The sequence below is a fragment of the Serratia sp. BNK-10 genome, assembly GCF_047456065.1.
GTDB classification, from domain to species: Bacteria; Pseudomonadota; Gammaproteobacteria; order Enterobacterales; family Enterobacteriaceae; genus Serratia; species Serratia ureilytica.
In genome coordinates, this window is record NZ_CP179894.1 from 1,480,082 (window position 1) to 1,708,066 (window position 227,985).

218 protein-coding genes, 7 tRNA genes and 1 pseudogene (2 of these 226 only partly in view) are annotated in these 227,985 nt (G+C 56.3%); 123 read left to right on the forward strand and 103 right to left on the reverse strand.

Going from position 1 to position 227,985, the window contains the following annotated elements; translation table 11 throughout:
* Positions 1-200: the 5' portion of a DUF1801 domain-containing protein gene (locus ACMGG9_RS07150; protein ID WP_042784105.1), read on the reverse strand. Its footprint begins 166 nt before the window's first position; only the first 200 of its 366 coding nucleotides appear in the window; the start codon lies at positions 198-200; its stop codon lies beyond the left edge, outside the window.
* 163 nt (positions 201-363) lie between these two features.
* Between ACMGG9_RS07150 and ACMGG9_RS07155 the strand changes: the two genes are divergently transcribed.
* On the forward strand, positions 364-1,515 hold the full coding sequence (locus ACMGG9_RS07155; protein ID WP_033642558.1) for an MFS transporter: 1,152 nt from the start codon (positions 364-366) through the stop codon (positions 1,513-1,515).
* Between the two features lie 50 nt (positions 1,516-1,565).
* Here the strand turns inward: ACMGG9_RS07155 and pflA are convergent, their stop codons facing one another.
* The 4 genes from pflA to ycaO form a co-directional block, all read right to left on the reverse strand.
* A complete protein-coding gene (pflA, locus tag ACMGG9_RS07160; RefSeq protein ID WP_031299859.1) occupies positions 1,566-2,306 on the reverse strand; it encodes a pyruvate formate lyase 1-activating protein in 741 nt (246 codons plus the stop codon).
* 280 nt (positions 2,307-2,586) lie between these two features.
* Positions 2,587-4,869 (reverse strand): formate C-acetyltransferase, encoded by a 2,283-nt coding sequence (pflB, locus tag ACMGG9_RS07165; protein WP_004928286.1) that lies wholly within the window; start codon positions 4,867-4,869, stop codon positions 2,587-2,589.
* A 54-nt stretch (positions 4,870-4,923) separates the two neighbouring features.
* Complete coding sequence (gene focA / locus ACMGG9_RS07170) at positions 4,924-5,784, reverse strand: formate transporter FocA (RefSeq protein ID WP_019454548.1); 861 nt, start codon at positions 5,782-5,784, stop codon at positions 4,924-4,926.
* Positions 5,785-6,244: 460 nt separating this feature from the next.
* Complete coding sequence (gene ycaO, locus ACMGG9_RS07175; protein ID WP_414162007.1) at positions 6,245-8,008, reverse strand: 30S ribosomal protein S12 methylthiotransferase accessory factor YcaO; 1,764 nt, start codon at positions 8,006-8,008, stop codon at positions 6,245-6,247.
* Between the two features lie 148 nt (positions 8,009-8,156).
* Here ycaO and ansB point away from each other — a divergent pair, with 148 nt between their 5' ends.
* From ansB to lpxK, 9 genes are all read left to right on the forward strand, one after another.
* On the forward strand, positions 8,157-9,203 hold the full coding sequence (gene ansB, locus ACMGG9_RS07180) for an L-asparaginase 2 (protein ID WP_033650671.1): 1,047 nt from the start codon (positions 8,157-8,159) through the stop codon (positions 9,201-9,203).
* Positions 9,204-9,505: 302 nt separating this feature from the next.
* Positions 9,506-10,591, forward strand: a complete 1,086-nt coding sequence (gene serC, locus ACMGG9_RS07185) for a 3-phosphoserine/phosphohydroxythreonine transaminase (RefSeq protein ID WP_028127991.1) — start codon at positions 9,506-9,508, stop codon at positions 10,589-10,591.
* 113 nt (positions 10,592-10,704) lie between these two features.
* Positions 10,705-11,991 carry a 3-phosphoshikimate 1-carboxyvinyltransferase gene (aroA, locus tag ACMGG9_RS07190; RefSeq protein WP_187048778.1) on the forward strand — a complete coding sequence of 429 codons (1,287 nt, stop codon included), beginning with the start codon at positions 10,705-10,707 and terminating at the stop codon, positions 11,989-11,991.
* Between the two features lie 258 nt (positions 11,992-12,249).
* Complete coding sequence (gene cmk, locus ACMGG9_RS07195; RefSeq protein WP_004928270.1) at positions 12,250-12,939, forward strand: (d)CMP kinase; 690 nt, start codon at positions 12,250-12,252, stop codon at positions 12,937-12,939.
* 184 nt (positions 12,940-13,123) lie between these two features.
* Entirely contained in the window at positions 13,124-14,797 is a 1,674-nt protein-coding gene (gene rpsA, locus ACMGG9_RS07200) for a 30S ribosomal protein S1 (RefSeq protein WP_004928267.1), read from the forward strand.
* A 62-nt stretch (positions 14,798-14,859) separates the two neighbouring features.
* Positions 14,860-15,144, forward strand: a complete 285-nt coding sequence (gene ihfB, locus ACMGG9_RS07205; protein ID WP_004928264.1) for an integration host factor subunit beta — start codon at positions 14,860-14,862, stop codon at positions 15,142-15,144.
* A gap of 315 nt (positions 15,145-15,459) precedes the next feature.
* Complete coding sequence (locus ACMGG9_RS07210; protein WP_414162264.1) at positions 15,460-17,691, forward strand: ComEC family protein; 2,232 nt, start codon at positions 15,460-15,462, stop codon at positions 17,689-17,691.
* Positions 17,692-17,726: 35 nt separating this feature from the next.
* Positions 17,727-19,475 carry a lipid A ABC transporter ATP-binding protein/permease MsbA gene (gene msbA, locus ACMGG9_RS07215; RefSeq protein ID WP_033642563.1) on the forward strand — a complete coding sequence of 583 codons (1,749 nt, stop codon included), beginning with the start codon at positions 17,727-17,729 and terminating at the stop codon, positions 19,473-19,475.
* Positions 19,475-20,455 carry a tetraacyldisaccharide 4'-kinase gene (gene lpxK, locus ACMGG9_RS07220; protein ID WP_033642564.1) on the forward strand — a complete coding sequence of 327 codons (981 nt, stop codon included), beginning with the start codon at positions 19,475-19,477 and terminating at the stop codon, positions 20,453-20,455. Before msbA ends, lpxK begins: the two co-directional genes overlap by 1 nt.
* A 2-nt stretch (positions 20,456-20,457) precedes the next feature.
* On the opposite strand, the gene ACMGG9_RS07225 is transcribed toward lpxK, so the two are convergent.
* Positions 20,458-21,864, reverse strand: a complete 1,407-nt coding sequence (locus tag ACMGG9_RS07225; protein ID WP_414162008.1) for a VOC family protein — start codon at positions 21,862-21,864, stop codon at positions 20,458-20,460.
* Positions 21,865-22,389: 525 nt separating this feature from the next.
* Between ACMGG9_RS07225 and ACMGG9_RS07230 the strand changes: the two genes are divergently transcribed.
* The 6 genes from ACMGG9_RS07230 (at position 22,390) to ACMGG9_RS07255 (ending at position 26,658) form a co-directional block, all read left to right on the forward strand.
* Complete coding sequence (locus ACMGG9_RS07230) at positions 22,390-22,599, forward strand: cold shock domain-containing protein (RefSeq protein ID WP_004928244.1); 210 nt, start codon at positions 22,390-22,392, stop codon at positions 22,597-22,599.
* Positions 22,600-22,821: 222 nt separating this feature from the next.
* Positions 22,822-23,043: a cold-shock protein gene (locus tag ACMGG9_RS07235; protein ID WP_004928241.1), complete on the forward strand. Its 222-nt coding sequence runs from the start codon at positions 22,822-22,824 to the stop codon at positions 23,041-23,043.
* A gap of 113 nt (positions 23,044-23,156) precedes the next feature.
* Positions 23,157-24,383: a winged helix-turn-helix domain-containing protein gene (locus tag ACMGG9_RS07240; protein ID WP_033650676.1), complete on the forward strand. Its 1,227-nt coding sequence runs from the start codon at positions 23,157-23,159 to the stop codon at positions 24,381-24,383.
* Positions 24,384-24,680: 297 nt separating this feature from the next.
* On the forward strand, positions 24,681-24,863 hold the full coding sequence (locus tag ACMGG9_RS07245; RefSeq protein WP_004928237.1) for a Trm112 family protein: 183 nt from the start codon (positions 24,681-24,683) through the stop codon (positions 24,861-24,863).
* Positions 24,860-25,609: a 3-deoxy-manno-octulosonate cytidylyltransferase gene (kdsB, locus tag ACMGG9_RS07250; RefSeq protein ID WP_033642567.1), complete on the forward strand. Its 750-nt coding sequence runs from the start codon at positions 24,860-24,862 to the stop codon at positions 25,607-25,609. The genes ACMGG9_RS07245 and kdsB overlap by 4 nt, the downstream gene beginning before the upstream one ends.
* Positions 25,610-25,761: 152 nt before the next feature.
* Positions 25,762-26,658 carry a YcbJ family phosphotransferase gene (locus ACMGG9_RS07255; protein ID WP_072627947.1) on the forward strand — a complete coding sequence of 299 codons (897 nt, stop codon included), beginning with the start codon at positions 25,762-25,764 and terminating at the stop codon, positions 26,656-26,658.
* 8 nt (positions 26,659-26,666) lie between these two features.
* Here ACMGG9_RS07255 and elyC read toward each other — a convergent pair whose 3' ends face one another.
* Positions 26,667-27,440 (reverse strand): envelope biogenesis factor ElyC, encoded by a 774-nt coding sequence (elyC, locus tag ACMGG9_RS07260; RefSeq protein ID WP_033650677.1) that lies wholly within the window; start codon positions 27,438-27,440, stop codon positions 26,667-26,669.
* A gap of 152 nt (positions 27,441-27,592) precedes the next feature.
* On the opposite strand from elyC, the gene cmoM reads away from it, so the two are divergent.
* From cmoM to ACMGG9_RS07295, 7 genes are all read left to right on the forward strand, one after another.
* Positions 27,593-28,378: a tRNA uridine 5-oxyacetic acid(34) methyltransferase CmoM gene (gene cmoM, locus ACMGG9_RS07265; RefSeq protein WP_033642570.1), complete on the forward strand. Its 786-nt coding sequence runs from the start codon at positions 27,593-27,595 to the stop codon at positions 28,376-28,378.
* Positions 28,375-29,697: a chromosome partition protein MukF gene (gene mukF, locus ACMGG9_RS07270; protein ID WP_004928228.1), complete on the forward strand. Its 1,323-nt coding sequence runs from the start codon at positions 28,375-28,377 to the stop codon at positions 29,695-29,697. Before cmoM ends, mukF begins: the two co-directional genes overlap by 4 nt.
* On the forward strand, positions 29,678-30,406 hold the full coding sequence (mukE, locus tag ACMGG9_RS07275; protein ID WP_004928226.1) for a chromosome partition protein MukE: 729 nt from the start codon (positions 29,678-29,680) through the stop codon (positions 30,404-30,406). Before mukF ends, mukE begins: the two co-directional genes overlap by 20 nt.
* On the forward strand, positions 30,403-34,851 hold the full coding sequence (gene mukB / locus ACMGG9_RS07280) for a chromosome partition protein MukB (RefSeq protein ID WP_033642571.1): 4,449 nt from the start codon (positions 30,403-30,405) through the stop codon (positions 34,849-34,851). Before mukE ends, mukB begins: the two co-directional genes overlap by 4 nt.
* Positions 34,852-35,072: 221 nt before the next feature.
* On the forward strand, positions 35,073-36,881 hold the full coding sequence (gene ldtD / locus ACMGG9_RS07285; RefSeq protein WP_071991639.1) for a L,D-transpeptidase: 1,809 nt from the start codon (positions 35,073-35,075) through the stop codon (positions 36,879-36,881).
* A 180-nt stretch (positions 36,882-37,061) separates the two neighbouring features.
* Positions 37,062-37,610 carry a YcbK family protein gene (locus ACMGG9_RS07290; protein WP_004928217.1) on the forward strand — a complete coding sequence of 183 codons (549 nt, stop codon included), beginning with the start codon at positions 37,062-37,064 and terminating at the stop codon, positions 37,608-37,610.
* Between the two features lie 64 nt (positions 37,611-37,674).
* Positions 37,675-38,322: an MBL fold metallo-hydrolase gene (locus tag ACMGG9_RS07295; protein ID WP_033642573.1), complete on the forward strand. Its 648-nt coding sequence runs from the start codon at positions 37,675-37,677 to the stop codon at positions 38,320-38,322.
* 74 nt (positions 38,323-38,396) lie between these two features.
* Here ACMGG9_RS07295 and ACMGG9_RS07300 read toward each other — a convergent pair whose 3' ends face one another.
* The 5 genes from ACMGG9_RS07300 to ACMGG9_RS07320 form a co-directional block, all read right to left on the reverse strand.
* Positions 38,397-39,587, reverse strand: coding sequence for an amino acid aminotransferase (locus ACMGG9_RS07300; RefSeq protein ID WP_033642574.1), 1,191 nt, complete (start codon positions 39,585-39,587; stop codon positions 38,397-38,399).
* Between the two features lie 244 nt (positions 39,588-39,831).
* Positions 39,832-40,941: a porin OmpC gene (ompC, locus tag ACMGG9_RS07305; RefSeq protein ID WP_269474401.1), complete on the reverse strand. Its 1,110-nt coding sequence runs from the start codon at positions 40,939-40,941 to the stop codon at positions 39,832-39,834.
* Between the two features lie 301 nt (positions 40,942-41,242).
* A complete protein-coding gene (asnS, locus tag ACMGG9_RS07310) occupies positions 41,243-42,643 on the reverse strand; it encodes an asparagine--tRNA ligase (protein WP_033642576.1) in 1,401 nt (466 codons plus the stop codon).
* A 217-nt stretch (positions 42,644-42,860) separates the two neighbouring features.
* Positions 42,861-44,066: a nicotinate phosphoribosyltransferase gene (gene pncB, locus ACMGG9_RS07315; RefSeq protein ID WP_033642577.1), complete on the reverse strand. Its 1,206-nt coding sequence runs from the start codon at positions 44,064-44,066 to the stop codon at positions 42,861-42,863.
* A gap of 255 nt (positions 44,067-44,321) precedes the next feature.
* A complete protein-coding gene (locus ACMGG9_RS07320; protein WP_033650680.1) occupies positions 44,322-46,022 on the reverse strand; it encodes a GGDEF domain-containing protein in 1,701 nt (566 codons plus the stop codon).
* A 336-nt stretch (positions 46,023-46,358) separates the two neighbouring features.
* Here ACMGG9_RS07320 and pepN point away from each other — a divergent pair, with 336 nt between their 5' ends.
* Positions 46,359-48,977 (forward strand): aminopeptidase N, encoded by a 2,619-nt coding sequence (pepN, locus tag ACMGG9_RS07325; protein ID WP_033642579.1) that lies wholly within the window; start codon positions 46,359-46,361, stop codon positions 48,975-48,977.
* A 51-nt stretch (positions 48,978-49,028) separates the two neighbouring features.
* On the opposite strand, the gene ssuB is transcribed toward pepN, so the two are convergent.
* Genes ssuB through ssuE form a run of 5 tightly spaced genes read right to left on the reverse strand, consistent with a single transcriptional unit; the run spans position 49,029 to position 53,341 of the window.
* The gene (ssuB, locus tag ACMGG9_RS07330) at positions 49,029-49,802 is read right to left on the reverse strand and encodes an aliphatic sulfonates ABC transporter ATP-binding protein (RefSeq protein WP_042784124.1); all 774 of its coding nucleotides are present in this window, start codon (positions 49,800-49,802) and stop codon (positions 49,029-49,031) included.
* Positions 49,799-50,593, reverse strand: coding sequence for an aliphatic sulfonate ABC transporter permease SsuC (gene ssuC, locus ACMGG9_RS07335; RefSeq protein ID WP_033650683.1), 795 nt, complete (start codon positions 50,591-50,593; stop codon positions 49,799-49,801). The genes ssuB and ssuC overlap by 4 nt, the downstream gene beginning before the upstream one ends.
* Positions 50,594-50,604: 11 nt before the next feature.
* On the reverse strand, positions 50,605-51,753 hold the full coding sequence (gene ssuD / locus ACMGG9_RS07340) for an FMNH2-dependent alkanesulfonate monooxygenase (RefSeq protein ID WP_016928301.1): 1,149 nt from the start codon (positions 51,751-51,753) through the stop codon (positions 50,605-50,607).
* A gap of 19 nt (positions 51,754-51,772) precedes the next feature.
* Positions 51,773-52,738 carry a sulfonate ABC transporter substrate-binding protein gene (locus tag ACMGG9_RS07345; RefSeq protein WP_033642582.1) on the reverse strand — a complete coding sequence of 322 codons (966 nt, stop codon included), beginning with the start codon at positions 52,736-52,738 and terminating at the stop codon, positions 51,773-51,775.
* Positions 52,739-52,762: 24 nt separating this feature from the next.
* The gene (gene ssuE / locus ACMGG9_RS07350) at positions 52,763-53,341 is read right to left on the reverse strand and encodes an NADPH-dependent FMN reductase (RefSeq protein WP_043137622.1); all 579 of its coding nucleotides are present in this window, start codon (positions 53,339-53,341) and stop codon (positions 52,763-52,765) included.
* A 258-nt stretch (positions 53,342-53,599) separates the two neighbouring features.
* Between ssuE and pyrD the strand changes: the two genes are divergently transcribed.
* Positions 53,600-54,610 carry a quinone-dependent dihydroorotate dehydrogenase gene (pyrD, locus tag ACMGG9_RS07355; RefSeq protein ID WP_047024935.1) on the forward strand — a complete coding sequence of 337 codons (1,011 nt, stop codon included), beginning with the start codon at positions 53,600-53,602 and terminating at the stop codon, positions 54,608-54,610.
* Between the two features lie 176 nt (positions 54,611-54,786).
* The gene (locus ACMGG9_RS07360) at positions 54,787-55,335 is read left to right on the forward strand and encodes a cell division protein ZapC (RefSeq protein WP_004928171.1); all 549 of its coding nucleotides are present in this window, start codon (positions 54,787-54,789) and stop codon (positions 55,333-55,335) included.
* A gap of 6 nt (positions 55,336-55,341) precedes the next feature.
* On the opposite strand, the gene ACMGG9_RS07365 is transcribed toward ACMGG9_RS07360, so the two are convergent.
* Positions 55,342-56,445 (reverse strand): YcbX family protein, encoded by a 1,104-nt coding sequence (locus ACMGG9_RS07365; RefSeq protein WP_414162009.1) that lies wholly within the window; start codon positions 56,443-56,445, stop codon positions 55,342-55,344.
* A 103-nt stretch (positions 56,446-56,548) separates the two neighbouring features.
* Here ACMGG9_RS07365 and rlmKL point away from each other — a divergent pair, with 103 nt between their 5' ends.
* The 6 genes from rlmKL (at position 56,549) to rmf (ending at position 64,606) form a co-directional block, all read left to right on the forward strand.
* Positions 56,549-58,675: a bifunctional 23S rRNA (guanine(2069)-N(7))-methyltransferase RlmK/23S rRNA (guanine(2445)-N(2))-methyltransferase RlmL gene (gene rlmKL, locus ACMGG9_RS07370; RefSeq protein WP_414162010.1), complete on the forward strand. Its 2,127-nt coding sequence runs from the start codon at positions 56,549-56,551 to the stop codon at positions 58,673-58,675.
* Between the two features lie 5 nt (positions 58,676-58,680).
* Positions 58,681-60,585 (forward strand): ABC transporter ATP-binding protein, encoded by a 1,905-nt coding sequence (locus ACMGG9_RS07375; RefSeq protein ID WP_046686785.1) that lies wholly within the window; start codon positions 58,681-58,683, stop codon positions 60,583-60,585.
* Between the two features lie 76 nt (positions 60,586-60,661).
* On the forward strand, positions 60,662-61,975 hold the full coding sequence (gene pqiA, locus ACMGG9_RS07380) for a membrane integrity-associated transporter subunit PqiA (protein ID WP_369825817.1): 1,314 nt from the start codon (positions 60,662-60,664) through the stop codon (positions 61,973-61,975).
* Positions 61,962-63,608 carry an intermembrane transport protein PqiB gene (gene pqiB / locus ACMGG9_RS07385; RefSeq protein ID WP_033642587.1) on the forward strand — a complete coding sequence of 549 codons (1,647 nt, stop codon included), beginning with the start codon at positions 61,962-61,964 and terminating at the stop codon, positions 63,606-63,608. Before pqiA ends, pqiB begins: the two co-directional genes overlap by 14 nt.
* Positions 63,605-64,165, forward strand: a complete 561-nt coding sequence (pqiC, locus tag ACMGG9_RS07390) for a membrane integrity-associated transporter subunit PqiC (RefSeq protein WP_089194512.1) — start codon at positions 63,605-63,607, stop codon at positions 64,163-64,165. The genes pqiB and pqiC overlap by 4 nt, the downstream gene beginning before the upstream one ends.
* 270 nt (positions 64,166-64,435) lie before the next feature.
* Positions 64,436-64,606, forward strand: coding sequence for a ribosome modulation factor (rmf, locus tag ACMGG9_RS07395; RefSeq protein WP_004928150.1), 171 nt, complete (start codon positions 64,436-64,438; stop codon positions 64,604-64,606).
* 64 nt (positions 64,607-64,670) lie between these two features.
* On the opposite strand, the gene fabF is transcribed toward rmf, so the two are convergent.
* The 4 genes from fabF to ACMGG9_RS07415 all read right to left on the reverse strand — a co-directional run bounded on the left by fabF (position 64,671) and on the right by ACMGG9_RS07415 (position 69,275).
* Positions 64,671-65,948 (reverse strand): beta-ketoacyl-ACP synthase II, encoded by a 1,278-nt coding sequence (gene fabF, locus ACMGG9_RS07400; protein ID WP_414162011.1) that lies wholly within the window; start codon positions 65,946-65,948, stop codon positions 64,671-64,673.
* Complete coding sequence (locus ACMGG9_RS07405; protein WP_033642590.1) at positions 65,945-66,472, reverse strand: winged helix-turn-helix transcriptional regulator; 528 nt, start codon at positions 66,470-66,472, stop codon at positions 65,945-65,947. Before ACMGG9_RS07405 ends, fabF begins: the two co-directional genes overlap by 4 nt.
* Positions 66,473-66,939: 467 nt before the next feature.
* Positions 66,940-67,458: a bifunctional 3-hydroxydecanoyl-ACP dehydratase/trans-2-decenoyl-ACP isomerase gene (fabA, locus tag ACMGG9_RS07410; protein WP_004928144.1), complete on the reverse strand. Its 519-nt coding sequence runs from the start codon at positions 67,456-67,458 to the stop codon at positions 66,940-66,942.
* Between the two features lie 68 nt (positions 67,459-67,526).
* On the reverse strand, positions 67,527-69,275 hold the full coding sequence (locus tag ACMGG9_RS07415; RefSeq protein ID WP_414162012.1) for an AAA family ATPase: 1,749 nt from the start codon (positions 69,273-69,275) through the stop codon (positions 67,527-67,529).
* Positions 69,276-69,485: 210 nt separating this feature from the next.
* Here ACMGG9_RS07415 and matP point away from each other — a divergent pair, with 210 nt between their 5' ends.
* Positions 69,486-69,944 carry a macrodomain Ter protein MatP gene (matP, locus tag ACMGG9_RS07420; RefSeq protein WP_033642591.1) on the forward strand — a complete coding sequence of 153 codons (459 nt, stop codon included), beginning with the start codon at positions 69,486-69,488 and terminating at the stop codon, positions 69,942-69,944.
* A 100-nt stretch (positions 69,945-70,044) separates the two neighbouring features.
* Here matP and ompA read toward each other — a convergent pair whose 3' ends face one another.
* Both ompA and sulA read right to left on the reverse strand, forming a co-directional pair.
* Positions 70,045-71,124, reverse strand: coding sequence for a porin OmpA (gene ompA / locus ACMGG9_RS07425; protein WP_033650775.1), 1,080 nt, complete (start codon positions 71,122-71,124; stop codon positions 70,045-70,047).
* Positions 71,125-71,481: 357 nt separating this feature from the next.
* On the reverse strand, positions 71,482-71,988 hold the full coding sequence (gene sulA / locus ACMGG9_RS07430) for an SOS-induced cell division inhibitor SulA (RefSeq protein WP_033642592.1): 507 nt from the start codon (positions 71,986-71,988) through the stop codon (positions 71,482-71,484).
* Between the two features lie 229 nt (positions 71,989-72,217).
* Between sulA and ACMGG9_RS07435 the strand changes: the two genes are divergently transcribed.
* On the forward strand, positions 72,218-72,874 hold the full coding sequence (locus tag ACMGG9_RS07435; protein WP_033650692.1) for a TfoX/Sxy family DNA transformation protein: 657 nt from the start codon (positions 72,218-72,220) through the stop codon (positions 72,872-72,874).
* A gap of 4 nt (positions 72,875-72,878) precedes the next feature.
* Here ACMGG9_RS07435 and yccS read toward each other — a convergent pair whose 3' ends face one another.
* Positions 72,879-75,014 (reverse strand): YccS family putative transporter, encoded by a 2,136-nt coding sequence (yccS, locus tag ACMGG9_RS07440; RefSeq protein WP_042784133.1) that lies wholly within the window; start codon positions 75,012-75,014, stop codon positions 72,879-72,881.
* Positions 75,015-75,040: 26 nt separating this feature from the next.
* Positions 75,041-75,493 carry a YccF domain-containing protein gene (locus ACMGG9_RS07445; RefSeq protein WP_025302313.1) on the reverse strand — a complete coding sequence of 151 codons (453 nt, stop codon included), beginning with the start codon at positions 75,491-75,493 and terminating at the stop codon, positions 75,041-75,043.
* A 166-nt stretch (positions 75,494-75,659) separates the two neighbouring features.
* Here ACMGG9_RS07445 and helD point away from each other — a divergent pair, with 166 nt between their 5' ends.
* Positions 75,660-77,714: a DNA helicase IV gene (gene helD / locus ACMGG9_RS07450; RefSeq protein WP_414162013.1), complete on the forward strand. Its 2,055-nt coding sequence runs from the start codon at positions 75,660-75,662 to the stop codon at positions 77,712-77,714.
* A 33-nt stretch (positions 77,715-77,747) separates the two neighbouring features.
* Here the strand turns inward: helD and ACMGG9_RS07455 are convergent, their stop codons facing one another.
* Both ACMGG9_RS07455 and ACMGG9_RS07460 read right to left on the reverse strand, forming a co-directional pair.
* Entirely contained in the window at positions 77,748-78,206 is a 459-nt protein-coding gene (locus ACMGG9_RS07455; RefSeq protein WP_033642596.1) for a methylglyoxal synthase, read from the reverse strand.
* A 121-nt stretch (positions 78,207-78,327) separates the two neighbouring features.
* On the reverse strand, positions 78,328-78,993 hold the full coding sequence (locus ACMGG9_RS07460; RefSeq protein WP_164106189.1) for a DUF2057 family protein: 666 nt from the start codon (positions 78,991-78,993) through the stop codon (positions 78,328-78,330).
* Positions 78,994-79,249: 256 nt separating this feature from the next.
* Here ACMGG9_RS07460 and ACMGG9_RS07465 point away from each other — a divergent pair, with 256 nt between their 5' ends.
* On the forward strand, positions 79,250-79,663 hold the full coding sequence (locus ACMGG9_RS07465; RefSeq protein ID WP_033642598.1) for a CoA-binding protein: 414 nt from the start codon (positions 79,250-79,252) through the stop codon (positions 79,661-79,663).
* A gap of 58 nt (positions 79,664-79,721) precedes the next feature.
* On the opposite strand, the gene hspQ is transcribed toward ACMGG9_RS07465, so the two are convergent.
* Positions 79,722-80,039, reverse strand: coding sequence for a heat shock protein HspQ (hspQ, locus tag ACMGG9_RS07470; RefSeq protein ID WP_004928104.1), 318 nt, complete (start codon positions 80,037-80,039; stop codon positions 79,722-79,724).
* Between the two features lie 60 nt (positions 80,040-80,099).
* Entirely contained in the window at positions 80,100-81,290 is a 1,191-nt protein-coding gene (gene rlmI, locus ACMGG9_RS07475) for a 23S rRNA (cytosine(1962)-C(5))-methyltransferase RlmI (RefSeq protein WP_072627929.1), read from the reverse strand.
* 93 nt (positions 81,291-81,383) lie between these two features.
* Between rlmI and yccX the strand changes: the two genes are divergently transcribed.
* A complete protein-coding gene (yccX, locus tag ACMGG9_RS07480; protein WP_171403374.1) occupies positions 81,384-81,662 on the forward strand; it encodes an acylphosphatase in 279 nt (92 codons plus the stop codon).
* Positions 81,663-81,696: 34 nt separating this feature from the next.
* On the opposite strand, the gene tusE is transcribed toward yccX, so the two are convergent.
* Together tusE and yccA are read right to left on the reverse strand one after the other, a co-directional pair.
* On the reverse strand, positions 81,697-82,026 hold the full coding sequence (tusE, locus tag ACMGG9_RS07485; RefSeq protein WP_033642601.1) for a sulfurtransferase TusE: 330 nt from the start codon (positions 82,024-82,026) through the stop codon (positions 81,697-81,699).
* A gap of 110 nt (positions 82,027-82,136) precedes the next feature.
* Positions 82,137-82,796: an FtsH protease modulator YccA gene (yccA, locus tag ACMGG9_RS07490; protein ID WP_033642602.1), complete on the reverse strand. Its 660-nt coding sequence runs from the start codon at positions 82,794-82,796 to the stop codon at positions 82,137-82,139.
* A gap of 229 nt (positions 82,797-83,025) precedes the next feature.
* On the opposite strand from yccA, the gene ACMGG9_RS07495 reads away from it, so the two are divergent.
* The 8 genes from ACMGG9_RS07495 (at position 83,026) to ACMGG9_RS07530 (ending at position 90,579) form a co-directional block, all read left to right on the forward strand.
* A tRNA-Ser gene (locus ACMGG9_RS07495) sits at positions 83,026-83,113 on the forward strand.
* 227 nt (positions 83,114-83,340) lie between these two features.
* On the forward strand, positions 83,341-83,553 hold the full coding sequence (locus ACMGG9_RS07500; protein ID WP_004928089.1) for a hypothetical protein: 213 nt from the start codon (positions 83,341-83,343) through the stop codon (positions 83,551-83,553).
* Positions 83,554-84,374: 821 nt separating this feature from the next.
* Complete coding sequence (locus ACMGG9_RS07505; RefSeq protein WP_369795919.1) at positions 84,375-84,971, forward strand: fimbrial protein; 597 nt, start codon at positions 84,375-84,377, stop codon at positions 84,969-84,971.
* 54 nt (positions 84,972-85,025) lie between these two features.
* Complete coding sequence (locus ACMGG9_RS07510) at positions 85,026-85,721, forward strand: molecular chaperone (protein WP_033644245.1); 696 nt, start codon at positions 85,026-85,028, stop codon at positions 85,719-85,721.
* A 14-nt stretch (positions 85,722-85,735) separates the two neighbouring features.
* On the forward strand, positions 85,736-88,231 hold the full coding sequence (locus ACMGG9_RS07515) for a fimbria/pilus outer membrane usher protein (RefSeq protein ID WP_182073979.1): 2,496 nt from the start codon (positions 85,736-85,738) through the stop codon (positions 88,229-88,231).
* Positions 88,232-88,246: 15 nt separating this feature from the next.
* Positions 88,247-89,311 carry a fimbrial protein gene (locus tag ACMGG9_RS07520; protein ID WP_089191480.1) on the forward strand — a complete coding sequence of 355 codons (1,065 nt, stop codon included), beginning with the start codon at positions 88,247-88,249 and terminating at the stop codon, positions 89,309-89,311.
* 136 nt (positions 89,312-89,447) lie between these two features.
* Complete coding sequence (locus ACMGG9_RS07525) at positions 89,448-89,972, forward strand: hypothetical protein (protein ID WP_049866670.1); 525 nt, start codon at positions 89,448-89,450, stop codon at positions 89,970-89,972.
* A gap of 169 nt (positions 89,973-90,141) precedes the next feature.
* Complete coding sequence (locus tag ACMGG9_RS07530) at positions 90,142-90,579, forward strand: helix-turn-helix transcriptional regulator (RefSeq protein WP_197751833.1); 438 nt, start codon at positions 90,142-90,144, stop codon at positions 90,577-90,579.
* 73 nt (positions 90,580-90,652) lie between these two features.
* Here the strand turns inward: ACMGG9_RS07530 and ACMGG9_RS07535 are convergent, their stop codons facing one another.
* From ACMGG9_RS07535 to ACMGG9_RS07550, 4 genes are all read right to left on the reverse strand, one after another.
* Positions 90,653-91,453, reverse strand: a complete 801-nt coding sequence (locus ACMGG9_RS07535; protein ID WP_414162014.1) for a DNA/RNA non-specific endonuclease — start codon at positions 91,451-91,453, stop codon at positions 90,653-90,655.
* 187 nt (positions 91,454-91,640) lie between these two features.
* On the reverse strand, positions 91,641-91,955 hold the full coding sequence (locus ACMGG9_RS07540) for a hypothetical protein (protein ID WP_016928271.1): 315 nt from the start codon (positions 91,953-91,955) through the stop codon (positions 91,641-91,643).
* 236 nt (positions 91,956-92,191) lie between these two features.
* Positions 92,192-92,791: an NAD(P)H:quinone oxidoreductase gene (gene wrbA / locus ACMGG9_RS07545; RefSeq protein WP_033650699.1), complete on the reverse strand. Its 600-nt coding sequence runs from the start codon at positions 92,789-92,791 to the stop codon at positions 92,192-92,194.
* A 78-nt stretch (positions 92,792-92,869) separates the two neighbouring features.
* A complete protein-coding gene (locus ACMGG9_RS07550) occupies positions 92,870-93,487 on the reverse strand; it encodes a LysE family translocator (RefSeq protein WP_047024927.1) in 618 nt (205 codons plus the stop codon).
* 68 nt (positions 93,488-93,555) lie between these two features.
* Here ACMGG9_RS07550 and ACMGG9_RS07555 point away from each other — a divergent pair, with 68 nt between their 5' ends.
* Positions 93,556-94,479 (forward strand): LysR family transcriptional regulator, encoded by a 924-nt coding sequence (locus tag ACMGG9_RS07555; RefSeq protein WP_033642608.1) that lies wholly within the window; start codon positions 93,556-93,558, stop codon positions 94,477-94,479.
* Here the strand turns inward: ACMGG9_RS07555 and ACMGG9_RS07560 are convergent.
* Both ACMGG9_RS07560 and ACMGG9_RS07565 read right to left on the reverse strand, forming a co-directional pair.
* Positions 94,463-94,930 (reverse strand): helix-turn-helix domain-containing protein, encoded by a 468-nt coding sequence (locus tag ACMGG9_RS07560; protein ID WP_033650701.1) that lies wholly within the window; start codon positions 94,928-94,930, stop codon positions 94,463-94,465. The two genes, ACMGG9_RS07555 and ACMGG9_RS07560, sit on opposite strands and share 17 nt — an antisense overlap.
* Before the next feature lie 117 nt (positions 94,931-95,047).
* A complete protein-coding gene (locus ACMGG9_RS07565; RefSeq protein ID WP_047024926.1) occupies positions 95,048-95,623 on the reverse strand; it encodes a helix-turn-helix domain-containing protein in 576 nt (191 codons plus the stop codon).
* Positions 95,624-95,690: 67 nt separating this feature from the next.
* Here ACMGG9_RS07565 and ACMGG9_RS07570 point away from each other — a divergent pair, with 67 nt between their 5' ends.
* Positions 95,691-96,614 carry a DMT family transporter gene (locus tag ACMGG9_RS07570; protein WP_033642612.1) on the forward strand — a complete coding sequence of 308 codons (924 nt, stop codon included), beginning with the start codon at positions 95,691-95,693 and terminating at the stop codon, positions 96,612-96,614.
* Between the two features lie 50 nt (positions 96,615-96,664).
* Here the strand turns inward: ACMGG9_RS07570 and cycA are convergent, their stop codons facing one another.
* Complete coding sequence (gene cycA / locus ACMGG9_RS07575; RefSeq protein WP_033642613.1) at positions 96,665-98,065, reverse strand: D-serine/D-alanine/glycine transporter; 1,401 nt, start codon at positions 98,063-98,065, stop codon at positions 96,665-96,667.
* 350 nt (positions 98,066-98,415) lie between these two features.
* Here cycA and ACMGG9_RS07580 point away from each other — a divergent pair.
* Positions 98,416-98,491, forward strand: a tRNA-Arg gene (locus ACMGG9_RS07580).
* Positions 98,492-98,711: 220 nt separating this feature from the next.
* Here the strand turns inward: ACMGG9_RS07580 and ACMGG9_RS07585 are convergent.
* Together ACMGG9_RS07585 and ACMGG9_RS07590 are read right to left on the reverse strand one after the other, a co-directional pair.
* Positions 98,712-99,215 carry a DedA family protein gene (locus ACMGG9_RS07585; protein ID WP_033642614.1) on the reverse strand — a complete coding sequence of 168 codons (504 nt, stop codon included), beginning with the start codon at positions 99,213-99,215 and terminating at the stop codon, positions 98,712-98,714.
* 74 nt (positions 99,216-99,289) lie between these two features.
* Positions 99,290-100,603 (reverse strand): MFS transporter, encoded by a 1,314-nt coding sequence (locus tag ACMGG9_RS07590; protein WP_233788181.1) that lies wholly within the window; start codon positions 100,601-100,603, stop codon positions 99,290-99,292.
* Between the two features lie 384 nt (positions 100,604-100,987).
* Between ACMGG9_RS07590 and ACMGG9_RS07595 the strand changes: the two genes are divergently transcribed.
* Positions 100,988-101,290, forward strand: a complete 303-nt coding sequence (locus tag ACMGG9_RS07595) for a putative quinol monooxygenase (protein WP_033633403.1) — start codon at positions 100,988-100,990, stop codon at positions 101,288-101,290.
* A 111-nt stretch (positions 101,291-101,401) separates the two neighbouring features.
* On the opposite strand, the gene ACMGG9_RS07600 is transcribed toward ACMGG9_RS07595, so the two are convergent.
* The 7 genes from ACMGG9_RS07600 to ACMGG9_RS07630 all read right to left on the reverse strand — a co-directional run bounded on the left by ACMGG9_RS07600 (position 101,402) and on the right by ACMGG9_RS07630 (position 108,506).
* On the reverse strand, positions 101,402-101,962 hold the full coding sequence (locus ACMGG9_RS07600) for a hypothetical protein (protein ID WP_414162015.1): 561 nt from the start codon (positions 101,960-101,962) through the stop codon (positions 101,402-101,404).
* Entirely contained in the window at positions 101,946-102,512 is a 567-nt protein-coding gene (locus ACMGG9_RS07605; protein ID WP_129993334.1) for a GNAT family N-acetyltransferase, read from the reverse strand. Before ACMGG9_RS07605 ends, ACMGG9_RS07600 begins: the two co-directional genes overlap by 17 nt.
* A 135-nt stretch (positions 102,513-102,647) precedes the next feature.
* The gene (locus ACMGG9_RS07610) at positions 102,648-103,367 is read right to left on the reverse strand and encodes an enoyl-CoA hydratase-related protein (RefSeq protein ID WP_046686800.1); all 720 of its coding nucleotides are present in this window, start codon (positions 103,365-103,367) and stop codon (positions 102,648-102,650) included.
* Entirely contained in the window at positions 103,360-104,532 is a 1,173-nt protein-coding gene (locus ACMGG9_RS07615; protein ID WP_033642618.1) for an MFS transporter, read from the reverse strand. Before ACMGG9_RS07615 ends, ACMGG9_RS07610 begins: the two co-directional genes overlap by 8 nt.
* Positions 104,529-105,740 (reverse strand): 5-aminolevulinate synthase, encoded by a 1,212-nt coding sequence (gene hemA, locus ACMGG9_RS07620; RefSeq protein WP_414162016.1) that lies wholly within the window; start codon positions 105,738-105,740, stop codon positions 104,529-104,531. Before hemA ends, ACMGG9_RS07615 begins: the two co-directional genes overlap by 4 nt.
* A 15-nt stretch (positions 105,741-105,755) precedes the next feature.
* The gene (locus ACMGG9_RS07625) at positions 105,756-106,967 is read right to left on the reverse strand and encodes an acetyl-CoA C-acyltransferase (protein ID WP_089191485.1); all 1,212 of its coding nucleotides are present in this window, start codon (positions 106,965-106,967) and stop codon (positions 105,756-105,758) included.
* A gap of 9 nt (positions 106,968-106,976) precedes the next feature.
* On the reverse strand, positions 106,977-108,506 hold the full coding sequence (locus tag ACMGG9_RS07630) for a 3-hydroxyacyl-CoA dehydrogenase NAD-binding domain-containing protein (protein WP_414162017.1): 1,530 nt from the start codon (positions 108,504-108,506) through the stop codon (positions 106,977-106,979).
* Positions 108,507-108,853: 347 nt separating this feature from the next.
* Between ACMGG9_RS07630 and ACMGG9_RS07635 the strand changes: the two genes are divergently transcribed.
* The 3 genes from ACMGG9_RS07635 to ACMGG9_RS07645 all read left to right on the forward strand — a co-directional run bounded on the left by ACMGG9_RS07635 (position 108,854) and on the right by ACMGG9_RS07645 (position 111,036).
* Entirely contained in the window at positions 108,854-109,570 is a 717-nt protein-coding gene (locus ACMGG9_RS07635) for an autoinducer binding domain-containing protein (protein ID WP_033642622.1), read from the forward strand.
* A 179-nt stretch (positions 109,571-109,749) separates the two neighbouring features.
* On the forward strand, positions 109,750-110,178 hold the full coding sequence (locus ACMGG9_RS07640; protein WP_033642623.1) for a universal stress protein: 429 nt from the start codon (positions 109,750-109,752) through the stop codon (positions 110,176-110,178).
* Between the two features lie 177 nt (positions 110,179-110,355).
* Positions 110,356-111,036 (forward strand): hypothetical protein, encoded by a 681-nt coding sequence (locus tag ACMGG9_RS07645; RefSeq protein WP_033642624.1) that lies wholly within the window; start codon positions 110,356-110,358, stop codon positions 111,034-111,036.
* Between the two features lie 46 nt (positions 111,037-111,082).
* Here the strand turns inward: ACMGG9_RS07645 and ACMGG9_RS07650 are convergent, their stop codons facing one another.
* The 5 genes from ACMGG9_RS07650 to ACMGG9_RS07670 all read right to left on the reverse strand — a co-directional run bounded on the left by ACMGG9_RS07650 (position 111,083) and on the right by ACMGG9_RS07670 (position 117,378).
* On the reverse strand, positions 111,083-112,096 hold the full coding sequence (locus ACMGG9_RS07650; protein ID WP_033642625.1) for an Ldh family oxidoreductase: 1,014 nt from the start codon (positions 112,094-112,096) through the stop codon (positions 111,083-111,085).
* A gap of 18 nt (positions 112,097-112,114) precedes the next feature.
* A complete protein-coding gene (locus ACMGG9_RS07655) occupies positions 112,115-113,680 on the reverse strand; it encodes an APC family permease (RefSeq protein WP_033642626.1) in 1,566 nt (521 codons plus the stop codon).
* 44 nt (positions 113,681-113,724) lie between these two features.
* A complete protein-coding gene (locus ACMGG9_RS07660; RefSeq protein ID WP_342173881.1) occupies positions 113,725-115,341 on the reverse strand; it encodes an aldehyde dehydrogenase (NADP(+)) in 1,617 nt (538 codons plus the stop codon).
* A 54-nt stretch (positions 115,342-115,395) separates the two neighbouring features.
* Positions 115,396-116,316: a dihydrodipicolinate synthase family protein gene (locus ACMGG9_RS07665; RefSeq protein WP_033650710.1), complete on the reverse strand. Its 921-nt coding sequence runs from the start codon at positions 116,314-116,316 to the stop codon at positions 115,396-115,398.
* 207 nt (positions 116,317-116,523) lie between these two features.
* Positions 116,524-117,378, reverse strand: coding sequence for an AraC family transcriptional regulator (locus ACMGG9_RS07670; RefSeq protein ID WP_033642629.1), 855 nt, complete (start codon positions 117,376-117,378; stop codon positions 116,524-116,526).
* A gap of 387 nt (positions 117,379-117,765) precedes the next feature.
* On the opposite strand from ACMGG9_RS07670, the pseudogene ACMGG9_RS07675 reads away from it, so the two are divergent.
* From ACMGG9_RS07675 to ACMGG9_RS07690, 4 genes and pseudogenes are all read left to right on the forward strand, one after another.
* Positions 117,766-118,712 (forward strand): annotated as a pseudogene (locus tag ACMGG9_RS07675) (4-hydroxyproline epimerase).
* Positions 118,712-119,836 (forward strand): NAD(P)/FAD-dependent oxidoreductase, encoded by a 1,125-nt coding sequence (locus ACMGG9_RS07680; RefSeq protein ID WP_089194525.1) that lies wholly within the window; start codon positions 118,712-118,714, stop codon positions 119,834-119,836. Before ACMGG9_RS07675 ends, ACMGG9_RS07680 begins: the two are co-directional and overlap by 1 nt.
* Positions 119,833-120,093, forward strand: coding sequence for a (2Fe-2S)-binding protein (locus ACMGG9_RS07685; protein WP_033642632.1), 261 nt, complete (start codon positions 119,833-119,835; stop codon positions 120,091-120,093). The genes ACMGG9_RS07680 and ACMGG9_RS07685 overlap by 4 nt, the downstream gene beginning before the upstream one ends.
* The gene (locus tag ACMGG9_RS07690) at positions 120,086-121,354 is read left to right on the forward strand and encodes an FAD/NAD(P)-binding oxidoreductase (protein ID WP_342173882.1); all 1,269 of its coding nucleotides are present in this window, start codon (positions 120,086-120,088) and stop codon (positions 121,352-121,354) included. Before ACMGG9_RS07685 ends, ACMGG9_RS07690 begins: the two co-directional genes overlap by 8 nt.
* A gap of 47 nt (positions 121,355-121,401) precedes the next feature.
* Here ACMGG9_RS07690 and ACMGG9_RS07695 read toward each other — a convergent pair whose 3' ends face one another.
* A complete protein-coding gene (locus ACMGG9_RS07695) occupies positions 121,402-121,761 on the reverse strand; it encodes a hypothetical protein (protein ID WP_033642634.1) in 360 nt (119 codons plus the stop codon).
* Between the two features lie 542 nt (positions 121,762-122,303).
* Between ACMGG9_RS07695 and ACMGG9_RS07700 the strand changes: the two genes are divergently transcribed.
* Positions 122,304-122,618 carry a hypothetical protein gene (locus tag ACMGG9_RS07700; protein WP_033642635.1) on the forward strand — a complete coding sequence of 105 codons (315 nt, stop codon included), beginning with the start codon at positions 122,304-122,306 and terminating at the stop codon, positions 122,616-122,618.
* Between the two features lie 173 nt (positions 122,619-122,791).
* Complete coding sequence (locus tag ACMGG9_RS07705; RefSeq protein ID WP_033642636.1) at positions 122,792-123,223, forward strand: hypothetical protein; 432 nt, start codon at positions 122,792-122,794, stop codon at positions 123,221-123,223.
* A 17-nt stretch (positions 123,224-123,240) separates the two neighbouring features.
* Here the strand turns inward: ACMGG9_RS07705 and ACMGG9_RS07710 are convergent, their stop codons facing one another.
* Positions 123,241-123,582, reverse strand: coding sequence for a GlpM family protein (locus tag ACMGG9_RS07710; RefSeq protein WP_025302360.1), 342 nt, complete (start codon positions 123,580-123,582; stop codon positions 123,241-123,243).
* Between the two features lie 122 nt (positions 123,583-123,704).
* Positions 123,705-123,929 carry a DUF2594 family protein gene (locus tag ACMGG9_RS07715; protein WP_004927950.1) on the reverse strand — a complete coding sequence of 75 codons (225 nt, stop codon included), beginning with the start codon at positions 123,927-123,929 and terminating at the stop codon, positions 123,705-123,707.
* A gap of 694 nt (positions 123,930-124,623) precedes the next feature.
* Between ACMGG9_RS07715 and uvrY the strand changes: the two genes are divergently transcribed.
* The 7 genes from uvrY (at position 124,624) to ACMGG9_RS07750 (ending at position 129,264) form a co-directional block, all read left to right on the forward strand.
* Positions 124,624-125,280 (forward strand): UvrY/SirA/GacA family response regulator transcription factor, encoded by a 657-nt coding sequence (gene uvrY / locus ACMGG9_RS07720; RefSeq protein ID WP_004927947.1) that lies wholly within the window; start codon positions 124,624-124,626, stop codon positions 125,278-125,280.
* Positions 125,273-127,105 carry an excinuclease ABC subunit UvrC gene (uvrC, locus tag ACMGG9_RS07725; RefSeq protein ID WP_071845073.1) on the forward strand — a complete coding sequence of 611 codons (1,833 nt, stop codon included), beginning with the start codon at positions 125,273-125,275 and terminating at the stop codon, positions 127,103-127,105. Before uvrY ends, uvrC begins: the two co-directional genes overlap by 8 nt.
* Positions 127,106-127,163: 58 nt before the next feature.
* Entirely contained in the window at positions 127,164-127,712 is a 549-nt protein-coding gene (gene pgsA / locus ACMGG9_RS07730) for a CDP-diacylglycerol--glycerol-3-phosphate 3-phosphatidyltransferase (RefSeq protein WP_033642639.1), read from the forward strand.
* 144 nt (positions 127,713-127,856) lie between these two features.
* Positions 127,857-127,932, forward strand: a tRNA-Gly gene (locus ACMGG9_RS07735).
* Positions 127,933-128,290: 358 nt separating this feature from the next.
* Positions 128,291-128,743 carry a hypothetical protein gene (locus tag ACMGG9_RS07740; RefSeq protein ID WP_047026313.1) on the forward strand — a complete coding sequence of 151 codons (453 nt, stop codon included), beginning with the start codon at positions 128,291-128,293 and terminating at the stop codon, positions 128,741-128,743.
* 351 nt (positions 128,744-129,094) lie between these two features.
* Positions 129,095-129,168: transfer RNA gene (locus ACMGG9_RS07745), tRNA-Cys, on the forward strand.
* A 10-nt stretch (positions 129,169-129,178) separates the two neighbouring features.
* A tRNA-Leu gene (locus tag ACMGG9_RS07750) sits at positions 129,179-129,264 on the forward strand.
* A gap of 119 nt (positions 129,265-129,383) precedes the next feature.
* Here the strand turns inward: ACMGG9_RS07750 and ACMGG9_RS07755 are convergent.
* Positions 129,384-130,394: a tyrosine-type recombinase/integrase gene (locus ACMGG9_RS07755; protein WP_414162018.1), complete on the reverse strand. Its 1,011-nt coding sequence runs from the start codon at positions 130,392-130,394 to the stop codon at positions 129,384-129,386.
* A complete protein-coding gene (locus ACMGG9_RS07760; protein ID WP_071998119.1) occupies positions 130,394-130,627 on the reverse strand; it encodes a DUF4224 domain-containing protein in 234 nt (77 codons plus the stop codon). The genes ACMGG9_RS07755 and ACMGG9_RS07760 overlap by 1 nt, the downstream gene beginning before the upstream one ends.
* Before the next feature lie 167 nt (positions 130,628-130,794).
* On the opposite strand from ACMGG9_RS07760, the gene ACMGG9_RS07765 reads away from it, so the two are divergent.
* Positions 130,795-130,887 (forward strand) — tRNA-Ile (locus ACMGG9_RS07765).
* Positions 130,888-130,934: 47 nt separating this feature from the next.
* Here ACMGG9_RS07765 and ACMGG9_RS07770 read toward each other — a convergent pair.
* From ACMGG9_RS07770 to ACMGG9_RS07805, 8 genes are all read right to left on the reverse strand, one after another.
* Positions 130,935-131,780 carry a hypothetical protein gene (locus ACMGG9_RS07770; RefSeq protein WP_414162019.1) on the reverse strand — a complete coding sequence of 282 codons (846 nt, stop codon included), beginning with the start codon at positions 131,778-131,780 and terminating at the stop codon, positions 130,935-130,937.
* A gap of 280 nt (positions 131,781-132,060) precedes the next feature.
* A complete protein-coding gene (locus ACMGG9_RS07775) occupies positions 132,061-132,282 on the reverse strand; it encodes a DNA translocase FtsK (protein WP_414162020.1) in 222 nt (73 codons plus the stop codon).
* On the reverse strand, positions 132,279-132,983 hold the full coding sequence (locus ACMGG9_RS07780) for a hypothetical protein (RefSeq protein WP_414162021.1): 705 nt from the start codon (positions 132,981-132,983) through the stop codon (positions 132,279-132,281). The genes ACMGG9_RS07775 and ACMGG9_RS07780 overlap by 4 nt, the downstream gene beginning before the upstream one ends.
* The gene (locus ACMGG9_RS07785) at positions 132,980-133,459 is read right to left on the reverse strand and encodes a hypothetical protein (RefSeq protein WP_414162022.1); all 480 of its coding nucleotides are present in this window, start codon (positions 133,457-133,459) and stop codon (positions 132,980-132,982) included. The genes ACMGG9_RS07780 and ACMGG9_RS07785 overlap by 4 nt, the downstream gene beginning before the upstream one ends.
* Entirely contained in the window at positions 133,456-134,241 is a 786-nt protein-coding gene (locus ACMGG9_RS07790; RefSeq protein ID WP_414162023.1) for a ParB/RepB/Spo0J family partition protein, read from the reverse strand. The genes ACMGG9_RS07785 and ACMGG9_RS07790 overlap by 4 nt, the downstream gene beginning before the upstream one ends.
* An 890-nt stretch (positions 134,242-135,131) precedes the next feature.
* Positions 135,132-135,431 carry a hypothetical protein gene (locus ACMGG9_RS07795; RefSeq protein ID WP_251683256.1) on the reverse strand — a complete coding sequence of 100 codons (300 nt, stop codon included), beginning with the start codon at positions 135,429-135,431 and terminating at the stop codon, positions 135,132-135,134.
* Between the two features lie 163 nt (positions 135,432-135,594).
* The gene (locus tag ACMGG9_RS07800; protein ID WP_251683258.1) at positions 135,595-135,963 is read right to left on the reverse strand and encodes a hypothetical protein; all 369 of its coding nucleotides are present in this window, start codon (positions 135,961-135,963) and stop codon (positions 135,595-135,597) included.
* 44 nt (positions 135,964-136,007) lie between these two features.
* Entirely contained in the window at positions 136,008-136,658 is a 651-nt protein-coding gene (locus tag ACMGG9_RS07805; protein WP_414162024.1) for a helix-turn-helix domain-containing protein, read from the reverse strand.
* A 99-nt stretch (positions 136,659-136,757) separates the two neighbouring features.
* On the opposite strand from ACMGG9_RS07805, the gene ACMGG9_RS07810 reads away from it, so the two are divergent.
* The 15 genes from ACMGG9_RS07810 (at position 136,758) to ACMGG9_RS07880 (ending at position 148,032) form a co-directional block, all read left to right on the forward strand.
* Positions 136,758-136,955: a Cro/CI family transcriptional regulator gene (locus tag ACMGG9_RS07810; RefSeq protein ID WP_033637966.1), complete on the forward strand. Its 198-nt coding sequence runs from the start codon at positions 136,758-136,760 to the stop codon at positions 136,953-136,955.
* A 27-nt stretch (positions 136,956-136,982) separates the two neighbouring features.
* Positions 136,983-137,516, forward strand: a complete 534-nt coding sequence (locus ACMGG9_RS07815; RefSeq protein ID WP_414162025.1) for a YmfL family putative regulatory protein — start codon at positions 136,983-136,985, stop codon at positions 137,514-137,516.
* Between the two features lie 198 nt (positions 137,517-137,714).
* Positions 137,715-138,629, forward strand: a complete 915-nt coding sequence (locus ACMGG9_RS07820; protein WP_414162026.1) for a helix-turn-helix domain-containing protein — start codon at positions 137,715-137,717, stop codon at positions 138,627-138,629.
* Complete coding sequence (locus tag ACMGG9_RS07825; RefSeq protein WP_414162027.1) at positions 138,626-139,348, forward strand: replication protein P; 723 nt, start codon at positions 138,626-138,628, stop codon at positions 139,346-139,348. Before ACMGG9_RS07820 ends, ACMGG9_RS07825 begins: the two co-directional genes overlap by 4 nt.
* Positions 139,345-139,671, forward strand: coding sequence for a hypothetical protein (locus ACMGG9_RS07830; protein WP_414162028.1), 327 nt, complete (start codon positions 139,345-139,347; stop codon positions 139,669-139,671). The genes ACMGG9_RS07825 and ACMGG9_RS07830 overlap by 4 nt, the downstream gene beginning before the upstream one ends.
* Positions 139,656-140,651, forward strand: coding sequence for a DUF968 domain-containing protein (locus ACMGG9_RS07835; RefSeq protein ID WP_414162029.1), 996 nt, complete (start codon positions 139,656-139,658; stop codon positions 140,649-140,651). The genes ACMGG9_RS07830 and ACMGG9_RS07835 overlap by 16 nt, the downstream gene beginning before the upstream one ends.
* A 53-nt stretch (positions 140,652-140,704) precedes the next feature.
* Complete coding sequence (locus tag ACMGG9_RS07840) at positions 140,705-141,529, forward strand: putative phage abortive infection protein (RefSeq protein WP_414162030.1); 825 nt, start codon at positions 140,705-140,707, stop codon at positions 141,527-141,529.
* Positions 141,530-141,609: 80 nt separating this feature from the next.
* Positions 141,610-142,038: an antiterminator Q family protein gene (locus tag ACMGG9_RS07845; RefSeq protein ID WP_414162031.1), complete on the forward strand. Its 429-nt coding sequence runs from the start codon at positions 141,610-141,612 to the stop codon at positions 142,036-142,038.
* A 763-nt stretch (positions 142,039-142,801) separates the two neighbouring features.
* A complete protein-coding gene (locus ACMGG9_RS07850; protein ID WP_049193441.1) occupies positions 142,802-143,119 on the forward strand; it encodes a phage holin family protein in 318 nt (105 codons plus the stop codon).
* Positions 143,106-143,546, forward strand: coding sequence for a lysozyme (locus ACMGG9_RS07855; RefSeq protein ID WP_414162032.1), 441 nt, complete (start codon positions 143,106-143,108; stop codon positions 143,544-143,546). The genes ACMGG9_RS07850 and ACMGG9_RS07855 overlap by 14 nt, the downstream gene beginning before the upstream one ends.
* Positions 143,543-143,986, forward strand: coding sequence for a lysis protein (locus tag ACMGG9_RS07860; RefSeq protein WP_414162033.1), 444 nt, complete (start codon positions 143,543-143,545; stop codon positions 143,984-143,986). Before ACMGG9_RS07855 ends, ACMGG9_RS07860 begins: the two co-directional genes overlap by 4 nt.
* 95 nt (positions 143,987-144,081) lie before the next feature.
* A complete protein-coding gene (locus tag ACMGG9_RS07865; protein ID WP_414162034.1) occupies positions 144,082-144,384 on the forward strand; it encodes a hypothetical protein in 303 nt (100 codons plus the stop codon).
* A gap of 505 nt (positions 144,385-144,889) precedes the next feature.
* Positions 144,890-145,144, forward strand: a complete 255-nt coding sequence (locus ACMGG9_RS07870; RefSeq protein ID WP_414162035.1) for a DNA polymerase III subunit theta — start codon at positions 144,890-144,892, stop codon at positions 145,142-145,144.
* 277 nt (positions 145,145-145,421) lie between these two features.
* Positions 145,422-145,931: a DUF1441 family protein gene (locus ACMGG9_RS07875; RefSeq protein ID WP_308342760.1), complete on the forward strand. Its 510-nt coding sequence runs from the start codon at positions 145,422-145,424 to the stop codon at positions 145,929-145,931.
* Entirely contained in the window at positions 145,921-148,032 is a 2,112-nt protein-coding gene (locus tag ACMGG9_RS07880) for a phage terminase large subunit family protein (RefSeq protein ID WP_414162036.1), read from the forward strand. Before ACMGG9_RS07875 ends, ACMGG9_RS07880 begins: the two co-directional genes overlap by 11 nt.
* Positions 148,033-148,091: 59 nt before the next feature.
* Here ACMGG9_RS07880 and ACMGG9_RS07885 read toward each other — a convergent pair whose 3' ends face one another.
* Positions 148,092-149,486, reverse strand: a complete 1,395-nt coding sequence (locus tag ACMGG9_RS07885; protein ID WP_414162037.1) for a hypothetical protein — start codon at positions 149,484-149,486, stop codon at positions 148,092-148,094.
* A 297-nt stretch (positions 149,487-149,783) separates the two neighbouring features.
* Here ACMGG9_RS07885 and ACMGG9_RS07890 point away from each other — a divergent pair, with 297 nt between their 5' ends.
* From ACMGG9_RS07890 to ACMGG9_RS07965, 16 genes are all read left to right on the forward strand, one after another.
* Positions 149,784-149,999 carry a hypothetical protein gene (locus ACMGG9_RS07890; RefSeq protein ID WP_033646499.1) on the forward strand — a complete coding sequence of 72 codons (216 nt, stop codon included), beginning with the start codon at positions 149,784-149,786 and terminating at the stop codon, positions 149,997-149,999.
* Positions 149,996-151,507, forward strand: a complete 1,512-nt coding sequence (locus ACMGG9_RS07895) for a phage portal protein (RefSeq protein WP_414162038.1) — start codon at positions 149,996-149,998, stop codon at positions 151,505-151,507. Before ACMGG9_RS07890 ends, ACMGG9_RS07895 begins: the two co-directional genes overlap by 4 nt.
* Entirely contained in the window at positions 151,449-153,473 is a 2,025-nt protein-coding gene (locus ACMGG9_RS07900; protein ID WP_414162039.1) for a ClpP-like prohead protease/major capsid protein fusion protein, read from the forward strand. The genes ACMGG9_RS07895 and ACMGG9_RS07900 overlap by 59 nt, the downstream gene beginning before the upstream one ends.
* Before the next feature lie 84 nt (positions 153,474-153,557).
* Positions 153,558-153,881 (forward strand): DUF2190 family protein, encoded by a 324-nt coding sequence (locus tag ACMGG9_RS07905; protein WP_414162040.1) that lies wholly within the window; start codon positions 153,558-153,560, stop codon positions 153,879-153,881.
* A complete protein-coding gene (locus tag ACMGG9_RS07910; protein ID WP_043138198.1) occupies positions 153,874-154,149 on the forward strand; it encodes an ATP-binding protein in 276 nt (91 codons plus the stop codon). The genes ACMGG9_RS07905 and ACMGG9_RS07910 overlap by 8 nt, the downstream gene beginning before the upstream one ends.
* Positions 154,150-154,153: 4 nt before the next feature.
* Positions 154,154-154,723, forward strand: coding sequence for a phage tail protein (locus tag ACMGG9_RS07915; RefSeq protein ID WP_414162041.1), 570 nt, complete (start codon positions 154,154-154,156; stop codon positions 154,721-154,723).
* Positions 154,720-155,121, forward strand: coding sequence for a phage minor tail U family protein (locus ACMGG9_RS07920; protein ID WP_414162042.1), 402 nt, complete (start codon positions 154,720-154,722; stop codon positions 155,119-155,121). The genes ACMGG9_RS07915 and ACMGG9_RS07920 overlap by 4 nt, the downstream gene beginning before the upstream one ends.
* 11 nt (positions 155,122-155,132) lie before the next feature.
* Positions 155,133-155,870, forward strand: a complete 738-nt coding sequence (locus ACMGG9_RS07925; protein WP_060431777.1) for a phage tail protein — start codon at positions 155,133-155,135, stop codon at positions 155,868-155,870.
* 44 nt (positions 155,871-155,914) lie between these two features.
* Positions 155,915-156,325 carry a phage tail assembly chaperone G gene (gene gpG, locus ACMGG9_RS07930; protein WP_193146163.1) on the forward strand — a complete coding sequence of 137 codons (411 nt, stop codon included), beginning with the start codon at positions 155,915-155,917 and terminating at the stop codon, positions 156,323-156,325.
* Positions 156,326-156,345: 20 nt separating this feature from the next.
* Positions 156,346-156,645: a phage tail assembly protein T gene (locus ACMGG9_RS07935; protein ID WP_060431778.1), complete on the forward strand. Its 300-nt coding sequence runs from the start codon at positions 156,346-156,348 to the stop codon at positions 156,643-156,645.
* Positions 156,638-159,763, forward strand: coding sequence for a phage tail tape measure protein (locus tag ACMGG9_RS07940; RefSeq protein WP_414162043.1), 3,126 nt, complete (start codon positions 156,638-156,640; stop codon positions 159,761-159,763). Before ACMGG9_RS07935 ends, ACMGG9_RS07940 begins: the two co-directional genes overlap by 8 nt.
* Entirely contained in the window at positions 159,763-160,116 is a 354-nt protein-coding gene (locus ACMGG9_RS07945) for a phage tail protein (RefSeq protein WP_079450662.1), read from the forward strand. Before ACMGG9_RS07940 ends, ACMGG9_RS07945 begins: the two co-directional genes overlap by 1 nt.
* 8 nt (positions 160,117-160,124) lie before the next feature.
* On the forward strand, positions 160,125-160,874 hold the full coding sequence (locus ACMGG9_RS07950) for a phage minor tail protein L (RefSeq protein WP_414162044.1): 750 nt from the start codon (positions 160,125-160,127) through the stop codon (positions 160,872-160,874).
* A 2-nt stretch (positions 160,875-160,876) separates the two neighbouring features.
* Entirely contained in the window at positions 160,877-161,578 is a 702-nt protein-coding gene (locus ACMGG9_RS07955; protein WP_414162045.1) for a C40 family peptidase, read from the forward strand.
* Positions 161,579-161,638: 60 nt separating this feature from the next.
* The gene (locus ACMGG9_RS07960) at positions 161,639-162,199 is read left to right on the forward strand and encodes a zinc ribbon domain-containing protein (RefSeq protein ID WP_414162046.1); all 561 of its coding nucleotides are present in this window, start codon (positions 161,639-161,641) and stop codon (positions 162,197-162,199) included.
* Positions 162,200-162,251: 52 nt separating this feature from the next.
* Entirely contained in the window at positions 162,252-162,866 is a 615-nt protein-coding gene (locus ACMGG9_RS07965) for a tail assembly protein (RefSeq protein ID WP_414162047.1), read from the forward strand.
* 115 nt (positions 162,867-162,981) lie between these two features.
* Here the strand turns inward: ACMGG9_RS07965 and ACMGG9_RS07970 are convergent, their stop codons facing one another.
* Complete coding sequence (locus ACMGG9_RS07970) at positions 162,982-164,157, reverse strand: DUF3800 domain-containing protein (protein ID WP_193146168.1); 1,176 nt, start codon at positions 164,155-164,157, stop codon at positions 162,982-162,984.
* A gap of 275 nt (positions 164,158-164,432) precedes the next feature.
* Here ACMGG9_RS07970 and ACMGG9_RS07975 point away from each other — a divergent pair, with 275 nt between their 5' ends.
* From ACMGG9_RS07975 to ACMGG9_RS08000, 6 genes are all read left to right on the forward strand, one after another.
* On the forward strand, positions 164,433-167,813 hold the full coding sequence (locus tag ACMGG9_RS07975; RefSeq protein ID WP_414162265.1) for a phage tail tip protein: 3,381 nt from the start codon (positions 164,433-164,435) through the stop codon (positions 167,811-167,813).
* A gap of 56 nt (positions 167,814-167,869) precedes the next feature.
* Positions 167,870-170,110: a prophage tail fiber N-terminal domain-containing protein gene (locus ACMGG9_RS07980; protein WP_414162048.1), complete on the forward strand. Its 2,241-nt coding sequence runs from the start codon at positions 167,870-167,872 to the stop codon at positions 170,108-170,110.
* Positions 170,110-170,937, forward strand: a complete 828-nt coding sequence (locus ACMGG9_RS07985) for a hypothetical protein (protein WP_414162049.1) — start codon at positions 170,110-170,112, stop codon at positions 170,935-170,937. Before ACMGG9_RS07980 ends, ACMGG9_RS07985 begins: the two co-directional genes overlap by 1 nt.
* Before the next feature lie 146 nt (positions 170,938-171,083).
* Positions 171,084-171,506: a translesion error-prone DNA polymerase V autoproteolytic subunit gene (gene umuD / locus ACMGG9_RS07990; RefSeq protein ID WP_033637997.1), complete on the forward strand. Its 423-nt coding sequence runs from the start codon at positions 171,084-171,086 to the stop codon at positions 171,504-171,506.
* A complete protein-coding gene (umuC, locus tag ACMGG9_RS07995) occupies positions 171,506-172,774 on the forward strand; it encodes a translesion error-prone DNA polymerase V subunit UmuC (protein WP_414162050.1) in 1,269 nt (422 codons plus the stop codon). Before umuD ends, umuC begins: the two co-directional genes overlap by 1 nt.
* A gap of 292 nt (positions 172,775-173,066) precedes the next feature.
* On the forward strand, positions 173,067-173,588 hold the full coding sequence (locus ACMGG9_RS08000) for a hypothetical protein (protein ID WP_414162051.1): 522 nt from the start codon (positions 173,067-173,069) through the stop codon (positions 173,586-173,588).
* A 436-nt stretch (positions 173,589-174,024) separates the two neighbouring features.
* Here ACMGG9_RS08000 and ACMGG9_RS08005 read toward each other — a convergent pair whose 3' ends face one another.
* Both ACMGG9_RS08005 and ACMGG9_RS08010 read right to left on the reverse strand, forming a co-directional pair.
* A complete protein-coding gene (locus ACMGG9_RS08005) occupies positions 174,025-174,762 on the reverse strand; it encodes a hypothetical protein (RefSeq protein WP_414162052.1) in 738 nt (245 codons plus the stop codon).
* A 440-nt stretch (positions 174,763-175,202) separates the two neighbouring features.
* The gene (locus ACMGG9_RS08010; protein ID WP_033642641.1) at positions 175,203-176,543 is read right to left on the reverse strand and encodes an anaerobic C4-dicarboxylate transporter; all 1,341 of its coding nucleotides are present in this window, start codon (positions 176,541-176,543) and stop codon (positions 175,203-175,205) included.
* Between the two features lie 237 nt (positions 176,544-176,780).
* On the opposite strand from ACMGG9_RS08010, the gene ACMGG9_RS08015 reads away from it, so the two are divergent.
* From ACMGG9_RS08015 to ACMGG9_RS08025, 3 genes are all read left to right on the forward strand, one after another.
* Positions 176,781-177,233 (forward strand): PaaI family thioesterase, encoded by a 453-nt coding sequence (locus tag ACMGG9_RS08015; RefSeq protein ID WP_414162053.1) that lies wholly within the window; start codon positions 176,781-176,783, stop codon positions 177,231-177,233.
* A gap of 142 nt (positions 177,234-177,375) precedes the next feature.
* Complete coding sequence (locus tag ACMGG9_RS08020; RefSeq protein ID WP_033642643.1) at positions 177,376-177,657, forward strand: hypothetical protein; 282 nt, start codon at positions 177,376-177,378, stop codon at positions 177,655-177,657.
* Positions 177,623-178,174: a hypothetical protein gene (locus ACMGG9_RS08025; RefSeq protein WP_033642644.1), complete on the forward strand. Its 552-nt coding sequence runs from the start codon at positions 177,623-177,625 to the stop codon at positions 178,172-178,174. The genes ACMGG9_RS08020 and ACMGG9_RS08025 overlap by 35 nt, the downstream gene beginning before the upstream one ends.
* Positions 178,175-178,230: 56 nt before the next feature.
* Here the strand turns inward: ACMGG9_RS08025 and ACMGG9_RS08030 are convergent, their stop codons facing one another.
* From ACMGG9_RS08030 to ACMGG9_RS08065, 8 genes are all read right to left on the reverse strand, one after another.
* Complete coding sequence (locus ACMGG9_RS08030; protein WP_033642645.1) at positions 178,231-178,500, reverse strand: hypothetical protein; 270 nt, start codon at positions 178,498-178,500, stop codon at positions 178,231-178,233.
* A gap of 102 nt (positions 178,501-178,602) precedes the next feature.
* Complete coding sequence (locus ACMGG9_RS08035; protein ID WP_154219868.1) at positions 178,603-178,770, reverse strand: hypothetical protein; 168 nt, start codon at positions 178,768-178,770, stop codon at positions 178,603-178,605.
* 129 nt (positions 178,771-178,899) lie between these two features.
* A complete protein-coding gene (locus ACMGG9_RS08040) occupies positions 178,900-180,525 on the reverse strand; it encodes a GMC family oxidoreductase (protein ID WP_414162054.1) in 1,626 nt (541 codons plus the stop codon).
* Between the two features lie 108 nt (positions 180,526-180,633).
* Entirely contained in the window at positions 180,634-181,560 is a 927-nt protein-coding gene (locus ACMGG9_RS08045) for a LysR family transcriptional regulator (RefSeq protein ID WP_414162055.1), read from the reverse strand.
* Positions 181,561-181,658: 98 nt separating this feature from the next.
* The gene (gene proP / locus ACMGG9_RS08050) at positions 181,659-183,161 is read right to left on the reverse strand and encodes a glycine betaine/L-proline transporter ProP (RefSeq protein ID WP_025302375.1); all 1,503 of its coding nucleotides are present in this window, start codon (positions 183,159-183,161) and stop codon (positions 181,659-181,661) included.
* Positions 183,162-183,575: 414 nt separating this feature from the next.
* On the reverse strand, positions 183,576-184,943 hold the full coding sequence (locus ACMGG9_RS08055; RefSeq protein ID WP_216473514.1) for a TolC family protein: 1,368 nt from the start codon (positions 184,941-184,943) through the stop codon (positions 183,576-183,578).
* Positions 184,944-184,946: 3 nt separating this feature from the next.
* Positions 184,947-186,884: a MacB family efflux pump subunit gene (locus ACMGG9_RS08060; RefSeq protein WP_414162056.1), complete on the reverse strand. Its 1,938-nt coding sequence runs from the start codon at positions 186,882-186,884 to the stop codon at positions 184,947-184,949.
* On the reverse strand, positions 186,881-188,086 hold the full coding sequence (locus tag ACMGG9_RS08065; RefSeq protein WP_080280844.1) for an efflux RND transporter periplasmic adaptor subunit: 1,206 nt from the start codon (positions 188,084-188,086) through the stop codon (positions 186,881-186,883). The genes ACMGG9_RS08060 and ACMGG9_RS08065 overlap by 4 nt, the downstream gene beginning before the upstream one ends.
* A gap of 216 nt (positions 188,087-188,302) precedes the next feature.
* On the opposite strand from ACMGG9_RS08065, the gene cho reads away from it, so the two are divergent.
* The 5 genes from cho to ACMGG9_RS08090 all read left to right on the forward strand — a co-directional run bounded on the left by cho (position 188,303) and on the right by ACMGG9_RS08090 (position 190,674).
* Positions 188,303-189,151 (forward strand): excinuclease Cho, encoded by an 849-nt coding sequence (gene cho, locus ACMGG9_RS08070; protein WP_414162057.1) that lies wholly within the window; start codon positions 188,303-188,305, stop codon positions 189,149-189,151.
* 112 nt (positions 189,152-189,263) lie between these two features.
* Positions 189,264-189,360 (forward strand) — tRNA-OTHER (locus ACMGG9_RS08075).
* A 186-nt stretch (positions 189,361-189,546) separates the two neighbouring features.
* Positions 189,547-189,846, forward strand: a complete 300-nt coding sequence (locus ACMGG9_RS08080) for a sigma-S stabilization anti-adapter protein IraP (RefSeq protein WP_033642650.1) — start codon at positions 189,547-189,549, stop codon at positions 189,844-189,846.
* Positions 189,847-189,969: 123 nt separating this feature from the next.
* A complete protein-coding gene (locus ACMGG9_RS08085; RefSeq protein ID WP_033642651.1) occupies positions 189,970-190,473 on the forward strand; it encodes a YlaC family protein in 504 nt (167 codons plus the stop codon).
* A gap of 69 nt (positions 190,474-190,542) precedes the next feature.
* Positions 190,543-190,674, forward strand: a complete 132-nt coding sequence (locus tag ACMGG9_RS08090) for a hypothetical protein (RefSeq protein ID WP_015377413.1) — start codon at positions 190,543-190,545, stop codon at positions 190,672-190,674.
* 60 nt (positions 190,675-190,734) lie between these two features.
* Here the strand turns inward: ACMGG9_RS08090 and ACMGG9_RS08095 are convergent, their stop codons facing one another.
* The 5 genes from ACMGG9_RS08095 to mdoC all read right to left on the reverse strand — a co-directional run bounded on the left by ACMGG9_RS08095 (position 190,735) and on the right by mdoC (position 196,003).
* Positions 190,735-190,863, reverse strand: a complete 129-nt coding sequence (locus tag ACMGG9_RS08095) for a hypothetical protein (RefSeq protein ID WP_033642652.1) — start codon at positions 190,861-190,863, stop codon at positions 190,735-190,737.
* Between the two features lie 243 nt (positions 190,864-191,106).
* A complete protein-coding gene (locus tag ACMGG9_RS08100) occupies positions 191,107-192,828 on the reverse strand; it encodes a potassium/proton antiporter (RefSeq protein WP_004927894.1) in 1,722 nt (573 codons plus the stop codon).
* A gap of 283 nt (positions 192,829-193,111) precedes the next feature.
* Entirely contained in the window at positions 193,112-193,336 is a 225-nt protein-coding gene (locus ACMGG9_RS08105; protein ID WP_033650720.1) for a hypothetical protein, read from the reverse strand.
* A gap of 302 nt (positions 193,337-193,638) precedes the next feature.
* The gene (locus tag ACMGG9_RS08110; RefSeq protein WP_164106098.1) at positions 193,639-194,655 is read right to left on the reverse strand and encodes an acyltransferase family protein; all 1,017 of its coding nucleotides are present in this window, start codon (positions 194,653-194,655) and stop codon (positions 193,639-193,641) included.
* Positions 194,656-194,872: 217 nt separating this feature from the next.
* Positions 194,873-196,003: a glucans biosynthesis protein MdoC gene (gene mdoC, locus ACMGG9_RS08115; protein ID WP_414162058.1), complete on the reverse strand. Its 1,131-nt coding sequence runs from the start codon at positions 196,001-196,003 to the stop codon at positions 194,873-194,875.
* A 259-nt stretch (positions 196,004-196,262) separates the two neighbouring features.
* Between mdoC and mdoG the strand changes: the two genes are divergently transcribed.
* The 3 genes from mdoG to ACMGG9_RS08130 all read left to right on the forward strand — a co-directional run bounded on the left by mdoG (position 196,263) and on the right by ACMGG9_RS08130 (position 200,791).
* Entirely contained in the window at positions 196,263-197,831 is a 1,569-nt protein-coding gene (mdoG, locus tag ACMGG9_RS08120; protein ID WP_169539530.1) for a glucans biosynthesis protein MdoG, read from the forward strand.
* The gene (gene mdoH / locus ACMGG9_RS08125; protein ID WP_033650723.1) at positions 197,824-200,382 is read left to right on the forward strand and encodes a glucans biosynthesis glucosyltransferase MdoH; all 2,559 of its coding nucleotides are present in this window, start codon (positions 197,824-197,826) and stop codon (positions 200,380-200,382) included. The genes mdoG and mdoH overlap by 8 nt, the downstream gene beginning before the upstream one ends.
* Before the next feature lie 211 nt (positions 200,383-200,593).
* On the forward strand, positions 200,594-200,791 hold the full coding sequence (locus ACMGG9_RS08130) for a YceK/YidQ family lipoprotein (protein WP_016928222.1): 198 nt from the start codon (positions 200,594-200,596) through the stop codon (positions 200,789-200,791).
* A gap of 6 nt (positions 200,792-200,797) precedes the next feature.
* On the opposite strand, the gene ACMGG9_RS08135 is transcribed toward ACMGG9_RS08130, so the two are convergent.
* Positions 200,798-201,343, reverse strand: coding sequence for a GNAT family N-acetyltransferase (locus ACMGG9_RS08135; protein ID WP_033650724.1), 546 nt, complete (start codon positions 201,341-201,343; stop codon positions 200,798-200,800).
* Positions 201,344-201,376: 33 nt separating this feature from the next.
* On the reverse strand, positions 201,377-201,754 hold the full coding sequence (locus tag ACMGG9_RS08140; RefSeq protein WP_015377419.1) for a MysB family protein: 378 nt from the start codon (positions 201,752-201,754) through the stop codon (positions 201,377-201,379).
* A gap of 209 nt (positions 201,755-201,963) precedes the next feature.
* On the opposite strand from ACMGG9_RS08140, the gene leuA reads away from it, so the two are divergent.
* The gene (gene leuA / locus ACMGG9_RS08145; RefSeq protein ID WP_046686841.1) at positions 201,964-203,652 is read left to right on the forward strand and encodes a 2-isopropylmalate synthase; all 1,689 of its coding nucleotides are present in this window, start codon (positions 201,964-201,966) and stop codon (positions 203,650-203,652) included.
* Here the strand turns inward: leuA and ACMGG9_RS08150 are convergent.
* Positions 203,603-204,403: an AraC family transcriptional regulator gene (locus ACMGG9_RS08150; protein WP_033642662.1), complete on the reverse strand. Its 801-nt coding sequence runs from the start codon at positions 204,401-204,403 to the stop codon at positions 203,603-203,605. The two genes, leuA and ACMGG9_RS08150, sit on opposite strands and share 50 nt — an antisense overlap.
* Before the next feature lie 137 nt (positions 204,404-204,540).
* Here ACMGG9_RS08150 and ACMGG9_RS08155 point away from each other — a divergent pair, with 137 nt between their 5' ends.
* The 4 genes from ACMGG9_RS08155 to ACMGG9_RS08170 are packed head-to-tail and all read left to right on the forward strand — an operon-like array spanning position 204,541 to position 206,102.
* A complete protein-coding gene (locus ACMGG9_RS08155) occupies positions 204,541-204,858 on the forward strand; it encodes an ArsR/SmtB family transcription factor (protein WP_414162059.1) in 318 nt (105 codons plus the stop codon).
* Positions 204,848-205,282, forward strand: a complete 435-nt coding sequence (locus ACMGG9_RS08160; RefSeq protein ID WP_033642664.1) for a YeeE/YedE family protein — start codon at positions 204,848-204,850, stop codon at positions 205,280-205,282. The genes ACMGG9_RS08155 and ACMGG9_RS08160 overlap by 11 nt, the downstream gene beginning before the upstream one ends.
* Before the next feature lie 2 nt (positions 205,283-205,284).
* On the forward strand, positions 205,285-205,713 hold the full coding sequence (locus ACMGG9_RS08165; protein WP_208060141.1) for a DUF6691 family protein: 429 nt from the start codon (positions 205,285-205,287) through the stop codon (positions 205,711-205,713).
* Positions 205,704-206,102 (forward strand): VOC family protein, encoded by a 399-nt coding sequence (locus ACMGG9_RS08170; RefSeq protein WP_033642666.1) that lies wholly within the window; start codon positions 205,704-205,706, stop codon positions 206,100-206,102. Before ACMGG9_RS08165 ends, ACMGG9_RS08170 begins: the two co-directional genes overlap by 10 nt.
* A 49-nt stretch (positions 206,103-206,151) precedes the next feature.
* On the opposite strand, the gene ACMGG9_RS08175 is transcribed toward ACMGG9_RS08170, so the two are convergent.
* From ACMGG9_RS08175 to ACMGG9_RS08190, 4 genes are all read right to left on the reverse strand, one after another.
* Positions 206,152-207,705: a peptide MFS transporter gene (locus ACMGG9_RS08175; RefSeq protein ID WP_042784184.1), complete on the reverse strand. Its 1,554-nt coding sequence runs from the start codon at positions 207,703-207,705 to the stop codon at positions 206,152-206,154.
* 474 nt (positions 207,706-208,179) lie between these two features.
* Positions 208,180-209,418 (reverse strand): multidrug efflux MFS transporter MdtG, encoded by a 1,239-nt coding sequence (gene mdtG, locus ACMGG9_RS08180; protein WP_046686848.1) that lies wholly within the window; start codon positions 209,416-209,418, stop codon positions 208,180-208,182.
* A 199-nt stretch (positions 209,419-209,617) separates the two neighbouring features.
* Positions 209,618-209,902 carry a YciI family protein gene (locus ACMGG9_RS08185; RefSeq protein WP_033642669.1) on the reverse strand — a complete coding sequence of 95 codons (285 nt, stop codon included), beginning with the start codon at positions 209,900-209,902 and terminating at the stop codon, positions 209,618-209,620.
* A gap of 101 nt (positions 209,903-210,003) precedes the next feature.
* Positions 210,004-210,924, reverse strand: a complete 921-nt coding sequence (locus tag ACMGG9_RS08190; RefSeq protein WP_414162060.1) for a Kdo(2)-lipid IV(A) acyltransferase — start codon at positions 210,922-210,924, stop codon at positions 210,004-210,006.
* 406 nt (positions 210,925-211,330) lie between these two features.
* On the opposite strand from ACMGG9_RS08190, the gene ACMGG9_RS08195 reads away from it, so the two are divergent.
* Complete coding sequence (locus ACMGG9_RS08195; RefSeq protein ID WP_033638032.1) at positions 211,331-212,398, forward strand: rhodanese-related sulfurtransferase; 1,068 nt, start codon at positions 211,331-211,333, stop codon at positions 212,396-212,398.
* A gap of 42 nt (positions 212,399-212,440) precedes the next feature.
* On the opposite strand, the gene ACMGG9_RS08200 is transcribed toward ACMGG9_RS08195, so the two are convergent.
* Positions 212,441-213,019, reverse strand: a complete 579-nt coding sequence (locus tag ACMGG9_RS08200; RefSeq protein ID WP_016928208.1) for a YceI family protein — start codon at positions 213,017-213,019, stop codon at positions 212,441-212,443.
* A gap of 23 nt (positions 213,020-213,042) precedes the next feature.
* A complete protein-coding gene (locus ACMGG9_RS08205; protein ID WP_046686849.1) occupies positions 213,043-213,597 on the reverse strand; it encodes a cytochrome b in 555 nt (184 codons plus the stop codon).
* 442 nt (positions 213,598-214,039) lie between these two features.
* On the opposite strand from ACMGG9_RS08205, the gene ACMGG9_RS08210 reads away from it, so the two are divergent.
* Positions 214,040-215,098 (forward strand): AI-2E family transporter, encoded by a 1,059-nt coding sequence (locus ACMGG9_RS08210; protein WP_042784187.1) that lies wholly within the window; start codon positions 214,040-214,042, stop codon positions 215,096-215,098.
* Positions 215,099-215,392: 294 nt separating this feature from the next.
* On the opposite strand, the gene ACMGG9_RS08215 is transcribed toward ACMGG9_RS08210, so the two are convergent.
* From ACMGG9_RS08215 to pyrC, 9 genes are all read right to left on the reverse strand, one after another.
* Positions 215,393-216,082 carry a hypothetical protein gene (locus tag ACMGG9_RS08215; protein WP_042784188.1) on the reverse strand — a complete coding sequence of 230 codons (690 nt, stop codon included), beginning with the start codon at positions 216,080-216,082 and terminating at the stop codon, positions 215,393-215,395.
* A 394-nt stretch (positions 216,083-216,476) separates the two neighbouring features.
* The gene (locus ACMGG9_RS08220) at positions 216,477-217,496 is read right to left on the reverse strand and encodes a zinc-dependent alcohol dehydrogenase family protein (protein ID WP_414162061.1); all 1,020 of its coding nucleotides are present in this window, start codon (positions 217,494-217,496) and stop codon (positions 216,477-216,479) included.
* A 3-nt stretch (positions 217,497-217,499) separates the two neighbouring features.
* On the reverse strand, positions 217,500-217,616 hold the full coding sequence (locus ACMGG9_RS08225; protein ID WP_004927822.1) for a DUF2770 family protein: 117 nt from the start codon (positions 217,614-217,616) through the stop codon (positions 217,500-217,502).
* Between the two features lie 122 nt (positions 217,617-217,738).
* Entirely contained in the window at positions 217,739-218,365 is a 627-nt protein-coding gene (locus tag ACMGG9_RS08230; RefSeq protein ID WP_033642674.1) for a LuxR C-terminal-related transcriptional regulator, read from the reverse strand.
* Positions 218,366-218,581: 216 nt separating this feature from the next.
* Positions 218,582-219,697, reverse strand: a complete 1,116-nt coding sequence (gene solA / locus ACMGG9_RS08235; protein WP_047026296.1) for an N-methyl-L-tryptophan oxidase — start codon at positions 219,695-219,697, stop codon at positions 218,582-218,584.
* A 139-nt stretch (positions 219,698-219,836) separates the two neighbouring features.
* Positions 219,837-220,091 carry a biofilm formation regulator BssS gene (bssS, locus tag ACMGG9_RS08240; RefSeq protein WP_004927812.1) on the reverse strand — a complete coding sequence of 85 codons (255 nt, stop codon included), beginning with the start codon at positions 220,089-220,091 and terminating at the stop codon, positions 219,837-219,839.
* Positions 220,092-220,290: 199 nt separating this feature from the next.
* Complete coding sequence (locus ACMGG9_RS08245) at positions 220,291-220,572, reverse strand: hypothetical protein (protein WP_033642676.1); 282 nt, start codon at positions 220,570-220,572, stop codon at positions 220,291-220,293.
* 130 nt (positions 220,573-220,702) lie between these two features.
* Entirely contained in the window at positions 220,703-220,942 is a 240-nt protein-coding gene (dinI, locus tag ACMGG9_RS08250) for a DNA damage-inducible protein I (RefSeq protein WP_414162062.1), read from the reverse strand.
* A gap of 75 nt (positions 220,943-221,017) precedes the next feature.
* On the reverse strand, positions 221,018-222,064 hold the full coding sequence (gene pyrC / locus ACMGG9_RS08255) for a dihydroorotase (RefSeq protein WP_047026294.1): 1,047 nt from the start codon (positions 222,062-222,064) through the stop codon (positions 221,018-221,020).
* A gap of 213 nt (positions 222,065-222,277) precedes the next feature.
* Here pyrC and ACMGG9_RS08260 point away from each other — a divergent pair, with 213 nt between their 5' ends.
* Positions 222,278-222,565: a putative quinol monooxygenase gene (locus ACMGG9_RS08260; RefSeq protein WP_025302406.1), complete on the forward strand. Its 288-nt coding sequence runs from the start codon at positions 222,278-222,280 to the stop codon at positions 222,563-222,565.
* 60 nt (positions 222,566-222,625) lie between these two features.
* Here ACMGG9_RS08260 and rne read toward each other — a convergent pair whose 3' ends face one another.
* Entirely contained in the window at positions 222,626-225,988 is a 3,363-nt protein-coding gene (rne, locus tag ACMGG9_RS08265; RefSeq protein WP_414162063.1) for a ribonuclease E, read from the reverse strand.
* Positions 225,989-226,540: 552 nt separating this feature from the next.
* Here rne and rluC point away from each other — a divergent pair.
* Positions 226,541-227,500, forward strand: a complete 960-nt coding sequence (rluC, locus tag ACMGG9_RS08270; protein WP_414162064.1) for a 23S rRNA pseudouridine(955/2504/2580) synthase RluC — start codon at positions 226,541-226,543, stop codon at positions 227,498-227,500.
* Positions 227,501-227,506: 6 nt separating this feature from the next.
* On the opposite strand, the gene ACMGG9_RS08275 is transcribed toward rluC, so the two are convergent.
* Positions 227,507-227,985 carry the 3' portion of a Maf family protein gene (locus tag ACMGG9_RS08275; protein WP_033650741.1) on the reverse strand. The gene runs 103 nt beyond the window's last position, so the window shows 479 of its 582 coding nt (coding positions 104-582); its start codon lies off the right edge, out of view; it ends in the stop codon at positions 227,507-227,509.

The window sequence follows — 227,985 nt, forward strand, 5'->3', positions numbered from 1 at the left end:
TGACTGCGGTAGGCGAAAACGCCGCAGAAAAATTGAGTATGCGAGAACATGATGCCGCCGTATTTGACCGATTCGGTGATGCCACTGCCGCTCGCCGCAGCGACCCGGCGCACCTGTTGTACGATCTCCAGCAGCTCGCCGTGCGTGCTGCCGATGTCTGCCAGCAAGGTCTCGACCGCCGCATTATTTGCCTGACTCATCTCGCTTCTCCGTCGTTAAATCCGCTCTGCGCTGAGCATAGCGCTTTTTCAGCCGCTTAGCCGGAAACAAATCGTGCGCTGGAATGATAAGAGGCGATTGACTTTTTTATCGCCAGTGGCATGATGCGCGCACTCTCATTGCGCGTTCGGTCACAATTTCACTATGTCCGCTTACTCCCGCCCGGTGCTCTTATTGCTCTGCGGCCTCTTGCTGCTCACGGTATCCATTGCCGTTTTGAATACGTTAGTGCCGCTTTGGTTAACCCATGCTCAGCTGTCGACCTGGCAAGTGGGTATGGTCAGCTCCTCTTATTTCAGCGGCAACCTGTTGGGCACGTTGGTAGCGGGCAAACTGATCCAGCGCGTTGGCTTCACCCGCAGCTATCATCTCTCTTGTTTGCTGTTCGCCGCCGCGACCGCCGGCATGGTGCTGTCGATCGATTTCTGGAGCTGGCTGGGCTGGCGCTTCTTCGCCGGCGTCGGGTGTGCCTGGATCTGGGTGATCGTGGAGAGCGCGCTTTTGCGCAGCGGCAATTTGAGCAACCGTGGCCAGCTGCTGGCGGCCTATATGATTGTCTATTACCTCGGTACGGTGACCGGCCAGTTACTGTTGAGCATGACCTCGACCGAATTGCTGCACGTGGTGCCGTGGGTGACCGCGATCGTGATCAGCGCCATGCTGCCGATGTTGTTCGCGCGGGTAAACCGCCATGAAGACGAGCCGCAGCAGGCGGCGGTATGGACAATGTTGAGACGCCGCAGTGCGCGCCTGGGCATCAACGGCTGCATCATCTCCGGCATCGTGCTCGGCTCGCTGTATGGCCTGATGCCGCTGTATCTCTCTCATCAGGGCATGAGCGACGCTAACGTCGGCTACTGGATGGCGCTGTTGGTCAGCTCCGGCATCGTCGGCCAATGGCCGGTCGGGCGCCTGGCCGATCGTTACGGGCGCCTGCTGGTGCTGCGCATTCAGGTGTTTGTGGTGATCCTCGCCAGCGTGGCGATGCTCGGCAACTACGCCATGGCGCCTTCACTGTTCATCCTCGGCTGCGCCGGCTTTACCCTGTATCCGGTGGCGATGTCCTGGGCCTGTGAGAAGGCAATGCCGCACGAACTGGTGGCGATGAACCAGGCGCTGCTGATGAGTTACACCATCGGCAGCTTGCTGGGCCCATCGATGACGGCGCTGCTGATGCAGAACTATTCCGACCGCGTGCTGTTCGTGATGATCGCCGCCGTGGCGCTGGTTTACCTGCTGATGCTGCTGAAAAAGCAGAAGCCGGATCGCCATCACACGCCGTTCGCCGCCGCCTGAGCATAAAAAAAACCGGCCATGAGCCGGTTTTTTCTTTGGTGCTGCGTCAGTCAGTAAATCACTTTGTGGCCGTAGCTTTCCAGGATGCCTTTGACGCGATCCATGGTCTCGGCCTTCGGTGGATGCACGCCGTCCAGTTTGTACTCTTCCCCCATCGCTATCCATTTGTGCTTGCCCAGCTCGTGGTAAGGCAGCAGCTCGATTTTCTCGATGTTGGTCATGTCCTTGGTGAACTCGCCCAGCAGGTGCGCCGATTTATCGTCGTCTGACCAACCCGGCACCACCACGTAACGGATCCAGGTGCGCTGGTTGCGTTTCGCCAGATAGCGGGCGAATTCCAGCGTGCGGTGGTTGGAGACGCCGACCAGATTCTGGTGGATCTCGTCGTTCATCTGTTTCAGATCCAGCATCACCAGATCGGTGGTGTCCAGCAATTCGTCGATCACCGGATCGTAGCGGCGCACGAAGCCATTGGTGTCCAGGCAGGTGTTGATGCCTTCGGCATGGCAGGCGCGGAACCAGTCGCGCACGAATTCAGCCTGCAGGATCGCCTCGCCGCCGGACGCGGTCACGCCGCCGCCGGAAGCGTTCATGAAGTGGCGGTAGGCCACCGCGTCTTTCATCAGCTCTTCGACGGTCACTTCTTTACCGCCGTGGGTGTCCCAGGTGTCACGGTTATGGCAATAGAGGCAGCGCATCAGGCAGCCCTGGAAGAAGACGATAAAGCGGATCCCGGGCCCATCGACGGTGCCGCAGGATTCGAAGGAGTGGATGCGACCAGTTACTGACATTGCGGGGTTTTCTCCAATATGGACTGTCAAACGCAGTCTAAAAATAGGCGCGTGGCCGCCGGCCAGGTATCTGCGATGCAGCGGCGGGGGATCCGCCACCGGGGGTAATGATGCCTGTCGGCCGGTCAGTTGCCGGATAACTGTTTTGCCGGCTATCCATTCAGTATAGATGTCCGGCAAAACAGACTCGCACAGAGTCAGGGGAGAGCGGTGGGAGAAAAGGGCCGGCAGAACCGGCCCCGACGTTGGCACCGGGCGGTCTCCCGCCCGGTCGGCGTTATTACATCGTTTGAGTGAAGGTACGAGTAATGACGTCCTGCTGTTGCTCTTTGGTCAGCGAGTTAAAGCGCACGGCGTAACCGGAGACGCGGATGGTCAGCTGAGGGTATTTCTCAGGGTTTTCCATCGCGTCCAGCAGCATTTCGCGGTTCATTACGTTGACGTTCAGATGCTGACCGCCTTCGATGGAGGCTTCATGGTGGAAGTAACCATCCATCAGGCCCGCCAGGTTGGCTTTACGCACGTCGTCGTCTTTACCCAGCGCGTTAGGCACGATGGAGAAGGTATAGGAGATCCCGTCTTTCGCGTAGGCAAACGGCAGTTTGGCTACCGAGGTCAGGGAGGCGACTGCACCTTTCTGGTCACGGCCGTGCATCGGGTTGGCACCTGGGCCGAACGGTGCGCCTGCGCGGCGGCCATCCGGGGTGTTACCGGTTTTCTTACCGTACACCACGTTGGAGGTGATGGTCAGTACGGACTGGGTCGGTACCGCGTTGCGGTAGGTGCGCAGTTTCTGAATTTTCTTCATGAAACGTTCCACCAGATCGCAGGCGATGTCATCGACGCGGGCGTCGTTGTTACCGAACTGCGGATATTCGCCTTCCACTTTGAAGTCGATAGCCAGGCCGTCTTCGTCGCGAATGGTGGTGACTTTCGCGTACTTGATGGCGGACAGGGAGTCGGCCGCAACGGACAGACCGGCGATGCCGCAAGCCATGGTGCGATAAACGTCACGGTCATGCAGCGCCATCAGCGCAGCTTCGTAGCTGTACTTGTCGTGCATGTAGTGAATGATGTTCAGCGCGGTCACGTACTGCTTGGCCAGCCAATCCATAAAGTGGTCCATGCGGGCCATGACTTTGTCATAGTCCAGCACTTCGTCCATCATCGGCGCTTCTTTCGGGCCGACCTGCATTTTCAGTTTCTCGTCAACGCCGCCGTTGATGGCGTACAGCATGGTTTTCGCCAGGTTGGCGCGGGCGCCGAAGAACTGCATTTGCTTACCGACGATCATCGGGCTGACGCAACAGGCGATGGCGTAGTCATCGTTGTTGAAGTCAGGACGCATCAGGTCGTCGTTTTCGTACTGTACGGAAGAGGTATCGATGGACACTTTCGCCGCGAATTTCTTGAAGTTCAGCGGCAGCTTCTCAGACCACAGGATGGTCATGTTCGGCTCCGGAGACGGCCCCATGGTGTACAGGGTGTTCAGGAAGCGGAAGCTGTTTTTGGTGACCAGGGTACGGCCGTCGACGCCCATACCGGCCAGGGATTCGGTCGCCCAGATTGGGTCACCGGAGAACAGTTCATCGTACTCAGGGGTACGCAGGAAGCGCACCATACGCAGTTTCATCACCAGGTGGTCGATCAGTTCCTGCGCTTGCTCTTCGGTCAGTTTGCCCGCCTTGATGTCGCGTTCGATGAACACGTCGAGGAAGGTAGACACGCGGCCGAAGGACATGGCGGCGCCGTTCTGGGATTTCACCGCGGCCAGGTAGCCGAAGTAGGTCCACTGCACTGCTTCTTGGGCGCTGGTGGCCGGGCCGGAGATGTCGTAACCGTATTTGGCGGCCATCTCTTTGATCTGAGCCAGAGCGCGATGCTGTTCAGCGATCTCTTCGCGCAGCTGGATGGTCATTTCCAGGTCTTCGCCGTTTTCCAGTTTTTCCTGCAGCGATTTGAACTGGTTCAGCTTGTCGGCCATCAGGAAGTCGATGCCGTACAGCGCCACGCGGCGGTAGTCGCCGATGATGCGGCCACGGCCGTAAGCGTCTGGCAGACCGGTCAGCACGCCGGATTTACGGCAGTTCAGGATGTCTTTGGTGTAAACGTCGAATACGCCCTGGTTGTGGGTTTTACGGTATTCGGTGAACACTTTTTTCAGCTGCGGATCCAGTTCGCGGCCGTATACTTTGCACGAACCTTCGACCATTTTGATGCCGCCGAACGGGATCAGCGCGCGTTTCAGAGGGGCGTCGGTCTGCAGACCCACGATGGTTTCCAGCTCTTTGGCGATGTAACCCGCGTCGTGAGAAACGATGGTTGAAGCAACGTTGGTGTCGAAATCAACTGGCGCATGAGTGCGGTTTTCCAGTTTGATCCCTTCCATAACCTTGTCCCACAAGGTGGTGGTGGCTTGAGTTGCGCCAGCCAGGAAGGATTCGTCACCTTCATAAGGCGTGTAGTTTTTCTGGATGAAGTCACGAACGTTGACTTCATTCTGCCAGTCACCCTTGCTGAAACCTTCCCAAGCGTTGGCTAATTTCTCGTTAAGTTCGGTCATTGTACACCTACCTTTGATTGTGGATTTCTAACTCTGCACGCGGTAACTCACAGCTTAGTGCTGTTCGCGGCCCCCGCGCAGATAAATTACCCAGTAAGTCAACCCAACCAGCAGACCGCCGCCGATGATGTTACCAATGGTGACCGGAATCAGGTTGTCGATGATGAAGTTGCTTACTGTCAGATGAGCGAATTGCTCAGGTACCGCCCCTACGGCTTGCCAGAATTCCGGCGTGGCGAAGTGTTTGACCACGATGCCCATAGGGATCATAAACATGTTGGCGATGCTGTGTTCGAAGCCGCTGGCGACAAACATACCGACCGGCAGCACCATGGCGAGCATCTTGTCGGTCAGGGTACGGCCGGAGTAGCTCATCCAGACCGCCAGGCAGACCATCAGGTTAGCCAGAATGCCGAGGCAGACGGCTTCGATAAAGGTGTGATGCAGCTTGTGGTCCGCGGTTTGCAGAACATTCAGGCCCCACTGGCCGTTGGCGACCATATACTCGCCGGAGAACCAGATCAGCGCCACGAAGAACAGCGCGCCGACCAGGTTGCCGAGATAAACGTTCAGCCAGTTGGCGCCCAGTTGGCCCCAGCTGATGCGGCCGCTGGCCTTGGCGATGACGATAAGCACGGTAGAGGTGAACAGGTCGGCGCCCGACACCACTACCAGCATTAACCCGAGAGAGAAGCAGATGCCGCCGACCAGTTTCGCCAGCCCGAAAGGCACGCCGGCGGTGCCGGTGGTCGCCGTAATGTAGAAAACGAAGGCGATGGAAATGAAGACACCGGCGGTGATCGCCAAATAAAACGTTTTCAGCGGATGTTTGGTGGCTTTATACACGCCGGCATCTTCAGCGATTTTCGCCGTTGCCGCAGGTAAAATCAGATCGAATGGGCTGTCAGTTTTCAAACTAACTCTCGCTCTTAAGGGTTAAAACAACGCAATGAGATACTAGCAAAGCAGTATAGGGGAAAATTTGATTTGGATCATAAGGCGGGGAAGTAGAGCGCCAAAATGGCATGTTTTCTGTGTGGTTTTTATGGTTAATTTATTGAATTTAAACAAAAAACAATTTTTTAATGTTTGCAATTTTTTTTGAATTCACCCGATGTGCCGAGGGTGTCAAAGTTAAATTTTTAGGCGTTTTGTCGCCGTTCGTCGCTGAAAGTTTAATTATCGGTTAATTATTATTTCACCGTCCGGCAACAATCGCCGGTTTATTTATTCTTATGCTCGTTTAACCGCCTATTTTCCTGCGGGAAAATAAAACAGAATGCGTTGAAATAAACCGCAAAATGAAAACGCCGCAGCGGAGTGCGGCGTTTGACCGGGGAGGGTACCCCAAAAGTGGCGGTACCCCCAATGGCGATTAGGCCTTGGCCCAGTGACGGCGCTTGGCCGCCTGCAGTTTCTCGTAGGCCGCCAGCAGCGCCTGATGGGCCGGCAACGCCTTCAAATCGGCATCGACGGCGAACAGCCCGTTGAAGCGCTCTTCACCGCTGATGGCGGCCGAGGCCGCGTCCACCGCTTCCTGGCCGTACATTTTCACGAACGCGGTATAGTATTGCGCCGCTTCGCGCTCATGCTCCTGTGCCAGCAGCAACAGCGTTTGCAGGCAACGGTAGTAGTTGCTGCGCGCCGGGCTCAGCACCGAGGCGTTGAAGTCCTGCGTCCATTCGGTCCAAATCAGCGCCTGATCCAGATCGCCGCCCGCCAGCGCCAGCATCGACTTCAGCTCGCCCACGCGCAGGGTATACCAGGCGTTGTCTTTGCCGCTGGCAATGCCCAGCAGTTCGCGTACGCGGGTGAAATCGTCCAGCCCTTCGTCGTCCAACTGCTCGATCAGCGCCAGGTATTCTTCCGGCTCCCACTCGCTGCCCGGCAACGCCAGCAGCGTATCGCGCAGGTGCGCGCCCATGCTGTTGTTGGCCAGCAGCAGGTCTTCCGCCGGGTAGATATCGGACATGCCCGGCACGATGATGCGGCAAGCGTAGACGCCCAGGTGTTCGTAGTCGGCGATGTACACTTCCGCGTCTTCTTTGTCGAAGATGCTCATCAGGGTGGCGAACTCTTCCTGCGTGCTGCCGCTGAAGCTCCAGTCAACGAACGGATAGTCCGCGTCCTGCTTGAACAGATCCCACGAGATCAGGCCGCTGGAGTCGATGAAGTGCGTTTCCAGGTTGGTGTGTTCCGCCACTTCTTCGTCATCGAAGGTCGGCGCGGTGAACACGTCGAGATCTTTCAGGCTGCGGCCCTGAAGCAGTTCGGTCACCGTGCGCTCCAGCGCCACGCCGAAGTCCGGGTGCGCGCCGAACGAGGCGAAGCAGGTGCCGTTGGTCGGGTTGAACAGCACCACGCAGATCACCGGGTAGTTGCCGCCCAGCGAGGCGTCGTAGGAGAGGATTGGGAAACCTTCCTCTTCCAGCTTGGCGATGGCTTCCACCACGCCCGGGTAGCGGTTCAGCACCTCTTCCGGGATCGCCGGCAGGCTGATGGATTCGGCGATAATGCGGTTTTTCACATAGCGCTCGAACACTTCCGACAGGCCCTGCACGCGCGCTTCGTTGGCGGTGTTGCCGGCGGACATGCCGTTGGAAACATACAGGTTGCCGATGATGTTCATCGGAATGTACACCGTTTGCTGATCGGACTGACGGGTGAACGGCAGCGCGCAGATGCCGCGATCGGCATTGCCGGACTGCAGATCGACAAGATCGCTGGCGCTCAGCTCTTGTTGCGGATCGTAGAAGGCGTGCAGACGCTCGTCGAGGATGCCGGCCGGCAGCGCATCGTCCGCCGGGATCGGGAACCATTTCTCATTCGGGTAGTGCACGAAGTCGCCTTCGGCGATCTGCTTGCCCAGATAGAAATCGGCGAAGAAGTAGTTGGTGGACAGGCGCTCGAAATATTCACCCAGCGCAGAGGCCAACGCGGCTTTTTTGCTGGCGCCTTTGCCGTTGGTGAAGCACAGCGGACAATCGCGATCGCGAATGTGCACCGACCATACGTGCGGCACCGGGTTCAGCCAGGAGGCTTCTTCGATGTTGAAACCGAGATCGCTCAGTTTCTGCTGGAAACGGGCGATGGAATCTTCCAGGGCGGCGTCTTTACCGGGGATAAAAGTTTGCGTCATTGTCTTCACTTTTTGCGCGTACTAAAAACGCGCAATGATACGGGGTTTTACGCTGGAGCTCCACGTATTCCTAAAGCGGCGGCAAAGTCACAGTTTTTTTAAGGATAAAGGTCATAATTCAGCGAGTTATCTGTCACGGAGAAATCTAATGAAATCAGTGAAACTCAGCGTGTTAACCCTTTTGTTGACCGGCGTCAGCGCCTCGGCGCTGGCGCTGCCCAACATCACCCTGCTGGCGACCGGCGGCACCATCGCCGGCGGCGGCGATTCGGCGACGAAATCCAACTATACCGCGGGCAAACTGGGCGTCGAGGCGCTGGTCGATGCGGTGCCGGCGCTGAAGAACATCGCCAACGTGCAGGGGGAGCAGGTGGTTAACATCGGCTCGCAGGACATGAACGATCAGGTCTGGCTGACGTTGGCGAAGAAAATTGACGCCGACTGCGGCAAAACCGACGGCTTCGTCATCACCCACGGCACCGATACGCTGGAAGAGACGGCCTATTTCCTCGATCTGACGGTGAAGTGCGACAAGCCGGTAGTGCTGGTCGGGGCGATGCGGCCGGCGACGGCGATGAGCGCCGACGGCCCGTTCAATCTTTATAACGCGGTGGTGACGGCGGCGGATCCGCAATCGGCCAACCGCGGGGTGCTGGTGGCGATGAACGACAGCGTGCTGGACGCACGAGATGTCACTAAAACCAGCACCACCGCCGTGCAAACCTTCCAGTCGCCGAACTTCGGCCCGCTGGGATACATCCACAACGGCAAGATCGATTATCAGCGTTCGCCGCAGCGCAAGCACACCCGGGAGACGCCGTTCGACGTCAGCAAGCTGAACGAACTGCCGAAGGTCGGCATCATTTACAACTACGCTAACGCCTCCGATGCGCCGGCCAAGGCGCTAATCGCCGAAGGGTACCAGGGCATCGTCAGCGCCGGGGTCGGCAACGGCAACCTGTATAAAACCGTGTTCGACACTCTGGCGACGGCGGCGCACAACGGCGTGGCGGTGGTGCGTTCTTCGCGCGTGCCGACCGGCGCGACCACCGAGGATGCGGAAGTGGACGACGCCAAATACGGTTTCGTGGCCGCCGGCACGCTGAATCCGCAAAAAGCGCGCATTCTGCTGCAGCTGGCGCTGACGCAAACCAAAGACGCGAAGCAGATCCAGCAAATGTTCAATCAGTACTGATCGTTTTCTCTCCTGCGGGGGCCGTCCGGGCTCCCGCAGCCATCTCGGCTGAATACAGCATAAAACACCGCGTTAACCCGCTGAATTTCCCCATGTCGCAGGGTTTTATCGTCCAAAAAAACGCGCCGGCCGCAGAGCCTGTCATCACCCGGTGCGCCTGTTTGCCGCCGGCGGGCGAATAAGCGTTGCAGCCATGGGGCGTGAGTGATAAAACCGAAGGGTTGGTTAACGCGAGCGTTAGCTTCGGGCATCTTTTCGACAGGTCGCTTTTCTGCGGCGAACAGTGAATGTGGTGAGGGGAAATGACTCAGGTTTATAATTTTAGCTCTGGCCCGGCGATGCTGCCGGTGGAAGTGTTGCGTCGTGCGGAACAGGAACTGTGCAATTGGCACGGCCTGGGCACGTCAGTGATGGAGATCAGTCACCGCAGCAAAGAATTCATCGCCGTTGCCGAGCAGGCGGAACAGGATCTGCGCGATCTGCTGAAAGTCCCCTCCAACTATAAAGTGCTGTTTTGCCACGGCGGCGCCCGCGCGCAATTCGCCGCGCTGCCGCTGAACCTGCTGGGCGACAAGGCCACCGCCGACTACATCGACGGCGGCTATTGGGCGCACAGCGCCATCAAGGAAGCGGAAAAGTATTGCACCCCGAACGTCATCGACGTGAAAACCCGCATCGACGGCCTGAGCGGCATCAAGCCGATGAAAGAGTGGCAGCTGAGCAACGACGCGGCTTACGTGCATTATTGCCCGAATGAGACCATCGACGGCGTAGCCATCGATGAAACGCCGGACTTCGGCGACAAAGTGGTGATCGGCGATTACTCCTCGACCATTCTGTCCCGCCCGCTCGACGTCAGCCGCTTCGGCGTGATTTACGCCGGCGCGCAGAAAAATATCGGCCCGGCCGGTCTGACGCTGGTGATCGTGCGTGACGATCTGTTGGGCAAGGCGCGTAAAGAAGTGCCGTCGATCCTCGATTACACCGTGTTGGCCGAGAACGATTCGATGTTCAACACCCCGCCAACCTTCGCCTGGTACTTGTCCGGGCTGGTGTTCAAATGGCTGAAAGAGCAGGGCGGCCTGGTGGAGATGCAAAAACGCAATCAGGCCAAGGCCGAGCTGCTGTACGCGACCATCGATAAATCCGACTTCTACCGCAGCCAGGTTGCCATCGCCAACCGCTCGTGGATGAACGTGCCGTTCCAGCTGGCCGATGCGGCGCTGGACAAGGTGTTCCTCAGCGAAGCCGAGGCCATTGGCCTGCAGGCGCTGAAAGGTCACCGCGTAGTTGGCGGCATGCGCGCTTCTATTTACAATGCGATGCCGCTGGCCGGCGTACAGGCGCTGACCGACTTTATGACCGATTTCGAGCGTCGTCACGGTTGATTCCGTCAGCTCGCCGGGCGCGGGCTGACCAGGCTGTTGTCCTTTTGCATTAAAGCGGCTCCGGCATTATTCCGGAGCCGTTTCGTTTATCAGAATTGGAGAGTTTTGTTCACATGGTGGATTCCCTGACGTTACAACCGGTCGCCCTGGTCAATGGCACCGTCAACTTACCCGGCTCGAAGAGCGTTTCTAACCGCGCTCTGCTGCTGGCGGCGCTGGCGGAGGGAACGACCCGGCTGACCAACCTGCTGGACAGCGACGATGTGCGTCATATGCTGAATGCGCTGCAGGCGTTGGGCGTGAACTACCAGCTTTCCGCCGACCGCACCGTGTGTGAAGTGACCGGCGTGGCCGGGCCGCTGGTGGCCGACCAGCCGCTGGAACTGTTCCTCGGCAATGCCGGCACCGCGATGCGCCCACTGGCGGCGGCGCTGTGCCTTGGTGAAGGTGATGTGGTGCTGACCGGGGAACCCCGCATGAAAGAACGCCCGATCGGCCATCTGGTGGACGCGTTGCGCCAGGGCGGGGCGCAGATTGATTACCTCGAGCAGACCGATTACCCGCCGATTCGCCTGCGCGGCGGTTTCCAGGGCGGCGACGTCACCGTTGACGGCAGCGTCTCCAGCCAGTTCCTGACCGCGTTGCTGATGACTGCGCCGCTGGCGCCGCAGGATACGCAAATCCACATCAAAGGCGAGCTGGTTTCCAAGCCGTACATCGACATCACGCTGCACCTGATGCGCACCTTCGGCGTATCGGTGAGCCACGACAATTACCGGGTGTTCCATATTCAGGGGCACCAGACGTATATCGCGCCGGGCGACTATCTGGTTGAAGGCGACGCTTCTTCTGCGTCCTACTTCCTGGCGGCGGCGGCGATCAAAGGCGGCACCGTGCGCGTGACCGGCATCGGTCGCAAAAGCGTGCAGGGTGACACCAAATTCGCCGATGTGTTGGAGAAGATGGGGGCGCGCATCACTTGGGGCGACGATTTTATCGAGTGCAGCCGCGGTGAACTGCGCGGCATCGATATGGACATGAACCACATTCCGGATGCGGCGATGACCATCGCCACCGCGGCGCTGTTCGCCGAGGGGCCGACCACCATCCGCAATATCTACAACTGGCGGGTGAAGGAAACTGACCGTCTGGCGGCGATGGCCACCGAGCTGCGTAAAGTGGGGGCGGAAGTTGACGAGGGCGAAGACTACATTCACGTCGTGCCGCCGGCCAAACTGCAGTTCGCCGAGATCGGCACCTACAACGATCACCGCATGGCGATGTGCTTCTCGCTGGTGGCGCTGTCGGATACCCCGGTCACGATCCTCGATCCGAAGTGCACCGCGAAAACCTTCCCGGACTATTTCGAACAGCTGGCGCGCATCAGCCGGCCAGCGTAACCGTCAGATCATTTCTTTTAAGGCCCCTTTGCGGGCCTTTATCGTTTTTAACCCCCGGCGACCGACGTTTCTTCTATACTTTTTCGCGGTTGTGCGCTTATTTTCAACAACCGGACAGTTCCAGGGTAACAGATCGCCGTAGGGCAGCGTATAATACGCCACCGTATTTGCCCCTGATTGGGCAGGTGACAGAGCACCCGGGCTTCGAGTCGAAGCGCGCCGTGTCTCTGTGAGGTTTTCTACCTGAAGGAGAGAGAAATGACGGCTACAGCCCCGGTGATAACCGTTGATGGACCAAGTGGCGCAGGCAAAGGCACGCTGTGTAAAGCGTTGGCCGAGTCCCTTGGTTGGCGTTTGCTGGATTCCGGCGCGATCTATCGCGTGCTGGCGCTGGCGGCGTTGCATCATCAGGTGGATATCACTTCTGAGGAAGCGCTGGTTCCGCTGGCCGCACATCTCGATGTTCGCTTCGTTGCCCAGGACGGCAAGCTGCAAGTGATTTTGGAAGGTGAGGACGTCAGCAATGAGATCCGCACCGAAACCGTCGGCAACACCGCGTCGCAAGCGGCGGCGTTTCCGCGCGTGCGCGAGGCGTTGCTGCGCCGCCAGCGCGCTTTTCGCGAGGCGCCTGGCCTGATTGCTGATGGCCGCGACATGGGCACGGTGGTGTTCCCGGACGCGCCGGTCAAGATTTTCCTCGACGCCAGCTCGGAGGAGCGCGCGCACCGCCGCATGCTGCAGTTGCAGGAAAAGGGCTTTAATGTTAACTTTGAACGTCTTTTAGCCGAGATAAAGGAACGGGACGACCGTGACCGTAATCGGCCTATCGCGCCTCTGGTGCCCGCTTCTGACGCCCTCGTGCTGGATTCTACCAGCATGTCGATCGAAGAAGTGATCCGGCAGGCGTTGACGTATGCACAGAAAGTGTTGGCGTTGCCGCAGCAATAAGCGCGGCGGCGCTACTGGCTTTTTGTCATATTTGTCATAGCGGTATCGCAATATATCGGGTAAAATTTTACCCCTGTAACCTTAAACCCTGTCGGCATGGAGCCAATGGCGGGGTATGTGAAACAACCCCATTCGGCGGGACGCTAAATGGACGTTAAACTAAAGAATCCTGAAGATTAACAACATGACTGAATCTTTCGCTCAACTCTTTGAAGAATCCTTAAAAGAAATCGAAACCCGCCCGGGTTCCATCGTTCGTGGCGTCGTTGTTGCTATCGACAAAGATATCGTACTGGTTGACGCCGGTCTGAAATCTGAGTCTGCCATCCCGGCTGAGCAATTCAAAAACGCCCAGGGCGAGCTGGAAATCCAGGTTGGTGACGAAGTTGACGTTGCTCTGGATGCTGTTGAAGACGGCTTCGGTGAAACCCTGCTGTCCCGTGAGAAAGCTAAGCGTCACGAAGCTTGGATCACGCTGGAAAAAGCCTACGAAGAAGCTGAGACTGTAACCGGTGTTATCAACGGCAAAGTGAAGGGTGGCTTCACCGTCGAGCTGAACGGCATCCGCGCGTTCCTGCCAGGTTCCCTGGTTGACGTGCGTCCGGTACGTGACACTCTGCACCTGGAAGGCAAAGAGCTTGAGTTCAAAGTCATCAAGCTGGATCAGAAGCGCAACAACGTTGTCGTTTCTCGCCGTGCGGTTATCGAATCCGAGAACAGCGCTGAGCGCGATCAACTGCTGGAAAACCTGCAGGAAGGCATGGAAGTTAAAGGTATCGTTAAGAACCTCACTGACTACGGTGCATTCGTTGATCTGGGCGGCGTAGACGGCCTGCTGCACATCACTGACATGGCTTGGAAACGCGTTAAGCATCCAAGCGAAATCGTCAACGTTGGCGATGAAATCACTGTTAAAGTGCTGAAGTTCGACCGCGAGCGTACTCGTGTATCCCTGGGCCTGAAACAGCTGGGCGAAGATCCATGGGTTGCTATCGCGAAACGTTACCCAGAAGGCACCAAGCTGACTGGCCGTGTAACCAACCTGACTGATTACGGCTGCTTCGTGGAAATCGAAGAAGGCGTTGAAGGTCTGGTACACGTTTCTGAAATGGATTGGACCAACAAAAACATCCATCCGTCCAAAGTTGTTAACGTGGGCGACGTAGTGGAAGTGATGGTTCTGGACATCGATGAAGAACGTCGTCGTATCTCCCTGGGCCTGAAGCAGTGCAAATCCAACCCATGGCAGCAGTTCGCAGAGACCCACAACAAGGGCGACCGCGTTGAAGGTAAAATCAAGTCTATCACTGACTTCGGTATCTTCATCGGCCTGGACGGCGGCATCGACGGCCTGGTTCACCTGTCTGACATCTCCTGGAACGTTGCAGGCGAAGAAGCAGTACGTGAATACAAGAAAGGCGACGAAATCGCTGCGGTTGTTCTGCAAGTTGACGCAGAGCGCGAGCGTATCTCCCTGGGCGTGAAGCAACTGGCTGAAGACCCGTTCAATAACTACCTGTCTATGAACAAGAAAGGTGCTATTGTTACTGGTAAAGTCACTGCAGTTGACGCCAAAGGTGCTACAGTTGAATTGGCAGGCGGCGTAGAAGGTTACCTGCGTGCATCTGAAGCCTCTCGCGACCGCATTGAAGATGCAACTCTGGTTCTGAACGTAGGTGACGAAGTTGAAGCTAAATTCACCGGCGTTGACCGTAAGAACCGCGTTGTAAGCCTGTCCGTACGTGCTAAGGACGAAGCTGACGAGAAAGACGCCATCGCAACTGTTAACAACAAACAGGAAGAAGGCAACTTCTCTAACGCAATGGCTGAAGCTTTCAAAGCGGCTAAAGGCGAGTAATGACGGGGGGCGGTCTCTGACCGCCCCGATACGGTAGTTTAGCTGCAAAGCTTGGAGGTACTATGACCAAGTCTGAACTTATTGAAAGACTTGCTGGCCAGCAATCTCATATTCCGGCGAAGGCCGTTGAGGATGCAGTGAAAGAGATGCTTGAGCACATGGCCGCTACGCTGGCCGAGGGCGAACGCATTGAGATCCGCGGATTCGGCAGTTTTTCTCTTCACTACCGTGCCCCGCGTGTAGGTCGCAACCCGAAAACCGGTGACAAAGTTGAGCTGGACGGCAAGTACGTTCCTCACTTCAAACCAGGCAAAGAGTTGCGTGACCGCGCCAATATCTATGGCTAGTCGCTGACTGCTCATAGCGTTGTTGCTTGAAAAGAATATAAAACGGTGCCTGTAAGGCGCCGTTTTTTTTCGCCTGCAATTCTCCGCGATACGCTCGCGAGTTGCGTACTGCGCCGCATTGACGATGTGGCTCCTGCATAGATCTCTCTTATCCTGCCATGTTCAGCGCATCTTCGTTAAAGCCCGCTGGCGGCGACGTGTCGCCTGAATGATCCTGCTTGCTTGCCGTGACGCGTCTTTGCTCATGGCGGAGCCGATGGGAGAAAAGCGATCAAAATTTCGCTGGATCTGGCGATATTCGCCGTTATCTGCGGCATCCTGCCGCTGTTGGTTTTACCGCAGTTGCCTGAGCAATGGCTGCTGTGGCCGCTTTTGCTTGTTGTCTGTTTACTGCTGCGCACGCGCAGGCCATTCTGCCGTTATTTGGCCTGCCTGGGGTTGGGGTTCGCGTGGGCGGTTTTCAATGCCGGAAGCCTGATCGGGCAAATGGAGCGTTTGAGCCGCGGGCCGGAAGTGACGGCGGTGGTGCAGGTAAGCAGCATCGCGTTGAATCCGGCCGCCAGCAAGCAGACGCTAATGCGTATCGAGCGGATCGATGGCCATTGGCTGGCGCCTGCATTGATGTTTACCACGCTATGGGCCCCGGAACAGCAGCGGCTGTGCGCCGGGCAGCGTTGGCAATTGAAACTGCGCTTGCGGCCGGTGCACGGCAAGCTCAATGAAGGGGGCTTCGACAGCCAACGTTGGGCGATCGCACAGCGCCAGCCGTTGACGGGCCTGGTCAGGCAGGCCCGTTTGCTGGATGGCGGTTGTAGCCTGCGTCAGCGCATAATCAGCCATGCGGAAACCAACATCGGTGAGCTGCGTTACAAGGCGGTATTGTTGGCGCTGGCATTTGGGGAGCGAACCGCGCTGGAACAGCCTTTACGCACGCTGATGCTGAAAACCGGCATTGCGCATTTAATGGCCATTTCAGGGCTTCATGTGGCGATGGTCGCCATTTTGTTCTGGGCTGCGCTGCGGGCGCTGCAGTTTTTTCTGCCCTCCCATCTGATTGGCTATCGTTTTCCCCTGGTCGCGGGCTGGGTGGCGACGCTGATCTATGTCTGGTTGGTGGGCGCCCAGCCGCCGGCGGTGCGTACCGTGTTGGCCATGACATTGTGGATGTTGCTGCGCCTGCGTGGCGTTCATTGTTCTTCCTGGCAGGTGTGGCTATGGTGTATCGGGCTGATTTTGCTGTGCGATCCGCTGGCGGTATTGTCAGACAGTTTCTGGCTATCGGTGCTGGCGGTAGGTTGCCTGATTTTTTGGTTTGAATGGGCACCGCTCGGTGAGCGATTCCGGTCGGCCTGGTATTGGGCGCCGGTGCGCTGGCTGCATATTCAGCTCGGCATGACGCTGCTGCTGGTGCCGATGCAGGCCGCGCTGTTTCTGGGCCTGACGCTGACCTCGCTACCCGCCAATCTGTGGGCGGTACCTATTGTCTCATTGGTGGCGGTGCCGCTGATTTTGCTGGCGGTGATATTTGGCTTCTTTCCCTCGTTAAGCTACGGGCTATGGTGGCTGGCGGACTTCACGCTGTACTGGGTGTTTGTGCCGCTGCATTACCTCCAACGCGGTTGGGTGGATCTGGGGGCTGCCTCGCTGCTGGCCAGCGCGGCGGGGTGGCTCATCGTCATCTGTTGGCGCTTTCATTGGTGGCGGCGTTATGCACCGGGGCTGGCGACGATAGCGATATGCTGTGTGCTGTGGCGGGAAAAAGAGCCGGGATACCGCTGGCGAGTCGATATGCTCGATGTCGGGCACGGCTTGGCGGTGGTCATTGAGCGAAACGGCAAGGGAATACTGTACGATACCGGCGATCGTTGGCCGGGCGGCAGCGCCGCCGAACGGCATATTTTGCCAATGTTGAACTGGCGGGGGATTGAATTGGAACAGATTATTATCAGCCATGATCATCTCGATCATACCGGTGGCCTGCCGACGGTGCGACGGGCGTTTCCAGGGGCTACGGTACGCAGCCCGATGCGCGGGGAGGGGCACTTGCCCTGCGTCGCCGGTGAGCGCTGGCGCTGGCAGGGGTTGCAATTCGAAGTGCTGTGGCCGCCGAAAACGAGTAAAAAGCCGGGCAATGACGACTCTTGCGTGATCCGTATCGACGACGGGAAACACAGCCTGCTGCTGACCGGCGACGCGGAAAAAAAGGCGGAGGCGCAGCTGCTCCGATTGCGGCGCGATCGCTTGGCGGCGACGGTGTTGCAGGTGGGGCATCATGGCAGCCGAACCTCTTCCACGCCGCCGTTTCTGCGCGCGGTTAATCCTCAGGCGGCATTGGCGTCAGCATCTCGTTACAACAAATGGCGTTTGCCGGCGCGTAAAGTGGTCGCCAGATACCGGGCAAATGGCATTATATGGCGCGATACGACGCGCTCCGGCCAGTTATCGGTACTTTTTTTCGACAACGATTGGCAAATTAAGGGCTTTCGCGAACAATTAATGCCCCGTTGGTACCATCAGCGGTTTGGCGTAGAGGGTGATAATGAGTAAAATAGGCCGCTATTTCTTCCGATGCTGGTATTTGCATGATGAATGATAAAGATCTCTCGACCTGGCAGACATTCCGTCGACTCTGGCCGATGATCACTCCTTTTAAGACCGGGCTGATTGTAGCCGCCATTGCGTTGATTATGAACGCAGCGGGGGACACGCTGATGCTGTCTCTGCTTAAACCGCTATTGGACGATGGGTTTGGAAAAACCGACAGCAGCGTGCTGGTGTGGATGCCGTTGGCCGTCATCGCGCTGATGTTGATGCGCGGCGTAACCAGCTTTGTTTCAAGCTACTGCATTTCCTGGGTTTCCGGCATGGTGGTGATGCAGATGCGCCGCCGCCTGTTTGGCCACATGATGAGAATGCCGGTGGCCTTCTTCGATCAACAGTCCACCGGGACCCTGTTGTCGCGCATTACCTATGATTCCGAACAGGTGGCTTCCTCCTCTTCCAGCGCGCTGGTGACCGTGGTGCGCGAAGGGGCTTCGATCATTGGCCTGTTCATCATGATGTTCTATTACAGCTGGCAGCTGTCGGTGATCCTGATCGTGCTGGCGCCGATCGTCTCCATTGCCATTCGCCTGGTGTCCAAGCGTTTCCGCAACATCAGCAAAAACATGCAGAACACGATGGGGCAGGTGACCACCAGCGCCGAACAGATGCTGAAAGGCCATAAAGAAGTGCTGATCTTCGGCGGCCAGCAGGTGGAAACCGAGCGCTTTAATTCGGTCAGCAACCGCATGCGTCAGCAAGGCATGAAGCTGGTTTCCGCGTCTTCGATTTCCGATCCGATCATTCAGCTGATCGCTTCGCTGGCGCTGGCGTTCGTGCTGTTTGCCGCCAGCTTCCCAAGCGTGATGGAAACCCTGACCGCCGGTACCATTACCGTGGTGTTCTCGTCGATGATTGCGCTGATGCGTCCGCTGAAGTCGCTGACCAACGTCAATGCCCAGTTCCAACGCGGGATGGCGGCGTGCCAGACGCTGTTCTCCATTTTGGATATGGAACAGGAAAAAGATACCGGCACCCGCGAAGTGAAGCGCGCGAAAGGCGATATCGAATTCCGCAATGTCACCTTCTACTACCCGTCCAAGGAAACGCCGGCGCTGCGTGATATCAACCTGAACATCGCCGAAGGCAAGACCGTAGCGCTGGTGGGCCGTTCCGGTTCGGGGAAATCGACCATCGCCAACCTGTTGACGCGTTTCTATGATATCCAGGAAGGCGAAATTCTGATGGATGGCCACGATCTGCGCGAATACACCCTGGCCTCACTGCGTAATCAGGTGGCCCTGGTTTCGCAAAACGTGCACCTGTTCAACGACACCATCGCCAACAATATTGCCTATGCGCGTGAGAGCGAATACAGCCGCGAGCAGATCGAAAAAGCGGCCGAAATGGCGTACGCGATGGACTTCATCAACAAGATGGAAAATGGCCTGGATACGGTGATCGGTGAAAACGGCGTCATGCTGTCCGGCGGCCAACGCCAGCGCATCGCCATCGCGCGCGCGCTGCTGCGTGACTGCCCGATCCTGATCCTGGATGAGGCGACCTCTGCGCTGGATACCGAGTCCGAGCGGGCCATTCAGGCCGCGCTGGACGAACTGCAGAAAGACCGAACTTCACTGGTGATCGCGCACCGTCTGTCGACCATTGAAAAGGCGGACGAGATCCTGGTGGTGGAAGACGGCCGCATCGTCGAACGCGGTGAGCACGCCGAGTTGCTTGAGCGGCAGGGCGCCTATGCGCAGCTGCACCGCATGCAGTTTGGTCAATAATGATTGAGCGCATCTGGTCCGGCGGTTCGCTGCTTTATCTGGCGCTATTGCCGCTCTCGTGGCTGTATGGCCTGTTCAGTTGGCTGATCCGCCTCAGTTACCGCTGCGGCCTGCGTAAAAGTTGGCGTTCGCCGGTGCCGGTCGTGGTGGTGGGTAACCTCACCGCCGGCGGCAACGGCAAAACGCCGATGGTGATCTGGCTGGTGGAGCACCTGCAGCAACGGGGCTACCGTGTTGGGGTGGTGTCGCGCGGCTACGGCGGCAAGTCGGCGGTCTATCCTCTGGTGCTGGGTCAGAATACGTCGACCCGCGAGGCGGGTGATGAGCCGGTGCTGATTTATCAGCGTACCGGGGCACCCGTGGCGATCGCGCCCAAGCGCGCCGAGGCGGTGCAGGCTCTGCTGCAACAACAGCCGCTGGATGTGATCATCACCGACGACGGCTTGCAGCACTATGCTTTACAGCGTGACTTCGAGCTGGTGGTCATCGACGGTGTGCGTCGGTTCGGTAACGGCTGGTGGTTGCCGGCCGGGCCGATGCGCGAGCGCGCTGCGCGGCTTGGCAGTGTCGATGCGCGTGTCGCCAATGGCGGCGTGGCGCAGGCCGGGGAAATTGCCATGCGTCTGCAGGCGCGTGATGCGGTGAACCTGCTGAGCGGTGAACGTCGCCCGGTGGCCGAGCTGCCGCGCGTGGTGGCGATGGCGGGTATCGGCCATCCGCCGCGTTTCTTCGCGACGTTGGAAAAGTTGAACGTCGAAGTCGTGCAGGAAGTGGCGTTTGCCGATCATCAGGAATATCAGCAGGCGCAGCTGGCGGCGTTGGTTAATGCAGATCAAACGCTGTTGATGACGGAGAAGGACGCGGTGAAGTGTCGCGCCTTTGCCCAGCCCAATTGGTGGTATCTACCGGTTGATGCGGTGCTACCGTCCGCTCAGGCTGAGCAACTGCTGCAGGATATCGAGTCCCTGCTGTCTAAGTAATCTCAGGATGCCTGCGTGACAAGCCCCAAGGCTTGCGCGCAGGCTTCCAGCGAGCGCTGCTGGGTTTGCTGATACAGCGCCAGCTCGTCGATCACCTCACTGCCCAATGCTTGTTCAAACGCTGCCCGGCTTGACGCCGCATTGTACTGTGCATGGCGGCTGTCCCCCAGATTCGATTGGAAAATCCCCGCCGCGCTGACCGGCAGAAAATCTTCATATACCAGTGGCTGGAAGCGAACGTGTTCTTTCTCGATCAGTTGCTCCAGGGTGCTGTGCTTATCCAGTGATTCTTTGGCCGCCAGGCCGCATTCGGTCGGGAAATAGCGGAACCAGGCCAGCTGTTGCTCGCGCAGCGTGGCGTAATCATCCGGAAACGCCCGGAAGTTTTCTTCCAGAAGCTGATAATAGCGTTCGGCATTTTTCTCGCTCGGCGGCGCCTGCAGCGCATCGTTGGTGGCCTTCAGCAGACGGTCGTAGAGTTCTCTTCCTTTAGTCGTCAGCGCCACACCGCGCTGTTCAATCTCGCCGAAGCGCGCGGTATGATGACCGGCGACGACGTGGCCGTCATGCTCGACGAAATCGACGCGTTCTTCCAACGCCTTGAAGCTGGTCTGGCGCAGCAGGATCGCGCGACGGCGACGCGGCGGGCCCTCGATGACCGCCTTGGGCGTAATGCCGCGGGCGGGCATCGCCTGCTGAACGCGATCGATATCCAGCGTGCGCGGTGTCAGATGATTGATATGCGGCCCTTTAAACGCCACCACGTCGGCGATCAGGCGATGCTGATCGTGCAACTGCCGGTATTCTTCGGCGCTGACCGTCGCCTGGTTGTGCCAGCGGAAGGTTTCCAGCGCTTGTTCGACAAATTCTTGCGCCTGCACTTCATTCAGCCCGCCTTGCGCTTCCTGCAGCGCGATCAGTTCCAACGCGCGATCGGTAAAGATGCGGCGGCGCGCCAGCAAGCGCTCGGCCAGCTCACGCAGCGCGGGATCTTCTATCAGCTCCAGGCGCAGCAGGGAGGTAAACACGCGGAACGGACTGATTTGCAGGGCGTCTTCGTGTACGGCGCGAAAGGCGGTCGAGTGCACGGGAACGCCCGCCACCGACAGATCATAGTAACCGACCGGCGCCATGCCCATCACCTGGAACAGACGGCGCAGGGTGGCCAGTTCGTCCGCCGTGCCGACCCGGATCGCGCCGTGGCGCTCCATCGCAAGGCGTTCGATCTCGCCGGTGATTTGCAGTTGATGAGCCAGTGCGGCATCTTCGCGCAGAACCTGTCGGTTGGTTTCCGCCACCAGTTCCAGCAGATCGCCGTACAGCGGTACCTCCTTTTGGTACATGTCCGACATCGCGTGAGAGAATCTGGCGCGGATTTCATTAGGTGAAACGAACTGCTGGGCGGTCATGCGCATAGCTCCTTGATTCAGCATAATCTGAAAAATAGTGTTTTTAGCGGCAAAAGTGCTGGCGAAAAAGCCGTCTGCCTTGTTTTCCCCTCAAGTTTAGCTATCTGATTTGGGATTTGTTATAGACGTGGCAAGCATATTAGAGTTTTATGCGTTAGCTCTCATTTGCAGCGCACGGACGGACAAATGATGCCCCGGTGAGGAGGGGAACGCGATGGATCGGCCGCGGCGAGCGTTAAATTAAGTCATGCATATTCAGGGGGATAAAAATAAATTCGACGTATTTATGAATTTAATGCAATAAACCCCTTGTGCATTCACCATTTTTATGAGTAAATGCAAGTCGGCCTGTGATCCAGACCTATTTATGTTCGAGTTTAGAGTTAAGCAGTTCCTCCAAAAACGTTATCATCCGATTCCGCTTCAAAGACGAACCTTCTAAGTACCTCCCATAAGTAATGTTTCTGAAATGGCCGCAATTGCCTCTTATGGCAGATTTTGTAAATATATTTAAAGGTAAAAGTAATGTCTAAGAAGACGGGTCAAGTTAAATGGTTCAACGAAAGCAAAGGTTTTGGTTTCATTGAGCAGCACGATGGCGGCAAAGATGTATTCGTACACTTCTCCGCAATCATGACCGACGGTTTCAAGACCCTGGCTGAAGGCCAGCGCGTCGAGTACACCATCCAGGACAGCCCGCGCGGGCCGGCTGCCGCCAACGTAGTTGCTCTGTAAGAAGACAGGGAACGCGTATAAAGAGATCTTAATACAACCATGGTGACGCTCAGCGCTGAGTCATGCGGAAGATATTAAGTTCAACAAGCCCGCCTTAGTGCGGGTTTTTTAATTTTTTGCTCACGAGAGGTTTGTTACGAAAAACTTTAGGATGGGCTGGTAGCGTCCAGACAATATAAAAAATGACGTTGTCAAGGATGCTCAAGTAAAAGGATATAAGTTATGTTTAAAAATACTGTGTTAAAAATGGGCCGTGTGAAATGGTTTAATCAGGCCGAAGGCTATGGTTTTATTTCACCGGTAGATGGCAGCGACGAAATCTATGTCAATCGCAACGCTATCGCCAACACCAAAAATAAGTCGTTGAACGAAGGTCAGAACGTTGAGTTCTCGATCTATCGCAGCTCGCATGGGCTGTCCGCGGCAGACGTTATCGCGTTCTGATCGCATCCTCCTTCCTCGCCAGTGCCGGTGTCGCCACCCGCAAGCACTGGCGAAGATAAATCCCGCGATATCCACTATTATCAGGCCATTGCCTACTCGCCACGGATATCAGGATGACCACCCCGACCATTTCCCTTACCGCCGCTCGCGCGCTGCACCTTGCCGCCCAGGGGCTGCTTTCTCCGCTTAAACGCCAGGCTCGGCCCGATGATGTCGTGAGTGCGATCCAGCGCATGGGGCTGTTACAAATCGATACCATTAGCGTCGTTGCTCGCAGCCCGTATCTGGTGCTGTTCAGCCGTTTGGGAGCCTATCAGCCGGAGTGGCTTGAGCAGGCGCTCGCCGGCCGCAAGCTGTTCGAGTATTGGGCGCACGAGGCCTGTTTCCTGCCGATCGAAGATTTTGGTCTGCTGCGCCACCGCATGCTGGCGCCGCATGATATGGGCTGGAAATACTCCGCCGACTGGGTGCAGCAGCACCAGGCGGCGATGGACAGCTTGCTGCGGCACATCGAACAACAGGGGCCGGTGCGCTCCGCGGATTTCAGCGCCGAGAAGAAGGGCAACAGCGGGTGGTGGGACTGGAAACCGGAGAAACGGCATCTGGAGATCCTGTTTACCGCCGGCAAGCTGATGGTGGCCGAACGTCGCAACTTCCACCGGGTTTACGATCTGACCGAAAGGCTGCTGCCGGCCTGGGACGATGCGCGGCATGCGCTGCCCGTGGAGCAGGCGCGCCGGCAGATGCTGTGCCGCACCTGCCGCTATCTGGGCATTTTCCGCGCCGAGTGGTTGGCGGACTACTATCGGCTGAAGCGCGTGGCGCCAAAAGACTTGCTGGCAGCGCTGCAGGAACAGGGCGAGATTACGCCGGTGCGGGTCGAGGGGCTGGAAGGGCCGTTTTATGTGCATGAATCACTGGCGGAACTGCTGCCGCTGGCGGAGCAGGGCAAACTCAAATCGACGGTCACCAGCCTGTTGTCGCCTTTTGATCCGGTGGTGTGGGATCGTCGTCGGGCGCTGGAGCTGTTCAACTTTGACTATCGGCTGGAGTGTTACACGCCGAAAGAAAAACGCCGCTACGGTTACTTCACGTTGCCGGTGCTGCATCGAGGCGACCTGGTGGGGCGGATTGATGCCAAGGCGCACCGACGCCAGGGCATCTTCGAGATCATCAGTTTCCATGCGGAGCCGCAGGTGCGCTTCGGCAAACAGCGAACGCAGGATATCCGGCAAGCCATCGCGCGCACGGCTCATTGGCACGGCGCGCAACGCGTTGCGCTGGGCGACATTCCGGCGGCGTTGGCCGCTGAATGGGGAGCCGGCTGGGAAGTGGGATAACGAGCGACGCCGTCGGTGGGGTAAAACGAAGTTAAGCGCCGCTCGTTACAAAGTGGGCTCAGTGGCTGAAGTTAGCGAACAGAGCGATGATTTTATGCAGACGTTTGATCACGTATTACGGTCTTTTTTGTGATTTTAATCACAAAATTCTACGCCGTGTGGCGCCGCAGTTCAAGCCGTTGCGCGGGCGCCATGAGGAAATATCGGCGGCTTGGCGCCGCCGATGATTAACCTGAGGCCGGGCGTTATGCTATCCTCACAGCCTTCCCAGATGACCTATCCCCTTGCGGAGGATGCATGGACCACCGTTTACTCGAAATCGTTGCCTGCCCGGTATGCAACGGCAAACTCTATTTCAATAAAGAAAACCAGGAGCTGGTGTGCAAAGCGGACGGGTTGGCTTACCCGCTGCGCGACGGCATTCCGGTGCTGTTGGAAAATGAAGCGCGTGCGCTGTCCCTGGACGAGAAGCACGCATGAGTTTTATCGCTATTATTCCCGCCCGCTACGCCTCAACCCGTTTGCCGGGCAAACCGCTGGCCGATATTCACGGCAAGCCGATGGTGGTGCACGTGATGGAACGCGCCCGTGAGTCCGGTGCCAGCCGCGTCATCGTGGCGACCGATCACCCTGAAGTCGCCAAAGCGGTAGAAGCCGCCGGCGGCGAAGTGTGCATGACCAGCCCGGATCACCATTCCGGCACCGAGCGTTTGGCGGAAGTGATCGCGCACTACGGCTTTGCCGACGACCAGATCATCGTTAACGTGCAGGGCGATGAGCCGCTGATCCCACCCGTTATCGTGCGGCAGGTGGCGGAAAACCTGGCGGGCAGCCAGGCCGGCATGGCGACGTTGGCGGTGCCGATCGACAGCGCCGAAGAGGCATTCAACCCCAATGCGGTGAAGGTCGTGATGGACGCGCAGGGTTACGCGCTCTACTTCTCGCGCGCCACCATTCCCTGGGATCGCGAGCGTTTCGCCGCATCGAAGGAGAGCATCGGCGACAGCCTGCTGCGCCACATCGGCATCTATGCGTACCGCGCCGGTTTCGTGCGCCGCTACGTCAGCTGGGCGCCGAGCCAGCTGGAGCAGATCGAGCTGTTGGAACAGCTGCGCGTGCTGTGGTACGGTGAAAAAATCCACGTGGCGGTCGCGAAAGCGGTTCCGAGCGTGGGGGTCGATACGCCGGAAGATCTCCAGCGCGTGCGCGACAGCATTCAACCCTGAGCCTGATTTCGTCGGCGCGGCGCGCAACGCGCCGACGATGCAATACCTCCCATTATTGATCCCCGTTTTGTTGATCTGCGTTGAAGAATTTTTCCGCTCACCGTTCGATGATGTTACGCATACCCCCCTTATTAGCCTGAGGTGAATGCCTTATGGAGCAGTTACGCGCCGAACTGAGCATCGTGCTGGGTGAGTCCGTCAGCCGGCTGGAGCGGGTGAGCGAACAGCCTTATGCGCACATGTATTCACTGTACGATCGCCAGGGCAACGCTATCCCGCTGATGGCGAAAAGTTTTATCTGCCAGGGCATCGCCCAGCAGGAGGCGTACAAGCTGTCGATGCTGGCGCGCGACGGGGATATCCGCCTGCCCACGGTGTACGGCGTGGTATGCACCCACCAGGCGCCGTATACGGAAATCCTGCTGATCGAGCGTCTGCGCGGCGTGTCGGCCGAAGCGCCAACGCGTTCGCCGGATCGCTGGAACATGTTGATGGAGCAGATCGTTGACGGGATGTTGGCCTGGCACCGCATCGACAGCCATGGCAGCGTTGGCACCGTTGACAGTACGCAGGAGAATGACTGGTTTTGCTGGTATCAACAGCGGGTCGAAGTGCTGTGGGCGACGGTGGTCAATCTCACTACCCCGCAGCTGACCATGGCAGATCGGCGTTTGCTGTACCGCACGCGCGAAGCGCTGACCCATTTCTTCGTCGGTTTCGACGATCCCTGCGTCCTGGTGCACGGTAACCTGTCGCTGCGCAGCATGTTGAAAGATCCCAAAAGCGATCAGCTGTTGGCGGTGCTTAATCCCGGTGTGGTGCTGTGGGCGCCGCGCGAATACGAGCTTTTCCGCCTCTGCGAAGCGGGCATGCCCAGCCAACTGTTGTTCAGCTATCTGCAGCGGGCGCCGGTCGCCGACGCTTTCCTGGCGCGGCGCTGGCTGTACGTGGTGTGGGAAGCGGTAGGGCGTTTGATCCATACCGGCAAGCTGGAGCGGCAGCCGTTCGACTATGCGTCGCAACAGCTGCTGCCCTGGCTGGCCGGTTGAACGGGGCCTTACTCGGCGCCGGCGCTATCCGCGCCTTTCAGCCGCTGCCACAGGCTGCCCAGCGTTTCATACCAGGCGCGCTCGGTATGGCCGAGGAACATCGACGACGGCGTGGCGCGATCCCAGATATTCAGCGGCGAGTCGATCGCCAATTGGTTGGCCGGGGCCGGGATCGGGTGCAGGCCCTTAGCCTCGAAGAAACGCATGGCGCGCGGCAGATGGTTGGCGGAAGTCACCAGAAGGAAGGGGTGTTCGCCGACCAACTTGGCGACCTGAGCGGCTTCTTCCTCGGTATCGCGCGGTTCCCCCAGGATCACCATGTCGCTGCGCGGCACGCCCAGGCTTTCCGCTACCAGCGCTGCCGTGGCGGCGTTGCTCTGCATGCGCCCGCCGGGCGCGCCGGTAAACACCATCCTGGCGCTAGGGTGTGCCAGATAAAGCCGCACGCCCTCCGTCACGCGGGGCAGACTGTTGCCGAGCAGGTTCGAGCTGGGTGCCCAGTCGGGATTGTAGGTATAGCCTCCGCCCAACACCACGATGTAGCTGACCGCATCGTTGCCGCGATATGTCTGGTATTCGGCTTCGATCGGCCGCAGCAGGCGGTCGGCCACCGGTTGCAGGCTGAAAAGCAGTAAAAACAGCCAGCTCAGCGTGAAAATCGTCTTACCGCTTTTTTGCCAGCGGGTGAACCACAGCAGCAGCAGCGCCAGCCCCATCAGCAGCATCAACAGCGGCAGCGGCATCAGCAGAGCGCCAAAGAACTTTTTCAGGTTGAACAGCATCGAAAATCAGATCCTTTTGAGTGAAAAAACGGCATCCAGGCATAAACAGGCCGCAAGAAGATACATTCTAAGCCAGTCTGTGCCAAAATAGCAGGTTTGAATGGGCGTGCGCTTTGCCGCCGACAAGACTGAGATCAGCGGAGCCGTTGTCCATGCAGGATCGTAATTTTGACGATATTGCTGAAAAATTTGCGCGTAATATTTACGGCACCACGAAAGGAAAAATCCGCCAAGCGGTGGTTTGGCAGGATCTGACCGGGCTGCTGGCCCAGTTGCCGCAGCGGCCGCTGCGCATCCTCGATGCCGGGGGCGGTGAAGGCCATATGGCTTGCCAACTGGCAGAATTAGGACATCAGGTGTTGTTGTGCGATCTTTCTGGTGAGATGATCCAGCGCGCCGCGCAGCTGGCGGAGCAGAAAGGTGTGAGCCAGAACATGCAATTCGTACAAAGTTCTGCGCAGGATATCGCTCAACATTTGGAACAGCCGGTTGATCTGATATTGTTTCATGCAGTGCTTGAATGGATCGCTGAACCCGTGGCGGCGCTGCAGGCGTTGTGCGATTGTCTGACGCCGGGCGGCGCGCTGTCGCTGATGTTCTTCAACGCCAACGGTCTCTTGATGCGTAACGTGGTGTTGGGTAACTTCCAATTGGTGGATCCCGAGGTCAGACGGCGCCGCAAGCGTTCGCTGTCGCCGCAATATCCGCACGATCCGCTATTGGTCTACGGCTGGCTGGAACAGCTGGGCATGCGCATCAGCGGCAAAACCGGCGTGCGGGTGTTCCACGACTATCTGCAGAGCAGACAGCTGCAAACCCAAAAATTTGAAGAGTTACTGGCGCTTGAACAGCACTATTGCCGGCAGGAGCCGTACGTGAGTTTGGGGCGCTATATTCACGTCATGGCGCATAAACCAAACCTGAAGGACGAACTATGAGTGAATTTTCCCAGACAGTACCCGAACTGGTCGCCTGGGCACGGAAAAATGATTTCTCTATTTCGCTCCCTACGGAGCGTCTCGCATTTCTGCTCGCTATCGCCACCCTGAATGGCGAACGGCTGGACGGCGAGATGAGCGAAGGTGAGCTGGTTGATGCATTTCGCCATGTCAGCAAGGGTTTTGAACAGACGCATGAAACGGTGGCGATGCGCGCCAACAATGCGATCAACGACATGGTGCGCCAGCGCCTGTTGAACCGCTTTACCAGCGAACTGGCGGACGGTAACGCGATTTACCGCCTGACGCCGCTGGGTATCGGCATTACCGATTACTATATTCGCCAACGCGAATTCTCCACGCTGCGTCTGTCGATGCAGCTGTCGATCGTGGCGCAGGAACTGAAGCGCGCCGCCGATGCCGCCGACGAGGGCGGCGACGATTTCCATTGGCACCGCAACGTGTTCGCGCCGTTGAAATATTCGGTGGCGGAAATCTTCGACAGCATCGACATGACGCAACGCGTGATGGACGAGCAGCAGCAGAGCGTGAAAAATGACATCGCGGCGCTGCTGAGCAAAGACTGGCGGGCGGCGATCTCCAGCTGCGAAATGCTGCTGTCGGAAACCTCAGGCACCCTGCGCGAACTGCAGGATACGCTGGATGCGGCGGGCGACAAGCTGCAGGCCAATCTGCTGCGCATCCAGGACGCAACCCTCGGCAACGTGGAGCTCGGCTTCGTCGACAAGCTGGTGTTCGATCTGCAGAGCAAGCTGGATCGCATCATCAGCTGGGGCCAGCAGGCGATCGACCTGTGGATCGGCTACGATCGTCACGTACACAAATTTATCCGTACCGCTATCGATATGGATAAAAACCGCGTGTTCGCCCAACGCTTGCGCCAGTCGGTGCAAACCTATTTCGACCACCCGTGGGCGCTGACCCATGCCAATGCCGATCGTTTGCTGGACATGCGCGACGAAGAACTGGCGTTGCGCAGCGAGGAAGTGACCGGGGAACTGCCGCCGGATCTGGAGTTCGAAGAGTTCAGCGAGATTCGCGAACAGCTGGCGGCGATGATCGAAGAGGCGTTGAAGGTGTACCAGGAACAGCAGATGCCGCTCAACCTTGCAGCGGTGATGCGCGATTACCTGGCGCAATATCCACGTGCGCGTCATTTCGACGTGGCACGTTTAGTGGTCGACCAGGCAGTGCGCCTCGGTGTGGCTGAAGCAGATTTCTCAGGGTTGCCGGCGGAATGGCAGGCAATCAATGATTACGGAGCCAAGGTCCAGGCCCATGTCATCGACAAATATTGAACAAGTAATGCCAGTCAAGCTGGCCAAAGCGTTGTCCAACTCGCTGTTCCCGGCGCTGGACAGCCAACTGCGCGCGGGTCGTCACATCGGTATCGATGAGCTGGACAACCACGCCTTTTTAATGGATTTCCAGGATGAGCTGGAAGAGTTTTACAACCGTTACAGCGTCGAGCTGATTCGGGCGCCGGAAGGTTTCTTCTATTTGCGCCCGCGCTCCACCACGCTGATCCCGCGTTCGGTGCTGTCCGAGCTGGATATGATGGTCGGCAAGATCTTGTGTTACCTGTATCTCAGCCCCGAGCGCCTGGCGCACGAAGGCATTTTCAGCCATCAGGAGCTGTACGATGAACTGCTGAGCCTGGCGGATGAGAACAAGCTGCTCAAGTTCGTCAACCAGCGCTCTACCGGTTCGGATCTCGATCGGCAGAAGCTGCACGAGAAGGTGCGCACCTCGCTCAACCGCCTGCGCCGCCTCGGCATGGTCTATTTCATGGGCAATGACAGCAGCAAGTTCCGCATTACCGAGGCGGTGTTCCGCTTCGGCGCCGACGTGCGCAGCGGCGACGATCCGCGTGAAGCGCAGCTGCGCATGATTCGCGACGGCGAGGCGATGCCGGTTGAAACCAGCCTGTCGCTTAACGATGAGAATGACGCTGAGGATCAGCAGGTTGATAACGCTCCTGACGGTGCAGAGGATGAACAGGAATGATTGAACGCGGTAAATTTCGCTCGCTGACGCTGGTTAACTGGAACGGCTTCTTTGCCCGCACCTTTGATCTCGATGAGCTGGTGACCACGCTGTCCGGCGGGAACGGGGCGGGGAAATCCACCACCATGGCGGCCTTCGTCACCGCACTGATCCCCGATCTGACGCTGCTGCACTTCCGTAACACCACCGAAGCGGGCGCCACCAGCGGTTCGCGCGACAAGGGCCTGCACGGCAAGCTGCGCGCCGGCGTATGTTACTCCACCCTCGACGTCGTCAACTCGCGCCACCAGCGCGTGGTGGTTGGCGTGCGTCTGCAGCAGGTGGCGGGACGCGATCGCAAGGTCGATATCAAACCTTTCACCATCCAGGGTCTGCCGACCGCGGTACAGCCGACTGAATTGCTGACCCAGACCGTGGGTGAGCGCCAGGCGCGCGTGCTGTCGCTGCAAGAGTTGAAAGAGCGCGTGGAAGAGATGGAAGGCGTGCAGTTCAAGCAGTTCAACTCGATCACCGATTACCACTCGCTGATGTTCGATCTGGGCGTGATCCCGAAACGCCTGCGTTCGTCCGCCGATCGCAGCAAATTCTATCGTCTGATTGAAGCGTCGCTGTACGGCGGCATCTCCAGCGCCATCACCCGCTCGCTGCGCGACTACCTGTTGCCGGAAAACAGCGGCGTGCGCAAGGCGTTCCAGGACATGGAAGCGGCGCTGCGCGAAAACCGCATGACGCTGGAAGCGATCCGCGTTACCCAGTCGGATCGCGACCTGTTCAAGCATTTGATCTCCGAGGCCACCTCCTATGTGGCGGCGGACTATATGCGCCATGCCAACGAACGCCGCATCCACCTGGACGGCGCGCTGGCGCTGCGCAGCGATCTGTTGGGCAGCCGCAAGCAGCTGGCCGCCGAACAGTATCGCCATGTGGAAATGGCGCGTGAGCTGAGCGAGCAGAGCGGCGCCGAATCCGATCTGGAAACCGATTACCAGGCCGCCAGCGACCACCTGAACCTGGTGCAGACGGCGATGCGTCAGCAGGAGAAGATCGAACGCTATGAAGCCGATCTGGAAGAGCTGACCTACCGCCTGGAAGAGCAGAACGAAGTGGTGGCCGAGGCGAGCGAGCAGCAGGCCGAGAACGAAGCGCGCGCCGAAGCGGCCGAGCTGGAAGTGGACGAGCTGAAGAGCCAGCTGGCCGACTACCAGCAGGCGCTTGACGTGCAGCAGACCCGCGCCATTCAGTACCAACAGGCGCTGCAGGCGTTGGAGCGCGCGCGCGCGCTGTGCCAACTGCCGGACCTGACCGCCGACAACGCCGAACAGTGGCTGGACACCTTCCAGGCTCGTGAGCAGGAGGCGACCGAAGCGCTGCTGATGCTGGAGCAGAAGCTGAGCGTGGCCGACGCCGCGCACGGCCAGTTCGAGCAGGCCTATCAGCTGGTGGGTAAAATCGCCGGCCAGGTCAGCCGCAGCGAAGCCTGGCAGTGTGCGCGCGAATTGCTGCGCGACTGGCCTTCGCAGCAACACCTCGCCGAGCGCGTTCAGCCGCTGCGACTGCGCCTGAGCGAACTGGAACAGCGCCTGCGCTCGCAGCAGGACGCCGAGCGGCTGCTGCAAGAATTTTGCAAACGCCATGGTCAGGAGTACCAGCCGGACGATCTCGACATGCTGCAGCAGGAGCTGGAAGAGCGCCTGGAAGCGCTGTCGCAGAACGTCAGCGAAGCCGGTGAACGCCGCATGGAGATGCGCCAGGAGCTGGAGCAGATCCAGCAGCGCATCCGTGAACTGACGGCGCGTGCGCCGGTGTGGCTGGCGGCGCAGGACGCCCTGAGCCAGCTCAGCGATCAGAGCGGAGAGCCGCTGGAAAACAGCCAGCAGGTGACCGAATACATGCAGCAGCTGCTGGAGCGCGAGCGTGAAACCACCGTCGAGCGCGACGAGGTGGCGGCCCGCAAGCGCGAAGTGGAAGCGCAGATCGAACGTCTCAGCCAGCCGGGCGGCGCGGAAGATCAACGTCTGGTCACCTTGGCCGAACGTTTCGGCGGCGTGTTGCTGTCGGAAATTTACGATGATGTCACCATCGACGACGCGCCTTACTTCTCGGCGCTGTACGGCCCTTCGCGCCACGCCATCGTGGTGCCGGATCTGTCGCTGGTGCGCGAGATGCTGGAAGGGCTGGAAGATTGCCCGGAAGATCTTTACCTGATCGAAGGGGATCCGCAGTCGTTCGATGACAGCGTATTCGCCGTCGAAGAGCAGGACAAAGCGGTGGTGGTGAAGATCGCCGATCGCCAGTGGCGTTATTCCCGCTACCCGGAAGTGCCGTTGTTCGGCCGCGCGGCGCGCGAAAACCGTCTGGAAGTGCTGCATGCCGAGCGTGAAACGCTGGCGGAGCGCTATGCCACGCTGTCGTTCGACGTGCAGAAAACCCAGCGTTCGCATCAGGCCTTCAGCCGCTTTATCGGCACCCATCTGGCGGTGGCGTTCGACGCTGACCCGGAAGCGGAGATCCGCAATCTGAACGCCCGTCGCGGCGAGATCGAACGTGCGCTGAACAATCACGAAGCGCAGAATCAGCAGCAGCGCCAGCAGTACGATCAGGCCAAAGAGGGCATTTCCGCGCTCAACCGCCTGATGCCGCTGGTGTCGTTGCTGAACGATGAAACGCTGCAGGATCGCGTCGACGAGATCCGTGAAGAGCTGGAAGAAGCGCAGGACGCCGCGCGCCACATTCAACAGCACGGGGTGTCGCTGACCAAACTGGAGCCGCTGCTGTCGGTGCTGCAGAGCGATCCGCAGCAGCATGAACAGCTGCAGCAGGACTACGCGCAGGCGCAAAGCGTGCAGCGTCAGGCCAAACAGCAGGCGTTCGCGTTGACAGAGGTGGTGCAGCGTCGCGCGCACTTCAGCTATACCGACTCCGCCGGTATGCAGAATGCCAACAACGATCTCAACGACAAGCTGCGCCAGCGTCTGGAACAGGCGGAAGCCGAACGCGCCCGCGCCCGTGAGCAGCTGCGTCAATATCAAACCCAGTTCACCCAATACAGCCAGGTGCTGGCCTCGCTGAAAAGCTCGTATGACGCCAAGCGCGACATGCTGAAAGAGCTGAGCCAGGAGCTGGTGGATATCGGCGTGCAGGCCGACGCCAACGCGGAAGCGCGCGCGCGTCAGCGCCGCGACGAGCTGCATGCGGCGCTGAGTAACAACCGCGCTCGCCGCAATCAGTTGGAGAAACAGCTGACCTTCTGCGAAGCCGAAATGGATGGCCTGCAGAAGAAACTGCGCAAGCTGGAACGCGACTACCATCAGCTGCGCGAGCAGGTGGTGACCGCCAAGGCGGGCTGGTGCGCAGTGATGCGTCTGGTGAAAGACAACGGCGTGGAACGCCGCCTGCATCGCCGCGAGCTGGCGTATATGGATGGCGACGAGCTGCGCTCGATGTCGGATAAGGCGCTCGGCGCGCTGCGTCTGGCGGTGGCGGACAACGAACACCTGCGCGACGTGCTGCGTCTGTCGGAAGATCCGAAGCGGCCGGAGCGTAAGATTCAGTTCTATATTGCGGTGTACCAACACCTGCGCGAACGTATCCGCCAGGACATCATCCGTACCGACGATCCGGTCGAGGCCATCGAGCAGATGGAGATTGAGCTGGGCCGTCTGACCGAAGAACTGACCGCGCGCGAGCAGAAGCTGGCGATCAGTTCGAAAAGCGTGGCCAACATCATTCGCAAAACCATTCAGCGCGAGCAGAACCGCATTCGCATGCTGAACCAGGGGTTGCAGGCCGTTGCTTTCGGCCAGGTGAAGAGCGTCCGTCTGAACGTTAACGTGCGCGAAGCGCACGCCACCCTGCTGGACGTGCTCTCCGAGCAACAGGAACAGCATCAGGATCTGTTCAACAGCAACCGCCTGACCTTCTCCGAAGCGTTGGCCAAGCTGTATCAGCGTCTGAATCCGCAGATCGATATGGGGCAGCGCACGCCGCAGACCATCGGTGAGGAGTTGCTGGACTACCGCAACTACCTGGAGATGGAAGTGGAAGTGTACCGTGGCTCCGACGGCTGGCTGCGTGCGGAAAGCGGCGCCTTGTCTACCGGTGAAGCCATCGGTACCGGGATGTCAATTCTGGTGATGGTGGTGCAGAGCTGGGAAGAAGAATCCCGCCGCCTGCGCGGTAAAGACATCTCGCCATGTCGCTTGCTGTTCCTCGATGAAGCGGCGCGTCTGGATGCCAAATCGATCGCCACGCTGTTCGAGTTGTGTGACCGTCTGGAGATGCAGCTGATTATCGCGGCGCCGGAAAACATCAGTCCTGAGAAGGGCACCACCTATAAACTGGTGCGTAAGGTGTTCCAGAACCACGAGCATGTGCACGTGGTGGGGCTGCGCGGTTTCGCCAGCGAGCCGCCGGCGCTGGGCACTGCGCCGGTCGAAACGCCGTAACGCAGAAAAACGCCCTAAAAATCTGAAAATAGCCGCCGCAGGGTGGCTATTTTTTTGTGCGCGTGGATGATAGTCCTGCTTTTTTATCCGTTGAAAAGCGGTTAGTTTAATCAGATAAACAGTAATTCGACGTCCGCAGGGCGAAACGGCCTTTCTGTTTGTATACTGAAGCTATATGCAGTTTTTTGACGTTTTTTTTGTGAGCATACAGGGGGCAAGGGATGTTGCTTAAAAAGGGAAACTCTCTACGACGTTTGGCGCTGAGTGGCGCTATCGCCTGTAGTCTTGTGTCGTCGTTTTCCGCATTGGCCACCGTAACGGCGTTACCGGTGGCATCAGCAGGCATGTCCGTTGCGCAGAGCCGTTCTGAACTGCTGGCCGCGTTGCCGCGCGGCATGGATCTGCACTACCTTTCCACGCTGGCGCCGCTGTATGCGGCGAATCATATGCAGCCGATGTGGCAGGATCGCGAGGCCGTTCAGCAGTTTCAACAGCAACTGGCCGAGCTGGCGATGTCCGGCGTGCAGCCGCAGTTCACCCAATGGGTGAAGATGTTGACCAATCCGGCGCTCAATGACGTAGGTCGCGATGTGGTGCTGTCCGATGCGATGTTGGGCTATTTGCAGTTCGTATCCGCTATCGGCGCCAACGGCACCAGTTGGCTGTACAGCAATATTCCCTACAAGCTTGGCTTGCCGCCCACTGCGGTGATCAACCAATGGCAGCTGGCGGTGCGTCAGGCGCGCACGCTGAGCTACGTGAATTCGCTCGCGCCGCAGCACCCGCAATACGCCAAGATGCATCAGGCGCTGCGCGATATGCTGGCGGATAACCGCCCCTGGCCGCAGGTGGGCAGCGGCCCGAGCCTGCGCCCAGGACAAATGAGCAACGATATTCCTGCGCTGCGTGAGATCCTGACGCGCACCGGCATGCTGGCCGCTTCGGCGCCGGAGGCCGAGCCGGAGCCGGCGGTCGTCTCGGCGAAGAGCAATGAGCCTGATGACGGCGGGCTGACGGTAGACGAAGAGAAGGGGCGTGTGACGGTCAGTCCGTCGGCGGCGCCGGTGACGGAGTTGACCGCTGAACAGACGCCGCCGCAGGTCGGCAGCGTGGTGAGCGACAACCTCTATACCAACGAGCTGGTGGAGGGCGTCAAGCGTTTCCAGAAATGGCAGGGGCTGACGGCGGACGGCGTGATCGGCGTGCGCACTCGCGAGTGGCTCAACGTGTCTCCGAAAACCCGCGCCGCGCTGCTGGCGTTGAATATCCAACGTCTGCGAATTTTACCGGGGCATGTCGGCACCGGCATTATGGTGAATATTCCCAACTACTCGCTGACCTACTACCAGAACGGCAACGAAGTGCTGTCCTCCCGCGTTATCGTCGGGCGGCCGAGCCGCAAGACACCGCTGATGAGCAGCGCGTTGAACAACGTGGTGGTCAACCCGCCTTGGAACGTACCGACTACGCTGGTGCGTGAGGATATCGTGCCGAAGGCGATGCGCGACGGTAACTATTTCCAGAAACACGGCTATACCGTGCTGTCGGGTTGGAGCAACGATGCGGAGGTGATCAACCCGGCGATGATCGACTGGAGCATGGTCTCTGCGCGCAACTTCCCGTATCGCGTGCGCCAGGCGCCGGGCGCCACTAACTCGCTGGGGCGTTTCAAGTTCAATATGCCGAGTTCGGACGCGATCTACCTGCACGATACCCCGAACCACAGCCTGTTCCAGAAAGACATTCGCGCGCTTAGCTCCGGCTGCGTGCGGGTGAACAAGGCTTCCGATTTGGCGAATATGCTGCTGCAGGATGCCGGCTGGAACAATAGCCGCGTTTCCTCCACGCTGAAAGAAGGGAATACCACTTATGTGAATATTCGCCAGCGTATTCCCGTAAAACTGTATTATCTGACCGCCTGGGTTTCGGATGACGGCCAACCGCAATTCCGTACAGATATTTACAATTATGATAATACGGTGAGATCGGGCGCACAAATTTTGGCTCAGGCCAAAAAATTAATGCAGTAAATGCAGTAATTATAAATAAATAACGGTCAGAATGTTTGGCTATACCGCAGGCCCTCTTACCTGGGGGCCTGTAAACCTAGGCGTATCGCGGGTTGACTCAGCATACGCAGGCGGTTATGGTTCGGACAGTGCGCTGCTTTGTGCATTTATTTTGACATTCTTGCCGGGTTTAACAGAGTCATGGACAAAATTGATCATCATCGCCGTAAATGGCTGGCGCTAGGCGGCGCAGCTATGGGCATAGCGCTGCTTCCAGGGCAGGCGTTTGCCAGTCTTTCCACCGCTCGACCGCGTATTTTAGTGTTGAATAACCTGAATACCGGTGAATCTATTAAAGCCGAGTTCTTTGACGGCAAAGGCTACAATAAAGAAGAGTTGGTTCGGCTAAATCATCTGTTCCGCGATTATCGCGCCAACAAGGTTAAATCGATCGATCCCAGTTTGTTTGATCACCTCTATCGCCTGCAGGGGCTGCTGGGTACCAGCAAGCCGGTGCAGCTGATCTCCGGTTACCGTTCCGTAGATACCAACAACGAATTGCGCGCGCACAGCCGTGGTGTGGCCAAGCACAGCTACCATACCAAGGGCCAGGCGATGGATTTCCATATTGAAGGTATCCAATTGAGTAATATCCGTAAAGCGGCGTTAAAAATGCGCGCTGGTGGTGTAGGATATTATCCACGTAGCAACTTCGTGCACATCGATACCGGCCCGGTTCGGAGCTGGTAATCGCGGTGCCCTCAGTGAATAACGCCGCTCCTTGCGGAGGCGGCGTTATTGTCGTTGGAGCCTTATGAAATACCATCTTATTCCCGTTACCGCTTTTAGCCAGAATTGCAGCCTGATCTGGTGTGAAAACACGCAGCAGGCGGCGTTGGTCGATCCCGGCGGCGAAGCGGAAAAAATCAAAGCGGAAGTGGCGAAGCAGGGTGTGACAATCACGCAGATTTTGCTGACGCACGGCCATTTGGATCACGTCGGCGCGGCGGCGGAGCTGGCGGAACATTATCAGGTGCCGATTTACGGCCCGGATAAAGAGGACGCTTTTTGGCTGGATGGTTTGCCGGCGCAGAGCCGGATGTTCGGGCTGGAAGAGTGTGCGCCGCTGACCCCGACCCGTTGGTTGTCGGAAGGCGATGAGATGCAGGTGGGCGAGATGAAGCTCAAGGTGTTGCATTGTCCTGGGCACACACCGGGCCACATCGTCTTTATCAATGAGCAGGCGCGTTTGGCGCTGGTGGGTGACGTGCTGTTTAACGGCGGCGTGGGACGCAGCGACTTCCCGCGCGGTGACCATCAGGCGCTGATCGCCTCTATTCGCACCAAGCTGTTGCCGTTAGGCGACGACATGCGCTTTATTCCCGGCCACGGTCCAATGTCGACCTTCGGTCACGAGCGCCAGACCAACCCGTTCCTGCGCGAAGAGCCGGCGGTGTGGTAACGATCATTTCCCGGCAGAAATAATTAAGGGGCGCATAGCGCGCCCCTTCAAACTGGTGGCTTTCGCCGACGCGCTTAGAGCACGGCGACGATGGCTTCACACAGCGGCGCCATATTGTCCGGCGTCATGCCCGCCACGTTCACCCGGCCCGAGTTCACAGCGTAAACGCCAAACTCTTCACGCAGACGCAGCACCTGCTCTTTGGTCAGGCCGCTGAACGAGAACATGCCGTTCTGCTGGATGATGAAGCTGAAGTCCTGCTGCGCGCCTTTCTCCTGCAGGGTGTTCACAAACAGCTGACGCATGCGGTGAATGCGTTGGCGCATATCGGTCAGCTCTTGTTCCCACATCGCGCGCAGCGCATCGTTGCCCAGAATGGTGGCGACAACGGCGGCGCCGTGTGACGGCGGGTTGGAGTAGTTGGCGCGAATGGCCGCTTTCACCTGGCTGAAGGCGCGATCGGCGGTTTCGGCATCGGCGGCTACAATAGTGCAAGCGCCGACGCGCTCATTGTACAGACCGAAGTTTTTCGAATAGGAACTGGCGACGATCAGTTCTTTATGTTTGGCGGCGAAAATACGCAGGCCCTGCGCATCTTCTTCCAGGCCGTTGGCGAAGCCCTGATAAGCGAAGTCGAACAGCGGCAACCACCCGTTGGCGACGGAAAGTTCAGCCAGCTGCGCCCACTGTTCCGGCGTTGGATCGATACCGGTCGGGTTATGGCAGCAACCGTGGAACAGCACGACATCGCCGGCCTGCGCCTGTTTCAGGCTGTTCAGCAGGCCGTCAAAATCCAACGCGTGGTTGGCGGCGTCATAGTAGGCGTATTCCAGCACTTCCAGGCCCACGGCGCTAAAGACGTTCTTGTGGTTCGGCCAGCTTGGGTTGCTGATCCAGATGCGTTTGGCGCTGGTCTGGTTGGCGATAAAGTCTGCCGCCACGCGCAGGCCGCCGGTGCCGCCAGGCGTCTGTGCGGTGCGCGCGCGGCGATCGGCGACGATCGGGCTCTCTTTACCGAACAGCAGCTCTTGCGTGCAGCTGGCGAACGCCGGGATGCCCTCAATGCCGAGATAGTTTTTGGTGGTCTCATTTTCCAACAGATACTGTTCAGCTTTCTTTACGCTGGTCAGCACCGGGGTTTTACCGGTTTCGTCTTTATAAACGCCAATGCCTAAATTGATTTTATTCGGGCGGGCGTCGGCGCGGAAAATGTCGGTCAGGCCCAGGATCGGGTCGGCGGGTGCGGCGGTGATTTTTTCAAACATGTCAGGTGCTTCCAAATCTCGGAGTTAAGCAGACAGAAGCATCAGGGTAGCGCCAGTTATCGGCTTTGCCAACCGTTTGCGATAAAAACACCGCGATCTTATGAACGTGAAGGATTCGACAGAAAAAATGATGGGGAAGGGGGAATCGGCAGGATAAAAAGTTACCGGCTGATACAAACAAAAACAGGGCCGAAGCCCTGTTTTTTAACTTAGCCGACGGTGAACCGCCGATAAGCGAGACAACTTAGAACTGGTATACCAGACCAACGCCTACGATATCGTCAGTTGCGATGCCGTTAGCTTTGGTGAAGTCGTTGTCATCCAGCAGGTTGATTTTGTAATCAACGTAGGTGGACATGTTTTTGTTGAAGTAGTAGGTGGTACCAACAGAAACATATTTAACCAGGTCAGCGTCGCCGCCGTTGAAGCGAGCGCCGTGCGCGGTGCGGCCAGCCAGATCCTTGCCTTTAGACTGCAGGTAAGACACTTCTGGGCGCAGACCGAAGTCGAACTGGTACTGAGCGGTCACTTCGAAGTTCTGAGTTTTGTTAGCGATAGTCAAGTCAGACTCGCCGTATGGGGTCATGTTGCGAGTTTCTGCATACATCGCCGCCAGGTAGACGTTGTTGGCGTCGTATTTCGCGCCCACGGTCCATGCGTCAGCTTTGTCGCCTTTAGCGGTAGCGTTAAGCTTCTGATCGTCGGTACGGTTGGAGGACGCATAGGCAGCGCCGAAGCTTACGCCTTCGCCGATGTCATAAGTAGAGGAGAGGCCCCAGCCGTCGCCGTTCTGTTTTTTCAGAGCACGGCTGTCGTTCTGGTTTTTACCCTGGTACTGAACGGCGAAGTTCAGACCGTCAACCAGACCGAAGAAGTTGTTGTTACGATAGGTCGCAACGCCGTTGGTACGGCCGGTCATGAAGTTGTCGGAGTAGGTGTAAGTATCGCCACCGAACTCTGGCAGCATATCGGTCCAGCCTTCCACGTCGTACAGTACGCCGTAGTTACGGCCGTAGTCGAAGGAGCCGTAGTCAGCGAATTTCAGACCGGCGAAGCCCAGACGGGTTTTGGTGCCTTCGGTGCCCTGAGATTCGGCGTGGTTGGACTGAACGTTGTATTCCCACTGGCCGTAACCGGTCAGTTGGTCAGTAATCTGGGTTTCACCTTTGAAGCCGAAACGAACATAGGTCTGATCGCCGTCATTACCTTTGTCTTTGGAGAAGTAGTGCAGACCGTCAACTTTGCCGTACAGATCCAGCTTGTTGCCGTCTTTGTTGTAGATTTCAGCTGCGTTTGCTGCACCAGCAGCCAACAGAGCCGGGATTACCACTGCAAGAATGTTGCGCTTCATCATTATTACCCTCATTGGTGTTATTCGGACACCTTTGCCACTGCCGCCAATAATTCTTTGGGAACTATTGTTGATAGATTGGTGTCGTCCTGTGTCTGAACGCAGTGTTCCATTCACAGGCGGGTTAATCTAGGACGAAAATGATACCAATGTCCCAATCAGGTTGCAAAAGGAAAGTATGTGTAACCAAATGTAATTTTTCGGGAACTTTGTGACGTGCGTCAATATTAAAAAATGCGAAAGGCCAGCGATGCTGGCCTTTGTTTTGTAACGAAATCGTTTAAAAAACGTGTGATCGTATAAATTAGAAGCTTGCGTTACGCGGCGTGCGCGGGAATGGAATCACATCGCGCACGTTTTGCACGCCGGTGACATAGGCGATTAAACGTTCAAAGCCCAGGCCGAAACCGGAATGCGGCACGGTGCCGTAGCGGCGCAGATCGCGATACCACCAGTAGTCTTCTTTATTCAGCCCCATCTCTTCCAGACGCTGATCGAGCACGTCGAGGCGTTCTTCACGCTGCGAGCCGCCGATGATTTCGCCGATGCCCGGCGCCAGCACGTCCATGGCCGCGACGGTCTTGCCGTCTTCGTTCATGCGCATGTAGAACGCTTTGATGTCTTTCGGGTAGTTTTTCACCACCACCGGCGCCTGGAAGTGTTTCTCCGCCAGGTAACGTTCATGCTCGGAAGAGAGATCGATGCCCCAGGAAACCGGGTTTTCGAAGGTTTGGCCCGAGGCCAGCAGGATCTCAATGGCGTCGGTGTAATCCACCTGGGCGAAATCGGAAGACACGAAGCGCTCCAGACGAGCGATAGCGTCTTTATCCACGCGCTCGGCGAAGAATTTCAGATCGTCGGCACGTTCATCCAGCACCGCCTGGAACACATACTTCAGCATGCTTTCGGCGAGGCCGGCGACGTCGTCCAGCGTAGCGAAGGCCACTTCCGGTTCGATCATCCAGAACTCCGCCAGGTGGCGGCTGGTGTTGGAGTTTTCGGCGCGGAAGGTTGGGCCGAAGGTGTAAACCTTCGACAGCGCGCAAGCGTAGGTTTCGCCGTTCAGCTGGCCGGAAACGGTGAGGAAGGCTTCCTTACCGAAGAAGTCTTCGCTGAAATCGACGGTGCCTTTGTCGGTGCGCGGCAGGTTTTCCAGATCCAGCGTGGACACGCGGAACATCTCGCCGGCGCCTTCGGTATCGGAGGCGGTGATCAGCGGAGTAGAGACCCAGAAATACCCATTTTCATGGAAGAAGCGGTGGATCGCCTGCGCCAGAGTATGACGTACGCGCGCCACGGCGCCGATCAGGTTGGTGCGCGGGCGCAGGTGAGCCACTTCGCGCAGGTATTCGATGCTGTGGCGCTTGGCCGCCATCGGGTAAGTGTCCGGATCGTCGACCCAGCCGACCACTTTGATTGCGGTAGCCTGCAGTTCGAAGCTCTGGCCTTCGCCCGGTGAAGCGACGACTTTGCCGGTGACTTCAACCGAACAACCGGTAGTCAGATGCAGCACTTCATCCTGATAATTCGGCAGAGAATTATTAACGACGGCCTGTAACGGATCAAAGCAGGAACCGTCATAGACGGCCAGGAAGGAGATACCAGCTTTTGAATCTCTCCGGGTACGTACCCAGCCGCGTACGGTGACTTCACTGTCAACCGCAGCACGACCTTGCAGTACGTCGACTACAGGCACTACGCTCATAGATTTCTCTCTTTAATAATTTGGTTTAGAAATAGCTTACAACCCAAGAATATGGGGGTAATGGCTATGTTACTTGCCGCGGTGCAGAGCACAAGCAGAAATCATCGGATTGTCGCAACATTTATCGCGGCTGACTGAAAAGAGGGCGTTCGGGATAAAAACAAAAAAGCCGGCGCGTAAACCGGGCCGGCTTTCTTTCTCTCTATATAGAGAAGGTTCAGCTGGCTTTCTTCACCAGCGGCAGATCGAAGGCCTTGCGCAAGGCCCGCACGAATGCCTGGTCCTGGCAGATGGTCTTGCCGGGGCTGTCGGAGAGCTTAGCCACCGGTTTGCCTTTGCATTCGACCAGCTTGATCACGATATTCAACGGTTTAACGCCCGGAATATCACAGGTCAGGCGCGTGCCGATACCGAAGCTGAGATTGATGCGCTGATAGAAGTGGCGATAGAGCGCCAGCGCTTTTTCCAGATCCAGGTTGTCCGAGAACACCAGCGTTTTGCTCATCGGATCGATGCCCAGTTTCTGATAGTGGGCAATGGCTTTCTCGCCCCACTCGACGGGATCGCCCGAATCGTGGCGCAGCCCCTGATAACGCTCGGCGAACTGCGGGCCGAAGTCGCGCAGGAAAGCATCCATGGTAATGCAGTCGGTGAGCGCGATGCCAAGCTGATCCGGGTATTCATCCAGCCAGGCCTGCAATGCGGCGCGCTGGCTGTTGGCCAGCACCGGGCTTATCTGCTGATGCGCCTGGAACCATTCATGCGCCTGCGTGCCGACCGGCGCCAGGCCGAGCTGATGCGCCAGATCGTAATTGCTGGTGCCCGACAGGTACGGGAATTCGGCCTGCAAGGTGCTGACGATGGCCTGTTGTACGCCCTGGGAGAAACGGCGACGGGTGCCGAAGTCCATCAGCTTGAAGCGTGAAAGATCCAAATCGCCCGCCAGTGTCTTGAACTGCGCCAACTTGGTTTGCAGGTGGGCTACCGCCTGTTCCGGCGTCGCCAGCGGAGAACGCCGGCGGTGCACCACTTCGCTGATCACCGCCAGCAGCGGCACTTCCCACATGATCACTTCACGCCACGGCCCGGCGATGCGGATTTGCAGCTTGCCGTCGCGGTTGTCGATGGTCACCTGCTGCGGATCGTATCGGAACGTGCGCAGCCAGCTCAGGTAATCTTGACGGAAGAAGGGCAGACCCGAAAGGTAAGCGAATTCGGCGTCGGTCAGCGCCAACTGGCTCATCAGGGCGACCTGCGCGCGGATCTCGTCGGCATATTCGCCCAGCAGTTCGTCGCCGCGGCAGCGGAATTCCGCCGCCACGCTGATCGCGGGATAGCGATGGAACACTGCTTGCTGCATATGAAGCTTGTAAGCATCGGTATCAAGCAGTGATGTCAAAATCGGGGAAGCGTATTGAGTCATAGCGCGTTACAGCATCCTCGTCAGGCGCGTGTCCAAATCCGGATAATCATAAAAGTGGGGGTGGAGTATACCCGGATTATCCTGTTATTGAAGCTGCATCACACCATAAATCACCGAAGCGGGTCGAGGATTAAACGTGCCTTTATGGCGGGCTGGCGACGGCGGCGGGGGAAAAAAGCCAGATATGCCTGTAAGGTGAATGACTTAGCCTAATTAGTCATAAAAATTATAATGTTAATTATTTTAAACAACAAATCAGATAAACCCGGCCTGGGTGTGCACGCTGACCCGATCCTTGCCGTTCTTTTTGCAAAAATAAAGCGCTTCGTCCGCCTGTTTGATCGCCGCCTGCAGCGCAGTGAACGCGTTGACCGGCGCAATGCCGCAGCTGGTGGTGAAACGCACTTGCCGCCCGTCGGCCAGATTCAGCGTCAGGCGATGGGTGCGGGCGCGCAATTGCTCCATGATGTCCCGCGCGTTGTCCAACGAACAGTTGCCCAGCAGCACCGCGAACTCTTCACCACCGTAGCGGCAGAAGATGTCGCTGGCGCGAAACGCGCGTTGCAACAGATGGCCGAATTCCACCAGCGCCCGGTCACCGACATCGTGGCCGTAGCTGTCGTTGAGCTGTTTGAAGTTGTCGATATCGATCAGGCAAAAGGCCTGCGGGTAGCTACCGTCGCCCAATAGCTGGCATTCGAGGAAGAATTTACGGCGGTTATAAATGTTGGTGAGCGGATCGAGGAAGGAAGAGGCCTCAAGCTCTTTAATCAGCAGCTGTTTCTCGCTTTCCAGCGAGACCTTGTCCAACTGATATTGTCTGAGCTGTTGAATGGCGTCGCTGATGGCGATCAGTTCCCGGCTGTAGAAGGCGTCGTTGCGATCGATATTCATCTCGCCGCGCGACAGCCGCACGATATTGTTGTGGGTTTTGGTCAACCAGCGGTTGATGTTGGTGCAGAACACCAGCGCCGGCAAAATGAACAGCAGCACCCCCAGACCGGCGAGCGCGATCATGCCGTAAATGGTGGTCTGGCTGTCATAAATCTTGTGACGCGAAGCGACGGTTTCCAGCTCGAAACTGCGTTGATACAGCGTCTGAGAAAGCCCGCTCAACTCGTCGACATAGCGCGAGATCAGCGCGGCGGGATAGGGCTTTTGGGTATTGATGGCGGTGTATAGCCCATCGGTAATCTGCTTGAGGCGTTCGGTAGACACCTGGCTGAGCAACTGATTGACGATGCTGGTGGTTTGCACGTCGTCGTAGTTGAGCTTCATGAAGATCAACCGGGTGCTCAGCGCGTTCAGGACGCCGGTCAACTGAATGGACTTCAGATAGGCGTCTTTGCGATCGAGCGGGCTGACGTTGACGTCGATAATCTGATCGCTTAACTCCGTCAGTGACATATTCAGCCGGTTGTTGAGGCGAATGGCCTCGAGAAACATAAAGGAGTCGGTATCCACCATTCGGGTATCGTAGGTGTAGCGGTAATAGCTCTTGCTGGTTTGCGAGATGTAGTAGGCGCTGTTGATGTTGAACAGGTTGGCGTTGGCGTTGTTGACCTGCGAAAGCTGCAGGTTGTCGTTATCCAGCAACTGTTCCATCAGGCCGATCATCGACAGCGCGGCGATTTTTTGCCGCACACCCAGCTCCCTGGCGACCGTGTCATTCAGATGCTCGCGGATCCGGGCGATTTTCTCACGCGCCACCCGATCGGCGGCCAGACACTGCGCGCGAGTGATTTGCGGATCGATCAGGCTCAAGCGTTTGAGACGGTGAGCCTGCAGCGAAGCCTGAAAGGCCTCGGAGATTTCTTTGGCGCGATCGATCTTATACAGGTTGAGCTGGTTATCGCGGTACTCGGTATGGGCTTCGAGCAGTTCCTCGACGATGAACAGCGAGAAGGAGGTCATCAGGCACAGGGTGAAAAAATAGATAGCGTATTTGATTTTCATAGTGCGAGTCATCCCTGAGCCTGATTCGGCAATTATACCATCATGCCGCCTGTGCCGCCTCAACAATGCCGGAGCGCCGCGAAGGCGGTTTTTTAGCATTAAATGCTGATTTTTATTTAGCCATTGGTCACCCGCGCTGCCATCTGGTGGGTGAACTATGATTTGCCTCTGATTTCTTTATCGCGCTTGCCCGGCGGATCTGGGCTTTTCAGCCAGCTGTGATACAGTTTATTCACAATCAGGTTCGCCGAGCGCCGCAGGGGAAATCCCCAGCGACGGCGCGGAGGAGAAGAGCGGCCTGGCACCTATAACTCACTGAGACGTTTAAGGGTTTTTATGACACAACAGCCACAGGCAAAATATCGCCACGATTATCGCGCGCCCGATTACACCACGACCGACATCGATTTGGACTTCAGTCTGGACGCGGAAACCACGCGCGTGACCGCCGTCAGTAAAATCAAACGTCAAGGCGCGGCCGGCGCACCGCTGGTGCTGGATGGCGAGGATCTGACGCTGGTGAGCATTCAGGTCGACGGTCAACCGTGGAGCGCCTATCGTCAGCAGGATAACCAGCTGATCGTCGAAGCGTTGCCAGCACAATTCACTCTGACCATCGTCAACGATATTCACCCGGCGAAAAACACCGCGCTGGAAGGGCTGTATCTGTCCGGCGATGCGCTGTGCACGCAATGCGAAGCCGAAGGCTTCCATCATATTACCTATTACCAGGATCGCCCGGACGTGCTGGCGCGCTTTACCACCCGCATCGTGGCCGACAAGGCGCGCTATCCGTTCCTGCTGTCGAACGGCAACCGTATTGGCCAGGGTGAATTGGCCGATGGTCGCCACTGGGTGCAATGGCAGGATCCGTTCCCGAAACCTTGCTACCTGTTCGCATTGGTGGCGGGGGACTTCGACGTGCTGCGCGACAGTTTCACCACCCGTTCCGGCCGTAAGGTCGCGCTGGAGCTGTTTGTCGATCGCGGTAACCTGGATCGCGCCGACTGGGCGATGACCTCGTTGAAAAACTCGATGAAGTGGGACGAGACCCGCTTCGGTCTGGAATACGATCTCGACATTTATATGATCGTGGCGGTCGATTTCTTCAATATGGGCGCGATGGAGAACAAAGGGTTAAATATCTTTAACTCCAAATACGTGTTGGCGAAGGCGGAAACCGCCACCGACAAAGATTACCTGAACATCGAAGCGGTGATTGGCCACGAATACTTCCACAACTGGACCGGCAACCGCGTCACCTGCCGCGACTGGTTCCAGCTCAGCCTGAAAGAGGGGCTGACGGTGTTCCGCGATCAAGAGTTCAGTTCCGATCTGGGCTCGCGTTCGGTCAACCGTATCGATAACGTGCGCGTGATGCGCGGCGCGCAGTTCGCCGAAGACGCCAGCCCGATGGCGCATGCCATTCGTCCGGATAAAGTCATCGAGATGAACAACTTTTACACCCTGACGGTGTATGAGAAAGGTTCTGAAGTGATCCGCATGATGCACACCCTGCTGGGGGAAGAGAACTTCCAGAAAGGGATGCAGCTCTATTTCGAACGCCACGACGGCAGCGCCGCCACCTGCGATGACTTCGTACAGGCGATGGAGGACGCGTCCAACGTGGATCTGTCGCGCTTCCGCCGTTGGTATAGTCAGTCCGGCACGCCGCTGTTGACGGTGCGCGACGAGTACGATGCGGAAACTCAGCAATATCGCCTGCATGTCAGCCAGAAAACCGCGCCGACCGCCGATCAGCCTGAGAAGTTGCCGCTGCATATCCCGCTGGATATCGAGCTGTACGACAGCGAAGGCAACGTCATCGCGCTGCAGAAGGGTGGCCTGCCGGTCAACAACGTGCTGAACGTCACCGAAGCGGAGCAGACCTTCGTGTTCGACGGCGTGGCGCACAAGCCGGTGCCGTCGCTGCTGCGTGAATTCTCTGCGCCGGTGAAACTGGATTATCCGTACAGCGATCAGCAACTGACCTTCCTGATGCAGCACGCGCGCAATGAGTTTGCGCGTTGGGATGCGGCGCAGAGCCTGCTCGCGACCTACATCAAACTGAACGTGGCGCGGCACCAGCAGAAGCAGCCGTTGTCGCTGCCGCTGCACGTGGCCGACGCGTTCCGTGCGGTGTTGCTGAACGAGACGCTGGATCCGGCGCTGGCGGCGCAGATCCTGACGCTGCCGTCGGAGAACGAAATCGCTGAACTGTTCGCCACCATCGATCCGGAAGCGATCGCCGCGGTGCACGAAGCGATCGTTCGCTGCCTGGCGCGGGAGTTGGCCGATGAGTGGCTGGCGGTGTATCACGCCAACAAGACCGACGGCTACCGCGTGGAGCACGCCGACATCGCCAAGCGCGCCTTGCGCAATGTGTGCCTGGGTTATCTGGCGTTCGGCGAAGATGCGGCGCTGGCGGACCAACTGGTGAGCGAACAGTATCGCCAGGCGGATAACATGACCGACTCGCTGGCGGCGCTGTCCGCTGCGGTTGCGGCCCAGTTGCCGTGTCGCGATGCGCTGTTGGCGGCGTTCGACGAGCGCTGGCATCAGGATGGCCTGGTGATGGACAAATGGTTCGTGCTGCAGGGGAGCAGCCCGTCGGCGGATGTGTTGAGCAAGGTGCGTGCGCTGCTGCAACACCGCTCGTTCAGCCTGAGCAACCCGAACCGCACCCGCTCGCTGATCGGCGGCTTCGCTTCCGGCAACCCGGCGGCGTTCCATGCGGCGGATGGCAGCGGTTATCAATTCCTGGTGGAGATCCTAAGCGATCTCAACCAACGCAACCCGCAGATCGCCGCGCGCCTGATCGAACCGCTGATTCGCCTGAAGCGTTACGACGCCGGTCGCCAGGCGCTGATGCGCAAAGCGTTGGAACAGCTGAAAGGGTTGGAAAACCTGTCCGGCGATCTGTACGAGAAGATCAGCAAGGCGCTCGACGCCTAATCTTTTCACCGTGAATACCCAAAGGGACGGCCTGCGCCGTCCCTTTTTCGTTCAATTCGCCGCCTGGCGTGGGCTGGCCGCGGTGACCGGCGGCGATAACACCCGCTCCAGCACTTCAGCTTCCAGTTCCGCCAGCCTGGCTGAACCCTTACGGCGTGGCCGCGGCAGATCGATGCTCAGATCCAGTCCGATGTGGCCCTCTTCAATCAGGATCACCCGATCCGCCAGCGCGATGGCTTCGCTGACGTCGTGCGTCACCAGCAGTACGGTAAAACCGTGCTGTTGCCACAGCGATTCTATCAGCCCTTGCATCTCGATGCGCGTCAGGGCATCCAGCGCCCCGAGCGGTTCGTCCAGCAGCAGCAGGCGGGGGCGGTGGATCAACGCGCGTGCCAGGGCGACCCGCTGCTTTTGTCCGCCGGACAGCGCCGCCGGCCAGTCGCGGGCGCGATCCGCCAAACCGACCGCGGCCAGCGCCTGCAGCGCCGCGTCGCGCCAGTGGCCGCGCAGCCCCAGACCCACGTTGTCGATCACCGTTTTCCACGGCAACAGGCGCGCATCCTGAAACATCAGCCGGGTATCCTCTTTGGCGGCGGCAAGCGGCGCATTGCCGCTGAGCAGCGCGCCGCTGCTGGCCTGTTCCAGGCCGGCCAACAGACGCAGCAGGGTGCTCTTGCCGCAGCCGCTGCGGCCGACCACCGCCACGAACTGCCCGGCAGAGATGCGTAGCTGAATGTTATCCAGCACGGTGCGGTTGCCGTAACGTTTGCCGATGGACTCCAGCGTCACCGGCGTGCCTTGCGCAAGGCGAGCGGGAAGGGTCATAGCGCTTCTCCCTGTTTCAGTTGATAGGCCGGATGCCAGCGCAGCCAGACGCGTTCCAGCAGTTGTGCGCCCACGTCCGCCAGCTTGCCGAGCAGGGCGTACAGCACGATCGCCACCACCACCACGTCGGTTTGCAGAAATTCACGCGCGTTCATCGCCAGATAACCGATGCCGGAGTTGGCCGAGATGGTTTCGGCGACGATCAGCGTCAACCACATGAACCCGAGGGCGAAACGCACGCCGACCATAATCGACGGCAACGCGCCCGGCAGCACCACCTGCGTGAACAGGCGAAAACCGCTCAGACCGTAGCTGCGCGCCATCTCCAGCAGGCCGCGATCGATGTTTTTGATGCCGTGATAGGTATTGAGATAAATCGGGAACAACGTGCCGAGCGCCACCAGAAAGATCTTGGCGGATTCATCGATGCCGAACCACAGGATCACCAGTGGGATTAGCGCCAGGTGCGGCACGTTGCGGATCATTTGCACCGAACTGTCCAACAGGCGTTCACCCCAGCGCGACAGCCCGGTAATAAAGCCGAGAATCAGTCCGATGCTGCCGCCGATGCCAAAGCCGATCAACGCGCGCTGGCTGCTGATGCTCAGGTGCTGCCACAGTTCGCCGCTTTGGCTCAGGCGCCAGAAGGCGGCCAGCACCGCACTCGGCGCCGGCAAAATGCGGTTGGACAGCCAGCCGGTTTCGACGGCGACTTGCCAGATGATCACCAGCGCCAGCGGCAGCGCCCAAGGGGCCAGCCGGTACAGGATGCGTTGCGCGTTCTTTGCCATCGGGGCGCTCCTCAGCTCTGCGACACTTTTTGCGGAACATAGATGTTGGCCACCACTTCGCCCTGCGGGCGCACCGGTTGAAGGCGCGCGGGCGTTTCCTCCTGCGCCAGATCGAGGTGCGGAAACAGCAGTTCGCCGACGCGGTAGGCCTCTTCCAGATGCGGATAGCCGGAGAGAATAAAGGTGTCGATGCCCAGATCGGCGTATTCCTGCATGCGCGCCGCGACCGTCGGGCCATCGCCCACCAGCGCGGTGCCGGCGCCGCCGCGCACCAGGCCGATGCCGGCCCACAGGTTCGGGCTGATCTCCAGATTATCCTTCTTGCCGCCGTGCAGCGCCGCCATGCGCCGTTGGCCGACGGAGTCGAAGCGGGCAAAGGCCTGCTGCGCGTTGGCGATGGTTTCCTCATCGAGGTGAGCGATCAGCCGATCGGCGGCGCGCCAGGCTTCTTCGGTGGTTTCCCGCACGATGACGTGCAGACGGATGCCGAAGCGTACCTGCCGGCCCTTCGCCGCCGCTTTGGCGCGCACCTCTTCGATCTTCTCTTTGACCTGCGCCGGTGGCTCTCCCCAGGTGAGGTACATTTCTACCTGCTCGGCGGCCAGATCCTGCGCGGCGGCGGAGGATCCGCCGAAATAGAGCGGCGGGCGCGGTTGCTGCACCGGCGGGAACAGCAGTTTGGCGCCTTTCACCTGAATATGCTTGCCGTGGAAATCGACGGTTTCACCTTCCAGCACCCGGCGCCAGATATGAGTGAACTCGGTCGAGGCCTCGTAACGCTCTTCATGACTGAGATGCAACCCCTCCGCCGCCAGCTCTTCCGGATCGCCGCCGGTGACCAGATTGAACAGGGCGCGGCCGTTGGACAGGCGATCCAGCGTCGCCGCCTGACGCGCCGCCAGCGTAGGGGAGATGATACCCGGCCGCAGCGCGACCAAAAATTTCAGCCGCTGGGTGACCGGGATCAGCGAGGCGGCCACCAGCCAGGAGTCTTCGCAAGAGCGACCGGTGGGGATCAGCACGCCGCCGAATCCCAGCCGGTCCGCCGCTTGGGCGATTTGTTGCAAGTAACCGTGATCGACGCTGCGAGCGCCCTGTGCGCTGCCAAGATAGTGGCCGTCGCCGTGGGTGGGTAAAAACCAGAAAACGTTCAGGCTCATCGTCAATGCTCTCCCGTATTTATTGCGCGCTTGGGCGCCAGATGCGTTGCGAGATGTCGACCTTCACCGGCACCAGCCGGTTGGCGTAAAACAGGTCGGCGGTTTGCTGCTGCGCGGCGATCGTATGCGCATCGAGCGGTGTGATGGCGGTCGGGGGACGGTGATCCAGATAGCTGGCGATCACCGGTTCCGGCAGCCCCATGGCGTTGGCCAGCAAGGTCACGCTTTGCGCCCGGTCGCTGCGGGTGAGCGCATCGGCCTGGGTCAGCACCGTCAGGACCTGGCTGATAAAGGCGCCATTGGCTTCGACATAAGGGCGCGCCGCCAGATAGAAGGAACCGGTCTGGTTCAGATCGGTGCCGTCGCCGAGCACCCGAACGCCGCCCTGCAACAGCGCGGCGGAATAATAAGGATCCCAGATAGCCCAGGCATCGACGTTGCCCTGCTGGAATGCGGCGCGCGCATCGGCGGGGGTCAGGTAGGCGGGTTGGATATCCGTAAATTTCAGGCCGGCCTTTTGCAGCGATCGCAGCAGCAGGTTGTGTGAGCTGGATCCTTTCTGAAATGCGACCTTATGGCCTTTCAGATCGGCGACGGTTTTGATCGGGCTGTTTTCCGGCACCAGGATCACTTCCGCCTTCGGTTTGGGCGGCTCAACGCCGACATACAGCAGGTCCGCCCCGGCGGCCTGCGCGAAGATCGGCGGAATATCACCGGTGCTGCCCAGATCGATGCTGCCGACGTTCAAGGCTTCCAGCATCTGCGGGCCGGCGGGAAATTCAATCCAACTGATGCGGGTGGCGGGGAAGCGCTCCTCCAGCAGCCGGTGGCTTTTCGCCAGCACCAGACTCACCGATCCTTTCTGGTAACCGATGCGAAATTGCGCCGGATCCTGCGCGACGGCGGCGTTGGCCCAGACCAGCGACAGCAGGCCGGTGAAGGCCGCTGCGTTCAGCCAACGTCGCAAAGCGTTGCGTTGTTTCATTCAGGCTCTCCTTTTCCAGGCATTTCAGGCGGTTTGACGCGCCGTCAGCGGCGAGGCGACGCGCAGCGCGGGCGGTTTGCGGCGCCCAAGCGCCAGATAGAAACTGGCGAGCGCTTCTTCCAACCGGGCGGCCACGGCGTCGGTGAGCGTGGCGCTTTCGCCGGTCAGCTGGATCTGACTGTCGTCGGCGAACACGCCGTGCAGCACCTCTTGCGCTTTGAGCGCCGCCAGCACCGGTTTCAGCGCATAGTCCACCGCCAGCATGTGACCGACAGAACCGCCGGTCGCCAGCGGCAGCACCACTTTATGGTCCAGCGCGCGTTCCGGCAGCAGGTCCAGCAGGGTTTTCAGCGCGCCGGAGAACGACGCTTTATAAACCGGTGTGGAAATCAGCAGGCCGTCGGCCTGCGCCAGCTGCTCGGCAAATGCCTTGATCGCCGGACTGTTGAAGTTGGCGTACAGCAGATCTTCGGCATCGAAGTCGTGCAGGGTATAGGCCGTCACCTCCACCCCTTGTTGCCGCAGCCAGTTCTGACTCAGCGAGAGCAGCGCGGCGGAACGTGATGGGATGCGTGGGCTACCGGCCAGTGATATAACGCGCATTGCCACTCCTTATAACTAAAAGTTAGGTTTAATTAGAAAATTAATGGGAAGTGTTTTAAACCTACCAGCAACCGGGCGCGTTTTTTAAATCTCATTTTTTGATTTGGATATGCGTAAAAGCGGATTGGCGCCGATTTGGCGATGAAGAGGGAAAACGATTGCGTAAAAACGGCTTTTTTTGCCTTTAATCAATTCCAATTAGGCGGGGGATACCGGATAATACGCCCCCGGTTTGCAACCGGGAAATCAGGAGAGTCCATGTACTACCCCCTCATCAGGAAAGCGTTGTTCCAGCTCGATCCGGAGCGCGCGCACGAAGTGACCTTTCGTCAGCTCAGCCGTATTACCGGCACCCCATTAGCGTTTCTTGTCCGTCAGTCCGTGCCGACCAAACCGGTCAGCTGCATGGGGCTGTCGTTTAAAAACCCGCTGGGATTGGCCGCCGGTCTGGATAAAAACGGCGAATGCATCGATGCGTTCGGCGCGATGGGCTTCGGCCATGTGGAAGTCGGCACCGTGACGCCGCGTCCGCAACCGGGCAACGACAAGCCGCGCTTGTTCCGCGTGGTTGAGGCGGAAGGCCTGATTAACCGCATGGGGTTCAATAACCATGGCGTGGACAATCTGGTTGAAAACGTTAAGAAATCCCATTTCGGCGGCATTCTTGGGATCAATATCGGCAAGAATAAAGACACGCCGGTCGAGCAGGGCAAAGACGATTATTTGATCTGCATGGATAAAGTTTATCCGTATGCCGGATATATCGCGATTAACATCTCTTCACCGAATACGCCGGGGTTACGATCCTTACAGTATGGCGAAGCGTTGGACGATCTTTTGGCTGCGATTAAAAATAAGCAGCAGGAATTACATGCGCGCCATCACAAATATGTGCCGATAGCGGTAAAGATCGCGCCGGATCTTTCTGAAGAAGAATTGATCCAAATTGCCGATAGCCTGGTGCGGCATAATATCGATGGCGTGATCGCCACCAATACCACGTTGGATCGAAAATTGATCCAAGGGCTGAATTACTGCGAACAAGCGGGCGGGTTAAGTGGGCGTCCGTTGCAATCACGCAGCACCGAAGTGATCCGTCGTCTCTCCACCGAACTGCAAGGGCGTCTGCCGATTATCGGCGTAGGCGGCATCGATTCGCTGACGGCGGCGCGCGAAAAAATGGAGGCCGGCGCGAGCCTGCTGCAAATTTATTCCGGATTTATCTATCACGGCCCGCGTTTGATTAAAGATATCGTTACCCATATCTAATATTTTTCCTCTCATTTTATTCCGGGGGTTTATTTCTGCCCCCGGCTCGTCTATATTTTGTTCGTTAGCTTAAATATCGTTCGCGGAATTATCCGATGTTTAAGCTATTTCATCGGTGATAAAATCGCCTTTTAGGGTGAGTGCGGCGTTGGCATGGGCAGCGAGAAGGATACGAAATGAAGATAAAACCTGACGATAATTGGCGTTGGTATTTTGATGCCGAACACGATCGGCTAATGCTGGATTTAGCTAATGGTATGATCTTTCGTTCACGTTTCCCGGCCAAAATGTTAACGCCGGACGCCTTCGATGAATGCGCTTTTTGCGTGGATGACGCCGCCCTTTATTTCACCTATGAAGAACAGTGCAAGCAGGTCAAGCTGAGCCATGAACAGCGCGCCGAGCTGGTGTTGAATGCGCTGGTCGCCTACCGCTTCCTGAAACCGCTGATGCCGAAGAGCTGGCATTTCTCGCAGCAGCACTACCCGTTGCAGCCGAAAAACGGCGAGCTGGCGGCGGTGAAAGTGATGGAAAGCGGCGCGGAAGCGCGCCTGCTGGTGGTGGAGGCCGGGGATAACGCCAGCCTGTGCCTGCTGGCGCAAAATCAGCTGACGGTCGCCGGCCGCACCATGGTCTTGGGTGACGCCATCAAGGTGATGCACGATCGGCTGAAACCTTGCGCGCAGGATGAAAGCGCCGCCCCGGCTTACGACAGGGCGGTATAAGGCGGATTACGCCAACGTCAAATCAGTTTTCGGGATGCAGCTGCAGCACAGGATGGTGCCGTTGCCGCCCAGCGCGCTTTTCTTCAGGGGCGCGACTTCACCGCTCAGCAATGTAATGCGGCAGCTGCCGCAAATCCCGGCGCGGCACGAGTAAGGCACGCGAATGCCTTGCTGTTCCAGTTGTTCGAGCAGGATCTGCTGGTTATTGCCGGTAAATACCTTTCCTTCATATTCGATCGTGACGCTGTGCGCGCTGTCCTGCGGCGCCTGCACGCTCTCCACCACTTTACCTGCGCCATAAGGGCGCGGCGGCTTGGTTGACAAGACTTCCACCGTATCGCCCACGCGAATGACGCCGCTGTTGCGCGCGATCATATTCTGGCCGAAATCGATGTCGCCGTTGTCGGCGGAGCGGAATTTTTGCAGCGTGCTGAGCGGTTCGCCGCTCGGGTGCTTGCGGCCACGCTCGGTGCTGACGGTGGTGAGCACGCAGCGGCTGCAGGGTTTCACCAGATCGAACATCACGTCGCCGACGCGGATCACCTGCCAGCCGTCTTCAGCCCAGGCGGTAGCGCCGCTCACCACCAGATTGGGGCGGAACTGTTCCAGCTTGATGCTGCCGGGGCAACGCTGCTGCAGGTCGTTGAACGAGGCTTGGTTAATCAGCAGATAAGGGTAGCCGTCGGCAAACGTCAGCGGGATTTCAGGGTGTTTCTTGACCCGGCGGGTCAGCTCCGGCCCCAGCCAGCGCAGCTGCACGTCGCGCTGGAAATAGCCGCTCAGCCAGCGGTTGATCTCATCCGGCGCGATCAGCGCGGTGAAATGGTTGCCCCACACCTCGGTCGGCTGCGGCGTGGCCGCGAAGTCGCTGAAGCGAATGGCGGCGCTTTCACCGTCCGGCGCGGTCAGAAACAGCCCGTCCGGCAACAGCGCCGGCGTGAACAACACCATCTGCGGATATTGGCGCGCGGTAATAAAGGTGCCGTCCGGTTCGGTGATCATAAAGTTGCGGTCAAAGGCCAGACCGCTGCTGCCGACCTGGGCGTAGGAAAGCTGCAAGCCGCGCAGTGATTTAACCGGATGGACGTAGAGTCTGGAAAGCGTGATCACCCTTATCTCCGTGCGATGATTAAATAGAAGGGAGCAACTTTATGACAAGCGGTGCGGATTAGCTATAATGCGCAACAATTTTCTTTTTGGTGATAAGTACGATATGAACTCTCTGTTTGCCAGCACGGCGCGTGGATTGGAAGAACTGTTAAAAAGCGAGCTGGAAACGCTTGGCGCTCACGACTGCAAAGTGGTGCAGGGCGGGGTACATTTTCAGGGTGACGATCGTCTTCTGTACCAAAGCCTGCTGTGGAGCCGCCTGGCTTCGCGCATTTTGTTGCCGCTGAACGAATTCCGCGTGCACAGCGACCTGGATCTGTACCTCGGCGTGCAGGCGATTGACTGGCCGAGCATTTTTGGCGTGGATAAAACCTTCGCCGTGCATTTCAGCGGCGTGAACGAAGAGATCCGCAACAGCCAGTATGGCGCGCTGAAGGTGAAAGACGCCATCGTTGACAGCTTCACCCATAAGCTCGACCAACGCCCGACGGTTGCCAAACAGCAGCCGGACATTCGCGTTAACGTCTTCCTGCAACGCGATATGGCCAGCGTGGCGCTCGATCTGAGCGGCGAAGGCCTGCACCAGCGCGGCTACCGCGATCTCACCGGCCAGGCGCCGTTGAAGGAAAACCTGGCGGCCGCCATCGTGTTGCGTTCCGGCTGGCAGCCGGGCACGCCGATGCTCGATCCGATGTGCGGCTCCGGCACGCTGTTGATCGAAGCGGCGATGATCGCCGCCGATCGCGCGCCGGGCCTGCACCGTCAACACTGGGGCTTCAGCGCCTGGAATGGTCACAACGCCGAACTGTGGCGTGAAGTCACCACCGAAGCGCAGGTGCGCGCGCGTCGCGGCCTGCAGGAAACTACCTCTCGCTTCTTCGGTTCCGATATCGATCGCCGGGTGATTGAGATGGCGCGCGGCAACGCCCGCCGCGCCGGCGTCGCCGAGCTGATCACCTTCAACGTCGGCGACGTCGCGCGCTTGACCAACCCGCTGCCGGAAGGCCCGCACGGCACGGTGATCAGCAACCCGCCGTACGGCGAGCGTCTGGAAAGCGAACCGGCGCTGATCGCGCTGCACAACATGCTGGGCCGCGTGATGAAAAGCGCCTTTGGCGGTTGGCAGCTTTCGCTGTTCAGCGCCTCGCCGGAGCTGTTGAGCTGCCTGCAGCTGCGCGCCGAGCGCCAGTTTAAGGCGAAGAACGGCCCGCTGGAGTGCGTGCAGAAAAACTATCAGCTGGCGGCAAGCCCGGCCGGCAATGCTACCGGCGGCGTGCAGGTGGCGGAAGATTTCGCCAACCGTCTGCGCAAGAATTTGAAGAAGCTCGACAAGTGGGCGAAGCAACAAGGCATCGAATGCTACCGCCTGTACGATGCCGATCTGCCAGAATACAACGTCGCGGTGGACCGTTACGGCAGCAAGGTGGTGGTGCAGGAGTATGCGCCGCCGAAAACCGTCGATGCGCAGAAGGCGCGTCAGCGCCTGTTCGATGTGATCAACGCGACGCTGGCGGTGCTGGAATTGCCGTCGAATCAGCTGATCCTGAAAACCCGCGAGCGGCAGAAGGGCAAAAACCAGTACGAGAAACTGGCGCAGAAGGGCGAGTTCTTGCTGGTGGAAGAGTATAACGCCAAGCTGTGGGTCAACCTGACCGACTATCTCGATACCGGCCTGTTCCTCGATCACCGCATTGCGCGCCGTATGCTGGGCGAGATGAGCGGCGGCAAGGACTTCCTCAACCTGTTCGCCTATACCGGCACCGCCAGCGTGCATGCCGGGCTGGGCGGCGCGCGCAGCACCACCACGGTGGACATGTCGCGCACCTACCTGGAATGGGCGGAGAAGAACCTGCGCGCCAACGGCCTGACCGGCCGCCAGCATCGGCTGATCCAGGCCGACTGCCTGTCGTGGCTGAGCAATGCCAATGAACAGTTCGACGTGATCTTCATCGATCCGCCGACGTTCTCCAACTCCAAGCGGATGGAGAACACCTTTGACGTGCAGCGCGATCACCTGGCGCTGATGAAAGATTTGAAACGGTTGCTGCGCCGCAACGGGACCATCATGTTCTCGAACAACAAGCGCGGTTTCCAAATGGATATGGCAGGGCTGAGTGCGCTGGGCCTGGAGGCGAAAGAGATCACCGCCAAGACGCTGTCGCAGGATTTTGCCCGTAACCGTCAGATCCACAACTGCTGGCTGGTGACTCACGCCGGCGAAGGAAAATAATTACTATGTCGTTAATCAGCATGTCCGGCGCCTGGCTCTCTTTCAGCGATGCGCCATTGTTAGACAACACCGAAATTCATATCGAAGACAACGAGCGCGTGTGTCTGGTCGGGCGCAACGGCGCCGGCAAATCCACGCTGCTGAAAATCCTCGGCAAAGAGATCCCGCTGGACGACGGCCGGGTGATCTACGAACAGGATCTGATCGTGGCGCGTCTGCAACAGGATCCGCCGCGCAATATCGGCGGCAGCGTGTTCGATTTCGTGGCGGAAGGCGTCGCGGAGCAGGCGGAACACCTGAAGGCGTATCACGCGATCTCCCACCTGGTGGAAAGCGACCCGAGCGAGAAAAACCTGGCGCGCATGGCGCAAATCATGGAGATCCTCGATCACCAGGGGCTGTGGCAGCTCGACAGCCGCATCAGCGAAGTGCTGCTGCAGCTGGGGCTGAACGGCGACGCAGAGCTTTCCTCGCTGTCCGGCGGCTGGCTGCGCAAAGCGGCGCTGGGCCGCGCGTTGGTGAGCTCGCCGCGCGTGTTGTTGCTCGACGAACCGACCAACCACCTGGATATCGAAACCATCGACTGGCTGGAAGGTTTCCTGAAAGAGTTCGACGGTAGCATCGTCTTCATCTCGCACGACCGTTCGTTTATCCGCAACATGGCGACGCGCATCGTCGATCTGGATCGCGGCAAGCTGGTTTCCTGGCCGGGTAACTACGATCTGTACCTGCAGAGCAAAGAAGAAGCGCTGCGGGTGGAAGAGCTGCAAAACGCCGAGTTCGACCGCAAGCTGGCGCAGGAAGAGGTCTGGATCCGTCAGGGCATCAAGGCGCGCCGCACCCGCAACGAGGGCCGCGTGCGCGCGCTGAAGGCGCTGCGCGTCGAGCGTTCAGAGCGCCGTGAAGTGATGGGCACCGCCAAGATGCAGGTGGAAGAGGCGACCCGCTCCGGCAAAATCGTATTCGAGCTGGAAGACGTCAATTATCAGGTTGGCGAAAAGGTGCTGGTGCGCGGTTTCTCCGCCCAGGTGCAGCGCGGCGACAAGATTGCGCTGGTGGGGCCGAACGGCTGCGGCAAAACCACGCTGCTGAAACTGATGCTCGGTCAGCTGAAAGCCGACAGCGGCCGCGTGCACTGCGGCACCAAGCTGGAAGTGGCCTATTTCGACCAGCATCGCGCCGATCTCGATCCGGAGCGCACGGTGATGGACAACCTGGCGGAAGGCAAGCAGGAAGTGATGGTCAATGGCCGTCCTCGCCACGTGCTGGGCTACCTGCAGGACTTCCTGTTCCACCCGAAACGCGCGATGACGCCGGTGAAGGCGCTGTCGGGCGGTGAGCGTAACCGCTTGCTGTTGGCTAAGCTGTTTCTGAAACCGAGCAATCTGCTGATCCTCGATGAACCAACCAACGATCTCGACGTCGAAACGCTGGAGCTGCTGGAAGAGCTGATCGACGGCTATCAGGGCACCGTGTTGCTGGTCAGTCACGATCGTCAGTTCGTCGACAACTCGGTGACCGAGTGCTGGATCTTCGAAGGCAATGGCGTGATCAACGCCTTCGTCGGCGGTTACTACGATGCGCATCACCAGCGCGCGACAGCGAAACCGATTCGTCAGGCGGCGCCGAGCGCGAGCAAACCGGCGGCGGAGAAAAAGGCCGAACAGCCGAAGAAAGCGGCGGCCAAGCTGAGTTACAACCTGCTGCGCGAACTGGAACAGCTGCCGCAGCGGCTCGAACAGCTGGAAGCGGAAATCGAAGCGCTGCAGGCGCAGATGAGCGATGCCGACTTCTTCACGCGGCCGCACAGCGAAACGCAAGAAGTGCTGACGGCGTTGGCTAACGCCGAGCAGGCGCTCGAGCAGGCCTTCGCCCGCTGGGAAGAGCTGGAAGCGATGAAAAACGGCTGACCGTTGCGATACCGCCCGCGCGCTGCTGCGGGCGGTATCGACGTGCCGGTGAGCAACGTTATTTAGGAGGAATATGGTGTGTTCCCACAACAATCATCAGCAGCATAGTCATTCCGCACCCTCGGCGGCGCAGCAGGATAACCTGATGCTGTGCCCGCAGTGCGACATGCTGGTGGCGCTGCCGCCGCTGGCCTATGGCAGCAAAGCGGTATGCCCGCGCTGCAAAACCACGCTCAGCGCCCGCTGGGACGAGCCGCGCAAGCGGCCGATCGGTTATGCGCTCAGCGCCTTGTTCATGCTGGTGCTGGCCAACATTTTCCCGTTTATCAACATGCGCGTCGCCGGCCTCGGCAACGAAATCCGGCTGATCCAAATCCCGGAAGTCATGGTGGCGGAAGACTACGCCAGCATGGCCACCTTGTTTATGGTGTTCGTGCAGCTGATCCCGGCGTTTTGCATGGTGGCGATCATCCTGCTGTGCGCCAGGGTGCGCTTGCCGCTGGGCCTCAAAGAGTGGATGGCCCGGGTGCTGTTCCAGTTCAAGACCTGGTGCATGGTGGAAATTTTCCTCGCCGGGGTGCTGGTCAGTTTCGTCAAGCTGATGGCCTACGGCGACATCGGCATCGGCAGCAGCTTCGTGCCTTACTGCCTGTTTTGCCTGCTGCAGGTGCGCGCTTTCCAGTGCGTGGATCGGCGCTGGCTGTGGCAGGATATCGAACCGGCGCCGCGACTTAATCGCCCGTTGACGGTGGGGCGCACCGGCATGCGCCAGGGCGTGCGCTCCTGCGCGTGCTGCACGGCGATCCTGCCGGCCGATCAGGTGCGCTGCCCGCGCTGCCACACCAAGGGCTACGTGCGTCGCCGCCACAGCCTGCAGTGGACGCTGGCGCTGCTGGTGACCTCTGTCATGCTGTATATTCCGGCCAACCTGATGCCCATCATGGTGACCGAGGCGCTGGGTAACAAGATGAATTCCACCATCATGGCGGGGGTGATCCTGCTGTGGGGGGACGGCTCTTATCCGGTAGCGATGGTGATTTTCATCGCCAGTATCATGGTGCCGTCGCTGAAAATGTTGGCGATCGGTTGGCTGTGCTGGGATGCGAACGGCAGGAAGAAACCGCGCGCCGACAGCGAGCGTATGCATCTGATTTATGAAGTGGTCGAATTCGTTGGTCGTTGGTCAATGATCGACGTGTTTGTGATCGCCGTGTTGTCGGCGTTGGTGCGAATGGGGCAGTTGATGAGCATTTATCCCGCGACGGGCGCCGTGCTGTTCGCGCTGGTGGTGATCCTCACCATGTTCGCCGCCATGACATTTGATCCCCGGCTGACCTGGGATCGCGCAAGTGAAACAATAAACAAGGAGCCGCAAGGTGACGGAAAATAATCATAGCGTCGCGGACGTCGAGAAGATCAAACGCTGGTCGCCGGTGTGGATCATTCCCATCGTGACCGCGCTGATCGGCGCCTGGATCCTGTTTTACCACTTCAGCCATCAGGGGCCGGTGGTGACGCTGGTGACCACGACGGCGGAAGGGCTGGAAGCGGGTAAAACCAAAATCAAAAGCCGCAGCGTTGACGTCGGCGTGGTGGAAACCGTCACGTTGAGCGATGACCTGAGCAAGGTGATGGTGCAGGCGCGTCTCAATTCCGGCATGGAGAAATTGCTGCGCCAGGATTCCGCCTTCTGGGTGGTGAAGCCGCAGATCGGCCGTGAAGGCGTCTCCGGGCTGGGCACGCTGCTCTCCGGCGCCTATATCGAACTGCAGCCGGGCAACAAAGGCAAAGACGGCAAAGACAACTATCAGCTGCTCGATGCGCCGCCGCTGGCTTCCCCGGACGCCAAAGGGTTGCGCATCGTGCTGGACAGCGAGAAGTCAGGCCAGCTCAACGCCGGCGATCCGGTGCTGTTCCGAGGCTATCGCGTCGGGTCGGTGGAAACCAGCTACTTCGATCCTAAAGAGCGCGCCATGCGCTATCAGCTGTTCATCACTGCGCCTTACGATCAGTTGGTCACCACCAACGTGCGCTTCTGGAAAGACAGCGGCGTGGCGTTTGACATGTCGGCACAGGGCATGCGGGTGGAGATGGGCTCGTTGACCACGCTGTTCAGCGGCGGCGTCAGCTTCGATGTGCCGGACGGCTGGGATCGCGGCGAACAGGCGAAAGAGAAAGCGGAGTACCGGCTGTTCGACAACCAGCGCAGCACGCAGGATTCGCTGTATACCGTGCATAAAGACTACCTGCTGTTCTTCTCCGATTCGGTACGCGGCCTGCAGCCGGGCGCACCGGTCGAGTTCCGCGGCATCCGTCTGGGGACGGTGGCGCAGGTGCCGTTCTATAAAGACGGCATGGCGCAGCGTCTGGATAACGACTACCGCATTCCGGTGCTGATCCGCATCGAGCCGGATCGCTTCCAGAAACAGCTGGGCGGCAACTTCGATATTGAAGGGCACTTGAAAGATGCGGAGTCCCGCGGCATGCGCGCCTCGATGAAGTCCGCCAACCTGCTGACCGGTTCGCTATACATCGATCTCGACTTCTATCCGCAGGAAAAACCGTGGAAAGGGCCGCGCGAGCTGTTCGGTTATCCGCTGATGCCGACCACCAGCGGCGGTCTGGCGCAGATCCAGCAGAAACTGATGCAGACGTTGGATAAGATTAATTCGATGCCGATCAATCCGATGATCAGCGAAGCGACCAAGACGCTGGCGGAAAGCCAGAAAACCATGAAGTCGACGCAGCAGACCATGAAGTCGTTGAACGACATCATCGCCAGCAAAGAGATGCAGGCGCTGCCGCAGGACATGCAGAAAACGCTGCTGGAGCTGAACCGCAGCATGAAAGGGTTCCAGCCTGGTTCACCGGCTTACAACAAGATGGTGGGCGACATGCAGCGCCTCGATCAGGTCTTGCGTGAGCTGCAACCGGTGTTGCGCACCCTGAATGAGAAGAGCAACGCGCTGGTGTTTGAAGCCGCCGGCAGCAATGACCCTCAGCCGAAGAAGGCCACGAAATGATGAAATGGATCCCGGTAGCCCTGGCGCTGTTGCTCAGCGCCTGCAGCAGTTCGCCACAGAAGACTTACTATCAGTTGCCGGCGCTGGGCGCGCCGGCCGCGGCCGGCAGCAGCGGCGCCTCCACGCGCCAGCTGTGGCTGGAGCACGTGAGCGTGGCGGATTATCTGGCGCAGAGCGGCGTGGTGTATCAGACCAACGACGTGCAGTATGTGATAGCCCAGAACAACCTGTGGGCCAGCCCGCTCGATCAGCAGCTGCAGCAAACTCTGGTCACCAACCTGAGCAGCGCGCTGCCGGGGTGGGTGGTCTCTTCGCAGCCGATGAGCAGCGATCAGGATGTGCTGAACGTGACCATCAGCGGCTTCCACGGCCGCTTTGACGGGAAAGCGATCATTCGCGGCGAGTGGGTGCTGAACCGCCAGGGGCGTTTGATCAAAAGGCCTTTCAGCCTGGAGCTGAAACAGGGTGAAGACGGCTATGATGCCCTGGTGCGCACGCTGGCGCAGGGGTGGCAGCAGGAAGCCCAGGCTATCGCAGCACAGATGGGCGGCATTTAGTCATAATTTGGTCTAAAATCGTCTAATCCTTGTCGGCGTGAAAAGTCGTTTTTTCTCGCTGGCAGGGATTTCTATTTTATTTCAATTGGTTAACTCCTTCCTCTGCAGATCAGCCACTTAGCATTTTCCTCGGGCGTAGCTCACAAATATGACATTGGCGTGAATTTTGCGCATTGATCTTCTCTTCTTTTAGCGCTATTGATTACTCGTGGCTGCGCAAAAAGCAGCCATTGTTTTCTTTCCACCAGACCAAAATGAGGGAAACGAGGCATGAAGAGACAGAAACGCGATCGTCTGGAAAGGGCGCATTCGAGAGGGTATCAGGCAGGTATTTTAGGGCGTTCCAGGGAACATTGTCCCTACCAATCATCAGTGGACGCCCGGTCTCAATGGCTGGGAGGTTGGCGAGAAGCCATGGAAGACAGGGCTGTGACCGCTTAAGCGGCTCCCTGTCAAATAAAAGGAATAACCTCCGCCCCCTGGCGGAGGTTTTTGTTTCAGGCGCTTATTCATCCCGCCAGCGTTTCAACAAAATACTCGCATTCACGCCGCCAAAGCCGAAGCCGTTTGATAAGGCGTAGGTCATGTTCATCGATTCCGCCTGTTTTGCGACCAGATGCAAACCTGCCGCCGCCGGGTCGGGGTTATCCAGATTTAGCGTGGCAGGGGCTATCTGATCGCGCAGAGCCAAGGCGGTAAAGATGGTTTCCAGCCCGCCGGCGGCGCCCAGCAGGTGCCCGGTCGCTGATTTTGTTGAGGTCACGGCGACAGTCCCGGCCGTGCCAAACAGGTGTTTGATGGCGTTGATTTCGCCCAAATCCCCTACGGGTGTCGACGTCGCGTGCGCATTTAAATGCTGTACCTCCTCGGGAACGACGTTCGCCTGCTTCAACGCGATTTTCATCGCCCGATAGGCGCCGTTGCCTTCTTCAGCGCCGGATGTCATATGGTAGGCGTCGGCGCTGGTGCCATAGCCGACGATTTCCGCGAGCGGGGTGGCGCCGCGCGCCAGCGCGTGTTCCAGCGTTTCAATGACCAGCATGCCGGCGCCTTCCCCCATAACAAATCCGTCCCGGGCGCTGTCGAAGGGCCGAGAGGCCTGGTGCGCCAATTCGGCCGGAGCGGTGGACATGGCGCGCGCGGCGGCGAACCCGCCCAGGCTGACGGTATCTATCGCGGCTTCGGTACCGCCGCACACGGCGATATCGGCTTCATCATTGCGGATCATACGCACTGCGTCGCCAATGGCTTGCACGCCGGCGGCACAGGCGGTGACCGGCGCGCCAATCGGCCCCTTGAAGTGGTGTTTGATTGAAACGTGGCCGGCCGCCAGATTGACCAGGAATGAGGGGATGGTGAACGGCGACAGCCGCTTGGCGCCGCGGCTGTCGGTTGTGCGCACCGCCTGGGCAATCGCCGGGAAACCGCCAATACCCGAGGCAATGACGGTGGCTGTGCGTTCTTGTTTTTCGTCCGTATCGGCTATCCAGCCGGCCTGACGAATGGCTTCGTCCGCCGCCGCCATAGCAAACAGGATAAAGCGGTCCATTTTCTTTTGGTCCTTGGGGGCGACGGAGGCGTCGGGGTTGAAGCCCGCTTCAGCATCTTGCGCCAACGCCGGGACCTGTCCTCCGACCTTGACCGGTAAATCTGCAACGATCTCGTCAGGCAACGCTCGAATGCCGGATTCTCCTTTTAACAAACGTTGCCAGATGGCTTCAACACCGCACCCTAGCGGTGAAACGGCGCCCATGCCGGTAATGACGATACGACGATTGCTCATGATGGCTCCTTGGTAAATTCGGGTAAGTCGGCGAGGCGCCGCTGCCGCATCAGTTCGGCGCGTTGATGTATGCCGTCGCTTGCCGCCGGCCCTGGCGCCAGCGTAATGAACTGCGGCGGCACCGGCTGTTGGGTATCACGATTGACCAATTGGACTTGGATCGGCCGATCGTTGCGTCCGTCGACCAACAGGGCGCTAACGTCCCCGTCGGTCAGATGATTGTTGCCCCATTGTGAGAGCGCCGCCAACACCGGGAGAAAATCGTTGCCGCGCTCAGTAAGCAGGTAGTGATAGCGCACCGGCCGCGTTTGATAACGTTCTTTATACAGAATGCCGTGGGCCACCAAATCCTTCAGGCGACGCGCCAGTAGCGTGGGTGACATCCCCAGACTTTGTTGGAATTCGTCGAACCGGGACAGCCCCTGAAAAGCATCGCGAAGGATCAGGATGCTCCACCATTCCCCCACGCGATCCAATGCACGCGCTACGGGGCAAGGCGCGTCGCTAAAGCGGGTTTTTTGCATACCTTCCTCAATAAGTACAATAATTGTAGTTACTATGCTAGTCATGTTAGAGGATCTTGAGGGGCAAGAGAATAACCGGATGCAAAAAAACCGCTATCGCACTGATGCGGGTATTGAGGGAGGCCGCCTTTCAGGCTGCCTGTTGCTTTGGCCGCTTCGGGTAAGCATAGGGCAGAGAGCGGTGGGGTAAGGCATTTCGGTGTCGGGCGATGAAATAAGGAGCACCCAGCGCCAATGCCAGCGTGATGCGATATTTCATATCGCCCGATAGCGCATCTTCGCTATCGGCCCTAATCCTCTTTGATGAGAACTGAATAATAAGATGATGCTAATGGCGGCTAAAAAGAGGGGCGGGAGTCTTTGAAAGGCCGGGAAAGGATAAGAGAAAGAAATGCCATCACGTCGAACATGACAGCATGCGAAGAGCGTTAGAAGAGAAGGCAGTGGCCGCCTTCTCGTCAGCGTGATTAGAACGCGGTGGTATCTTTGAACAGGCCCACTTTCAGATCGGTGGCGGTATAGATCACTTCACCGTCAACCAGCACTTCGCCATCGGCGACGCCCATGATCAGCTTGCGGGTGATGACGCGTTTGAAGTTAATACGATAGGTTACCTTCTTCGCGGTTGGCAGCACCTGGCCGGTGAACTTGACTTCACCGACGCCCAGCGCGCGGCCTTTGCCTTCGCCACCCAGCCAGCCGAGGTAGAAACCGACCAGTTGCCACATCGCATCCAGGCCCAGGCAGCCCGGCATGACCGGATCGCCGATAAAGTGGCAACCGAAGAACCATAGGTCCGGATTAATATCCAGCTCCGCTTCCACATAACCTTTGTTGTGAGTCCCGCCGTCTTCGGTCATTTTGACCACGCGGTCCATCATCAACATGTTACCCGCCGGCAACGGTGGGCCACCGGCGCCGAACAGCTCGCCGCGGCCGGATGCTTCGAGGTCTTCTTTCGTATAGGAATCGCGTTTATCTACCATGTTCTCAGTAAGCCTTATTTTAATGAAGGACGCAGGTTAGCTAACACGTGTACGCTGAACAAGTCCGATCAGCCGTGGTTGAACCAGTTGAGCCAGCGTAGCGGCCATGGACGACGGCGTTCCTGCAGGCTCACCTGCGCAATCCGTTCCTGAATGGCCGCCAATAAATTCGGCTGTTGTTCGTCAGAGTAGAGGCAACCGGTGAGCAAAGGCAAGGCTTCCGCCGCGCTCTCTACCGCCCACAGGTGGAATTGCCCCTCGCGCACTGCGTCAACGACATCCTGACGCAGGCACAGGTGGCGCACGTTGGTCACGGGCAGTATGACGCCCTGTTTGCCCGTCAGGCCGCGGCGTAAACAAACCTCGAAGAAACCTTCGACCTTTTCGTTAACGCCCCCTATCGGCTGTACGTTGCCGAATTGGTCAACGGAGCCGGTGACGGCGATCTGTTGTGTGATCGGCTGCTGTGACAGGGCGCTGATCAGGGCGCACAGTTCAGCCAGCGAGGCGCTGTCGCCGTCCACTTCACCGTAAGATTGTTCAAAGACGATCGAGGCGGAGAAGGGCAGCTGCTGATCCAGGTCCAGTTCGGCGATCACGAACGCTTGCATGATCATCATACCTTTAGCGTGCAGGTTGCCGCCCAGCTCGGCCTTGCGTTCGACGTCGGTAAATTCGCCGTCGCCGAGATGCACAACGCAACTGATGCGCGACGGTTCGCCGAAGCTGCGTGGGTGGCCGGGATAATCCAGGACTGACAGGCCGTTGATTTGCCCAACCACTTCACCCTCGGTCTCGATCAGGATCTGACCCAGTTCGATCTCATCCTGCATACGCTCGGCGAGATAGCTTTCACGCCATTCGCGGGCATTCAATGCCGCTTCAAACGCTTTGGCCGTAATGCGGTCTTCTTCGGCGTACAGTGCAGCTTCGGACAACTGCTGCCCAAGCCAAACCGGCGAGAATGGCAGGATGCCCTGATCGCCACTATAACGCACCGCCTGAACGATCAGCGGCAGCCAGGCATCGGCCGCCAACATCGGTAACTGCCGCTCGGCGATCACACCGTTGACGTAGCCGCACCACTGCGCCATATCATCAACTTCAGTCAGTTGCAGATCGTCTTCATATTCGCCATAGACCGCTTGTTCACTCAGTTCTGGCTCGATATCGTGGAAATCGGCCAGGCCGTGGCGGTCGCCGACTACAATCAGCCGCAGATCCAGCGGCATCGGCGGAATAGCGACCGGCAGCGGGCGGGTTTCGTCAGGCGAAACCCAATGGAACTGACGCTGGCCGATCATTTGCTTCAACCGCAGCCATAGCAACGGCTGGGCCAGCAGCGCCCGGGCTGACAGGATCAGAATACCGCCGTTGGCCTGGTGCACCAGGCCGGGCTGCAGAGTGATGTCGCCATTGTGGATCCGCACGCAACCAAACAGCTGCTCCGGTTCAATCCACTCTTGGAACACGCAAGCACCGCCGGCAGCGAAAGGTTCATCGCCATGGCTGGCAGGCTCTACGCTGACCTTGCCATCCTGAATGACATAGTGGCTGCCGCGGCATGCCGTGTTTTGCGGCAGCAGTGGTTTGACGGCGTTAGCGATCAGTTCCAGGTATTCTCGCGTTTCTTGCGCTTTCAACAGCATGAATCGCGGTGGCGATTGGGGGTGACAAAATAGCGTCAGGGCATTTTCCAGCCGAGGCTGAATGGCGGAAAAGGGCACGGGTGCCAACTGAGCGGCGGTATCAAATATCGCCTGATAAGGCGTTACGTCCGGCAATAAAGATTGCCATTCAAGTCGGTTATTGGTCAAAGTGTTAGATGCAATCGTTAAAAAGGGAAAGGGCGATTATACAAGAATAACGGCAGCTTGATACATGTGGAGTGCCAGTTGGCATCAGGGAGTTTGACATCGCGCGATGACTGTGCAAAAAACAGTCTAAAAGACGGCTTAATTGCCGGGGAAATTCGGCGTAAAGCTGTTATGCTTATTTGAAGTTACGCGGTCACTGAAGAGCTCAAGATGAAATATCAGCAACTGGAAAATCTGGAGAGCGGTTGGAAATGGAAGTACCTGGTGAAGAAGCACCGGGAAGGGGAACTCATTACCCGCTACATTGAAAACAGCGCTGCTCAGGAAGCGGTTAACGAGCTGCTGAAGCTGGAAAATGAGCCGGTAAAGGTACTTGCATGGATTGCCGCTCATATGAATCCGGATCTGGATAACCGGATGAAACAAACGATCCGCGCCCGCCGCAAACGTCATTTTAACGCAGAACACCAGCATACGCGTAAAAAATCTATCGATCTGGAGTTTTTGGTTTGGCAACGCTTGGCTGCCCTGGCGCGTCGTCGCGGCGTGACGCTGTCGGAAACCGTCGTGCAGCTTATCGAAGATGCTGAGCGCAAAGAGAAGTATGCGAATCAGATGTCGTCGTTGAAAGAAGACCTGAAGGCGATTCTCGGCAAAGAACCTAAGTAAACGGGGCAGCGTGCCTCGTTGCACCAGGCCTTGAATGCTCTGACAAAAACAGGACGAAAAAAAACCCCGCATTGCGGGGTTTTTTATTAGGCGAGTAAACTTAGCCCTGAGGCTGAGTTACAACGTCTTTGATACCTTTAACTTCGATCTCTACGCGACGATCTGGTGCCAGGCAAGCGATCTGAGCTTTGGTAGCGCGGCCAGATTTGTAGCCACAGGTGTTGCCAGTAACTGGCTCTGCTTCACCCATACCACGTGCAGAGATTTTGTCTGACGGGATGCCTTTGGAGACCAGGTAGTCAACAACGCTCTGTGCGCGTTTTTCAGACAGTTTCTGGTTGTACTGGTCAGAACCAACGGCGTCGGTGTAACCCAGAACCACTACGGAACCGTCTTTAGGATCCATGGAGCTCAGTTGGGTGTACAGCTGATCCAGAGCCTGCTGGCCTTCTGCTTTCAGAGTAGACTTGTTGAAGTTGAACAGCACGTCAGACTTCAGAGTGAAACGCTTGGTTTCAACAACTGGGGCCGGAGCTGGAGCTGGAGCAACTGGAGCAACTACGTCATCCTGACCGAAGCGGTAAGAAACGCCCAGGCTCAGCATGGTGTTGTCTGGACGCGCGCCAACGGTACCTGCATCACCGATGTTGCTTACGAACTGGTAGTCCAGGCGGGTAGCCCAGTTTTTGGTCAGTGCGTATTCAACACCAACAGCAGCCAGCGGAGAAACGCCGGTGTCGTGGTCGCTCAGGCGAGTGCCGTTGCCGTAGTTAGCTTTGGAGTCTGCGCGCCATACCATACCACCCAGACGAGTGTAGATGTCCAGATCGTCAGCAATTGGGTAGCTCAGTTTAGCGGCCAGTTGAACGCCCTGTGCTTTGAAAGCACCGTTGTTCACGCTGCCTTTGTAAGGCATACGGCCAAGCCAGTCATAGCCCAGTTCGAAGCCCAGGTATTGGTTTGCCTGGTAGCCCAGGAACGCGCCTGCACCCAGCTGATCTTTGTGGGTTGGGCCGTTGCCGATACCGTTCTGGTAACCGTTGCCGTAGAAGCCAACGTCATGGTACTGGGACCAACCCAGTTTAGCACCGGTGTACCAGGTGTTATCTTTTGGAGCGGCTTGCGCTACGGTAGCGAAACCTGCCAGTGCCACTGCTAATGCGATAGCTGTCTTTTTCATTTTGCGCCTCGTTATCATCCAAATAGGCAATGAGCTTTAAAGCTGTTTTAAGCCCTTGGTTAAATTCCTTCGCCAAGGTTTAAGCCCTCGTTTGTTACTCGCCAGTTTTTCTGACGTTATAGAGCAACCTTGGCGATGTAAAGTCTACAACGTGGCGCGAAAGTTACAAGTGTGATGTGATAAGGCTCTAAAAAAAAACGCAGAATCGTACATATTTGCTAACATTCTCAGCTCAAAAAAACGGCGATCAACAGGGCATTTTCCCTTGCCAAACCGCGGCTGGACTAGCTTTTTGCCTTATCCCGCAAAGGTTCCCTTTACGGGGTGCGAAAATGATGGGAAAAATCCTAAATTTACTTAATGATACAAAGAAGAGTGAATTTTTAGGGTAGAACACTGTCCGTGAGTCGGGCTAATGTCACGTTGTGGACGCATGATAAACCCGTATGCGTTACCCAATTCTGCCGCACGTCTTAATTTTAGACGATCCTCCTCCGTTAGCTCGGGCAACCAGCCGAGAACCACGCTGTAATTCCCCGTTTGCAGCGCTTTTTCCATTGCCTCAACCGTATTCACCGGGCTGATCTGGCTCAATTGCACCACTTTATCCACCGGCAGGCCGGATTGCTGCAGCCACTGTTTGCTTAATTTTTGCTGCGGCGTGAGCCACAGAAGCCAGCGAGACTGCTTGCCCAGTTGCTGCAGCAGGGGCAACAGCAGTTGAGCCACTGCGGGCTGGCGTTCGTTGTAAACAAGTTCACTGATCAAGCCATTCTCTTTGCCGACATCCGTGTTCTTCGCAACATTGCGCGTTGTATAAGAGCCATGGCCGAAATGAGGTTGGTAGAGTGATTGAGTACGCATAAAGTTCCCGCCCGTCGTGTTACTGTATGTTTATACAGTATCCCTGATTTAGGATAAGATCAACCCAAATTTTCGTAGCGGCTCGCATAATTGCGATCATTTTTTGTACCGACGGTTTTTGTGATTGGCAGGCGGACGGATAGTGCGTATTTTTCTAATTAGTTGTTCACGTTACTTTTTTCATTGATGAGAGAAATAATACAGCCAGAACCTAAAAAGGAGGAACGCTATGAAAAGGATGTCGACGAGAAGAATCGCGCAGGCTAAAAATTGCTTTGCGGCATTGGGGGCCATCACGACTCGGTCGCAGTTCGGCGGTTACGGTCTGCTGGCTGAGGGCGTCATGTTTGCGGTGATAGCGGAGGGGGAGCTGTATTTGCGGGCTACGGCAAGCATGGAACCCGCCTTTCGCGCCCGCGGAATGGTCAATATGGTCTATTCCAAACGCGGTGTGCCCATTACCTTGCGCTATTACTGGGTTGACGAGTCGCTGTGGCGGGAACGCAACGAGCTGGTGGGGCTGGCCTGGCAAGCTGTCAGGGAGGCGCGCCGGGAGCAGCGGCTTAAGGCTGGCGATCACGGCCGACTGAAGGCATTGCCGAATATTGACGTCAATATGGAACGTCTGCTGTGGCGAGCGGGCATTCGCAACGCTTATGACCTGCGGCTGCATGGCGCCAAACGCAGCTATCTCCGTTTATTGAAACAGCAGACTAATTTGGGGCTACGAGTGCTGCTGTCGCTGGGCGGGGCGATAGCCGGTTATCATCAGGCGGCGTTGCCGGCCGAATTACGCAGCGAGCTAGTGCGTTGGTTCGATCATACGATGGCGATGCGCCGCCATGGGCATGAGCCGGTTATTCAGGGCCCATCGAACGGGCCCTGAATAGTTAGGCTGCCTTATTGATTTGGGCATGCAGCGCGGTGAGCTCCGGCAGCAGTTCGAGCACCAAACCCACCTGCTGCAAGACCAATTGCTCTTTGCTTTCAGGTTCCGGAACGGCTTTGCTGATGCGCTCCGCCAGCTGTTCCAACGCCTGCGCAATGCGCTGGCTGTTCCGTTCTTCCTGATGCAGGGCGCCGTCCACGTAACACACGGCGTCATTGAGCAGATCGAGCGTGGCCGGGGTGTTCAGCCGCTCGCGGTGCGCCCCCAATGCGGAGATATAGCTCAGGAGCGTGTGATTCAGACAGAGCAAGCGGAAGGCGGCTTCCTGCAGCGCTTTGTCGGCCTTGGGATCGGCTGACATGTTGGAGATGACCGAAGCCAGTTCCGCATCGCTGTTATGGGCATCTCGTCGTGCAATACGGTAAGCGAGGCCGTTATCCTTACCTTGATGATATTGCACCAAAATGGCGTCCAGATAGCGGCAGTTGGCATTCAGCGTTTTATCCACCACCGCCGGCAGTTGGCGGAACTTCCAGTCTGGCCAGATGAAGCTGACGGCCGCCCAGGCGATGGCGCATCCCAGCAAGGTATCGTAAACGCGCGGGGCGGCCACTTCGAATCCTTCACCCAACAGGTTGAAGCACAGCAACACCAGCAGCGTGATGAACATCGTCGCGTGGGCATATTGCACGGTGCGGAAAGCGAAGAACAGGACGCCGGTGATGACGATCAACACCAGTTGTCCTTCTACGGAAGGCACGAAATAGAGGATTGGCAGGCCGATCAGGATACCTGCCAGAGTGCCGATGATGCGCAGTGCCAGGCGCCGGCGGGTGGCGTTGTAGTTCGGTTGGCAGACGAACAGGCTGGTCAGCAGGATCCAGTAACCGTGCTGCATACCGGTGAACTGGATAAAGGCGTAACCGACGCACAGCACCGCCGACATGCGGATCGCATGGCGGAACAGGGCCGACTGCGGCGTTAAATGGCGGCTGATGCGCAGCCGGATGTCGCTCCAACCGGTCAAGCGATCGTCGGCCAGGCTGTTCTCTTCCGCTTGTCCGCTCGCCAGCGTTTGCTCGGACTCGATATTGGCCAACTGCGCATCTATCGCATGCAGGTTTTTCAGCAGATGCGCCAGCGCCTTGGTCTGTTCGCTATTGCCCTGGGTTTCGGCGATGCGCGCCAACGCTTCCTGAATGCGGCTGAAAGCCGGCTCAAAACGCGGATTGTGCTGGTACTTTTGCCGCAGCAGGATAGATTGCGCCAGCTGGCGGCAGGCGCGCGCCTGCATACTCAGCAAACGCTGGAAGCGGAACAAAATGTCGCTGTGACGGAATTGCCGGCTGAGCGCAGGGTATTGAACGTGAGAAGAACTGGCGCGTTCGTGGATATCCTGCGCGACAAAATAGTAGTGCAAGGTGCGACGGGTGCCGCGCTGGCCGCGATCGCCTTTCAGGCGTGTCAATAACGAGGCTTTGGTCTGGTTGAGTAACGCGACCAACGCGCTGTTGGCCATTGCGACGTCCATCCACGGCAGATCGGCGTCGCGTTCGGCGTCGGGATCGAACAGGTTGGCTTTGGCGTCCAGATAATTGGCCAGTTGATCGTAACAGCGCGCCAGGTTTTCTTGCAGCGGTCGGATCGGGAACAACAGGTGGCCCGCCAGCGTCAGCAGGTTGTACCACAATGCACCGATCACCAGCAGCAGCGGTTGCTGATACCAGGCATCGTACATGGAAGTGCCGAGCATGGTGTAAACCGCGATCAGCAGCGCACCGAAGGCGATGGTGGCGTAACGTTGCCCCAAGGCGCCCAGCAGGATAAAACCGCAGGTCGAGGTGGTTAAGCCAAGCGCGAACAACCAAGGGTAGGGAAACAGCAGCTCAATCGAGGCGGAAGCAATAAAGAAGCATACCAACGTGATCAGCAGATTGCGTAATCTGCCGGCCAGGCGGTCGTCCAAATCAGTCAGAGCGGCTGCCACCACGCCCAGCGTTAACGGGATAGTCAGCTTGGGAATGCCGAGCCACCAGGGAACGGCGGTGGTGCCGATCAGCGCAATGAGGATGCGCAAGTGATACAGCAGGTTGCTGTTGTAAGTATAACGACGAACTGCGGGTGCAAAAGAGAGCACGAAAAACTCCTCAAACGGAGAAAAAATTAACGCTGTTGATAGTGGCGGCGAGCATTCTCAATACGGGCTTGCTGAGCCATTTCTACCGAGACGACGCGGCGTCCCACCGGCCACAGCGCGATGGCGGCTATTTTGAAATTGGCGATGCCGACCGGAATGCCGATGATTGAAACGCATTGCACGATACCGGCGGCGATGTGTGACAGACACAGCCACCAGCCGAACAGCACCAGCCAGATAATGTTGAGCAGCGAGCCGCCGGCGGAGAGCAGCGCATTGCTTTTTTCCGGATACAGTTCATCGACGTGTATCGCTTCGTTGCCGAACGGCACCAGCGACAGCTTGGTGATTTCCCAACAGGAGCGGGTAAGCGGCAGTGTGATGACAAGCAGCACGCTGAACACTGTAGCAATAAGCCAGCCTAGCGTGGTGAAGAAACCGCCCAACACAAAATTAAGAATATTCAGTACAGTACGCATAGACGTCATTCTGCTCTAATGATAGCCAAACCGCGATGCGGGCGTATTCACGATAAAAACGCAAAATCTATTCTACCCTTTTTTTAGCGCTAGAGTGCCACTGCTTATCGCAGGTAAACTGGCAGATATCCGTTATTTAATCTCAACATAGTCATGGCGCGACGATATGGAACTTAAAGCGACATCGCTGGGGAAACACCTGGCTCAGCACCCTTATAACCGCGTGCGGTTGCTGCACGCCGGCGTTGAGGTGAGCGGGGAAAAACATGAATACCTGATCCCCTTCAATCAACTGATTCAGGTCAGGTGCAAGCGTGGCATCGTCTGGGGCGAGCTGGAATTTGAATTACCGGACGAAAAAGTGGTGCGGCTGCACGGCACCGAATGGCAGGAAACGCAGCGTTTTTATCACTTTCTTCAGCAGGCGTGGCAGCAGTGGAGCGCCGAAATGAGCGACGTCAGCGCCGGCGTGTTGCAACAGCAGGTGGCGCAGATTAAGCGCATTGAGCAACAAGATAAATGGTTCAAAAAGTCTGAGCTGGGCAAGTTGCAGCAGCAAATTCGCGAGGCTTTCTCCGCGCTGCCGATGCCGGTGGCGCGCCTGGAGGAATTCGATAACTGCCGGGCTGATTACCATCTGTGTTTGCAATGGTTGCAGCAGGGGGAGCGCAGTATCGAGCAACGCAACCGGCAGTGGACCGAGCGCATGCTGGATCAACACCATGATTTCTTCCAGACCGTCGAGAGTTCGCCGCTCAACGACGCCCAGAGCCGGGCGGTGGTCAATGGCGAGGATTCCGTGCTGGTGTTGGCCGGCGCCGGCAGCGGCAAAACGTCGGTGCTGGTGGCGCGCGCCGGCTGGCTGCTGCGTCGTCAGGAGGCTGAGCCGGGTCAAATCTTGCTGTTGGCGTTCGGCCGTCAGGCCGCCGGCGAGATGAACGACCGCATCAAAGAACGTTTGGGTGATGTCGGTATTCAGGCCAAGACCTTCCATGCCTTGGCGCTGCAAATCATTCAACAAGGCAGCCGCAAAGCGCCGGCCATCAGCCGGTTGGAAACCGATGCCAAAGCGCGCAAAGAGCTGCTGATTACCCATTGGCGCCAACAGTGCGCGGAGAAGAAAGCGCAGGCCAAGGGGTGGCGTCAATGGTTGACCGAAGAGCTGGAATGGGAAGTGCCGGAAGGCGACTTCTGGCAGGATAAGCGCCTGGCGGATCGCCTGGCAAGCCGGTTGGAACGCTGGTTGGGGCTGATGCGCATGCATGGCGGCAGCCAGGCGGAAATGATCGAGCAGGCGGATGAAGAAATCCGCGATCTGTTTTCAAAACGCATCAGGCTGATGGCGCCGCTGCTGAAAGCCTGGAAAAGCGCCTTGAAAGAGGAAGGGGCGGTGGACTTCTCCGGCCTTATCCATCAGGCGGTCAACATTCTCGACAAGGGGCGCTTCGTCAGCCCGTGGAAACATATTCTGGTCGACGAGTTTCAGGATATCTCACCGCAGCGTGCGCTCTTGCTGGCGGCATTGCGCCGACAGAACAAGCAGACCTGCCTGTTTGCTGTAGGGGATGACTGGCAGGCGATTTATCGCTTCAGCGGCGCAGAACTGACGTTAACCACGGCCTTCGCCACGAACTTCGGCGAAGGCGCGCAGTGCGCGCTGGATACCACCTATCGTTTCAATGAACGCATCGGCGAGGTGGCCAGCCGGTTCGTGCAGCAGAACCCGCACCAGCTGAAAAAACCGCTCAATAGCCTGAGCAAGGGCAATAAAAAGTCGGTGACGATCCTGCCGCACGAGCAGTTGGAGCCGCTACTGGACAAGCTGAGCGGCTACGCCAAGCCGGATGAGCGCATCCTGGTGCTGGCGCGTTACCACCATCTGAAACCGGAAGCGCTGGCGAAAGCGGCCACCCGCTGGCCAAAGCTGGATCTGGAGTTTATGACCATCCACGCCAGCAAGGGGCAGCAGGCGGAATACGTCATCATCGCCGGTTTGCATGAGGGGCGTGACGGCTTCCCCGCCGTGGCGCGCGAGTCGGTGTTGGAAGAGGTGTTACTGCCGCAGCCGGAGGACTTTCCGGATGCTGAAGAGCGCCGTCTGCTGTATGTCGCGTTGACTCGCGCCAAACATCAGGTATGGCTGTTGCAGGATCGTGAACGTCCTTCGGTGTTCGTCGACCACCTTCGTGAGCTTGGCGTTCCGGTGCAGAAAAAACCGTAAGCAGCTGGCCTGGCGGTAGCCAGGCCGAAAGGACTATTTCAGGCGGTCTTGCAGGTAACGCTGATAGTCGGGGATGGCGATCGCCACCTCGCTTTTGAACAGCGGAGAGTCAATCAAAAAATCAGCGGTCGAACGGTTGGTCGCTACCGGAATATTCCAGACGGTCGCCAGCCGCAGCAGCGCCTTCACGTCCGGATCGTGAGGAACCGCGTTCAGCGGATCCCAGAAGAAGATCAGCATGTCTATCTTGCCTTCCGCAATCAGTGCGCCGACTTGCTGATCGCCACCCATTGGGCCGCTCAGCATGCTGGTGACGGGAATGCCGCTGGCACGCTGGATCAGGTTGCCGGTGGTGCCGGTGGCGTACAACTGGTGCTGCGCCAGAATGGTCTTGTGGCTTTCAACCCATTCCAGCAGGGCCTGTTTGCGGTGATCGTGCGCCACCAGCGCAATGTGTTTGCGCTCGGCGATAGTGCGGGTGGTCAATTCCATATCAGTGTCCTTCGCTAATCGGTGATGTGCGACAGATTACTGAAACTGTTTTTCACTGCCTAGCGTTTGCACCTGAAAATGCGAAGAAAAGGCGCCTTCGCGGCTAAGGCGCCGGGAGGGATCAGTGAACCGGTTGTTTGTTGGCCCAGTGCAGGAAGCGCTTCTGGGTTTCCTTGTCCGCCTGTTGGAACCAGTATTGCAGCATCTGTTCCGACACGTTTTCACCTTTCAGCGTCACCGTCGGGGCATTCACCGGTGCGCCGGCCGGCAGGGAGGCTGTTGTGTTGCCTGCGTTCGGCTGGACGAAAAGCGGGACGGAAGCCGGGCGGTTTTGGCGGTTGTAATCCGTCATCACCTTTTCCAAATCGGCATTGAAGGTGACGCTGTCGGGATGCAGCACATCATGCTGGAACGGCAGGGCATTACCCTCTTTATCCACTACCCGATAGTTCAGCGTTTTATCGAAGCGTTGCGCGTCACGATCGTTCTCGATGCGCGGCAGTTCGATCGCCACCTGACTGATCTTTTGCGTATTGAAGGTGGCAACCAGCGGCAGGGACGCATAGGCCTGCGTATGCTGGCCGGAACGTACGGTTTTGGTCACTTTAAACAGCAGCTGGTGCTGTCCGCCATCCAGTTCAAGGCTGTCGGCGCCTTTTAACAACGAACCTGTCATTTTCTTGCCGTCGACCACCAGCAGATCGATGTCCGGGGAGAGTTTCAGGGTCGTAGCCGCGGCAGGCATGCTGATGCTGAGCAACGCCGCAACCACCAGACCAAATTTCATCATTATCTCCTTATAAAGTGACGTAGCTCTAAGTGTTGAACATGGCATAGGTTGTGTCAAAATTTTTCAATTGGGTATTTTATTTACATTTTTACATATTTATTTGTAATTAGACACGTCTGTGCGTGGCTGAACCGCGACAGCCTCAGACCATAAGATTACGCTGAAGTTTCCTGCGCGTAGCGTTTAGCTGCGCGAATGCCGATCGGTTACACTCGAAACGGAAGAGTGACGCAGTGATAAACGGGAGTTGAAGATGCAAGATCAAGAGATTGTTGAGTTATTGCAGCAGGTGAAAACCATCGCGCTGGTGGGCGCCAGCGATAACCCGTCGCGGCCCAGCTATGGGGTGATGGCTTATCTGTTGTCGCAGGGATATCAGGTGATCCCGGTGAGCCCAAAACTGGCGGGGCAGACGCTGTTGGGGCAGCCGGTTTATGCCACGCTGGCCGCCATCCCGCAGCCGGTCGATATGGTCGACGTTTTTCGCAATTCGGAGGCAGCCTACGGCGTGGCGCAAGAGGCGATAGCGATCGGCGCCAAGGCGCTGTGGTTGCAGATCGGCGTGATTAATGACCAGGCGGCAGTGCTGGCGCAACAGGCCGGGCTGCAGGTGGTGATGGATCGCTGCCCGAAAATCGAAATCCCGCGTTTGGGGCTGGAACGCTAAATAAAAAGAGCCCGGCGCGATGCCGGGCCCTTTCAGGGTTTCTCAGGTCTTGGCGCGGTCAATTGCGCAAGCGTGGCGCCTGTAACTGGTGACGGATGGATTCCGCCAGTTCATCCAGCGATGGTTGCTCGGGATGCGCTTCCTGGGGCTCGCCATCCAGCTGCGCTTCCGCCAGATAGGTATGCACCGGTTGGCCTTCCTCGTCTTCCATCACCACGTGGTACCAAGGAGCGGAACGCAGTTCATCGTTCGCCGCTATCTCGTCAGCTTTGGGTTGTTCCAAAGAGTATTCAGGGTCGATATCGATAACGACGCCCAAATACCCCAGCAGTTTATGCCTAACCTGTTGTCCGATACCGAATTTGCTGGCAATCATGATGACCTCCTGAGAAACAATGCCTTGCTCATATATGGGGGCAAGGCAGCGCATTTCAAGTTACATCACCCGACAAGCGAAGCCTTTCAGATACAGCCCCTCAGGGTACGTGGCGATCACCGGGTGATCGGCAGCCTGGCGGAACTGTTCTATAAATTGTACATCACGTCCGGCATCTACAGCGGCGTCGGCCAAAATTTTCTGGAACAGATCGGTCGGCATCAGCCCGGAGCAAGAGAAGCTGAGCAGAATGCCGCCCGGGTTCAGCAGCTGCAGCGCCAGCATATTAATGTCTTTGTAGCCACGGCAGGCGCTGGCCAGCTGGTTTTTGTTCTCGACGAACTTCGGCGGATCCATGATGATCAGATCGAATTTCTCGCCCTGGGCGCGGTAGTTGCGCAGCAGTTGGAACACGTCATCGCGAACGAACTCTGCCTTGTTCAGCTCCAACTTGTTGAGCTCGACGTTCTGTCTGGCGATATCCAGCGCCGCCTGCGAGGTATCTACACTGATCACCTGCGCGCAGCCGCCCATCAGAGCGGAAACGGCGAAGGCGCCGGTGTAGGAGAAGCAGTTCAGCACCCGGCGGCCGGCGGAGTAGTTACGCGCCGCCAGGCGGCTGTCGCGCTGATCGAGATAGAAACCGGTCTTGTGCCCTTGCTGAATGTCCACCAGCAGTTTCATGCCGTGTTCGGTGATCGGCAGCAGCTCCGGCGGCAAATCGCCCAGCACCGGGCCCTGCGCCAGCGGCAGGCCTTCTTTTTTACGCACCGCCACGTCGGAACGGTCGTAAATTGAACATTCCGGGTAACAATGCTGCAGAGCTGAAAGCAGAGCCGGGCGCTGATATTCGGCGCCGGCGGACAGCAGCTGCAGCACCAGGAAATTCTGGAAGCGATCGATAGTGATGCCCGGCAGGCCGTCGGATTCGCCGGCGATCAGGCGGTATCCGTCCAGGCCGTCGCGCTGCGCGACCCAATCACGCCAGCTTTGCGCTTGCTGCAGGCGGCGAATGAAGAAATCGATGTTAATCTCTTCATCCTGCTGGAAAGTCCAGACGCGTGCGCGGATCTGCGACTCGGGCGAATAGGCGCCGCGAGCCAGCCATTTGCCCTGGCTGTCGAGAATATCGATGGTTTCACCGGAGAGCGCTTTGCCCTCGACGCGTTGAACGGCGCCGGAGAACACCCAAGGGTGGCGACGGAGTAAGGACTTTTCACGTCCTTTGGCGAGAAACAGGCGTACGGTCATAATTAATAATGCTGCCAGCTAGGATAGAAAGAGTGACACGGCGGTGCAAAGGCACGGCAATGCCATAACGAAAACTGAATTAAGGGGGCGATTATGACACAAGTTTGCATTGCTGCGTATGTGTATGGCGTGGTGCAGGGGGTAGGGTTTCGCTATTCCACTCAGCGGCAGGCCGAGGCGCTGGGGGTGACGGGCTATGCGCGCAACCTTGATGACGGCAGCGTTCAGGTGGTGGCCTGTGGCACACAGGCGCAGGTGGACTTGCTGGTCGCATGGCTGAAGCAGGGCGGCCCGCGCAGCGCGCGCGTCGAACGCGTGCTGGTGGAGCCGCAAGGCGTAGCCGACTACGACGGGTTCGGCATTCGCTATTAAGCGCTCGCCTGCAGCGGCGCTGCGGGCGGAGCGGTCAGATGCATTTTACCGGTTTGGGCAACCCGGCGATCTTGGTGGCCTGTTTGGCCGGCCCTTTCGGGAACAGGCGGTACAGATAGCGGCTGTTGCCTTTTTCTTCGCCGTATTTCTGCGCCATGGCTTTGACCAGCATGCGAATAGCCGGTGAGGTATTGAATTCCTGATAGAAGTCGCGCACAAAGCGCACCACTTCCCAGTGTGCTTCGGTGAGCACGATCTCTTCCTGCGCGGCCAGCAGCGGCGCCAGGCCTTCATGCCAGTCGGCGCTGTTTTTCAGATAGCCCTGCGCGTCAGTGTCGATAACCCGACCTTCAAACTCCAACATACTGCCTCGATAACGGATAATTCGGAACGGCCGCCAGTTTAGCAAATTTTTTCAGCCGCAAAAAATAAAGCCCCGCCGGAGCGGGGCCTGGAAGGCGGGGTAACACGCGATCAGTTGCTGCGGGCGAAGCCCAGAATGCTCAACAGGCTGATGAACATGTTGTACAGCGACACGTACAGGCTGACGGTGGCGCGAATGTAGTTGGTCTCGCCGCCGTGAATGATGTTGCTGGTTTCCCACAGGATCGCGCCGGCGGAGAACAGAATGAACAGCGCGCTGATCGCCAGGTGCAGAGCAGGGATCTGCAGGAACAGGTTGGCGATCACCGCCACCAGCAGCACCACAAAACCGGCCATCATCATGCCGGACAGGAACGACATGTCTTTACGGGTGGTCAGCACGTAGGCCGAGCAGCAGAAGAACACCGCTGCGGTGCCGCCCAGCGCCAGCATGATCAGATCGCCCGCGCCGGCGTTCAGGAACGAGCTGAGGATCGGGCCGAGGGCATACCCCATGAAACCGGTCAGCGCGAACGCCGCCAGAATGCCTGCCGGGCTGTTGGCCAGTTTATGTGTCAGGAACATCAGGCCGTAGAAGCCAACCAGCATCAGCAGCAAGCCCGGCGCAGGCAGGCCCAGCAAGGTACTGGCGGTTGCGGTCAGCGCCGAGAAAGCCAGCGTCAGGGATAACAGGAAATAGGTGTTGCGCAGGACTTTATGCGTGCTGAGCAGGGAGTCGCGCGAGGAAGACGAGACGACAATGCGGTCCATAATGATCTCTCTTATCAGGCCATCACAAAATAATCCCGATGATAGGCAGCGCAAGCGCTTGATTAAAGTTTGTTTACCAATCTTTACCCTTAGTTATCATTGTTGCAACAGCGGGGGGAGCGGCCGCGCGTTTGTTCGCCGGCTTGCATCATTCCGTCGATTTTTCGCGCGGTTGAACGCGCCTGGGCTTTACAAGCGAATAAGCTCTGTTTATAGTGCGCGTCGTTGCGGAGGGGTGGCCGAGTGGCTGAAGGCAACGGTCTTGAAAACCGTCGACGGGAAACCGTTCCAGAGTTCGAATCTCTGCTCCTCCGCCATACATTCTGACCCCGCGCTCTTAGAGCGCGGGGTTTTTTGCTTTTGCGTGCTGAGAACTTGACGGTCGCCCGCAGGAAACGCGAACGGCTATTGATAAGGGCTACGCATCGGTGAGATTATGCGGTCATCAAGGCAGGCCGCTCGGATGCCTGCTGCTGTCAGGCGTGACTGGCACGATAATTAACGCCGCCTTATCGATTTTGCTTAATACTCTTAGGAGACAGAGATGAACTGGTATCAAGTCGCCCTATGGACCATGATTTTTCTCAAGTCCGGCGCTTTCCTGGTGTTCGTATGGTGGTGGATGTTCAAACGTGCGACCAAACCCTATGAGCGTCCGAAAGACGTCGTGGTCGACGAGACGCCGTATGACGATAGCCTTACGATGGAAGAGGTGATGAAGAATCACGGCATCGTACGGACTGAAAAGCCGCTCTGATCGTCGAATGTCTGTGTTGCTATCAACCCGAGCCTGTGGCGCTCGGGTTTTTTATTCCCGCCGTTACTCGCGATGCATCCCTTTTCCCCTATCTTGTTTGACCCCTGTAGCGATTTATTTAAATGAATTATCTTTCAGTATATTTTTTAATATACTTTAAAGGTGGGTTTTATATTGATAGGGAAAGATATATTTTTCTCTGAAAAATTCATCCTTATCGACTGAGCAAAGAAAAATTCGGACGCTGTTTCTTGTTTGTCTGAATATTCATGTGCAGAGAGTATCGCATTTTCGGGCTACTCCTATAGCGGTAGGTTGGCTAATTTTTTAAGGTAGGGGAAAAGTAAACCGTACGTGGAGGAAGGAGGAGGGTTAAGAAATCTAAGATTTTTCTTTGTGTATTTTTTCTTTTTATATCAATGGCTTTTTGTTTTTTATGCCACAAGCGCTTTTATGAGGAAATGACGGCGCTCATTTAACCCGCGCAGTAAGCAGCCTGCCGTACTCACTCTTTTAAGGCACACATCCTTCCGGCCATTGCTCGATTCATTTTTTTTATTGTCATGAAAATTATTTGATTCGATGTTGCAATTTTTTTGTCTTTGGAATTAATATGTCCTGCATCTGGCGGTGAATGAGATTTTTCCCATTGTCGGATACCTTTTAGAATACACTTGGATATATATAAATATATACCGTCGCATATAAACTTTTAGATGGCAGGATGCTGTCAATACTCTGCTATTGCCTAAGCTTCGTTAGCCTCTAAACGGTTTAATGGTGTAGGTCATTTTATATATGCTCTCTCAGCGAAGAAAGTAATGGGGTTTATTATGATTAAGCAAGGCATCTCTTTGGCGGTATTGGCTGCCGCGTTAACATCTGTGGGCGCAACGGCGGCAGATAATTCCGCCGGTGGCGTTATTTCGTTTAGCGGTGCCGTTACGGATACCACTTGTACCATCAATGGCGGGAAAAGCGCCGATTTTACCGTTGCGCTCAGCCCGATTTCCGTGACTGATGCGGGCACCGTGGTCGGCCCCATCACCAAAAACAAGAAATCTTTCTCGCTGACGTTCTCCGGCTGCACGCCGGCGGCGGGAACGGCCGGTACGCCGCTGAAGATCTACTTCTCTTCGGCGAATAATATCTCTACCGACGGGAAATATCTGCTGAACAGCTCCGTGAATGAAAGCGACGCCGCCGTAGCGAAAAACGTCGGTTTTTCTCTGGCTGAGCCGGGTTCATCCACGCCGATTCCGTTGAACGTGCCTTATGTCACCAAGATCAAAGGCGATAAAACGGCGCCGGATGCCGAAACGCTGACGCTGGACGCCTATTACTACAAGACCAATGCGTTGGCGGCAAAAGTGGGGGAATTGAGTTCCAACGTGACTTACACCATTTCTTACCTGTAATTGCAATTAAGCCAGGCCTGCGCCCAAGGCAAAGGCCTGGCTTCTGGGGTGACTATGAAACAGTGCTTAATCTTTGCTGGATTGTTTCTCAGCAGCTTTTGCGCCGATGCCAATATTGTAATTAATGGAACGCGCGTTATTTATCCGGAAAAAAACAAGGATGTTATCGTTCAGTTAGTCAACAATGGTGACGATCCGGCACTGGTGCAGGCATGGATTGATGACGGTGATATAAACTCGACGCCTGAAACGGCAAACGTGCCGTTCTTGTTATCCCCGCCGGTTGTGAAAGTTGCCGGAAATAATGGCCAGCAATTACGCATACAAAAAATGAACGCGGCGCTTCCCGGCGATCGTGAGTCGGTATTTTATTTGAATGTGCTGGATATCCCGCCTACGCCGGAGAATTTGCAGGGCGTCAATACGCTGCAATTAGCCATCAAATCACGCATCAAGCTATTTTATCGCCCGGCAGGGTTAACCGGCAGTGTCAATAACATCACCGACTTCATTGAACTCCAGGCGGCGGGGAAGGGATTTAAGGTTATCAACAAAGGCCCTTACTATTTTACGTTGGCCAATGTTGATCAGAAAGGCAAAAAGAATCTGTTGGTCGATTCAGTGATGGTCGGGCCATATTCCAGCCTCTTTGCCCCGACCAAAGTTGGCGTGAGCCGGAATATTCCCTACACCCTGCTCTATATCGACGACCTGGGGGCTTATAAATCTAAAGCCATTACAGCCCGCTAACGTGAAGAACGGCCATGAAGCTTAAACTAAAATTGCTTTCGATACTGACCGCATCTGTATTCATACCGTTAAATAAAGCATCGGCGATGAAATTCGACACTTCTCTATTGGCCGGCGCGTCCAGCGAATCCGATCTGTCGCGTTTTTACCTCAATAATGACATGCCGGCAGGCACGCAAACGGTCGACGTGTATGTCAACCAGAGTTGGAAAGGGCGGTTCTCGTTGCAGTTCGGCGAACATAAAGGCGATATTCGCATCGCCCATCGTGACGCCGCCCTGTTGGGCATCGATATGAGTCGTTTGTCCATCGGGGTGGACAAGGGGCCGATCCCCGTCCAAACGTTGGTGCAAGGAGGAAGGGCGGACTTCGATGTGGGGACGTTGAGCCTTAAGCTGACGGTGCCTCAGTCGCGAGTGATTCGCGCAGAGGCCGGCTATGTTGACGCCAAATTTTGGGATCGCGGCGTGCCTGCGTTGCTGCTGGCCTATAACGCCACCTATTACCACGTGCAGTCGTTGCAGGGCGACAAGGCGTCAAACGACGATTTCTATACCGGTTTGGAATCGGGGGTCAATCTGGCGGGTTGGCAATTCAGAGACAGCAGCAATTTCCGCAGCAGTTCGCGGCAAGGCAGCGATTGGCAAAATAATACTCGCTATGTGCAGCGTGGCTTCGCCGCCATCAAATCGAACCTGACGATGGGCGATTTCTATTCGCCGGGTGATTTGTTCGACTCGATTCGGGTGCGGGGCGGCGCTTTAGCCTCGGATATCAACATGCGGCCCAATTCGCAGCAGGGCTTTTCGCCGATAGTACGGGGCGTGGCGCAGAGCAATGCCCTGGTGAAAGTATTGCAAAACGGCAACCTCATCTATCAGGAGAACGTGCCGCCGGGCGCCTTTACGCTGGACAATATATTGCCGACCGGTTCTGCGGGGGATCTGTTGGTCGTGGTCAGGGAAGCCGACGGGCGGGAACAATCCTTTACCGTGCCGTTTTCCGCCGTTCCCAACATGTTGAAGCAGGGCGTCAGCAAATATGGCCTGGTTGCCGGTAAGGTCAATCAGGCGGATACCGACTATGCGCCCGCTTTCGTGCAGGGCACGCTGCAGTACGGCTTCAATAATCTGGTCACCGGTTACGCCGGTACGATCCTCAGCGAGGACTATCGCGCCTGGCTGCTGGGCAGTGGCTGGAATCTGCCGTTCGGCGCGGTATCCGTCGATGTGACTCAGGCCTCGACGCATTTGCAGGATCGCAACGAGAATGGGCAAAGTTTTCGGATCGCCTACAGCAAGTTTTTGGACGCTACCGCAACCAACTTCACGCTGGCGGCATACCGTTATTCGACCAAAGGTTATTACAGTTTCAACGATGCCATCTACACCCATCAAGGCTACCGCGAGCGTGACAAGCGCTTTCACGATTATTGGAACGATCGGGATGACCATGAGCTTGCCCCGCTGGATTTGAATACCTGGGACGCCGTTCGCGCCGCTCGTCCGCGCAATACCTTCAATTTGAACCTGAATCAGAGGCTCGCAGAAGGGTGGGGCACGCTCTATTTCTCCGGCACCCAGCGCGACTATTGGTCGGATACGAATAAAAGCCGGGAATACCAGCTCGGGTATTCAAATGCCTTCGCGCGCGTCAGTTACAACATTTCCGCGAGTCGCGTGAGAAATTCCGATCGCAAAGAAGAGACGCGGTTTTATCTCTCTCTGAGTGTGCCGTTGTCGATGTTCGACAACAATGCCTATCTCAGCACCAGCTTATCCGCCACCGATTCGCACTATCAGCAAAGCTCGCTGAGCCTGAGCGGCAATGCGCTGGAATCAAACCGTCTGAGTTATGCGCTTGCCGGCAGCAATCAAAGCGGCGGCAACAGCATGGCGAGCGTGAATGCCGCCTATCGCGCCAACGCGACGACCGTCGGCGGCTCCTACAGTGAATCATCAGACTATCGACAGTTGGGCATGAGCGCCCGCGGCAGCCTGGTGGCGATCCCTTGGCATTTGCTGGCGTCCAACGAAATGGGCAACACCATGATGGTGGTGGACGCGCCCAAGGCCAAAGGGCTGATGGTGAACGGCGACGAGAGCATCGTCACTAACGACGAAGGGCTGGCTTTGGTGCCTTACGCCACGCCTTACCGGCAAAACTCCGTGACATTGTCGGATACCGGCAACAGTTCCGGCGCCGAGATCGTCGGCAATATCGCCAACAGCGTGCCCTATGCCGGCGCCGTCAACTATTTGAGATTCGAAACCGATCGGCGTCGGCCTTATACGCTGCGCGCCTTTAAGCCCGGCAATAAGCCCCTGCCATTTGGTGCGGAGGTGGCGGATCAAAGCGGGCATGCCATTGGCTTCGTCGGGCAGGCCAGCGTCCTGTATCTGCGGGTGGAGCAGCAGCCAACGTCACTGGAGGTCAGGCTGAATGACGGTGTCTGCAAGATTGAACGCCCGAAAATCTCGATGGACAGCGCAGCCAACACATGTCGATAAAAGGATAATTACACCATGCTCAGGATACTCGCACTGACCCTGTCCCTGTTGTTCAGCGGTTACAGTTACGCTTCATGCTACGGCAACGGCATCCAATATGCGCCGCCTATCTACGTCGATTTGTCGGATAAGCTCAGCGATAAAACACCGGTCTGGGAAGGCAGTTTTTATACGCAATACAGCGGTTCATTCAGTTGTTCAACCTCGAGCAGCGAATTCGGCTATACGCGCATCCTGTCAACCGACAGCACAAAGGCGACCATTCTGGGATTCAACAACGGTAAATATTGGATACGCGCGGAAATAACCAACGACATCGCCAACAAAAAACTTAGCGGTTGGGGATCGCACTCCGCTTCGGAATTGAATCAGCCGATGAATATTCGTTTCAGTCTGGTCAGCAAGACGGGCACATCGATACCCGGCGACACGGTTAGCCTTAAGGACGTGATGTTCGTGACCGATCTGAGCGGGATGTCCTTGCTGGAGATCATTTTGTGGCCCGCCAAGCAGTTGGTGAAGATTTTGACCTGGCTGCTCAACGGTTTCAATTGGCCTTACGATCAGCGCGACATGTACGGGCAGCCGATGACCATCAAGTATGCGCCCAAGATGACGACCTGCACTTTCGACAATGCTGGCCTGGCGGTGAAGTTGCCGACGCTGGGGATATCGCAGATTACTCAGGGGGCGCAAAATGGCCTGACGCCCTTTACGCTGAATTTCAGCTGCCAGAATCGGCAAAGTGGCGGCACGGCCGATCGGGATATCAATATGTTTTTATCCAGCAATAATCTGTTGTCTTCGGATAATACGGTTTTGATTGATAAAAGCCCTGAGGCGGCAAAAGGCATTGGCATCCGGCTGGTCAAGACGGCTTCGCCGAATAATCCCGTCACGCTGTCGCTTTCCAGCGTGACGCCAGGCGCGGCGACTTCATTATTTCACGTGGGAACCGGCAATGCCTTGGATGCGCAATTTTCCATCGGCATGGCGGCCTATTATTATCCTTACAGCCCCACCGCAATGAGCAGCGGGGGAATTAACACATCGGCTACGCTTAACATTATATATAAATAATTCTTTTGTTATTTTTAATAATAAAAAACAGGTTGCCACATATAAGAAAAATCTTAACATGGTAATTGGTGGCGAATATTATTTGCTTGAATAATATTGGTGTTTAATCCGGATCTCTATGTTGAGGATGAATTGTATGACGGAACAAATCCAGATCGGTGTCAAAGTGGAAAAATCGCTAAAAGATGAGGTTGACGTCATTCTTCGCGGTTTGGATATTAAGCCGACGACGGCGATAAATGGGCTTTATCAATATATCTCGCAGCATGGAGAGCTCCCTTTTGTCATATCAACCAGCGTGAAAACACCGAAGGATATCGCCGGCGGGTTGTTCAAGAACCTGTTTTCCTTACAAAGCACGCTCAGCGTTTTCCTGGATAAAGTGCAAATGAAGCGGTGTGTCAGCAGGGAGGAAGTATTGATTGTGCTCGATATATTGCGCGATTTTATCGTTGGTTTTCGCCAAAGCGCGCAATATCTCGGCGCTTCGCCTTTCGGTCGGCGCGTAGTTTGGAAGGATGCCGTATGCGCCGTCGAGAGTATTCATGAAATTCTAGATAATAACGTGAAATACAGTGAAGATGGCATTATGAATTTGGATGAAAAATATCTTTCATCGCTGTCCGCATTGCTGATCTCATTATGTTCTTCACTTAAGTAAGTCGAACCAATAAATTTAATTGACATGACTGCCATGGGGGCGTTGTTAAAAACGCGCCCATGATAAATAGCAATGGGGTGATCCTGTGCGAGTGGCTATATTTTCTGATGATTACTATTTATTCTATGGCATATCGCAGATCTTAATGTCGTTGGAGGGCGTTGAAGTTATGGGTCTGCATTCATCTGCACGCCGTGGATTACATGCCATGTATTGTCATGCAGAAGTGGTCATCGTCTCTTTCTCGTCTATCTGTCGGGTTATGAATTTCTTATCGCATATTATCGACAGGCCTGACAATACGATCGTCTTAACCGGCGTGGAAACGCCGCGACTGGCGAATTTTAACTGTCTGAAAAAAAACATCGGTCTTACGACGTTCGTTGAGGCAATAAAAATGTTCACCGCGAGCTGCAAAGGGCAGAGCCTGTCGCCGCGCGAGCTTTCGGTGTTGGCCATGCTGCTGGCGGGAAAACCGAATACCGGCGTCGCTAAGGCGTTGGGCATTTCCGAGAAAACCGTCAGCCAGCATAAAATGAACGCCATGCGTAAATTGGAAATCGAACGTTTTCACCAATTTATTGTTGCGGCGGATGAGCGAGTGTAAGCGTGATGCCGTTGGCGGAGTGAGCGCCGTCTGATGCCCGAGTAAAATAAACCCGCCGAAGCGGGTTTTTCCGTCAGTTTTTGCAGCCCATCAACTCCGGCAGAACGCCGGGCTTGTTCTTCAGCGAAGCCTGTACGTCGTCAGGCAGACCAGCCCAGATGATCAGGCCGGTGCGTTTCTCGATCTCGTCCACCGTCACGCGGAATTGGCAAAAATCGGCGCCCTTCGGCGTGTTTTGATCGAACAGGAAAGCGGCATAGTGGTTCACCGCCGGGCTGTTGTTGATGAAAATCACCTTCCAGTAGGCGCTGGGGATGGTGTGCGCTTTCTGGGTGCCCGGCAGTTTGCCCATATCGCGTTCATACAGCGGCCCGGTCACGGTATAGACCGAAGAGATGTCCGCGCGATCGATAAGCTTGCGCTCCTGATCTTCCAACCGCGCCCAGGCGCCCTGGTTCAGGTCGGACTTTTGCGGCGTGATGTTGGACAGGTAGTTCAGCGATTCCCAGTGGGAAACGCCGGCCAACGAGGCCAGCGGCGCCTGATGGCCGCGATCGACCTTCAACGCCGCGTTGGCGCCGGTGTAATCGGCAGGGGCCAGGGTATCTGCCGGATTGAGCGCCGGGTCGGTTTTCCAGTTGCGCGTCTTGCCGCTGGCCGGCGTGTCTTTGGTGATGTGATAGGCCACCCAGTTGGCGAATTTGGTGGTGCTGTTATTGTTCAACGTATAAGCATGACGCACGATCGATACATTGCTGCTGCCGCCGGTCGGGCAGCCAACCGCGCAGTTGTCGATAGATTCGAGCGTCTCGGCCGACGCCTGTGCGGCGAACAGCAGGGCGGCCAGGGCCAACATCTTGTTGTTAAAGCGCATATTCATATCCTCAATAAGTTAAAAAATACTGTATATATTTACAGTAAATTAAACTTATCGCAGTGAAACGAATACAACAATGCAACACATTCATGTTGTGAATGTGTCAGTCATGGTACAGCGATACCGCACGTTAAAGTCGGTAGAAATAAAAACGGCGTCCAACAGACGCCGTTTCAAAAGGGGGTTATTCCAGCAGGTCGTTGACCGTGCGGCGAACGTAGTGCGTCATCTGCGCCAGATCGTCCGGTGATACCGGCCCGCCGCCGGCGCGCACCACCTGCTGCTCAATTTGGGCGATCTCTTGCTCGACCTTGTTGGCGATCTGCACTTTGACTATCTTGTCCACCGAAGACAGCAGCACCTTCAATACCACTTTCAACGCGATGTTTTCGCAGAACGAGTCGTAGTGATGAACCGGCGGCGGCGGGGCCGGAGCCGGCTCGGGCGCGCGCGGAGCCAGAGCTTTGAAGCTGTCTACATTTTCAATAATAAGATCCATGTCTCTTATTAGTTCATCAAAATCTTTAGACACTGACTTATTCCCTTCGCTGTGCGCAAAAAACAGAACGCCCGTCCTCGGGCTGAAAGCCGATGAGCGACGGGCAGAACGAATTCGGGCCTGGCCTTCAGACGCTGAATGGCCGGGGGAGGGGCATTCTAACCTTGCGGCGGGTCGGCAACAAGATGGGGCCGTGCGAATGCGCGGCCCTTTGAATCACGGGTGCAGGAGGGCGATTAACTTTTCAGCTTGGCGGTGATTTTCGCCACGTGCTCGCCCTGATAGCGGGCAATTGTCAGCTCTTCGTTGCTCGGCTGTCGCGAACCGTCGGCGCCGGCGATGGTGGTCGCGCCATAGGGGGTGCCCCCGCGCACCTGCGAAACGTCAAACAGCTCCGGCGTCGCATAGCCGATCGGCACGATGATGAAGCCGTGGTGCGCCAGCGTGGTCCAGGTCGAACTGATGGTTTGCTCCTGGCCGCCGCCGGTGCCGGTGGAGGAGAAGACGCTGCCCACCTTGCCGTACAGCGCGCCGGAAGCCCACAGGCCGCCGGTCTGATCGAGGAAGGTGCGCATCTGTCCGGCCATGTTGCCGAAGCGGGTCGGCGTACCGAAGATAATGCCATCATAGTCCGCCAGCTCTTGCGGGGTGGCGACCGGCGCCTGCTGGTGTTGCTTGCCCCCGGCCTTGGCGAAGGCTTCCGGCGTCATGGTTTCCGGCACGCGTTTGACCGTCACGTCCACGTTATCGACCCGATTCGCCCCTTCGGCCACCGCCTGCGCCAGGCGTTCGATGTGGCCGTACATTGAGTAATAAAGCACCAACAGTTTCGTCATGTTTCGTACTCCCGCTCAGATGATTAACAAAAACCCCTGATAAGCATAGAAGCGAATGACGAACTTGGCGTCGTGGCGTTACCTGATGCCGGCGATCGCCAACAGGGCGCCAAAGACAATCAGCAGCCCGCCAAAGGTGCGATCGATGCCGCGGCGCAAACGCAAAAAGCGCGCATTGACGCCCGGCGCGGAAAACAGCAGCGCGACGGCGGCGAACCAGAATACATGGACGGCGGCGATAAAGAGGCCATAGCCGATCTGTACGCCGAGCACGGTGTGGGGAGAGACCACCTGCATGAACAGACTGACGATAAAGATGGTGGTTTTCGGATTTAACGCGTTGGTGAGAAAGCCGGTTTTCAGGGCGGCGAGATCGCTGATGGCGGCCGGCGTCGTGGTGGGCGCGGCGTCGTGATGGGTTGCGTTGCGCAGCAGCGTAAAGCCGAGGTAGATCAGGTAGGCGGCGCCGATGCCTTTGAGCAGGTTAAACAACCAGGGCGACTGTTGGATCAACATGCCGACGCCAATCAGCGTATAGCTGACATGGATCAGTACGCCGGCGCCAATGCCGCAGGCGGTGAAGATGCCGGCGCGGCGGGAGAGCAGCAGGCTGTTGCGCGAGACCATGGCGAAATCCGGCCCGGGGCTGATTACAGCGAGTAAAGTAATGGTGACGACAGCGATGAGTTCAGTCATAGTTATCCTTGCGATGTTTATCAATAGAGTGACTGATTTATAAGAGTAATTTTTCTCGGTGACAAACGATGAATAGTGACGATATCGGTGAGAAAAACTCACGCAATAGAGCCAGGCCATTGCCGTTGGGCGGGCTGCGCTGCTTCGAGGCCGCCGCACGGCTGGAAAGTTTCACCCAGGCGGCGCAGGGGCTGAATTTGACGCATGGCGCCATCAGCCGGGCGGTGAGGGCGCTGGAAGAGGAATTGGGCGTGGCGTTGTTTGAGCGCCGCCATAGGCGAGTACTGCTCACGGCGGCGGGCCGCAAGCTGTTTCAGGCGACACAGCAGGCCTTCGGCATTCTGGACCATACCGCGCTGGAGCTGCGCCAGCAGGCGCTCAATGCGCCGCTGATCTTGTCCTGTGAACCGACCTTATTGATGCGTTGGCTGATCCCGCGTTTGCCGGCTTTTCAGCGGGCGCACCCGGACATCAACTTACAGCTGGTGGCGGGCGGCGGTCCGTTTTCGTTCCATGACGGCATCACGGCGGCGATCCGGCGCAATGACTTCGATTGGGGAAAGCAGGCGCATAGCCTGGCGCTGTTCAATGAAAAGGTCGGGCCGGTGTGCCAACCCGAGGCGCTGACGAGGCTGACGGCCTCTGTGGACGGACGGCGGCTTTTGCTGCCGGGCGCCAAACTGCTGCATGCCGCGACCCGGCCGGATGCTTGGCGGCACTGGGCGCATCAGCAGGGGGTGACATTGGCGGGGCATCCGGAACAGCGCTTTGACCATTTCTATTTCAGCCTGCAGGCCGCGGTAGCCGGCCTTGGTATCGCAATCGGCCCATGGCTGCAGGTGCGAGACGATCTGGCCGCCGGCTTGTTGAGCGCGCCGTTCGGTTTTACGCCCGACGGCAGCGGCTATTACCTGCTGTCGCCGCAGCCTATCGTGCCGGGCAGCGCGTTGGCCCGGCTGGCCGAGTGGCTAACGCTCACGGCAGGCGCCTGAGTTTTTGCGCCAGCCGCTGTTCCTGCCAGCGGCTGAAGACGTTGCGCAGCAGCAGGGTACGTACCGCCCGCATGATCAGCGCGAGGCTCATGCCGCCGATCGCCCATAGCGCCCAGAGATAGTGCGGGTGGGTAAAGACGTTGACAGCGAGCAATATCGCGCCGATGACGGCGAAACGCACCGCCATGCTCAGCAGTTTACCCTCTGCCGCAACCTGGCGACGAAGGCGCTGCGCCTCAGGCGTCTCCTCCTGTGGTGCCTGCGGCGGCGCGTTGAGATCGCTGACCTGCACGCCCAGCGCGGCGGCGATTGCGGTCAAGGTTTCCAGGCTGGCCTGTTCGCCGTTTTCAATCCGCTGTACGGTGCGGGTGCTGAGGCCGGCGATGGCCGCCAACTGCTCCTGCGACCAGCCTTTTTCCAGGCGTAATGGTCTGATGCGGTACTTTTGCATGGTGCACTCCCGAGTTCGCTGTCACTGTCATCCAGTGTAGGAGGCGCGGGGTAGCGGCGCCACGACAGCGGCACGACAGCGACACGACATCCGCCGCCGGCGCGGGCCGGCGGGCAGTCAGAAGGCGACGTTGCGGATAAAGCGCAGCGGGAGATCGCCGTGGTTGGCGTAAGCGTAGCGCTGATCGCTGTTGAAGGTTTGCGTGGCGCCGGCGCTGAGCGTCAGCGTGCCTTGTTCCAGTTCCAGCGTCAGGGTGCCGGCAATCACGTAGATCATTTCGCTCCAGCCTTCGGCGTCCGGCGCCGAGTCGTAGCGCTCGCCCGGCATCAGCGTCCATTCCCACAGCTCGGCCCGTTGGCGTGCCGGCACGCTGGCGGCAAACAGCGCCTGGCTGCCCGGCTGCGCGCCTTGCCAGGCCAATTCGCCCACCAGATGGTTGCCGCGCGCTTCCGGCGCCTGAATCAGATCGGTGAACGAAATCGCCAGGGCGGCGGCGATCTTGTCGAGCACCGCCAGACTGACGTTGCGATCGCCGGCCTCGATGCCCGCCAGCATGCGGCGGCTGACGCCGGAAAGTTCGGCCAGCGCCATCTGGCTCAGGCCCGCCTGTTGGCGGTAGCCGCGCAGATTGCTGCTCAGGTACTGCAGCACTTTGGGGGGATCGGTTTTCGCGTTATGCGCCGTATTGCTCATCGCCGGACTTTATCTCATACTGGCAGGATCTGTGCATTATATTGCACTCAGCAGGAAGGGCAAGCCGGTGTCAGCAGCAAAAAAATCCTTTATTTCCGCCGTGGTTCCGCAAATCAGGTTGCCGGAAGCGGTGTTGATTTTCATCACCATGATCTGGGGCGGCACCTTTTTGGCCGTGCATCACGCGATGCAAGTCAGCGGGCCGTTCTTTTTCGTCGGTCTGCGTTTCGCCACCGCTACGCTGGCGTTGACGCTGTTTTCGCTGCGCGTGCTGCGCGGCCTGACCCTGTATGAACTGAAGGCGGGCGTACTTATCGGGCTGGCGATCATGTTCGGCTACAGCATGCAAACCGTCGGTCTGCAGACGATTACCAGCAGCCAATCGGCGTTCATCACTGCCATGTACGTGCCGATCGTGCCGCTGTTGCAATGGCTGGTGCTGGGGCGGTTCCCCGGCATCATGTCGTGGATCGGTATTCTGCTGGCCTTTACCGGCCTGATGCTGCTGGCGGCGCCGAGCAGCACGGACATGTCGCTGAGCCTCGGCGAAATTCTGACGCTGGCCGGCACGCTGGGCATGGCGGCAGAGATCATTCTCATCGGCGCCTTTGCCGGCAAGGTGAATATCCGCCGGGTGACCATTGTGCAGCTGGCGACCGCCTCGCTGGCCTCATTTTTGATGATGGCGCCGACCGGCGAGTCGCCGCCGCCGTATTCGGATTACCTGCTGTACAGCGCCATAGGGCTGGGGCTGGCCAGCGCGTTGATTCAGCTGACCATGAACTGGGCGCAGCGCAGCGTTTCACCCACGCGCGCTACGGTGATCTACGCCGGCGAGCCGGTCTGGGCGGGCATCGTCGGGCGGCTCGCCGGTGAGCGTTTGCCGGGCGTGGCGTTGTTGGGGGGCGCGTTGATTGTGATCGGGGTGGTGGTCAGCGAGCTGCGCGTACGGCGTAAGGGGAAAGCGGCGGTGGCGACGGAAGCGGATTAGCGCAGAGGCAAAAAAGAGCAAAGGGGCGGAGATATCCGCCCCTTTTTGCATCACGCGGTTTTCTTCTTGCGCAGGAACACGTAAGACAGGCCGAGCAGGATGAACCACAGCGGGGTGACGATCAGCGCCTGGCGGGTGTCTTCGCGCAGCGACAACAGCACCAACACGAACACGAAGAACGCCATGCACACCCAGCACATCAGTTTGCCGGCCGGCATTTTGTAGATCGATTTCTGGTGCAGCGCCGGGCGCCGTTTGCGGTAGACCAGATACGAACACAGGATGATGGTCCAGACGAACATGAACAGAATCGCCGACACGGTGGTCACCAGGGTGAAGACCGTCATCACGTTCGGGATCAGGTAAATCAGCACCACGCCGCCCAGCAGGCAGATGCAGGAGAAGGTGAGGCCGTTGGCCGGCACCGCGCGCTTGGACAGGTTGGCGAACGATTTCGGCGCGTCGCCTTCCTGCGCCAGCCCGAACAGCATGCGGCTGGTGGAGAACACCCCACTGTTGGCGGAGGAGGCGGCGGAGGTCAGTACCACGAAGTTGATCACGCTGGCCGCGGCCGGCAGGCCAATCAGCACGAACAATTCAACGAACGGGCTCTTGTCCGGCACTACGGAGCTCCACGGCGTCACCGACATGATGACGATCAGGGCGAACACGTAGAACATGATGATGCGGATCGGAATCGAGTTGATGGCGCGTGGCAGTGACTTCTCCGGATCCTTGGTTTCCGCCGCGGTGGTGCCCACCAGTTCAATGCCGACGAAGGCGAATACCGCGATCTGGAAGCCGGCGAAGAAACCGCTGATGCCTTTCGGGAACATGCCGCCGTCATTCCACAGATGGGTGAACGAGGCTACGGTACCGGTCGGCGACTGGAACTGCATGGCGATCATCACCAACCCGGCGACGATCAGCCCGACGATGGCGACGATTTTGATCATCGCAAACCAAAACTCCATTTCGCCGAACATCTTCACCGTCGCCAGATTAAGGCCGAGCAGCAACAGCACGCACAGCAGCGAAGCGATCCACTGCGACAGTTCAGGGAACCAGAACTGGGCGTAGGCGGTGATCGCCACGACGTCGGCGATGCCGGTGACCACCCAGCAGAACCAGTAGGTCCAGCCGGTGAAGAAGCCGGCCCACGGGCCGAGCAGATCCGCGGCGAAATCGCTGAACGATTTGTATTCCAGGTTGGACAGCAGCAGCTCGCCCATGGCGCGCATCACGAAGAACAGCATAAAGCCGATGATCATGTACACGAAGATGATCGAAGGGCCTGCCAGGCTGATGGTTTTACCGGAGCCCATAAACAGACCGGTGCCGATGGCGCCGCCGATGGCGATCAGTTGAATATGTCGGTTAGTGAGGTTTCGCCGTAGATGATCTTCTGAGGCGGGCGTCGCGTCAGTCGCTATTTTAGAGTGATCTACCATCTGATGATGTCCTGTTTTACCTGTCATTAGTGAAGTCGTGAGCTCTGAAGTGGCTCTTTTTTATACATTTATCCGGTTGGTCCGGCTTTAGTAAGGTAGTGCAATAACGCCACCTTTGTGCAACATGTTTACAACATTTATACGCGGGATAAAAGTCGATCAATCTTTACACGAGAGGAGGCAAATCGGACGTTCAGGGAGCGGAAGATTACTCTTCAAACGGTGGGATTAACAGACCTTATGCGGCTTATCTCGTTGATTAAACAAAGGGTTGTAAAATTCGCATGAGAAAAAGTAATGGGTGTAAGCGTTTGACAGCGAGGCTGACAAGAAGGGCGATTTATCTCGTTGGGCCGTTAGCTCAGGCGGATGAGCCGTTGACGCCTAATCAACGAGACAGAGGTTCGCCCCCTGTACGGCCCGCCAACCAAATCAGCGTGTTACGCTCAGACATTTCTTTGATCGTGCCCTCATGGCGCCGTTTTAAGCGCGTATTCTGCAAAAAAATTCGCATTTTTCGACTGATGTTCAGAAAGGTGATCTGGCGCAAACTGCGATGTTGCACCGTACTTTATACGGCAAGGGAGGCTGTGCGCTGGCGCAACGTCGGCGCAGGGATGGGGCATTTGCCCAAGAATCTTTCAGGTCAAGAAACGGGGAACACATGCGCGGCCGACATCAAGAGCAGTGCCCAAACGGCGGCTGAGAGTGCGGCGGTGGCATAGACGTGCCTCGCCGGCAGTTGCAGCATGCCGGCCATCAGCGGCACGGTGTAACGCATCACCGCCAGAAAACGCGAGGCGAACAGCAGCGGCAGCCCGCGCTTTTGCAAGGAACGTTGCGCTTTGCGCAGTGGGGCGTGAAAGCGTGCCGGCAGCCGGCGGCCAAGATCGCGACGGCAGAGCAGTGCGCCGCAGTGGAAAGACAGGATTGAGCCCAACGCCGCGCCAAGGGCGATGGCCGCCCAAACCGCGCCGATCGGCAGCGCATGTTTGCCCGCAAGGATGCCCATCAGCAGCGTCACCGAGGCAGGCGGCAGGACGGAGGACACCACGATCACGGATTTTCCCAGCGCGAACAGGAAAATCAGCAGCAGCAACATCTCCGGTTCCGGGCTGTATTTGGCGATAATGTGCGTCAATTCATCCATTTAACACCTGTGGGCGAGAGGGCTGACTGTCAGTGTCCCATCCGCAGGTTCAATAATGGCTAAATAACGCGTCGCTATCCGGTTATCTCTGCGTCTTGCTTGCGTGCCTCAGCATGCCGATGTCTGAGCGCCCCTAACAGCACGGCGCACAGCAGTGAAAAGGCGGCCAGCACCAGCGGCCCGGCATGCGGGCTGTGAAAACGCTGTTCCGCCTCAGTGCGGATCAGCGGGGCTAAAAAGCTGAATGCGGCGCCGAGCGTGGTGCAAAAACCGATGCCGGCCGCCAGCGCCGGACCGGTGAGCAGCTGAGCGGGAAACGTCCAGAAAATGGGTTGTACCGCCAGAAAACTGACTGCGCAACAGCTCAGGGCGACGATAGCGAGCAACGGGCCGGCATAGGAAGAGACGACCAACCCCAGCGCTGCCGCGACCATGCAGCCAACGGCGATCGGCAATCTTCTGGCGGTTTTTCTGTCGGCATAGCGCGGCAGGAAATAGACGCCAAGCGCGGAGCATGCCCAGGGAATGGCGGCCACCAACGAGGCCTTGAAGCCGAGATGGGTGCCCATCAGCGAGGCGATCTGCGACGGCAGAAAAAACATCAGGCCGTATACGCCGATTTGCAGGGTGCCGTAGATCAACGCCAGATGCCAAACTTTGCCGCTTCTCATCGCCGCTTTAACGCTGTTGGTTTCGGTACGCTGCTGTTCAGCGGCCAGCTGTGTGACCAGCGCATTACGTTCTTCCTCGGTCAGAAAGCGGGCGTGCCCTGGGCTATCGTCGAGATAGAAAAAGGCGAAGACGCCGAGGACGACGGCCGGCAACCCTTCCAGCACGAACATCCAGAACCAGCCGGGCTTGCCCAACACGCCGTGCATCTCCAGCAATGCCCCCGACAGCGGTGAGCCGAGCGTCAGGGCCGCCGGTACGCCAAGCACGAAAATGCCAATGACCGAGGCGCGCACCTTATTGGGAAAGTAGATAGACGCCAGCAGCAGGATGCCGGGGTAAAAGCCGGCTTCGGCGATCCCCAGCAGAAAGCGCAGGACAATAAATTGCTGCTCGTTGGCCACCAGCCCGGTACAGGCCGACAATGCCCCCCACAGCGCGGTGGTGGCGCTGAGCCAGCGTTTGGCGCCCCAGCGATTCATCAACAGGTTGGCCGGAATGCCGAACAGCGCATAGGCGGCAAAGAATATCCCCGCGCCCAGCGCAAAGGCGGATTGCGACAGCGCGATATCGATGGCCATCGCGTCTTTGGCAAAGCCGACGTTGACCCTGTCGATAAACGCGATGAAGTACATGGCGAACATCAATGGCACCAGTCTGCGCCAGGTTTTGCGGATGGCGACGTTGAGCGCTGGAGCGGCATAGGTGGCGTGATTCACTGGCGGTAACCTCTCTTCTGAGAATGATAAACGTCGGTCATAAGGACCGTCCTGGCGCCGTGGCCCATCATGCGGCGATGACATGGTTTTTCTGCGTGAGCCTTAAAGGTCTAAAGGACTAATGGTCAGGCCTTTAGGGGCGAAAAAAACGCCGCGTATTGCGTCGGCATATCGGTACAGATATCACCATGGTGAATGGTGTGTTGCCTTTTTGTTAATTGAAAGTTCACACAGGGCCAGGAGGCGTTCAAGCGCTTTGATCGAGATCTGTGTGCGCTATCACCGAATTGGGAACCCGATGACAGACACTGGAGAGTGGCGCTTTCATCTCGCGAGGGAGGGCGATAAGGTGAAGCAGGGCACAACAGAACGCAGGAGCGCAACATGCTGAAGGTCATTGCTGAAGATTTCATTCACCCGGAACACATTGACACCGTTATGCCGTGGTATCGCGAGCTGGTGGAGAAAACCCGGCAGGAGCCGCTGTGCATCAGTTATGAACTGTGCATCGACCAGCAGGATCCCGGGCACTTTATTTTTATCGAAAGCTGGCCGGATCGCGCGGCTCTCGAAGTGCATTGCCAGACCGAGCATTTCACCCGGCTGGTGCCGCAGATCAATCAGTATCAGCGCAAGCCTTGCACCTTCCTGTTTATGCAGGCGTTCCCTGAAACAGGCGATAAATAGGCGAAAAAATCCCCGCAGGGGGCGGGGTCAATGGCTTCTCAACACTATCTTGTTGTGATTAAAAAATAGGCTGATAATGATTTTCATTCTCTAGGAATGCTCTTAAATTAATCAATCTGGTGAATGATTAGTCGTCTGCTTTTCGCTGGCGGTTTTAATGGCGCGCAGCATGCGGCGTCTTATCAACCCACTCACCAGGCGAATCGCATACCAGTAGGGGGTAAACCGCCGCCGGCTGGCGCTGTCGGGGCAGAAGATGCGCGTTTCCGTTACCAGGCGGCAGCGCCCGCCCTCCAGCGGGCTCGCGGCATACCCCAGCGCCAGTTTGGCGACGCCGGGCTGAGCGAAGGCCTGAAAGTCCGCCCCGTCAGCGACCTTCACCAAACCGTATTCAGCCTGCCAAAACCGGCCGATCAGGCCATAGACCAACGCGGTTTCATCCTGCTCAAGCAGGCAAAAGTTATGCAGGCCAAACGGCGGAGGACGAGGCTTATCGCGTGGCATCAGCCGCGCGGGCAATTCGCGCAGCGCTATCATGCTGCGGAAAAAACGATCGCGCTTGGGATCGTAAGCGGCCACGGCGTCCAGCACCCGCGATTGCGGCGCGGTGATGACGATCGTATGCCGCTCAGAGAACTGGTATTGCCCAAGATATTTATTCAACAGCGTCATGTTGTTCATGCTCCCGCCATTCACTTTGCAGCAGGGCGAAACCGAATTCATCACCCCATGCGCCTTTGAAAAACACGTTTTGCCGCCAACAGGCCTCACGGCGAAAGCCCAGCTTGCTGAACAACGCGGCGGCGCGAAGATTACGCGCGTCCACCACGGCGGTAATGCGGTGTTTCGCCAGCGGCCCGAACAGCAGGGCGATGACGGCGCTTAGCGCCTCGCGCGCCTGTCCTTGCCGCTGATGAACCGGATCGAAGGTCACGCCCAGTTCAGCCTGACGCCCTTCATCGAAAAAATGCACTGCGACATCGCCCAGCAACGCGCCGTCCTCGCGGCGCTCGACCGCCAGTTGAAACCAGCTGTCATCACGGTTGAACGCGAGCCGCTGTTGCTGTGCGAAAAAGGCCTGCGCCTGTGCGGCGCTGTAGTCGCTCCAGCTCTGGTAGCGCGCCACGTCAGGATGGTTGCGGTAGGCGGTAAAGTGGGGCAGATCGTCGGCGGTGAACGGGCGCAAGATCAGTCTGGGGGTCAGCAGAGGCAAGTGGCGCATTATTTTTCCTTATCAGCGCATGAGGGCTACCGGCAGTGTAGCCCAGCGCCGAGAGGCGGGCTGCGTAAAATGAGCTGTGGCGGGGAGGCGCAGCGGGAAATGCCGGCTCAGGCAAGCCGGCAAGCAATAAAGGGGTTAACGACGAGCGGCCGCCTGACGCAGGCGTTCGACCGGTGCCTGCTGAAAATCGAACGATGGCGCCTCGCGCTGCGTCAGCCCCTGGCGCACGATGGCCTTCACGGCCAGGCTGGCGGCAAGATCCTTCCCGGCGATCTGCTCGGCGATGCGCAGCGCTTCTTCCCGGGCCGAGCCCTCGCTGATGCGGGAAATGGCGCCGTGTGACAGGGCCTCCCGCGCACCGACGGTTCTGCCGGTCAGCAGCCAGTCGAGGGCGACATAGGGAGAAACTCGCGCCGGCAAGCGCGCGCATCCGCCTTGCGCGGCGACCAATCCGAGCCCGGTTTCGGGGAAGCTGAAGCGCGCGTTCTGGCCGGCGACGATCAGATCGCAAGCCAGGGCGAGCTCAAAGCCGCCCCCGTAAGCGATGCCGTCAACGGCGGCGATGATCACCTTGGCGATCTGCGCATGGATCAGCCCCCCGAATCCCTCCGGCGTGACGATGGGCAGTTCGCCCTGTCGGAACGCGGTGACATCCATGCCGGCGGAAAATACCGCCGGCTGACCGGCCAGGACGATCGCGCGTATCGTATCGTCATTATCCGCCTGCCGCAGGTAACTGCGGATCAACTTGGCCATCTGCAGGTTGATGGCGTTCTTTTTCTCCGGCCGATTGAGGGTGATGACCGCAACCTGCGCGCCATAACGTTCGTAAAGCACCGGCGGTGATTCACTCATCGCTGGCCTCCCCGCGGAAAAAGATCAGCGTCAACAGCAGGGCGATGGCGCCGAGCGGCAGCGAGAACAGCGGCAAATAGTGGGCCGGCAACGCGTAGAGCGTCAGGCCGCCCAGCATGCCGCCCGCCGCGATGCCGGCGTACAGCACCGAGCTGTTGAGCGACACGGTCAGCGCGCCAAAACGCTTCGACAGCGACAACAGATGATGTTGGATCGGCACCAGATACATCCAGCCGGTAATGCCCCAGATAAGAAAGATGGCCAACACCCACCACGGCGAGGTGACGTAAAAGGCCAGCAGGAACAGGGACAGCGTCTGGATCGCCACCGAAAACAGCAGCACGAATTTGCTGCCTAGGGCGTCGGTCAGCGCGCCGGAGGCAAAATTGCCGATCACCGCGCCAATGCCGAACACCAGCAGCGCCAAAGGCAGAATGGCTTCCGGGCCGAACTGGGTGTCTTTCAACAGCACGCTGACGTAGCTGTAAACAATGTGCTCCGAGCACACGGCGAAAAAGGTGATCAGCAGCGTGGTCAGCACCGCCTTTTGCCGCAGCGGGGCGAGCCGTTCTTTCAACGAATGTTTGCCCGGCGCCGCAATGGCGCGCAGCGCCAGCGACAGGCCGAGCAGCGCCACCGCCCCCAGCAGGGCGATGAACAGAAAGATGTCGCGCCAGCCGATCAGTTTGGCCAGAAAGGTGCCGAACGGAATGCCGAGCGCGATGGCCAGCGTCATGCCGCCATAGACGATGGAAATAGCCAGGCCGCGGCGTTTTTCCGCCACCAGCCCCACCGCGGCTGCGGCGGCCTGCGGGGTGTAACAGGCCGCGCCCAATGCCGCCAGCACTCGGCCGAACGATATCTGCAGGTAGCTGGTGGCCCAGGCGCAGGCCAGGTTGCCGGCGATGAACAGCACCAGCGCCAACTGCAGGATGTGCTTGCGGTTGACGTTGCCCAGCAGCCAGGCGGTCAGAGGCGCAAACAGCATGTAGGCCAGCGCGAATACCGATATCAACTGCCCCGCTTGCGCGGGGCTGACGGCAAATGTCGCGGAAATGTCGCTGAGCACGCCGGCGACGATAAAGGCGTCGGTGCCGATGGCGAAGGTGCCGGTTGCCATCAGACACAGCGTGACCAGATGGCCGTTATAATCCGCTAACTTCATCCCGCCCTCCGCAGATCGTTTACCGCCCAGACCCGGCTCAACGCCGCCAGGAAGGTCTCCACGTCGGCATGGGAATGCGCCGAGGTCGGCGTCACCCGCAGCCGCTCGCTGCCCGCAGGCACCGTCGGGGCATTGACCGGTTGCACGTAAATGTCGTGCTCATCGAGCAGCACTTTACTGATGTGTTTGTTGCGATGGGGATCGCCGACCCGCAGCGGCAGGATATGGCTGTCTGCCGACACCAGCGGGATGCCGGCGGCGCGCAGACCGGTCTTCAGGTGATCGACGATCGCCAGCAGGTGCTTGCGTTGGGTGTCGTGCTCGAGATTGTATTTAAAGCTGGCCAACGCGGCGGCCACCACCGGCGCCGGCGACGAGGTGCTGAAGACGAATGCCGGCGCCCAGCTGCGCACGGCTTCCACCACCGAACGGGGCGCGGCGATATAGCCGCCCGCCGCACCGTAAGACTTACCGAACCCGCCCTGGATAATGGTGATTTTATCCAACAGGCCCAGCTGTTCGGCATAGCCCAGCCCCCGTTCGCCATACACGCCGACCGAATGAATTTCGTCGAGATAGGTCAGCGCCTGATACTGTTCTGCCAGCGCCACAATCTGCGCCAGAGGAGCAAAGTCACCGTCCATGGAATACAGCGACTCAAAGGCGATCAGCTTTGGCCGCGCCGGATCGGCGGCCTGCAGCAGCTCGGCGAGGTGCGCCACGTCGTTATGGCGGAAGATTTTTTTCTCCGCCTTGCTGTAGCGAATCCCGTAAATCATCGAGGCGTGATTCAGTTCGTCAGAGAACACGATCAGATCGGGAATGGCGTCGCACAGGGTGGACAAGGTGGCGTCGTTGGCGCCGAAGCCGGTGGTGAACAGCAGCGCCGACTCTTTGCCGTAGGCGCTGGCCAGCAGCGTTTCCAGTTCAGTGTGATAGACCGAGGTGCCGGAAATGCTGCGGGCGCCGCAGGTGCCTAACCCGACTCGGTTAACCGCGTCGGTGGTGGCCAGCAGCACTTTGGGGTGGTGGCTCATGGCCAGATAGTCGTTTGAGCACCAGACGTTGAGACGGCGCTCGCCTTGCTGCCCGTGGCTGGTGGCCCAGGGTTTGTCCTGCACGCCGCGTTCAAGGTTGAGGAACTCGCGAAAACGCCCCTGTTCTTTGGTTTCCGCCAACTTTTCTTCAAGAATGTTCAGTACGCTCATAGCATGTTCCTTGTGTTAAACGGCTTTAAGGTTTAATGACAGCCCCTGACCGACGCCGACGCACATTGTGACCAATGCGTTGCCGGCCTGCCGATCGCGTAATTCCAGCGCCGCCGACAGCACCAGGCGCGCACCGGACATTCCCAGCGGATGGCCGAGCGCGATAGCGCCGCCGTTTGGGTTGACGCGCGCGTCGCCGGCGTCGATGCGCCAGTGTTTCAGCGCCGCCAGAACCTGCGCGGCGAAGGCTTCGTTAATCTCGATGATGTCAAAATCATTCAGCGTGAAACCGCCGCGCTGCAGTAAGCGCTCGGTGGAAGCGATCGGCCCCAGCCCCATCAGCGCCGGCGCGACGCCGGCGGCCGCGCTGTCGCCGATCTCCGCCAGCGGTTGCCAGCCCTGGCGTTTCACGTAGCGTCCGGAGGCCAGCAGCAGCGCGGCGGCGCCGTCATTGATGCCGGAAGCGTTGCCGGCGGTGACAGAACCACCGGCGGCGAAGGCCGGTTTCAGCGCCTGCAACTGCTGCAGCGTGCTGAGCCGGGGGAATTCGTCCTGTGCGAATATGCGGGTGGTTTTACGATCCGCCGGCACATCCACGGGCGTGATTTCCCGCGCCAATCGACCACTGTCGATCGCCCGGCGGGCTTTTTGCTGCGAGCCCAACGCGAACAGATCCTGTTCCTCGCGTGAGATACCCTGCTGTTGGGCCACGTTTTCCGCCGTGATGCCCAGCGGATCGCTGCCGTAGCGTTCCGCCAGGCGCGGGTTGACAAAGCGCCATCCCAGCGTGGTGTCGTACAGCTTTACCCCCTTGTCGAACGGCGTTTCGCCCTTGCTCAGCACATAGGGCGCGCGGCTCATGCTTTCCACGCCGCCGGCCAGAATCAGTTCGCTGAGGCCGCTGCGGATTTTCGCCGCGGCGTAGATCACCGCATCCAACCCGGAGGCGCAAAGGCGGTTGAGGGTGATGGCCGGCACCGACTGATCCAACCCGGAAAGCAGCGTCGCCATGCGGGCGACGTTGCGGTTGTCTTCGCCGGACTGGTTGGCGCAGCCCAGCACCACTTCATCCAGATCCTGCTGCGCCGCCGGATGGCGCTGAAGCAGGCTGCGAATAATCGTCGCCGCCATATCATCGGGGCGGGTATGCGCCAGGCTGCCGCCATAGGCGCCGATCGCCGTGCGCGTGCCGTCGATCAGATAAACACCGTCATCTTTAATGCTCATCATGGATCCTTAAGGCGTGGTGGTCAGCGCCGGTTGGGCGGCGTGCAGAAGGGTGTAATGCGGCGCATAGCGCGCCGCGTGCAGCAATTGCGCCAGGTTGCTCAGCGTCGTCCTGACATTTTCCTCCCCGAGGCGAGTGAGCCAGCCGAAAATACCGTCGGCGTAGTTCACGCCGGCGACGGCGGCGACATCAATGTCTTCCCGGCTGCAGACGCCGCTTTCCACCATGATCACCGACTCGTTAATCAGGCTGCTGAGCACGCGGGCGACGATCAAGGCCGGGGAATCCTTGATAAACTCCACCTGCGGGATCGCGGTGTGCAGCAGGCGTAAAAACAGCGCCTTATTGGCCGCAGAGGCGTGGCGGCTATGCGCCGCCACCAGGTACGCCGTATCGCCGTAGTTCAGGGCGACATCGACGACAAAGGCGTCCGCCGCGGTCTGTTCGGCAAGCTGGTTTGCCGTGCGGCCATCGGTAACGCTGACGGTGAAAGCGTCATTGACCTGAATGGCGGCGCCCAGGCCCGGTAATGTCGGCCGTTGTTCCACGCGCAGCCGCGGCCATTGCAGGGGGGCCCGCTGCTGTAGCAGGGTAAAGAGAGGATGTTCACCGTAAATGCGTAGCGTCTCGACCTCCGCATCGACGGCGGCCGCAAGCGGCGGGGGAGATTCTTCGGCGGAAAAATAGGAGCGGCCGTTCTTTTTGCCCAACAGACCGGCATCGACCAGCGAGCGCTGCAGATGGCCCGGGGTATAGCGCGGATCGTACTGCATGTCCTGCCAAATTTGCCGGCTGACCTGATAGTTGATGTCCTGACCGATAAAATCGGTCAGCTCGAGCGGCCCCATGCGAAAGTGTCCGCCGGCTTTGAGGGCGCGGTCGATCTGCGGCGCACGCGCCACGTGTTCTTCCAACAGGCGGAACCCTTCCAGATAGTAGGGGCGGGCCATACGGTTGACGATAAATCCCGGCGTGGCCTGACAGACGACATCGCGTTTCCCCAACGCCGCCACCAGTTGACGGCAACGTTCGGTGGTGACCTGTGCGGTAAAATAGGCCGGAATGATTTCAATCAGCTTCATCAGCGGCGCGGGGTTGAAAAAGTGCAAACCGATAAAGCGTTCGCTGTGCGTCACCGCCGTCGCCAGCTTATTAAGCGACAGTGAGGAGGTATTGGTGGCGATCAGCGTGTCGGGCTTGACCGTCGCGGCGATGGCCGCCAGCACCTCGAGTTTGGCTTGCTCATGCTCTGCGATGGTTTCGATCACCAGATCGCTGTCGGCGATGGCCCCAAATTCCGCGGAGAACGTCAGATTAGCCAGCACCGCGTCTTTGTCCTGCAGCGTGAGCTTGCCCTGTTCCACCTTTTTGTTCAGGTCTTGCACGATAGCGTCGCGAGCTTGATTGAGGGTATTGCCGTTGCGATTATAAAGCACCGTACGAATGCTTTTTTGCGCCAAAAGATAAGCGATGCCTCTGCCCATCGTTCCCGCGCCGATAATCGCAGCCGATTGAATTGCCGCATTACTTTCTGCCATAGAAAATCCCCGTCACTGTATGCCATGCGAAATTCGCAAATGCTTATTATCTCTTTGGATTTACGGCGGCACCGGGTGCCTGTGAGGAAAGTAATTGGCGGTGTCTTGGCTGTCTAACGGTAGAAATGACAGGTTTACCTGCAGACGGGGTTATGCTATTCGCGTAGTTTTGCGGCTCAGCCCAATAAAAAGGCTTATTCTGAGGGAAATAAACCGGGGAATAGCTTTTTTCGTTATAGCGTTCGTATTTTTTATTATATGAAACGGCTATTGGCGCCGGGCGGCGATATCCTATAGTGAGTCTGACCTATCGATAAATCGACATCGCTATTTGGAGAACCTGCGTTATGGATACCCGCACTCAACGGCTCATGGCGGAGGTGATTGGCAGTTTGACCGATCGCGAACGTTTTCTGACCCAACTGGGGCGCTGCGTCGAGGCGCTGGGTTTTGATTATTTCTCCTACATCGTTTTTTCCTGTTATCCGGCGAGCCGGCCAAAAATGCGGGTTGAAGGAACGTTTCCAGCGCGCTATCTCGAGGATTATCGGCGGCAGCGGGCGTATTTGCAGGATCCTGTCATCGAGCGAGCCCACCATTCCACGCTGCAATTCCAGTGGGACGAAAGTTTTTATCACGAGCGGCCGGCGCTTTGGCAGCGCATGTCGCAGTTTGGTCTGCACACCGGGTGGTCGCAATCGGTCAAGGATTGCTATGGCCGCCTGGGGATCCTGACTTTTGCCGGCAAGACGCTGCCGCAGCAAACGCCGCAGGCCGGCGCGGTGAATGAACTCTTTTTCCTTTGGCTGGCGCAAACCGCCCACAAAACGCTGCGTGAAGCGTTGATATCGGTGAACGACGAAGCGATAAAAGATGTGCTGACGCTGCGCGAGAAAGATATCTTGCGCTGGTGCAGCGAAGGCAAAACGGCGGAAGAGATCGCGCTGCTGATGGGGGTGAGTGAACGTACGATCAATTTCCATATCGGTAACTCGATTAAAAAACTTTCGGTCGCCAATAAGACCGCAGCCACCGCCAAAGCCGTTTATTTACAGCTGATTTAATTGCGAGAAATAAATAATTAATCGCCTATCAGTTAGCGGCGCGATGTTTATATTTTGTTAAATTAAGCATTGTCCTGATCAGTATTTACCCCCGATCACAAAAGCGTGATAAAGCGGTTCACCGCGCCCGTGCGCGGCAGTACTCTGTAGGCACCCGGTTTACATAGAAAGGATGTGATATGTACAAGACTATTTTAGTGCCGATAGATATTGAAGAGGATCTGTTGACCGAGCATGCGCTGAAGCATGTGGAATATTTGGCGAAGATGTCCGGCGCTAAAGTGCATTTTTTCCATGCGCTGCCGGATGCCTCGGCTTTTGTTACTGCCTATTCGTTCGGTCTCAAGGAGTTTGAGAATCAGGCGGAAGTGAAGGCGGTGGAGAAGCTGAAGAAAATCATGTCGGAAATCGATCTGCCGTTAGATCGCCTCAATTACACCGTCAGCTTTGGCTCTGCGCGCGATCAGGCGCTGGAACTGGCGGAAGAGATCGACGCCGATCTGATCATCATCGGTTCGCGTCGCCCGAGCGTGAAAACTTATCTGTTGGGCTCCAACGCCGCCGCCATCGTTCGCCATGCCAATATATCGGTGATGGTGGTCCGATAATCCTCCTTTAAGCCCGCCGTTTTCATGCGCGTTCTGCGGTCGCCGGTCGGCCGCAGAACGCAGGCTGCTTTATTGCCATCTCAGCCTGAGCTGCTACGATTTTAGCTGACGTTTTTTATGCCGACTGGGCCAGCGGCCTTGCGCATATTCTTTATTTCAGCCAGAAGAGGGGCAGCCATGCCATTAGAAGTCGATGGGATCATCAGAGGCGATCGAGGCAGTGAACCGAGCCATTGGCAACATACGCCAACCAAACCGCTTATCACGCTGACCTGGCATCACACCATCCCCTGGAACTGTTTACGTAATGTCTGGAATGGTCTGGTGGCTGGCGAGCACTGGAACGCGCTCGACGAGTTTATGAATCTGATCGGTGTGCCTAACCGCGCCGAGGTGCTCAAACAGATCAAGAATGAAAATCTGCAGGATCGCGATGGGTTACATACCCTGGTGACCTGGCAAGGCTGGAATATCGTCGAGGGTCCGGGTAACGAATATCGCGCGCAGGGTGACGATCCCGGTGAAAATTTCGACGACTGGTCCGGCAAAGGCATGAGCACGAATCAGCAAGCGACGCTACAGCAGGTCAAAGTGTTGTATCAGGTGATGGCACCGCTGGGAAGCCGCGCGCTGGACGCCGCCAGACAGGCGCCGAACATTACTGCGGAAGAAGCGAGCGTCTTGCAACGAACGATTAAACAGACCCGCCCAACGTTGCGCGGAAAGGAACCGATCCGGTGGCAAGAGGGCATGTGGCACAAAGTGCAACCTGGTAAAGAGGCGAAACATTTCGCCCAATGGGACAGCAAACCCGTGTGGCGCAAGCGCCTGCACAGCGACTTGGCTCAGGCAGGCTAAACTTCGCCCCGCGCCGGATTGGCGGCGCGGGGGCATCAATTCGGCGCTAATCGCACAGCGCCGCTATCTCGTCGTACAGCGTCCTGGGGATTTCCACGCCGTATTGTTCGCTGTGGCGTCGTTGCCGATAGCGCCGCTCGCCGGGAATGCGGGCGCCTTGCGCTTGCATGTCGGCAAACATCGCCTCCGCGCTGGCGAAATACCGCTCCTTATCCGCGCCGAGAAAACGCTCGGGATCCAACGCGATGATCAGTTCACCGCCGTAGGGCGATGAACCCGTGCCGTCGTCATAGGCCAGCGATTCTTTGCTGGTCATGTCGCCGATCAGCGGCCCAGCCAACAATTCAACCATGGCCGCCAGCGCCGAGCCTTTATGGCCGCCGAAAGTCAGCATCGCGCCCTCCAACACGCTGGCGGCGTCGGTGGAGGGGTTGCCTGCCTTATCAATGCCCCAGCCTTCCGGCAGCGGGGTGCCGGCGCGGCGATGCAATTCGATTTCGCCGCGCGCCGCCGCGCTGGTGGCCATGTCGAACAAAAACGGCGGCCGAGCCGGGCGCGGCCAGCCGAAGGCGATGGGGTTGGTGCCGAATAGCGGGCGTGAGCCGCCGGCCGGCGTCACCCAGGCGTGGCTGGGCGTGCAGGCTAAGGCCACTAAACCCTGTTCGGTCAGCGGTTCGATGTCGGCCCACAGCGCGGAGAAATGCACGCAGCGGTTGATCGCCAGGGCGGCGATGCCGTTGGCGCGCACCTTATCGATAAAGGCCGGCAGAGCGGTGCGGTAGGCGAGCAGGGAAAAGGCGCCGCCGGCATCGGCGCGCAAGATGGCCGGCGCCTGGTCGAAGAGCCTGGGTTTCGCATCGGCAGAGACTTTGCCCGCCCGTAATGAGCGGACGCAGCCCAACAGCCGGTACAACCCGTGCGAAGCACAGCCGTCGCGCTCGCCCTGAATGACATTTTGCGCCACTGTCTCGGCATGCGCCTGATTGAAGCCGTTGCAGCGCAGTGCGCGTAGCGCCAGTTGATAAGCGTGTTCCAGCGACAAAACGTGCATGGTTGTCATTTCGATGTCCTCCCTGGGTCATTCTTCTTCATCGCCGATAAAATTGGCCTGGGGTAAACAGGTATAGGCGCCCCAGTAGTAAATCGCCAGCGCAATCACCGCCATGGTGAGGGTGTCCCACGGATGAGCAATAGCGCCGATGCCGCCGAAACTGCTAAGGTAGGAAAGCGCGATCGTCAGCGCATAGAAGACGATTAGCCACAGCGAGGACCAAATTTGCTGCCTGAGGCTAACGGCGTGGGTCGGCACCTGATTCTTGAACAGGATGTAGATGAAGAACATCAGTATCTGCAAGCCGAGCAGCCAGGAGACGGTGTCCCAGCCGGACCAGAAGACGATCAGCGCCGAAATGATAAATGACAGCGGGCCGAGCACGCAGAAACCGCGCACCCGGAACGGACGCGGCATATCGGGCGCATTGCGCCGCAGCCCGGCGGCGGTGACCGGGGCGATGGCGTAACTCAGCACCAGCGCGGCGGACACCACGCCGATCAGCTTTTCCCACGATGGGAACGGCAGCGTCCAGAAGACCGAGAGGGCGAAGGTCAGCCACAACGCCGGGCGCGGGATACCGGATTCACCATCCACCCGGGTGAACAGTTTGAAGAAGGTGCCGGCGCGCGCCCACCCGTAGATCACGCGAGGCGTGGCGTTCATGTAGATGTTGCCGGTGCCGCTGGGCGAAACGATCGCGTCGCTGACCACCAGAAACGCCAGCCATCCCATGCCGAGCGTGATGGCGATATCGCGGAAAGGCAGGGAAAACTGTTGGCTGATGCCGGCCCAGCCGCCGCTCAGCATCTCGCTGGGGATACTGCCGAGAAACGCTATCTGCAGCAGCACATAGATGATGGTGGACAGCACTACCGACAGGATCAGCGCGATGGGAATGGTGCGCTGCGGTTTTTGCACCTCGCTGGCGACCGAAATGATCGGCGTCAGGCCGAGGTAGGCGAAGATGATGCCGCCGGCGGAAATGGCGGCTTCAACCCCGGCGGAGCCGAAGGGGGCAAAGCCCTGGCTGTGCAGGTTTTCCGGTTTGAAAAAGCTGAACAGCACCACGATCACCAACAGCGGCACCAGAAACTTCAGCACGCTGATGAGATTATTGGATTTGGCGAAGGTTTTGACGCTGTAGTAGTTGAGCGCGAAGAAAAAGCACAGCAGCGCCAACTGCACCAGCCAGCCGAGCGCTGTCGGATCGCCGGAACCCGGCTGGCTGAGGAGCGGGAACCAGGCGGCGGCGTACTGACGGGCGGCGACGACCTCGATAGCGATCAGGCTGGAGAAGGCGATCAGCGTGATAAACCCCAGCAGATAGCCCATCAATTCGCCGTGCGAGAACACCGGATAGCGAATGATGCCGCCGGCGCGCGGCAGGGCGGCGCCCAGCTCGCAGTAGACGATGCCCAGCAGCAGCACCGCCAGGCCGCCGATCAGCCAGGAATAGATGCCGGCGGGGCCGGCGATGGAGGAGACATGGCTGGCGGCGAACAGCCAGCCTGAGCCGAATATGGCGCCCAGACCGATGAACGTCAGATCGGTGAGCGTAAGCTGCTTCTTGAATTTGCCTTGGGTTGTCATGGTATTACCCTTTTGTTATTGAGTGGCAGGCAGATGCGGCCGGGCTAATGTTGAGCAGGTGAAACTATGGGATCTCGGGTGTAAACGCCGTTCACCAGCCGCAGCAGGTTGAGCGGGTTGGCGTCCTGCAGCGGCGGCGGCAGCAGCGCCGCTGGGGTGTTTTGCAGGCAGATCGGCCGCAGGAAACGCTCGATGGCCAGCGTGCCTACCGAGGTGCCGCGTGCGTCGCTGGTCGCCGGATAAGGGCCCCCGTGCACCATGGCGTCGCACACCTCTACCCCGGTTGGATACCCGTTGAACAGCACCCGGCCGGCTTTGCGCGTCAGCAATGCCGTCAGCCCGGCGGCCATATCGAGATCGCCGTCTTCCGCCAGCAGCGTGACGGTCAGCTGGCCTTGCAACGCCGCCAGCGCCGCATGCAACTGCGCTTCGTTATCTACCGCCACCAGCACGCTGGCCGGGCCGAAGACCTCTGTTTGCAGCAGCGGATCGGCCTGCAGCAGCAATGTTTCCTCCGCCTGATAAAGCTGCGCCGCTGCCCGGTGGGGCAGAATCTCGCGCCCCCCCGCCAGATGCCGTATGTGCGGATGGGCATCGAGCGCGACCAGCCCGCGCCGGTAGTGCTCCAGCGTGCCGGCATTCAGCATCGGCTGTGGGGGGGCGGCGTCGACCAATGCGCTCATCGTCGCGGCCAACCGTTCGAAGGCGACGCCGCGCAGCGCGACGATCACGCCGGGCTTGGTGCAAAACTGGCCACAGCCGAGTGTGAAGGAGGAGACCAGTTCCTGCGCGATGTGCTGCCCGCGCCGAGCCAACGCCTGCGGCAGGATCACGACCGGGTTAATGCTCGACATCTCGGCGAAGACCGGGATCGGCTGGGGACGCTGCGCGGCCAGATCGAACAGCGCCCGGCCGCCTTGCAGTGAGCCGGTAAACCCCACGGCCTGAATCGCCGGATGCTGCACCAGCTCGGCTCCGACACGGTTGCCGAAGATCATGTTGAAGACGCCGGCGGGCATGCCCATACGTTCCCTTGCGCGCTCGATCGCCTGAGCGGTCAGCTCGGCGGTGATCATATGGCCGCTGTGTGCCTTGAACACGACCGGGCAGCCGGCGGCGAGCGCGGCGGCGGTATCACCGCCCGCGGTGGAAAACGCCAGCGGAAAGTTGCTGGCGCCGAACACCGCCACCGGACCGAGCGCCGTGCGATATTGACGCAGGTCGGGACGCGGCAGAGGAGAACGCTGCGGCAACGCGCAGTCGATGCGCACGCCCTCGACGTCGCCGCGTCGCAGCAGCGTGGCGAACAGTCGCATCTGGCCGCTGGTTCTGGCGCGTTCGCCGCTTAACCGCGCCGGCGGCAGGGCAGTTTCCTGCATGGCGAAGGCGAAGAAGGTCTCATCCAACGCGTCCAGCTCCTCGGCGATGGCGTCGAGAAAACTCGCGCGTTGTTCGGCGCTGCATTGCGAATAGGGATCAAAGGCCGCCGCGGCGGCTTCGGCGGCGGCGGCGGTTTCTGCCGCCGTAGCCTGGTGGAAGCGGTAGCCGATCGGCTGACCGTCGTCGGCGCGCAGGCTGAGCAGCGCCGCTTCTCCCGTAGCACGGCGCTGGCCGCCGATAAATTGTTGGCCGCTGATGGCGGCATCGCGAGCGTTGGGCATGGGTCCCCCCGGTAGAGAAAGTGCGACGCCCGGCGTGGCCGGGCGGTGAAGGCGTTACAGGCCGACGTTCGGCAGCGCGGGACGAGTGGCCAGCGCTTTATCGATCACGGCGTTGATTTCGGAGAGCGTTTCCCCCTGCAGCGCCAGACGCGGCGGGCGAGTGACGGCGCTGCCGCGGCCGACCCGCTGTTCGCACAGCTTGATGCATTGCACCAGATCGGGGCGGGCATCGAGATGCAGCAGCGGCATGAACCAGCTGTACAGCGCCAGCGCTTCCTCATAGCGTTTTTCCTTCGCCAGACGGAACAGGGTTTCCCCTTCGCGCGGGAAAGCGTTGGACATGCCGGAGATCCAGCCTTGCGCGCCGACGGCGATGCTCTCCAGCACCACATCATCCAACCCGGCGAACAGTACGAAGCGATCGCCGACTTCGTTGCGCAGATCGATAAAGCGGCGGGTGTCGCCCGACGAGTCTTTGAAACACACGATGTTCTCGCAGTCGACCAGTGAGGTCAGGATGTCGGGCGTGACGTCATTTTTGTAAATGGGAGGGTTGTTGTAGACCATGATCGGCAGATCGGTAGCGCCGGCGACGCTGCGAAAGTGCGCGGCGGTTTCGTGCGGCTTGGCGGAGTAGACCAGCGCCGGCATCACCATAATGCCGTCGACGCCGGCCTTTTGCGCTTCACGCGCCATGTTTTGCGCGAAGGCGGTGGTGAATTCGGCGATGCCGGCGATCACCGGCACTTGGCCGTCGGCGGCGTCCCTTGCCACTTCGATCACCGCCAGCTTTTCCTGTACCGTCATCGAGGTGTTTTCACCGACGGTGCCGCAGACGACCAGGCCGGAGACGCCGTCACGCACCAGGTTTTTGATCACCGTATGCGTGGCGTCGAGGTCCAGAGAAAAATCGTTGCGGAACTGGGTCGTCACCGCCGGGAATACGCCGCTCCAGCTTAGGGTTTTATGGCTCATCGTGTTTGTCCTGTCGTCCGAAAGTGTTAATAAAAAGTGAATCTTTGGTGAGGCTCACCGACAGATTGACCGGTATTGCACAGGGAGGCTTGACGCTTTTCGCCGATTGCTGCGACGAAATTGGCACAATGGCGCCGGAAAGCGGGCATGCAGAAATCGGGCGCCGGTGCGCCATAAAGAATGCTTTTAATGCGGTAAATCAGCGAATTAAGCGGAAAGCGTCAGGCGGAAATCGCGCGGTGTGGAACCGGTCATCGCTTTGAACTGACGGCTGAAGGCGCTGTGATCGGTATAGCCGCACTGCAGCGCGATGTCGGTGATCGGCAGCTCGCCCGCCAGCAGTTCCGTGGCCTTTTCCAGCCGCACTTTGTGGATCATCTGGCGCGGAGTGAGGTGGAAGATACGTTTGCAGTAGCGTTCTATCTGCGCCACCGATAACCCGGTCAACGCCGTCAGCTCCTCGAGCGCGATCGGCCGGGCGTAGTGGCGGCGGATGTATACGTCGATCGCGGCCAGCCGTTGGTAAGCCGGATGATTGGCTTTGGCCTCTTGCAGATCGTGTGAAATGCCCGCCATTCCGATGATTTTTCCCTGCGCGTCGTACAGCGCCAGCTTTTGCGTCAGGCACCAGCCGGTTTCACGGCCGTTGTACAGGTGCATTTCCAGCTGATCCTGGATCAGCACGCCGTGGCGCAATACCCGCAGATCTTGCTCGGTGTAGCCGGATCCGAGCTGCGCGGGGAAAACGTCGGCGGACGTCTTGCCCAGCAGCGGCGCGACGGTCTTGAAGCCGCAGCGCCTGGCCAGCGTCAGGTTGGCCAACAGGTAGCGCGCCTGGGCGTCTTTGATAAAGAACACCACATTGGGAATCGCGTTCAGCAACGGCGCGATCAGCGCCAGCGTATTGAGCAGATCGCGCAGGTTGTTCGGACGCTGCTGCGCCAGCCCGTCGCACAGGCGCGACAAATGTTCGACGGCGAAAACGTCCTCCTGATCCGGCAGCTCCACCAGGGCAGGCGGTGAGGGAGAAATCTGATGTTGATGGTCTGAAATGGATCGCATAGCAGTCCCTTTTCGGTCGTTAGCCGGAAAAACAGGCGGCCAGGTTGGCGCTTTCGCATCAATATTAACTTTTTTGTAACGAATCAAGCGCTATTTCCGGCTGGCTACCAAATATGCGGATCGCCGCATACTTTTGCCGGACGGCGCGCGCCGGTTGCTTGAAAACTGCGGTATTTCTCGCTACGCGGTGGTCTAGCATGAAAGTAACGTAATGATAAATAAGTTATTGTTATGGTTGCGTTAAACGTATGCCCGTGATGGGCCAGGCTAGCCTGTCCTCATTGTGCTGATTTCTTCATTCGCCACGCCGAAACGCATCAAGCCGTCATGCGCGCATTCGTTCAGGCTAACGCTATTGGTAACATCTCATTAACCCTGGAGACGCCGATGGCACTTTCTGCGCATATCACCGCTTTGCGGGCGATCGATTCTCATACCGGCGGGGAGCCGACCCGGCTGATCGTCGAAGGCTTCCCCGACCTTGGCGAAGGCAGCATGGCGGAACGGCGGGCGCATTTCGCGCAACATTATGACGATTGGCGCTGCGCGGTGATGCTCGAACCCCGCGGCAATGACGTGTTGGTGGGGGCGTTGCTGTGTCGGCCTTGTTCGCCGCAGGCTACCGCCGGGGTGATCTTTTTCAACAACACCGGCTATCTGGGCATGTGCGGCCACGGTACTATCGGGCTGATTGCTTCGTTGGCGCATCTCGGGCGCATCCGCGCCGGGCGTCATCTGATCGAGACCCCGGTCGGCCCGGTGAACGCCACGCTGCATGATGACGGCAGCGTTACCGTAGAGAACGTGGCGGCTTATCGTTATCGCCACCAGGTGCGAGTTGAGGTGGCCGGTTACGGCCCGGTGACGGGGGACATTGCCTGGGGGGAAACTGGTTTTTTCTCATCGGCGAGTCGCCGTTGACCATCGATAAACACAATCTGGAGGCGCTGACCGCGTTCACCTGGGCGGTCCGGCAGGCGCTTGAACAGGCGGGCATTCGTGGCGAAGACGGCGGGGCGATCGACCATATCGAGCTGTTCGGTGACGATCCGCAGGCCGACAGCCGCAGCTTCGTGTTGTGCCCCGGCAAAGCCTACGATCGATCGCCGTGCGGCACCGGCACCAGCGCCAAGCTGGCGTGTCTGGCGGCGGACGGCAAACTGGCGCCCGATATGCACTGGCGCCAGGCCAGCGTCATCGGCAGCGAATTCCAGGCTTATTACCGCTGGAACGGCGAGCGCATCACCCCCTTTATTCGTGGGCAGGCTTATGTATGCGCCGATAGCCAACTGTTGCTCGACGAACGCGATCCTTTTGTCTGGGGCATACGCTGATGGGCGGCGGACGGGGAGTTGATGCCATCGTGGTGGGTGCCGGCATCATCGGCGCCGCCTGCGCCTGGCGGTTGGCGAGGGAGGGGTACCGCGTCTCGGTGGTGGACGACTGTCGCGCCGGCGCCACCGCCGCCGGCATGGGGCACCTGGTATGCATGGACGACAACCCGGCCGAGCTGGCGTTGAGCGCTTATTCGCTGCGGTTATGGCGTGAAGTGACGGGCCGGATGCCGCAAGCCTGCGCCTGGCGCGGCTGCGGAACGCTGTGGTTAGCGGAGCAAGCGAATGAAATGGCCATCGCCGAACAAAAGCGGGCGCGGCTGGCGGAGCAGGGCGTGGCGGCGGAACTGCTGACGGCGGAGCAGGTTGCCGCTATGGAGCCGATGCTGCGGCAGGGGCTCGCCGGTGGGCTGCGGGTGCCGGGCGACGGCATTTTGTATGCGCCGCAGGCGGCGCGTTGGCTGTTGGCCGACGCTGGCGTGGCGATCGATGTGGTGCAGGGTGAAGCGATCGCGCTGGACGAGGCGGCGGTGCGATTGGCGGACGGCAGAGAGCTGGCGGCGCCGGTGGTCGTCTTGGCCTGCGGCCTGCGGGCCAATGATTTGTTATCGCAGCCGTTGCTGCGTGCCAAGAAGGGCCACCTGGCGATCACCGATCGTTATCCGCCGCGGGTGCGGCATCAGTTGGTGGAGCTGGGGTATGGCGCCAGCGCGCATGCCAGCGACGGCGCTTCCGTGGCGTTCAATGTGCAGGCGCGGCCCACCGGGCAATGGCTGATCGGTTCTTCCCGCCAGTTCGATTCCGTCGATTCGTCATTAGATATGCCGCTGCTGGCGGCGATGCTCATGCGCGCGCAGCATTTCTTGCCCACACTGGCGCAGCTGAACATCATTCGCTGTTGGACCGGGCTGCGCGCCGCCTCTGCCGATGGATTGCCGCTGTTGGGCGCACATCCGCGGCATACCTGGTTGTGGTTGGCGTTGGGGCACGAGGGGCTGGGCGTCACGACCGCCCTCGGCAGCGCCGCGCTGCTTGCTGCGCAGATCGGCCGGCAGGCGCCGGAGATTGATGATTCCCCGTATTTGGCGGCGCGGGCGTTTGCCGCCGAGGAGCTGCCCGTATGAAAGAGAGGCAAAACACGCTCGCGTTGAGCATCGACGGCAAACCCTACCGGGTGCCGGTTGGCATCAGCGTTGCCGCGGCGCTCAGTTTGTGCGGCGGGGATCATTGCCGGTTGTCGATTTCACGCCAGCCGCGCGCACCATTTTGCGGCATGGGCGTTTGTCAGGAGTGCCGGGTAACCATTAACGGTCTGCGCCGCCTGGCGTGCCAGACGTTGTGCCAATCCGGCATGCGGATTGAGAGGAGCGATGATGAGTGACTTCGATTGCGAGGTGCTGATCGTCGGCGCCGGGCCGGCCGGCATGGCGGCAGCGCTGGCGGCGGCGGAAAACGGGGGGCAGATACGGGTGATCGATGATAATCCGCACCCCGGTGGGCAAATCTGGCGTGATGGGCCGCAGGTGGCTTTGACTGAAGCGGCGAGACGATATCGGCAGGCGATGGCGGCGCGGGAAAATATTGTGCTGCACTCCGGCTGCAAGCTGGTGGCGCAGTGTGGCGCTAACCGATTGGCGTATGAAGACGCCGAAGGCTGCGGCGTGATTCGCTATCAAAAGCTGATTCTATGCAATGGCGCCCGTGAGCTGCTGCTGCCGTTTCCTGGCTGGACGTTGCCGGGAGTGAGCGGCGCCGGTGGTCTACAGGCGCAAATCAAGCAGGGGCTGGCGATCCGCGGCGAGCGGGTGGTGATAGCCGGCAGCGGTCCGTTGCTGCTGGCGGTGGCGAAAAGTGTGAAACAGGCCGGTGGCGAGGTCGTGCTGGTAGCGGAACAGGCGGCTCTGCGGCGATTGGCGGCGTTCGCCGGCGGCCTGTGGCGTTGGCCGTCCAAGCTGCGTCAGTCGTTTTCTCTGATTCAGCCTCATTACCGTGCCGATAGCCGAGTATTGGCGGCATTGGGGCAAGAGCGCTTGACGTCAGTGCGCGTCGGTAACGGCGGGCGGGAAAGTATGGTGGCCTGCGACAGGCTGGCCTGCGGCTTCGGTTTGGTGGCGAATATTGAACTGGCGATGCTGCTGGGATGCCGGATCGCACACGACGCCGTCGCGGTGGATTATTGGCAGCAAACCAGCCAGGCGCAAATTTATGCCGCCGGGGAGTGTACCGGTATCGGCGGCAGTGAATTGGCGCTCACCACCGGCGCCATCGCCGGTTATGCCGCCACCGGGCAAAAGGCAAAAGCCGAATCCCTGACGGTGCAGCGGCGGCGATGGCGGCGTTTCGCCACGTCGACAGCGGCCGCTTTTGCGCTTGATGAACGCACGAGTTATCTGGCCAAACCGCAGACGCTGCTGTGCCGCTGCGAAGACGTCACGCTGGAACAGGTATGCCATCAACCTGACTGGAACACGGCCAAGCTGAGCAGCCGCTGTGGTATGGGAGCCTGTCAGGGCAAGGTTTGTGCGACGGCGGCGCGGCACCTGTTGGGGTGGCCTTTGCCGCCGCCACGCGTCCCTTTAACGCCGGTGCGGACGGAAACGCTGGTTGCTCTGGGAAGGCATTGCAGCGACGACGATAATTGATGGGACATCGCGGCAGTGGCGTTTCAGTCCAAATCGATTTCGCTGCATCACCACTGCGGCCAATAGTAGGTTTTCTCTCGCCAGCCCTTGCCGTACATGCAAGCCTCGATGGTGGCGTTTCGGGCTGACTGATTGCGATCGGTCTGTACCGTTTTGATCGACGGCTCTTTGTCATAGCGATATCCCGATGGACAATCTTTCTTATTCTTCTCGCAAGGGATGTATTTGTTTTCGTAGCTGAACTCTACGTCCCGCACGACGTCTGGCGGGAAGCGATCGTAGCCCCGACTGCGGCATTCGGCATATTCGGCATTTCGGGTGCTCTCAACTGCGCCGGGTCTTTCCCATTGGGTACAGGCAGTCATCATCAATAACGGCAAAACAATCAAACAACGGTAATTCTTCATGGTGTCCCTAACTCTTCCTCTATCCTGGTGATCACTGACTAGGAATCTTCCCAACCAGCGATGCGAAAAAGTGTAATCAACTGACGACACAATTGGAAATGATAATGGTTATTGTTTAGGTGTGATTGAGGCAACGGCACCCTGAAATGCGCCGTCGGCGATAGGGGAGAGGCTTACAAGGGGCAGATCTTACGATGAGAGTGTGTGGGCAGAGCGATTTTATATCTTTTCTCTTTTTGCTGCATGGCTTGGTCATTATCTCAGCGTTATGAGAGGGAAGAACAGTATGCAAGCTAAGTATTTTCTTATCCTGTTTAAATGGAATTTTGAATTAAGATATTTACCCATGGCCAAGTTTTAATGCACGGTATTAATGCTCTATTTTTTTATTTCTGTTTTTTTATTGTGCCTTTATTTTCGGAATTCTTCCATTAAATACTTTTTAGTTACAGGGAATTCATTTGCATTTTAAATTTGGATTTTTTAAATTCAGCTCAGATGAGGGATAACCGTTAGCGACAGGTTCAAAAAAGGAGTTTATTTTGTCTGGGATAAAGAAAACGCCTGAAAGCCATGGCGGTTTGCCTTCACCATCAGGGGATTATGATAATTTTAAGCACCTTTCCGATGTTGGCACCGTGTTGGGATATGGGCGAACTCGCTTTTATCAGTGGTGCCGCGGACGCGGATTTCTAACGCCGATGAATGTTCCTTCGCATGAAATGCTCAGTCTGGGATATATGGTGGCAGTGCTGTCAGAGACCGGTCATACCCGGGTTTACGTCACGCCGGATGGCTTCAGCTACGTCAGTGACGCGTTTGCGGCAGATATCCAACGCGGCATGGTAAAGTTTTAAATTTTTAAAAATCGCCTTTATTTCAAGGTCTTCAATACAGAATCTTCTTATCCGGAAAGACGCGCAGGGCGATGAGTAGGAAGTTATCCGATTTTTTCGTCTTTGCGACATGAAGGCTACTGACAGCAGCTATTCTCTTGTTACGATAAGCATTATTTTTTCAGGAGCCAAGGATGAAGCATTACGCCGCGTTGTTGTTCGCCTCTGCACTGTTGACGGGATGTGCGACCCAAGCCGTACCACCGCAACAGGCTGAATTACCGCCCCCAAGCCGTCTGATGCTTTATCAGAATATCCCGGATACGCCATACGCCACGGTGGTGGTGGTGCGCGACAGTGGAATGCTGGCGGGTAGCTGCCGCACCGGCGTTTATGTGAATGGGGAGTTCGCCGCTTCGCTGGGCGCGAAAGAAAAAGCGGAGTTTCGCGTGCCGCCGGGCAATACTTCGGTGAGCATCGGGCAAGATATGATAGAGAACTCTCTGTGTATTTGGCGTGATACCAGCGGCAGCGTGCCGATGACGCTGCGCGCCGGTGAAAGCCGCTATCTGCGTATCGCCGGCGATCGGCAGCGAGGCTTCGTTTTGCAGGCAGGGCGGCCGTAACCGCCCAGGCAAGGGCGTTAACGCCCTTGCCACCATCCCCACAGCGTAATTAATAGCCACGCCGCCGCAATCCAGCACAGTACCGCCGCACCCAACGCTAACGACAGCCGCAGACTGTTAATCAGGAAATACAGCGAAATCAAATACACCAGATAGGGCAACACCGCCCACATGCCGAAAATCAGCGTCGTTTTCAGCGCCGCTATTGAACGTTCGCTGCCGACAACATAATGCGCAATCAAAGCGAAAGTGGGGAAGAGCGGGACTAAACCGGCGATATAATAGTTGCGCGTTTTGGCCAGCAGGCCGATCAGAACCACGACCAGCGCGCCTATCAGCGCTTTGACAAGGATGCCCATAACGGTCTCGGGTGTCGGGGGAAAGCCAACACACTGCCCGAAAGCCTGAGCAGAATCAATGGCGTATTGCGTAGTGCGGGGAAAAACAGACCCGCATGAATCGCGGGTCTGAGCGGCAACGTTTACTGGCGGTAAGCGTGCTTGATTTGCTGAATGCTGTTCTTGAAGATTTCCGCCTGAGTCGGATCTTCAATCTGGGCGATGAAACGTTCCATGTTGATGATGACTTTCCCGGCATCGGCCTGGCCGATCGACTTCAGGATCAGCGTCAGCGTGGCTTTGAGGCAGGCAACCTCGGTCGCCAAGATCTCCGGGTTTGCAGACGTAGTGAAATCAACGTTGCTCATTTTCTCTCCTGATTTTTGAGGCCGTAGCCTGATACAAGCTGCTTTAGCGCACCGCGCGCGGACTATAGGCAAGTTGCCCACGCACGGCGGCGAATTTAACTGGGCGCGGAGTATAGCATAGCATGCGTCAGCCATCTGCACCGGGCTTGCTCTGGCGGCGCTGGTGGGTGAAGTTTGCTCATTGCACGTCCGGGTCATCCATTGTCGGCCAGTTATTTCGAGGCGGTTAACAAGTATTTGCCCGGCTCGTTATTGTTGAACAATCGGGGTTATTATAATTATTAGGGGCGGGTGGCACTGATTTTGCCGGCGTTGGTCGGTAATAATAGTTTTGTACGCCGGCTGTCAGGCTCGCGTTGGCCGCGGCTTTAAATATCAAATGATTACAAACAGCCAACAGCCGTGTTAATATTATTCATGTCGTGATTGCTTACACAGATTTCTCCCTCGCGGCATGATTGTCGCGCTATCCTGTGTCTGACGCAGCGCGACGAAATTATTTTCGTCGCTCGATCTTTTCCGACGTGACGATTTATCGGCGGCATAGACGGCTAAAATTGAAAAATCAGCTATGCTCCGCAAAGTTATTCGGAAGTATGTATTAATCTGTGTTCATTCTTGTCTGAAAAACAAGTAATATCTCTGGCGAAAACAGAGGCTGATTGCGTTACTCCCTTTTTTTGGAGAATTTTCCTTGATTAGCGTTCTTCTTGTTGATGACCACGAACTGGTGCGCGCAGGGATACGACGCATTCTTGAAGATATCAAAGGTATAAAAGTTGTCGGTGAGGCCCAGTGCGGTGAAGACGCCGTAAAATGGTGCCGTGGCAACGCTGTCGATATCGTGCTGATGGACATGAATATGCCGGGCATTGGCGGGCTGGAAGCCACGCGCAAGATTGTGCGTTATGCACCCGACGTCAAAGTCATCATGCTGACTATCCATACCGAAAATCCCTTGCCCGCGAAGGTGATGCAGGCGGGTGCCGCCGGCTACCTGAGCAAGGGCGCCGCGCCGCAGGAAGTGATTAACGCCTTGCGTTCCGTGCATGCGGGGCAGCGCTACATCGCGTCTGACATCGCCCAGCAAATGGCTCTGAGCCAGCTGGAGCCGCAGGCCGAAACGCCGTTCAGCTGCCTGTCTGAGCGCGAGCTGCAGATCATGTTGATGATCACCAAAGGCAAAAAAGTGAATGAGATCTCGGAGCAACTGAGTCTCAGCCCGAAAACGGTGAACAGTTACCGTTACCGTATGTTCAGCAAATTGAATATCAGCGGCGACGTCGAACTGACCCACCTGGCCATCCGACATGGATTGTTCAATGCGGAGACGTTGTTAAGCAGTGAATGACCGTTTTGATGCCAAAGCTTTCCTGAGTACCGTCACCAGCCAACCTGGCGTCTATCGTATGTATGACGCCACTGGCACGGTGATCTACGTCGGTAAAGCCAAAGACCTGAAAAAACGTCTCGCCAGCTATTTTCGGCAGCAGGTCAGCAGCCGTAAAACCGAAACGCTGGTTAAAAATATCGCGCAAATAGACGTAACGGTTACCCATACCGAAACAGAAGCGCTGTTGTTGGAACATAACTACATTAAATTGTACCAACCGCGATATAATGTTCTTTTGCGAGACGATAAATCTTATCCGCTGATTTTTCTCAGCGCCGATACCCATCCCCGTTTAGCGGTGCATCGCGGCGCCAAACACGCCAAGGGCGAATATTTCGGTCCTTTTCCCAACTCTTACGCCGTGCGCGAAACGCTGGCGCTGCTGCAGAAGTTGTTCCCGATCCGCCAGTGCGAAAACAGCGTGTATCGCAACCGCTCGCGCCCGTGTCTGCAGTATCAGATCGGCCGCTGTCTGGGCCCTTGCGTCGCCGGCCTGGTGAGTGAAGAAGAGTACCGGCAACAGGTGGACTACGTGCGGCTGTTTCTTTCGGGCAAAGATCAACAGGTGTTGCACCAGCTGATTGCCCGCATGGAAGAAGCCAGCAAGCTGCTCAATTTCGAAGAGGCGGCGCGCATACGCGATCAAATTCAGGCCGTGCGCCGCGTTACCGAGCGGCAGTTCGTCTCGGGCGACAGTGACGATCTGGATGTCATCGGCGTGGCGTTCGACGCCGGTATGGCATGCCTGCACGTGCTGTTCATCCGTCAGGGCAAGGTGTTGGGCAGCCGAAGCTATTTCCCTAAGGTGCCGGGCGGTACGGATATGAGCGAAGTGGTGCAGACTTTCGTCGGCCAGTTTTACCTGCAGGGCAGCCAGGCGCGCACGCTGCCCGGCGAGATCCTGTTGGATTTCAGCTTGCCGGAAAAGGACCTGCTCGCAGAATCGCTCTCCGAGTTGGCGGGGCGCAAGATCCAAATTCAAAGCAAGCCGCGCGGCGACCGCGCCCGTTATCTGAAGCTGGCCCGCACCAACGCGGCAACGGCGTTGACCACCAAGCTTTCGCAACAGTCGACGATCCATCAGCGGCTGGCGGAATTGGCCAAGGTGCTGAATCTGGCGGAAATCAATCGTATGGAGTGCTTCGATATCAGCCATACCATGGGCGAACAGACCGTAGCTTCGTGCGTGGTGTTCGACGGAAACGGCCCGGTGCGTTCGGAGTATCGGCGCTACAATATTAGCGGCATCACCCCCGGCGATGACTACGCGGCGATGACGCAGGTGCTGAAACGCCGTTACGGCAAAGCGCTGGAAGAGAAAAAAATCCCGGATGTCATTTTCATCGACGGCGGCAAAGGGCAGCTCGGCATGGCGATCGACGTGTTCAACTCGCTGAACGTCACCTGGGACAAGAATAAACCGTTGCTGATCGGCATCGCCAAAGGCGCCGATCGCAAGGCCGGGTTAGAAACGTTGTTCTTCGTGCCGGAAGGCGAAGGGATTTCGTTGCCGCCGGATTCGCCGGCGCTGCATGTGATCCAACACATCCGCGATGATTCACATAATCATGCGATTACCGGTCACCGGCAGAGAAGGGCGAAAGTCAGAAATACCAGCGCACTGGAACTGATTGAGGGCGTAGGGCCGAAACGGCGCCAGGTGCTGTTGAAGTATATGGGCGGACTGCAACCTTTGTTGAACGCCAGCGTGGAGGAAATTGCAAAAGTGCCGGGTATTTCACAAGCATTGGCAGAAAAGATCTACAATGCATTGAAACACTGAGGGCAATGTAGCAACATACTCTTAATTTCCACTTTAGCCAGATAGTTACCGTAGCATTATGCAATTGAATATACCGACTTGGCTTACCCTGTTTCGCGTAGTTCTGATCCCATTCTTTGTGCTGGCGTTTTACCTGCCGTTCAGCTGGGCTCCGATGGTTTGCGCCGTTATCTTTGTGTTTGCCGCTGTCACCGACTGGTTTGACGGTTTCCTGGCGCGCCGCTGGAAACAAACGACGCGCTTCGGGGCGTTTTTGGATCCGGTCGCGGACAAAGTGATGGTGGCGGTAGCGCTGGTGCTGGTGGCGGAGCACTACCACAGCTGGTGGATCACGCTGCCGGCGGCCACCATGATCGCCCGCGAAATCATCATTTCGTCGCTGCGCGAGTGGATGGCGGAAATTGGCAAACGCAGCAGCGTGGCGGTGTCCTGGATCGGCAAAGTGAAGACCATGGCGCAGATGATGTCGCTGGTGGGCTTGCTGTGGCGCCCGGATCGCTCTGTGGAATATGTGGCGATCGGCTTGCTGTATATTGCGGCGGTGCTGACTTTCTGGTCGATGTTCCAATATTTGAACGCGGCGCGTAACGATTTGCTGGAACCGTGATCGATACGCTGCAAAAAGCGGCAAACGATCGTGATGGGCCAACAATTTTATTGACTCATCACGTCAGGTAAGTAGAATGCATCGCATCAGACGACAACGATGAATTGCCGAAAGATAGCAAAGAAATCAGTCAGTTCTGGTAATGCGGGAATAGCTCAGTTGGTAGAGCGCAACCTTGCCAAGGTTGAGGTCGCGAGTTCGAGCCTCGTTTCCCGCTCCAAACATTAGCCTGTTGAATCCCCGTGATTCGGCTGGTAAGGAAAAGGGGCTTCGGCCCCTTTTTCGTTTTCTGCTTCTGCGCCATTCGGCGAAACCTTTCTTCATCTTCCCATATCGATTATTGACTCTCCTCACGTATCTTTCCTGTCGTTGTCATACTGTTGGATGCAGCCGTTAAACGGTGAAACAATAATTTGATACGTCCGGCGGTTCGCCATGCAAGAAGAAAATAATGCGGCGTATGACGCCATCTGAGCACTCAGGCACAGCCATGCATCGCTGTCGCCTCGTCAAATCGCTGGGTTATCGGCAAAGTGAAGCGGTTGGTCGGTCTTTTGAAACCGGGCATAGGAGGATGTATGGAATCTGGTGCTTTAAAGCATCTGATAAGAACGGCGGCGGGATGTGCGCTGTTCTTCGGCCTGGTCGCCCCGCCGTTGGGGGGCGTGCTCATGTTTCTGCTGATGGCGTTCGGCAGCGGTGAGTGGGTGGGAATAAGTCTTCTCGATGCCGGCGACTTGCTGGGCATGGCGGGGTTTATCGGCATTTTTTCTTATGCGCTCGGTTTTTTGCCTGCATGTTTGGCGGGGGCTATTGCCGGTATCGCCCATTCAGGCATTCGCCAATTGCGGTGGTTTCTGCTGTTGTGTGCGGTGGTTTCCGCCATTGCTCCCGGTTTGCTGAATGCCGATCAGCGTATTTTTGGCGCGATCGCGGTCTTACCGGGAATGTTCGCCGGGTTTTTATGGTGGCGTCGAAGATTGCGTGATGCCCCGACCGATGAGGTTTTGCACGATAGCCCTTCGCCATAAGCAAGCGAAAAGCCGGGGAGAGCTATTCCTGTCGAGAAAAAGAACCGTTTTGCCCATGAATTTCTGAGCCGATGCATATAATATCAACATTGCGCTTGCCTTTTCGTTGGCATTGTGAACAGTGCGCCCACAAAATAAGCAGTTGAAAGCGTTAGAGAACTTTTTGCTATTTCGGGGGGTTGCCAAGGTGGGGGGTTTAGTCCATAATGCAGTCCATCGATTCGGCAGTAACGAAATAAATTACTTAAGAATCAGATGATTAGGATAAGCGATTTTATCATCGCAATCCCGAAGAACAAAACGAAGTGGGTGATTCACCGGCTTTGGCCTGAAAAGGCAAAACAGAATAAAGGCGCGTTAACAAAGCGGTTATGTAGCGGATTGCAAATCCGTCCAGTCCGGTTCGACTCCGGAACGCGCCTCCAACTTTCCCGAGCCCGGGTGGTGAAATCGGTAGACACAAGGGATTTAAAATCCCTCGGCTTATGGCTGTGCGGGTTCAAGTCCCGCCCCGGGTACCAGGGAACGAAAATACCGAATAATCAAAGCAATAAGTAGTAATGTCGTAGACCGCCGAGAGGCGGTTTTTTTGTTTCCGCCCCGCGCTTCATAATATCACTTCATAATATTTGCAGGCCTTCTACTGCTCGCCAACGGTAGGCACTACGGCGATCTTCCTTACATACTTAGCGGTCTGTTCCACATTCTTGTGGCCGGTTATCGCCTGGCGGTCATACATGTTGCCTTCAAGATCTGAAACACCTTTAGCCTTCAGATCATGGAAGGTAAAATCGAACTCTAGTTCAGGGAAACGCTCTTTAGCTTCCTGCTTTGCTTTCATCCATCGGCTGTTAAATCCATCTCGGGTGTATTTTGCCCCCGATGGTTGGTGGATGACATAAATGCTGCTCATACCCGGTTTTAGGGGCAATGCTTTAGCCGCAGAGATAGCCGCCTCCAGACGCTTTCCCCATGCCTTAATCTGAGCAACCCCAGTCTTGCTTTGCTGAATGAGGATCCCTTCTTCACCCAGCTGGCTCTTCCTCATGGTCAAAATGTCAGCCTGTCTAGAGCAACAAAGAAAGGCGATTTCCATTGCAATCTGAACTACCGCCGGCGCCACAGAGAAAAGGGCGTTATATTCAGTGTCCGTGACATATCTGGTTCGCGTCTTTTCCTTAAATTGCTTAACACCCTTACATGGGTTCCCCTTTACAAGCCCCCGCTCATATCCCCATCTGAACACCCTGGAAGTAAAAGCCTTTTCTCTATTTGCTTGAGTGCGACTCTTCAATCCTCGCTTGTCCATGTATTTCCTGATGTGCTCAGGCTTGATTGCATCAGGGGCAAGCGCCCCGAACACCGCTAAAACCTTCAGAGAGTATTTTCGGTAGTCTTTCTGCGTTTCCAACGCCAACTCCATGAAGTCGGCTGATTGGAAGAATTGTTGCACAAGAAATGAAAAATCATTTTTCTTCTGCTGATCGTTGATCAGTTCTTCATACGCTGCCCATACCTGTGCCGGCGTTGAGTCGAAGCTACATAAACGAATTGTGCCGCCAAGTTTAGGCTTGAATTCATATGCGGATCTCCCCCGGCATGTGCGCGGGGGCATCCAGTTGTCAGCAGGATTGCTGCGTTTCCGTCCCATTAATCTAAAGCCCCAAAATTAGGTTGAATACCAGCGTCAACCGGAGGTTGATTTCTGAGCGATACTGGGTAATTAAAGTGTCCCCATGTAGTGCTGGGGCGTCCATCTCTGCGAGTGATAAAGAAGATGCCGGCGGTTCTGAGCGCTTCACACTGCTTCGATGCACTTTTGTAACCGGTGATCCGTTCAATATCAGAATCAGAAATGATGTCTTTCTCGTTGTTATCCTGCATAAATCCTCCACACGGTAAGCCCGCCGCATACGGGCGTTATTTCGACTCAAAAAAGGGGGTAATAAACAGCTTGTAATTTATACACTTGGCTTCATAGTTGTACTTACATCACAAAATTTGTTCTTACGATTTGAATTCCATACGTATTCTTTTAGTATTCCTCATGTTGGAAGGTTGGCCGAGTGGCTTAAGGCACCTCATTGATACTGAGGCGTGCGGGTTTAACCCCGCACCGCGGGTTCGAATCCCGCACCTATTAGAGGGGGCGACTTTGTCGTCCCCTTACTTATTAGTAATGTATGGTTCCCTATACAAAACACATTCCAGAATCACAGAACTGCACCAAATCCATCTGTGCGCCTTTGCCACCGCTTGGTTTGAGTGGTGCCTCGACAAGTGGGACGCCGTACTTTGTCAGCCACAACCACGGCCACTTTTTCTGGATCTCCCTTTCATGGTCGCAAGCGCGCTGGAAGTCTTCAGGAAAGCTCTCTTTCATAAACAACCACAGATCGTCATCGCGATTGGGACACATCCAACAAAGAGAAGCTGGCGGTGTTGGCAGGCCGTAATCCTCAACACACTGGATGCACATCTGCTTTGTCAGCATCATGTCGATAAGTGGGTAACGACGTTGCCATTTCCCATCTGTGATCTTCATGCGACGTGCTGCCTCTTCGATGCTGATTCCCATCCACATATCAACACCGCGCTTTGTGAGATATTTTTCGCCGTACTTTTCATTGAGGAATCGCTGAATTACCTCGCGCTTCCACTTGTCACTACAGAACGCGGGCTTCTTGCCAGCGCACCACCCGTCCTTGTCACGTCCGTTCCGCGTGGAGAAGTATCCCGGCAGCGGTTCGTCTTCGTTAGGCCCGACGATGTCGTAAGTCGCGTAAAGACTTTTCGGAACGATGTGATACTCAACGCCAATCTCATCGCACAGCGATTTGATATGCTTTGCTTGGTATGCAAACACATTGCTCGCTTCACGCTCGGTATCCGACATGACAATCACATCAGGCTTTGGTAGCGCTCCTGCATGTATCAGGCAGATAATGGCGTTACTCTGCGTTCCGCCGCCGCTGGAAAGCACATTGAAGCGATCTGGGTTGTGCTTAAACTGGCGACGAGGAATGAAGGATTGCATGAATCTACCCACGCTCCACCTCGCTAGCGCTTTCACCGCCATGGGCGTCGGCGTCTTCCATATCCTTTTCAAACTGACATGTTTTGCACAGTTCATTGCCAGCCCACATATCCTCGCCGCATGCAGGACAACGGTCTAAATCCTCGTCTCTCATCCGCGTGTGTCCTCACATCGATGATCTTCGGGCTCATCTGCCTTGTAATAACCACCGCAGATAGTGCAGCGGACGTGAGGCACCTCGTCATGATTTGTTGTGCCGGTGATGAAGCCTGGCTTCAGTTCATTTGCTGGCATCACTACCTCCATGAATCACTGTGCGAATGCCATTCCATGCCGGGGCGGTTACGACGCCTTCTTCCTGCATGCGTTCGATTAGCCACGCTGCGCGGTTGAAGCCGATGCGGAAATGTCGCTGAATAGCAACGATGCCGATCGATGCGTGCAGGCGAGCAAATTCAACAGCGTCGCTGTAGAGGCGGTCGTCTATTTCGGATGCTTTCACTTTTCCACCTCCACGCGACGAAACTCGATAACCCACACCCAGGGGTTGGCGCGCCAGCTTTCTTCGCCGTAGATGGATTGCCATAACTCACTGAATGCCACCTGGTGCATCATGTGTTCGTGACCAGGGGAAACACCGGCTTTCACGCCTTCAGCCCTGGCATCCTCTTCGCTGATATCGTTCAGGCGCTCCACGCGAACGCCTGTGATTTCCAGCAGGATGCGGGATGCCCAGCGCGGCATGTGGATTGATGGCTTCCAGCAAGAACGCCCACCGTGTCCGTCATTGTCACCCCAGGTAAATTCACCGTCGGCGGCATAGATGGCGTGACCGGAGTAGTAACCATTGCCGAAAGGCATTTCATGAATGGCTGTTGCCGGTCGATCTGGCACCCAATCAATAATCCGCTCGTTCTCGTCAAAATCGTGACTGACAACGCCCCACGTCTCGCGCACCCACAGCCGATCGCCTACCTGTCCGAATGGGCAGGCATCTCCTGCCAGCCCGCCCCAGCCGCCCGCACCGTTCTGCATCTGCTCTTCGATGTGCAGCATCGTTTTAAACGTGTTGCTTGGCCACCAAAGACCGCCGCGATCGCATGGCTCAGGTTGAGGTTTCATAACCCGGCGCGTCTGGGTCTTGCGGCCGTCGAGAATTGCGCGAACCATCTCGCCGTTGAATATTACTGGGCGCTCTTTCATTTGGCCTCCCGCAGCTCGGTGGCGAATTCGCGAACCATTTTTGAGATGGCCTCACGACTGGAAATCTCATCGTAGAAAAACGCCCCCCTCATAATTTGTTCGATTTCCGCGTCGAGTTTGTCAGCCAGCTTCTCCACTCCCTGCGCCTGGATAGCCGCAAGTGCTGCGTCAGTGGCTGGGGTTTCGGAGTTGAACAGCTCGTCATTGGCAATCATTGCCACTACGTCGGCCTGCCCTTTATCGGTAACATCCACATGTTCCAAAATTACGGAAAGCGCGTGCTTAAAGCCTGCATTCTCCACAGCCAGCGCATCGGCTCGTTTCTGCTGCGCATCGCGCTCAGCCTCAAGCGCGCTCACCTTTTGCTGGTGGGCATCAAACCGAACGTATTCACCATGCTCCGCCTCTCTGGCGAACGGCTCAAAGCGAGCCGCGTGCATAGCGTAATCAGGGGTAAACCGTTTGATGGTTGTCATTCGTCGTCTCCCAGCACCCAACGGAGCGCCTGAGCGTAATCACCGCTCGCACCCTCAAGGGCTTTCGTGATTTCTTTTCGGGACTTCATGCGGGGTTTGGCATCGCCAATCACCTGGCGCTGCCGGCGCGCCTTTTCGTGGCCTTTGGTGCCAGCAGTTGCCGCTTCAACCTCTTTCACTTTTTCGCGCTGTTCGTCGGGTGTGAGGTTCGCCAGCTGGCGCGCCTGGGTAACGGTAATGTCGCCAGATTCAACCGCATCTTTAACGGCCTGAGTGGCATCGAGTAGGGCGAGTGTGGCGCGGATCGTCTGCACGCCGACGCCAAACATCAGTGACAAATCTTCTTCATCGTGGCCGCGTTCCAACGCATCGGCCATCTTCTTGGCTCGGCCCAGCGGGGTATCGGAACGCCGAATTTCGTTGGCGCTGATCATTGCTTGGGCCATGCGAACAGCAGACCCGCGTTTTGTTACGGCAGGGACGAATAACAGATCCTTTCCTGCAGCTGCCAATCGTTTGTTTGCCTCTACGGTATGTCGAACGCGCTGACGGCCATCAACCACACAGGACAGGCCTGTTTCAGGATCTTTCCAAACGATGATAGGTTCCAGAACGCCTTGGTCCATGATGTTTAAAACCATCGACTCATCCAGTGGCAAGTGAATGCGCTCATCGTAGAGAGGGTGCGATCTATCAGTTACCAGATGCAGCCTTTCGGGCTCAAAATTGAGCACGTTGGTTTTGCCGCTGGCCCCGTAAGCTTCAGTAGAGTTCTTGGCCATTTAATTACCCCACACTGATTTTCGGCAAAGCGAATCCCTGCCAGAAACTGGCAATTTTCCGCAGATAGAAAATCGGTTTTTAAGAAGGGAGGCCAGACGCCCGCATAGCGCTGGCTCCCGGTTAATTACTCACACATCAGGTGGCGCACCGCGCCGGGTATTTATACTGTGTAGAAATAAATTATGGGCCGACACAGTACGCCACCTGATATGTGAAAAAATAGCGGCCAGCCTATGAACATTATCTTCACCCCTTGTTGGTTGAAGTTCGGCGTGGCCGCCAAAGACTACACACAGCAATCGCATTTTTGCCGGATATCTGCGCTCGCTTTCGCTGCAGTGCCGCCGGCCCGGCGCATTTGGTGTGGTGGCTGGTAAACAACGCCCCCGAAGTTTCCAGCCTTGAACCACATCGGGCTGACCACTCATGGTTAGGATCCGTCACCGCTTCCAGAATTAAGGAGTCGGGGAGTGATCAGCCCGATATGCGCCGGTTACCCGGCGACAACTACTAACAGCCACAGCAACCACCAGAAAACAGAACAACAACCAACGCAATAAACTAAAGACCGCCATCTTCGCTTACTCATCGAACAACCCTCTGCAATGAGCCTGGTTCAGCGAATCATCCCGATCTTTGTGTGCCTAGGGCGGCTACTTCGTACACGTCCAGGCTGTTCGCTGGTGGTGAATTAAATGTAGGATATCTTACATTTTAAGTCAATATCAAATTGTAGGTAATCTTACATTGTGGTTTGAGTGAATGTTGGGCTGGTGGAATCAAAGGGAACGCAGTAGGAGGGATAGGGAGTGGGGGGCACAAAAAACCCGGCACAGAGGCCGGGTAATCGATGCATTGTTGAGTAGGGTAAAGCTACTATTCAACCTTCTTATGATCTGTCATTATCAGCGTTTTTTTGTCCTGCCAATATGAGCTTAATATCATTTATCCCACTGTTTGTAGTAGCAAAACCACTATCTACCTTACTTTCAAGCTTATCGACTCTTGCAGAAACCTCTGACTTGCTTGTGTTGATAACAGTAGTCAATTCCTGACGCGAAGAGTTTATTTTGTCATTGATTGAATTGGATATGGTCCAAGAAGCTGTCACCGCGATAGCTACGATGCCCAACAATGAAACGCCAATTCCAATCCACATTTGTGTATGTGTAACTAATTTGCTGGTCATGTCATCTCCTCTTTGAGGTACATCTATACCAGCAGTATAGAACCGCGGCGATGCATCAAAGTTGTGTGATGGTACATACCTATTCTGAGAATGCAATGGGCGATTTCTGTATGGTGCCTGGGCAAAAATCTGAAAATCGTCTAAGGTCTGAGCCTTGACATACTCACCCTCCCGATGTTTCATCCCCATCCACCTTATCTTGCTTTACATAGTTTTTTTCTTTGATATTTTTTTCAACTGTTTTGTAGTTAAAAAGATGCATAAATCCACAATTCTGGCATTGCATCATTAGCAGATCCAAGCTGCGACTTCTGAAGAAACCCGCTTTTGCCTTCCCTTCCACGGGGAGGAAGGTGCCTGGTAATGTTGGCAATACAAGTGCTTTGCTTTCATCCGCTTCTGTAACCTCACTAGGTGTATGCAATTTCCACTGTTCTTCATGGCAAATTGGACAAACCTGTTCACCTTTTAAGGTGTTGAGATAATTAGCGAACGCGTCAAAATCAACCATGTCACAATTTTTATCGCTCATCAAAATCCCACTTACTTTACACAGTAAATCAAACTAACACTTTGTTAACTAAAGGAATCATTTAAATTTTCATTATCAACGTGCCGCGATGCCTTTAGTATACCCGCTACATATTCAATCTTATGAACCTGAACTTTAGTCAAGGTTATGGGGCGATGATCTTGATTGATACTGGTGAATTGATACTCGCCCTCGCGAGTATAGTTTAACACTTTTATCATGTTGTGTCCGTCACTGGTACGCACAAACACTTCATCACCTGGGTGGGTAGCGGTACTTGGCTCAATCAGCACGAATTCGCCTGACTGTATTCTTGGCCACATGCTGTCACCTCTGACACGAAGGCCATAAGCATTAGGGTCATCGCTATAAATCTTAAGCCAACCACCACGGTACTCGACCATGTCGATCATGCCATCAACTCCTAAAACGGCATCACCAACTACAGGGACAAGCCCTGGTCGAACCTTGCCTACATATGTGATGTTTTCGTCAATATCGCCACCTTCAAGAAGCCAATTTGGATTGCAGTTTAGGGCAGCAGCTAATGCCTGGAGGTTCTCACCACCAGGTTTATAGTCGCCTGACTCCCAGCCAGTGACGGTGACACGATTGACCCCTATGCGCTTGGCTAAGGTGTCCTGAGTTAGCTTTAACTCTTTGCGTCTTGATCGAATTCGGTCATTCATTTCCATGTAGGTAATCCTACCATCTAGCAATGTAGGATTCCTTGACTATGAAATGTAAGATATCCTACTATCCAAGTGTTCCATTCCCTTACCAAAGAGTAAGCCATGAAAAAAGATGATGTTATTTCGTACTTCGATGGGGTGGGTAAAACAGCCAAGGCATTAGGGCTGTCGCATGCCTCCGTATCGGGCTGGGGGAAAATTATTCCCAAAGGTCGAGCATTCGAGATCCAGGTTCTTACTGGTGGTGAATTAAAAGTTGATCTCTCTCTTTACAAAAAGTCTACCGCGCCAACGGCTTAACCAAAACCACAGAAGCGGAGAAACCTTGTGGACAACAAAGACTTTCCGACCCAGGACGACATTAGCGAAGCGATGCACAAGCTGATCACGTTGTTCCCCGGCAAGTACAGCGCGATGGCGCAGCAGTTAGATCCAGTCTCCGGTACCGAGAACGCATTGCGTAACCGGGTCCGCCAGGTGTCTGGTCAAGTCGTGCCGCTGGGTATGGCAGCTGAAATGGAGTCGATCTCTGGTCGTAGCGATATCACTGAAGCAATGTGCAAACGGGCTGGTGGCGTTTTCGTGAAGCTACCGGAGATTGAGCAGGTGGATAACGAAGAGTTGCTGGTGAAGTTCAACGAACTGATGTCGGCGCTGGGACTGTTTGCCAAGGCACATAACGAATTTACAGCTGATGGGGTATTGGACAGCGACGAGAGCAAAAAACTGAAAGCGAAGGGTTACCGGATCCAATCGCTGGTGGCTGAGATTTACGCGGTGACAGTGATGATGTTTGGAGAGGGTGACGCCCAGGATATGCGGTCCCGGGCGTCGAGTGCATCAATTAAACGTGTGGAGTAATTAACGCATGAACAGATTAGCAGATAGTCGGCTGCGTGGGCAATTTCGGTGTGTGGCTTCAAGCTGTTCAAAGCCGCTCATGCCGTTGCGTTATGTGATGAGAATACCGGGCGGGTGGATGCCTGTCACCCACAGCGCGTTGCAGGAAGTTGTGGATCGTTTCAAGTATTTGGCACTGCCGGCGCCGGGAGCTGCTGCATGAGCATGAACCTGATGGCTCAAGCAATGAGCATAAAGGTTGGCAATCCCCTGCGTAAGCTGGTGCTGATTAAGATGGCTGATAACGCCAATGATGAAGGCGAATGCTGGCCGTCCTATCAGCACATTGCTGACCATTGCGAGTGCAGCAAGAGCGCCGTGAAGGCTCATATCACTGCACTGATAAAAATGGGGCTGCTCTCGAAAGAGAACCGCCTGGGCGTTAATAACGGAAAGGGCAACACATCAAACATTTACCAACTGACACTTGGTAACCCTGTGTCGCTAGAAAACACAGCCCCTATGTCACGTAAAAGCACAGCCCCTATGCCGCCAAAAAACACAGGTGGGTCAGGAGAAAGCATAGGTGAGTCGTCAGAAAACACAGCCCCTGTGTCATCTGGTGGCCTCCCCTGTGGCAGCTCGTGGCACCAGAACCAGTCATTAGAACCTAAAGACAAAAAACCTTCTTGTCCGGTCGCTCCGCAACCCGACGAATCATGCGATGAGAAGTTTTTATCTCGGCACCCTGCAGCGGCGGTATTCAGTGCCAAGAAAAAAATCTGGGGTAGTGCTGAAGACCTGCAGTGCGCGGAGTGGATCCGCTCTCGCATTGTGAAACTGTACGAGCAAGCTGCAGAAAGTGATGGAGAGGTGGCAAGACCTAAGGAGCCTAACTGGGCGGACTGGGCAAACGAAATTCGCTTGATGTGCTCGCAGGACGGCCGCACACACAAGCAGATCTGCGAGCTATTTGCGAAGGCAAACCGGGATCCATTCTGGTGCAAGAACATCCTGAGCCCGTCAAAGCTGCGTGAGAAGTGGGACGACTTGACGCTGAAACTTAGCGTTAACCCTGCCTCAGCGGCTGGTGGTCATTGGAACACTGCTGAAGCATGGGAGAACACCCTATGAATAAATTCATGAGCGCTGTCCAAAATCGCGACGGTAACGCACTGGCGCGGATGATGCCGGCAGAACCGCAGGCGCGAGTGGTCAACGGGAACGCTGAAAAATTGGTTGATCTGCTGTTCGTCAATCTCATGCAAGTCTTTCCCGCTGCTAAGCAAACAGCGCTTAGCACGCCTGCAGAAGTCGCAGCCTCAAAACGTCAGTGGATCCTGGCATTCGCGGAGAATGGGATCACCTCCGTTGAGCAGCTGCAGGCTGGCATGCGCATGGCCCGTCAGCAAGAAAGCGACTTCTGGCCGAGCTGTGGGAAGTTTATTGGCTGGTGTAAGGCTGGCGCCGCCGAGAATGCGGGCCTGCCATCCGTTGATGAGGTTGAAGCGGAGTTCAAGCGCTACAGCGCGAATCGCGGTCAGCATGCCCGGCCTGAAGATTTCAACTGGTCGGCGCCGGTTATGTACTGGATTGTGATCGACGTTCGCCATCTGATGCTTCAGAACAACTACACCGAAAGCGAGATCCGCAAGTCAATTCAGCAGCATCTCAATCGATGGGCTAAACGGCTGGCCAAGGGCGAACGAGTGCCAACCCCTGCACCACAAATCACCCACAAGCAATACATCCCGGCGCCGTCAGAGCTAATCGACAAAGACGGCAAATTTCAGCGCAAAGGTGAAGAGCTGCTGGCGCGCATCCGCTCGAAGCGAGAGGGAAATCACTCATGAAGAAATTAACGATCCCGGTAGAAGCATTAGAAAGCGATCGCATCAACAAGGGCATTCGTCGATTGGTTCGCGAAGGTTTTCTGAAAGACAACCCGGATAGCCAGATTTGCCGCGTTCGAAATGCCGCAGCAGGGGCAACGTGGCGCACATTGCGTGACCTTGAACGGCTGGTGGTGGAGATGTACGGGGTTTACGACACGCATGCTGGAGTATGGCTGGATGACAGCCAGATTAAGCGCATAGAGGCGGAGTGGGGACCGGTTACGAAAGGCGGGAAAGTGGAACTGAGATTCAGCGAGGTGATGCAATGCGCTGCCTGTTGAAACCTATCATCATCAGCGGGCTCGGCCAGGTGATATTGAAACCAGGTGCTGATCTGATGTCTTTGTTCGGTGATCGGGTTATGGTGACTAGGGTTCCGCCTGAATTCCGCGAGATGCCATCTGGCACGCTGCCGGCAGTAGAACAGCAATTGGCAACTGATCCACGCTTCCGATCGTTCTTCATGCATGAGCGAGTTTTAAGCGCTGCTGGTGGGTCTGCTGCTATGCGCGATTGGTTAGCCCGTGGTTTTGAATGCCAGTGCGCCAGCACCGATGGGTATCACGACAAGAACGTCAGCGTGATGGAATACGGCGACCATAGCATCAGGATGTGCTGGCATCACCAGCACAAATACCGTGAGCAGACGAGCCCGATGCTGAATAAGCTGGCAGGGCAGAATGTGGCTGATTTTGTTGTATACCGCGCCCGCGCGCACTTCATGTTTGACGAATCCCACCAGCTGACGTTGCCTGAGCTTTGCTGGTGGGCTTGGGTCAAAGAGGTTATCGATCTGATCCCTGAAGAGGTAGCCGCTGCATCACTGCGTGTGGCGCCGCACAGCGTGCCTGCTGGGATTAAGAAAGAATCAGATATCGAGCATACGCCGGCGGCACGCCAGATTGTTGCCGAGAAAGCCAAAAAAGCGGCCAAAACGTTAGTTATCGATCCTGCGCCACCAAAGGCGTTATTCAAGATTCCAAAGCGTGAGCGATGGACCAGTGAGAAGTTTACCCGTTGGGTTAAGTCTCAGCCATGCGCATGCTGCGGAGCACCCTCGGACGACCCCCATCACATCATTGGCCACGGGCAGGGTGGCATGGGAACCAAGGCGCACGATTTTTTTACCATTCCACTTTGCCGTAAACACCATGATGAATTGCATCGTGACATGTCACGGTGGGAAGAAGAGCACGGCAATCAAATCGAACTGTGGTTCAGATTCATTGACCATTCGTTATCAGTCGGTGCTATTTCATAGTTTTTGATAATGAAGTATTCTACTCATAAAAAATTACTCAGGATCGTGTAATTATGTCATTAGTTTACAGCTCAATATTTATACTTTGTTTTGTTTATTCATTGCTTGTTTATTTTGGTGCTGGTCCGTTCGAAGGGTGGAGGCCGGAGGAAATAGGTCAGTTTGGTGATTCTTGGGGAGTACTGACTTCTATTTTCTCAGCTTTTGCATTTGCAGCGGTAATTCACAATAATTTTGATCAGAAAAAGACGATTGAAAGCACTCGTGAATTTGCTAACAAGCAAATGGATTTCATGAATACGCAAACAAATCACCTTGACAACCAAACTGCTTTTTTGAAAAATCAAAATGAATTCTTAAGGGTTCAAAAAATAGAGTCAAGTCTTTTTCAACTGTTATCTTTACTTCAAAGTATAATTTCTGATATTGATGTTGTTGGTCAGAACAGCAGGAGTGGTCGAGATTGTTTTAAATTTTTCTATAATGAGTTTAGGACGGAGTACAGAAAATCGATATTAAATGGTAGAAATAAAATTGTATTGAGTGAAAAAGAAATAATTTTCTTTAAAGATAATATTTCATTAGTGTATTCTAGGTTCTATGTGCAAAAACAGCAAGATCTTGGACATTACTTTAGATTCTTATTTAACATCTTTAAGTTTATAGATGATGCAGAATTAAGCGATCTTGAAAAAAAGAAATATTCGAATATTGTAAGAGCTCAGCTCTCAAACTATGAGTTAGGGTTGCTTTTTTATAACTGTATATATAAGGAGGGCAGGAAGTTTGAAATCTATGCGAAAAGATTTGAATTATTTGATAATATGCCTAATGGGATGTATTTAGAAAAAAACCACTCACAACTTATTAATCATTAAGAAATTTACGAATAATCTTTATATCAAAGTGTGGAGTAATAGGTGAACTGGCATGCGGGCCAGACGCCTGGAGAAAAAGTATGAGAGATATTCAGGAAGTGTTAGAGCGTTGGGGCGGTTGGGCCTCTGGTTACAACAGCGGAGTGGACTACTCACCGGTTGCGGCAGGGTTTAAAGGGTTATTGCCCCAGACAGGTAAATCACGCCTGTCGTGTTGTGATGATGACGGACTGGTCATTGAAGGATGCATGGCTCAGCTGAAGCGCCGTCGCCCGGATGAATATCAACTGGTAGTCCTGCACTACATCTTCAACATGCAAAAGCGCGCTATAGCCAGGGCGTTCAAAAAGGACGAGAAGCTGATCAGGATAGGGTTGCAGATGGGGGAAAACTTCATAGAAGGGTGCTTGTCGATGTTGGATATCCGTTTGGAGATGGACCCGGAAACAGAACGTGAAAATATTTATGATAAAACGCTAACGCGGTCCGCAAATTGTGTTTTAGTCTGATAAGAGTGGTTACGCAGTGACGTAGCTTATCAACTTTCAAGACCTCGCTTCGGCGGGGTTTTGTCGTTTTTTAGCCCCTTGTCAAAACAGTCAACCACAATGCATGCACACACTTTATCAAAGTGACTTCTGAGGGAAGGGAGCCATAAGGGGGCATGCATACTGTGAGTTTTGATGATGATTTCGCGGATGAAAACTCCAAAATGTCTACTTTGTTCGGAAGTTTACCTAAACATTCAATATACGAAGTGGCATAAAAGCGTGACAGGAAGTATGAGGAGGTTATTTTAAAGTTGTTGTGCGCGCAACGAAAAGACCAATTTATGAATTCACGCATAAGGAAATATGCTATGAAAAATTTGTCGATTTTAGTTGTACTATCTTCATGCCTCTTACTCCCTCTAACCGCTTCTGCAGCTGCTGGCACATGCTATAGCGCAAAGAACTGCTCTGGAAAAGTTTTAAGCCATCGAGACGCGCATAACTGCAAGGTCAAGGACAAGGGTAAATCTTGGCGCAGTGATATCACTGGCAAGTGTACCAATCTGTAATCCAGCGAGTAATACTATACATAGGCAGTGACCACTAAAAGCTGATTACAAGTCGAGTAATAACAGGGCTGCACCTCGGTGTAGCCTTTTTGCATTTCAGCCCCAGCCAACGGACGACACACACGGCCCCCTCTTACCGGCAGCGTTTACGGCTGGTGGCTGAACCCTACCCATAACCCGAAGCCGGGAAAGAGCCCCGGAAGGGGGAGGTTATGAAAATGCCCTGGAAGAACGAACCCAACATCCTATCAATGCTGATTGCGTTCGGTATGACCCTGCTGGGAGCCATTGCCAGTTACTCATTCAAGGTGCTGAACGGCGAGGCCTTTAGTTGGCGCACGCTGTTTCTGCAGCTATTCGTTTCTATCTTCGCCGGGTTAACTATGGTGATGATCGCCCTGCATTACGACTGGCCTTCGGAGGTAATGGGCGGCGTGTGCGGCATGGCTGGTTGGTCTGGTGCGTCGCTGATTAAGGCGCTGGAACGTCGATTCCTGAATAAAGCGAGCGATAGCAATGAATATCAGTAAAGACGGCATTGAGCTGATTAAGCGCTTTGAAGGCCTGCGGCTGAAAGCCTATCAGGATTCGGTTGGCGTCTGGACGGTTGGTTACGGATGGACGCAGCCAGTTGACGGTAAGAAAGTCGGCCCCGGAATGCAGATTGATCAGACCACTGCCGACCGGTTGTTGAAATGCGGCGTTGTGCAGTATGAGCAGGGCGTTAATCAGTTGGTGAAGGCGCGCATCACTCAGGGACAATTCGATGCGCTGGTGAGCTTTGCGTATAACCTCGGCTTGCGGTCGCTGAGCACATCCACGCTTCTGAAAAAGCTGAATGCTGGCGACAAGCAAGGCGCCGCCGACGAGTTCGGTAAGTGGGTAAATGCTGGCGGGAAACGTCTGGATGGTCTGGTTGCACGCCGTGCAGCAGAGCGCGAGATGTTTTTATCATGAAATGGCCGTTACCGCATTGGCAGGCCGCTATCGTGGCCGTGGTGCTCTGCCTGCTGGCGTATTTCGCTATCAGTAATCAGGCGCTGCGCCACGAACGCGACAAATTGCAAACGGCCAACAGCCAGCTATCTGGCCAGCTCGACTGGCAGAACAGCACACAGCGCGCGGTGGCCGCCATCGACGAGCACCGCACCAAGGAGCTAAACGATGCCAAGAATCAGATTGATGATCTGCAGCGCGCTGTTGCCGCTGGCACTAGCAAGCTGCAGCTCGCCGCCACGTGCCCAACCAGCGGCGCCGCCGGCGTGGCTGATGCAACCGGCCCCCGACTTACTGACGCCGCTCAACGGGATTATTTTCGTCTCAGAGAGCGAATCGAAATAGCCAATAAGCAGATCGCCGGATTGCAGGATTACATCAATCAGGTTTGCCTCAGATAGCATTACAGGTGGCATTCACTGAGTGCCATCGATAATGCTTTATTTACAAACTGTGTGTAGTTACTCTGAGCTTCCCACTGTATAAGGAACTCACTATGATTTACTCAAACGTAAAAACTCACTATATATCGTGTGATACAAACACACGGCTTGTTCGTTATGATGTAATTGAAATAAATAGTGACGTTTTTTTAGTTAAAGTCATTGAAGAACAAAACAAGGGGATTGCAGATCCTAAAGTTCTTGTTCTTGTGGATGAGTTTGAAATTACTCGCAGCGGCTACAAAGAGCGTTATGGTATCGGTGGTTTTCAAACAGCAATCAAGTTTAATATGCCTCCATCCTTCGAAGGGGCGATCTTGCATTATCTGCAAGAGCACAGAGATAAACTAGATTAAAATACGGCCGCCCTCGGGCGGTTTTTTTTCCATCACAGAGTGGCTTTCCGAAGCTGCTGCGTGATGAAGAATTCTCCCGACAAGGAATAAGACTGTGAACCCTGCTGGAGGTGATCACGTCTTGGCAGCCGGAAAGACGGAAGTGGCGAGGCAACTCCGAGAGGTGTGGCTGATGCTGCGGTTATTTCTGGATGGGGAAGTAGTATTGGATGAGATGGAAAATGGCTTGCGTTAAAGGTGTTAGCAGCACGAAAAATGCCGCTGCCGCCTGATAAAACTCGGGTGATAGGTGCATATGATAAGGCTCCAATGGATGGCTAGTACGTTATGTTGTCTATTGGTGTAACGAATCAGCTTTTCTGAACGGCTGCGCTGATTATCAATTGTGTCGGCTATTGCCTATAGTCAGGGTTTATCCGCTGTGAAGCGCTCTACCTATAGTGAGTGATTAATTCTTACATGCAGTTCCAGGCTGGCGTATCATCCTCTGAACCAGGAGGATTTCATGTCATACAACCTCGGCAATTTGCCAAAAGAAGAAATGGACAAGGTTAACGTAGACCTTGCGGCGTCAGGTGTGGCGTACAAAGAGCGCATGAACATGCCGATCGTTCCGGCTCAGGTGGAGACGGAACAGCCTGAACACCTACGCGAGCTATTCCGCGAGCGCCTGCAGTACTACCGGAGCCAGAGCCACAAATTCCCAGGGCCAAACGACCCGCGATACCAGCAGATGGCTGAGGCCAACGGCAAGAAATGACAGAACCCGCTCCGGCGGGTTTTTTTATGCCTGCGAGCAAGGAAAATGCAAAAGGTACTCCCGAGGGGGTACCCCAGCCACGGGGCGGCGACCTCGCGGAAAACGGCTAGTTTTTGAATTTTCATGCTGTCAGCAGCAGGTGTGATAACTATTTGATATATAGAAATAAAAACGTAATTCAGGTGACAAAGTCGAAATGGTACTGTCATCTGACCAGCTTGCAACCCTTTGAGTTAACGAAATAAATCGTGACTTCACCTGACAACGTGAGGTGTCAATGTCCAACATCAGCAATCTGGGGGACGCCTACAACTGGAGCGTAGCGAAGATTGCTGAAGCTTTTGGGCTGAACCGCGGCACGGTGCGAAAGCGGCTGCTTGAGGCTAATACGCCGATCGCCGGCACGGTGAAAGGCAACCCTGTTTATGCCCTTAAAGACGTGGGGCCAGTGTTGTTTGGCGCGCCCGAGCCCGCCGATATTGAAGATCTTCAGAATCCGAACAAGATGGGGCCGAAAGACCGCAAGGACTGGTACCAGTCGGAAAATGAACGAATCAAGCTTGAGGAGTCGCTTAAACAGCTGCTCCCGGCATCAGAGGCACACCGGGAAATGGCGTTAGTGGTTAAGGCCATTTCGCAGGTGCTTGATACCTGGCCAGATAAGCTGGAGCGTGACCGGGGTTGGCGCCCGGATCAGATAGCTGAAGCTCAGGCGGCCATAGATGAAATGCGGGAAATGTTGGCAGCGGAAGTCGTGACAGTGGAGGAGGGAGACGATGATAACTAACTGTTACGCATCGGCCAGCGCCCTGCGTCGTGAAGTGGCCACATTACTAAAACCGCCGCGGCGCATGCCGGTGGCGCAGGCTGTTGCTAAATATATGAAGGTTCCAATGGGCGCCGGGATTTCACTTCCATGGGATGCGACTCTCACCCCGTATATTATTGAGCCGATGAACTGCCTGGCATCGCGCGGGTATGATGCTGTGGTCTTTGTCGGCCCCGCGCGGACAGGGAAAACATTAGGGCTTATTGACGGTTGGATCGTCTATACCATCGTCTGCGATCCGGCTGATTTTCTGCTTATTCAGATGACCGAAGAAAAAGCCCGTGAGCACTCCAAAAAGCGCCTCGACAGGACGTTTCGTGTCAGCAAGGAAGTAGCCAAGCGTCTTAGTCCCCGAACCAACGACAACAACGTTCACGATAAAACATTCCGTGCAGGCAACTATCTGAAGATAGGGTGGCCATCGGTCAACATCATGTCATCCTCGGATTATAAGTTTGTAGCCCTGACGGACTATGACCGCTGGCCAGATGATATTGATGGAGAAGGGGATGGCTTCTCATTGGCATCGAAGCGAACTACCACGTTTATGTCATCAGGCATGACACTGGTGGAAAGTTCCCCTGGTCGAGAGATCTCCAATAGTAAATGGCGGCCGAGTTCGCTGCATGAAGCGCCGCCGACAACCGGTATCTTGTCGCTGTATAATCGTGGCGATCGGCGACGCTGGTATTGGCCGTGCCCACATTGTGGTGAATTCTTCCAGCCAGTGAAAGCGAACATGACAGGGTTTCGCGAGCATACCGATCCGGTCGTGGCCAGCGAAGCAGCCTATATGGAATGCCCCCACTGTGCCGGGCGGATAACCGCAAATCAAAAGCGTGAACTGAATGGCCGCGGTGTGTGGCTGAAAGATGAGGAGAAAATCAGGGCAAATGGTGAACGTTATGGCGAGCCGCGGCGATCGCGCATCGCCTCCTTCTGGATGGAAGGGCCGGCGGCGGCGTATCAAACCTGGGCACAGTTGGTTTATAAGCTGCTGACGGCTGAGCAAGACTTTGAAGCCAATGGCAGCGAGGAAACGCTGAAGGCGATCATCAATACCGACTGGGGCTTGCCTTATCTGCCGCAGTCAGCAACCGAACAGCGAAAATCGGATGCATTGATGGCACGGGCGGAGCCTGTCACGAAGCGCGCGGTTCCCGAAGGGGTACGCTTCCTTGTGGCAACGGTGGATGTTCAGGGCGGGAAAAATCGTCGTTTTGTCGTGCAGGTCATGGGATATGGCGCTCATGGCGAGCGCTGGCTGGTGGATCGCTACAACATCAGGCAGTCGATGCGTTTTGATAAGAACGGCGAAAGCCTGCCGGTTGATCCGGCCGCCTATCTTGAAGACTGGGACTTATTGCGTACGGATGTACTCGATAAATGCTGGCCGTTGGATAAAGACCCCAGCGTAAAAATGCCAGTGCTGGCCATGGCTGTTGACTCCGGCGGTGAGGACGGTGTAACGGGTAATGCGTACGAATTCTGGCGCAAATGCCGCCGGAATGGGGTGCAGAAGAGAGTTTATCTCTTCAAGGGTGACAGCCAGGCACGCAGCAAGCTGATCAGTAAAACATTCCCCGATAATACAGAACGTTCAAACCGGCGCGCGCACGCACGTGGGGATGTGCCGCTTTATCTTCTGCAAACCAACGTGTTGAAAGACCGGATTAATAACGCGCTGCTGCGTGGTACGCCGGGGGCTAACTTTGTACATTTCCCCGACTGGATCGGCGAATGGTTTTATGACGAGCTGACGTACGAAGAGCGTAGTCCAGATGGAAAGTGGAAGAAGCCGGGCCGCGGTGCCAACGAAGCATTCGACTTGATGGTTTACGCGCAGGCGCTGGTGATCTTGCGAGGTTACGAGAAGATCAAATGGGAGAAGCCGCCACCGTGGGCAAAACCATTTGAAATGATTGAGCCCCGAACTCCCTCACATAAACCGGTCTCTCTTGCCTCATCGGAAAGAATCATCAAACAAAAGGACATTGCAGCACCTGAAGGTAAATATTCAGCGTGGGCACCCATAAACTCGTCCGGAGGATGGTTGTAATCTAGTAGATATTAATTTATGTCTACTAGATTACTGGAGTCCTTTAGCTAATCTTTTTTCTATTTATCATTGGGCTGGGGAGGTTTATTTGATGTGAATTTGTCAAGAATTGCTCTCCCGATCTCATTTGTTTGTGTAACTATTGAGTTTATGTGCCCTATTTCAGCCTGATGCGTTTTTTTATCTACTAAATTTATTGGAGAACGAAGAACTACTTTTAATATCTCTGAAAGATAACTCGTTGTTTTTTCATTATCTGAATTGGACAGTTCATCTTTAAATGAAATTAATGTTTCAGAAAGTAGTTTTTTATGGGCATAATCTTCACATATATTATTTTGCTTTATGTATTGCATAGCACAAAATGCAAAGAAACCTAATACAACTGGCAATATAGATAGTCTTGCTATAAACATCATGATAGCAGGTGTGGTTGAGTTTTGAAATATCTTATAATCGAAGGTGTACATTTCGTAAAGCATCGCTCCAACGAAAGCAAGACTTAATATCGCAGATATTGATGAGGCTAATGCCCAACGATCCCTTGTTTTCTTTGCGATTAAATATGCACTTTTAAATGATCTTGATAATCTAAATGTGCCGGTTAATGTCATGGCTATTTTTGCATTTTCAATTAACTCTTGAGATTGTGTAATTCCGCTAGTTAGATCCCTTTCAATGGAACTTATTCTTTTCTCCTTGGCCAATAGAGAGTTTACTTTGTTTTCTGATGACAAAATAAAAGAGCTAAGATCTTTTGTTATAATCTCATTTTTGTCCTGCAATGACTTTAAGGAAAGAGATGCTGTATTTAATGTGCTTTTAACACTATCTATACTTGCATAGGCAGCTTCACTTTTCATTAGTATGTTGTCAATGTGGGCAAATTTTTCATTAGCTGATTCTATATCTTTCCTTAAACTATCAACTAAGCGAAGAGCTTCATTGCTCACCCCCTTGGCATCCTTTGTTAAGATACCTACATTCTTTAGTTGTATCTCGGAGTTTTTTATTAAGTCATTAATTATAACAGTTCTTTCATCCATGTCCTTGTTGAAGGAGGCTATTTTTTCATCAATACTGGATGTAACTATAAAGGAGTGCGCTATTCTATAAATTGGGATTAGTTTATCAATTGATGTTTCCAGAAGGTCAATTTCTACTACTGTACTAACATCGTTAACTATCATGTCAGTAGTTTCATACAATCTCGTGATAATTCTTATATATCTTTCACTTTCTACTCTTGAATAGTCATTTGGAAAGGAAATTGGATCATGTTTGCTAATGCCACTCATTATTCTTTTTGCTCTAAAGGCAATTTCAATAATTCTTGGTTTTAATAATTCCATGTCGAAATTGAAGTTTTTATTGTTTTTGATTCTCTTATCTATGATTGTGTTGAAGTTGCTAATAGTGGAACTATATATTTTTTTATATTCTTCAGGAGTCATAAAATGCCCATGTGTTACTTGAAGTTAAATTTTAAAAGGATCAGGTTGCTGTTAAATTGATTTCTTGATTATTAAGTATACCATGGGCGCGCATTTTTTTACAATAATTAAAGTGGTGCATGTAAGTGCGTTGTTTTTATTATTAATCGATAAAAAATCATGATGCGTGTAAACATATTTGTTAATAAATAACCAGCAAATTATTGCATGTGTTTATTATGTTTTGAAGTGAATTACTCAGCCGGGATAAGTGAATTCACATCGCTTCTACATATTAATTCCTACAGGAGGTTGATTATGAATCAGGCCGATATCGAAAACATGATCCAGGGCTACGTGGCTGCGGAAAAGGCGGTTCTGGAGGGGAAGTCGATCACGTTTAACGGCCAATCAATGACGATGGAAAGCCTGTCAGAAATCCGCAAAGGGCGGGCGTACTGGGAGCGAAGGCTAAGCGATCTGATCGCATCGCGCCGCGGGCGGCCGATGTACAAAGTGGCGAGGTTCCCATGAGTTTTATCGATGATGTGATCGGCATTCTCTCGCCGGCATGGAAAGCTGGTCGGTTGCAGGCTCGCTATAAGATTGCTGCCTATGAGGCGGTAATGCCGACTCGAACCCATAAGGCACGCAGAGAAAACCGTAACGCTAATCAGTTGACGCAGTTTGGTGGCCGCTCTTTGCGAGAGCAGGCGCGCTGGCTGGATAACAACCACGATCTGGTGATTGGCTTACTGGACAAGATGGAGGAACGCATTGTTGGTGCGCGCGGGATCATCGTTGAGCCTCAGCCACTGCTGCGAACTGGCGAGGTAGCGGATGATCTGGCCAAGGATATTCGAGCCGCATGGGCGGAGTGGTCTGTGGCGCCGGAAGTCACTGGGCAATATACCCGCCCGGTAATGGAGCGGTTGTTGGCACGCACCTGGCTGCGTGACGGCGAGGTGTTCTGTCAGATGGTTCAGGGAAAAGTGGCCGGGTTGACCCCGCAGGCCGGCGTGCCGTTTTGGCTGGAAGCCCTGGAGCCTGATTTTGTGCCCCTGGACAGCAATGACAGTGGGGCAGGGCTTTGTCAGGGGATTTTCCTTAATAACTGGGGCCGGCCCCAAAAATATCAGGTTTACAAATCTCTGATCACGTCGGGCATTGCCCTGGGAAATGTCAAAGAGATCGCAGCAGAGAACATGCTGCACCTGAAATTTGTGCGTCGCTTGCACCAGGTCAGGGGTAACAGCTTGCTTTCCGGGATCCTTATCCGACTCAGTGCGCTGAAGGATTACGAGGATGCTGAATTGACCGCAGCCCGTATTGCCGCTGCGCTTGGCATGTACGTAAAAAAAGGCGATGGGCAGTCATACGATGGGGATAACTCGCCTGATGATGCTCGTGAAATGGATATCGTCCCTGGCATGCTCTTTGATGGGCTTCAGCCGGGTGAAGAAATCGGCATGATCAAGTCGGATCGTCCTAATCCCAACCTTGAAAACTTCCGTAATGGTCAGTTACGGGCAGTATCTGCCGGTAGCCGTGGCAGCTACTCCAGCATCGCGCGTGACTATAACGGCACCTATTCCTCCCAACGCCAAGAGCTGGTGGAGTCATTCGAGGGTTACAACATCCTGCAAGATTCGTTTGTGGCCGCGATATCTCGTCCGAATTACCGAAACTGGCTGCAGATGGCGATCACCTCTGGCGTGATAAAAACCCCGGCTGATCTCGATCAGAAATCGCTGTTTAACGCTGTGTATAGCGGCCCGGTGATGCCGTGGATTGACCCGCTGAAAGAGGCTAATGGCTGGAAAGTTCAGGTGAGAGGTGGCGCTGCCACTGAAAGTGATTGGATCCGTTCTCGCGGCGCCAATCCGGCAGAGGTGAAACGCCGGCGCAAAGCTGAAATTGACGAAAACAACAAGCTGGGGCTGGTGTTTGATACCGATCCCGCCAACGACAAAGGAGGCACCAGTGCCGAAGCAACGAAACAGGGCGAGTCATCGTCCCAAAGCGAACGCCGGAACAAATAACTCTTGGTTTCGCATGCAGGCCAAAGCTAACAGCTCTGCCGATATCTACATCTATGACGAGATCGGCTACTGGGGGATCACGGCCAGGCAGTTTGTTAATGATTTGCAGGCACTGGGTGACATTACCCAGATTAACCTGCATATCAACTCTCCGGGCGGCGATGTTTTTGACGGCATCGCCATTTTTAATGCCCTGCGCAATCATGGCGCTGCGATCACTGTACATATTGACGGCCTGGCGGCTTCCATGGCGTCAGTGATCGCGATGGTTGGCAATCCCGTCATCATGCCGGAAAACACCATGATGATGATCCATAAGCCATGGGGCTTCGCCGGCGGCGACGCCAATGACATGCGGGACTATGCAGATTTGCTGGATAAGGTCGAGAACGTGTTGATCCCGGCCTATGTCGCTAAAACAGGAAAGTCGGCGGATGAAATCGCCGCCATGCTTGACGATGAAACCTGGATGGATGGCAAAGAATGCCTCGCTTTAGGTTTTGCTGATCAGGTCACCCCCTCTCTGCAGGCCATGGCCTGTATTCATTCCAAACGCATTGAGGATTTTGAAAAAATGCCAAATGATATCCGTAACCTGATCACCCCGCCGCGTAACAGCACGACTCCTGCACCGCAGCCGAAGCCACAACCAGCCCCGACGGCACCGGACAATACTCTGGATGCTGCTGCAATTCGCGCGCAGGTGGTGGCAGAACAAAAGGCCCGGGTGACCGACATTAATAACCTGTTTGCCATGTTCGGCGGCAAGCATCAGGAACTTCAGGCCAGCTGCATCGCTGATCTGGATTGCACCGTCTCTGCGGCAAAAGACAAGCTGCTGGAAATGCTGGGTAAAGATACGACCCCATCAGACAAAACCGCGATCGGCGCACAAGCGCATATCGGTAACGGTAACATTGTTGGTGATGGTGTTCGTCAGGTGTTGATGGCCCGCGCCGGCTATGAAAAACGTGACAACAGCAATGCCTATAACGGTATGACACTGCGAGAACTGGCCCGAATGTCCCTGACTGAGCGTGGCATCGGTGTCGCAGCATATAACCCAATGCAAATGGTCGGTCTGGCGCTTACGCACAGCACGTCTGACTTCGGCAACATTCTGCTGGATGTGGCGAACAAGTCGCTTCTGCTGGGATGGGATGAAGCTGATGAAACTTTCGAAGAATGGACGAAGAAAGGCCAACTGTCCGACTTTAAAACTGCAACACGCGTGGGGTTGGGGGGCTTCCCGTCGCTTCGCCAGGTACGGGAGGGGGCAGAATACAAGTACGTCACCACAGGCGATCGCGGTGAAAAAATTGCACTGGCAACCTACGGTGAAATTTTCTCTATTACCCGCCAGGCCATCATCAACGACGACCTCAACCAACTAACGGATGTACCGATGAAGATGGGCCGGGCGGCGAAAGCGACGATTGGCGATCTGGTCTATGCCGTGCTGGTCGATAACAAAGTCATGTCGGACGGTAAAAAGCTGTTCAGTGCCGACCACAAAAACATGACTTCTGGCGCCATTGACGTCGGTAACCTGGATAAAGCCCGTCAGCTGATGCGGACACAGAAAGAACCGACTACCGGCCGTTCGTTGAATATTCGTCCTGCATTCTTGCTGGTACCGACCGCTTTGGAAACGATCGCCAACCAGACCATCAAGTCATCCAGCGTGAAAGGGGCAGATATCAATGCCGGCATTAATAACCCGATCCAAAACTTTGCCTCTGTGATTGGTGAGCCGCGCCTCGATGATGCTGATCCGTTGGCCTGGTATCTGGCTTCAGCCAAGGGCAGTGACACCATTGAGGTTGCTTACCTCAATGGTGTCGATACGCCGTACATCGACCAGATGGAAGGCTTTGAAACCGATGGTATTGCGACCAAGGTGCGCATTGACGCCGGTGTTGCTCCGATCGATCACCGTGGCCTGACGTATTCGTCCGGCAAATAAGCCAACCGCGCAATCATTATGGCCCTGACGGGCTTTTTTTATACCTGAAATTCGGCCCCTCTGGGGCCGTATGGAGAGTTTCAAATGGCTAAGAATTTTGTGCAGAACGGTAACACCATCGCTATTACCGCGGCCGTCGCGGAAATTGCCAGTGGCGATCCTGTTGTCGTGGGTGATCTGGTCGCCGTAGCGATTACGGACATCGCAACCGGCCGCACCGGTGATGGTTTTGTTTCCGGGGTATTCCTACTGCCTAAATTGGCGGCGGATATCATTCCGGCCGGCAAAAAGGTATTCATCAAGGATGGCGTCGTGCAGTTGGCCGCGACAGACGCTGTGGCTGCTGGCTTTGCCTGGGAGGCGGCGGCGAAAGACGTCACTGTGGTTGCGGTAAAACTCAATGGCTAACCCGTTTGACAGGATGGCCGCGCGGATGGATCGCGTCACGCAATCCCGGTTCGGCAAACCTGTCATGTTGAGTGGGGCGCCTCATATTGTCGTTGAGGCGCATTTTTTACCCGAACTGCAGGCGGTCAGCGGAGATGGCATCTCGTTGGTGGTATTTACCGCGGGATACCGCCCCCGGCGTAATGATCCGGTGGAGTTCGACGGTAAATCCTACATTGTGACGCGGTATCAGCAGTTTAACGGTAAGCCTCACATCTGGATCGAATAGGGGAATGACGATGAAAGGTATCGAGCAGGCTATTCGTAATCTGAACACCCTCAGTAAATCCATGGTGCCGCGCGCCACTGCCCAGTCGTTAAACCGCGTGGCAGGCCGAGCTATCAGCCGGAGTACCAAGCTGGTGGCTGAGGATGTGAGGGTACAGCAGAAGCTGATCCGGCAACGCGCCAGGCTGCGAAGAGCGAGTGCTGAGCAAAATCCACCACGTGCGACGCTTTCAATCAACCGCGGTAATCTGCCGGCGATCAAACTGGGGGCGGCCAGGGTACAGCTTTCTCGCCGGGTAGGTTTTGTTGGCAAACAGGGAAGCGTACTGAAGATCGGGCGTTTTACCTTTCGTCATGCATTTATTCAGCAGTTGGCTAATGGCCGCTGGCATGTCATGCGGCGTGTCGGTCGGTCACGTTATCCCATCGAAGTCGTCAAAATCCCGCTGGTGACACCACTAACCAAAGCCTACCAGGAAGAGACGCGGCGCTTGCTGGAAACCGATATGGGTAAGGAAATGGGCTATGCCCTGAAAAACCAGCTGCGGCTTTATCTTGCGAGGAAAATTGGATGATTAAGCACACCGCGATCCGCAACGCAGTGCTTGAGCGCTGTCGCTCAACGATAACTGATGACGTGACGTATTTTGACGGCCGCCCGGCCTTCATCGATGAGAACGATCTGCCGGCAGTCGCCGTTTTCCTCGATGACGCGCGTTATACGGGGAGTGAACTGGATACGGACAGCTGGCGAGCGATGCTGCACATCGTGGTGTATCTCAAAGCCACTCAACCCGACGCAGCGCTCGATCAGTGGGTAGAAGAGAAGATCTACCCCATTCTGAACGATATCCCTGAACTGGCCCCCTTGGTAGAAGCCATGAGCCCCGTTGGCTACGACTACCAGCGAGACGATGAAATGGCCACCTGGGGCGCCGCCGACCTTTCCTATCAACTGACTTATACCATGTAAGGAGCCTGATAATGGCAACTCCAAATCCTTTGGCGCCGGTAAAGGGCGCCGGGACAACGTTTTGGGTATACACGGGTAGTGGTGAACCCTACGACAACCCGTTAAGCGATGATGGCTGGACGCGTCTGGCCAAAATTAAAGAACTGCAGCCCGGTGAAATTACCGCTGACTCGAACGACGACAACTACCTCGATGACGAAGATTCGGACTGGAATTCTACGTCGCAAGGGGCCAAGTCCGCCGGTGAAGCAAACCTCACGCTGGCATGGAAACCGGGTGAAACTGGTCAGCAGGGTTTGGCTGAATGGTTTAATTCGGGTGAGGTACGCGGCTACAAGATCAAGTACCCCAACGGTGTTGTGGACGTTTTCAAGGGCTGGGTAAGCAGCCTCGGTAAAACTGTGACTGCCAAAGAAGTCATCACACGAACCATCAAGGTGACTAACAGCGGCCGCCCGCTGCTCGCAGAAGATGAAGTTACTCCATCAGTACCTGTAACCGGCGTGACGGTCGCGCCCGCAACTGCCAATGTCGCGGTCGGTGCTACCGTCGATCTGACTTTCAGTGTTTTACCTGCGAACGCCACGGATGCAACGCTGCGGGTTTCTTCCTCCGCACCAGCAACCGCCACAGTGACGCTTAACGGCAACGTGGCGAAAGTTAAAGGGATAAAAGCGGGCAGCGTTGACATTGTTGGCATGACGAATGACGGGCTGTTTGTGGCGCTGGCCAAAATCACCGTCGCTTAAATTTACAACTACGCCCCGAAAGGGGCGTTTTTATGGACGGATTTATGCTGAAAAAAGACACTTTCGAATATGCCGATCAGAAGATCGACATCAGCGAGCTTTCAGGTTTGCAACGCATTGATTATTTGGCTTTTATCAAAAAAGAGGCCGATCAGTTTGATGCGATGCCTGATGACACCAGTGATTCTGACAAGAATATCGCATTTACCACTATGCGCCTGCGAATTAACGCCTGGGTGATTGCTCGCTCTATGTGGAATATCGACAAAAAACAAGATGTTGAAAATCTTCATCAGAATATTTTGGTTGACTGGTCTGGCGCCGCGATCGCCGGCTGCAGCCACAAAATTTTGACGTTGAGCGATATGATCCCCACGGAAATTGAACCTGCAGCGGATGCTACCGTGGTCGATGAACCTGATCACGCTCCGGAAATCACCCCGGAAAAGCCTTAGCCTCCGAAATCCAGTTCGCCATGCGGTTGGCGCGCGAATTCAAGCGCCCAGACTGGAGGCGAATGCTTTCAGAGATCAGCGCATCTGAGCTGGGGGAGTGGGCTGATTTTTATCGGGAAAATCATTTTTCTGATGGCTTGCTTGATACCCAATTTTCGTCACTCAAGGCCATGCTGGTGGCGCTGAACACTACCGGCGATGATCCTATTTATCCCAGTGACTACAGCTTACTGACCCCGCCAGAGCCGGAAATAGAGCAGACGGACGATGATCTTATGTTGATCGGAGAGGGGATTTTCGGAGGGGTTCGCTATGGCTGAGCAGATTGCTGATCTCGTCGTCAATCTGGATGCAAATACAGTTTCGTTTCAGGAGCAGATGGGACGCGTTGAGCGTCAGCTGCTTGAGTCTAGCCGAAAGGCCGATGTGTCCACTGAACGAATGCGGCGCCTGGCTGAGCGGCAGGCATCAGCGATCGGCGGCATAGCAGAAAACAGCGCGGGCGCTACAACAAAGATGCTGGCCAGCCAGTCCATCGCCGTTGATGGAATGAAGGGAAAATGGGCTGAGGCGTCACGCGCCGTTGATGAAACGCACCAGCGTATCGCAGAACTTAGCGCCCGGTTGAGAGAAGAGCAGCAGCAAACCCAGGTTACTGGTGATGCTCAGGATCGTCTGACTGCATCATTTTTCCGCCAGATCGACGCGATTAAGGGCGAGGAAAATAGCCTCAGAGATCTGCGCGTTATTCAGGAGCAGATCAGAGCCGCGAGGGCTGCGGGGAATATAACGCAAGGCGACTATCTTTCACTGGTTACGGAAACCGCTACCAAAGAGCGGGCATTAGCTCAGGCAGAGCGTGCCGCCGAACAGGCCAAAGAAAGCTATCTGCAAAAATTGCGTGAGCAGGTTGCCCTGCAGGGAAAAACGGCCGCTCAGATTCAGGAGTACAAGGCTGCGCAATTAGGTGTGTCGCAGCAGGCGGCGCCGCTGATTGCCAAAATCCGTGAACAGGAGGACGCCTGGAAACGTGGTGCGATCTCCGCAGGTCAATATCGCATGGCCATGCGCCAGCTGCCGATGCAGATTACTGATATCACCACATCACTCGCCGCGGGCGCGCCGGTGTGGTTAGTAGCCATCCAGCAAGGTGGCCAGATCAAAGATAGTTTTGGCGGTATGGGTAACGCGCTGCGTGCCATGTTAGGGCTACTTACCCCGGCACGGTTGCTGTTTGGCGGATCCGCAGTGGCATTGGGGTTACTTGCCTATGGTGCATATGACAGCAGCACGCGAATTGCCGATCTCAACAGAGAACTAGCCAGAACCAATGGCGTGTCTGGGCTGACAAAACAGGGGTTGCAGGGGCTGGTTGAGCAGGGGATGGCTGCAGGTCAATCGTTCACCTCAGCCACCGACTCTCTGAAAGCCTTATTGGCCGCTGGCGCGCCGGCCGGAACAAATTTTTCTCAGGTAAGCCAGGCGATCGCTGCATTTTCGAAAGAAAGTGGCGAAGGCTTGGACGTCTTGGCCGGAAAATTCACTGCTATTGCCAAGGATCCCAGCCAGGGGATTCTGGCGCTGAATGACAGTTTGCATTTCCTGACCGCTGAACAGTACGCCAACATTCGATCCCTTGAAGAACAAGGGCGGCACATGGACGCGGTGAAGCTGGCATCTGATTTGGCGGCACAAGCTATGCATGGCGCCGCCGAAAAAATGAAAACCGAGCTTTCTTCTGTTGAGTCCTACATGCGCACGCTGAAAGATATGGCCGGCGGTATGTGGGATGCCATCACGGGTGTTTTTCGTGACAAAACCGCCGGCGATGCTGCAGCTGAATTGGCGTCACGTGCTGCCAGTCTGCAGGCGCAGATCGAAAATTCGGAACGGACAGGTTACAACCAGAAGAACGGGAAACTTCAGGCGTGGCGTGACGAGCTTGCTTCTCTTAACTCCCAGCTTGACGCCCTGAATCTGCAGCGCGGTGTTCAACAAGGTCTCGCAAATATTGCGCAGCAGCAAAAAGCGGAAGAGCAGGATCGGTTGCGCCTTGCACAGCAGCAGGATGCGCTGGCAACCACACTGCAAACCAAGGAAGAAAAGCGTGCGAAGCTGATCCGGCAAACGAACGAAGCTTTTGAAAAAGGTCTGATCAAGTCAGAAGCTGAGCGTGACAAGCAGATCCAGCGCATTAACGAGCAATTCAAGGATCCGAAAAAACCAAAGGGGCCACAATACCGCACGCCGGCAGGTGAAAAGGCATCGGATAGCGCAGAGTCGGAACTGCTGGCGCTTCAGGCACAATTGCAGGTGCTGCGTCAGCACACGGGCCTGAATGACACGATCAGCCAGCAGCGCAAAGATCTGTGGAAGACGCAGGCGCAATTCGCTGTGCTTGAAGAGGCTTCTGGCAAGCGTCAGCTCTCTGTTCAGGAAAAATCACTGCTATCCAGCAAGGATAAGGTGCTGGCTCTGGCAGAGCAAAAAGCCGAACTCGGTGATCAAATTGCTCACCAGGAACGGCTGAACAAATTGCAGGATGCCTCGACAAAATATGTCACCCAAATGGCGGAAAAGCAGCAGGCGCTACAGCGCAGCGCCGGATTGGGAGATCGAGCTGCGCAGCGGGAAAGCACTTTCGCTCAGCTTCGACAGGGCTGGCAAAATCAGGGAGGAGATCTGAACGATGCTGGTTATCAGCGGCAGCTGCAAGCAGCTCAGGACTACTATGCCGCTGAGGACAAATTGCGCAGTGACTGGATGGCCGGTGCTTCCAGTGCCTGGAGCAACTATCAGGATCAGGCATCGGATGCCGCCGGCATGACAAAGTCCCTGTTCACTTCTGCATTCTCAGGCATGGAAGACGCATTGGCGTCATTTGTAACGACAGGGAAAGCCGGTTTTAGAGAGTTCACTACGGCGATCCTCTCTGATCTTGCAAAAATAGCGTTGCGAATGGCAATGAGCCAGGGGCTGCAGAGCCTATTCGGCGCCATGGGTGGTGGAGGAAATAACCCCGGCCAGGTTCCGATGTTTGCGAACGCTAAAGGGGACGTTTATTCGTCACCATCATTGAGCGCATATAGCGGGCAGGTCGTGAATCAGCCTACGTTCTTCGCTTTCGCCAAAGGAGCCGGCGTGATGGGTGAGGCTGGCGCAGAGGGCATATTGCCATTGAAGCGTGGCCCAGATGGCCGTTTGGGTGTTAGTGCGTATAACACTGCCTCGGCGGGTGCGACCGGCACGGCGCCACAGGTGAATATCTACCTGGATGGTAACGGGAAGGCATCACAGCAGCAAACGGCGCCGGGCCTGGAATCGTTTGGGGCTGATATAGGCAATTATGTTTCGCAAAAATATCGTGAACTGAGGGATAAGGATCTTCGACAGAACGGGGTATTAACGAGGGCTATTCGCGGAGGGAGGGGCGGATAATGGCACAACTAAAAACGTTCAATTACCGCTCACGCTACGGTGCTGAAGGGGAATTTGAGCCAATCATCAGAGAGGTTCGATTTGGCGATGGGTACAGGCAGGTAAGCGGCGATGGCATCAACAGCGAGAACGAGAGCTGGCCATTAACGTTTTCTGGGCCGTGGCACTTCATAAACCAGATCGTCAATTTTTTACAAGAGCATGGCGGATATCGTGCATTTCAATGGCGGAACCCTCTTTTTAAATTGGGGCTCTACACTGCCGGGCGTTATACGGTAACGCCCACATTTTCTAACGCACAGGGCAGAAACTATACCCTCACTGTTACATTCACGCGCGCATACCACCCGTAGGAAAAACCATGTCAATTAATGCGGATCTTCAGCTTCTGCGGCCGGGGAGCAAGGTGTATTTGTTTCATGTTGACGGCACCCAGTTCGATGGCCCAGAACTCTTTTTCCACAACTATCCGATCCCGTATACCGAAGACGAATTGAAAGCCAGCGGCGGTGACCCGGCGCTGCTACCGGCCAAATCGATCTGGTGGCAGGGGCGGGAGTTTAAGCCGTGGCCCATTCAGGCTCAGGGGTTCGAAGTCACCAGTGATGGCAATGCGCCCACGCCAACACTCAGTGTTGCCAATCTGGATGGGACGATCTCTGCCTTATGTCTGGTTTACGACAACATGGCGCAGGCCAAGGTGATCCGTCACTTCACTTTTGCTCAATATCTTGATGCGCGGAACTACCCGGAGGGTAATCCTGAGGCTGACCCGACGAAAGAAAAGCTGGACGTGTTCTATATCGATAGCAAATCCAGCGAAGAAAATGAGGTTATCGAATTTCAGCTCTCTTCCCCTGCAGACCTCCAGGGTATTCAGATCCCGACTCGGCAGATCCACAGCCTCTGCACCTGGTGCATCCGCGGGCAATATCGTGGCGCATCTTGCGGATACACCGGGACGAATTATTTCGATGAAGACGGTAACCCGGTTGATGATCCGGCTAAAGACGAGTGTGGTGGGCAACTTAGCGATTGTAAAAAGCGCTGGGGGACGACTGCACCGTTGCCGTTTGGCGGCTTTCCGGGATCAGCATTACTGAAGAGGTAACGATGCGCCAAAAGATAATCAGCGCCATACTGGCGCACGCCGAAGCTGAATATCCGCGGGAGTGTTGTGGGGTAGTAGTTCAGAGTGGCCGCCGACAACGCTACGTGCGCTGCCGCAATCTGGCGCTGGAACCAACGGAGCAATTCAGCCTGGCGCCGGCCGATTACGCTGCAGCAGAGGATAGTGGCACGATCGTCGCCATTGTTCATAGCCACCCGGACGCCACAACACAACCCAGCCAGCTGGATCTGGCGCAATGTGATTTGTCGCTGCTTCCGTGGATCATCGCCAGTTGGCCGGAAGGTGACATTCGCGAGGTGATCCCGCGTGAGGGAGTCAAACCACTACTTGAGCGGCCATTCGTTCACGGTATATGGGACTGTTACACCATCGTGCGAGACTGGTATCAACTCGAACGAGGGATAGCGTTGCCTGATTTTACCCGGACAGACGGCTGGTGGAATCGTGGTGAAAACCTCTATATTGCGCACTATGCTGAGGCGGGGTTCGTACCGGCATCAGGAGAATTACTGGTTGGCGATGTGATCGTTATGCAGGTGCAGGCTCCTGAGCCGAACCATGCCGCTGTTTACCTAGGGGACGGGATTATGATCCATCATATGTATGGTCAGCTCAGTAACCGTGTCTCATACGGCGGGTATTGGCAAGAACGGACGAGCACGGTTTTGCGTTTTAACGGGTGAACATCTTAACTTCAACTGCTAACATTGATGGGGGTTGTTATTCTATAGGAAAAGGATTAAATGAGAGAGTTTGGGTTTTTATTGCTGGCAATAGGCGTCGTTTGGCTGTTGATAGCTTTTAACATGGATACCTATGTTTTCACTGGGTATGGTGAACGTGTCAATAACATCGGCTTGATCGCATCTAAACAGAATCACTTGCTGATATCATCCGCCATATCTATTTGCGCAATTTTGATGATCATCTTTGGGAAATCGTCGTCTAAGGCAACTGAAGCATATGTAAAATGCCCGTTTTGTGCTGAAAAAATAAATCCGGAAGCAATTAAGTGCAAGCATTGTGGTAGTGATGTATCGGTTCAGTTGAAAGCACAGAAAGAAAACAAGTTTTCATTTCATGGGTTCGACCATAACTTATTGCTTTCAAAAGATGATGAACTGTCATTGAATGATAGTGGCGTGATGGAACTTGCAAATAAAATCAAGTCAATATCAAAGTCAAATCGTGATTCTTATATTTTTGGTGAGCATCAATCAGATATTACTTACATTAAATACAAACTCCCTAAATCCGTTCAAGATGAGTTTGTAAAAAGGTTGAAGTACTGGCTCACCAAATAAAATATATTCGTCAAGAAAGCCGCGCTATGCGCGGTTTTTTTATGGGGGAAGTATGCCTTTTAACGTTCCTGAAATTAAATGTATTCGTCTATATGGTGTTCTGGGGGCGAGATTTGGGAGAGTTCATCGTTTATCCGTCGGAAGTCCAATTGAAGCACTAAAGGCCCTCGCTGTAATTTTGCCTGGTTTCCAAAAATTTATGCTGGAAAGCAAAGAACTAGGGCTAACGTTCTCAATATTTGAGGGGGAGCGTAATCTAAGCAAAGATGAATTGTTAATGGGGGCTAGCGGCCGAGATATACGCATTGCTCCAGTCATCATTGGCAGTAAGAGGGCCGGTGTTTTTCAAACGATGTTGGGCGCAGTTTTAATTGCGGCCGCAGCGTTCTCGGCGGGAGGAGTTGGGGTTGCATTTGCAGCCAAAGGCTGGGCATCGGTCGCCGCAATGTCAGGCGCAAGTATGATCGTTGGCGGCGTCGTCCAGATGCTTTCCCCGATGCAAGGCGGTTTGGCTACGAGGCAAGACCCGGATAACAAGCCATCCTATGCTTTCGGCGGGCCGGTTAACACAATAGCTCAGGGTAATCCAGTTCCCATACTCTATGGAAAGCGCCGCATTGGCGGCGCCATTATTTCCGCTGGAATTTATGCAGAAGACCAGCAGTAAGAAAACATGAACAGTTTTCTAATCCGCTATTTTTAAATTGAGATATTAAATAATAAAACAGGATAAGCGGTATAGGTAAACAGAAAATAAAAGGGGCTTAATGCCCCTTTATGGTTTATGGTTCATTCGGATAAGTAAAAGCTTTATGCTTCTCATGCTCTAACGCTGACATAACACAATTTAATAACGTTGGATTATTATCATGAGATTTGTTAATAAGGAGTCGTAAAAATTCCATGTTTAACCTTTGTTTTTCGTTAAGGTTGTTTCTGTCATTTTTAATCTGTTCATAGCTGTTGTTATTTAGGTAATCAAAATAATGCTGCATAAAACCAGCTACAACATCACTTACCTGAACGAGCGGGTTTTGCTTGGAATCAGCGAAAGAGTAATTAAGCGTTAGGGTAGGATTGGCTTTTGCTACCTTTTCAAGATCAGCTTCTACAACCTTCTCTATGTCAAAGATATGGTTGGAAGCCTCGAACATTTTCGCCCGGTGCTGATAGAACATAGCGAAGCCATCAACAAGGCGGTTATCGTCCTCTGCAGGCGGTTCATTTCTAATACTCATAGTGAGTGTCATATCATTTATGTTTTGGTCAGAGCAGGCCATCAGGAGTTGCAGGAGGCCATGAGCTAACCGGAGCTGGAACTCATCTTTATTGGTAGCTGTATAGAGGTCTACGCAATGGTTAGAGATCTGGCTTGATATCCCCTGTATAAATTCCTTCTCCCGCCCCTCGATGTAGGGGAAGTCATAGGACTTGAGGAACTGGATGAAAGGAACCTTGTTAGCCTTAACGTAGGTGTGTAGAGCGTCCTTATTAGCCATAAGGTAAGCGTGAAACTGTTCATCACTACTATCTCTGATAAAGCCCTTCTCACGTCCATAGAGGAAACAGTCATCAATGATGTCTACGTATCCCCAATACTCCATGTTTAGATGGAAGTAGTGAAGGTATAGATCACCATAAAGAAGCCACTCAAAGAACGCTGTAAGCTTCTTAGAGGTGAGCATGGTCAGGAAGTCGCCCTTAGCTAAGTGTTTCAGCTTGAACTCTTTGGCGTTGGCCTGTAGCTGTATGCGCTGGCGTAAATCGTCAAAATCAGCACTCGATGAAGAACCAGTATGAGCAACACCGGCTAACACGAAGTTTACGCTGTTATGCTTGTTTGGATCATGGTCAATGTTATAACCATCTATTTGTTTGGATAAATATAGTTTGCGAACGTTATTAGATTCATCGTAATAGAATTGATAGCTTTGAGTTTGCTGCGGGAAAGGGTTCATACATATCGCTTTTTTTGTGGGTTATGAACAATATATAACAATGTAAGACTTGGAAGTCTATAAACAAAAAACGCACAAGGCGTGCTTCTTTAAGAGAGAGAGAGGATTTGATTTAGAATCAGCCTAAACTAAACATTCTGTTCAAGACGTTAAGGAAAGAAACAAGTGTCATACCGAAAGTAATCACACATACAACAGCTAACGGAAGACCTACAAAAGTCCTGAAAACAAAATTATTAGTATCAACAGCGGTTTTTTTATGCCCGGAGAAAATGATGGTAGCAATTGAAGGTCGAAAGGGCGGCAGTAGTACCCCAAGCGCGCCATATGAGTCTCCTGATTCCCTGCAATCGACGTCATTTGCCAAAATATTACTGGCTCTTGGTGAAGGTGAATTTGGCGGAAATATTGACGGTACTCGCATATTTCTCGATGGTACGCCGATTATTTCTGCGGATGGTACTGAAAACTTTCCCGGAGTGCGCTGGGATTTCAGGCCTGGAACTCCGCATCAGGAGTATATTCCTGGGATGCCGGATGTAGAGAATGAAATTGCAGTTAGCACGGAATTAACCAGCGATCGAGACTGGGTGCGAGCTGTCTCAAATACTCAACTCTCAGCAGTCAGATTGCGTTTTTCGTGGTCGCAGCTTCAGCAGCAGCAGGATAACGGTGATGTGGTCGGCTATCGTATTGAGTATGCGATCGACATTGCCACCGATGGTGGTGCCTATCAAGAGGTGTTGCGCACGGCTGTAGATGGCAAAACGACGACCAAATATGAGCGCAGCCACCGTATTGATCTGCCGGCGGCATTAACAGGCTGGCAGGTTCGCGTCCGTCGCCTTACCCCGAACAGCACAAGCAACCGAGTAGCAGACAAGATGGTCATTGAAGCCATCACAGAAACGATCGACGCCAAGCTAACTTACCCTGAAACTGCGCTTCTCTTTGTCCAGTTCGATGCTAAACAGTTCCAGAATATCCCACAGGTGTCATGCGAACCTGACGGGAGAGTGATCCGTATCCCATCGAATTACAACCCTGTGACACGTGAATATACCGGTGTTTGGGATGGGACATTTAAAGTTGCATCGACAAACAACCCGGCATGGGTTACCTACGATTTGATGCTGAATGATCGATTCTCGATCGGTACGCGCGTTAAAGCTGAGAATCTTGCCTTAACAAAATGGGATCTCTATGCCATCGGGCAATATTGCGATCAGCCGGTACCAGACGGTCGAGGTGGGGATGGTAAAGAGCCGCGATTTACCTGCGACGTTTATATTCAGTCACAAGAGGAAGCGTGGAGCGTTCTACGGGATATTTCCTCTATCTACCGCGGCATGTCTTTTTGGTCAAACAATCAGATGTATGCCCTGGCTGATATGCCACGTGATGTTGATTACGTTTACACCCGCGCCAATGTACAGGATGGCAAATTCACCTACGCAAGTGCCAGTGAGAAAACGCACTACAGCATAGCTATGGTGAGCTGGAGCGATCCTGCGAATGGGTATCAGGACGCAATAGAACCAGTATCGATAAAACGGCTGGTGAAACGCTGGGGCATAAAACAAGCAGACGTTACGGCGATAGGTTGCATCAGAAAATCTGAGGCAGTAAGGCGTGGTAAATGGCTACTACTCACGAATGAAAAGGATCGTGGTATATCGTTTACTGTCGGGTTGGAAGGAAAAATCCCCCTCCCTGGCTGGATCATTGCGGTGGCTGATGAAATGTTGGCTGGGCGGCCGCTTGGCGGGCGGATCAGTTCGGTATCTGGGCGGAATATTACCCTTGACCGAGAGTCATCTGCAGCCGTGGGAGAACGCCTGGTATTGAACTTGCCAAGCGGCAAGGCCGAAGGGCGCACTATTGCCGCTGTGGCAGGTAACACGGTTACGGTAACCACCGCTTATTCCGAAACTCCGGTGGCGGAATCAGTATGGGCAATCGACGCCGCAGACCTGGCTCTACAGCAGTTCCGGGTTACGGGGATCACTGAAGGGGAAGATGGGGTTTCATTCGAGATCACAGCAGTGGAACACGATCCGAATAAATATGCGCGCATAGACACTGGCGCTCGTATAGAAGACCCGCCGATCAGCGTTATACCGCCTGGTGCGCAGGTTCCACCTGCGAACGTGCAGATCGGTGAATCGTCGGCGGTAATTCAGGGCATGGCAGTGGCCACTCTTCGCGTCACGTGGGACAGGGCAGAAAATGCGATCGCGTACGAGGCTGAATGGCGCCGTGACAACGGCAACTGGATCCCCGCGCCGCGCACTTCAACACTTGGGTTTGAGGTTCCCGGTATCTATGCCGGTCGCTACCAGACCCGCGTTCGCGCCATAAACCCTTCTGAGGTTTCCAGTGTGTGGGCCAATGCGCCAGAAATGGTGCTGACCGGTAAGCAGGGCGAGCCGCCGGCGCTGGCCAGCTTCACGACGATAGGTCAGGTGTTCGGCATTGTGTTGAACTGGGAGTTTCCTCTCGGGGCAGAGGACACGCAGCGGACTGAAATTTGGTACAGCCAGAACGCCGACGGCAGCAACAAAATGCACCTCGGCGATTATGCCTACCCACAGCGCAGCCACACGATGACGGGGCTGGCGGCAGGCGTTAATTTCTGGTTCCAGGCACGCCTGGTGGATAAGCTCGGCAATACCGGCCCGTGGACGAACTGGGTGCAGGGAACATCGAGCGAAGACGCCAGCGAGGTTCTGGACTACCTGAAAGGGAAAATCACCGAGACTGAGCTGGGGCAGGATCTGCTGGGGCCGGTAGAAGATGCCGGAAAGTTAAAGGATATGTGGTCGGTAAAAGTTGGTAAGACTGTTGACGGCAAACTTTACACCGCCGGTATCGGTGTCGGCGTCGAGAACACCCCTGAGGGGATGCAAAGCCAGGTGCTGATTTTGGCTGACCGTTTTGCAGTGCTGAACACTGCTGATGGGCAAGGATCTGCTGTCTCTGTACCTTTTGCTATTGAAAATGGTCAGGTCTTCATGAATAGCGCGTTCATCAAGGATGCGGCTATCGATAGTGCAAAGATCGCACAGCATATTCAGTCTTCTAATTGGATAAGTGGGCAGCGTGGCTGGGCGATTAATAAAAATGGCTACGCAGAATTCCATCAAGTGACTGTTAGAGGAAGCGTTTATGCAGATACCGGTAATTTTAATAATGGAACTATTGGTAATTGTCATATCTTAGAAAACTGCGTTATTGATGGTAAGTTATCCGCGGCAAATATTGAGGGGAATCTGGTTCAGGGAAATTCATTCTCATTCTCGATTTTTAACACCAATGACTACAGAATAGTACGATATGACGGGAATCCATTAATGCCAATGCGAGTATATGGTTATGTAATGGCTGTTATGAACAGGCAGCAGAAAACGAAAATATATTTCAATGGCAATGAGTCTGATTATATTAATGGGTTGCAGCTTGCAAGAGACGGAGATTCTTCAAGTGGATATAAATACACCAGTATGTTTAGTTTCTCAAGAGATGTTGGGAAGGGGGAGGGGCTTAATATTAACGTAATGGCAGGTGATCTTAATCAAGGGCGAGGAGAGACAACCTCATATACAGTGATGCTGTGGGCTACCCCTCAAAATAGTGGATTCTCAGTAGGCTGGTAAAATAACATATATCATAACCCGCTGCGGCGGGTTTTTTATTGGAGATAAAAGAGAATATGGCTGTTTTAATCAGCGGTAAACTCATTGGCCCCAATGGCGACCCACGCCCAAATGTAACGATTATGCTGGTGGCGGTAAAAACCTCATCTACAGTTGTTAAACAGGCGCCGTCCACATCTACTACCACTGCAGATGGTAGTTATTCATTGTCGGTCGAAGTTGGCACACATAACGTAATGATTGAGGCGTATGGGCGTCCATTCGAGAAAGCAGGGCAAATCACCGTTTATAGCGACTCAAAACCGGGGACACTTAACGATTTTCTTACCAGCCCAGGAGAGGATGAATTAACACCCGCGATTGTGGCAATGGTTGATGAAATGCGGGGCGAAGCAGCTGCATATGCTGAGCAGGCAAAGGCGTCTGCAGCTGAAGCCAAAGTTGCATCAGAACAGGCGCAATCTGTTTCTGATGCTTATCCCGACGAAGTAGCAGCGCAAAAAGCAGTGGATGATGGGAAAGAGACTCGCCAGTTTTTCTGGGTACGTTCTCAATCTACCAGTGAGTTGGCGCTTGAATATACCGTGACCGATAGCCGGGTTGTGCCGACTGGTCGCTGGTCAATGGCCGGGGGCGCGGTAACTGATGCGCTGAATGAAATGAAAACACGGGTGAGCACTGTTCCCAACGCGCCGGCGGGGATCGACGATAAGATTGCTGCTGGGGTTGAGTTCGCAGATGGGCATTTTGCGCCGCTGATGTTGGATGACGGGCGACACGCTTTCATCGATGAGAATGGGATGCTGCGAGTTGTTGCGGCTGATTCTGACGTCGTGGTGCGGCCATACATCGAGGCGCAGCCGTATACGCTTCCCGATGGCGCAGTGTGCACGAAAATTATTGTCGATCCGTATAAAAATATCACAGAAGCATGGACTGAGGACGGAGGGTATTATTTTGCTACTCCTGACGGGTTAAAACGCGTTGGTGATTTGAAGCCAGCAGCACAGCAAATAAAACAAGCAACTGCCGCAAGCGACCTGGTGATGAACTACGGCGCGACGCGTATCTCCGTTGCTGATGATCTGCGCCCTGTAATGTACATCCTGCCGACCTTCGGCCAGTCACTTGCAGAGGGTTGGAGCACTTACGCAGATGACGTGTTGATCGCCACTACACAGCTCTATCCTGATAATGCATGGATGTTCAAATCTGAGCGTGGAGTAGGGAAAGAAAACCCAAACCGTGGCCCAACTCCGATTGATGAAATCGTGTCACTAAAAGATACGGTAGACGGAGGGTGGAAAGAAACTTCATGCTCATCATCTGCGTCGCACATTATCAGTGAAGTTGAGAAACTTACTGGCAAACGGATTCATATTTTACGCTACGTGGCCGCACAGGGGAGTATGACGTACCGAAATCTAACAAAGGGGACTTATGCATGGTCTGTGCTGATCCAAGGATTAATTGACGCTAAGCGAATTTGCGAGCGAATGGGGTTTAAACCCATTGTGCTGGGGATTGATGTAAAAGCAGGTGAATCAGATATTGATAAAACTGGTGGGATTTACGCAGACCTTTATACTCGATTTTTGATGAATTTTGACCGTAACATTAATTCTGAGGTTAAGCGGATATTCGGTGGCGACCATCCTGCTGTAACTATTTTTGTAGAGCAATGTAGCTGGTGGCCGTTTACAGAATGGGACATTAAAAATGTGCGGCAGGGGCAGCTAAGCGCCGATGGACATGGCAATATTCGATTCACTGGCCCCGGTTATCAATACCCGCACGTGGGCGATATTATTCATATAAACTCGAAAGGGCAAAATCAGCGAGGTGTATCACTAGCACGCGCAGTGGTTTTCGAATGCTTTGGTACAGGCTTTATTCCTGTTAAACCAATGGAGGTCTACTGGTCAGGTGCAAACACTATCGATATTATCTGTTCGTCATCTGTAGAGATTATCAAAGATACATCTGATTTAATTGTTAGTTCTATTGGCCTTGGCCCTGGTGCCGGATTCGGTATACGTGCGCGTGATGATTCAACTATTAGCATCATTAGTGCTGCCCCATTTGGTAAAATTGGTATCCGTCTGACCGTGGAAAATCCAACAAATACACGCAGTGTGCAAATTAGTTATGCGCAGCGTCGCACAGGAAATGATAACCAATCCGGCCCAGTTTATGGTGCTCGCGGATTATTCCGTACTAAATCTGGTATCACAAATCTTTATACCGGGGAAATTGAATATCAGTGGTTGCCAGCGTTCATATGGGAGTTAAATTAATGGCTAATGCAATGGTAGTTTTCAAAGCTGATCGCCCTGCAAATAATCCAAACCTGCCGAAGCTTGAGATTAGCGAGCAGGAAATCGCAATATTAAAAATGAATCCATCAGCATGGATTGAAGCAAAAAGCGGGGTCGTTTCAAGTGTTGGTGAAGTTTCTCTCGTTCGCGATAAAACAGGCCGCGCGAATTGGACTCCAGTTGGTGCTATGAAACCACGGGTTGTCGCCGCAGGAAAAGGTTTCGCGCTGCGGTTCGGCCGTGCCGCGTCCAACTCTGGTGCGTTAATTGCGCAGGGCAGTTATGAGTCACTGCCAGCGGACGGGATTTACTCGCAGTTTATTTTGTACCGTATCCCATTGCCGAGCACGGAAGGCTACGGCGGTACAGGCGGTAATATTTGCGGGAACTATACAGCTGTTCCTGATTGGCTCCGCGTCCGTTTCGGCAATGACAATTTCTTAACAGATGCGGTTTGGATAAACCACGGTGGGACAGCAGTCAGTGATCCGAGCAACTATCCGATCAACACGACAATAGCGGGTTTTCGTGATAATCAGTGGCACATTGCCGCGATTGAATCCACGAGCACGTTCCATCGTTGGGAACATGATGGTGCCTTACTTCAGCAGAGCGCGGCTCCTGCTAAGCCGTTCGCAACAGCCGCATCGCGCCAACTTATCATTGGCGGCGCTGGAAACCCGCTAAGCCACGGTTTCCAGGGAGACATTGCCGCGAAAATTATGATCCCTGGCGTACTTTCGGTTGACTCGAAAACTACGCTCTATGCGCGATTCAACGCATTGAAAGCTGAGCTGGTGGGGTGAGCATGATGCCGGGAGGGATCCCGGCCATTCATCGAAACTATCTTTCTTTACCGATCAATATCCTACCGTTCTAACAAAAATCCGAACTTTCCCCCGTCAAAATCTTGCGCATATACTGTATAAAAACACAGTTAAAAGGCAACATTATGACTTTTTTTTATCCAACACCAAACCCAACCAAGCTCAAAATCCCGCTGTTCGCTGACAAGGTGCCGGCTGGGTTTCCCAGTCCAGCAGCAGATTACGTCAGCTCGCGCATCGATCTGAACGAGTATTGTATCAGCCATCCCAATGCGACCTATTTTCTCTATGCGACAGGCGACTCCATGCTTGAGGCCGGGATCACTGAGGGTTCTATGCTTGTGGTTGACCGCAGCATCAGTCCGGCACATGGCGATATAGTGATTGCCAGCATAGCCGGCGAGTTCACCGTGAAACGCCTCTGTTTGCATCCTCGCGCGCAACTGGAACCTATGAACCCGAAGTATGAGCCGATCCTGCTCCATGATGGCGGCGACGATCTGGAGGTTATGGGCGTTGTTGTGTCGTCGATAACGAGGCTCAAGTGATGTACGCGCTTGCTGATGTGAACAGCTTCTACGCGAGCTGCGAAACGTTGTGGCGCCCAGATCTGCGAGGGCGTCCTGTCGTCGTTCTGTCGAATAATGACGGATGCGTCGTAGCCAGGAGCAAGGAAGCGAAGGCGTTAGGGTTAAAGATGGGAGAACCCTATTTCAAAATTAAGCGGGAATTTGAGCGCGCAGGGGGCATCGCGTTCAGCAGCAACTATGAGTTATACGCAGACATGTCGCAGCGTGTGATGGCTGTTTTAGAAGAGATGGCGCCACGCGTAGAAGTATATTCAATTGACGAAAGTTTCCTCGATCTGACTGGCGTTCGTAACTGTATCGATCTGGATACTTTCGGCCGCCAGGTGAGAGCGAAAGTGCTGCGCAATACAGGGCTAACTGTGGGCGTTGGCATTGCTCAAACCAAGACATTAGCCAAGCTGGCAAACTTCGCAGCGAAGAAGTGGGACAAGACCGGCGGAGTAGTGGATCTATCCAATGAAGGGCGCCAGCGCAAATTGATGGGCCTAGTACCTGTCGATGGGGTCTGGGGTATCGGACGCCGGATATCGAAAAAACTCAACATGATGGGGATAGAAACGGCACTACAACTGGCCGATGCAAGCACTACGATGATCCGCAAGCATTTCAGCGTTGTGATAGAGCGAACAGTGCGAGAGTTACGTGGTCAGCCTTGTCTCGAGCTGGAGGAGTTTGCACCGACAAAACAACAGATCATCTGCAGCCGAAGCTTCGGCGACCGGATCACTGAGTATGACCAGATGCACCAGGCTATTTGTATGTATGCGACGCGTGCCGCTGAGAAGCTGAGGGAGGAGCACCAGTATTGCCGGCATGTCAGCGCGTGGCTCAAAACCAGCCCATTTGCCATCAATGAGGAATACTACGGCAACACCGCAAGCATAAAACTGAGCACACCCACACAGGATACTCGCGACATTATCGCCGCGGCTATGCGTTGTTTGGATGCGATTTGGCAACCCGGCCATCGGTATCAGAAAGGCGGGGTGATGCTGCAGGATTTTTATAGTCAAGGCGTGGCTCAGTTAGGGCTGTTCGATGAGTACAAACCACGGCATAACAGTGAACAACTTATGGGCGTGATTGATCGGATCAACAATTCGGGCAGATCGAAACTGTGGTTTGCTGGTCAAGGGGCGCATCAGGTGTGGTCAATGAAGCGTGAACTACTGTCGCCAGCATACACGACACGGCTGAGTGATCTGCCGCGCGCTCGGGTTTATTAAATAATTGGTTCGGGATAGGCTTAATCTACATTAGCTGAGACTTAGTTGACAGTTTCCGTGGGATAGAAAATAATTAAACTTGGTAGCCTAGTTTGAGATAAAAGTGAATCAAAAATTTATGCTTGCTCGTTGATTATGTATGATTAATAATTCCGATCTGCATAATAACATGTAACGACTATTATTTGTTGCCATATTATATTGTGGTAATTACTGAAGCGAATCCGATTGGAAATTCGATGGCGAATTGTCATGATGTGACTATTTCTTGGGTTATAAATAGGAGACTAAGTTGGATAATGAGTTCATTGATGCATATTCCGATGACCAAATTTATCTAGAAATGATAGAAAAATTGGTCAATAATCATTCATCTGAAGGTTTGACTCCAGAACGTATAAAATACTCATCTTTTTGTCGGCTGTGGATAGTTATGATGGTTGGAAGCATAGAGATGATGATTAAGGTTTGGGCAAAACCAAACGACATCATGATGGAAGATATAGCTTCTTATTTTGATGATGGCTCAAATATTGAAAGAATTGATAGGCTGTTTAAAGCATTTGAATTAAGGGGGCTTTCTCCTGAAAGGGAGTGCTTTGATGATTTTCTTGCTTGCAAGTATATAAGAAATGCTTACGTTCATGGGGAATGGAATGAAAATCAACGCGAATATGTGGAGTCTGTTGGTTTGCCATCTGTAATTATGCATTTCTCTCTTGAAGATTACGATAGGGTGAAAAAATGCTATTACCACATAATGAATAAACTTGGCATGGCAAATGCAATAAATACCTTGATTAGCAAGGGTTAATATTCATCCATCGCATTACGTTATAAATTTATGATAAAAATGGCCTCAGTAAACATCTGGGGCTTAAAGTATCTCGTAGAATTTAGACAATTTCTAGTTGTTGTGTACTAGCTCCCCCAGTGTTATTCAGAATCAAAACCCGAGTATCTGGTGGCATGTTGTAACGTGCAATCGGTACGTTATCCAAAGCGAAGGTAAATTCAAGGTCGGAAGCGAGAATTTACCATGAAAGAATGTCGAAAAAAACTAACCTTAGATGGTTGATTTATATTTATTTTTTTGTGTGTTATGTAAAAGGTGTGTAACCTTCGTACTCAACACCCCATGAAAATACTTCTAGTCTTGTCAGGGCGTACTTTTCGAGGACCTAAACTAGTTGAAATATTTATATATGGTATTTAAATTAAAACACATATAGATGCCATGCTAGGATCCATTAAAGATTAAGTTCCAATCTACAAATATTTCTGATGTTTTTAAGTGCGGTGTTTGTATCTTCATCCATTCTCATGAAGTGCATATCCCAATCTTCAGATGGGTCATTTTGTATCGATAGAGACCGTTGTAGCTTATCAATCTCAATTTGCACTTTTTCATCAATGAACACGGCCTTTATCTGCATCAGCTCGGTTAGCTTAATGAAAGATGCTACCTTTTCTTTTTGGAGTTCTTCTCTCTTACGCTTTTCTTCAGGTGAGTTGATTCTTGTCTCATATGCCGCAACTTCTTTATCCCACTCAGCACACAATTGTTCTTCTTTCTCCGAAGACATGTTTGCATAATAAATAGCAGGTCCTCTCTGCATATCTGTATGCTCTTCGTAGGCATTTACTTCATATCTGACGTAGGATGATATTTTCTCTAGGTGCATGAATATGTTTTCGTAACACTCTTGCTTTTTAGACCATATCTGTTGATTTATCCATATTCTTTCACTGAAGTGGGCATCAATTTTTTTTGTTGCCTCAGTGTTTTTAACCAATTGGATTGTCAATTTTTCGAAATCAGTACGCGTGGCAAAATTTTTACTTTTTTCCTTTAGAAAGGAAATCGCTACAGAACTTAGACAATTTACTAAGGTGACAGTAATTCCGAGTAATAAAAATGTTTGCCAGTTTAAATCCTGCTTTAGAAAAAATGTGCTTAGAATCGATATGATTTGATTGCTATCCATTTTGTGTGCCTGAAAAATGTTTTTATGACATTTTAATCTCACCAGTATTAATTTCAAATCAAATAAATTGAATCTTCGCAGTTCTAGCATCACTAAGAAGAAAAATCTTCATAATTAGATGAGGATATCGTCTGTAACTATATGATTTTAATGAACGATGGTTCATATAAAAATTATGAAGATATTGCATAACAGACTGATTAATATTGAAAAGTTGAGTGATTTAAAATCCCTCGGCTTATGGCTGTGCGGGTTCAAGTCCCGCCCCGGGTACCAGGGAACAAAAATACCGAATAATCAAAGCAATAAGTAGTAATGTCGTAGACCGCCGAGAGGCGGTTTTTTTGTACCTGAAATTCGCATTACGCCTGCATTTTTTTCCTTTCTTGTCATGCCGCCACCCTGCCTGCAGGGAGCCCCGCAGGGCTCCACAGTACAGATCATAAGAAACCGAACGCCGCGGCGAGGATCCAGCCGAAGACGCAGGAGACGCTGACGCCGATCAGGCCCGGTAGAATGAAGCTGTGATTGATCACGAAGCGGCCGATGCGGGTGGTGCCGGAGCGGTCGAACTGAATTGCCGCCAAATCGCTGGGGTAGGTCGGTAAAATATAATAACCGTAGCAGGCCGGCGCCGAAGCGACGATATAGGCCGGGTTGACGCCGATCGCCAGCGCCACCGGCACCAGCGCCGCCAGCGCGGCAGCCTGCGAATTGACGAATTTCGACACTAGCAGCAGGATCAGCGCATAGGCCCAGGGGTACTCTTTCACCAGCACGCCCAGCGTGGCTTCTATCTGCGTCAGGTGCGCGCCGAACATGGTTTCCGCCATCCAGGCGACGCCATACACCGCCACGATGGCAATCATGCCGGAACGGAACACCTCGTTTTTAGAGATAGACGCCGGGTTGGTGCGGGTAATGATGACGATCAGCGCTCCGGCCATCAGCATGCACATCTGGATCACCAGGACCATGGAAAGTGGCTTGCCACCGAAGCTGGGCCGCAGGTCGGAAAAAGCCCCCAGCACCGCCACCAGGGCGATCGTGGCGAGGAAAATCCACATGGCGATCCAGTTGCTGCGCGGCAATACCCGGTCCAGCAGGGTGGCGGCGTCGCCATAGACGTAGCGATGGTTCTCCGGCACCGAGATGAATTTCTGGAACTCAGGATCTTTGTCCAGGTCTTTGCCGCGGAACCAGCTGAAGATACCGATCGCCAGAATGCCGCACAGGGTGGAAGGAATGGTGATCGACAGCAGATCGAGGAATTCCAGATGGCGGCCATTGAAGGTGTAGCTGCTGAGCATCGCCACCAGTGAAACGACTGCCACCGAGACTGGGCTGGCGATAATGCCCATCTGCGCGCCGATCGAGCTGGCTGCCATTGGCCGTTCCGGGCGGATGTTATTTTTGATCGCCACGTCATAGATGATCGGCAAGATGGTGTACACCACATGGCCGGTGCCGCACAGGATAGTGAGAATGCAGGTGACGAACGGCGCGATGATTGAGACATATCGCGGGTTGCGCCGCAGCATCCGCTCGGCGATCTGGAGCATGACGTCCAACCCGCCTGAGGCCTGCAGGGTGGCGGAGGCCGCCACCACCGCGATGATCACCAGCATCACGTCTACCGGCGGTTTGCCGGGCTGCAGGTGAAAGCCGAACACCAGAATCATCAAACCGATACCACCCAGCAACCCCAGCGCAATGCCGCCTTTACGCGCCCCATACAGCAGGCATGCCAATATAACCGCTAATTGCAGAAAGAAATCCATGATAGATACGCCTTAATAATGTTGAACTTAACTGCGTTCAGTTTCCGGCGGCGTTTACAGCAGAAAGTTGTTTTAAATCTAAAGGCATTAATAAATTGTGGTTATTAACCTTAAAGAGTGATGTCGGTCACATTCAAAGAACATAGAGAGCGGGCGGAAAGCGGCATCAGCACGAAAAAGCAAGCCAAGAGGTCAGACCTCTCCTATATGACGGATTTACCACCAGAGGAGAGAGTTATGGATCCGACAAAAATGACGGGGCTGGCGTTATTACAGGCAGCGATGGCCGGCAAAATTCCACCGGCTTCGATCGCTGAAACGGTGCCCATGAAACCGGCCGCGGTTGAAGAGGGATATATCCGCATCGTGGCGCGGGCCGACGAACGCCACCTTAACCCGCTGGGCGGCGTTCATGGCGGCTTCGCCGCCACGGTTTTGGACTCGGTGACCGGTTGCGCGGTGCACAGTACGCTGGGCGCAGGGACGGGTTATGGCACCGTCGATCTGCAGGTGAAAATGTTGCGCCCGGTGCCGAAGGAGATTGAGCTGATCGCCGAGGGGTGTCTGGTCTATGCGTCGAAAAACGTCGCTTTCGCGGAAGGCACGCTCAAAACGGCGGAAGGAAAACTGCTGGCTTCGGCAACCGCCACTTGCTTTATCATTCGCCCTACCGAACAGCCGCAGCAATAAACTGCCATTTATCAGGCCCCGGTTCTTCCATCCGGGGCCTGATGCATTTCTCTGTCGGCTGCACCGATCGCCGCGATACGGCCGCAGGCGCGATGCGTCATTGTGGTCTAGTATTCTTGGGTAAAAATTTATCGGGGTGAGTATGCAGCCGTATAAAGAGGTTGAGTTTGATCATGAGCTTTGTCTGGCGATCGGCAGAGCCGTATTGGACGTGGTAGCGCAAGGGGAAGAAACCAGCGCGACGTCGGTGATGAGCGCCATTGAGCGGGCGGTGGAACAGGGGCTGAACGACGACGACACCGCCGTTGCCGACGACGCGCTGGATTTGATGGCTCGTCTTATTCACGGCTGCGGATTTATTAATCTATCGGGTGAAGAGGAGACTTCCCATGCATTGGTTGAATTTCAAGCGCTACAAGAGTGACGTCGCCAAACAGGCGGTGCCGCCGCATCTGAATGCCGCTGAATTTGCGCGGCATTATGCCGATAAGCCGCAGGAGAATACGGAAGAGTATCTTTCGCTCAGCGGGGAGATGTGTTGGGATGCGGTGGTGCTGTGCGCCCACCGTTCCGGCGCGCTCAGTAAGGCGAAATACAAGCAACTGTGGCTGACGGTGTTCGATAAGCAGTACAAACATTTCGTCAGCCCTGACGATACCGAGATCCGCACCATGGCGGATATGCTGCGCGCCCCGCAGGGATGTTTTATCGGGATATTCTCCATGCGCGACGCGGCCTCGCCCCGATTGCTGCATGCCATGATCGGCACCGGCGCGGGATTTGCCGCAGGCAATAAAAATCTTTGCATCGGCGTGGGAGGCGCGGTCGGCTGGGAAAATCTCAATCTGGCGCGCGATCTGCGCTGGCAGCCGGAAGGCGGTTTTCTACGCCAGGGCGACAGTGAAGTGCTGCGTATTTTTTATCGGCCTTTCCCAGCCTGAAACGGTCCGGACGCTTTTTAGGGTAAAAAAACCGCCGTTGGGCGGTTTTTTGCGTCTTATTTGAACCCGCCGCTGCGGATGAAGTCGAGACCGGCGGCGGTGATCCGCGTTTGGTGCGGATCGATATCATAGTTGTTCTCGTCGATGTCGCTCATCACGTAGGCCTGTATCAGCCCCTTGGTTTTGAGATAGGCGAAGGGATCCGCGAAGGCGTGCGGGCTGGTGGCGTCCTGCTTCCACAATTCGTAAGTTTTCTCATCCAGCGTGCCGGGATGATTGGCGGCCAGTCGGGTCAGGATCTGATTGTAGAACACATAGTCGGTCATGATGCGGTCCTCTTTATCGCGAGCGACAGTCTCGGAAAATGACGTAACGTCTATCAATCATAGCCGATGTTTGCTCGCCGCCTGCGTTATCGCGAACCCAGGCTATCCACGCTGGCTTTCGAACCAGTGAAACAGACGCGAAATGGTGAGGCTGAGATCGCCGATGTTGAAGAGCGCGCCGAGCCACAGGGTTAGCATAACCAGGATGCCGATGATGACGGGAAGATCCATTTTGCCCATGAGAATGTTTTGCAGAGGTGACGGTGCCACAAGGGTAACACCGTTTTCCGGCAGGATAAAATGTGCCGCCGTTATTTCGATTGTGCCGCTGCGGAATGGCGAAGGCCGGCCATCAGGGTGACCGGCCGGGTTTCAACAGCCTATCTTGCCGCCAAACGGTCAGGCATAGTGGCGGGCGATATGCTCGGCGGTGGCGATCGTCGTCACATTAGTGGCGACGGAGGGCACGTCGGGGAAAATGGAGGCGTCGACAACCCGAAGCCCGTGCACGCCGTGCACGCGGCCCTGAAGGTCAACGACCGCCTTCGGGTCGCCGGCATTCCCCATCGGCGCGGAGGAGGTCGGGTGATGATAGGTATCCAACGTCGCCGTCATCGAGGCCAGAATGGCCTCGTCGCTGTCTGCGGCGGGCGCAAGCTCGCTGTGGATAAGCGTAGACAGCGGGGCGGTTTGCCCTATTTTTCGCGCCAGTTTAACCCCCTCCAGCAAGCGAACACGGTCACTCTCTTGCGCCAGGAAGTTAAGGTCAATGTGAGGGGCTGCCATCGGATCGCGGCTTTCCAGCCAGATGCGTCCGGTGGATTGCGGCCGAGTCAGCGCCACCGCCAGGACAAAACCGACGCCGGTGGGGCTTTGGTCATGTGGGAACAGATGCGTCGCGGTAATGTGCAGATCGAGCTCCTCCGGTTCCGCCCGGCTGCTGCGGGTCCACAGCTTGGCGCCGATAACCGGCGATTGGCTGCCGATGACGTCGGGGCGGGCTGCGTAGGCATTGTAATAAAAGGGGTGATCGACCAGGTTTTCACCGACGGGCAAATCGGCGACGACGGGGATCCCCAGACGCTTCGACTGTTGCGCAGGCGCAATGCCGGATCGCATCAAAACGGCGGCGCTGCCGTAGGTTCCCGCGCTCAGGATCACTTCAGCGGCATGGATTTCTTCGCCACTGGCCAGGCGAACGCCGATCGCGCGCTGCCCGTCAAATATCACGCGGTCGACCAGCGTATCGGCACGCAGGATGAGATTGTCTCTGGCGCGCGTTTTCTCATCCAGATAGGCCATGCCGGTGTTAACGCGCACACCGTTGACGATATTCATCGGGTAGGGGCCGACGCCATTTGCTGAAGGGCCGTCAAAATCGTCGATGGCGTCATAGCCGTTGGCGCGCGTGGCGGCGACGAAAGCGCGTTGCATTGGCGTGATGTCATCCAATGTGAGTTGCACGACGGGGAAAGGACCGCTATCGCCATGGATCGCGTGGTCGTGCAGGCCATGGCGAGTCTCCAGTTTTTTGAAGGAGGGCAGCAGATCCTGATAGCGCCATCCCGGCAGATCCCAGCGTTTGAAATCTTCCGGGCGGGCGCGGATCGCCACGGCGCCGTTGACGCCTGAACTGCCGCCCAGGACTTTACCGCGGATGGCGCCGATCGCGTGGCTGACATAGCCGGGTTCTGTCCGGTATCCCCATTCGAATTCCGGGTCGCCATTGGCGCCGAGCACGTCGCTGTTCGCGATGAGGCGCGGATAATCGTAGGGCGCGTAACTGTGTCCGGCCTCTATCAGCAGGACCCGGCGCGCCGGGTTTTCGCTGAGGCGAGCCGCCATCACCGCGCCGGCGGAACCGCCGCCGACGATGATCACGTCGAAGGTGGATGGCTCGCTGGCGCGTTGGGCCGGTTGTGTTTGCGCCGCCGACGCGGAACTCGATGCGCAAGCGCTGAGCGTGGCGGCGGCTGAAACGGCCAGCGTTTGGGATATCAGCTGACGGCGTGACAGGTCTTTCATGGCGTAGTCTCCAGAGCGGGCGGAAGGTGTGTTCTGCAGACTAAAACCCGGAGATAAAAGCGACAAGCGGGCGAAATTCGAACCTGCTGTTCGCGTTCTGCGAACCTTTCAGGTTGACGTCAGGAAAGGGGACAGCGCGGTTTCCCAACTGGGCGTATGGCCAATGTGCTCACTCAGAAAGTCCACCAGCGCCTTGATCTTGGGGGATGCGCGTTTTGAACGCCGATAGACGGCGGAAATGTCGCCGCCGTCGGGTGAATAGGCGGCCAGCACAATGCGCAGTTCCCCTGCGCGTATCGCGTCGGCGGCGATAAATGCGGGCAGGATGGCGAGGCCCAAACCGGCTTTCGCCGCCGCCAGCAGGTGAAAAGCATTATCGGTGCGCAGGCGTTTGCCGATACGAAACGATCGGATCTCGCCTTCGATGGGGAGTTGCAGCATGCCGGTCGGCTCGCGGTGAATATACAGCAACCCCTGATGCTGTTGCAGGTGTTGCGGGTGCGTCGGCGTGCCTTGACGCGCAAGATAGGCTGGGCTGGCGCAAATCAAGTGACGGTTGGCGCAGATGCGCTGCGCGATCAGGTCGGAATCCGCCAAGGCGCCGATACGGATGGCGACGTCGAAATTTACCTGATTCAGATTGGCCAGGCGATCGCTGTACTCCACGTCCAGATTGAGGTTCGGGTATTGTTCCATAAAGGCGGATAACAGCGGCGCCAGATAGCGGATGCTGAACGCCATCGGCGCGGTTAACCGCAATGGGCCCTGCAGTTGGCCGTGCAGTGTTCGCACCGACTCTTCGGCATCGCTCACTTCGCTTAATATGAGAACGGCGCGCTGATAGAACAGATGGCCGGCGTCGGTCAGCCCAAGCGTTTTCCCGCGTTCGAACAGCACAGTCCCAAGGCGCGTCTCCAACTGCTGGATGCGTTTGCTGACCACCGACTTGGTGGTGCCCAAGCGGCGGGCGGCGGCGCTGATGTTGGCGGCCTCGACCACGGCGATATAGGTCGCCATCTCCTGAAACTGATTCATTCATCTCTCCTTCGGCATCCGCCGGGTCAAGTTACCACTCTGTGCACGCCAGGCAAAAAAAACCACCCGGGCGGGTGGTTTTTGCTTGTCAGTGCGAATCAGTCCAGTTTGGGGTGCTGGTCGATCAGGATCTGTTTTTTCTTTTCCAGTTCGGCGATCTGCGCGTTGATGTCCTCGACTTTCTGTTCGATGTTGTCGTAGGTTTCCTGCAGCAGCTCTTTTGCCTCGGAGCGGTCAGAGGCGGCCGGCGTCGCGCCGCGTAGCGGCTTGTTGGCGGTTTCTTTCATGTACAGACCGGTGATAAGACCGATCACCGCAACAACCATCAGGTAGTAGGCCGGCATGTACAGGTTGCCGGTCGCTTCCACCAGCCAGGCGGCAACGGTCGGCGTCGCACCGGCGATCAGTACCGAAATGTTGAACGAAATCGCCAGCGCGCTGTAGCGGATGTGCGTCGGGAACATCGCCGGCAGGATGGAGGCCATCACCCCGGTGAAGGAGTTGAGCAGCACCGCCAGCACCAGCAGGCCGACGAAAATCAGGCCGATGACGTTGCTGTTGATCAGAATGAAGCACGGGATCGCCAACGCCAACAGGCCGATGCTGCCGCCGATGATAAACGGCTTACGGCCGATGCGGTCACTGGTCAGGCCGATCACCGGCTGCACGAACAGCATGCCGATCATGATGGCGATGATGATCAGAACGCCGTGATCTTCCGAGTAGTGCAGGTTATGCGACAGGTAGCTCGGCATGTAAGTCAGCAGCATGTAATAGGTCACGTTGGTGGAAATCACGATACCCACGCACACCAGCAAACTTTTCCAGTGCTTGGCCGCGATCTCTTTGAACGAGGTCTTTGGCGGATTCTCGATGGCGTTGCGATCCTCTTTCTCCATCTTGTCCACGTGCTGCTGGAACGCCGGGGTTTCTTCCAGCGCATGGCGCAGGTAGAGACCGATCAGGCCCAGCGGCGCGGCGATGAAGAACGGGATACGCCAGCCCCAGTCGAGGAAGTTGGCTTCGCCGACGATACTGGAGATCAACACCACTACGCCTGCGCCCATCACAAAGCCGGCGATGGAGCCGAAGTCCAGCCAGCTGCCCATAAAGCCGCGTTTGCGGTCCGGTGAGTATTCGGCGACGAAGATCGCCGCACCGGAATATTCACCGCCGACGGAGAAGCCTTGCGCCAGTTTGGCCAGCAGCAGCAGGATCGGCGCCCAGATGCCGATCGACGCATAGGACGGGATCAGGCCGATACAGAAGGTGCTGACCGCCATGATGATAATGGTGACCGAGAGCACTTTTTGACGGCCGAACTTGTCGCCCATGGCGCCGAAGAACAGACCGCCGAGCGGACGCACCAGGAAGGGGACGGAGAAGGTCGCCAGTGCGGCGATCATTTGCACGCCGGGAGAGGCGCCGGGGAAGAAGACCTGGCCAAGCGCATAGGCGACAAAGCCGTATACGCCGAAGTCGAACCACTCCATTGCGTTGCCGAGGGCCGCGGCGGTAATGGCCTTCTTGAGTTTGCTGTCATCGATGATGGTGATGTCGTTAATGTGCATCGGTTTATGTCGTTTTTTTCTTAACTTCATATAATCATCCCTTAATGAATTATTCGTTGTTCGTGAAAGCGTAATCTCCGTTCACTGTTGTTTTCGAGTTATCAAATCGGCTAATCGAATCGCGGTTCAAGACGATTCATTATCCACATTTAAGTTGGGATGTGGATCACAAAATAGCGTCTCTCATGCCGATGTTATGTCATTTAGGTGACTAATTATTTTGCATCTATAGCTTAACGTTATATCTTGCGGCGATCAAATCCAGCAGTTTAACTTAAGTATTTGCACCGATTTGGTGCGAGAATGGTCTGATAATTGTGCGATATGGCGATTTTTCGGCTGATTGATGGTGTTTCCAGTATAGAGAATACGGGAGATAAAACAGGGAAAATTGATGTGTTCGCCGCTAAAAAAACGCCTGGCCGGGTGGCCAGGCCGCTGAGATTACGGCGCCGATGAACCGCCGAATTCGAGATAGATTTTCGCCAGATTCTGGTACTGCGCGAAACGGTTTTCATCCACCGCCAGTTCCGCCTGACGGCGTTGTTCCTGAGCGTTCAGCCAGTCGGTAATGGTGACGGCGCCCTGTCGATAACGGACCTCGTTCAACCGCTCCGATTTACGCGCCAACGCCAGTGAGGCGCGCAACTGCGTCTCCTGCGCCAGCAGCTGCGTGCGCAGTGACAGCGCGTTGTTCACATCGCCCATCGCTTTGTACAGCGCCTGCTTGAAGGCCAGAACTTGCTGTTCATAGTCGTTGCGGGCGATCTTGATCTCCACGCCCATTTGCCGCCACTGCAGGAACGGCAGCGTCAGGCCGGCGCTGAGGCTGCCCGTCGGGTTGCGCAGGAATTCCAGCAGCGCGCTGCTGCTGGCGCCCAGTGAACCGGTCAGGCTGAACGCGGGATAGTATTGCAGACGTTTTTCATCGACGTTGGCCAGGGCGGCGCGCAACCGCAGCTCTTGAGCGCTGAGATCCGGGCGACGGCTCAGGACGCTGGCGGGAATGCCGGTGTTGATCTGCGGCATCGCCGTCGTCGGCAGGCGCGCGGGCGCGATGGTGGCCTGGCCTGATGGCGCGCCCAGCAGCACCGCCTGTTCGTTCAGCGCCTGTTGACGATCGTGTTGTAACGCCACCAGGCTGCGTTCCTGCGTCAGCAAGTTTTGTTCCGCATTCACTACGTCCAGCGCCGAGATGCTGCCGGCCTGATAACGGGCGTTGGCCAGCCGCAGCGTCGTTTTGGCATAGGCGATGCTCGCCTGGCTGACGCTGATTTGTTGATTGAGAAAACCGATGCGCCAGTAGTTGGCGGCGGCGTCGGCCAACAGCTTCAGGCGCGCCGCCTGCAGATCCTGCACGGAAGCCTGGCTGCTCCACTCGGCCGCGTCGCGCTGGCGCGCCAGCTTGCCCCACAGATCGACCTCATAGCTGGTGGTGAGCGACGCGTTGCTGGTTTTATTCCACGCGGAGGACTCGGACAGCGGGCGATTAATGCTGCTGCCTAATGAGGCGCTGACGCCAGGCGCGGTGCTGATGCCGACGCGTTCCGCCTCGAGTCGCGCGCGGTAAACGCGCAGCACGGCGGCGGCCAGATCGTTATTGCTCGCCATCACCTGTTGCAGCCAACGATCGAGCTCGGGATCGTGGAAATCGCGCCAGTCGAACGGCGTCGGCGCGGCGTTGTCGGCAGCGTATTGCCACCCCGCAGGATAGTTGACCTGCGGCGCCCGGTAGTCGCTTTTCAGGGCATTGCCGCAGCCGGCGGTGAGCAGGGCGGCGAGGCTTAACGCCAGGGGAGATAAAATTTTCATGGGTTACTCGCTGGCCAATGAAATGACCGGATCCATCCTTGCCGCTTTGCGGGCGGGGAGATAACCGAAGATCATGCCGATTAAGGTTGAACAGAAAAATGCCGTGGCGGCGGCTTGCCAGGAATAGATGGCGGTGAACATGCCGCCCGCCAGCGAGGTGAACAGCGACCCGGCGGCGAACGACAGCGCGATGCCCAAAGCGCCGCCGATCAGACAGACCAGCACCGCCTCTATCATGAACTGTTGCATGATGTCGCTGCGCCGCGCGCCGACCGCCATGCGCACGCCGATTTCGTGGGTGCGTTCGGTCACCGAGACCAGCATGATGTTCATCACGCCCAGGCTGCCGATCACCAGCGCGATGGACGCCACCATCAGGATCAGCAGGCTAAAAGTCATTGACGTGCGTTCGATGGACTTTCGGATTTTATCGAAGTTGTACAAACGGAAATCTTTTACGCCATGGCGTTGGGTCAACAGCTGTGTGATAGCGGTGACGGCCGATTCGCTGGCGACATTGTCCTTTAGCCGAACGGTGATGCCGCTGAGCGTCGGTTTGCCTACCATGCGATACATCACCGTGCTGTAGGGCATCCAAACAGTGATGCGATTGGGCGCGTAGTTGCGATTGCTTTTCGCCACACCGATCACCCGGGCCGGCACCGAGCCGAGAAACACGATCTGGCCGAGCGGCTCGACGCCGAAATCGCCGAACAGCGCCTGGCGCGCATTGTCGTCGATGATCACTTCCTGCAGCGCATTACGATCGTCGCGGAAAGTCACGCCTTGTAACAGCTCGACGCCGTTAACGCGGAAATAGTCGCGCCCGACGCCGGTGATCGAGGCGGTGGCGGATTTGCTGCGAAAACGGATGCTGTCGGAAGCGTCTACTTCCGGGCTGACGCTGTCGACGAAGCTTTGCTGCGCCAGCGCGTCGGCATCGGCCGGCACCAGAGTGCGGATGCTGTCGATGGCGTCGTCGAAGAAATCGCGGCCCGGATAGATGCTTACCACGTTAGTGCCGAGATCTTTGAGGTTTTCCAGCGTGCGCTGTTTGGCGCCTTCGCCCAGCGCCACTACCGTGACCACGGCGGCGATGCCGAAGATGATGCCGGTCATGGTCAGCGCGGTGCGCAGACGATGAGCGTTCATCGCTTTCAGCGCCATGTGCAGCGATTCGCGGGTGCGGTCGATCAGGCGTTGCCAGCCGCTTTGCCGGCTGCGGTTCGGCGGCGGCAACGATGGGCCGGACGCCGACTTGCGGCCGCTGTCAGCGATGATCTTGCCGTCTTGCAGTTCGATGACGCGCTGCGCATGTTGCGCCACTTTCATATCGTGGGTGACGATCACCACGGTGTGGCCGCGCTGATTCAGTTCGCTCAGGATCGCCAGCACTTCCTGGCCGGATTGGGTGTCCAGCGCGCCGGTCGGTTCGTCCGCCAGGATGATCTCACCGCCGTTGATCAGGGAGCGGGCGATGCTGACGCGCTGCTGTTGGCCGCCGGAAAGCTGGCCGGGCTTGTGGTCTTCGCGTCCCTCAAGCCCCAACCGCGCCAGCAATTGCGCCGCCCGCTGCCGACGCTGATCGCGCCGGGCGTTGGCGTAGATGGCCGGGATTTCGACGTTGCCCAGCGCGCTGAGATCGGGCATCAGGTGATAGCGCTGGAAGATAAAACCGATATGTTCGCGGCGCAGGCGGGCCAATTCGTCCGGCGACAGGTGGGCGGCGTTTTGGCCGCTGATGTAGTAATCGCCGCGATCCGGCACGTCGAGGCAGCCCATGATGTTCATCAGCGTCGATTTGCCGGAACCGGAGGCGCCGATGATCGCCACCAGCTCGCCGGCGGCGATGGTCAGATCGATGTCTTTCAACACCGTTAACGCTTGACCGCCGTTGGTGTACGTTCGGCTGATGCCTTTTAGTTCGATGATCGCGTTCACAGGAAGATGCCATCCTCAGCCGATTTGGCGGCGGGCTGCGACAGCACCACGGTTTCACCGGCTTTCAGGCCGCTGAGGATCTGAATGTCGACATTGTTGGTGATGCCGGTGGTCACTTTGCGCGTTTCCAACCGCTGGTCCTGGGTCAGCACCTGCACCTGCTGCTCTTTGCCATCGATTTTATGCACCGCCTGGATCGGCACCAGCAGGGTGTTCTTCGCGTCGCCGAGCAGCAAGGACACCTGCGCGGTCATGGCGATGCGCAGGCGGTTTTCCGGGTTTGGCACGTCCAGCAGCGCGTTGTAATAGACCGAGGCGTTCGAGGTGCCGGAGCCGGAAGCGGAGCTGGTGCCGGCGAGCGAGTCGTCTTTCATCACCGATTCCGGTGCCAGCTCGATGGTGCGCAGCGTGGCGTCGTAGCGCTTATCCGGATCGGAGAAAATAGTGAAGTAAGCCTTTTGTCCCGGCGAAATGCGGGTGATGTCGGCTTCGGAGATCTGCGCCTTGATGGTCATCATATCCAGCCGCGCCAGCTTGACGATGGTCGGCGCACTTTGGCTGGAGTTGACCGTTTGTCCCTGCTGCGTGACCACGGCGATAACAATGCCGTCCATCGGCGCAACCACGCGGGTATAGCCCAGATCGATTTTTTTCTTCTCGACTTCGATCTGCGATTGCACCAACTGCGCATTGAGCGCCTGCAGATCGGCGCGAGTGGTGGCGAGCGAGGCTTCGGCGGTCTCGAAGTCTTCCCGAGAACTGGCTTCGTCGTTCAGCATGCGGCGCTGGCGTTTGAAACGCGACTCCGCCTGTTTCAGCAAGGCCTGTTTGGCTAACATATTGGCTTTGACTACGTTCAGCGCCGCTTCGGCGTTGCGCAGATCGTTGCGCTGTTGCAGATCGTCGATGTCGGCGATCGGTTGCCCTTTGGTGACGCGATCGCCCAGCTTGACCTTCAGCGATTTGACTTCGCCGGAGACGCGGGCGCCGACGTTGACGCGTTCGATGGCATCCAGCCGCCCGGTGGCCAGCACGGCGTTTTCGATATCGCCCAGGCGGGCCGGCGCGGTAACGTAATCCTGCTGCGGCGGGCGTTGCCAAAAGATGGCCAGCGCGACGGCGACGGCGATGAAAACGATGGCGGCGATCAACGCCAGACGGCGGGAGGGGAGTTTCAGTGATGACATACCCAGGTTTTCCATAACGATAAAAGCGGCGGTTCCAGTCTGCCATCATGGCAGCGCCAGCTTGAACTGGCGCTAAACGTGAGGCGCTTTCCCGCTGGAAAGGGGATAGTAAAGGCTTTCCCGTTAAAGATCACGGTGAGTTATTATCCTCCGGGTGTGCAACCGGCTGCGTTGGGCGTTATACTGGGTAAAAAACCAGTATTCATTCATCAGCAGGATAATGCCACCGCCATGATGCCAAACCGCCTCGAGCCAGAACTCGACATTTATCAATACCCGGAGCACCTGCGCGCCTGCCTGGCGCCGTTGCCTAAAGGGCCGGGCGTGTATGTGTTTCACGGTCAAAGCGAGAGCCTGCCGCTTTACATCGGTAAAAGCGTCAATATACGCAGCCGGGTGATGGCGCACTTCCGCGCGCAGGACGAGGCTAAAATGCTGCGCCAAACCCGACGCATCAGCTTTATCGAGACCGCCGGTGAGTTGGGCGCATTGTTGCTGGAGGCGCAGTTGATCAAACAACAACAGCCGCTGTTCAACAAACGTCTGCGGCGCTCGAAACAGCTGTGCGCGCTGCGCTTGCAGGCAGATGCGGTGACGGTTGCTCACGCCAAAGAGATCGACTTCGCCGTCACGCCCCATCTCTACGGGCTGTTTGCCAATCGCCACGCCGCGCTGGAAAAGCTGCGCGCCATCGCCGACGAGCATCGTTTATGTTACGGCAAGCTGGGGATCGACAAGCTGCCGGCGGGGCGAGCCTGTTTCCGCTACAGCCTGCGCAAGTGCGCGGGCGCCTGCTGTGGCGTGGAGTCGGCGCAGGAGCATGCGCTGCGGCTCAGCGCGGCGCTTGAGCAGCTGCGCATCGCCTGTTGGCCGTTCGCCGGGCGCGTGGCGCTGGAGGAGCAGGGCGAGACGCTGCGTCAGTACCATGTGATCCACAATTGGTTTTATCTGGGCTCGGTCGGCAATCTGGCGCAGGCGGAGCGGCTACAGAGCGCGGCCAGCCATTTCGACAGCGATGGCTACAAGATTTTGTGCAAGCCGCTTATCGCCGGCGATTACCCGATTATTGAGCTGCCATAAGGCCATAACGCTGGCGATAACCTAAGACTTATCCGTAAAATCAGGGCATTATGCTAAAAAAGCTTGAGTCCATAATGTTGTTATGGATAATAACGCCCCGAAGCGAAGGAACGCGCTATTAACTCAGTTGGCAGAGTGATTGGTTTTATAATGGCTTGTTTTGGCTTGAAAATTGATAGACGCGGGTTCGAGTCCTGCATAGCGCGCCAGCTTTCTTTCACTTCATCTCATCGCGCTTACCGTAAAGCGCACCCGGGTTGATTTGCACTATCGGCTCCTCGTTGGGATTTTCGGGTGTGCTTTACCGTAACCGCTGGCTTTCCTTCCTCTTTCTCTCTCGATCCTTTGCTAAACTGTAATCAGGCAGGCTTGCTGCCCGGCAACAGGAGGTCGATATGTCCCACTCCGAGCAACTGCAGGAACTCTTGCAACGCGTCGCCGCCCTCGAGGCGAGAGAGAAGGCGCTGACCGCCGCGTCCAACGCTTACCAGGCGATTATCACCACCATGTTGGGCAATATGGAGAAGACTGAACGTGATCGCATCATCGCGATGATCGATCAGGCCCATGAAATCGCCTACGCCCGCGCCATTCAACGCAGCAACGAACCGCAAAAGCAGAAAATCAAACAGGCCGACGACGTAGCCCAGCGCATGTTCATGTTTGCGCAAGGCAAAGCCGCTCAACCACGCTGAAGCCGAACTATAACAGTTGCCGCCATTAAGTTGGTTAACTGATCTACCCGGCAAAACTGTACTTGTGTTACTTTTAGCGGTGAGATTTGATGGCAATGCTGTTTCCAGCATAAGGTTGTAACGATGGACGCGATTAAAAGCATCTTGGTTAAAGAGATTGAACAGATCAATCGGCGCGAAGGGCGCGACGGCAAGCCGCGCTTCAACAGCGAATTCGCCCGCACTCACCGCTATTTGTGCCTTGCCATGTTCGCCGGTTACTTCGCGGTGATCGCCGTGATGTATCAGGTGCCGTACATGGGGATGTATGCCTTCCTCGGCTTCACCGCCTTTGTGCTGTTCATGTTCGCCATGCTGCTGATAGAGATCCGGCCGGTCTACCGCTTTGAAGACATCGGGGTGCTGGATCTGCGGGTGTGCTATAACGGCGAGTGGTACTTCACCCGCGCGCTGTCGCCTTATGCGGTGCAGCAGCTGCTGGATGAGCCGTCCATCGGCGCCGCGCTGAAACAGAAGATGCGGGTGATCATCGGCAACAAGGGCGAAATCGACTTCTACGACGTGTACGACATGGCCTACGGAAAAAAGCCTCAGGATGAGCCACCGCAGCTGGCGGCGGCAAACTGAAAGGTTTCCGGCCGGCGGCTTGTCGATTATACTCAGCGTTTGAACGCGAAGCAGAATGAGGACCAAGCGATGAGTGATGATATTTTCGATTTTGATATCGATGCCGAACTGGCGAAAGCCGAAGAAAAAGCGGCGCAGAAGGTAAAAGAGGTCCCTGAATTCCTCGAAGACGAAGCGGACTGCGAAGGTTGCAAGATCTGATCGCCTGACCCATAAAAAAACCGCCGCGGCGGTTTTTTTTATCTCTGAGCGTCCTCGGTATCAGTCCAGCATGAATCCCCAGATGAGGAACGCCGCCACCAGAATCAGGCAAAGCGCGGACACCGTCACCAGTATTTTCCCCAGAATGTCTTTTTCTTGTTCCCGCTGCGTCACGTTGAAATTATCCAATTAAAAGTCTATGGACCAAACCGGCGATGCTGAGATCGAGCGCCGCTACGCCCAGCGCCATAATCATCATCACCGAAAGAAATCGAGTCTTGCCGTTCACATCCCTAATCCCCGTTGGCGCCGCTGTTAAATTGTTTTTATATCAAACGGATATAATTCAGCGACGCCGTACTTCATGCATCATGATAGTGATTAAGAACGTTCTTAAGGCCAGAAGTTCCCTCATCTGATAACTCGGCCGCGTTAGTCGGTCACGATCCTGACGCCTATCTTGCTGACCTGATTGCCCTCCATTTCGGCAATGGTCCAGGTCAGGCCGTCCCATTCCACCTGGTCGCCGATCACCGGTTCACCGCCGATCAGCTGAATGACGAACTGCCCCAGCGTCTGTTGCTCGTCGACATCGTCTTGCAGATTGAGGCCATAAACCTGCGAGATGTCGCTTAAACGGGCGTCGGATTGCAGGATAAAGTCGCCGAAGAAGCGTTCGTCTAGCGTCACGGCCGGCGCTTGGCTAAACAGTTTGCCGAGGATCGGCAGATCGTGCTCATGGCCGATAACGCACAGGATATCGTTCTCGCGCAGCCGGGTACTGCCGCTAGGGTGCAGCAGCTCTTTGCCGCGGAACAGGGCGGCGATGCGGGTATTGGGCGGCATTTTCAGCTCGCGCAGCGCGGCACCGACGCACCAGTTTTCCGCCGAAAGCTGATACACAAACTGTTCCCACTGGTTTTCCGGGTGCACGTCCAGCCCAACGCGGGAGATCGGCGTCAGCGCCGGCGGCACGATCACCTTGGCCTTTTTGGCGGCGAACGACAGCGTGGTGCCTTGCAGCAGCAGGGAGACCAGCACCACGAAGAACGCCACGTTAAAGAACAGCTGGGCGTTGGGCAGCCCGGCCATCATCGGGAACACCGCCAGGATCACCGGTACCGCGCCGCGCAGGCCAACCCAGGAAATAAAGCCGCGTTCGCGCAGGGTAAAGCTGCGGAACGGCAGCAGGCCGATAAACACCGACAGCGGGCGTGCGAACAGGATCATCCACAGCGACAGCAGCAGGGCAGGGATGGCGATCGGCAGCAGCTCATGCGGGTTGAGCAGCAGGCCGAGCACCAGGAACATGCCGATCTGGCTGAGCCATGCCAGGCCATCGAAGGTTTGCACGATGCCGTGACGGTTGCGAATTGGACGGTTGCCCAGCAGCAGGCCGCACAGGTACACCGCCAGAATGCCGCTGCCGTCCAGCGCCGTGGTCAGCGCGAAAATAAGAATGCCGCCGCTTACCGCCAGCAGCGGGTAGAGGCCGTCCGCCAGCTTGATGTGGTTAATCAGCGTCAGCAGCAGCCAGCCGCCGCCGAGACCGAAGACGATGCCCATGCCGAACTGCTGCATCAGATGCAGCGGGAAGGTCCAGCTCAGCGCGGTTTCCCCGGCGGCGATCATCGCAATCAGCGTGATGGTGAGAAATACCGCCATAGGATCGTTGCTGCCGGACTCGATCTCCAGCGTGGCGCTGACGCGTTCGTTCAGCCCTTTGCCGCCCAGCAGCGAAAATACCGCGGCGGCGTCGGTAGAACCGATGATGGCGCCGATCAGCAACCCCTGCAACAGATCGAGATTGAACAGCCAGGCGGCGGCCATGCCGGTCAGCCCTGCGGTGATCACCACGCCGACGGTGGCGAGAGACAGTGCCGGCCACAGCGCCACGCGGAATGAGCTGACCCGAGTGCGCATGCCGCCGTCGAGCAGGATCACCGCCAACGCGAGGTTGCTGACCAGATAAGCGACCGGGTAATTGCTGAAGACGATGCCGCCGGGGCCGTCAACGCCGGCCAGCATGCCGATCGCGAGGAAGATCACCAGGATCGGAATGCCGAGCCGGGAAGAAAATGAGCTGAGCAGAATGCTTGCCCCCACCAGCACGGCACCGATGACGAACAAGCTGTTAATGGTGCTGGCATCCAAAATATCGTTCTCCTGAGGCTGGGGGATAGGGGGCACTGCGCGTGTTTCGATGATAACGTGTTTAGTGGGTAAAACGCCAAGGCTGATTGCGAAAACAATCGATCAATTATTACCCTTTGGTGCGATTAAACTAAGAAAGTGAGGGTAAGAGGTGAAGTTCTGCCTTTTATCCAACATTATCAGGCTGCTGTATTTCTATTTTGGCAATAATGCCGGGTTTGCACGGTGGGAAAAACCATTAAGCCCGCGCAGGCAGGCTTAATGGTTTGCAGGCGCGGTAGGGTTAATGGTCGAGCGATTCCAGCGACCGTTTGATCAGCTCGGCGGCCAGTTTGCGTTCCGCTTCGGAAATGCCGTCGAGATTGAAGTTGGAGAGCTCAGCGACCAAAACGCTGCGTTCTTTACCGCTGATCGAAGCATCCAGCGCGGACAGCAACCTGCTGAGGATCTTCAGCAGGGTGGCGTTTTCCGCTACGGCTTCCTGAGCCTGGGTGTTTTTATCGGTCATTCAAAATCCTCTCTGTCGTGACGGAAGGGAGAGACAGGTAACGCCATCGAATCAATCAAGCGATCGCGCAGCCCTTCGGGGGTTGAGCCCAATCACTACCGTAAGGCAGGGATCCGGATTTCTACTTATGCATTGCAGTTATAACGGCCAGGTTATCTATGCCGCCGTATCACTTTGCCTTAACGGACGACGTCAAGCTGAACAATGTGTGCTCTGTGTGGCATGGGGAAGAAGACGCAACCGGCAGGTTGCGCCATCAAGTATAGTGTCAGGAACAGCGGGCAGGGGCGGCGGAACCGCCCTCAGGAGATTTTTTCTTTTTGCAGACGACTATTGAAGCGAGGACGCTCCAACAGAAAATTGAGATGCAGGCGCTGTATCAGCAGATAAGCGATAATGGGCGCGCTCAAGCCAACCAGAGTGCCGAGGATCGCATGCGCCGGCCAATTGCTGACGTGCAGAAACTTGGTCAGTATGATGCGTAAACCGCTGGTGGCGAGGATATGCATCAGATAGATCACCATGCTCAATTCACCGAGTCGGCGCAGCCAGGAAAGCTTCGTTTTAGCCAACATAACCGATAGGGTGACGATGAAGAAGATGGCTTCAACCGCCAGTATCAGGGAGAAACTTCCTGCATCGGTATACAGCAAGCCGGAATAGCCGTGGAATCCCCATTGCAGCGCGATAAACGCGAACAGGGAAGCCAACAGCGAGCCAAAGCCCAGATTGGCGATGTGAGAAGCGTAACGAACGGCCAAAGCGCCAAGAAGGAAGAAGATCAAGAACCGGGTGATGTAATCGAAATGGAAGGCTTTGGTGAGGTTATCTTGGTAGAGATACAGCCCCATGCTGATGACGATCAACACCGGCAGAAGATAACGGTATGCATCTTTGCTATACAGTAAAGTTGCCAACACAAAGACCATAAACAAGGCATACAAGAACCAAAACTGCGCGCGAGGATGCGTAAACAGCGCCAGGACATCGCCGAGGCTCGAAGGATTATTGGTGTAACGTGACAATAAGACTTCCACCAAGCCTTGCAGCAGCGACCAGATCACATAGGGGTAGACGATGGTATCGATCTTGCTGATGACGAAGCGAGTTTTGCCCTTTCTCTCCAGCGACTGCGTAAAAAACAAACCTGAAAGGAAGAAAAACAGCGGCATATGGAAGCTGTAGATAACGCTGTCTGTCAGTTGATAGAACGAGCCGGGAAGTTGAATGCCTGCGCTGTATAGACCGCGGTTGACGTGGCCGAAAACCACGAGAATGATGCCGATCCCTTTTGCATAATCGACCCATGCTTCTCTCATATGTGTACCTTGCCCAGAAAGTAACGCAACTAATTTATAAGTATCAATAGTGAGCGTAACAGGCAGTTGCCGTTTTGCAATGCGTCCCAGGGATTAGGATTAATATTAGGAAAATGCTCAGGGTGCTGCCGATGCCGCAGCGGTAATGGAAGGGACCATAACATTGATGCGGTTAATTTCTGGGCGATAATTCATCACCCAGAAATGGCGTAAGGCCTTATTGCGGCTTGCCGGAGAACAGGAAGCGCAGCACCGGGATGCGTTTGTGCAGCTCATATAAAGCGAAGGCCAGCGAGAACACAAACAGCAGGCCCAGCAAGAACCCCAACAGGTTGTTGCCGATATAAGGCGTCACGAAAGCGCCATATATCAGGGTCAACGGATGGTGCACCAGATATATAAACAGCGAGGCGTTGACCAGATAGGTGATGCGCGGCGAGTGATAATTCAGCAGGTTATGCCCGAAAGAGAACACCACATTGGTCATCAGGATCCCCATTAGGGTTTTGATCACCACTTCCAGCTCGAACATATAGCTGCTGTGCGCCAACAGTTTCTGGTTCAGCATATATGCGCTAAACAGCAGCAGCGAGCCGAGCAGCGCCAGCGGCGAACGGCGCAGAAAAATCTCTTTAAGCCACAAATACTTAAACGCATAGGCGCCGAGGATGAAGAACGGCAGGTAGAACATCGTCTCCATCACCACGAAATTGAACAGGCCATTGGATAATAGCTGCGGCGCGAAAATTAAAATAATACGGTGCGCGGCCGAATAGCATACCGCATAAATAAAGAAACACAGTGAGATGTTTCCTAATCCACGCATTCTGTTGATTAACGCTGGAATAGGCTCGCGGGTTTGACGCTTGATTTTGCGGAACAGATAAAAGCAGGCGAAGGTTAACAATGACAGGGTCAATAAGAACCACAGATGAGACACCAATTCCCAAACTGTTACATTTATTTTCTGATAGAGAGAAAACTCGTCCCAGCCGTTTAATTTATCGGTGAAATATTTCAGCATGAAAAATTGCGGCACCGTAATTAGCGGGATGGAGCTCAACAGCGGGATCGCCACCCGCTCCAGCCTGACCTTCAGCCACTGATGGCGCTCGTAACGCTCGTAGAGCATGTAGGAGAAGTAGCCGGAAATCACGAAGAACACCTGCATGCGGAAGGCGTGGATGAAGTCGTTCAGCACCGTGAGCGAGAAGGAGGGCGACGCGCTGTTCACCGCCCAGGCGTGGCTGGAATAAATCAGGGAAAGGTGAAACGGAATGCCGAGCAGCATCAAATAGGCTCGGATCGAATCGAGGAAAAACTCGCGCTGTTTGCTGCCTTTAGTCATAGATTACCGCTGGTGATTTAATCGGGTGCTCATTAACACGCTTAATAAGTCGTCAAACGTTAAATTGTTATCCGGAACCCTACTATAGCCCCTCGCATTTTTCCATAGCGTCTTGTTGCGCGGCTTGCTACGCTGGTGCTCCATCAGCTGCTTAAACAATGAGCCGTAAACATGAACCATCCATTTATCATGTTGTCGGAAAGCTGAGTAATCCATTAATATGGATTTAAATGATTTGAGCACACGAATAGGGGGGGATGTGCTAGTTAATATATTATCCGGACAACCACGCGCCGCGAGCGTTCGTTGGTTAGGTGCTACCGTATTGTTCACGCTGTTCAGTTCGCCGGCATGGGCCTTTTCTATTGATGATGTGGCCAAGCAGGCGCAGGATCTGGCTGCGAAAGGTTTCGAAGCCCCGAAGAGCAACCTTCCTTCTCAGTTCCGCGAGATGAAGTTCGCAGACTATCAGCAGATTCAGTTCAATCACGATAAAGCCTATTGGAGCAAGCTGAAAACCCCTTTCAAGCTTGAGTTTTATCATCAGGGGATGTATTTCGATACGCCGGTGAAAATCAACGAAGTCACCTCTACCAGCGTAAAACAGATCAAGTACAGCCCGGATTACTTCAATTTCGGCTCGGTCAAACACGATCCTGAATCAGTGAAGAACCTCGGCTTTGCCGGCTTCAAGGTGCTCTACCCGATCAACAGCGCCGACAAAAACGATGAGATTATGAGCCTGCTGGGCGCGAGCTATTTCCGCGTGGTGGGTAAAGGGCAGGTTTACGGGCTTTCCGCTCGTGGTCTGGCTATCGATACCGCTTTGCCTTCCGGCGAAGAGTTCCCGCGTTTCCGCGAATTCTGGGTTGAGCGTCCGAAGCAGGGCGACAAACACCTGGTGATCTACGCGCTGCTGGATTCCCCGCGCGCCACCGGCGCTTACCGTTTCACGGTGATCCCGGGCCGTGACACCACCGTGGACGTCGAGTCCAAAGTGTTCCTGCGCGATAAGGTGGGCAAATTGGGCCTGGCGCCGCTGACCAGCATGTTCCTGTTCGGCCCGAACCAGCCGTCGCCGACGCTGAACTACCGCCCGGCGCTGCACGATTCCAACGGTCTGTCTATCCATGCCGGCAACGGCGAGTGGATCTGGCGTCCGCTGAACAATCCTAAACACCTGTCCGTCAGCACCTATACCGTTGAGAATCCGAAAGGCTTCGGTCTGCTGCAGCGCGGTCGCAACTTCAAAGAGTACGAAGATCTGGACGATCGTTACGATCTGCGCCCGAGCGCCTGGATCGAACCGAAGGGCGACTGGGGCAAAGGCAAGGTCGAGCTGGTGGAGATCCCAACGGCGGATGAAACCAACGACAACATCGTCGCGTTCTGGACGCCGGATACCTTGCCGGAGGCTAAAAAACCGCTGACGCTGAGCTACCGTCTGAACTTCACCCGCGATGAAGACAAACTGCATTCGCAAGACATCGCCTATGTGGCGCGGACCATGCGTTCGACCGGTGACGTGAAGCAGTCCAACCTGATCCGCGAGCCTGACGGCAGCGTCGCCTTCCTGGTCGATTTCGTCGGCCCGGTGCTGAAAGCGCTGGACGCCAATACGCCGGTCGCTTCTCAGATCAGCATCGGCGACAACGGTGAAATGGTAGAAAACAACGTCCGCTATAACCCAGTGACCAAAGGCTGGCGCCTGACGGTGCGTCTGAAAGTGAAAGACGACAAGAAGCCGGTAGAAATGCGCGCGGCGCTGGTCAATGGCGATAAGACACTGTCGGAAACCTGGAGCTATCAGCTACCTGCCAATGAATAAGCCTACTCAACCCGCCCAGGATTATCTTGCGGCGCTGCCTCTGACCGCCGAGCGGTCGGAGGCGCTTACCCCTAAAACGGCGGATGACGCTCAGGCTCTGGAGGCGCTCCATCGGCAGATGGGCGCCGCCGACGCCAACGTCAATAGCCTGTCGGCGGATGACGTGGCGCTGGCCTCGGTCAAACCGCGCATCGAAAGCGCCTGGCCGGATGCGGTCAGCGATGACGACTTCGATACCGACGCCGAAGGGCGCGCCATTCTGAAGGCGACGCCGCCGATCAAACGCACCACCATGTTCCCGGAAGCCTGGCGCACCAACCCGGTGGCGCGCTTCTGGGATTCTCTGCTGGGGCGGTCGCCGCACAATCGGCACGCCACCAAAGAGGAGGCCGAGGCCGAGAACCGCTGGCGTACCGTCGGCTCCATGCGCCGCTATGTGCTGCTGGTGCTGATGCTGGTGCAAACCGGCATCGCCACCTGGTATATGAAAACCATCTTGCCTTACCAGGGCTGGGCGCTGATCGATCCTATCGCCATGCTGGACCAGGATCTGATGCAGTCGGTGCTGCAGCTGCTGCCGTATGTGCTGCAAACCGGCATTCTGATCCTGTTCGCCGTGCTGTTCTGCTGGGTCTCGGCCGGTTTCTGGACCGCGCTGATGGGCTTCCTGCAGCTGCTGATCGGCAAGGACAAATACAGCATTTCCTCCACCATCAAGGGCGATGAGCCGATCAACCCGGCGCACCGCACCGCGCTGATCATGCCGATCTGCAACGAAGACGTCGAACGCGTGTTCGCCGGCCTGCGCGCGACCTATGAGTCCGTCGCCGCGACCGGTCAGCTGGAACACTTCGATATCTACGTGCTGAGCGACAGCTACGATCCGGACATCTGCGTGGCCGAGCAAAAGGCGTGGATGGAGCTGTGCCGCGATGTCGACGGCCACGGCCGCATCTTCTATCGCCGCCGCCGCCGCCGCGTCAAACGCAAGAGCGGCAACATCGACGACTTCTGCCGTCGCTGGGGCGGTGAGTACAGCTACATGGTGATCCTGGATGCTGACAGCGTGATGAGCGGCGAATGCCTCACCGGGCTGGTGCGCCTGATGGAAGCCAACCCGAACGCCGGCATCATCCAGTCCGCGCCGAAGGCGTCCGGCATGGATACCCTGTACGCGCGCGTGCAGCAGTTCGCTACCCGCGTTTACGGGCCGCTGTTTACCGCCGGTCTGCATTTCTGGCAACTGGGCGAGTCGCACTACTGGGGCCATAACGCCATCATCCGCGTGAAGCCGTTTATCGAGCACTGTGCGCTGGCGCCGCTGCCGGGCGAGGGCTCCTTCGCCGGTTCTATCTTGTCGCACGACTTCGTTGAAGCGGCGCTGATGCGCCGCGCCGGCTGGGGCGTGTGGATCGCTTACGATCTGCCGGGCAGTTACGAAGAGCTGCCGCCGAACCTGCTGGATGAGCTGAAACGCGACCGTCGCTGGTGCCACGGCAACCTGATGAACTTCCGCCTGTTCCTGGTGAAGGGCATGCACCCGGTGCACCGTGCGGTGTTCCTCACCGGCGTGATGTCCTACCTGTCGGCGCCGCTGTGGTTCATGTTCCTGGCGCTCTCCACCGCATTGCAGGTGGTGCATACCCTGATGGAGCCGCAATACTTCCTGCAGCCGCGGCAGCTGTTCCCGGTCTGGCCGCAGTGGCGGCCGGAGCTGGCGATAGCGCTGTTCTCCACCACGCTGGTGCTGCTGTTCCTGCCGAAGCTGCTCAGCATCGTGCTGATCTGGGCCAAGGGGGCGAAAGAGTATGGCGGCGCGTTCCGTTTGTTCATTTCGATGCTGATGGAAATGCTGTTCTCGGTGCTGTTGGCGCCGGTGCGCATGCTGTTCCATACCGTGTTCGTGGTGAGCGCCTTCCTCGGTTGGGAAGTGGTGTGGAATTCGCCGCAGCGTGACGACGACGACACGCCGTGGGGCGAAGCGTTCCGCCGCCATGGCTCGCAGATGTTGCTGGGCCTGGTGTGGGCCGGCGGCATGGCGTGGCTGGATCTGCGTTTCCTGTGGTGGCTGTCGCCAATCGTGTTCTCGCTGATCCTGTCGCCGTTCGTGTCGGTGCTGTCGAGCCGCGCGACGCTGGGCATGAAAAGCAAACGCGCCAAGCTGTTCCTGATCCCGGAAGAGTACAATCCGCCGCGTGAGCTGCTGGCGACGGAAGAGTACCTGCATCTCAACCGCAACCGCGCGTTGACCAACGGCTTTATGCACGCGGTGGTCAACCCGTCCTTCAACGCGTTGGCGACGGCGCTGGCGACGGCGCGTCACCACCTGCGCGCGACGCTCGATCGCAATCGCGAGGAGCGGGTAAACGAAGCGCTGCAGCTGGGGCCGGAGAAGCTGGTGAAGGGCAAGCGCCTGGAACTGCTGAGCGATCCGGTCACGCTGGCTCGTCTGCACCAGCGCGTCTGGCTGCTGCCGGAAGGCGCCGCCTGGCGTGAACACTACCAGCAGTTGCCGCACAACCCGCTGGCGCACCCAACTGGCCGGCGTTAATCGCTTAACGGCAACGCTTAGACGGGGAATGCGCACGGCGCGTTCCCCGTTTTTTTTACCTTTTGCCTGAGCGCGCCGGTGCCGGTGAAAAAAGGGAACTGTGATAGACTGCGGCCGATGCGTTGTTCACTCGCGAAACAACCCCTTTCTCAGAGTCAATGTCGTGAAGCTCTCTTCCTACTTTCGCCTGGCCTGCGTGACGGCCGGCGTGATGGCCCTAACCGGCTGCGGCAGCATCATCAGCCGCACCGTGCCCGGCGCCGGGCACGGTCATCAGTATTATCCCGGCGTGCAGTGGGATCTGCGCGATACGCCCTGGCGCTACGTCACGGTGATAGACGTGCCGCTGTCGATGGTGGTGGACACCTTTATGCTGCCGTTCGATGCGCAGCATGGCCCCTACGAGTAACTTCGTTCAGCGGGTGGCGAACACCACCAACTGGTAGCCTTTCTGCCCGCAATGGAAAGGCGCCAGCGCCGTCATCCCCAGCCCTTGCACGTGAGCGGCCAACGAATGCGGGTTGTCGTCGTCGATAAACAGTGCGCCCACGTCGTAATCATGGCGGGTGTGCGCTTTGACTGCGGCGTAGAGGCGCTTTAATACGCCTTTGCCGCGCCAGGCCATGCTGAGGCAGACCGGGCCGTAGAGAAATACCCGCTGCTCACGCAGCGGCCGTCCGGCGAAGGAGTGCGTGGCGAGCGTCGCCAGCATCGCATCCACCACCGGCGGCCGCGGCTGCGCGTCGGCGGGCATCAGGCAAACGAACCCCGCCAGTTGGCCTTCCTGTTCCGCCACCCATATGCCGATGCCGCGGTTGATTGCCGTCAGCTGCGCCTCATTCATGCGCGATACGATAAATCCCTGCCGTTTTTGGCGCTCATCGAGCGCTTCCGGCACGTTTTCCGCCTGCAGCTGCAAAATGGCGGGGTAGTCGGTGGGGCGGGCCTGGCGAATGTTCATGCTGCCTCCTTGGCGTTCAAAGCGTCGTGCGGGTTAACGTTCATCCCACTCATCGGCGGCGGCCTGGCCTTCTTCGGTATCCAACGGCGGCTCGAGCTGGAAGTCGCCTTCCTCCCATTCGTACAGGGTGTTTTCGTCTATCCACTCGGCGGTGATTTCCACCTCGTCGTAGTCACCGTCGAAGATCGCCTGCGCCGCCGCACCGCTGCGCAGCGTCAGGCATTCCACCGCCTCGCCTTCTTCTTCGAAGAACTCCGCCTGCCACATCGTGTCGCCATCCTGCATCACGTACTTTTGCAGATTGAACTGCTGCGGCACCGGCGGTTCGTCACCGCCGCCGCCTTCGGCGGTGTCGAGAAACTCTTCGCGTGCGGCCTCGATGGCTTCTTCCAGGGTTGCATACAGGCTCATGTTCGCCTCCGTTGACAATGAGAGTAAAGCGTCCGGCGTGCTGCCGGCGCGGTGGGGAAAACGTCAAAACTAATTGTTGTCTCACTGGCGCAGGATGCAAATTTTTTTGTTGTCCGCTCTGCGACGACGGTTGTCCGCAAAGCGGGAGAAGCAAGCGCGGAGGCGGGAAATAATGACGGTATCGTTCACTCAGGCATCAGGAGAAGCCCATGTTAATCGACCCTTCAAGCAAATACCGACCGTTCCCGCCGGTGACGTTACCGGATCGCCAGTGGCCTTCGCGTACCCTGCGACAGGCACCGCGCTGGTGTTCCAGCGATCTGCGCGACGGCAACCAGGCGCTGGCGGAGCCCATGGATAACGCGCGCAAGCGCGAGTTCTATCAGCTGCTGTTGCAGTGCGGTTTCAAAGAGATCGAGGTGGCTTTCCCTTCGGCGTCGCAAACGGACTTCGACTTTGTGCGCGCCCTGATCGACGAGCGGCTGATCCCGGACGATGTCACCATTCAGGTGCTGACGCAGTCGCGCGACGATCTGATCGACCGCACCTTCGAGGCGCTGCAGGGAGCGCCGCGGGCTATCGTGCATCTGTACAACGCCACGGCGCCGATGTTTCGCGACATCGTGTTCCGCCAGGATAAGGCGGCTACCGTGGCGCTGGCGGTGAACGGCGCGCGGCGCATTCGCCGGCATTGCGAGGCACAGCCTGATACCGTCTGGTGCTTCGAATATTCGCCGGAAACCTTCTGCTTTACCGAATTGGCGTTCGCGCTGGAGATCTGCGAAGCGGTGGCGGATGTTTGGCAACCGGGGGCACAGCGGCCGATGATCATCAACCTGCCGGCGACGGTGGAAGTGAGTACGCCCAACGTGTATGCCGATCAGATCGAATGGTTCTGTCGCCACTTCAGCCGTCGCGCTGATGTGACGATCGGCGTGCACCCGCATAACGATCGCGGCACCGGCGTCGCCTGCGCCGAGCTGGCGCTGCTGGCCGGCGCCGATCGGGTCGAAGGCTGCCTGTTCGGCAACGGCGAGCGTACCGGCAACGTCGATCTGGTCACGTTGGCGTTGAATCTCTATACCCAGGGCGTGGCGCCGGGCCTGGACTTCAGCCGCTTGAAGCAGGTGGTGGAGGTGGTGGAACAGTGCAATCAGCTGCCAGTGCATCCTCGCCATCCTTATGCCGGCGAATTGGTGTTTACCGCCTTCTCCGGATCGCATCAGGATGCGATCAAGAAAGGCTTCGCCGCGCAACGGCAGCGGCAAGATGGCTGGTGGCAGGTGCCTTACCTGCCGCTCGATCCCGCCGATGTCGGCTGCAGCTATGAGGCGGTGATCCGGGTTAACAGCCAGTCCGGCAAAAGCGGCGCCGCCTGGCTGTTGGAGCAGAACCATGGGCTGGCGCTGCCGCGCGGTTTGCAGATTGATTTCAGCCAGGTGGTCCAGCGGGCGACCGACGGCAGCGGTAAGGAAATGAGCGTCGCGCAGCTGTGGCGCTTATTCCGCGACACTTACGGGCTGGTGGAGCAGCCGCGCTTGCAGCTGTTGAGCTATCAAACGGAAAGTCACGGCGTGGAAGCGTACAGTTTCAACGCGCGAGTCGCCTGGCAGGGGGAGCCTCTGCAGCTGCAGGGGGCCGGCAACGGCCTGCTTTCCAGCGCGGTGGATGCGCTGCGCCAACGCTTCGGTTTGCCGTTGGCTATCGAAGATTACCACGAGCATACGCTGGGGCATCAGAGCGACAGCCGAGCGGTGGCTTACATTCGCTGCGTTTTGCCGCACGGCGAGGCGAGCTACGGCGTTGGCATCGACGTCGACTCCGCCAGCGCTTCGCTGCAGGCGTTGTTCAACGTCGCCGGGCGCTATCTGGCGTCAACGTCGGCGCGGCCCGGCTGAAATAGTCGCTGGGCGCTACCCCCAGCACCCGGCGAAACATGGCGCTGAACGCGCTGGGGCTGTCATAGCCGAGATCCAGCGCCACTTCCAACACCGAACGTCCGATCGCCAGCGCGTTCAGCGCCGCCAGTAAACGGGCGCGTCGCACCCAATCGCCAAAACGCAGCCCGGTTTCTCGCTGGAAGCGCCGCGACAGGGTGCGTCCGCTGACATTGAGGCGTTCGGCCGCCTGTTCCAGCGTCCAGGGCTGCGCCAGCGTGGCCTGAATATGGCGGCACAGGGCGAGCAGCGAGGCCTCGCGCGGCTCGGGCAGGTGCAGCGGCAAGCTCGGCAGTACCCGTAATTCATCCAGAATCAACTCCATGATGCGCTCGTCGCGCCCGCCGCTGGGGTAGCCGGGCGCAATCTCCATCGCGCTGATAATCAGCTCGCGCAGCAGCGGCGACACCTGCACCACCTGGCACTGAGCCGGCAGATCGGCGCGCGCCAGCGGATCGATGAACAACGTCCTGGCCGCTACCTGGCCGGTGATGCGCAGACTGTGCACCACTTTCGCCGGTACCCAGACGCCGCGGCCGGGCGGCACCACCCAACTGCCGAGTCGGGTAGTGACCTGCACCACGCCGCTCAGGCTGTGGATCAGCTGCGCGCAGTTATGGTAGTGCTCCGGCTCGCTGTCGCCATGATGATAATCCCTGGCTAACGGCCGGACAGGCTGATCGGGCGGCAGAACGTCGTGAAAAAATAGCATCGCTGGCGCCCTCCGCGCGGCAAAAGGATAAGACCAAACAGCATGCCATGCGGCGTTATTTCACGCCAGTCGGTGGCTTTGTGTGCGAATAATTTATAAAATAATATTATATAATTTTATATATTGATGGAGGGGCAATGGATATTGACGCGATACGTAAGGCGGCGGCGCAGGCCGGCGCGATGCTGCGCACCCTGGGCAACGAAGATCGGCTGCTGCTGCTGTGCCGGCTCAGTCAGGGCGAGATGGCGGTGAGCGAGCTGGCGCTGGCGCTGGATATCCGCCAGCCGACGCTGTCCCAGCAGCTTGGCGTGCTGCGGGAGGAAGGGTTGGTGTCCACCCGGCGCGCCGGCAAGCAGATTTACTATGCGGTGGCCGATGCCAAAGCGCTGGCGCTGCTCCATACCCTGTATCAGCTTTATTGCCCACAACCGGAGAACCGCGATGACCATTGACTGGCAACACTTCACGCCTTATTCCGCGCTGGCGGGCGGGGCCATTATCGGCGGCGCGGTGGCGCTGCTGCTGCTGTTCAACGGCCGGATCGCCGGCATCAGCGGCATTACCGGCGGTGTATTGAGTGCCGGTGGCCAGGAGCGGGGCTGGCGCGCCGCATTTATTGGCGGGTTGCTGCTCTCTCCCTGGCTGTATGCTGCCGCTGCGGCTTTGCCGTCCGGTGAGATCGCGGTCGGCAACGGCGGGCTGGCGGCCGCAGGGCTATTGGTGGGATTGGGCACTCGATTGGGCAGCGGTTGCACCAGCGGGCACGGCGTGTGCGGCGTCGCACGGTTGGCGCCGCGTTCGCTGGCCGCCACGGCGGTGTTTATGCTGCTGGGCTTTATGACCGTGTGGTTGATGCGCCACCTGGCGGGAGGTTGAGAATGCTTAAAACGCTGTTGGCGCTGCTGAGCGGCGTCATTTTTGGTCTGGGGCTGATCGTCGCCGGCATGGCCAATCCGGCCAAAGTGTTGGCGTTTCTCGATGTTACCGGCGCGTGGGATCCCTCTCTGGCGTTGGTGATGGCTGGTGCGATCGCGGTGGCGGCGCCGGCCTTCCTGTGGGCGAGGCGACGAGAGCGTAGCCTGTTGGGGGAAACGCTGCAGATCCCGGCCGCCGGGCGTCTGGATCGTCGTTTGCTGGCGGGCAGCGCGCTGTTCGGCATTGGCTGGGGCATCGGGGGTATTTGCCCCGGCCCAGCCTGGGTGTTGGCCGGGGCGGAGATAAGCCGGGTATGGCCGTTCCTGCTGGCGATGCTGGCGGGCATGGCGCTGTATGACGTTATCATGAGGAGGAGGAGGACATGTCGATAGCCAAAGCGGTGTTGCGCATCGCGCGCCCGACCGACCGGTTGCAAGAGATTGCTACGCTGTATTGCCGCGGGCTGGGGTTCGAAAAGCTGGGCGAGTTTGTCGATCATCAGGGGTTCGACGGCATGATGATCGGGCATCCGCAGCATGCCTACCATCTGGAGTTCACGCAGCATCGCGGGGTACGGGTCGGGCAGGCGCCGACGCAGGATCATCTGCTGGTATTTTATCTGCCGGATGAGAACGAATGGCGGGCCGCGTGTGAGCGGATGCGGGCGGCGGGATTCTTATCGGTCGCCGCCTATAATCCCTATTGGGATCGGGCGGGGCAAACCTTTGAAGATCCTGATGGCTACCGAGTGGTATTGCAGCATCAGGCCTGGCAAGCATAAAAAAACCGGCGCATCGAGCGCCGGTTTGCGAGATAAAACGGGCTATCCGTCAGGCGTTGGTCGCCGGTTTTTGCGCGCTCTTGGACTGGGTATTTTCCAGCATGCGGCGAATCGGCACGATCAGCACGATAAGCACGGCGGCGCAGATCAGCAACGCGACTGAGCAGCGGGCGAACAGATTCGGCAGCATATCCAGTTGGTCGGCCTTGACGTGACCGCCGATCAGACCGGCTGCCAGGTTGCCCAACGCGCTGGCGCAGAACCACAGCCCCATCATCTGACCGCGCATTCTCTCCGGCGCCAGCAGCGTCATGGTGGCCAGCCCGATCGGGCTCAGGCACAGTTCACCCAGCGTCAGCATCAGAATGCTGCCCACCAGCCACATCGGCGATACGCCGGCGCCGCCGTTGCTCAGCACATTCTGCGCGGCCAGCATCATCAGGCCAAAACCGCCGGCGGCGCACAGGATGCCGATCACGAACTTGGTGATGCTGCTCGGACGCACGTTATTGCGCGCCAGCGCAGGCCAGGCCCAGCTGAAGACCGGCGCCAGCAGGATGATGAACAGGGCGTTGATCGACTGGAACCATACCGCCGGGATCTCGAAGTCGCCGATCATGCGATTGGTGTAATCGTTGGCGAACAGGTTAAACGAGGTCGGTTTCTGTTCAAACGCTGACCAGAAGAACGCGGCGGAGATCAGCAGGATGAAGCACACCAGCAGGCGTGCGCGCTCTTTGCGGCTCAGGCCGGCAAAGGCGAACAGATAGATGAAGTACAACGTGACCGACGCGGCGATCACGTACACCAGCACGCTGGCCACCTCGACCGGATTGATGACGATAGTGCCTTGGGCGATCAGCACGATGACCGCCACCAGGATGGCCGCCAACGCCAGCAACCAGGCGCCGACGCCTTTTTTCTTCGCGACCGGGCTGTTCCAGGTGGAGTCCAGGCCCACTTCGCGGTCATAGCGTTTCATCGCCGGGACGGCGAACACCCGGAAGATCACCAGCGCCACCAGCATCCCGATACCGCCGATGCCGAAGCCCCAGTGCCAGCCGTGTGACTTGATCAGCCAGCCGGAGATCAGCGGGGCGATGAACGAACCGATATTGATGCCCATGTAGAACAGCGAGAAACCGCCGTCGCGACGCGCATCGCCTTTCTTGTATAGCGTACCGACCATCACCGAGATACAGGTCTTGAACAGGCCGGAACCGAGCACGATGAACATCAGACCGATGAAGAACAGGTTGGTGCCCATCACTGCGGACAGCGCGATCGACAGGTGGCCGAGCGCGATCAGGATCGAACCGTACCAGACGGCCTTGCGTTGGCCGAGCCAGTTGTCCGCCAGCCAGCCGCCCGGCAGCGCCGCCAGGTACATGCTGCCGGCGAAGATGCCGACGATCGCTGACGCGTTCTCGCGCGCCAGGCCCAGACCGCCGTCGTACACCGTGGCGGCCATAAACAGGATCAGCAGCGGACGGATGCCGTAGAACGAGAAGCGCTCCCACATTTCGGTGAAGAACAGAGAACCCAGCGGATAGGGATGGCCGAAGAAGGTCCGGCTTTCTGACTTATTGACAGAGGATTGCATAACGATTTCCCAATAAAAGGCGCTGCAAGGCTGCAGCCCGTACTGTGGTATGTATGTGTATTTAATGAAGGCGATCCGCCCAATGCGGATTACCCGACAAAACCGCGGCTGCAACGCTGATAAACCGTGGAAAGCGTGCTGACCTTTTCTTCACTTGGCCGATGGTTCACATCTGGCGTGATATTATTTAACCATTTGATAACTGGTCGTTGGTTTTGTCTAGTACCTGTATCCCATTTTTTAGACGAAAAGTCGACAAGCATCTCCTTTTCTGGTTTTTCTGTTGGTTGTGACAGGAATATGATTGACAGCGGGTTTTATGCGCTGAAAGTTAATTATTTATTGATAAACAAGATGTTGTATTAAGAAGGTTCTGAGTTAGGTGGAAATTCACCGGCGGCGAGAAAGCATTATTAAAAATAGGGGAAACGCGCCGTTGATCCGGCCAACGGCGGAAACTGGCGATAAATGCAGCTATTGCTCTTCCTGCAGCGTATCTTCCCGCATATAGCCCGGCCGTCGTCGCAGACACCACCAGGAATAGCCGGCGTTGAACAGCACCACCAGCGCGGTGACGCCGAAGACCGCGCGAAAACCGTAACCGGCGGAGACTGCGGCGCCGAGCAGCGGGCCGCTGACGTTGCCGACGTCGCGGAACGACTGGTTATAGCTGAAAATACGGCCGGCCACCTGATTGGTGCAGTTATAAATCAACAGCGTCTGTACCGCCGGCAGCAACGCGCCGTCGGCCGCCCCCAGCAGAAAACGCAGCACCCCGAGTTGCCACGGTGTTTGCACGAACGCCATCGGGATCAGCAGCAGCACCGAAACGATCAGCATGAACACCAGTATGCGTTCCGGGCCGATGCGATCGCCCAGCTTGCCCAGCCGCGGGGCGCTCATCAATGCCGCGACGCCAGGCACCGAGGCGATCAGCCCGCTGATAAACGCCAGATTGTGGGTGGCGCCGGCCAAATCGCGCACATACAGCGTCAGGATCGGCGCGATCGAGCCGGTGGCGATCTGGATGATCATGGTGGTGACGAACAGGCTGAGCACCAGCTTCGGGTTTTTCAGCGAAGCGAACACCTGTTTTGCGTGCAGCATGTCGCGCTTTTGCACCGGGGTGAATTGTTCTTTGACATACAGCAGCGTCAGCACGAAGCAGACGAACAGCACCGCGGCGGTGATATAAAACACCGGGCGCAGACCGTATAAATCGGCCAGCAGCCCCCCGATCAGCGGGCCGATCAGCGCACCGCCGACGCCGCCGGTGGACAGGGTGCCGAGCGCCCAGCCGCTGCGGTTGCGCGGCACCTGGGTGGCGATCAGCGCGTTGGCGTTGGGAATGAACCCGCCGAGCAGCCCCAGCACCGCACGCAGTGCGAGAAACTGCCAGACCGTTTGCGCCATGCCCATCAGCGCCATGACTATCGCCATACCGAGCGCCGAACGCAGCAGCATCAGTTTGCGGCCGCGTCGATCGGCCAGGGCGCCCCAGAACGGTGCGGCGATAGCGGAAAACAGGAAGGTGATGCTGAACAGCAGACCGGACCACATGTTGAGCGCCTGATGGCCGGTAACGCCCAGCGTCTCTACGTACAGCGGCAGAAACGGCATCACCAGGCTGAAGGCGGCGCCGGTGAGAAAACATCCCAGCCAGGCGACGAAAAGATTGCGTTTCCAGTTAACGGGTTCTGCTGCCGAAGCCATAAATGTCCACTGCCGAAAGGTGACGCGTTTTGCCGGTGGCGAGATGATGGGGCAAAACGTGAAAGTTAGCGTGGTAAGTATGCGCCGCAGGCGCGGCGACGGCAAACGAGGGGACGCAGATAGGGCGAAAAATGAAATAAAGTTTTAAAAATGGCGTTTAAACCTTATTCCGCGCTTGGCGCGCGGAATTTACAGCGTTTTATAGTCCGGCCAGCGCCTCGAAACCGGCGGCGGTGGTGGTGGCGCTAAAGTCGGTGACCTCGTAGTGGGCCACGGCGTTGAACGGATCTTCGGCCAGGATGGCGTCCAGCCGAGCACGCTCAATGCCTTTGGCCAGGATCACGCCGCCGGTGCGGGGATTCTTGCGGCCGGAGGCGACGAAGGTGCCGTCCTGAAAATATTTCTTAAGCCAGGCGATGTGCCCGTCAAGGTGGCTGTCGACGTCGGCGATCGGGCGATGGTAGGTCAGGCTGACAATGTACATGGCGGCTCCAAGGGTGGCGGCAAAAGCATTACCATCCCACCCTCGCCGGCGATTCTCAAGGGGCGCGCAATAAAAAACCCGCCGGCGGCGGGTTTGCGTGATCAGTACAGCGAAGGCTCGCCTTCCGGGCGGGTCTTGAAGCGGCGGTGCAGCCACATGTATTGGTCCGGCGCCATCAGGATCTCTTTTTCCACCACTTTATTCATAAAGGCGGCGGCGTCGAGTTCGTTGTCCAGCGGGAAGTTTTCCACCGCCGGCTGCATGATCAGCTCATAGCCTTTGCCGTCCGGCAGGCGACGCGGGGTGAACGGAATGATCGCCGGTTTGCCCATCCGCACCAGCACGTAGCTGCCGGTGGTGGTGGCGGCTTTATCCACCGCGAACAGCGGCACGAAAACGCTGCTGCGCGGGCCGTAGTCGTGATCCGGCGCATACCAGATGATATCGCCCTGTTTCAGGGCGCGGATCATGCCTTTGACGTCTTTACGATCCAACATCGATTTGTTGGAACGCATCCGGCCCCAGGTTTGCAGCCAGTCCATCAGCTTGTTGTCGTGCGGGCGGTAAACGCCGATGCCCGGGTTGTGAATGCCGAAGATGCGCGCGCCCAGCTCCAGCGTCAAAAAGTGCAGGCCAATCAGCAACACGCCCTGATGGTTGTCGCGCGCTTTTTGAATGTGCTCCAGGCCGCTGACCGTGAACCAGCGCTCGATGCGCCAGTTCGGCCAGAACCACGCCATGCCGGTTTCAAACAACCCCATGCCGACCGATTCGAAATTCTTTACCACCAGCGCATCGCGTTCAGCCTGCGGCATGTCGGGAAAACAGAGTTCGAGGTTACGTTGGGCGATAACGACGCGCCGCTTGAGAAAGCGCATGGAAAATCGCCCGATCGAGGTGCCGAGCCAGTAGATGACGGGATAAGGCAGCAACACCAGCAGATACAGCAAGCCGATGCCTACCCAGGTCAGCCAGTAGCGCGGGTGCAGTAAGGAGCGATTGAAAGTAGGAACTTGAGTCATGGGTTCTCTGTTTTAATACGGTTGTTTAAGTGTAATGACAGAGTCATAGCATGGTCTGACGGCCGGGTGGGCTCGGTCGCTAGGTTCGTTTCTGCCGATTGTTTGCGACTATTGTGGCATTTTTCTGACGATCCGGGAAAACACAACGCATTAAAATCCCTTTTTGGGCGTTAAATATGCATCGAATGCCGAATTTTTCCACAATGTTTCCTGCCAAAAGCCCATGGCGATATCCTTATCAGGAAGGTCAATACGGTGGCATCCGGGATGAGTGCGCGATGCAGGTATGCGCACGCGAGCGCCAGGGCTGCGCGGCGGCGGTTTTTCGGGTATGATGTGCGCCGCGCGCGGGCCGGCTGGCTGCGCGCGGTAATCAGTCACCTCCCGAAAGACAGGAAAGTACACCATGCCAGTGTTACATAACCGAATTTCTAATGAGGAACTGAAGGCGCGCATGCTGGCGGAAACCGAGCCGCGCACCACAGTTTCTTTTTACAAATACTTCTCCATCGACGATCCCAAGGCGTTTCGCGACAGCCTGTACGTTCAGTTCGAAAAACTGAAGGTGTTCGGCCGCATCTACGTGGCGAAAGAGGGCATCAACGCGCAGATCAGCGTGCCGCAGCATAACTTCGACGCGTTTAAAGCCGCGCTGTTCGCCTCGCACCCGGCGTTGGATCAGGTCCGCCTGAATATCGCGCTGGAAGACGACGGCAAGTCCTTCTGGGTGCTGCGCCTCAAGGTGCGCGAGCGCATCGTGGCTGACGGCATCGATGACGAGAGCTTCGATCCGAGCAACGTCGGTGAGTATCTGCAGGCCGATCGCGTCAATCAGATGATCGACGATCCGAATACGGTATTCGTCGATATGCGCAATCACTATGAGTACGAAGTCGGCCATTTCGAAAACGCCATCGAGGTGCCGTCGGATACCTTCCGCGATCAGCTGCCGATGGCGGTGGAGATGTTGCAGGACAGCAAAGACAAGAATATCGTCATGTACTGCACCGGCGGCATTCGCTGTGAAAAAGCCAGCGCCTATATGCTGCACAACGGCTTTAAAAACATCTACCACGTGGAAGGCGGGATTATCGAGTACACCCGCAAAGCGAAAGAACAGGGGTTGCCGCTGAAGTTTATCGGCAAAAACTTCGTGTTCGATGAGCGTATGGGGGAGCGCATCTCCGACGATGTGATCGCCAACTGCCACCAGTGCGGCGCGCCGTGCGATACCCATACCAACTGCAAGAACGACGGCTGCCATCTGCTGTTCATTCAGTGCCCGAGCTGCGCCGCCAAGTTTGAAGGATGCTGCAGCGAGATTTGCCGCGAAGAGCTGAAGCTGCCGCGCGAAGAGCAGCGCGCGCGCCGCGCCGGCCGCGAAAACGGCGTCAAGATTTTCAATAAATCGAAAGGATTGTTGCAGACCACGATGCACATTCCGGCACCGGAAGAAGAAGGCCCAGCCCGCTGAGCCTGAGGAACCGACAAGCCCGGCTGCCAAGCCGGGCTTTTTTTATTTCTCGCGCACGCCTTCTACGGAGATGATCAGCTCAACGTCTTGCGACGCCGGGCCCAGATCGGTGGTGATGCCAAAATCTTTCAGCTTGATCTTGCCGTTGGCTTCAAAGCCGGCGCGGTAGCCGCCCCACGGATCGTTGCCCTGGCCAATCAGTTTGGCATCGAGCGTAACCGGTTTGGTGACGCCGTTCAGCGTCAGGTTACCGACCACCGCGTAACCGTCGCCGCTTTTCTTCACTTCGGTGGATTCAAACTTGGCTTGCTTGTTCTTCTCCACGTTGAGGAACTCGGCGCTGCGCAGGTGCTTGTCGCGCTCGGCGTGGTTGGTGTCGACGCTGGCGGTATTGATGGTCACGTTGACCTTGTCCTTGGACGGATCTTTCTCGTCGAAGGTGAAGCCGCCGTCGAAGTCTTTAAAGCTGCCGTACAGCCAGCTGTAGCCCAGGTGCTGGATGCGGAATTCGATAAAGGCGTGTTGGCCTTGTTTATCGATCTTGTAGTCTGCCGCCAGTGCGGAACCGGCGCTCAGCAGCAGGGCGCCTGCGGTCAGGCCCAATACGGTCTTTTTCAACATAGCAATCTCCATAAATCCAAAGGTTAATCGGCGCTGCTACCCAGCATCCGTTTCAAAGTGACATCACGATCGATAAAGTGATGTTTAAGCGCGGCCAGCCCGTGCAGTATCGAGAGCACTACCACGGCCCAGGCCAGGTAAAGGTGTATGGCGCCGGCGGTGTCGGCCTGTTCCGCCATGCCGGTCACGGTGGCGGGCACGTTGAACCAGCCGAACACGCTGATCGGTTGGCCGTCTGCGGTGGAGATCAGATAGCCGCTGATCAGAATGCCGAACAACACGGCGTACAGCGCCAGATGCGCGAGGATGGCGCTGACGCGAGTGAGGCGGCCATAGCTGGCCAGCGGTTTGGGCGGCGGTGAGACAAAGCGCCAGACCACGCGGATCACCATCACGATGAACAGCAGCGTGCCGATGCTTTTGTGGATCTCCGGCGCCTGATGGTACCAGACGTCGTAATAGCCCAGCGTGACCATCCACAGGCCGAGTGCGAACATGCCGTACACCGTCAGCGCCACCAGCCAGTGGATCAACACTGACACATGGCCGAAACGATCGGCGGTATTTTTCCAGAGCATCCTGTTTCCTTCGATTACCGATTGGCTGGCTGCAATAATTAAACTTTAGGAAACATAAAATCAATAATAAATTTAACTATGTTACTACTTTGAAATATTAGTCAGTGAATTTGTTCGAGATGTTCGGAGTTAATCAGATAAATCGTTGGAGATAATATTATTTCGCTCACGAGAGGTTTATGCTAGTCATTGAAAAATGGGGCTATTATCTATTAATGTCAGCTTTTGTCATTTTACGTAAACACCTCGTGAGTTGCCCGGCGAGATTATTTGTTGGCAAAGGTTATGCCTATTTATTGCGGCGCAGGGCAGGGCGGAAAGATTAACTTTGTCGAACGGTTGCGCTAAATCCCCTGCGGTGCAGCGGCGGATTTTGCTACCATTAGCGCCAAGAGCCGGCGCCCTGGCGCCGGTTAACCCAGTGAAATAACAAGGAAACGTCATGGGCCGAACCCGTGTGACCGACAGCAGCCTGCGTCTGGCCGTCCTGCTGGCGATGTTGGTGATCATTTTGGCCGGGGTGAAAGCCGCCGCCGACATTGTGGTGCCGTTTTTGCTGGCGGTATTTCTCGCCATGGTGCTGAATCCGCTGGTGGCGATGCTGGAGCGTAAACGGGTGCCGCGTATCGTCGGGGTGACGCTGCTGGTGACGGCGGTGATCGTGGTCGTGATGCTGTTTATCGGCATGCTGGGGGCTTCGCTGAACGAGTTCGCCCGTTCGCTGCCGCAGTACCGCGGCATGATGATCGAGAAGCTGCGCGAGCTGCAGCATTACGCCGGCCGTTTCAATATCAGCCTTTCCAGCGAAGCGATGCTGCAGTATGTCGATCCCAGCGCGGCGATGAATCTGGTCACCCGCATGCTGGGGCACCTGTCTGGCGCCATGACCAACGTCTTCCTACTGCTGATGACCGTGGTGTTTATGCTGTTCGAAGTGCAGTTGCTGCCTTACAAACTGCAGCAGGCGCTGGATAAGCCGAACGAGGGGCTCGCCGCGATGCGGCGGGCGTTGGATGGCGTGACGCGCTATCTGGTGATTAAAACCATCATCAGCCTGGCCACCGGGGTAATCGTCTGGATCTTCCTGGCGGCGGTCGGCGTGCGTTTTGCCTTTATCTGGGGGCTGCTGGCATTTCTGCTTAACTACATTCCCAACATTGGCTCGGTATTGGCCGCCATTCCGCCGCTGATTCAGGCGCTGTTGTTCAACGGATTGGGTGATGCGCTGGTGGTGGCGGGCGGCTTTATCGCTGTCAACATGGTGATCGGCAATATCCTCGAACCGCGCGTGATGGGACGCGGGCTGGGGCTGTCGACGCTGGTGGTGTTCCTGTCGCTGATCTTTTGGGGCTGGCTGCTCGGCCCGGTGGGCATGTTGCTGTCGGTGCCGCTGACGATCGTGGCGCGCATCGCGCTGGAGACTACCGAGGGCGGCTATCGGCTGGCGGTTATCCTGGGGGACGGCCGCCCGCCGCGCCAGCCTCCGGCGGCGCCGGAGTGAGGTAATTTCTTGTGGCCACGTTGAGCCGTGCGTTATTAATGAATTTTGAATAAGCCACCCAACGGTGGCTTAACGCTTCTACTGCTAATGCATACTGTGAACATTGGCCATTCAGTAAATACTACAGCCACTTAGACCACCTTACATAGGCGACACAAACGACAATGGCCCAGATGAGGGTGAGATAAAAACCAGTCTTTGGAAACACTGAAACGAGAATAACCCCGCCGACAATAATGAGTACGATAGGGATTAGGTAAGCGAACGAGTTACCCAGCCATTCAATCAACCACTTCATTTTGTGAGGATCTTGTTCATCAGGAAAATGATTTCCTCTTCATTATTAGATCCTGAATTAGTTAGGTAGATGATTTTTTTCATTTCTGGCTCGATCATAAAGTACAGCAATTCTAGGTTTTCTTTGTAGAGAGCAGAGTAATAGTTAGGATCTGAAAATTGAAGTTTTCTTGCAGAAATGGCGGCTGTTTGCATTTTTCCATAGAAACTTAAAACGCTTACGGCAACTAAACTACTTTTATTGATGATGTTAATATGTGATTCTTTGAAGTCGTGGGATTCAGTAATTAGTTTTGCGATCGTATACGCAACTGACAATTTAGAAAACTTTTCTGATGCATGGTTAGCAAGTTTTTCAGTGATAGCTTGCATAATTTTATGCTGACCTGGGGCACTGATCCTACTAAGCTTAATATTAAAATAGATTTCCACCATATCCAGTACTACGTCTTTTCGCTGGTACACCTGCCGAATTGATAACAACATGCGGGTATCTTCTTGCCTCAACTGCTTACATACGTCTTTGTAGTCATCAAACAGACAGGAACCATACCAACTTGCTCGCTCGGCACCAGACCTAAAACTCTGTACAGTACTGGTAGTGTCTTTCTTGAGTTGTCCAAGGGACCTCTCAATACTTAGGGCAATGGCTCGGTCTGCCTGCATCTTTAACTTGAGATAGGACATGCGTTATCATTTCCTTTGATGTAGAATCCATTAGGCGATTATATATTGAACAGTAAATAATGCAAGGATGACCAATGAAGAGAGTAATTGCATATATAGTATTGACTCTGATCTACTTTGTCGTACTGGCTGAAGTGGTTTTCAGGCGTCTATCAGAGGATACGTACTTAAAGGTGGCGAAGATCTCAAACCCACTAGGTTTAATGAGCTCATCGTTTGACTCTCTAATTGTCATGCTCATTTTATTATCGATCGTTATTTCTTGGGTAACGATGCGTCTTATCTCAAAGCGTAGAGATTGATAGCTTAATAATGTCCGGCGCCCTAATAAAAGGGTATCTCAGGACTAATGAATTAGTATTACCGGAAAAATTACCTTTTCCTCCATTGCATTTTATTTATTGGGAACCCCGTTGAATAATAGTTCATCCACCGCAATCGTCTCCGATGTCGTCGGCGTAAGGAATATTTTGCCATTCACGCCGGGCTGGGCGGCGTGGTGCAGCGCCGCTGCGTACTGACGCAAAGGATAAATCGCGGCGGGTGGGCGCAGCGCCAGCTGGCCGCGTCGCAGCAGCAGGAATAACTGATAAAACGCCGTCTGCCACTGCGCCGGCGCCGCCTGTGCGTTCCATTTGCGCAAGTGGAACAGCGAAGCGCGCAGCTTTAACTCGTCCACCACGCGCCGCCAGTCTACCTGGCGGCCGCTCAGCAGGCCCAGCGCCACAAAATCGCCGCCGGTGCGGACCGCCCGTGCCAGCTGCAATCCGTCTTCTCCGCCAATGCAATCGATGGCCGCACGGGCGCCAAAATTCGTCATTTCCGCCAGCTGCGGCGCTTCGATAACGCGCCAGGCGCCGGCGGCCAGCAACGCCTGGCGATGAGCGGCATTGCGCACCACGACCGCCAGACGAATGCCGCGCAGCGCCGTCAGCTGCGCCAGCAGCTGGCTGACAGCGGAGCCGCCGCCGTTGAGCAGCAGTACGTCGCCGGCGCTGAGCGGCAGCCATTGGGTCAACAGCACCCAGCAGGTGAGCGGGTTGATATAGATTTGCGCTGCGCAGGCGTCGTCGATGTCGTCCGGCACCCAGACCACCCGATCTTCAGGCAGCGTGACGAACGTTTGCCAACTGCCGTTACCCGCTACTGCCAGCGCGCGGCGGCCCGTTGAATGCCCATTCTGCGGATTGACGACGACGCCCACGCCTTCATATCCCGGCACCTGAGGAAGGGCGATGCGGTGCGCGTATTGGCCGTGGATCGGGATCAGATCGGAAGGGTTGATCGGGGCATAGCGCATCTGCAATAACCGCTGTCCGGGGCGCAGCAGCGGTCTGCTCGTCTGCTGCAATTCCAGCACCTGGGCGGGATCGCCGAAGCGGTTGAAGCTCAATCGGGGAAATAACGGCGGCATGGCTTACATGACGAAGAAGAAATAGACATCCAACGCCAGCAGCACCAGCCACAGACAAAGGTACAGCACCAGATGCTCACGCACATTGTTGACGATAGCCGCCAGTATTCGGTTTAACATTTCAGCCGCCTGAAGAGAAGGACCCTTGATTATAGTCCTTTTCTCGGCGTCATTTATAGCGCGCCGCGCGTGAGTGGCGGGAAAGTGGCGATAAAAAAGCCTGCGTTATCGCAGGCTTGAGGTTACACGGCCAACAGTGCCAGCGGCGTTGAATTCGCCGGCGTGCTTGGCGGGTAGAAATAGCGCAGCACGTTATACAGCGAGTAAAACTCCAGCCGGTTGCGCGCGTTAATCTTTTCCGTGATGTGACGCTTGTGCACATAGACCGTATGGGAGCTGATCTGCAGTTTTTTCGCAATGCGGTAGTTAGGCATCTCTGCCATCCAATACTTCATTACCGTCAGCTCCTGCGGGCTGAACAGGGAACGCTCTTCGCCGTCATCGGCCAGCGCCAGCGGATTCTCGCGCAGCGTGCGTAAGGTGAGCGGCAGAATGCTTTTATTGAACAGAAAAGCGTTATCGGCGATGCGCATTGGCGCTTCGCTGTAAGGGTAAGGTGTGTCGAGATAGATAAACAGCAAGGCGGACTGGCTGGCTTCCATAAAGGCCTGCAGTTGCGCGTCCGCTTCGTTATAGCGGCATTGGTTGCTGAGGTTCACCAGAATGTGGCTCGGCTGAAAGCTGGCCAACAGCGATGTAGCGTATTCAATGCTGTGGCAGCACTTGATCGTCGTGATCCCACTATCAGCAAAGTAGCTGGCTATACCGACCCGGGTGAAGCAGCATTCGTCCACGACAAGTAGTTTCATGGTGACGTCCTTGTTGAAAGCCGATGGAGCATATCTTCTGTAAAATAGGACTTACACTGCAAGTGTTCAATTCGGAAATTCAACTGCTGAATATAAGAAATTTCCGTTATCAGGATTTTTACTTGGTATTTAAAAGAGTTAGCAGGTTAACAAATTGTAACCGCCAAATTTCGCTGTCCAGTGCCTGAGGGGGACTTGGACAGCGAAATCCTTCGCTCAGCTAAATCGTTTCAGACCAAAGCTTGAGACGTCAACCGGCGGCGCTTTGTCCTGCGCGAACAGCGCGGCGATCTCGCCCAGAGCGCTGGCGAACTTGAAGCCGTGGCCGCTCAATCCGCTGATGACCATCAGGCGATCGCAATCCGGCAGGGTATCGATAATAAAGTCTTCGTCGGGGCTCATATCATAGCTGCAGGCTTCACCGTGTAAACATACGCCTACACCCGGCAAAAATTGCCGCAGGAAGGAGAAAACTTCCGTGCCGTCGCTGGCGTAGCTGCCGAAGGGTTTGCGCTGCTCGGGGGCATCCATCGGCTGGCCGCCGTCATGTTTGCCCACTTTCAGGCCGTCGTTATCCGCCGGAAAACCGTAATAGTGCGTGCCGTCTTGCGCTTCGACGGTAAAGGCCGGGAAACGATTGTTCACGCTGTAGCGGCCATCTGCCTGATGCCAGGAGAAGACTTTGCGCAGTGGCGCGATCGGCAGTTGCGGCAACAGCGCTTTGACCCAGGTGCCGGCGGTGATCACCGCTTTTCGCGCCGTGAAACGCCCTTCGCCGGTGATGACCTCAACGCCGCCATCGATGGGTTCTACCGCGTTGACCGGGCAGTTGAACAGCTGGCTGCAGCCGGCTTCTTTCGCCAGCTTGATCAGGCTGGTTATCGCCAGCTCGGCACGCAGGAACCCCGCGTCAGGCTCGAATACGCCGACATAACCTTCCGGTGCTCGGAATTCCGGCCAGCGCTGATTGATCTGTTCGGCGCTGAGGGTTTGCGCGTTCAGGCGGAATTTTTGCGCGCTGAGCTGCGCATTGCGAATGAATTCGGAGTGCTGTGGCCCCAGGTTGAGCACGCCGCACGACTGGAACAGTTCCTCGCCGGATTGTTGAATCAGCGCATTCCACAGCGCCTGCGCGCGCAGCACCAGCGGCACGTACTTTTCGCCTTCGCCGTAAGCGTGACGGATAATGCGGGTATCGCCGTGATGGCTGCCGTTTCGGTGCGGAGGGATAGCGCTGTCGATCATCAGCACTTTCAAGCCGGCTCGCGTGGCATAATAGCCTGCCGCCGCGCCGACGGAACCGCTGCCCACCACAATCAAATCATATTCCACGTGCCAACCCTCTCTGATAGCGATTTCTTATGCCCCCATGATAAAAGGTTGGCGGACGCAATGCACTGATTGAACGGCGAAAGGCGAAGAAAAGGCGCCGGGAAAGGTCGCGGCGCCTTAGGGGGTAGGAGACGATGAATCAATGTTTTCTGCGATCAAGATCCTGGTAATCCGTAGCTTCAATCTTGGCGATGCCGGCCTCTAAGATATTGATTAATTGACGGGCGACATCTGTGGTCAGCCAAAGCGTTCGGTCTACTTGGGCTTCTTCGGGCGTTTGGTCTAGTGAAGACAGGTAATGAAGGCGTATCATCATGGCGTCGTAAACGTCGACAGTACTGATATCCCAACCGACAAGCGGGTGCGTCTGAATTACTTCATCATTTCTGTCCATAAAGACCCCTTATTGAGTAGTAACTACCGTGAGTGACTAACGAGGATCAATGCGGCTCATCATCATGAGAGCAATTACAGTATACGCATCCGCTTTCATCGGTGGAGGGGTTGTCACCTAAAATTGCAAAATAAATATTTATTTGAACAATTATTCTACAAATTCGGGTGCGAACGCGCGATGAGTAAAGCCTGTGGCGTTATTCCGCGCCGCCGGTGGGTGGGGCGGAGCCGTGCAGACATTTTTCCAGTTCTTCTGCCAAGTGCGCGAAATGTTTCTGCGTTTCGGTGTCGCGATTCTGGCTTTGCGATTCCAGCCTCAGGCTGTGGATCAGCCGTTGGTTGGCTTTGTCATCCAGGCTGAAGGCCAGGTAAGAGAAGGCCACTTCCAGTACGTTCAAGCGTCTTTTTTGATCGGCAATCAGGGCCAGCAATTCGCCAAACGTCATTGCGTCTTCGGATTTCACCTTGTCCGGGGCCATGCTTACTCCTTTGCGTTAAATACAGCGCTGAGGCGGATTTGGTTCCAGAGTAAGGGTAAGCGATGAATGGGCAGGGCGCCAGAAACAAAAAAGCCGGAGAGCGACCCCCGGCAAAAACAGCATTGCAGTGTTATTCTGCGCTGAACCATTCGTCCGCGCTTTCCCAGGTTTCCTGAAGGATTTTCTCAATCAGATCCCGGTCGGTTTTGGCGCCCCCCAGCACGGAAAGCCCGTTGGCGCCGGCATAACGGACGTGCACGACGGCGCCTGGAAACTGGCGATTGACCCGCTTGCCCAGCTCGCCGGTCAGCGCCTCAATGGCGCCCGACGGCAGCGGCCGGGTTTTATCTATAGTGACTTCAACACGCATAATTGCCCCCGAAGCGATTTACTGTTTATTTATACAGTTAACCGTAAGCGAGGGCAAGAGGGCGAAGCAAAAATATCAGCCTTTCAGCGACCAGTTCAGGGTTTCGCCGGCCAGGAATGGGATCACGGATTCATTGCCCAGGGCGATCTCTTCCGGCTGGGTGGTCGGCACGCGCTGCAGTTCGATGAAGTCTTCGTTGAGCGGCAGGCCATAGAAGCGTGGGCCGTTGAGCGAGCAGAAGGCCTCGAAGTGCTCCAGCGCGCCGAGCTGTTCGAAGACGGCAGCGTAAGCCGGGATTGCATTCGGCGCATTGAAGCAGCCGGCGCAGCCGCAGCTGGACTCTTTGCGATGCTTGAGGTGCGGCGCCGAGTCGGTGCCGAGGAAGAAACGGTCCGAGCCGCTGGCCACCGCCTGACGCAGCGCTTCCTGATGGACGTTGCGCTTGAGGATCGGCAGGCAGAACAGGTGTGGGCGAATGCCGCCGACCAGCATGTGGTTGCGGTTGAACATCAGGTGCTGCGGGGTGATGGTGGCGCCGAGGAAACGGTTGCCTGCCTGCACGTACTGCGCCGCTTCTTTGGTGGTGATGTGTTCGAAGACGATTTTCAGTTCCGGGAAGTGACGGCGGATAGGCTCCATCACCTGTTCGATAAAGCGCGCCTCGCGGTCGAAAATATCGACGGCAGGATCGGTCACTTCACCGTGGATCAGCAGCGGCATGCCGATTTTTTGCATTTGCTCGAACAGCGGGTAAATGCCGGTCACGTCGCTGACGCCGTGGCTGGAGTTGGTGGTGGCGTTGGCCGGATACAGCTTGGCGGCGGTAAACACCCCTTGCTCGAAACCGCTGACCAGTTCACTGGCCGCCAGAGAGTTGGTCAGGTAACAGGTCATCAGCGGAGTGAAGTTGTGACCCTGCGGCACCGCCGCCAGAATCCGATCGCGGTAGGCGCGTGCGGCGGCCACGGTCGTCACGGGCGGAACCAGGTTCGGCATCACGATCGCCCGGCCAAATACCTGGCTGGTATAGGGCACCACCGTTTTCAGCATCTCATCGTCACGCAGGTGGATATGCCAGTCGTCTGGGCGGCGGATTTTCAGAACTTGAGGTTGTGCGGTCATCTAGCTAGGCTCCGGCGGTCAAATACGTCTAATGAAAAGCGAATAATGGGTTTATTCACGCCGGGGTGTAAGGATAAGCGGAAAGTGCCGCAGATGCATCTGTTTGTTGGCGACAAGTTGAAATCAACGGCGCAGCAGGCGCATAGTGACAAGGATTTCAACGATGCCGACGCCAATACCGTCGACTTTCATCAAGTGGAAAGGGAGAAAACAATGGAAGTACGCGTTATCGCCACCCTGCAAGCGAAAGCGGGATTTGAGGCCGCAGTCAGTGAAGCGGTGCACGACATTCTCGAGCCGAGCCGCCAGGAGCTGGGCAACCTGCAATATGATTTGCATCGCGATCTGGAAAAGCCGGGCACCTTCGTGTTCTTTGAGCGTTGGGCCAGCAGCGAAGCGCTGGATAAGCATAATGAGACGGCGCATTTTCAGCAGTTCGTCAGTCGACTTGACGGCAAGTTGGATGTTCTGGACATCAAAAAACTGAAAAAGATCGCCTGAGCTTTTTGCAGGCAAGAAAAAACCCGCCGTCGGCGGGTTTTTTTAGGTGTGCAGATTAACTTATTCGTTAACCGGCTGCGGCTTGGTGGCCGGCGCGGTGGCCTGGCTCACTGCCGAGTGACCACCGGCTGAACCTTTGCCTTCAAAGTTGAAGGAAGGGCGCTGCCAGTCGCTGTGCTTGCGTTCTTCCGGTACGTAGGCCGGCGCAGGCGCTTTGGTCATCGGCGCAGTGGCGATGTGTTTGTACAGCGCGTCCTGCACGGCTTTCACCGGCGCCGGCTGCTGAGCAACCGCAGGCTCGGCGGCCGTTGGTTCCGGCGCTTTTTCTACCGGAGCGGCTGCCGCTGCAGGTGCGGCTTCTACCACTGGCGCTTCTTCCGCCGGCGCGGCTTCTACCGGTGCAGTTTCGACCACAGGCTCGTCTTCCGCTGGCTTAGCTTCAACCACTGGCTCTGCCGCTACGGTTTCAGCTACCGGCTGAGCTTCCACTGCAGGGGCAGTCTCTTCCGCTTTCGGTTCTTCAATCGCAACCGTTGCCGGGGCGGTTTCCACAGGCGCCGGGGTTTCCTCGGCCGGGGTGGCAACAACCGGCGCTACGACTGCCGCTTCTTCCGTTACGGTGACGGCGGCAGTTTCAACGGCGGCTTCTGGTGCCGGTTCGTTGACGCTGGCCGCGGCCTGAGTTTCTTCCACGGCAACGCTGTGCTGTTCAACCGCTGCGGCGACAACCGGCGCCTGCTCTACGGCTTCGGTTTGCACTTCGGCATCTTCAACCTGAGCGACCGGGTAGCTTACCCAGACTTTGCCTGATGCCATTTCCGGGGAAGCGAATGCGCCCACCAACGGCATTGGGGATTGCAGTGGGTAACGCTCGTCGCGGTAACGACGGCGACGCTGGCCGCTGACGCGCAGGTGACGCGGTGAACGACGGGAACGACGCGGCATGCCTTCGCCGTTGCCGCGGTTTTCGCCCTGGGCATCGTCTTCCGCCTGAGCGGCAACGGTTTCCGGCAGCAGCTTCACGCTGTCGTCGGCGGTTGGCTGCGCATCTTCGGCTTTCGCTACCGGCGCTTTCGGCGCCAACAGCTCTTCCGCTGCGCGCTGCAGCTCTTCTTCCGCGGACAGGATGCGCACTTTCTGCGTCAGAGGGCGGCGCTGACGGCGCTGCATGTTCTGCTGCTGGCGTTCTTCCTGCTCTTCGTCGGTGCTCTCGACCGCGTCAACGCTTTCCAGCGCTTTCACTTCCTGCTGAGCCTGACGTTTCTCTTCCTGACGACGACGCTGGCGTTCAGCACGCTGTTCACGGCGCTGCTGCTGATCTTCGCGCGGCGCTTTAGCGCTTTCTTCCGAGGCAGTTTCCTCCGCTACCGGCGCGTTCTGCTGCTGGTTGCGGCGGTTACGGCGCTGCTCATCGCGGGATTCACGCGATTCACGGCCTTCACGGTTCTCACGCGGTTCACGGTTGTCGCGTTCGCGATTGTCACGGCCTTCACCGCGCTCTTTACGTTCGCCGCGTTCCGGACGATCGCCACGGTCGCTACGCTCACCGCGCTCTTTACGGCCGGTGCCTTGACGGCGCTGACCGCGACGATCCTGACGACGGTTTTCACCGTTGCCTTCCGCCTTCGGCGTTTCGGCCGGTTTGGCTTCTTCGACGGCAGGTTGTTCTTCACCGGCGAACAGGCTCTTCAAACCACCGAACAGGCGGCCCAGGAAGCCCGGCTTGGCGGCGGCCGGCGCTGCGGCTTTAGCCTTGGCGGCTGCAGCGACAGGTTTGGCAACGGCGACGGGTTCTTCAGCCGGCGGCGGCACATCGGCGGACAGGGAGAAGGAAGCCAGGGCCGGTTGCTCCGGACGCTTGCGTTCCATCGGCGCATCTTCCAGCGGACGCTCCATGTCTTCTTCGTGCAGTTTCGGCAGCAGGTAGCTGAGGGTAGAGGTTTCCTCGCCCTTGCGTACGCGCAGCACCGAGTAGTGCGGGGTTTGCATTTCATCGTTCGGCACGATGACGGCTTTCACGCCACCCTGACGTTTTTCGATCGCGCTGACGGATTCACGCTTTTCGTTCAGCAGGTACGAAGCGACCTGAACCGGTACGATAGCGTGAACTTCTTTGGTGTTTTCCTTCAGCGCTTCTTCTTCGATCAGGCGCAGGATGGACAGCGCCAGCGATTCGTTGTCGCGGATGGTGCCGGTGCCGTTACAGCGTGGGCACACGTGGTGGCTGGATTCACCCAGCGACGGGCTGAGGCGCTGACGCGACATTTCCAGCAGGCCGAAACGGGAGATGCGGCCGATTTGGATGCGCGCGCGGTCTTGACGCACGGCGTCGCGCAAGCGGTTTTCCACTTCGCGCTGGTGGCGTACCGGCGTCATGTCGATGAAGTCGATGACGATCAGGCCGCCGAGATCGCGCAGGCGCAGCTGGCGAGCGATTTCGTCCGCCGCTTCCAGGTTGGTGTTGAACGCCGTCTCTTCGATGTCGCCGCCGCGGGTTGCGCGTGCGGAGTTGATGTCGATGGCGGTCAGCGCTTCGGTGCTGTCGATGACGATCGAGCCGCCGGACGGCAGGCGCACTTCGCGCTGGAAGGCGGATTCGATCTGCGATTCGATCTGATAGTGGCTGAACAGAGGAATTTCACCGCTGTACAGTTTGATTTTGCTGCTGAAATCCGGGCGGCCCAGCGCGGCGATGTGCTCTTTGGCAAGATCGAGAATTTTCGGGTTGTCGATCAGGATTTCGCCGATGTCCGGGCGCAGGTAATCGCGGAAGGCGCGCACGATAACGTTGCTTTCCTGGTGGATCAGGAACGGCGCAGGGCGGCCTTCGGCGGCTTTTTTGATCGCTTCCCAGTGCTTCAGGCGGAAGGAGAGATCCCACTGCAGCGCGTCGGCGGATTTGCCTACGCCCGCGGTGCGAACGATCAGGCCCATGCCGTCCGGCAGTTGCAGCGAAGAGAGCGCTTCTTTCAGCTCGGTGCGATCGTCACCCTCGATGCGGCGAGAAATACCGCCGGCGCGCGGGTTGTTCGGCATCAGCACCAGATAGCTGCCCGCCAGGCTGATGAAGGTGGTCAAGGCGGCGCCTTTGTTGCCACGTTCTTCTTTATCTACCTGAACGATGACTTCCTGGCCTTCGCGCAGCACATCTTTGATGTTCGGGCGGCCATGGGAAGAGTAATTGCTAGGGAAGTATTCGCGGGCGATTTCTTTAAGAGGGAGGAAACCATGTCGTTCTGCGCCGTAGTCCACGAACGCTGCTTCAAGACTTGGTTCAATGCGGGTGATTTTGCCTTTGTAAATATTCGCTTTTTTCTGCTCATGACCCGGACTTTCGATATCCAAATCATACAGCCGCTGTCCATCTACGAGGGCAACACGCAACTCTTCCTGCTGAGTTGCGTTAATCAACATTCTTTTCATCTTAACTTACTCGTTATTTTTACATTATCGACAAAGCTGCGGGCAAAATAACCTCATGGCCGGAGTTAAACCGAAAGCCCCGTGTCTTCTCGCAAAGCCGTCAACCTCACGGTTGTCGCCTGCATAGGGGCGCATTATCTCGGTAAGCCTGCTTTTCTTTGTGAAAGACAGCACTTTTACTAGGGGAATAGCCTCTGATTTACGTCGACAGATCTGATTCCATTTGCCGGCCAAGCTGCAACCCGCAGCCCGCTAATTGTTTGATTTCGCATTACGTCTTACGCCATTGCTGCGTTTTTGCGCGATCAGACAAATTTTATAATTCCACCGTTTTCCCTGTTTAACGAGAATCAACGCGGAAAGTGACTGCATTATTCCACTGCTGATGCCGTTATAGCAAGGTGACTTTTCCTTAACTGCGGAAGAAATCGCAAACGTTCAAATCGGCTTGCTGCCTTATTGTCCGCTGGGGTTTCGCCCGCCGTCAGAGAGACAGTTAAGCACAGAAAAAGATGTGGCGCTATTCACGCGCTCTATTTAGAATCCCGCACCATGAAAACGAACAATCTAGCAGTACAATTCATCACGATTTCCGACGACGAAGCCGGTCAGAGAATCGACAACTTTCTGCTCGCTCGCCTGAAAGGCGTGCCGAAGAGCATGATTTATCGCATCGTGCGCAAAGGCGAGGTGCGGGTTAATAAAGGGCGCATCAAGGTCGAATACAAATTGGCGGCCGGCGACGTGGTGCGCGTGCCGCCGGTGCGCGTGGCCGAGCGCGAAGAGGCGCCGGTGTCGGCGAAGCTGGATAAGGTGGCGGCGCTGGCCGACTGCATTCTGTATGAAGATGACCACCTGCTGATCCTCAACAAGCCTTCCGGCACCGCGGTGCACGGCGGCAGCGGCCTGAGCTTCGGCGTGATTGAAGGGCTGCGGGCGCTGCGCCCTGAGGCCCGTTTCCTGGAGCTGGTGCATCGGCTCGATCGCGATACCTCCGGCGTGTTGTTGGTTGCCAAGAAGCGTTCCGCGCTGCGTTCGCTGCATGAGCAACTGCGGCTGAAGGGCATGCAGAAGGATTATCTGGCGCTGGTGCGCGGCCAGTGGCAGTCCCACTGCAAGGCCGTACAGGCGCCGCTGCTGAAAAACATTCTGCAAAGCGGCGAACGTATCGTGCGCGTCAACAGCGAAGGCAAGCCTTCGGAAACCCGCTTCAAGGTGGAAGAGCGTTACGAATTCGCCACCCTGGTGAAGGCCAGCCCAATCACCGGGCGTACCCACCAGATCCGCGTGCACACCCTGCATGCCGGGCATCCGATCGCCTTTGACGATCGCTACGGCGACCGCGAGTTCGATCGTCAACTGGCGGGTACCGGCCTGAAGCGTCTGTTCCTGCACGCCGCGGCGCTGCGCTTCGAGCATCCGGCCACCGGCGAAACGATGCGTATCGAAGCGCCGATGGACGAAGAACTGCGTCATTGCCTGCAAGTGCTGCGCCGACAGGCCGCCAAATAATCCGCGTCACACCAGCGGGTTGATGCCTTCAGCCCGCAACATCTCCAACAGCGCGATCAACGGCAGGCCGACCAGGGCGTTCGGATCCCGGCCTTCCAGCCTGTCGAACAACGCGATCCCCAACCCCTCGCTTTTGAAACTGCCCGCGCAGTTCAGCGGTTGCTCCAGACGCACATAGGCGGCGATCTCCGCTTCGCTCAGCGCGCGAAAATGCACGTGGAAAGGCTCGCACAGGGCCTGCAGCTGCTTGCTGCGGCCGTTGTACAGCGCCAGGCCAGTATAGAAGGTCACGGCTTGGCCGCTTGCCTGGCGCAGCTGCGCGCGGGCGTTTTCCTCGGTATGGGGCTTGCCGGTGATGCTGCCATCGATCACGCAGACCTGATCGGAACCGATGATCAGATGCTCGGGGTAGGCGAGGGCCAGCGCCTGAGCCTTCGCTGCCGCCAGGCGCAGCACCAGCGCTTCCGCGCCTTCGCCCGGCAGCG

Bases quoted from the DNA above. Each gene is read 5' to 3' on its own strand.
- ACMGG9_RS07605 (WP_129993334.1), bottom strand. From the start codon at position 102,512: ATGCGCCACTTGCCTCTGCTGACCCCCAGACTGATCTTGCGCCCGTTC.
- ACMGG9_RS07985 (WP_414162049.1), top strand. From the start codon at position 170,110: ATGGCTAATGCAATGGTAGTTTTCAAAGCTGATCGCCCTGCAAATAAT.
- ACMGG9_RS07845 (WP_414162031.1), top strand. From the start codon at position 141,610: ATGAGAGATATTCAGGAAGTGTTAGAGCGTTGGGGCGGTTGGGCCTCT.
- mukF (WP_004928228.1), top strand. From the start codon at position 28,375: ATGAGTGAATTTTCCCAGACAGTACCCGAACTGGTCGCCTGGGCACGG.
- ACMGG9_RS08085 (WP_033642651.1), top strand. From the start codon at position 189,970: ATGGACGCGATTAAAAGCATCTTGGTTAAAGAGATTGAACAGATCAAT.
- ldtD (WP_071991639.1), top strand. From the start codon at position 35,073: ATGTTGCTTAAAAAGGGAAACTCTCTACGACGTTTGGCGCTGAGTGGC.
- ACMGG9_RS07550 (WP_047024927.1), bottom strand. From the start codon at position 93,487: ATGACTGAACTCATCGCTGTCGTCACCATTACTTTACTCGCTGTAATC.
- fabF (WP_414162011.1), bottom strand. From the start codon at position 65,948: ATGAGCAATCGTCGTATCGTCATTACCGGCATGGGCGCCGTTTCACCG.
- ACMGG9_RS07695 (WP_033642634.1), bottom strand. From the start codon at position 121,761: ATGAAGAATTACCGTTGTTTGATTGTTTTGCCGTTATTGATGATGACT.
- ACMGG9_RS07855 (WP_414162032.1), top strand. From the start codon at position 143,106: ATGAATATCAGTAAAGACGGCATTGAGCTGATTAAGCGCTTTGAAGGC.
- yccA (WP_033642602.1), bottom strand. From the start codon at position 82,796: ATGGACCGCATTGTCGTCTCGTCTTCCTCGCGCGACTCCCTGCTCAGC.
- cho (WP_414162057.1), top strand. From the start codon at position 188,303: ATGATGCCAAACCGCCTCGAGCCAGAACTCGACATTTATCAATACCCG.
- ACMGG9_RS07895 (WP_414162038.1), top strand. From the start codon at position 149,996: ATGAGTTTTATCGATGATGTGATCGGCATTCTCTCGCCGGCATGGAAA.
- ihfB (WP_004928264.1), top strand. From the start codon at position 14,860: ATGACCAAGTCTGAACTTATTGAAAGACTTGCTGGCCAGCAATCTCAT.
- ACMGG9_RS07885 (WP_414162037.1), bottom strand. From the start codon at position 149,486: ATGACTCCTGAAGAATATAAAAAAATATATAGTTCCACTATTAGCAAC.
- dinI (WP_414162062.1), bottom strand. From the start codon at position 220,942: ATGCGTGTTGAAGTCACTATAGATAAAACCCGGCCGCTGCCGTCGGGC.
- pflB (WP_004928286.1), bottom strand. From the start codon at position 4,869: ATGACCGAACTTAACGAGAAATTAGCCAACGCTTGGGAAGGTTTCAGC.
- pyrC (WP_047026294.1), bottom strand. From the start codon at position 222,064: ATGACCGCACAACCTCAAGTTCTGAAAATCCGCCGCCCAGACGACTGG.
- leuA (WP_046686841.1), top strand. From the start codon at position 201,964: ATGTTAATCGACCCTTCAAGCAAATACCGACCGTTCCCGCCGGTGACG.
- ACMGG9_RS07955 (WP_414162045.1), top strand. From the start codon at position 160,877: ATGCGCCAAAAGATAATCAGCGCCATACTGGCGCACGCCGAAGCTGAA.
- ACMGG9_RS07530 (WP_197751833.1), top strand. From the start codon at position 90,142: ATGGGTCTGCATTCATCTGCACGCCGTGGATTACATGCCATGTATTGT.
- matP (WP_033642591.1), top strand. From the start codon at position 69,486: ATGAAATATCAGCAACTGGAAAATCTGGAGAGCGGTTGGAAATGGAAG.
- ansB (WP_033650671.1), top strand. From the start codon at position 8,157: ATGAAATCAGTGAAACTCAGCGTGTTAACCCTTTTGTTGACCGGCGTC.
- ACMGG9_RS07965 (WP_414162047.1), top strand. From the start codon at position 162,252: ATGCCTTTTAACGTTCCTGAAATTAAATGTATTCGTCTATATGGTGTT.
- ACMGG9_RS07465 (WP_033642598.1), top strand. From the start codon at position 79,250: ATGCAAGATCAAGAGATTGTTGAGTTATTGCAGCAGGTGAAAACCATC.
- rmf (WP_004928150.1), top strand. From the start codon at position 64,436: ATGAAGAGACAGAAACGCGATCGTCTGGAAAGGGCGCATTCGAGAGGG.
- ACMGG9_RS07975 (WP_414162265.1), top strand. From the start codon at position 164,433: ATGGTAGCAATTGAAGGTCGAAAGGGCGGCAGTAGTACCCCAAGCGCG.
- mukE (WP_004928226.1), top strand. From the start codon at position 29,678: ATGTCATCGACAAATATTGAACAAGTAATGCCAGTCAAGCTGGCCAAA.
- ACMGG9_RS08230 (WP_033642674.1), bottom strand. From the start codon at position 218,365: ATGAAACTACTTGTCGTGGACGAATGCTGCTTCACCCGGGTCGGTATA.
- ACMGG9_RS07810 (WP_033637966.1), top strand. From the start codon at position 136,758: ATGAAAAAAGATGATGTTATTTCGTACTTCGATGGGGTGGGTAAAACA.
- msbA (WP_033642563.1), top strand. From the start codon at position 17,727: ATGATGAATGATAAAGATCTCTCGACCTGGCAGACATTCCGTCGACTC.
- ACMGG9_RS07535 (WP_414162014.1), bottom strand. From the start codon at position 91,453: ATGCGCTTTAACAACAAGATGTTGGCCCTGGCCGCCCTGCTGTTCGCC.
- ACMGG9_RS08200 (WP_016928208.1), bottom strand. From the start codon at position 213,019: ATGTTGAAAAAGACCGTATTGGGCCTGACCGCAGGCGCCCTGCTGCTG.
- hspQ (WP_004928104.1), bottom strand. From the start codon at position 80,039: ATGATTGCCAGCAAATTCGGTATCGGACAACAGGTTAGGCATAAACTG.
- ACMGG9_RS08110 (WP_164106098.1), bottom strand. From the start codon at position 194,655: ATGAGAGAAGCATGGGTCGATTATGCAAAAGGGATCGGCATCATTCTC.
- ACMGG9_RS07300 (WP_033642574.1), bottom strand. From the start codon at position 39,587: ATGTTTGAAAAAATCACCGCCGCACCCGCCGACCCGATCCTGGGCCTG.
- pqiC (WP_089194512.1), top strand. From the start codon at position 63,605: ATGATGAAATGGATCCCGGTAGCCCTGGCGCTGTTGCTCAGCGCCTGC.
- ACMGG9_RS08045 (WP_414162055.1), bottom strand. From the start codon at position 181,560: ATGAATCAGTTTCAGGAGATGGCGACCTATATCGCCGTGGTCGAGGCC.
- ACMGG9_RS07445 (WP_025302313.1), bottom strand. From the start codon at position 75,493: ATGCGTACTGTACTGAATATTCTTAATTTTGTGTTGGGCGGTTTCTTC.
- ACMGG9_RS07740 (WP_047026313.1), top strand. From the start codon at position 128,291: ATGGAATCTGGTGCTTTAAAGCATCTGATAAGAACGGCGGCGGGATGT.
- ACMGG9_RS07630 (WP_414162017.1), bottom strand. From the start codon at position 108,506: ATGGCAGAAAGTAATGCGGCAATTCAATCGGCTGCGATTATCGGCGCG.
- ACMGG9_RS07615 (WP_033642618.1), bottom strand. From the start codon at position 104,532: ATGAAGTTAGCGGATTATAACGGCCATCTGGTCACGCTGTGTCTGATG.
- ACMGG9_RS07925 (WP_060431777.1), top strand. From the start codon at position 155,133: ATGGCAACTCCAAATCCTTTGGCGCCGGTAAAGGGCGCCGGGACAACG.
- ACMGG9_RS07790 (WP_414162023.1), bottom strand. From the start codon at position 134,241: ATGGCCAAGAACTCTACTGAAGCTTACGGGGCCAGCGGCAAAACCAAC.
- pyrD (WP_047024935.1), top strand. From the start codon at position 53,600: ATGTACTACCCCCTCATCAGGAAAGCGTTGTTCCAGCTCGATCCGGAG.
- ACMGG9_RS07655 (WP_033642626.1), bottom strand. From the start codon at position 113,680: ATGACAACCCAAGGCAAATTCAAGAAGCAGCTTACGCTCACCGATCTG.
- kdsB (WP_033642567.1), top strand. From the start codon at position 24,860: ATGAGTTTTATCGCTATTATTCCCGCCCGCTACGCCTCAACCCGTTTG.
- ACMGG9_RS07805 (WP_414162024.1), bottom strand. From the start codon at position 136,658: ATGGAAATGAATGACCGAATTCGATCAAGACGCAAAGAGTTAAAGCTA.
- ACMGG9_RS07595 (WP_033633403.1), top strand. From the start codon at position 100,988: ATGCTGAAGGTCATTGCTGAAGATTTCATTCACCCGGAACACATTGAC.
- ACMGG9_RS07645 (WP_033642624.1), top strand. From the start codon at position 110,356: ATGCCATTAGAAGTCGATGGGATCATCAGAGGCGATCGAGGCAGTGAA.
- ACMGG9_RS08185 (WP_033642669.1), bottom strand. From the start codon at position 209,902: ATGTACATTGTCAGCCTGACCTACCATCGCCCGATCGCCGACGTCGAC.
- ACMGG9_RS07245 (WP_004928237.1), top strand. From the start codon at position 24,681: ATGGACCACCGTTTACTCGAAATCGTTGCCTGCCCGGTATGCAACGGC.
- ACMGG9_RS07960 (WP_414162046.1), top strand. From the start codon at position 161,639: ATGAGAGAGTTTGGGTTTTTATTGCTGGCAATAGGCGTCGTTTGGCTG.
- ACMGG9_RS07240 (WP_033650676.1), top strand. From the start codon at position 23,157: ATGACCACCCCGACCATTTCCCTTACCGCCGCTCGCGCGCTGCACCTT.
- pgsA (WP_033642639.1), top strand. From the start codon at position 127,164: ATGCAATTGAATATACCGACTTGGCTTACCCTGTTTCGCGTAGTTCTG.
- ACMGG9_RS07710 (WP_025302360.1), bottom strand. From the start codon at position 123,582: ATGGGCATCCTTGTCAAAGCGCTGATAGGCGCGCTGGTCGTGGTTCTG.
- sulA (WP_033642592.1), bottom strand. From the start codon at position 71,988: ATGCGTACTCAATCACTCTACCAACCTCATTTCGGCCATGGCTCTTAT.
- ACMGG9_RS07920 (WP_414162042.1), top strand. From the start codon at position 154,720: ATGATTAAGCACACCGCGATCCGCAACGCAGTGCTTGAGCGCTGTCGC.
- ACMGG9_RS08150 (WP_033642662.1), bottom strand. From the start codon at position 204,403: ATGCTATTTTTTCACGACGTTCTGCCGCCCGATCAGCCTGTCCGGCCG.
- proP (WP_025302375.1), bottom strand. From the start codon at position 183,161: ATGAAGTTAAGAAAAAAACGACATAAACCGATGCACATTAACGACATC.
- pncB (WP_033642577.1), bottom strand. From the start codon at position 44,066: ATGACTCAATACGCTTCCCCGATTTTGACATCACTGCTTGATACCGAT.
- ACMGG9_RS08170 (WP_033642666.1), top strand. From the start codon at position 205,704: ATGTCGATAGCCAAAGCGGTGTTGCGCATCGCGCGCCCGACCGACCGG.
- ACMGG9_RS08215 (WP_042784188.1), bottom strand. From the start codon at position 216,082: ATGTCCTATCTCAAGTTAAAGATGCAGGCAGACCGAGCCATTGCCCTA.
- ACMGG9_RS08005 (WP_414162052.1), bottom strand. From the start codon at position 174,762: ATGGATAGCAATCAAATCATATCGATTCTAAGCACATTTTTTCTAAAG.
- ompA (WP_033650775.1), bottom strand. From the start codon at position 71,124: ATGAAAAAGACAGCTATCGCATTAGCAGTGGCACTGGCAGGTTTCGCT.
- ACMGG9_RS07665 (WP_033650710.1), bottom strand. From the start codon at position 116,316: ATGAGCCATAAAACCCTAAGCTGGAGCGGCGTATTCCCGGCGGTGACG.
- ACMGG9_RS07835 (WP_414162029.1), top strand. From the start codon at position 139,656: ATGCGCTGCCTGTTGAAACCTATCATCATCAGCGGGCTCGGCCAGGTG.
- ACMGG9_RS07505 (WP_369795919.1), top strand. From the start codon at position 84,375: ATGGGGTTTATTATGATTAAGCAAGGCATCTCTTTGGCGGTATTGGCT.
- ycaO (WP_414162007.1), bottom strand. From the start codon at position 8,008: ATGACGCAAACTTTTATCCCCGGTAAAGACGCCGCCCTGGAAGATTCC.
- ACMGG9_RS07880 (WP_414162036.1), top strand. From the start codon at position 145,921: ATGATAACTAACTGTTACGCATCGGCCAGCGCCCTGCGTCGTGAAGTG.
- ACMGG9_RS07255 (WP_072627947.1), top strand. From the start codon at position 25,762: ATGGAGCAGTTACGCGCCGAACTGAGCATCGTGCTGGGTGAGTCCGTC.
- umuC (WP_414162050.1), top strand. From the start codon at position 171,506: ATGTACGCGCTTGCTGATGTGAACAGCTTCTACGCGAGCTGCGAAACG.
- ACMGG9_RS07980 (WP_414162048.1), top strand. From the start codon at position 167,870: ATGGCTGTTTTAATCAGCGGTAAACTCATTGGCCCCAATGGCGACCCA.
- ACMGG9_RS07360 (WP_004928171.1), top strand. From the start codon at position 54,787: ATGAAGATAAAACCTGACGATAATTGGCGTTGGTATTTTGATGCCGAA.
- ACMGG9_RS07865 (WP_414162034.1), top strand. From the start codon at position 144,082: ATGATTTACTCAAACGTAAAAACTCACTATATATCGTGTGATACAAAC.
- ACMGG9_RS07705 (WP_033642636.1), top strand. From the start codon at position 122,792: ATGAAGCATTACGCCGCGTTGTTGTTCGCCTCTGCACTGTTGACGGGA.
- ACMGG9_RS07625 (WP_089191485.1), bottom strand. From the start codon at position 106,967: ATGAGCATTAAAGATGACGGTGTTTATCTGATCGACGGCACGCGCACG.
- ACMGG9_RS07375 (WP_046686785.1), top strand. From the start codon at position 58,681: ATGTCGTTAATCAGCATGTCCGGCGCCTGGCTCTCTTTCAGCGATGCG.
- ACMGG9_RS07610 (WP_046686800.1), bottom strand. From the start codon at position 103,367: ATGAGTGAATCACCGCCGGTGCTTTACGAACGTTATGGCGCGCAGGTT.
- ACMGG9_RS07910 (WP_043138198.1), top strand. From the start codon at position 153,874: ATGGCTAACCCGTTTGACAGGATGGCCGCGCGGATGGATCGCGTCACG.
- ACMGG9_RS07640 (WP_033642623.1), top strand. From the start codon at position 109,750: ATGTACAAGACTATTTTAGTGCCGATAGATATTGAAGAGGATCTGTTG.
- ACMGG9_RS08040 (WP_414162054.1), bottom strand. From the start codon at position 180,525: ATGAAAGACCTGTCACGCCGTCAGCTGATATCCCAAACGCTGGCCGTT.
- ACMGG9_RS07870 (WP_414162035.1), top strand. From the start codon at position 144,890: ATGTCATACAACCTCGGCAATTTGCCAAAAGAAGAAATGGACAAGGTT.
- ACMGG9_RS07460 (WP_164106189.1), bottom strand. From the start codon at position 78,993: ATGAAATTTGGTCTGGTGGTTGCGGCGTTGCTCAGCATCAGCATGCCT.
- ACMGG9_RS07290 (WP_004928217.1), top strand. From the start codon at position 37,062: ATGGACAAAATTGATCATCATCGCCGTAAATGGCTGGCGCTAGGCGGC.
- ACMGG9_RS07820 (WP_414162026.1), top strand. From the start codon at position 137,715: ATGAGCATGAACCTGATGGCTCAAGCAATGAGCATAAAGGTTGGCAAT.
- ACMGG9_RS07755 (WP_414162018.1), bottom strand. From the start codon at position 130,394: ATGGGACGGAAACGCAGCAATCCTGCTGACAACTGGATGCCCCCGCGC.
- ACMGG9_RS07935 (WP_060431778.1), top strand. From the start codon at position 156,346: ATGCGGTTGGCGCGCGAATTCAAGCGCCCAGACTGGAGGCGAATGCTT.
- ACMGG9_RS07540 (WP_016928271.1), bottom strand. From the start codon at position 91,955: ATGGATCTTATTATTGAAAATGTAGACAGCTTCAAAGCTCTGGCTCCG.
- cmk (WP_004928270.1), top strand. From the start codon at position 12,250: ATGACGGCTACAGCCCCGGTGATAACCGTTGATGGACCAAGTGGCGCA.
- ACMGG9_RS07565 (WP_047024926.1), bottom strand. From the start codon at position 95,623: ATGAGCAATACGGCGCATAACGCGAAAACCGATCCCCCCAAAGTGCTG.
- ACMGG9_RS07295 (WP_033642573.1), top strand. From the start codon at position 37,675: ATGAAATACCATCTTATTCCCGTTACCGCTTTTAGCCAGAATTGCAGC.
- ACMGG9_RS08175 (WP_042784184.1), bottom strand. From the start codon at position 207,705: ATGCAATCCTCTGTCAATAAGTCAGAAAGCCGGACCTTCTTCGGCCAT.
- ACMGG9_RS08090 (WP_015377413.1), top strand. From the start codon at position 190,543: ATGAGTGATGATATTTTCGATTTTGATATCGATGCCGAACTGGCGAAA.
- ACMGG9_RS08155 (WP_414162059.1), top strand. From the start codon at position 204,541: ATGGATATTGACGCGATACGTAAGGCGGCGGCGCAGGCCGGCGCGATG.
- ACMGG9_RS08260 (WP_025302406.1), top strand. From the start codon at position 222,278: ATGGAAGTACGCGTTATCGCCACCCTGCAAGCGAAAGCGGGATTTGAG.
- ACMGG9_RS07235 (WP_004928241.1), top strand. From the start codon at position 22,822: ATGTTTAAAAATACTGTGTTAAAAATGGGCCGTGTGAAATGGTTTAAT.
- ACMGG9_RS08245 (WP_033642676.1), bottom strand. From the start codon at position 220,572: ATGGCCCCGGACAAGGTGAAATCCGAAGACGCAATGACGTTTGGCGAA.
- ACMGG9_RS07600 (WP_414162015.1), bottom strand. From the start codon at position 101,962: ATGACGCTGTTGAATAAATATCTTGGGCAATACCAGTTCTCTGAGCGG.
- ACMGG9_RS08025 (WP_033642644.1), top strand. From the start codon at position 177,623: ATGCATTGGTTGAATTTCAAGCGCTACAAGAGTGACGTCGCCAAACAG.
- ACMGG9_RS08225 (WP_004927822.1), bottom strand. From the start codon at position 217,616: ATGTTAAACCGAATACTGGCGGCTATCGTCAACAATGTGCGTGAGCAT.
- ACMGG9_RS08210 (WP_042784187.1), top strand. From the start codon at position 214,040: ATGGGCCGAACCCGTGTGACCGACAGCAGCCTGCGTCTGGCCGTCCTG.
- ACMGG9_RS07515 (WP_182073979.1), top strand. From the start codon at position 85,736: ATGAAGCTTAAACTAAAATTGCTTTCGATACTGACCGCATCTGTATTC.
- ACMGG9_RS07850 (WP_049193441.1), top strand. From the start codon at position 142,802: ATGAAAATGCCCTGGAAGAACGAACCCAACATCCTATCAATGCTGATT.
- pepN (WP_033642579.1), top strand. From the start codon at position 46,359: ATGACACAACAGCCACAGGCAAAATATCGCCACGATTATCGCGCGCCC.
- ACMGG9_RS07560 (WP_033650701.1), bottom strand. From the start codon at position 94,930: ATGCAAAAGTACCGCATCAGACCATTACGCCTGGAAAAAGGCTGGTCG.
- ompC (WP_269474401.1), bottom strand. From the start codon at position 40,941: ATGATGAAGCGCAACATTCTTGCAGTGGTAATCCCGGCTCTGTTGGCT.
- rne (WP_414162063.1), bottom strand. From the start codon at position 225,988: ATGAAAAGAATGTTGATTAACGCAACTCAGCAGGAAGAGTTGCGTGTT.
- ACMGG9_RS07795 (WP_251683256.1), bottom strand. From the start codon at position 135,431: ATGACCAGCAAATTAGTTACACATACACAAATGTGGATTGGAATTGGC.
- ACMGG9_RS08010 (WP_033642641.1), bottom strand. From the start codon at position 176,543: ATGGATTTCTTTCTGCAATTAGCGGTTATATTGGCATGCCTGCTGTAT.
- ACMGG9_RS08205 (WP_046686849.1), bottom strand. From the start codon at position 213,597: ATGCTCTGGAAAAATACCGCCGATCGTTTCGGCCATGTGTCAGTGTTG.
- ACMGG9_RS08030 (WP_033642645.1), bottom strand. From the start codon at position 178,500: ATGACCGACTATGTGTTCTACAATCAGATCCTGACCCGACTGGCCGCC.
- ACMGG9_RS07840 (WP_414162030.1), top strand. From the start codon at position 140,705: ATGTCATTAGTTTACAGCTCAATATTTATACTTTGTTTTGTTTATTCA.
- rluC (WP_414162064.1), top strand. From the start codon at position 226,541: ATGAAAACGAACAATCTAGCAGTACAATTCATCACGATTTCCGACGAC.
- ssuB (WP_042784124.1), bottom strand. From the start codon at position 49,802: ATGACCCTTCCCGCTCGCCTTGCGCAAGGCACGCCGGTGACGCTGGAG.
- fabA (WP_004928144.1), bottom strand. From the start codon at position 67,458: ATGGTAGATAAACGCGATTCCTATACGAAAGAAGACCTCGAAGCATCC.
- ACMGG9_RS07230 (WP_004928244.1), top strand. From the start codon at position 22,390: ATGTCTAAGAAGACGGGTCAAGTTAAATGGTTCAACGAAAGCAAAGGT.
- ACMGG9_RS07435 (WP_033650692.1), top strand. From the start codon at position 72,218: ATGAAAAGGATGTCGACGAGAAGAATCGCGCAGGCTAAAAATTGCTTT.
- ACMGG9_RS07455 (WP_033642596.1), bottom strand. From the start codon at position 78,206: ATGGAATTGACCACCCGCACTATCGCCGAGCGCAAACACATTGCGCTG.
- ACMGG9_RS07500 (WP_004928089.1), top strand. From the start codon at position 83,341: ATGAACTGGTATCAAGTCGCCCTATGGACCATGATTTTTCTCAAGTCC.
- ACMGG9_RS07830 (WP_414162028.1), top strand. From the start codon at position 139,345: ATGAAGAAATTAACGATCCCGGTAGAAGCATTAGAAAGCGATCGCATC.
- ACMGG9_RS08105 (WP_033650720.1), bottom strand. From the start codon at position 193,336: ATGACCGATAAAAACACCCAGGCTCAGGAAGCCGTAGCGGAAAACGCC.
- ssuC (WP_033650683.1), bottom strand. From the start codon at position 50,593: ATGGCAAAGAACGCGCAACGCATCCTGTACCGGCTGGCCCCTTGGGCG.
- ACMGG9_RS08220 (WP_414162061.1), bottom strand. From the start codon at position 217,496: ATGCCGCCGTTATTTCCCCGATTGAGCTTCAACCGCTTCGGCGATCCC.
- ACMGG9_RS08160 (WP_033642664.1), top strand. From the start codon at position 204,848: ATGACCATTGACTGGCAACACTTCACGCCTTATTCCGCGCTGGCGGGC.
- ACMGG9_RS08055 (WP_216473514.1), bottom strand. From the start codon at position 184,943: ATGAAAATTTTATCTCCCCTGGCGTTAAGCCTCGCCGCCCTGCTCACC.
- ACMGG9_RS08140 (WP_015377419.1), bottom strand. From the start codon at position 201,754: ATGAGCCTGTATGCAACCCTGGAAGAAGCCATCGAGGCCGCACGCGAA.
- ACMGG9_RS08190 (WP_414162060.1), bottom strand. From the start codon at position 210,924: ATGACTCAAGTTCCTACTTTCAATCGCTCCTTACTGCACCCGCGCTAC.
- ACMGG9_RS07680 (WP_089194525.1), top strand. From the start codon at position 118,712: ATGGGCGGCGGACGGGGAGTTGATGCCATCGTGGTGGGTGCCGGCATC.
- ACMGG9_RS07770 (WP_414162019.1), bottom strand. From the start codon at position 131,780: ATGCAATCCTTCATTCCTCGTCGCCAGTTTAAGCACAACCCAGATCGC.
- umuD (WP_033637997.1), top strand. From the start codon at position 171,084: ATGACTTTTTTTTATCCAACACCAAACCCAACCAAGCTCAAAATCCCG.
- ACMGG9_RS07860 (WP_414162033.1), top strand. From the start codon at position 143,543: ATGAAATGGCCGTTACCGCATTGGCAGGCCGCTATCGTGGCCGTGGTG.
- asnS (WP_033642576.1), bottom strand. From the start codon at position 42,643: ATGAGCGTAGTGCCTGTAGTCGACGTACTGCAAGGTCGTGCTGCGGTT.
- ACMGG9_RS07715 (WP_004927950.1), bottom strand. From the start codon at position 123,929: ATGAGCAACGTTGATTTCACTACGTCTGCAAACCCGGAGATCTTGGCG.
- ACMGG9_RS08015 (WP_414162053.1), top strand. From the start codon at position 176,781: ATGGATCCGACAAAAATGACGGGGCTGGCGTTATTACAGGCAGCGATG.
- ACMGG9_RS08065 (WP_080280844.1), bottom strand. From the start codon at position 188,086: ATGGAAAACCTGGGTATGTCATCACTGAAACTCCCCTCCCGCCGTCTG.
- ssuE (WP_043137622.1), bottom strand. From the start codon at position 53,341: ATGCGCGTTATATCACTGGCCGGTAGCCCACGCATCCCATCACGTTCC.
- ACMGG9_RS07405 (WP_033642590.1), bottom strand. From the start codon at position 66,472: ATGCAAAAAACCCGCTTTAGCGACGCGCCTTGCCCCGTAGCGCGTGCA.
- ACMGG9_RS07915 (WP_414162041.1), top strand. From the start codon at position 154,154: ATGACGATGAAAGGTATCGAGCAGGCTATTCGTAATCTGAACACCCTC.
- ACMGG9_RS07225 (WP_414162008.1), bottom strand. From the start codon at position 21,864: ATGACCGCCCAGCAGTTCGTTTCACCTAATGAAATCCGCGCCAGATTC.
- rpsA (WP_004928267.1), top strand. From the start codon at position 13,124: ATGACTGAATCTTTCGCTCAACTCTTTGAAGAATCCTTAAAAGAAATC.
- ACMGG9_RS07345 (WP_033642582.1), bottom strand. From the start codon at position 52,738: ATGAAACAACGCAACGCTTTGCGACGTTGGCTGAACGCAGCGGCCTTC.
- ACMGG9_RS07320 (WP_033650680.1), bottom strand. From the start codon at position 46,022: ATGAAAATCAAATACGCTATCTATTTTTTCACCCTGTGCCTGATGACC.
- aroA (WP_187048778.1), top strand. From the start codon at position 10,705: ATGGTGGATTCCCTGACGTTACAACCGGTCGCCCTGGTCAATGGCACC.
- ACMGG9_RS08020 (WP_033642643.1), top strand. From the start codon at position 177,376: ATGCAGCCGTATAAAGAGGTTGAGTTTGATCATGAGCTTTGTCTGGCG.
- ACMGG9_RS08195 (WP_033638032.1), top strand. From the start codon at position 211,331: ATGCCAGTGTTACATAACCGAATTTCTAATGAGGAACTGAAGGCGCGC.
- ACMGG9_RS07520 (WP_089191480.1), top strand. From the start codon at position 88,247: ATGCTCAGGATACTCGCACTGACCCTGTCCCTGTTGTTCAGCGGTTAC.
- lpxK (WP_033642564.1), top strand. From the start codon at position 19,475: ATGATTGAGCGCATCTGGTCCGGCGGTTCGCTGCTTTATCTGGCGCTA.
- ACMGG9_RS07555 (WP_033642608.1), top strand. From the start codon at position 93,556: ATGAATAGTGACGATATCGGTGAGAAAAACTCACGCAATAGAGCCAGG.
- helD (WP_414162013.1), top strand. From the start codon at position 75,660: ATGGAACTTAAAGCGACATCGCTGGGGAAACACCTGGCTCAGCACCCT.
- ACMGG9_RS07650 (WP_033642625.1), bottom strand. From the start codon at position 112,096: ATGACAACCATGCACGTTTTGTCGCTGGAACACGCTTATCAACTGGCG.
- ACMGG9_RS07155 (WP_033642558.1), top strand. From the start codon at position 364: ATGTCCGCTTACTCCCGCCCGGTGCTCTTATTGCTCTGCGGCCTCTTG.
- cycA (WP_033642613.1), bottom strand. From the start codon at position 98,065: ATGGTAGATCACTCTAAAATAGCGACTGACGCGACGCCCGCCTCAGAA.
- ACMGG9_RS07760 (WP_071998119.1), bottom strand. From the start codon at position 130,627: ATGCAGGATAACAACGAGAAAGACATCATTTCTGATTCTGATATTGAA.
- mdoC (WP_414162058.1), bottom strand. From the start codon at position 196,003: ATGACTAAAGGCAGCAAACAGCGCGAGTTTTTCCTCGATTCGATCCGA.
- rlmKL (WP_414162010.1), top strand. From the start codon at position 56,549: ATGAACTCTCTGTTTGCCAGCACGGCGCGTGGATTGGAAGAACTGTTA.
- ACMGG9_RS07890 (WP_033646499.1), top strand. From the start codon at position 149,784: ATGAATCAGGCCGATATCGAAAACATGATCCAGGGCTACGTGGCTGCG.
- ACMGG9_RS07690 (WP_342173882.1), top strand. From the start codon at position 120,086: ATGAGTGACTTCGATTGCGAGGTGCTGATCGTCGGCGCCGGGCCGGCC.
- ACMGG9_RS07940 (WP_414162043.1), top strand. From the start codon at position 156,638: ATGGCTGAGCAGATTGCTGATCTCGTCGTCAATCTGGATGCAAATACA.
- ACMGG9_RS07785 (WP_414162022.1), bottom strand. From the start codon at position 133,459: ATGACAACCATCAAACGGTTTACCCCTGATTACGCTATGCACGCGGCT.
- mukB (WP_033642571.1), top strand. From the start codon at position 30,403: ATGATTGAACGCGGTAAATTTCGCTCGCTGACGCTGGTTAACTGGAAC.
- ACMGG9_RS07685 (WP_033642632.1), top strand. From the start codon at position 119,833: ATGAAAGAGAGGCAAAACACGCTCGCGTTGAGCATCGACGGCAAACCC.
- bssS (WP_004927812.1), bottom strand. From the start codon at position 220,091: ATGGACAGAAATGATGAAGTAATTCAGACGCACCCGCTTGTCGGTTGG.
- ACMGG9_RS07945 (WP_079450662.1), top strand. From the start codon at position 159,763: ATGGCACAACTAAAAACGTTCAATTACCGCTCACGCTACGGTGCTGAA.
- ACMGG9_RS07635 (WP_033642622.1), top strand. From the start codon at position 108,854: ATGGATACCCGCACTCAACGGCTCATGGCGGAGGTGATTGGCAGTTTG.
- ACMGG9_RS07670 (WP_033642629.1), bottom strand. From the start codon at position 117,378: ATGCGATCCATTTCAGACCATCAACATCAGATTTCTCCCTCACCGCCT.
- ACMGG9_RS07780 (WP_414162021.1), bottom strand. From the start codon at position 132,983: ATGAAAGAGCGCCCAGTAATATTCAACGGCGAGATGGTTCGCGCAATT.
- tusE (WP_033642601.1), bottom strand. From the start codon at position 82,026: ATGTTGGAGTTTGAAGGTCGGGTTATCGACACTGACGCGCAGGGCTAT.
- rlmI (WP_072627929.1), bottom strand. From the start codon at position 81,290: ATGACCGTACGCCTGTTTCTCGCCAAAGGACGTGAAAAGTCCTTACTC.
- ACMGG9_RS08130 (WP_016928222.1), top strand. From the start codon at position 200,594: ATGGCCCTAACCGGCTGCGGCAGCATCATCAGCCGCACCGTGCCCGGC.
- serC (WP_028127991.1), top strand. From the start codon at position 9,506: ATGACTCAGGTTTATAATTTTAGCTCTGGCCCGGCGATGCTGCCGGTG.
- ACMGG9_RS07585 (WP_033642614.1), bottom strand. From the start codon at position 99,215: ATGGATGAATTGACGCACATTATCGCCAAATACAGCCCGGAACCGGAG.
- pflA (WP_031299859.1), bottom strand. From the start codon at position 2,306: ATGTCAGTAACTGGTCGCATCCACTCCTTCGAATCCTGCGGCACCGTC.
- ACMGG9_RS07825 (WP_414162027.1), top strand. From the start codon at position 138,626: ATGAATAAATTCATGAGCGCTGTCCAAAATCGCGACGGTAACGCACTG.
- ACMGG9_RS07525 (WP_049866670.1), top strand. From the start codon at position 89,448: ATGACGGAACAAATCCAGATCGGTGTCAAAGTGGAAAAATCGCTAAAA.
- mdtG (WP_046686848.1), bottom strand. From the start codon at position 209,418: ATGGCTTCGGCAGCAGAACCCGTTAACTGGAAACGCAATCTTTTCGTC.
- cmoM (WP_033642570.1), top strand. From the start codon at position 27,593: ATGCAGGATCGTAATTTTGACGATATTGCTGAAAAATTTGCGCGTAAT.
- ssuD (WP_016928301.1), bottom strand. From the start codon at position 51,753: ATGAGCCTGAACGTTTTCTGGTTTTTACCCACCCACGGCGACGGCCAC.
- yccX (WP_171403374.1), top strand. From the start codon at position 81,384: ATGACACAAGTTTGCATTGCTGCGTATGTGTATGGCGTGGTGCAGGGG.
- ACMGG9_RS07800 (WP_251683258.1), bottom strand. From the start codon at position 135,963: ATGAGCGATAAAAATTGTGACATGGTTGATTTTGACGCGTTCGCTAAT.
- mdoH (WP_033650723.1), top strand. From the start codon at position 197,824: ATGAATAAGCCTACTCAACCCGCCCAGGATTATCTTGCGGCGCTGCCT.
- gpG (WP_193146163.1), top strand. From the start codon at position 155,915: ATGCTGAAAAAAGACACTTTCGAATATGCCGATCAGAAGATCGACATC.
- ACMGG9_RS08165 (WP_208060141.1), top strand. From the start codon at position 205,285: ATGCTTAAAACGCTGTTGGCGCTGCTGAGCGGCGTCATTTTTGGTCTG.
- ACMGG9_RS07970 (WP_193146168.1), bottom strand. From the start codon at position 164,157: ATGAACCCTTTCCCGCAGCAAACTCAAAGCTATCAATTCTATTACGAT.
- hemA (WP_414162016.1), bottom strand. From the start codon at position 105,740: ATGAGCGTACTGAACATTCTTGAAGAAAAGTTGGCGGAAACCAAAGAA.
- elyC (WP_033650677.1), bottom strand. From the start codon at position 27,440: ATGCTGTTCAACCTGAAAAAGTTCTTTGGCGCTCTGCTGATGCCGCTG.
- ACMGG9_RS07905 (WP_414162040.1), top strand. From the start codon at position 153,558: ATGGCTAAGAATTTTGTGCAGAACGGTAACACCATCGCTATTACCGCG.
- ACMGG9_RS08135 (WP_033650724.1), bottom strand. From the start codon at position 201,343: ATGAACATTCGCCAGGCCCGCCCCACCGACTACCCCGCCATTTTGCAG.
- ACMGG9_RS07660 (WP_342173881.1), bottom strand. From the start codon at position 115,341: ATGCCCAACGCTCGCGATGCCGCCATCAGCGGCCAACAATTTATCGGC.
- ACMGG9_RS07510 (WP_033644245.1), top strand. From the start codon at position 85,026: ATGAAACAGTGCTTAATCTTTGCTGGATTGTTTCTCAGCAGCTTTTGC.
- wrbA (WP_033650699.1), bottom strand. From the start codon at position 92,791: ATGACGAAACTGTTGGTGCTTTATTACTCAATGTACGGCCACATCGAA.
- ACMGG9_RS07875 (WP_308342760.1), top strand. From the start codon at position 145,422: ATGTCCAACATCAGCAATCTGGGGGACGCCTACAACTGGAGCGTAGCG.
- ACMGG9_RS08080 (WP_033642650.1), top strand. From the start codon at position 189,547: ATGTCCCACTCCGAGCAACTGCAGGAACTCTTGCAACGCGTCGCCGCC.
- ACMGG9_RS07950 (WP_414162044.1), top strand. From the start codon at position 160,125: ATGTCAATTAATGCGGATCTTCAGCTTCTGCGGCCGGGGAGCAAGGTG.